A 227,062-nucleotide genomic window follows, 5' to 3' on the forward strand; every position below is an offset into this window, starting at 1 on the left:
GAGCCGGGCGCGCCGCTCGCGCTCGTCCTGGTGCCCACGCGCGAGCTCGCGCAGCAGGTGAGCGACGCGCTCACCCCGTACGCCGGGGCGCTGCGGCTCCGCATCACCACCGTCGTCGGCGGCATGTCGATCAGCCGGCAGTCGTCCGCGCTGCGGCGCGGCGCCGAGATCCTCATCGCCACCCCCGGCCGCCTCCACGACCTCATCGACCGCGGGGACTGCCGGCTCGACCAGGTCGCCGTCACCGTCCTCGACGAGGCCGACCAGATGGCCGACATGGGCTTCCTGCCCCAGGTCACCAAGCTGCTGAAGCAGGTCGAGCCGGGCGGGCAGCGCCTGCTGTTCTCGGCCACCCTCGACCGGAACGTCGACCGGCTGGTCAAGATGTTCCTCGACGACCCGGTCGTCCACTCCGTCGACCCGTCGGCCGGCGCGGTCACGACGATGGAGCACCACGTCCTGTACGTGATGGACGAGACCGACAAGAAGGCCGTCACGCTGAAGATCGCGGCCCGCGACGGCCGCACGATCCTCTTCCTGGACACCAAGCGGTCCGTGGACCGGCTGGTCAAGCGGCTCCTCGCCAACGGCGTACGGGCCTCCGGCCTGCACGGCGGCCGTTCGCAGCCGCAGCGCAACCGGACCCTGGACCAGTTCAAGAGCGGCCAGGTCACCACCCTCGTCGCCACGAACGTGGCAGCGCGCGGCATCCACGTCGACGACCTCGACATGGTCGTCAACGTCGATCCGCCGATGGACCACAAGGACTACCTGCACCGCGGCGGCCGCACCGCCCGCGCCGGCGAGTCCGGCAGCGTCTTCACCCTGGTGCTGCCCGAGCAGAAGCGCGACATGGGCCGGCTGATGTCGCACGCGGGCATCAGCCCCCGCACGGCGCAGATCAAGTCGAGCGACGAGCAGCTCGCCGAGCTGACCGGCGCGCGGGAGCCCTCGGGCGTCCCCGTCGTCATCGAGACCCCGCAGCCGACCCCGCCGCGCAAGCCGGCCGGCTCCGCGACCGGCACCGGCCGCTCCGGTGGCCGCCGGCGCCGTCCCGCCCCGGCCGGCGGGACGGCCGCCGCGGGCACGGCCTCGGGCCGCGCCACGGGCTCCGCGGGCCGTACGTCGGGCTCCGCGGGCCGCACCGCCGGTTCCGCCGCCTCGGGCCGCGCGTCCGGCGGCGGCCGGGGCGCCGGTTCCGGCACGGGCGGCGGCCGGGGTGCCGCCGCGGGCGCCGGAGCCGGGCGGGGCGGGCGCCAGACCACGGGCACCGGCCGCGCGCGCGGCGCCGGCGGCGGTTCGCGAAGCTCCCGGCCGAGGCCGTCCGACGCGTAGCGGAACCCGCTCCCGTACGGGGAGCACAGCCGCTCCGGGAGGTGCGGGCGGTGCCGGGAGCTCCCGCCCGCACCTCCCGGAGCGGCACGGTCCAGGGCCGGGCTCCTCCGGGAGCCCGGCCCTTCTCCGTCCCCCTGCCGCCCCGACGGCGCGTCGCACCGGGCGCGGGAGGCATGCCCGAGCCGTCGCCGCGGGCCGGAGCCCGTTCCCCGGCCGGCCCCCGCGCACTCCCGCGCACACGGGATCCCCACGTTCGCGACCGAGGCGTCAACATCCGGCGAATTGAAGGGAATCGGCCTTCCCGGCCGGTTCTACGCGCGTCAAGATCTCAGCCATGCGAATCCCCCCTCGATTCACCCTCGCCGGCGGCGCGGCCGCCGCCCTCCTCTCCTCCCTCCTCCTCGGCGCCCCGGCCACCGCCGTCGCCCCGGCCCCCGCGCCCGCCCTCGTCGCGACCTCGGTCGCGGCTCCCGCGGCCGTCGGGGAGATCTGCTCCTCCGCCCTCCCCGCCGAGGCGCACACGACCCTCCGGCTGATCGAGGAGGGCGGCCCGTTCCCGTACAGCCAGGACGGCTCCGTCTTCCAGAACCGGGAGGGCGTCCTGCCGTCACGCACGACCGGCTACTACCACGAGTACACGGTCGAGACGCCTGGTTCCCCCACCCGCGGCGCCCGCCGGATCGTCACCGGCGACGCGACCCGGGAGGACTACTACACGTCCGACCACTACGCGTCCTTCGACCTGGTCGACCACGACTGCTGAGGCACGCCCGCGCGGGTCAGGCGCGGCGCGGGGACGTCCACTCCAGACGGGTCCTGACCCGCGGGTCGTGGACGTGCTCCAGGGCGGCGAGCGCCGTCTCCCGCGCCGCGCCCTCCGGGTCGCCGTCCGCCAGGGCGGAGGCCAGCGCGTCCACGGCGCGCGGGTCCTGGCGGATCGCGAGCCCGCGGGCGGCCTCCGCCGCCGTCTCCGGATCGGTGTCGCCGAGCCGCTCGGCGAGCCCCTCCCGTACGAGGGGGGTGTCGTCGGGCAGCTCGGCCAGCGCGAGCGTCGCCCAGTCCCGCACCCGCGGGTCCCCGTCCCGGCTCAGCCCCAGCAGCACCCCGAGCGCCTCCGGGTGCCCGGCGGGCACGATCCCCGCGAGGGCCCCCGCGACCGCCCGCCGGACGGCCGCGTCGGGATGGCCCGCCACGGCGAGGAGTTCGGGCACGGCGGCCGGGTCGGCGCACACCCCCAGGGCGGACACCACCGACAGGACCGGCTCGCGCGGGGAGGGCACCCGCGGGCGCCCCGCGGCACCCGCCGCGCCCGTCAGCTCCGCAGCGAGCCGGCGCAGCACCGGCACCGCGCTCGGCGCGAAGCCGGGCAGCGCGCCGAGCACCGCCGCGCCGAGCGCCCGGCGCAGCGGGTCGCGGTAGGCGCACCACGCGGCCGCCGCCGTGAACGTCTCCTCATCGGCCCGGCCGCCGAGTTCGGCCACCGCGGTCGTCCAGTCGTCCAGCTCCGGATCGCCGCAGCGCAGCGCCCGCGCCGCGAGTTCCTCGTGCGGGGTGCGGAGCCCCAGGGAGGCCTCGACGAGCGTGGCGATCGCCGCGTGCCCGGTCTGCCGGTCGTTGCCGCTGCCGGGCGCCCCGTCCTCGCGCAACAGCTCGACGACCACCGTCACCCCGCCGTCCTCGCGGACCCGGCGCACCACCGCCTCGTACGTCTCGCCGCCCTCGTTCCCCGCGACGAGTCCGCGCCGCAGCTCGGCCGCCATGTCGACGCCGATCCAGCGCCGGGCCTCGCGCAGCGCGGCCTCCCGGGCGTCCGCCCCGTGGTCGAGGAGGGCCCGCACGCAGCCGGTGGAGCCGCGCCGGGCGGCGGCCACCAGCGGCAGGACCCCGTCGGGCCCGCGCCGGTCGGGGTCGGCCCCGTACTCCAGCAGCACACGGGCGGTGTCGGCGTGGCCGAGCCGCAGGGCCCAGGCGAGGGCGGTGAAGCCGTACGCCTCCTCCTGGTCGGGCGCGGCACCGGCCGAGAGCAGGGCGCGCACCACCTCGGTGTGCCCGCCGACGGCCGCCCCGCACAGCGGCAGGTCCCCGTCCTCCTCGCCGCTGCCCCGCCCGGGATCCGCCCCCGCGGCCAGCAGCACCCGTACGATTCCGGCCTCGTCGCCGAGGGCCGCCCGGTACAGGGCGGACTCCCCGTCCTCCCGGCCCTCGGGGTCGGCCCCGCCCCGCAGGGCCTGGACGGCCCCGTCCTCGTCCCCGTGCCGGATGGCGTCGAACAGCGTGCTCATGGCCCGACCCTGACCCGCCGTCCGCCCTTGGCGCAAATCGTTTCCGGCCCGCCGCCCGCCCGCGCCCCCGCCCGGCCCCGCGGGGCTCCCCTTCGCGCGTCGTGCCCGCTCCGCACCGCGGCGCCGTGCTCGTACGCCTGTGCCAGAATCGGACCGCATGACGCACGATCACGATCACGGTCAGGACCGCGCGACGCTCAGCGTCGGCGATGGGGACACCGCACTCGCCAAGGCCCTCGAACAGGGCCTCGACGCCTTCAACTTCGCGGCCACGAACACCACGCCGGAGGACCAGGGCGAGCTCTCCGTGAAGGCCGTCGACGAGAGCGGCGCGCTCATCGGCGGACTCACGGGATGGACCTGGAGCGGCCTGTTCGGGATCGACATGCTGTGGGTCCGCGAGGACAGCCGGAAGGACGGCTGGGGGAGCCGGCTCCTGCGCGCCGCCGAGGAGGAGGCCCGGCGGCGCGGCTGCGACCGGGCCACCGTCTCCTCGTTCACCTTCCAGGCGCCGGACTTCTACCGCCGCCACGGCTACGTGGAGACGGGCCGGGTGCTCGGCATCCCCGGCGGCGCCGAGGACGTCCACTTCCACAAGAGCCTGGTCGGCGGGGCGCCTTCCGGGCCGTTCTAACCCGCGCAGTCCAGTACGGTCCGGCAGACCCCGCACCGGGCCCTGAGGCTCCGGCCCGCCGGGATGCGCAGGCGCTGCCGGCAGACGGGGCAGAGGAACGAGACACCGGTCGCGGGCGCCCCGCCCAGGAAGGCGTACGGGGCGCCCTCGCCGGCCCGGCCCCGGCGCCGCTCCCAGCCGTACCGGCGGCGCTCGGCCCAGCCCGCGCCGGCGAGCGGCGGCGCGGAGCGCTCCCGGTCGGCCTCGGCCCGGCCGCGGACCCAGGCCTCGTACGCCACCGCGCTGGTGAACCACGGGGACGGGTCCTCGCCGAACACCTCGGCGCGCTTGGCGAGGACGTAGCCGAACTCCTCCGGGGTCAGGTAGCCGAGTTTCTGGCTCTCCACGCCGTCCTGGCGGTAGGCGTCGAGCAGCAGCCATCCGGCGCCGAGGTACGTGGTGGCGACGTCGGTGAGGACCTCGTTCTCCGCGGTCCCGGGGAAGCCGAGGCCGAGCCGGTGCAGCAGGACGTGGGTGATCTCGTGGGCGAGTGCCGCCCCGATGTCCCGGCGGCGGGTCCGGAAGCGGTCGTTGAGCTCCACGAAGTACTCCGGTCCCGCGGTGAGTTCGACGGCGGCGGCGTGCTCCATCGGCCGGAAGCTCACCACGAGCCGGGCCTCGGGCAGCCGCAGGTGCCGGACCAGGGCGCGGGCCACCCGCTGGGTGCCGAGGTGCAGGTCCTCCTCGTCGCCGAGGGCCACGTCGGAGGGCGGGACGCTCGCCGGATAGCGGTGCACGCCGTCGGGGGAGAGGCGCCGGTAGAGCGCCGTGAGCGAGGCGCCGATGCCGGCGCGGTGCGGAAATCCGTGGGCGACGCGGTCGCCCTCCTGACGGTTCGGCATACGGGACCCCCTCCCGCTCATTTTACGGTTCCGGCGCCGAGTGGCCGAAAAGGCTTCCTTGTGGCGGCAGTTGAGAGTTGTCCATACTCCGGACATGACTTGACGGGCGCATGTCATCGCCGGTCGAGGCAACCCCCCATGAGAGAAGGCAGACACGTGATGCAGAACAGAATGGTCCGTGCCCTCCAGAAGCTCGCCGCGGCCGGCGCCGTCGTCCTGGCGGCCGTCAGCCTCCAGCCCACCACCGCCTCCGCCGCCCCCGCGCCCGTCGTCGGAGGCACCCGCGCCGCCCAGGGCGAGTTCCCCTGGATGGTCCGGCTGTCCATGGGCTGCGGCGGCTCGCTGATCACCCCGCAGGTCGTCCTCACCGCGGCCCACTGCGTCAGCGGCTCGGGCAACAACACCAGCATCACCGCCACCGCCGGTGTCGTGGACCTGCAGAGCAGCAGCGCGATCAAGGTCAAGTCCACCAAGGTCTACCAGGCTCCCGGCTACAACGGGTCCGGCAAGGACTGGGCGCTGATCAAGCTCGCCAGCCCGATCACCTCGCTGCCCACCCTGAAGATCGCCGAGACCACCGCGTACAACAGCGGCACCTTCACCGTGGCCGGCTGGGGCGCCGCCCGCGAGGGCGGTGCGCAGCAGCGCTACCAGCTCAAGGCGAACGTGCCCTTCGTCTCCGACGCCTCCTGCAAGAACTCCTACGGAAGCGACCTCATCCCCGCCGAGGAGATCTGCGCCGGTTACACCCAGGGCGGCGTCGACACCTGCCAGGGCGACTCCGGCGGCCCCATGTTCCGCAAGGACAACGGCGGAGCCTGGATCCAGGTCGGCATCGTGAGCTGGGGCCAGGGCTGCGCCCGGCCCAACTACCCCGGCGTCTACACGGAGGTCTCGACCTTCGCCGCCGCGATCAAGTCCGCGGCCGCCACGCTGTAGCGACCGCACGCGACAGGTGCCCCGGAGCGGCCTCGGCTCCGGGGCACCACCACGCCGGCACGGACACGGCACGGCAGCGGCAGGTGACCGCCCCGGCGCCCGCACGCCACCGGGACCGCCGGCCGCAGCCACCGGTACCGCCGGACCACAGGCACCGGCACCGCCGGCCATCCCCACCGGTACCGCCGGCCACAGCCACCGGTACCGCCGACCATCCCCACCGGTACCGCCGGCCATCCCCACCGGTACCGCCGGCCACAGCCACCGCCACCGCCGGCCACAGCCACCGCCACCGCCGGGCCGCACCCGGCCCGTCCCTTCACGCCACGCCTGCCTCACGCCGCACTCAGACCGGATCCAGCACGGGACCCGTCCCCGCGTCCCCCTCCAGCTCCAGCACCCACACCTCGTTCGTCCCCTCCCGCAGCACCGGGCCCGGCACGAACAGCGCCTCCTGCGGCCCGGCCGACCAGTACCGGCCGAGACAGAAGCCGTTCACCCACACGAACCCCCGGGTCCCGCCCGGCAGCCGCAGCCACGCGTCCCCCGCCCCGGCCACCTCCAGCGTCCCCCGGTGAAGCCCCGGACCGCTCCGGTCCACCACCGGCTCGAACCGCACCTTGTCCACGGCCGCCGCCTCGAACGCGTCCAGCCGCAGCCCCCGCGACCGGAAGCCGTGCAGATACTGCCGCTCGTGCCGCACGCCCCCGGTGATCCCCTTCGACTCCGCGAGCCGCGGCCCGTAGTTCACCCGGCCCAGCGACTCCACCCACAGATCGACCGCCGCCGCCCCGCCCACCGGCACCGCGAGCGCCACGTCCTCGCCGTCCGCGGAGTCCAGGACCCCGGCCGCCACCCCGTCGACGTACACCACCGCCCGGTCCCGCAACCCCGTCACCCCCAGCGGATACGGCTGCCGGGGCCCCGGCACGCCCACCCGGTAGCGGACCAGGCCCCGGTCCACCCCCAGCTCCTCGAAGGTCGGCGGCACCGGCGTCACCCGCTCCTCCCCGCCGAGCACCTCCAGGACCCCCTCCAGCGGAGCCCACCCGTCGAACAGCCCGGCGACCCGGCCCGCGAGCCGCGCCGGAGGCTCCGGCACCTCCGGCAGCGGTCCCTCCGCGAACGCCCCGAGCACCTCGCGGAAACGCCAGAACTTCTCCGTCGGCCGCCCCGCCTCGTCCACCGGCGCGTCGTAGTCGTACGAGGTCACCGTCGCCCGCAGCGGCCCGTCGTGCAGCTCACCGGCGCGGTTCGCGCCCGCCCAGCCGCCGAAGTTCGTCCCCCCGTGCGCCATGTACACATTCACCGAGGCCCCGCACTCCAGGATCTCCCGCAGCGCCTCCGCCGCGTCCCCCGCCGACCGCACCGCGTGCTCCGTGCCCCAGTGGTCGAACCAGCCGCACCAGAACTCCATGCACATCAGCGGCCCCGCCGGCCGGTGGCGCCGCAGCGTCGCGAACCCCTCCCGCGCCCCCGAACCGAAGTTCGCCGTCGCGAGCACCCCCGGCACCGAGCCGCCCGTCAGCATGTGGTCCTCGGGACCGTCCGAGGTGAACAGCGGAACGCTCACCCCGCACCCCCGCAACAGCTCCGCCAGCCACTCCAGATAGCCCCGGTCGCTGCCGTAACTGCCGTACTCGTTCTCCACCTGCACCAGCACCACCGGACCGCCCCGGTCGATCTGCCGCTCCACCACCTGCGGCAGCAACCGCCGGAACCACGCCTCCACTGGCCCGAGGAACGCCGGGTCGAGCGTCCGCACCCGCCGCCCCAGCGGCCCCGTCAGCCAGTGCGGCAGCCCGCCGTTCTCCCACTCGGCGCAGATGTACGGCCCCGGACGCACGATCGCCCGCATCCCCGCCCGCGCCACCGCGTCCAGGAACCGGCCCAGGGCCTCCGCGTCCGCGTACCGCCCCGGCTCCGGCTCGTGCAGATTCCACGGGACGTACGTCTCGACGCAGTCGAGGCCCATCGCACGCAGCATCCCCAGCCGGTGCTCCCACTGCCCCTCGTGCACCCGGAAGTAGTGCAGCGCCCCCGACAGCAGGCGCACCGGCCGACCGTCGAGCAGAAAGTCCTCGTCACCCACAGCGAACGTGCTCATGGCCTCACCCTCGCCCTCTGGCGGCGAAGCGGTCCATGGACAAAGATCGGCGCAGTTTGGACGTTACAGCCCGCCCGGTCCCGACCCACCGGACGGGCCAGGGAGGGGCACCACCGCATGTACCACACCTGGATGCGCTACTTCACGCCCAGCCCCGTCCACCACCGGCTCGGCCTCGTCTGCCTCGGCGTCGGACTCCAGCACGGCACCCTCCCCACCGTCGGCCCCCGCACCCTCGACCACCACGTGGCCGTCGTCGTCTCCGCCGGCAGCGGCTGGTACCGCGGCCCCGACGGCCGCCGCACCACCGTCACCGCCCCCGCCCTGCTCTGGCTCACCCCCGGCACCCCCCACCACTACGGCGCCGACCCCGGCACCGGCTGGGACGAGGCCTTCGTCGACTTCACCGGCCCCGCCACCGCCACCTACACCGAACTCGGCTACATCGAACCCGACCGGCCCGTCGTCCCCCTCTCCGACGCCGCCCCCGCCCGCGCCGCCATCGGCCGCATCGCCCGCGCCGCCCGCCCCGGCAACCCCCTCCTGGAGGTCGAGACCGGCGCCTGCGTCCACGAACTCCTCGTCGCGCTCCGCCGCGCCCGCGCCGACACCAACGCCGACGGCGACCCCGTCCTCGCCGCCCTCGCCCGGGACGCCTTCCAGCCCTACTCCGTCGCCGAACACGCCACCCGGCACGGCATGACCGCCGCCGAACTGCGCACCGCGGTCCGCCGCGCCGCCGGCTGCAGCCCCAAGGACTACCTGCTCACCGTCCGCCTCGGCCGCGCCAAGGAACTCCTCGCCGCCACCGAACTCCCCGTCGCCGCCGTCGCCCGCCGCGTCGGCTACGACGACCCCGCCTACTTCTCCCGGCTGTTCACCCGCCGCGTCGGCACCGCCCCCATCCGCTTCCGCGAACAGCAGGGCCGATCGGTCCACGGCGGCTGGAGCAACACCGTTCCGGATCCCGAACACCCCCCGACGATCCTCCCGAGATCCGTCTAAGCTCGCAGATCATGAGTGAGTCCCCGCGCCCCCAGACGCCCACCCCGCCCCAGGCCCCGGCCCGGCCCGACGAGTCCGTCCAGGCCGAACTGACCCGGCTGCGGGAGAGCATCGACAACATCGACGCGGCGGTCGTCCACATGCTCGCCGAACGCTTCAAGTGCACCCAGCAGGTCGGCGTCCTCAAGGCCCGGCACCAGCTGCCGCCCGCCGACCCCGCCCGCGAGGCCCGGCAGATCGCCCGGCTGCGGGAACTCGCCGGCAGCGCCAGACTGGACCCGGCCTTCGCGGAGAAACTCCTCAACTTCATCATCGCCGAGGTCATCCGCCACCACGAGACGATCGCGGACGGAGAACACTGATGGCCCGCGTCACGGTCTTCACCCTCGGAGGGACCATCTCCGCGCGAGGCGGTGACGCGGCCCGGATGAGCGGCCGGGAAGTCCTCGCCGCACTCGGCGGCGACCACGACGTCGTCCTCAACGACTTCCGCCGCGTCCCCAGCTCCACCCTCACCCACGCCGACCTCGCCGCCCTCGCCGCCGAGATCCGCACCACCGTCGCCGCCGGCTCCGGCGCCGTCGTCGTCCAGGGCACCGACACCCTGGAGGAGACCGCCTTCCTCCTCGACCTGCTCTGCACCACCGAGCAGCCGATCGTCGTCACCGGCGCCATGCGCCGACCCGACCTGCCCGGCGCCGACGGCCCCGCCAACCTCGCCGCCGCCCTCGCCGTCGCCGCCGACCCGGCCTGCCGCGACCTCGGCGTCCTCGTCGTCCTCGCCGACGAGATCCACGCCGCCCGCCACGCCCGCAAGACCCACACCACCTCGGTCGCCACCTTCGCCTCACCCGGCGCAGGCCCCCTCGGCCACGTCGTCGAGGGCGAACCCCGCGTCCTGTTCCGCCCCGCAGCCCCCGCCGCGGCCCACCCGCTCACCCTCGACCCCGACGTACGGGTCGCCCTGATCACCCTCTCCCAGGGCGACCGCGGCGAACTCCTCGACGCCGTCGACCACCGCTTCCAGGGCCTCGTCGTCGCCGCCTTCGGCGCCGGCCACGCCCCCGCCTGGCTCGTCGAACCCCTCGCCGCGCTCGCCCGCCGCATCCCGGTCGTCCTCGCCTCCCGCACCGGAGCCGGCCCGACCCTCACCGACACCTACCGCGGCCCCGGCTCCGAACACGACCTGCTCCACCACGGACTCGTCCCCGCCGGCCCCCTCGACCCCGCCAAGGCCCGGATCCTGCTCCACGCCCTGCTCTCCGACGGCGCCGCCGGCCCCGCCGGCTACGACCGCCCCCGCATCACCGCCGCCTTCGCCCACCTGAACGGCTCGGGACGCGCCTGAGAACGGCCGGGAGAACCGCCGGTAACGCACCCCGAACAGGTCCCCGCCCCACCACCCCTGCCCGACGCCGAGAGCATCGGGCAGCATAGGGCCATGTCCGTACTGACGCGCGACGAAGCGCAGACCCGTGCCCAGCTCCTCGACGTCCAGCACTACAGCGTGGACCTCGACCTCACCACCGGCGACGAGACCTTCGAGTCCACCAGCCTCATCAGGTTCACCGCCCGCGCCGCCGGGGACACCTTCGTCGAGCTGAAGCCCGAAACCCTGCACTCCGCCCACCTGGACGACGAGCCCCTCGACGTCGCCGGCCTCGACGGCAACCGCCTCCCGCTGCATCTCGGCGAGGGCGAGCACGTCCTGCGGATCAGTACGACCATGCGCTACTCCCGCACCGGCGAGGGCATGCACCGCTTCGCCGACCCCAGCGACGGCGAGTCCTACGTCTACACCCAGCTCTTCATGGAAGACGTCCAGCGCGTCTTCGCCGCCTTCGACCAGCCCGACCTCAAGGCCGTCTTCGAGCTCACCGTCACCGCCCCCGAGGGCTGGACCGTCCTCGCCAACGGCATCACGCGGCAGCAGCCCGACGGCCGCTGGCGATCCGCCGCCACCCCGCCGCTCTCCACCTACTTCGTGTGCGTCGCCGCCGGCCCCTGGCACTCCGTCCGCACCGAACACGCCGGCCTCCCCTTCGGCATCCACTGCCGCCGCTCCCTCGCCCCCCACCTCGACGCCGACGCCGACGAGATCCTCGCCGTCACCAAGGCCTGCTACGACCGCTTCCACGAGAAGTTCGACGAGCCGTACCCCTTCGACTCCTACGACCAGGCCTTCGTCCCCGAGTTCAACGCCGGCGCCATGGAGAACCCCGGCCTCGTCACCTTCCGCGACGAGTTCGTCTTCCGCTCCGCCGTCACCGTCACCGAACGGCAGACCCGCGCCATGGTCATCGCCCACGAGATGGCCCACATGTGGTTCGGCGACCTCGTCACCCTCCGCTGGTGGGACGACATCTGGCTCAACGAGTCCTTCGCCGAGTACATGGGCTACCAGACCGTGAACGAGGCCTGCTCCGACCTCTTCCCCGACACCTGGGTCGACTTCGGCGTCACCCGGAAGGCCTGGGGCTACGAGGCGGACCAGCGCCCCTCCACCCACCCCGTCGCCCCCGACCCCGAGGCCGTCCCCGACACCGCCTCCGCCCTCCTCAACTTCGACGGCATCTCCTACGCCAAGGGCGCCTCCGCCCTCCGCCAGCTCGTCACCTGGCTCGGCGAGAAGGACTTCCTCGCCGGCATCAACATCCACTTCAAGCGCCACAAGTTCGGCAACGCCACCCTCGCCGACTTCATCGACAACCTCGCCGCCGCCACCGACCGCGACGTCCACGCCTGGGCCGAGCAGTGGCTCCGCACCACCGGCGTCGACACCCTCACCCCCGCCCTCACCGGCGAGGGCCTCCACTGGAATCTCACCGTCGACCGCGACGGCAGCCGCCCCCACCGCGTCGCCGCCGGCCTCTACGACCGCGACCCCTCCGGCGACCTCGTCCTCCGCGAACGCCGCGAACTCGACGTCCCCCAGACCGAACCCGCCGAACTCACCGGCCCCCGCCCCGCCCTCGTCGTCCTCAACGACCAGGACCTCACCTACGCCAAACTCCGCTTCGACGAGGCGTCCGCGGAATCCGCCCTCCGCGGCCTCTCCCGCATCCCCGACGCCCTCACCCGCGCCGTGATCTGGAACGCCCTGCGCGACATGGTCCGCGACGGCGACCTCGCCCCCGCCGACTACCTCGCCGTCGCCCTCGCCCACCTCACCGAGGAGACCGAACTCGCCCTCGTCCAGGGAGTCCTCGGCTTCGCCCGCACCCAGATCGCCGACCGGTACGTCACCGAGGAGGAGCGCCCCGCCGCCCTCTCCACCATCCGGCAGATCGCCCGCGCCCTGCTGCGCCGCACCGAGGACGGCGAGGCGCCCGGCCTGCGCCTCACCGCCGTCCGCGCCCTCATCGACAGCGCGACCACCCCCGACCAGATCGCCTCCTGGCTCGACGACGGCACCGTCCACGGCGGCCCCGAACTCGACCCGGAGCTCCGCTGGCGCATCCTGGCCCGCCTCGCCGTCCTCGGAGCCACCGACGAGCCGACGATCGCCGCCGAACTGGAACGGGACCCGAGCGCCACCGGCCAGGAGGGCGCCGCCCGCTGCCGCGCCGGACTCCCCACACCGGAGGCGAAGGCGGCCGCCTGGTCCGCCCTCTTCGACACCGACGACCTCTCCAACTACCTCTTCACCGCCACCGCCCAGGGCTTCTGGCAGCCCGAGCAGGCCGACATCGTCCGCGAGTACGTCCCCCGCTTCTACCCCGCCGCCACCGCCCTCGGCGCCCGCCGCGGCGCCGCCATGGCCGAAGCCGCGGGCCGCTACGCCTTCCCCTCCCACGCCGTCGACCAGGACTCCCTCACCCTCGGCGAACAGCACCTCGCGGCCGACGACATGATCCCCGCCCTCCGCCGCAAGCTCGTCGACCAGCTCGACGACCTCCGCCGCGCCCTCAAGGCCCGCCAGGCCTGACCCCACCGGGCCCCGGACCGGCCCCCGCGCATCCCACGGACGGCGCCCCGCACACCAGGGCGCCGTCCCCCGTTCGGGTCACAACCCACGACTCCCCGGACACACCCCGACCACCCCCGGCACCCTGTCGTCCATGTGTGCCGCACCCCCGCCCCTCGCCGCCGATCCCACCGCCCTGAGCCGCCTCCTCGGCACCACCCTCGACGCCCTCCGCGAAGGCGCCGCCGTCCGCGGCGGCCCCCTCCCCGCCGGCGGCCCCGAAGCCGTGGCACACCAGGTCCGCACAGCCCTCGGAGACCCGCTCCCCGAGACCGGCCACGGCCCCCACGAGGCGCTCCGCACCCTCGTCCGCACCCTCGCCGAAGGCGCCGCCGACCCCGCCCACCCCCTCTGCGTCGCCCACCTCCACACCCCGCCCCTCGCCCTCGCCGCCGCCGCCGACCTCGCGGCCTCCGCCCTCAACCCCTCCATGGACTCCTGGGACCAGGCCCCCGCCGCCTCCACCCTCGAAGCGCTGGTCACCGCCGCCCTCGCCGCCGAGGTCTACCCGGACGCCCCGCACCCCGACGCCCTGATCACCACCGGCGGCACCGAGTCCAACCAACTCGCCCTGCTCCTCGCCAGGGAACGCCTCGGCCCCACCGTCCGCACCGTCGTCGGCGCCAACGCCCACCACTCCTTCCGCCGCGCCGCCTGGCTCCTCGGCCTCCCCGACCCGGTCGTCCTCCCCACCCCCCGCGGCACCCTCGACCCCGCCGCACTCCACGAGGCACTCACCACCCACACCGGCCCCCTCCTCGTCGCCGCCACCGCCGGCACCACCGACGAAGGCCTCATCGACCCCCTCCCCGCCCTCGCCGACCGGTGCGAAGCCCACGGCACCGACCTCCACGTCGACGCCGCCTACGGAGGCCCCGTCCTCTTCAGCCGCACCCACCGCCCCCTCCTCGACGGCCTGCACCGCGCCCGCACCGTCACCGTCGACCTGCACAAACTCGGCTGGCAGCCCGCCGCCGCCGGACTCCTCGCCGTACGCGACCCGGCCGACCTCGCCTCACTCGGACACACCGCCGCCTACCTCAACGCCGACGACGACACCGAAGCCGGCCTCCCCGACCTCCTCGGCCGCTCCCTGCGCACCACCCGGCGACCCGACATCCTCAAGACCGCCGTCACCCTCCGCGCCCTCGGCCGCACCGGCCTCGGCGCCCTCGTCGACGCCTGCATGGAACGCGCCCAGGAACTCGCCGACCTCGTCGAGAAGGCCCCCGGACTCGACCTGCACGCCCGCCCCACCCTCACCACCGTCCTCTTCCGGCCCACCGGCGACGGAGGCGCACCCGGCGCACACGGCGCCCCCGGCGCACCCGACGACGACACCGTCGCCGCCGTCCGCCGCACCCTCCTCACCCGGGGCCACGCCGTCCTCGGCCGCGCCCAGGCAGACGGCCGCCTCTGGCTCAAAGCCACCCTGCTCAACCCCCACGCCACCTCCGGCGACCTGGCCCAGCTCATCACCCTCGTGGAAGGCAGCACCCCCCGATGACCGGCAGCACCCCCCAGGACGACCCCGACCGGCCCCACGACCTCGTGGGCGTCGGCATCGGCCCCTTCAACCTCTCCCTCGCCGCCCTCGCCCACGGCATCCCCGGCGGCCTCGCCACCGCCTTCTACGAGCAGAAGCCCGCCTTCCACTGGCACCCCGGCCTCCTCATCGAGGGCGCCACCCTCCAGGTCCCCTTCCTCGCCGACCTGGTGACCCTCGCCGACCCCGGGAGCCCCTGGACCTTCCTCCAGTACCTCAAGGCCCGCGAACGCCTCTTCCCCTTCTACTTCGCCGAGAAGTTCCACATCCACCGCGCCGAATACGACGCCTACTGCCGCTGGGTCAGCGAACGACTCCCCGGACTCCACTTCGGCCACCAGGTCGACTCGGTCCGCTGGAACCCCGAACGCCGCCTCTTCGAAGTCGACTTCACCCAGATCGACCCCGACGGCGAGGCCGAGGCCCTCGGCCGCGCCTACACCCGTAACGTCGTCCTCGGCGTCGGCACCGAACCGTACGTCCCCGAACCCCTCAAACCGCTCGCCGAGGCACCCGGCGTCCCCGTCTTCCACTCCGCCGACTACCTCACCCACCGGGACACCCTCCTCGCCGCCGGACACGTCACCGTCATCGGATCCGGCCAGTCGGGAGCCGAGATCTTCCTCGACCTGCTCCGCGCCCGCCCCACCGGCGCCGAGAAGATCCACTGGCTCGCCCGCACCGAGGCCTTCGCGCCGATGGAGTACTCCAAACTCGGCCTCGAACACTTCACCCCGGACTACACCCGCTACTTCCACGCCCTGCCCGAGCACGTACGCGGCGAACTCGTCCCCCGGCAGTGGCAGCTCCACAAGGGCATCGACACCGACACCATCGCCGCCATCCACGACGAGCTCTACCGCAGAACCCTCCACGGCGGCTGGCCCGACGCCGTCCTCACCCCCGGCGTCCGGGTCCGCACCGCCGGCCGCGTCGCCACCACCCAGGTCGAGCTGCACCTCGAACACCTCCAGCAGGGCACCCGCTCCCGCCTCACCACCGACGCCGTCGTCCTCGCCACCGGCTACCGCGAACGCCCCGTCGACCGCATGCTCGCCGGCCTCGACCCCTATCTCCGCCACGACTCCGCCGGCCGCCCCCGCGTCGACGAGCGCTACCGTCTCGTCCTCGACCCCTCCGTCACCGGCGCCGTCCACGTCCAGAACGCCGAGAAGCACACCCACGGCGTCGGCGCCCCCGACCTCGGCCTCGCCGCCTGGCGCAGCGCCACCATCCTCAACGCCGTCATGGGCAAGGACGTCTACCCCCTGCCCCGCCGCACCGCCTTCACCAGCTTCGGCCTGGAGACACGAGAGGCGCCGAGCATCCCGGCCCAGGGCCAGAAGCTGACGCCACTCGTCCAGCAGTAGCGGCCGGGGGCCCGTCCAGCCGATCACCACCGGACGGGCCCCGCCGGACCTCAGAAGACGGGCACCCCGTCCCGCGTCAGCTTCCAGTCCACCGAGGCGAACAGGGCCGGATCCACCGTCCCCTTCGCCTGCACCCACTGGATGATGGTGTTCCGGATCTCGTCCGAGTTCGCCCACAGCTGCTGGGCACCCGCGACGTGCGGGAACGCACCGCCGCCACTCGCCCGGTAGTTGTTCACCGCCAGCACGAACCTCGCCGCCGGATCGAGCGGCCCGCCCTCGAACGACAGGTTCACGATCCGCGAACCCGCCGGCTTCGCGATGTCGATGTCGTACGTCAGCCCCGAGACCGCGTCGTAGTTGTAGTCCGGAATGCCGTCGGCGTTCGTCAGCTTCGCGGTGTCGACCGGGGCCCCCGCAGCCGTCTGCACGTAGTACCGCGCCGAGAACTCCAGGTAGTCCTTCAGCTGCGCCCCCGTCATCAGACGGGCCTCCAGCGTGTTCTCGAACGGGTACAGGCCCGCGGCGTCCTTGATCGAGACCTGACCGGCCGGGATCCGGGCCGTCCGCGAGAAGCACGAGGCCTGCGAGAGCACCGGCAGCGACGCGTGCGCGCCGCCCGCCAGGGCCGCCTTCACCGTCTCCGTCTGCACCACGTTGATCAGGTCGATGATCGGCTCGTCCTTCCACGGCGCGTCGGCCGTGGTCATCGCGGCGGTCGAGGTGCCGATGATCTGGTTGACGTACGCCACGACCTTCCGGTGCTCGTCCCCGAGCAGCCCGGTGATCTCCGGGTCCTCCGCCACCGTGTTGGAGTTGAGGACCTGCGCCCCCACCTTCTCGACCGTCCAGCGGCCCTTCTCCCACACCAGGTCGAAGTCGAACAGCGTCAGGCGCTGCCCCCACTTCAGCGGCTCGGACAGGACGACGTCCTTGCCGGTCTCCTTGTTCCTCACCCGGTACTCCGGGATCTCGGTGTGCGCGTGCCCGACCAGGATCGCGTCGATGCCCGGCACCTGCTCCGCGACCAGCCCGGCCGCGTTCTCGACGTGGGGCAGCTGGTCACCGTACGAGGACGTACCGCTGGACCCGGAGTGCGCCGACACGACGACCACGTCCGCACCCATCGAGCGCAGCTTCGGCACCCACTTCGCCGCCTGCTCCTCCAGCCCCGGGAAGACCATCTTCCCGCTGACGTTCGCCTTGTCCCAGATGGCGATGCCCGGGTTCGTCAGGCCGAGGACCGCGACCCTGACGTCCTTGCCGTGCGGGGTGCGCAGCCGGTGCATGCTGTACGGGGCGAACGCCGGGCGCAGGGTCCTCGCGTCCAGCGCGTTGGCCCCGAGCAGCGGGAAGTCGCACTGCTCCTCGAACTTGCGGAGCACCGGGATGCCGTAGTTGAACTCGTGGTTGCCCAGCGCGGCGGCGTCGTACCCGATCGCGTTCATCGCCTGCGCCATCGGGTGCACCGGACCCCGGCGGGCCGTGATCGGGTCGACCTTGGCGTAGTAGTACGACAGCTGCGTGCCCTGGATGGTGTCGCCGGCGTCGATGAGCAGGGTGTTGCGGCGACCCTTCTCCTTCCGCACCTGGTCGACCAGCGTGGAGATCTTCGCCAGGCCCACGTCGTTGTGCGCCTTGTCGTCGAACTCCTTGTCCGTGAAGTAGTCCCAGTTGAAGACGTTGCCGTGCAGGTCGGTGGTGCCCATCACGGTGAACGAGTACCGCTTCCGCGGACGCGGACGGGCGTGACCCCCGTGGGCCTGGGCGGGCGCGGCGACGGCTCCGGCGACGGCCACCCCGGCCCCGGCGGCGGCCGAGCGCTCCAGGAACGTCCTGCGGTTCAGCGGCATGTGTTCTCCCCTTGTGGTTCCGTGCCGTCGGCGCCGACCGTGGCGCACAACGCGCGTAGATTCTGGCTCAGACGACACCCCGGCAACAGCCCTTTCGGGTTACGGAGTGGGAAAGTGTTCGGAGGACGACCGCTGCCGCACACCGAGGAGCAGGACGTGACCCAGGACCACGCGACCCCCGACGCACCCCAGGTGACCGTCCGAGGAGAAGGGCGCCTGGAGGTCGACCCCGAACTCGCCCGGATCTGGATCACCGTCTCCGCCCGCGGCCCCGACCGCGCGACCACGCTCGCCGACCTCACCCGTCGCAACACCCAGGTCCTCGACCTGGTCAAGGCCCAGGGCCCCGCCGTCGAGAAACTGGAGACCGGCAGCCTCTCGATCTCCCCCGAGCTCACCCGCAAGGGCCGGGGGGAGCGGGTGCACGCCTTCCACGGACGCGTGCGGATCACCGCCGAACTCACCGACTTCACCGTCCTCGGCGAACTGGTGACGCGCCTCGCCGACCTGGAACTGACCAGCGTCGACGGCCCCTGGTGGTTCCTCCGCCCGGCCTCCCCGGCCTACGCGGAGGCCCGCAGGCTCGCGGTCTCCGAAGCCGTCCAGCGGGCCCGCGCCTACGCCGAGGCCCTGGGCACCAGCCTCTCGTCACTCCTCGAACTCTCGGACGCGGGCACCGCGGAGCGCCTCGGGCCGCGGCGGGCCGCCTTCGGCTCGGCGGCGGTGGCGTACGCGGCGGAAGGCGCCGGCGAGGCCCCGCCGCTCGACCTCGAACCGCAGCGCCAGACGGTGACCGCCGAGGTCGTGGCCCGCTTCACGATGCGGCCGCCCGCACTCTGAGACAGGGGGCGCCGGGGCGCGTGAAACGCTCATCGGAGCACCCCGGCGCACAGATTCAATACTTGTCAACAGCCTTTCATGGAAAGGTTGTTGAGTAGTCATGTCCCACCAACTCGCTACTGGTGGGTAAGCCCTAGGCTCGCATCATGCGCCGAGCGAAAATCGTTTGTACCCTTGGGCCCGCCACCGAAACATACGACCAGATCAAGGCGTTGATCGAGGCCGGAATGGACGTGGCCCGCTTCAACCTCAGCCACGGCTCGTACGTCGAGCACGAGGAGCGCTACCAGCGCGTCCGCAAAGCCGCGGACGAGACCGGCCGCAGCGTCGGCGTCCTCGCCGACCTTCAAGGCCCGAAGATCCGCCTCGGCCGCTTCCGTGAAGGTCCCGTACTCCTTGAACGCGGCGACGAGTTCGCCATCACCGTCGAACCCGTGGAAGGCGACCGCCACTGCTGCGGGACGACCTACTCCGGCCTCGCCGCCGACGTCACCGCGGGCGAGCGCATCCTCGTCGACGACGGCCGCGTCACCCTGGAGGTCACCTCCGTCGACGGCCCCCGGGTCAACACCGTCGTCATCGAAGGCGGCATGGTCTCCGACAACAAGGGCCTCAACCTCCCCGGCGTCGCCGTCTCCGTCCCCGCCCTCTCCGAGAAGGACATCGAGGACCTCCGCTGGGCCCTCCGCACCGGCGCCGACGTCATCGCCCTCTCCTTCGTCCGCAGCGCCCGGGACATCGACGACGTCCACCGGATCATGGACGAGGAAGGCCGCCGCCTCCCCGTCATCGCCAAGATCGAGAAGCCCCAGGCCGTCGAGAACATCGAGGAGATCGTCGCCGCCTTCGACGGCATCATGGTCGCCCGCGGCGACCTCGGCGTCGAGATGCCCCTGGAGCAGGTCCCGATCGTCCAGAAGCGCGCCGTCAAGCTCGCCAAGCGCAACGCCAAGCCGGTCATCGTCGCCACGCAGATGCTCGACTCGATGATCGACAACTCCCGCCCCACCCGCGCCGAGGCCTCCGACGTCGCCAACGCCGTCATCGACGGCACCGACGCGGTGATGCTCTCCGGCGAGACCAGCGTCGGCCGCTTCCCGATCGAGACCGTCCGCACCATGAGCCGGATCGTCGAGGCCGCCGAGGAGGACGTCCTCGCCAAGGGCCTCCCGCCCCTCACCGACCGCAACAAGCCCCGCACCCAGGGCGGCGCGGTCGCCCGCGCGGCCGCCGAGATGGGCGACTTCCTCGGCGCCAAGTTCCTCGTCGCCTTCACCCAGTCCGGCGACACGGTCAAGCGCCTCTCCCGCTACCGCTCGCCCATCCCCCTGCTCGCCTTCACCCCGGACCCGGCGACCCGCTCCCAGCTCAACCTCACCTGGGGCGTCGAGACCTTCCTCGGCCCGCACGTCGAGTCGACGGACGCGATGGTGGCCCAGGTGGACGAGGAACTCCTCCGCATCGGCCGCTGCCGGCCCGGCGACATCGTGGTGATCACGGCCGGCTCCCCGCCGGGAGTCGCGGGCTCGACGAACCTGGTCCGGGTCCACCACATCGGCGACCCGCTGACGTAGGGGTCAGTGCTTGGGGCCGATGTGCGCGTCCATGAGGGCGACCGAGGCTTTGCGGGCGACGGAGATGTTGTACGGCTTCCCCTTGCGGGTGCAGTGGGTCCATTCGATGCCCAGCATGTCGAGCGTGTCGGTGTAGAGCTGCCGGATGTCGTCGGAGACGTTGGTGAACCAGTACCGCGGATACTCGTAGCGTTTGCACTCCCCGTTGACGATTCGAGTCGTCCAGTTGACGGCTCGGCAGCCGTCCGAGTGGATCAGGCCACGAATGAAGTCCCAGGGGTGTTCCTCGACGATGTCCTGCTGCCAGGACTGCAAGGAGATCTCACGCTCGTGCTTCTTGCCGGGGCCATGTTGAGGGAACATGCATGTCCAGTGTTTGGTGAACGACTTCACCTCGGCACACCCCGGCCGGGCCCGTCGCCGAACACTGGGCATCGGCATAACGCGTCGCATGGCGTCCTCGGCTGCGTCGATCAACCCCGGCCAGGACGCGGCACAGAAGATCGACAGGTGATGCTGTCTGGCCTTGGAGACGATGTGGCCGTCCCCGAGGTAGAGGCCCAAGAGATACGCGTAGGCCGAGATGTCGAAGGCCCGTCCGGTGCACTTGGGGCAGTCGGTCGGACGCTCGTATCGGACGCCGCGCCGTCGCCGGTCCTCCGAAAGCCACCAACCGACCGTGCCGCGCGGCACGTTGAGCCGCTCGGCGACGGTTCTGTTGCTCAGGCCTCGGCGGAGAAGTACGAGCGCCTCTTCGCGAATCGAAGGATTGTGCTGCTCCATGTCGGCAGCTTGGCCCGGTACGGGCCTGCGGGGCCGGAATCGAAGAGGTGTTCACCTTGACGAGTGAAGATCGCCAATGAGCGGGATTCCTTGGAATCGAAGGTAAAGTGCCCCGGGTGGGATTCGAACCCACGCTGTATGGTGTTTGAGACCATTGCCTCTTCCGCTGGGCTACCGGGGCTCCTTCGAAACGAAGGTCAGTAGCGACCTGCTGTGTCTCAAACATACAGGACTAGGTAGGCTCATGTAGCAGTACCTGCCCCGCACCGAGGAGCCCCCGTGACCGCCCCCGAGTCGCCCCAGCCCGCTGACGACGCCGACGCGTCGCACGTCCCGCCGCTGACGACCCGCGTCGTCATCGCCGAGGACGAGGCCCTCATCCGCCTCGATCTCAAAGAGATGCTGGAGGAAGAGGGCTACACGGTCGTAGGCGAGGCCGGTGACGGCGCCAAGGCCGTCGAGCTCGCCCGCGAGCACCGCCCCGACCTCGTCATCCTGGACGTGAAGATGCCCGTCCTGGACGGCATCTCGGCCGCGGAGAAGATCGCCGGCGAGTCCATCGCCCCGGTCCTCATGCTCACCGCCTTCTCGCAGCGCGAGCTCGTCGAGCGGGCCCGGGACGCCGGGGCCATGGCGTACCTGGTGAAGCCGTTCAGCAAGAGCGACGTGGTGCCGGCCATCGAGATGGCCGTCTCCCGCTTCTCCGAACTGCGCGCCCTGGAGCAGGAGGTCGCCGACCTCTCGCAGCGCCTGGAGACCCGCAAGCTGGTCGACCGCGCCAAGTCCGTCCTGCAGACCCAGTACGGCCTGACGGAGCCGGCCGCGTTCCGCTGGATCCAGAAGACGTCGATGGACCGCCGCATGTCCATGCAGCAGGTCGCCGAGGCCGTCATCGAGGACGCCGAGGAGAAGAAGGCGGCCAAGGGCCAGTAGCCCGCCCGCCCCGCCGTACGCGTACGGAGAAGGCCCGCCCCACGGCTCTGTGGGGCGGGCCTTCCGTCTGTGGTGCCGACCTGGCGGGTCAGTCCTCGCCGAGGTACGCCTTGCGGACGGACTCGTCGTGGAGCAGGTCGCGGCCGGTGCCCGAGAGCACGACCTTGCCGATCTCCATCACGTGGCCGTGGTCCGCGAGGGCGAGGGCGGCCTGGGCGTTCTGCTCGACGAGCAGGATGGTGGTGCCCTGGGCCTTGAGCTCGGCGATGGTCGCCATGATCTTCTGCATCATGATCGGCGAGAGGCCCATGGAGGGCTCGTCGAGCATGAGCAGCTTGGGCTGGGACATGAGGGCCCGGCCCATGGCGAGCATCTGCTGCTCGCCGCCGGAGAGCGTGCCGGCGGCCTGCTTGCGACGCTCGCCCAGGATCGGGAAGAGGTCGTAGGCGCGCTGGACGTCCTTGGCGATGCCCGCGGTGTCCTTCCGGAGGAAGGCGCCGAGGAGGAGGTTCTCCTCGATGGTCATGCGGGGGAAGATGTGCCGGCCCTCGGGGGAGTGGGCGAGCCCGAGCGAGACGATCTTGTGGGCGGGGATCTTGCGGAGGGACTTGCCCTCGAACTTGATCTGGCCGCCGACCGGCTTGAGGAGCCCGGAGAGGGTCCGCAGGGTGGTGGTCTTGCCGGCGCCGTTGGTGCCGATGAGGGTGACGACCTCACCGGCGTCGACGGAGAAGGAGATGCCCTTGACGGCCTCGATCTTTCCGTAGGCGACGCGCAGGTCCTCGACTTCGAGCAGTGCGGTCATGCGTCGTTCTCCTTGCCCGAAGCAGGGTCTCGCGTGGTGTCCTCGGAGGAGGTCTCCTCGGCTGCCGGTGCCTCGTCGGCGGGGGCGTCCGGGGTCTCGGGGGCGTCCTCCTGCGGCGGCGCCTCCTCGTCGGCGGTGGTGTCCGGGGCGGCGGCCGCGGCGGGTGCCTCCCCGGCGGGGGTCTCCGCGACGGGTGCCTCCTCCGCGGGGGTGTCCGCGACGGGCTCGCCCAGGTAGGCGGCGATGACCCGCTCGTCGCTCTGGACGGTCTGGCTGTCGCCCTCGATGAGCTTCTGGCCCTGGACGAGCACGGCGACCCGGTCGCAGAGGTTGAAGATGAACCGCATGTCGTGCTCGATGACGAGGACGGCGATGCCCATGTCGCGGATGGCGAAGATGAGTTCCTCCGCCGCGCGGGTCTCCTGCGGGTTCATGCCGGCGGTGGGCTCGTCGAGCAGGATCAGGCCGGGGTCGCTCGCGAGGGCGCGGGCGATCTCCAGCTTGCGCTGCTCACCGTAGGGGAGGTTCTTGGCGAGGTGCTGTGCCTTGTCCTGGAGGCCGATGAACTCCAGGAGCTCCATGGCCCGCTCGGTGGCCTCGGCCTCGGCCTTCTTGAAGCCGGGCAGGCGGAGCAGCGCCGACCAGAGGCCCTGCTTCATGCGGGTGTGGCGTCCGACGAGGACGTTCTCCAGGACCGTCATGTTGTGGAAGAGACGGATGTTCTGGAAGGTGCGGGCGATGCCGGCGTTGGTGACCTTGTAGGACGTGGGCGGCAGGACCGTGCCCTTGTAGCGGACTTCGCCCTCGGTGGGGACGTAGAGGCCGGTGAGGCAGTTGAAGAAGGTGGTCTTGCCGGCGCCGTTGGGGCCGATCAGGCCGACGATCTCGCCGCTGTTGACGGTGAGGTTCACGTCGCGCACGGCGGTGAGGCCGCCGAAGCGCATGGTGACCCCGCGCGCGTCGAGCACAGCCTCGCCGGCGGTCGGCGCCGTGGTGGCGTCCGCGGTCTTCGTGGTGGTCGTCATGTTCAGGCACCTGCCTTGGCGAGCGTGGCGGGCGTCTCGTCGTTCTCGTGGAACTCCAGCTGGTTGCGCCGGTTGGCGATCATGCCCTCGGGGCGGAAGCGCATGAGGAGGATCAGCGCGACGCCGAAGGCGAAGAGCTGGTACTCGCCCATGAACTGGAGCTTGTTGGGGATGAGGAAGAGGAGCGAGGCGCCGACCAGCGGGCCGCTCATCGTGCCCATGCCGCCGAGGACGACGGCTGCGAGCAGGAAGGCGGAGTTGGGCGGGATGGGACCGGCGAAGAGGTACTGCTCGGGGGTCACGGTGTAGGTGACGTGGGCCTGCACGGTGCCGGCGAGGCCGGCGAGCGAGGCGCCGAGCGCGAAGGCGATGAGCTTGACGCGGAAGCCGTTGATGCCCATGGCGAGCGCGGCGGTCTCGTCCTCGCGGATGGCGACCCAGGCGCGGCCGATGCGGGAGTCGCCGCTGCGCCGGAAGACCAGCACGACGACCGCCATGATCAGCAGCATCAGGAAGAAGTAGTTCGCGAAGCGGCCGATGGTGAAGCCGGCGATCGAGTGCTCGGCGCCGAAGTCGAACCCGAAGATGTTGAGGTTCGGGATGGAGGCGATGCCGTTGGAGCCGTTGGTGATGTCCGGTCCGGAGGTGCCGTCGGTGTTCATGACGGCGATGCGGAAGATCTCACCGAATCCGAGGGTCACGATGGCGAGGTAGTCGCCGCGGAGCCGGAGGGTCGGGGCGCCGATGAGGACACCGAAGACCAGGGAGGCTCCGGCGCCGACCAGGATGGCGGCCCAGAAGGGGAAGTGGACGCCGAACGGGGAGGTCGGGGCGCCCGAGACGAGGGCGGCCGCGTAGGCGCCGACGCCGAGGAAGGCGACGTAGCCGAGGTCGAGGAGACCGGCGAGGCCGACGACGATGTTGAGGCCCAGGGCGACCGTGGCGAAGATCAGGATGTAGACGCCGAGCGTCGCGTACTGGTCGTCGGTCTGGGTGAAGGGGAAGAGCGCGGCGGCGGTGAACGCGCCCGCGATGGTGAGGTTCTGGTGCTTCTTGGTGAGCTGGGTGGCCTGCTGCATCAGGCCGGACTTGTTGACCGCGGCGAAGCCGAGGCCGGCCGTGATCAGGAAGCCGACGAAGAGCTCGTCGTACTCGGTGCCGACGCCGTAGGTGAAGACTCCGAGCGCCACGGCGAGGATGCCGGTGATGATCAGGATCTCGACGGAGGAGTGCAGCGGGGGCAGCTTGCGGGCGGTGCCGGTGGAGGCGAAGGCGCCCTTGAAGACCGTCCAGCCGTTGCCGGCGCGGTGCTTGAACTGGTCCCAGCCGGTGTCCTCGGGGTCCACGGGGTGGACCGCGGGCCGCTCGAAGGGGAGGGCGAGGGCGCCGAGGAGGGTGATCAGGCTGGAGAACGCGACGATCGCGCCGCCGGGCTCCAGGTTGACCGGGCCGCCGAGGGTGACGCTGATCGCGGCGACGGTGTACCAGGTGGTGCCGAAGGTGGCGAGGGCGGCGAACTTGATCGCGCCGTCGGCGCCGGCGGGGGTCAGCCAGCGGGTGCCCTTGACGCCGTACGAGGAGAGGGCGAAGAGGGCGGTGAGCAGGCCCAGGACGAGGACCTGGAGCTGGAGGCCGGCCGGGGAGCCGTAGTAGGTGAGGTCGCCGGGGAAGGTGGGCGTCCAGGTCCAGGAGAGGAAGCAGGCGGCGACGGTGAGGACGGCTCCGCCGAGGGCGAGGGCGCGGGCGGTCTTGGCCGGCACGAAGCCGAGGAGACCGGTCGCCTCCTTCTGCTGGGAGAGCGGTGCTGCCTGGGGGTTCTCGGAGATGGTGGTCATGGTGCTCACGCCCTGTCCGCGACGCGCTCGCCCAGGAGGCCTTGGGGCCGGGCGAGGAGTACGACGATGAGGAGTACGAAGGCCCAGACGTCGGCCCAGGACTGGCCGCCGAGCTGCTCCATACCGGGGATGTGGCTGATGTAGGCCGTCGCGAGGGTCTCGGCGATGCCGAGGACGACTCCGCCGATCATGGCGCCGTAGATGTTGCCGATGCCGCCGAGGACGGCGGCGGTGAACGCCTTGAGTCCCAGGAGGAAGCCCATCTTGTAGTCGACGACGCCGTACTTGAGGCCGTAGGCGACGGCGCCGACGGCGGCCATCGCGGCTCCGAGGGCGAAGGCGATCACGATGATGCGGTCCGTGTTGACGCCCATGAGCTTGGCGGTGTCCGGGTCCTGCGCGGTGGCCTGCATGCCGCGGCCGACGCGGGTGCGCATCACGAAGAAGGCGAGGACGGCCATGCAGATCGGGGCGGCGATCAGGAGGAAGACGTCGCCGGTCTGGATGGTGACGGGGCCGAGTTCGATCGGACCGCCGGGGATCTGCGGGAAGGTCCGGGCGGACTTCGCCTCGGGGTACCAGACCCACACCGCGTACTGCAGGGCGAGGGAGAGGCCGATGGCGGTGATGAGCGGGGCGAGGCGGGGGCCGCCGCGTAGCGGACGGTAGGCGAACCGTTCCGCTCCGACGGCTATGGTGGTCGCGACGACCACGGCACCGATGATCATGACGGGCAGCGCGACCCACATGCTGGTGCCGCCGGGCAGGATGAGCCAGACCGTGAGCGCCCCGAAGCCGCCGGTCATGAAGATCTCGCCATGGGCGAAGTTGATGAGCTGGACGATGCCGTAGACCATCGTGTAGCCGACGGCGACGAGCCCGTACATGGATCCCAGTAGCAGGCCGTTGACCAGCTGCTGCGGCAGTTCGTTCACCGCATTGTCCTCCGAGACTTTCGACGGATGTGACACCGCGCGGGGAGCCAGGTGCGGCCCCCCGCGCGGTGAAGGTGGTGCTGAGTGGTGCTGGTGGTGCTGAGCGGTGAGGTTGATCAGCCGCCGAAGGTGCCGGACTTGACGGGCTTGAACGCGCCGCCCTCGACCTTGTAGACGGTCAGCTGCTTGTTGGTGGTGTCACCGAACTCGTCGAAGGAGACCTTGCCGGTCACGCCCTCGAAGGAGACGCCCTGCATGGCCTCGACGACCTTGGCGCGCTCGGGGACCTTGCCGCCGTTGCCCTCGGTGGCCTTCTTGACGGCCTCGATGATCGCCCAGGTCGAGTCGTAGGCGTAGCCGCCGTAGGCCTCGTAGGCCTCCTTGTAGCCCTTGGCCTTGTAGTTGGTCAGGAACTCCTTGGCGGAGGCGAGCTCCTCGATCGGGGAGCCGACGGAGGTGGCGATGTCGCCGTTGGTCGCGGCCGCGCCGCCGAGCTTGACGTACTCGGGGCTGTAGATCGCGTCGCCGCCGACGACGGTGACCTTGGCGCCGGCCTCCTTGATCTGCTTGGCCAGCGGGCCGGCGGCCGGGTACTCGCCACCGTAGTAGACGACGTCGGCGCCGGAGCTCTTCACCTTGGTCGCGACCGCGGAGAAGTCCTTGGTGTCGGGGTTGATGTGCTCGGTGCCGAGGACCTTGCCGCCGAGCTTCTCGAACTCGCCCTTGAAGGTGCCCGCGAGGCCGGCGCCGTAGGTCTTCTTGTCGTCGATGATGAAGGCCTTGGTCTTCTTGGCCTCGTTGTAGACGTACTGCGCGGCGAAGGGGCCCTGGATGGCGTCCGTGGTCGCGGTGCGGAAGTACGACGCGTAGGTGCGCTTCTTCTCGCCGGTGCTCCAGTTGATGCCCTGGCTCAGCGCCGGGTTGGTGTTGGCCGGGGAGACCTGGACCAGCTTCGCGTCGTCGAAGACCTTCTGCATCGACTCGGCGACGGAGGAGTTCAGCGGGCCGACGACGCCGAGGACGCTCTTGTCGGCGACGAACTTGGTGGCGTTCTGCTGGCCGGCGGAGGGCTGCGCCTGGTCGTCGAGGGACTCCAGCTTGAAGGTCACGCCCTTGACGTAGGCCTTCTCGTTGGCCGTCTTGACCGCGAGGTCGGCGGAGTTCTTGATGCCGAGGCCGAGGGCGGACAGCTCGCCGGTGAGGGGCGCGTCGAGGCCGATGGTCACGGTGACGTTGCCGCCGTCGCCGCCCTTCTCGGCCCCCTTGTCGTCGCGCGAACCACAGGCGGTGAGGGTGAGTGCTCCCGCGGTGACCGCGGTGGTGAGTATGAGCATCGAACGGTTTCGCACGAAGGGTCCTTTCCCTGGCGCGGCCCCCTCGGATGAGGCGGTGCCGTGAAGCTGCGGAGCGAGGGGTGCCGTTTTGGAACGCCGGGCCGTACTGGGGTTGGTACAGGGCCGTGCAGTAGGACGCGCCCGGCGGCGCGGTGACTGGCGGTGACTCTAAGCGCAGGTGGGGAGGGTCGGGGAGCGCCGAGGACAGGATGTGACTGTCTTGTTATGCCGACGGGGAAAGAGTGTGCGCGCCGGGTGGGAAAACCGGGGCATAGAGGGCTGTAATGCGGTGTTCACATAGTGAGAACGCGCAGTTCCGCTAAGGGGCTTGAGCGATTCTTGGTACTGACGGTCCGCTCAGCGGACTCTCCGGATATCGGACAACGGCAGAAAGCTGAGCGGACGAACCGACCCCTCCGCTTCACCGCCGGACGACCCTTGTGCATGTGACACAGCGTGACGGAACCGGGGGCGCGGCCGGGGCGGGAACGCGTGAGGGGCGGCACCTGGTGGTGCCGCCCCCGGGTCGTCCGTGGCTGGTCAGGCCTCGTGTGTCACCGCTCAGCCGTGTGCGGTGTCCGGAATGCTCGACGCGTCCTTCGCGGTGACCTCACGCAGCAGGCAGGTGAGCCGCGCCGTGCACACCCGCTTGTCCTGCTCGTCGGTGATCACGATCTCGTACGTGGCCGTCGACCGGCCGCGGTGCACGGGGGTCGCCACACCGGTCACCAGGCCGCTGCGTACGCCCCGGTGGTGGGTGCAGTTCAGGTCGACGCCCACCGCGATCTTCGACACTCCGCCGTGCAGCATCGAGCCGACGGAGCCGAGGGTCTCGGCGAGGACCGCGGAGGCGCCGCCGTGCAGCAGCCCGTACGGCTGGGTGTTGCCCTCGACGGGCATGGTGCCGACGACGCGCTCGGCGGAGGCCTCCACGATCTGGACGCCCATCCGGTTGCCGAGGTGTCCGGCCGAGAAGAGCGCCGGGAGGTCGACACCCAGTGCCGCGTACTCGTCGAGGACCTCCTGCGGGAACTTCACGTGCTGCTGCTCACCCATGCCCGGCTCCGTTCGTTTCGTACGTCTTCGTACGGCTGGTCTTCCTGAGCTGCCTGAGCAAACGCTTAGGCGGAGGCGGATTCTTCCAGACGGACGACCACGGACTTGCTCGCGGGGGTGTTGCTCACGTCCGCCGTCGACTCCAGCGGCACCAGCACGTTCGTCTCCGGGTAGTAGGCCGCCGCGCACCCCCGGGACGTCGGATAGTGCACCACCCGGAAGCCGGGCGCCCGCCGCTCGGTGCCGTCCGTCCACTCGCTGACCAGATCCGCGTACGCCCCGTCGGCGAAGCCCAGCTCCGCCGCGTCCTCGGGATGGACCAGGACGACCCGGCGGCCGCCCTGGATGCCCCGGTAGCGGTCGTCCAGGCCGTAGACCGTGGTGTTGTACTGGTCGTGCGAGCGGAGCGTCTGCAGGAGCAGCCGCCCCTCCGGCACCCTCGGGTACTCCACGGGCGCCGCCGTGAAGTTGGCCTTGCCCGTCTTCGTCGGGAAGCGGCGCTCGTCGCGCGGCCCGTGCGGCAGGCGGAAACCGCCCGGGTCCGCCGCGAGACGCGCGTTGAAGTCCTCGAAGCCCGGCACCACGCGCGCGATGCGGTCGCGGATCGCCGCGTAGTCCGCCTCGAACTCCTCCCAGGGCGTGGCCGATCCGGCGCCGAGGACGGCGCGGGCCAGCCGCGCCACGATCGCCGGCTCCGACAGCAGGTGCGGGCTCGCGGGCGGCAGGTTGCCCCGCGAGGCGTGCACCTGACTCATCGAGTCCTCGACGGTCACGAACTGCCTGCCGCCCGCCTGCACGTCCCTGTCGGTACGGCCCAGCGTGGGCAGGATCAACGCGCGCGTGCCCGTCACCGCGTGCGAGCGGTTCAGCTTCGTCGAGACGTGGACGGTCAGCCGGGCCCGGCGCATCGCCGCCTCCGTCACCTCCGTGTCGGGCGTCGCCCCCACGAAGTTCCCGCCCATCGCGAAGAACACCTTCGCCTCGCCGTCGCGCAGCGCCTGGATCGACCGGACCACATCGAAGCCGTGGTGACGCGGCGAGACGATCCCGAACTCCTTGTCCAGGGCGTCAAGGAAGGCGGGCGCGGGACGCTCGAAGATCCCCATGGTCCGGTCGCCCTGCACGTTCGAATGTCCGCGCACCGGGCACACGCCGGCGCCGGGCCGCCCTATGGCGCCCCGCAGCAGGAGGAGGTTGACCACCTCGCGGATGGTCGGCACCGCGTGCTTGTGCTGGGTGAGGCCCATCGCCCAGCACACCACGGTCCGCTCCGAGGCGAGCACCATCTCCAGGGCCCGCTCGATCTCGGCGCGCCGCAGCCCGGTCGCGGCGAGGGTCTCGTCCCAGTCGGCCGCCGCGGCCGCCTCCGCGAACTCCTCGTAACCGTGGGTGTGTTCGCGTACGAACTCCTCGTCGACCGCCCCCGGGACCTCCAGGACCAGCCTGTTCAGGAGCCGGAAGAGGGCCTGGTCGCCGCCGATCCGGATCTGCAGGAACAGGTCGGTGAGCGCGGCGCCCCTCAGCATGCCCTGCGGGGTCTGCGGGTTCTTGAACCGCTCCAGGCCCGCCTCGGGCAGCGGGTTCACCGAGATGATCCGCGCGCCGCCCGCCTTGGCCTTCTCCAGGGCCGAGAGCATCCGCGGATGGTTCGTCCCCGGGTTCTGCCCGGCGACGATGATCAGGTCCGCCCGGTGCAGGTCCTCCAGCGAGACGCTGCCCTTGCCGATGCCGATGGTCTCCGTCAGCGCCGAGCCCGAGGACTCGTGGCACATGTTGGAGCAGTCCGGCAGGTTGTTCGTGCCGAACTCGCGGGCGAACAGCTGGAGCAGGAACGCCGCCTCGTTGCTGGTCCGCCCCGAGGTGTAGAAGAGCGCCTCGTCGGGGGAGCCCAGGGCCCGCAGCTCCTCCGCCAGGATCGCGAAGGCCCGCTCCCAGGTCACCGGCTCGTACCGGTCGCCGCCCTCCGGCAGCAGCATCGGCTCGGTGATCCGGCCCTGCTGGCCCAGCCAGTACCCGCTGCGCTCCGCCAGGTCGGCCAGCGGGTGCGCGGCGAAGAACTCAGGGGTGACCCGGCGCAGCGTCGCCTCCTCGGCGACCGCCTTCGCGCCGTTCTCGCAGAACTCGGCGACGTGCCGCTTGTCCTCCTCGGGCCAGGCGCAGCCCGGACAGTCGAAGCCGTCCTTCTGGTTGACCTTGAGCAGGGTCCGCGCGGTGCGCCGCAGCCCCATCTGCTCGCGTGCCATCCGCAGGGTGTGCCCGACGGCGGGCAGCCCGGCGGCGGCGTGCTGCGGGGGCGTGACCTGCGGTGCGTCCTGGACCGGGTCGCCGACCGGCGGCTTGCTGACCATCGCGCTCTCCCTTGAGCGGTAATCCTGCGGCGTACGCCTCCGATCCTGTCACGGGGCGGCGACGGCCCGGCACCCCGCCGGTGCGGTGCGCAGCGGTGGGCGGGATTGTCAGTGGTCCGTGGCAGGATCGTCGTGTGGCAGAGACAGCATCGAAGAACCCCGCAGACATCCGCCCCCGCCTGCTCCTCATGGACGGGCACTCGCTCGCGTACCGGGCGTTCTTCGCGCTGCCCGCGGAGAACTTCACCACCGCGACGGGGCAGCCGACGAACGCGATCTACGGGTTCGCCTCGATGCTGGCGAACACGCTGCGCGACGAGGCGCCCACGCACTTCGCGGTCGCCTTCGACGTGTCCCGCAAGACCTGGCGGTCCGAGGAGTTCCCCGAGTACAAGGCGAACCGCTCCAAGACCCCCGACGAGTTCAAGGGGCAGGTCGAGCTGATCGGCGAGCTCCTCGACGCGATGAACGTGCCGCGCTTCGCCGTCGACGGCTTCGAGGCCGACGACGTCATCGCCACCCTCACCACCCAGGCCGAGGCCGAGGGCTTCGACGTCCGGATCTTCACCGGCGACCGCGACTCCTTCCAGCTGGTCTCCGACCGCACCACCGTGATCTACCCGACCAAGGGCGTCTCCGAGGTCACCCACTTCACCCCCGAGAAGGTCCAGGAGAAGTACGGCCTCACGCCCTCCCAGTACCCCGACTTCGCCGCCCTCCGCGGCGACCCGTCGGACAACCTGCCCGGCATCCCCGGCGTCGGCGAGAAGACCGCCGCCAAGTGGATCAACCAGTTCGGCTCCTTCGACGAGCTCGTCGCACGCGCCGAGGAGGTCAAGGGCAAGGCCGGGCAGAACTTCCGCGACCACCTGGAATCGGTCAAGCTCAACCGCCGGCTGACGGCCATGGTCACCGACGTCGAGCTGCCCAAGGGCGTCGCGGACCTGGCCCGCGAGCCCTACGACCGGGGAGCCGTCGCCCTCGTCCTCGACACCCTGGAGATCCGCAACCCGTCGCTGCGGGAGCGGCTCCTCGCCGTCGACCCGGGCGCCGCCGAGGACACCGCCCCGGCCCCCGCGGCCGGCGTCGAGATCGACGGCACCGTCCTGGGCGCGGGCGAGCTGGCCCCCTGGCTCGCCGAGCACGGCACCGAGCCCCTCGGCATCGCGACCGTCGACACCTGGGCCCTCGGCACGGGGAACGTGGGCGAGATCGCCCTCGCCGCCGCCGGCGGCGCCGCCGCGTGGTTCGACCCGAGCGCCCTCGACGAGACCGACGAGCAGGCCTGGGCCGCCTGGATCGCCGACCCCGACCGGCCGAAGGCCATGCACAACGCCAAGGGCGCCATGCGGGTCTTCCCCGAGCACGGCTGGAGCGTCGCGGGCGTCACCATGGACACCGCCCTCGCCGCCTACCTCGTGAAGCCCGGCCGGCGCTCCTTCGCCCTCGACGCGCTGTCCGTCGAGTACCTGCACCGCGAGCTCGCCCCGGCGGCCGCCGCCGACGGACAGCTCGCCTTCGGCGCCGACGACACCGCCGAGGCCGAGGCCCTCATGGCCCAGGCGCGGGCCGTCCTGGACCTCGCCGGGGCCTTCGAGGAGAAGCTCGGCGAGGTCGGCGCCCGCGAGCTCCTCCACGAGGTCGAGCTGCCCACCTCCGCGCTCCTCGCCCGCCTGGAGCGCCAGGGCATCGCCGCCGACCGCGAGCACCTGGAGGCCATGGAGCAGCAGTTCGCCGGCGCCGTGCAGCAGGCCGTCAAGGAGGCCCACGCCTCCGTCGGCCACGAGTTCAACCTCGGCTCGCCCAAGCAGCTCCAGGAGGTCTTCTTCGGCGAGCTGAACCTGCCGAAGACCAAGAAGACCAAGACCGGATACACGACGGACGCCGACGCCCTCGCCTGGCTGGCCGGCCAGACCGAGCACGAGCTGCCGGTCATCATGCTCCGCCACCGCGAGCAGGCCCGGCTCCGCTCCACCGTCGAGGGCCTGATCAAGACGATCGCCGCCGACGGACGCATCCACACCACCTTCAGCCAGACGGTGGCCGCCACCGGACGCCTCTCCTCCACCGACCCCAACCTGCAGAACGTGCCGGTGCGCACGGACGAGGGCCGCGCCATCCGGCACGGCTTCGTCGTCGGCGAGGGCTTCGACGCCCTCATGACCGCCGACTACAGCCAGATCGAGCTCCGCGTGATGGCCCACCTCTCCGAGGACGAGGGCCTCATCGAGGCCTTCACCTCCGGCGAGGACCTCCACACCACGGTCGCCTCCCAGGTCTTCGGCGTCGAGCGGTCCGCCGTCGACGCCGAGATGCGCCGCAAGATCAAGGCCATGTCCTACGGCCTGGCGTACGGCCTGTCCGCCTTCGGCCTCTCGCAGCAGCTGAACATCGACCCGGGCGAGGCCCGCGGCCTGATGGACACCTACTTCGAGCGCTTCGGCGGGGTCCGGGACTACCTGCGCCGGGTCGTCGACGAGGCCCGCGCCACGGGCTACACCGAGACCATGCTCGGCCGCCGGCGCTACCTGCCCGACCTCAACAGCGACAACCGCCAGCGCCGCGAGGCCGCCGAGCGGATGGCGCTCAACGCCCCGATCCAGGGCACGGCCGCCGACATCGTCAAGGTCGCCATGCTCGGCGTCGACCGGGCGCTGACCGAGTCGGGCCTCACCTCCCGGATGCTCCTCCAGGTCCACGACGAAATCGTGCTCGAACTCGCCCCGGGCGAGCGCGAGCAGGTCGAGGCGCTGGTCCGCGAGCAGATGTCGGCCGCCGCCGAACTGCGCGCCCCGCTGGACGTCTCGGTGGGCGTCGGCCACGACTGGGACTCGGCCGCGCACTGACCCGCCGCAGCACACCCCGACGGCCCCCCGGTCCCCGACCGCGGGGGCCGTCGCCGTGTCCGCCGCCCACCCCCGGCGGAACCCGGGGCGGGTGTCTCCGCGCGTACGGGCGGCTGCGTGTCCGCCCCGCACGAGTGGTGGTGTCCACGCCCCGCACAGGGGGTTCTCCGGCCTGTGCGGAAGGGCGGCTTCCCTGGCCTGCCGGGGCGGTCGGCGTCTCTGGCGGTCGGCCTCTCCAGGGGATCAGCGCGATCCCTGGCGCGACCGCTCCGCCGCCACCGGCCCGTCCGCTTCCCCCTCGCACTCCCGTGCTGCCACGGCACCGCCGGAAGGGGGCGCCGTGACCGAGGCGGACGCACCCAGGAGCCGGACCCCCGCCCCGTACAGCACGAGGCCGACGAAGAGGCCCGCCCCGGCCCCGAAACAGGCCGTCGGAATCACGTCCAGGGGCGTCTCGATCCGGTCCCAGCCCCAGTAGGCGGCCCAGCGCAGCACCCGGTGGGCCATTCCGGCGAGGACGCAGCCTCCGATGAGGGCGGCCGCGAGCAGCCGGCCCCGCCGGCCCGGGACCCGCACCCCGGCGGGCCCGTCCGCCTCCGGTGCCGAGCGGAGCGCCCGCGCGGTGAACCACACCAGGAGCCCGAGCGCCAGCGCCGAACCCCCGTACTGCGCGTAGAGGTAGACGGGGAAGCCCGCCACGACGTCGCCGAGGACCGGGATCGCCCGGGTGCCCCAGCGGTCGAGGTGGGTGAAGGAGTCCCACACGACGTGGGTCGTCGAGCCGACGACCGCGGAGAGGGCGAACCACCCGGCGAGCACGGCCGGGTGCCGGTCGCGGCAGGCCGCTCCCCGGACGAACCCGTACACGCGCCCGCGCCACCGTGCGGGCAGCAGCACGACGAGCGGTTCGCGGACGGTCAGCCAGAGGGCCACCAGCACGGCGGTGATCAGGACGTCGGCGGTGACGATCCCGACGGGGGAGTGGGTCACGTCCCCGAAGACCATCGCGTCGGGGAAGGCCGTCGCCGCGAAGTAGGTCATGTCGGGCGCGAAGGAGCCCGCGACGAGCGCGGACGCGACCAGGGGGCCGCGCGCGGTCCCGTTCCGCCGCAGTCCGGGCAGCACGGCAGCGGCATGGCTCAGCGTGAACGGCAACGGGTCTTCCCCCAGGCTCCGGTGGTCCCGGCCGGCGTCTCTCACCGGCCGCAGTGCTAGAGGTGTCCGACCCTCCGCACGGTTCCCACCCCCGACCGTCCCATGGGATACGACTGCAAGCTCGCCGGGCGGGCGAGAGGTGTCGAAACGGTGAAACCCGGTCAAGGCCCGGTGTTCGGTGGACCGGAGTTGGCATAGGGTCGCCAGAGGTCTCGCGCGGGGAGCGCGGGACCTCCGTCGAGGGGGAAGGGACCACGGACATGTCAGCGCACTTGAGCCGCAGGCTGCGCAAGGGAGCCACCAGCGGTGCGGTGGTGGCCGCGGCGGTCGCCGCGCTCGCCGCCTCGCAGGCGCCGGAGATGATCCCGCCACCCACCGACAACGCGGGCGGAGACCGGGCCATCGGTGCCGGGGACACGGCATCGCCGACCGGCGACGGCTCCGCCACCGGCAACTCGCCGTACTACACGGAACTGCCGCCGCTGAACACGCCGAACAAGCCCGGGGCGCCCACCGCCAACGTACCGGTGATCACCGGCCCCGCCCAGGCCGGCATACCCGCGTCCGTACTCGCCGCCTACCAGCGCGCCGAGCAGTCGATCCGCTCCACCAACCCCGGCTGCAACCTGCCGTGGCAGCTGCTCGCGGGCATCGGCAAGGTCGAGTCCGGGCAGGCGCGCGGCGGCCGGGTGGACGCCAACGGCACCACCCTCTCCCCGATCCTCGGCCCCGTCCTCAACGGCGTCGGATTCGCCAACATCTCCGACACCGACGGCGGCGCCTTCGACGGCGACCGCACCCACGACCGCGCCGTCGGCCCGATGCAGTTCATCCCGTCCACCTGGGCCACCTGGGGCCAGGACGCGAACAGCGACGGGAAGAAGGACCCGAACAACATCTACGACGCCGCGCAGGCCGCCGGACTCTACCTCTGCGCCAACGACCGCAACCTCGCGCTCAAGGCCGACCTCGACCGCGCGATCCTCAGCTACAACCGCTCCACGGAGTACCTGAACACGGTCACGTCGTGGTTCGAGTACTACCGTCGCGGCACCCACCAGGTCCCGGACGGCACGGGAGTGCTGCCGGTCGACCGGAGCGACGGCCGCACCCGCCACCCCGGCACCACGACGCCGTTCACGCCGGCGCCGACCACGCCCGCTCCGACGCCGTCCGGGACGGGCGCGCCGAAGCCCGACCCGACGAAGCCGGGCCAGCCCGACCCCACGAAGCCGCCGACCAAGCCGACGACGCCGGTGAAGCCCCCGGTCACGCCGCCGACGAAGCCGACGGTTCCGCCCGTCGTGCCGCCGGCTGTGAAGGTCGTGCGCCTCTCTGCCGTCTCCACCGGGTCCCTCACCGCGCCCACCGAGACCTCCTTCGCCAAGACCCCGACGGTCGCCGCGCTCGACGCCGCCGGCGCGCCGATCGCCGGCGTGGTCGTCCGCTTCGAGATCACCGGCACCACCGACACCCGCTTCCCCGGCGGCGGCACGACCGCGAACGTCACCACGGGCTCGGCCGGACTCGCCGCCGCCCCCGCCCTGCGGGCCGGCGAGAAGACCGGAACGTTCACGGTCAAGGCCACCGTCGTGGGCCGCGGCATCGAGGCGACCCGGTTCACCGCGACCGTCACCGAGCGGCAGGCCGACGCCCTCACCCGCGTCGGCGGCGACCCGCTGACGGCCACCACCGGCACCACGTTCGCCCAGTCCGTGCAGCTGAAGGCGACCCTGAAGGGTGCCCTCGCCCCCGGCGTCCTCGTCACGGCGGTGATCGCCGACGCCGAAGGCACCACGGCGAGCACCGACGGCCCGACCTTCAAGGACGGCACCCGCACACTCACCCTCAAGGCCGACGCGAACGGCCTGGTCTCGCTGCCGGCCCTCCTCGCGGGCGACAAGGCCGGTTCCTACGTGCTCCTCCTCACCGCGCCCGGCGATGCCACCACGACGATCAAGCTGACGGTCGAGTCACCCACCGCGAGCCCGAGCCCGAGCCCGAGCTCGACTCCGGAGCCGACCCCGTCGAGCAGCGGTTCGCCCGAGGCCTCCCCTTCCCCCTCGTCCTGACCCTCCCCACCCCCGCCCTCCCCCCGCCCCACCCCGAGCGCCGCCTCTCCGCCCCCACCGGGCGGGGGAGCGGCGCTCGGCGTCTCCCCCCTCGGGGGCGTTCCGCCGGGCCGGCCCGACGGAACGGCCCCGGCTGCCGCATGGCAGCCCCGTCGGACACGGTCGGCACCCCTGGGTGCCGACCGTGTCCCGGCTACCCATCCGACGTCGGGAACCCCGTGCGGGTCGGTGCGACGTGTTCTCATCTCGCGGTCGCGTTGCTACGGTGCCCCGACCTGACGACCTATCAGATCGCACTCGGGAGGCCGACCATGCGCGCCCTCGTCGCCGCCGCCATCGGACTCGCCCCAGTCCTCCTCTTCGCCCTCCTCGTCTCCGTGGTCGATCTGCCGCCCGACGGGCCCACCTCGCCCAAGCCCCTGCTGACCGCCGACCCCGGCCCCAAGAAGTAGGGGGCGACCGTGCGCCGCCGAGCCAGCCTCGTCCTCCTCGCCCTCGCCGTCTTCTGCGCCACGATGGCCCCGACCCTGCGCTGGTACGCCTTCCCCCGGCTGGCGAAGATCCCGCCGAACCAGTACCAGGAGACCGTCCTGGAGGCGAAGCCCGCGACCCTGCTCAACTACACGACCCTCAAGGCGGAGAAGGTCGACAAGATCACGATCATCCAGACCCTCAAGGGCAACGTGGAGGAGTCGCGGCGCATCGAACGCGACGCCGGACGCGACGTCGTCGTCTGGGACGCCCTCGCCTACATCACCGGCCCCGACGGCAAGATGGTCTCCAAGGTCCCCGAGCGCTACATCTTCGACGCCCACACCCAGGACCCCGTCAACGCCACCGGCGAGTCCGTCGACGGCGACCCGGTCCGGCGCGAGGGCATCGAGTTCAAGTGGCCCTTCCTCACCGAGAAGCGGGACTACCAGTACTTCGACGCCCAGACCCGCACCTCGTCCCCCATCCACTACCGCGGCACCCGCACCTTCCGGGGCACGGAGGTCTACTACTTCGAGCAGACCATCCCCTGGACCGAGGTCCCCATGCCCAAGACCATGCCGGTCAAGGGCATCACCCCGCAGCTCCTCGCCGACTCCGGCCTCACCCGCTGGTACACCACCAAGCGGATGTTCTGGGTCGAGCCGGTCACCGGCGCCCCCGTGAACGGCGAGGAGATCCACAAGGAGGAACTCCGCAACGCCAAGGCCCTCATGGGCCGCGACACCCTCACCGTCTTCGAGGGGCACGTGAAGATGCGCGAGGACTACGTCCGGAGCGTCGGCGAGATGGTCTCCTCCAACCGCCTCACGGTCCTCCTGCTCGTCTCCTACCTGCCCTGGAGCCTCACCCTCCTCGCCCTGCTGCTCCTCGCCCTCGCCCTCTGGCTGGAGGCCCGCTCCCGCCGCCCCGCACCGGCCTCCGCGACCGCCCCGCTCACCCCTCCCGTCTGAGCCGCGCGCTCGTGAACCGCGTCGCCTCCGCCGCGGACGGATCCTCCGGCCACGGGTGCTTCGGGTACCGCCCCCGCAACTCCGCCCGCACCGACCGGTAGCCGTCCCGCCAGAACGACGCCAGGTCGGCGGTGACCGCCGCCGGCCGCCCGGCGGGGGAGAGGAGGTGGACCAGCACCGGGACCCCCGCCACCCGGGGCGTCTCGGCCAGACCGAACATCTCCTGGAGCTTCACCGCGAGCACCGGCCGCTCGCCGCCGTACTCCACCCGGATCCGCGAACCGCTCGGCACCTCGATCCGCTCCGGCGCCAGCTCGCCCAGCCGGCCCGCCTCGCCCGACGCCCACGGCAGCAGCCGCCGCAGGGCCTCTCCGGCATCGATCCGCCCCAGATCGGCCCGCCGGGCGGCCCGGGACAGCTCCGGCTCCAGCCACTCCCCGGCCCGCTCCAGCAGCGCCCCGTCCGTCACCTCCGGCCAGGGGTCCCCCACCTCCCGATGGAGGAAGGCGAGCCGCGCCCGCAGCTCCCCGGCCTCCCGGCCCCACCGCAGCAGCCCGAGCCCCTCGCGCCGCAGCCCGTCGAGCAACGCCTCCCGCACGAGCTCCGGCTCCGCCCTCGCCCCGAGCGGCCGGACCGTCAGCTCCACCGCGCCGAGCCGCTCCACCGACCGCGCGACCACGTCCCCCTCCTCCCAGCGGACCTCCTCTCCTGCCGCCCGCAGATGACCGGCCGCCCGTCGCGCCATGTCCTCGTCCACCACGGCCGCCAGCCGCACCCGCGCCGTCGCGTCCCTGGCGGTGCGGTCCGCCACCGCCACGGCCAGCCACGGCGCGGTCCGCAGCCCGGACCCCTCGCCGAGCCGGGCGCCGCTCCCCGACACCATCAGATAGCCCCCCTGCTCACGCGCCCTCGCCACCCGCTCGGGGAAGGCCAGCGCCGTCACCAGACCCACCACGGCGTCGTCCCCGTCGGCCGGCCCCGCCGGGACGCCCCGGCCGTCCGTGCTCGCCTCCTCCGCCACCGACCGCTCCAGGCGGCGCGCCTCCGCCTTCCACCGCGCGCCGTACCCGTCGGCGCCCCGACGGGCGGCCCGCCAAGCCGCGGCCAGATCGTCCCCGTAGTCCCGCGGCGGCTCCTCGCTGAGCAGCGCCACCACCTCCGCCGCCCGCCGCGCCCCCACCTCGGGCGCGCCGTCCAGCAGCGCCCGGCCGAGCCGGGGATGGAGCCCGAGCCTGGAAAGCCGCACCCCCCGGTCGGTGGCCCGCCCCGCCGGGTCCACGGCCCCGATCGAGCCGAGGACCGAACAGGCCGCCGCCATCGCCCCGGCGGGCGGCGGATCCAGCAGCGCGAGCCCCGCCGCCGTCGGATCGCCCCAACAGGCCACCCTCAGGGCGAAGTCCGCCAGGTCGGCGACCCTGATCTCCGGGGACGGGAAGCGGGGCCTGCCCCCGTCGCTCGCCTCCGCCCAGCAGCGGTAGACGAACCCGAACGCCTCACGGCCCGCCCTGCCGAGCCGCTGGGTCGCGGTCGCCTCGGAGACCGTCACCGTCGCCAGGGAACCGAGCCCCCTGGCGTGGTCCGTGCGCGGCTCCCGGGCCAGCCCCGAGTCCACGACGATCCGCACCCCCGGCACCGTCAGGCTCGACTCCGCCACCGACGTCGCGAGCACCACCCTGCGCCGCCCGCCCGGCTCCGCACCCCGCAGCACCGCGTCCTGCACCGCCGCCGGTGCCCGCCCGTGCAGCTGGAGCACCGCCGCGTCCAGGTCCGCCAGCATCCCGGCCGTCCGCGCGATCTCCCCCGTACCGGGCAGGAAGCAGAGGACGTCCCCCTCGTGCCGCTCCAGCGCCAGCCGCACCGTCGCCGCCACGTGCCGCAGCAGCGCCGGATCCACCCAGGTGCCGTGCGCCGGCCGGACGCCCGACGGCGGCGCCTCGTAGAACACCCGGCAGCCGTGGCCCTCGCCCGTGCTCCGCACCACCGGCGCGGGCCCCCCGTCGTCCAGGGACGCCAGAAGCTCGGCCCAGGCCGCCGCGTCGCTCGTCGCCGACGCGGCGATCAGCCTCAACTCGGGCCGCAGCGCGGCCCGCACGTCCACCAGGAACGCCATCGCCGTGTCGGCGTCCAGATGCCGCTCGTGGCACTCGTCGAGCAGCACCACGTCGACCCCCGCCAGCTCCGGATCGCGCTGGAGCCGCTGCAGCAGGATGCCCGTGGTCACCACCTCGACCCGGGACGACGGACCAGCCCGCCGCTCACCACGCACCGAGAAGCCGACCGCGCCGCCGACCTCCTCGCCGAGCAGCCACGCCATCCGCCGCGCCGCCGCCCGCACCGCCATCCGCCGCGGCTCGGCCACCAGGACCCGCCGCCGCGGTCCCTCCCCTATGAGGCCCGCCAGCGCCAGCGGCACCAGCGTCGTCTTGCCCGTACCGGGAGGCGCGGACAACACGGCCGCACCGCGCCGGTCGAGCGCGCTCAGCAGCTCGGGGACGGCATGGCGGACGGGAAGACGGTCGAGTGCGTCGTTTCGGATCACGCACTCAGTCTCTTACGCCACGCGAGAAGGGCGGGCCGCGTTGTCCACAGGTCCCCTTGTAAGTACGACAAGCGCACCCGAGGGGGCGCCGATCACCGAACCGCCCCCCGGACCCTCCCTCCTACTCCGCGCGCTCGCAGACGAAGATCGCGGTCCCCGGGATCAGGTTCCCCCGCAGCGGGGACCAGCCGCCCCACTCCTGACCGTTCCACTCCGGCCACTCCGGCTCGACGAGGTCGACCAGCCGGAACCCGCCGGCCACCACGTCCCGCACCCGGTCGCCGATCGTCCGGTGGTGCTCCACGTACACCGCCCGCCCCTGCTCGTCCTGCTCCACGTACGGCGTGCGGTCGAAGTACGAGGCCGCGACCGAGAGGCCCTCGGGACCGGGCTCGTCCGGGAACGCCCAGCGGATCGGATGCGTCACCGAGAACACCCAGCGGCCGCCCGGCCGCAGCACCCGCCGCACCTCCCGGAACACCTTCACCGGGTCGGCGACGAACGGCACCGCGCCGTACGCCGAGCACGCCAGGTCGAAGGAGGCGTCCCGGAAGGGCAGCACCCCGGCGTCCGCCTCCACCAGCGGCAGGTCCCCGCCGATCCGCAGCGCGTGCTGGAGCTGCCGGTGCGAGAGGTCCAGGGCGACCGGCCGCGCCCCCTGAGCCGCCAGCCAGCGCGAGCACTGCGCGGCGCCCGCCCCGATCTCCAGGACGTCGAGACCGTGGAGGGAGGAGACCGGACCGAGGAGCCCGGCGTCCTCCTCGTCGAGCCCCTCGGGACCCCAGACGAACCGGTCGTCGCCCAGGAACGATCCGTGATCGCTCTGGTACTCGTCGGCGTTCCTGTCCCACCAGCCGCGGCTCGCCCGGCTGCTCTCCGCGTCCCCCGCGTCACGCCGTGTCGCCTCGGCCTCGTCCTCGGCAGAGGAGGAGGTCACTTCGTGCTCGTACTCTTGGTTCATCTCGCCCGCCGATGTAGTTTGCGCTCAGTGCCGCCGTGCGCGGATCCCGCCGACGCGGCGTGGAAGCCCACACGTTGGTGCCGGAGTTGAGCAGAACTGCCCCGGGTGCGCGCTTCGCGCATTGACCCTGTCCGGCCGCCCCCGTATGCTAAAGGTTGCGCTGCGGGCCTGCGCGCCTCAGACGGAGCAGGCCGCGCTCGTACCTGTTGTATGTCCCCTCGGTTCTCGAGGCTCCTCCCTCACGGGAAGCGGGCCTCATTGGCTGTCCGGCTTCTTGGTGCGATACGGGCTCTCGGCGTAGCAGTACCTACGACTTTCTGTCCGTAACCGGAGCCCTTTCCCACATGACGAGCAGCACCGAGACCACCGCCACCAGCACCACCCCGCAGGTTGCGGTCAACGACATCGGTAACGAGGAAGCCTTCCTCGCCGCGATCGACGAGACGATCAAGTACTTCAACGACGGCGACATCGTCGACGGCGTCATCGTGAAGGTCGACCGGGACGAGGTCCTGCTCGACATCGGTTACAAGACCGAAGGTGTCATCCCGAGCCGCGAGCTCTCGATCAAGCACGACGTCGACCCGAACGAGGTCGTCAAGGTCGGCGACGAGATCGAGGCCCTGGTTCTCCAGAAGGAGGACAAGGAAGGCCGCCTGATCCTCTCGAAGAAGCGTGCCCAGTACGAGCGCGCCTGGGGCACCATCGAGAAGATCAAGGAAGAGGACGGCATCGTCACCGGTACCGTCATCGAGGTCGTCAAGGGTGGTCTCATCCTCGACATCGGCCTCCGTGGCTTCCTGCCGGCCTCCCTCGTCGAGATGCGTCGCGTCCGCGACCTCCAGCCCTACGTGGGCAAGGAGCTCGAGGCGAAGATCATCGAGCTGGACAAGAACCGCAACAACGTGGTCCTGTCCCGCCGTGCCTGGCTCGAGCAGACCCAGTCCGAGGTCCGCCAGACCTTCCTCACGACCCTCCAGAAGGGTCAGGTCCGCTCCGGCGTCGTGTCCTCGATCGTCAACTTCGGTGCCTTCGTGGACCTGGGCGGCGTCGACGGCCTCGTGCACGTCTCCGAGCTGTCCTGGAAGCACATCGACCACCCCTCCGAGGTCGTCGAGGTCGGCCAGGAGGTCACCGTCGAGGTTCTCGACGTGGACATGGACCGCGAGCGCGTCTCCCTGTCGCTGAAGGCGACGCAGGAGGACCCGTGGCAGCAGTTCGCCCGGACCCACCAGATCGGTCAGGTCGTCCCGGGTAAGGTCACCAAGCTGGTTCCGTTCGGTGCGTTCGTCCGCGTGGACGAGGGCATCGAGGGTCTGGTCCACATCTCCGAGCTGGCCGAGCGCCACGTGGAGATCCCGGAGCAGGTCGTCCAGGTCAACGACGAGATCTTCGTCAAGGTCATCGACATCGACCTCGAGCGTCGTCGCATCAGCCTCTCGCTGAAGCAGGCCAACGAGTCCTTCGGTGCCGACCCGGCCTCGGTCGAGTTCGACCCGACCCTGTACGGCATGGCCGCGTCCTACGACGACCAGGGCAACTACATCTACCCCGAGGGCTTCGACCCCGAGACCAACGACTGGCTCGAGGGCTTCGAGACCCAGCGCGAGGCCTGGGAGACCCAGTACGCCGAGGCGCAGGCTCGCTTCGAGCAGCACCAGGCTCAGGTCATCAAGTCCCGCGAGGCCGACGAGGCCGCCGCTGCCGAGGGCGCTGCCGCCCCGGCCGCCGGTGGCAACGCCGGTGCGGGCATCTCGGGTGGTTCGTACTCCTCGGAGTCGGACGACAACTCCGGCGCCCTGGCGTCGGACGAGGCGCTCGCCGCCCTGCGCGAGAAGCTGGCCGGCGGCCAGAGCTGAACAGGCTCTCCGCTGAGCGCTAGCCGCTAGCGAACCGAGGCCCGCTCCACTTCCGGGGGAGCGGGCCTCCGTCGTGTCCCGGGGTCCGCGCCCGCACCCGTACGGAAGATCACGCCGTCCGGGAATGGCCCTGCCGCGCGAGACGTTCCCAGAGAGAACACGAGGAGGAGCGGTAATCGTGCTTGATCCCCAGGATTTGTACGAATGGGACGCCAAGGGCCTGGCCGTCGTCGACCTGGCACTGGCGCAAGAGTCGGCCGGGCTGGTCATGCTGTACCACTTCGACGGCTACATCGACGCGGGCGAGACCGGCGAGCAGATCGTCGAAGGCCTGCTCGACACCCTGCCCCACCAGCTCGTGGCCCGGTTCGACCACGACCGGCTCGTGGACTACCGCGCCCGCCGCCCGCTGCTGACCTTCCGGCGCGACCGCTGGACCGCGTACGAGACGCCGTCCATCGAGGTCCGCCTCGTCCAGGACGCCACCGGCGCCCCCTTCCTCGTCCTCTCCGGCCCGGAGCCCGACGTGGAGTGGGAGCGGTTCGCCGCGGCCGTCCGGCAGATCATCGAGCGCCTCGGCGTGCGCCTCTCCGTGAACTTCCACGGCATCCCCATGGGCGTGCCCCACACCCGGCCCGTCGGCCTCACCCCGCACGGCAGCCGCACCGACCTGATGCCGGGCCACCGCAGCCCCTTCGACGAGGCCCAGGTCCCCGGCAGCGCCGAGGCCCTCGTCGAGTACCGGCTGACCGAGGCCGGCCACGACACGCTCGGCGTCGCCGCGCACGTCCCGCACTACGTCGCCCGCTCCCCGTACCCGGACGCGGCGCTGACCGCCCTCGAAGCCGTGACGGCCGCCACCGGCCTCGTCCTGCCGGCGGTCGCGCACGCGCTGCGGACCGAGGCCCGCCGCACCCAGACCGAGATCGACCGCCAGATCGGGGAGGGCGACGAGGAGCTCGTCGCGCTCGTCCAGGGCCTTGAGCACCAGTACGACGCGGCGGCCGGCGCGGAGACCCGCGGCAGCCTGGTCGCCGAGCCCGTCGACCTGCCGTCGGCGGACGAGCTCGGCCGGGAGTTCGAGCGCTTCCTGGCCGAGCGGGAGGGCGACTCCTGACCCGCCCGGTACAGGCCACTAAGCTGCCGCTCATGCTGAAGGTGGGCCTGACCGGCGGGATCGGCGCCGGCAAGAGCGAAGTGTCACGGCTGCTCGTCTCGTACGGAGCCGTGCTGATCGACGCGGACCGGATCGCCCGCGAGGTCGTCGAGCCCGGAACACCGGGGCTCGCCGCCGTCGTGGAGGCCTTCGGGGACGACGTCCTCACCGCCGAGGGAACGCTCGACCGGCCCCGGCTCGGCTCCCTCGTGTTCTCCGACGCCGACCGCCTCGCCACCCTCAACGCCATCGTCCACCCCCTGGTCGGGGCCCGGTCGGCGGAGCTGGAGGGACAGGCGGCCCCGGGGGACGTCGTCGTCCACGACGTACCCCTGCTCACCGAGAACGGGCTCGCACCGCTGTACGACCTGGTCGTCGTCGTGGACGCCTCCCCGGAGACCCAGCTCGACCGGCTCGTACGGCTCCGGGGCATGGCCGAGTCCGAGGCCCGCGCCCGGATGTCGGCCCAGGCCACGCGCGCGGACCGGCTGGCCGTCGCGGACCTCGTGATCGACAACGACGGACCGCTCGACGCGCTCGAACCGCAGGTGCGGAAGGTCTGGGCCGAGCTGGAGCGGCGCGCGTCGGCGGAATGAGGGTGCCCGGTCCGGTGTTCAAGCACCGGACGAGGGGAAGGATGCCATGGTGGCCGACAGTAATCCGGAAACGCACGTCATCGACTTCCGCGCAGCCGAGCACCTGCTGGCCGCGCGGGACCCTCGTGGCGCGGTGAAGCTCCTGGACTCCGTGATCGCCGCCCATCCCGAGAACACGGCGGCGCGGCTGCTGCGGGCCCGGGCCTTCTTCGCGGCCGCGCAGCTGCGACCCGCGCAGCTGGAGTTCGAGCTGGTTCTGGAGCGCGAGCCGGACAACGCCTTCGCGCACTTCGCCCTCGCCCGCACCTTCGAGCGCTCCGGCCTGACCGCCCAGGCCACCCGGCACTTCCGTCTCGCGGCCGCACTCGACCCCAAGCCGGAGTACCTCCAGGCCGCCGGATTCGACACGGAGAAGTAGCCCGACCGGCCTCCCGGCCCCCGGGGCGCCTCCGTCGCGTCGGCCCTCCGCACCCGTCGGCGCTCAGCGCCGCGGGCCGTCGTGGTCGGGCTCGTACGGCGGGACGTCCCGGCCCGGCTGCCAGTGCGGACCCTGGCGGATGTGGCGCACCACCATCGCCAGGTCGGCCAGCACCACCAGGAACAGCACGCCGCAGGCCGCGGCCCAGCCGGGCCGGCCGAGCAGCGCGAACGCCGTCGTCCCGAAGGCGGCCCAGAGCAGCCCCCACAGACCCAGCCAGAAGCGCATGCGCAGGGGGCTGCGCGCGGTCGCCGGCTCGTTCCCGGAACGCATGACGGTCACCCTCTCCCGTCCGAGCCCCCAAGGGGCTCTTCCAGGGTGGACCCTGCGGCGGGGCGGAGGGAACCGGCGAGCGCGCGGCCGCTAGTGGATCACGTTGTAGCTGCGCCACGGCAGGGCGCCCGGCGCGACCCGGTAGCTGGTGTTCATGGGGAGGTAGATGTTGTGCTTCCCCTTGCAGTCGCGCGTCGGGTACAGCCGGATGTCGACCAGGGTGTTGTTCTCGACCCGGTGGACCCCGCTCGGGGCGAGGAGGCGGTGGCAGCCGTTCACCGAGGGGCTCGTCACGGTCACCACGACCTCGCGATCCGTCTCGTACGAGAGCGTGCCGACCATCGTGCGGCCCAGGCTCGAACAGCCGGCGACGGCGAAGGTGAGCAGCACGGCCCCGGTGGCGGTCGTGAGACGCCGGCGAACGGACATGTCGGTTCCTCTTCTGTCGGAGTCCGGGTCCGCGTTCCCGCACGCACTGCGGGTGCACCCGGTTTCAGGCCACCCTCGCGCCCCGGACGGCCCCTGTCATCCGCTGGTGGGCCGCTCGGGCGAACCCGCCTGGCGGCCGTTGTCAGACCCCCGCCGTAAGGTCGGAGGTCCGGTGGACGTCCGCCGGCCGGAGGGAAGGAGCGCGGAGCCGTGGCACACACCTGGACCAGCGGTGCTGCCGTCTTCCTGCCCGCCGCACTGCCCCGTGAGGGCCGGGTCGCCCTCTGGGCACCCGACGGGGGTGCGCTGCCCGACCCGGCGGAGAGCGGCGCGGAGCGCGCCGAGCTGACCGTCGCCCGGCGGCACGGCAGCGGAGCCCGGAGCCGGTCCGTCCCCGCCCTGGTCCTGCCGGTCGACGCCGCGCTGCCCCGCCTCGTCGCGGCCCGCCGCCATCCGGCCGCCCACCCGGCGACCGCGGCCTGGGGCGCCGCCGCCCTGCACGCCCTGCACCTGGTCGCCCGCGGCCGGATGCTGCCGGGGCTGACCTCCGACGACCTGGACGCCTGGCGGGCCGGCCCCCTGGACGCCGACGACATCGCCCACCTGAGGGCCGTGGCCGCGGCCCTGCCGTTCGAGGGGCACGCCGTCCCGGTCCCCGGGCGCGGACCGCTGCGGCTGCCCGATCCCGAGGCGCTGGTGCGGGCCTTCCTCGACGCGGTCGCCGACGTGCTTCCGCGGACCCCGGCCGCCGCCCACGCGGTGGGGGCGCCGTTCGCCGCGCGGGCGCCCCAGCACCTCCCGCGCGCCCGTGCCTGGGCCGCCGAGGCGGCGGCCGGGATGGACGCGGGCGTCCGGGTCTCGCTCCGCCTGGACTTCTCGCCGTACGAACTGTTCGACGCCTCCCCGGACGCCGGGGCGGACGGCAGCGGCGCCGACGGGAGCACCCGCGGCGAGCGGCACGCCGCCGCCGCGCTCCTCCAGATCCACAGCCTCGCCGACCCCACCCTCGTCATCGACGCCACGGCGCTGTGGGCCGGCGACGGCGAGCACTTCGGGCCCCGCGCCCGGATCGACGCGGTCCTCGCCCTGCGCCGGGCCGCCCGCGTCTGGCCCCCGCTCGCCCGGCTCCTGGAGCGGGACGTGCCCGACGTCCTCGCCGTCACCGAGGACGAGCTGTACGAACTGCTCGGCCCCGCCGCCGCCCGGCTCGCCGACGCCGGGGTAGCCGTGCACTGGCCGCGCGAGCTCGCCCGCTCCCTCAGCGCCTCCGCCGTGGTCAGCACCGCCCACGCCGCGCCCGGCTCGGCGACCGACGGCACCGCGTTCTTCGACAGCGAGGAACTCCTGAGGTTCAACTGGCAGCTCGCCCTCGACGGCGACCCGCTCACCGAGCGGGAGATGGACCACCTCGCCGAGGCCCACCGGCCGATCGTGCGCCTGCGCGACCAGTGGGTCGTCGTCGACCCCGACCTCGTCCGCAAGGCGCGCAAGCGGGAGCTCGGTCTGCTCGAACCGGTCGACGCCCTCGCCGTCGCCCTCACCGGCACCGCCGAGGTGGACGGGGAGACCGTGCCGGCCGTCCCCGTCGGGGCGCTCGCCACGCTCCGCGACCGGCTCCTCGCGGGACCCGAGGACGTACCGGCCCCGCCCGGCCTCACCGCCACCCTCCGCGACTACCAGCTGCGCGGCCTCGCCTGGCTGGACCTGATGACCTCGCTCGGCCTCGGCGGCTGCCTCGCCGACGACATGGGCCTCGGCAAGACCGTCACCCTCATCGCCCTGCACCTGCGTCGTGCCCGGCGTGCCCCCACCCTCGTCGTCTGCCCGGCCTCCCTCCTCGGCAACTGGCAGCGCGAGGTGGGCAGGTTCGCGCCCGACGTGCCCGTCCGCCGCTTCCACGGCGCCGAGCGCGACCTCGACGGCGTCGACGGCGGGTTCGTCCTCACCACCTACGGGACCCTGCGGACGAGCGCCGCCGAACTGGCCGGACGGGAATGGGGGATGGTCGTCGCGGACGAGGCGCAGCACGTCAAGAACCCCTTCTCGGCGACCGCGCGGGCCCTGCGGGAGATCCCCGCGCCCGCCCGCGTCGCCCTCACCGGCACCCCCGTGGAGAACAACCTCTCCGAACTGTGGGCGCTGCTCGACTGGACCACCCCCGGTCTCCTCGGTCCCCTCAAGGCCTTCCGCTCCCGGCACGCCCGTGCCGTCGAGAACCACGAGGAGATCGAGCACGAGGAGGCCGTCGAGCGGCTGGCCCGGCTCGTCCGGCCCTTCCTGCTGCGCCGCCGCAAGTCCGACCCCGGCATCGTGCCCGAGCTGCCGCCGAAGACGGAGTCCGACCACCCCGTCTCCCTCACCCGGGAGCAGGCCTCCCTGTACGAGGCGGTCGTCCGCGAGACCATGGCGCGGATCGAGGAGGCCCGGGGCATCGCCCGCCGCGGCCTCGTCATGGCCCTGCTGACCTCGCTCAAGCAGATCTGCAACCACCCGGCGCAGTACCTGAGGGAGGAGGCGCCGCGGGGCAGCGGCACCGCGCGCCTGGCGGGCCGTTCCGGGAAGCTCGCCCTGCTCGACGAACTCCTCGACACGATCCTCGCCGAGGACGGCTCGGTGCTCGTCTTCACCCAGTACGTGACGATGGCACGGCTGCTCGCCGACCACCTCGCCGCGCGCGGCATCCCGGCCCAACTCCTCCACGGCGGGACGCCGGTGGCGGAGCGGGAGCGCATGGTCGACCGCTTCCAGGCCGGCGAGGTCCCGGTCTTCCTGCTCTCCCTCAAGGCCGCGGGCACGGGACTCAACCTCACCCGGGCCGGCCATGTCGTGCACTACGACCGCTGGTGGAACCCGGCCGTGGAGGAGCAGGCCACCGACCGGGCCTACCGCATCGGGCAGACCCAGCCCGTGCAGGTCCACCGGCTCGTCGCGGAGGGCACCGTCGAGGACCGGATCGGCGAGATGCTCCGCGCGAAGCGGGCCCTGGCCGACGCCGTCCTGGGCTCCGGCGAGGCGGCCCTCACCGAGCTCACCGACCGGGAGCTCGCCGACCTGGTGTCCCTGAGGAGGCCGTCGTGACCACCCCCAGGGGCGCGCGCGGCGCGGTGCCCCGCCGCGACGACCGCCGCCGCAGCTTCCCCCCGGTCGCGCCCCGCGGGGCCCCCGACGGGAGGTTCGCCGCCACCTGGTGGGGGAACGCCTGGGTGGACGCCCTGGAGGACACCGCCCTCGACCCGGCGCGCCTGGCCCGCGGCAAGGCGTACGCGGGGCGCGGCCACGTCGACGCGATCACCGTCACCCCCGGCCGGGTCGTCGCCTACGTGCACGGCAGCAGGCCCCGCCCGTACCGCACCGAGATCAGGATGCGGACCCTCGGCGACGACGGGTGGGAGCGGTTCCTCGACCAGGTCGCCGCCCGCCCCGACCACATCGCCGCCCTGCTCGACAAGGACGTGCCGCACGCCCTGGAGGCGGTCACCGGACTGCTGCCCGCCCCGGGCGACCTCGTGCCCGACTGCTCCTGCCCGGACGACGGCTACCCCTGCAAGCACGCCGCCGCCCTCTGCTACCAGGCCGCCCGGCTCCTCGACGAGGACCCGTTCGTCCTGTTCCTGATGCGGGGCCGGGGGGAGCAGGAACTGCTCGCCGAGCTGACCCGGCGCAACGCCGCGCTGTCCGCGGCGGAGACGACCGCCGCCGCGCCCCCGATGCCGACCGTCCCCGCCCGGGCCGTGCTCGACGCGGCGGACCGGACCGGGCCGGCGCTGCCCGCCCCGCTGCCGCCGCCCGACCGGCCCGGCCGCCCCGCCGTCTTCCCGCCCGACCCGGACGCCCCCGACCCGCTCGCCCTGGACCTCCTCGCCTCCGAAGCGGCCGTCCGCGCCCATGCGTTCCTCACCACCGGGCAGGATCCGGTGGCCGCGCTCACCCCGTGGCAGGACGCCGTGCGGCTGGCCGCCGCGCACCCCGGGTCCGGGCTCACCGCCTCGACCCGGGCCCTCTACCGGGACCTGGCGTACGCCCTGGACCGCACCCCGACCGACCTCGCCCGGGCCGTTGCCGCGTGGCGGCAGGGCGGCGCCTTCGGTCTCTCCGTACTGGAGGAGCCGTGGGATCCGCCGGCCGGACCGTTCGACCGGGCGAGACCCGCCCTGATCGCCGCCGACTTCCCCGCCTTCCGCCCCTGGCGCAACCGGCTCTCCACCGAGTCGCTCCAGCTCCGCCTCGGCCGCGACGGGCTCTGGTACGGCTACGAGTCGGACGCCGGCCGTGAGGACTGGTGGCCGCGCGGCGCTCCCGACCTCGACCCGGTCGGCGCCCTCACCGATCTCCTGGGGCGCTGACCCACACTCGAACGGGGCCCACTCGATGGAGTGAAACCCGTCAACGGCAGGATCCGGCACGTGCGTTTGTCGCGTTGATTCCGGTACGGGCACTTGCCCGCACACCTCCGGAAGGCAGGAAGCCATGAGGCAGATTCGCCGAAGTGGTCTGGCCACACTGTTGGTCACGGGTGGGGCGATCGCCCTCTCGGCCGGCGCGGCGCACGCCGACGCCGGCGCGCAGGGCGCCGCGGCCGGTTCGCCGGGCGTCGGCTCCGGCAACACGGTTCAGCTGCCGGTGCACGTGCCGGTCAACGTCTGCGGCAACACGGTCAGCGTCGTCGGCCTGCTCAACCCGGCCTTCGGCAACGGCTGTGCCAACCGCTCCGCCGAGCAGGAGCCCGACGGCTACGGCTCCGAGGGCGGCTCCCACAAGGACGAGCCCGGTACCCCGCGCGGTGGGGAGCAGGCCGGCGGTTCGCACGGCGGCGGATCGTCCAACGGCGGGGGCTCCACGGCCGAGACGCACGTCGCGGGCTCGCCCGGCGTCCTCTCCGGGAACGGCCTGCAGCTCCCCGTCGACCTCCCCGTGAACGTCAGCGGCAACTCGGTCAACGTGGTCGGCATCCTCAACCCGGTCTTCGGCAACACGTCGGTCAACGGGCCCTCGAAGCCCACGCCGCCGGTCGAGCTCCCGACTCCGCGCCCGGAGACCCCCGTCCGCAACGTGCCGGTTCCGCAGCCCGAGACCGAGACGAAGCCCGTCCCGCTCCCCGCGCCCCAGGGCGAGACGAGCACGGTCGCGCTGGCCTCCACCGGCTCCGAGAGCATCGGCTACACGGGCGCCGCGAGCGCCGCCCTGCTGCTCGGCGGCGCCCTGCTGTACCGCCGCGCCCGCCGCGCCGCGGACCAGGGCTGACGGTCACGCCCCCGTGGCCGGGTCGACGTGGGCCGGCACCCGAGCCGTCAGCCCCGCCCCCGGCCTCCGGCGTCCTCGCCGTCGTGGCGCCAGGCCCGGAGCACCGCCTCGATGGCGGGTGCCACCCTCGTCCGGGCCTGGTGTCGGGGCAGCCCCTGCATCAGCAGGGTGTCGTAGGGCGTGTCGACATGCCGGACCGAGGCGCGCACGGCGGCCGTGACCGCACCGCGGTCGAGCGAGCGGCCGGCCGCCGTGCGTCCCACCCGTCCACTGCCCTTCGCCGAGGCATGGACGGCGACCTCCGTGGCCCGGTCCGCCGGGATGGCGGGGAAGAGCCGGAGGATCTCCGCCCTGAGGACCTCGGTGATCCGCGCGTCGAGCGCCGCGCGCCGTACGGCGTCCCGGTTCCGGCGTCTGCCCCGGGCCTCCGCGTCCGCCAGGCAGGACCGCTCCGCCTCGGCGAGCGCCGCCTCCTCCACGAGCAGGCCCTGGCGTTCGTACCGGGTGCGGCGCCGGTTGTGGCGGACGACCACGGCCCAGAGGACGCTGTTCTCGCGGGCCCGGCGGGTGAGCGCGGTGTCGCCCCGCCGGAGGAAGACGAGATGCCCGAGGTCGGCGCAGTCGAGGCAGACCGGGGAGTTGAACTCGACGATCATCCGCTCCAGGGGCCCCTGCCGGCATTCCGAGCAGCGGCGGCGCTTGAGGGGTTCGACGACCACGGGTGCGACGAGGTCCATGGGGCGGCCCCGCTCAGCGCACGCCGGGCGCGGCCGCGGCGATGAAGTCGGCGAGCGACTCCTTCGCCTCCGCCGAGCGCCGGGCCCGCTCGGTCTCGCCCCGAGCCTCGTGCATGCAGTGGGTGCGCTCGAAGGCGGTCTCGGCCAGCTGCCGGACCCGCGGGTCGTCGCAGACCAGCTGCACGCGGAACAGGGCCTGCCGGGCGGCCGTCCGCTGCCGGTAGGAGGCGTGGCGGGACTCCTCCGCCTCCTCGGATCCCGGTTCCTCGGTGGCCCGGAACCAGCGGTCGTTCTGGCTGTGCCGGTAGTCGACCACCGCGCCCGCGTAGGCGCTGTAGGTCGCGATCCGCTCCTGGCGGAGCTGTTCGGTCCGGGCCAGCGAGGCGTTGCGCTCGGTGGCCTTCCCCTGGAACCAGTGCGTGGCGATGACGCCCAACAGGGTCCCCGCCACCGCTATCAGCGCCACATCCATGACCGGGCGCCCCTCCCGTCCTGCCGCCGTGTCCGTCGGCCCGAAGGATCTTCGGGCCCTCAGATCATGACAGTCGAGGGGCGGCGCGTCACTGCCGGTAGCCGCTGAGAAAGCGGCCGATGCGGCTGATCGCGGCGTCGAGGTCGTCGGCGTGCGGCAGGGTCAGGATGCGGAAGTGGTCGGGGCGGGGCCAGTTGAAGCCCGTTCCCTGGACGACCTGGATCTTCTCGCGCAGCAGCAGGTCGAGGACGAACTTCTCGTCGTCGTGGATCCGGTGCACGGCGGGGTCGAGGCGCGGGAAGGCGTACAGCGCGCCCTTGGGCTTCACGCAGGAGACGCCGGGGATCTCGTTGAGCTTCTCCCAGGCCCGGTCGCGCTGTTCGCGGAGCCTGCCGCCGGGCGCGGTCAGCTCGTGGATCGACTGCCTGCCGCCGAGCGCGGCCTGGATGGCGTACTGCGCGGGGGCGTTGGGGCAGAGGCGCATGGAGGCCAGCATGGTGAGGCCCTCCAGGTAGTTCCGGGCGTGCTGCCTGGGGCCGGTGACGACCAGCCAGCCGGAGCGGAACCCCGCCACCCGGTAGGTCTTGGAGAGCCCGCCGAAGGTGAGGACGACCAGGTCGGGGGCGAGCCGGGCGGCCGGGTGGTGGACGGCCCCGTCGTAGACGATCTGGTCGTAGATCTCGTCGGCGAGGACCATCAGGCCGTGGCGGCGGGCGAGTTCGAAGATGCCCTCCAGGACCTCCGGCGGGTAGACGGCACCGGTGGGGTTGTTCGGGTTGATGACGACCACGGCCTTGGTGCGGTCGGTGATCTTCGACGCCATGTCGTCGAGGTCCGGGTACCAGTCGGCCGCCTCGTCGCACAGGTAGTGCACGGGCTTGCCGCCCGCGAGCGTGACCACCGCCGTCCACAGCGGGTAGTCCGGGGCGGGCACGAGGACCTCGTCGCCGTCCTCCAGGAGGGCCTGGACGGCCATCGAGATCAGCTCGGACACGCCGTTGCCGAGGTAGATGTCGTCGACGTCCACGTCCGGCAGGCCCATGGACTGGTAGCGCTGGGCGACGGCACGGCGGGCGGAGAGGATGCCGCGCGAGTCGGTGTACCCGTGGGCCTTGGGGAGCATCCGGATCATGTCCTGGACGATCTCCTCGGGCGCCTCGAAGCCGAAGAGGGCCGGGTTCCCGGTGTTGAGGCGCAGGACGCTGTGGCCCGCCTCCTCCAGCGCGTTGGCGTGCTCGATGACCGGGCCCCGGATCTCGTAGCAGACCTCGCTGAGCTTGCTCGACTGCCGGAACTCCATGTCCGACCTCCCCACGTCCCCGGAATCAGTGTTGCTTGGTTTTACCAAGTTCGAGCTTGGAAAGTCCAACAACATGTCTAGACTGCGTCGCATGCCACGTCAGCAACGCCGCCGCAGCTACGACCAGCACTGCGCCGCCGCGCGCGCCCTCGACCTCGTCGGCGACCGCTGGACCCTGCTCGTCGTCCGCGAACTCCTCGCCGGACCGCGGCGCTACACCGACCTCCACGCCGATCTCCCCGGCGTCAGCACCGACATGCTCGCGGGCCGTCTCAAGGACATGGAGGGCGCCGAGCTGGTCACCCGCCGCCGACTCCCGCCGCCCGCCTCGGCGTTCGTGTACGAGCTCACCCCGCGCGGCCGCGGCCTGCTGCCCGTGCTGCGCACCCTCGCCGCCTGGGGGGCGCCCGACCTCGGGGAGCCGCGCCCCACCGACGCCGTCCGCGCCCACTGGTACGCGATCCCGCTCCTCGGGGCGCTCGGCGGACTGGGGGCCGGAGTCGTCCAGGTGACCCTGGACGAAGGGGAGTTCTTCGTACGGATCGGCGACGACGGCACCGCGTCGTACGGGGACGGGGTGTACGGCGCCGGTACGGGCGAGGCGCCCGACGCCGGGCTGCGGACCGACGCGGCGACCTGCCGGGCCCTCGCGGACGGGGGGCTGACGCTCGCCGAGGCGATCGAGACGGGGCGCGCGGTGCTGGAACGGCACGCGGCGGCCACCCCGGCCTAGATCTCGTCCCTCCGGACCGCGCCGGGCTCGCCGGGACGGTCCGCAACGCTGGACCGCGCCGGGGCCGGGAGGGAGTCCAGGCGGCGCGCCAGCCGGTTCCGGGCCTCGGTCTGGGCCGCGATCCGGGCGTCGAGGACCGCCAGCCGCTCGCGGGCGATCTCCAGGCCGCGGGGGGACGGCGGGGCCGAGGCCACGTCACCGTCCAGACAGGAACGGAAGGCGGACACGTCGTCCAGGGTGAGGCCGGCTTCCAGGAGGTGCCGGATGTTCGACACGCGCGTCACCGCGTCCGCGCCGTACACCCGGTATCCGTTGGCCGCGCGGTCCGAGGCGATCAGCCCCGCCGCCTCGTAGTGGCGCAGGGCGCGCGGCGACACGCCGGTCCGCCGGGCCAGTTCACCGATGCGCAAGGACGCCACCTCCTCCCGCAGTCGTATCACGCGACCAGCGCACCCCCGTCGACGGGCAGGACGGTGCCGGTCAGGAACGCGGCTTCCGGGGCGGCGAGCGAGGTGATCGCCCAGGCGACCTCCTCGGGCCGGCCGACCCGGCCGAGCGGGGTGTGCGCGAGCTGCCAGGCGCGGAGCGCCGCCCGCCGCTCCGGGGAGAGCCCCATGTGGTCGGCGATCGGGGTCTCGACGGCCCCGGGGGCGACCGCCACCACCCGGACCCCTTCGGGCGCGAGTTCCACCGCCCAGCAGCGGGTCAGCGTCTCCAGGGCGCTCTTGGTCGCCGGATAGACGGAGTTGCCGGGCCAGCCGCGCTGACCGACGGTCGTCGTCACGTTCACCACGACGCCCCGGGACTCCCGGAGCGCAGGGAGCGCGGCACGGGTCAGCAGGACCGGGGCGACGAGGTTCGTCTCCAGGAGCGGGGTGATCACGGAGCGGTCGAGGGTGTCCAGCGGCCCGCCCGCGGCGATCCCCGCGTTGTTGACGAGGACGTCGAGCCGTCCGTGCGACGCGAGCGCGGCACGGACGGTCTCCTCGGGGGCGCCCTCCGCCGTCACGTCGGCGGTGAGCGGGTGGATGCCCGGGTGCCCCTCGGCGGTCTCCCGCAGAGGCGCCGCGCGGCGGCCGACGGCGACGACCGTCGCCCCCTGCCCGGCGAAGGCGCGGGCGGTGGCCCGCCCGATGCCGGTGCCCGCTCCGGTGACGAGGACGACCCTGGCGGGCGCGGTGGTGTGCGTGGTTTCGGTGGTCATGCATCCGATGCTCGAACCATGACGCCAAGGGCAAGGTCAAGCCAGGAGGTACGGCCCGGGGCCGGGGCCGGGGCTGGGGCTGGGGCTGGGGGTGGGGACGCCTGGGGGCGGATCCTGTTGCCCGGCGCCGTCCTCCTTGGCCCGGCGGGCGGTTCGCACCCGCCGGCCCGGCGGCGGCAGACTGACCGGGAGCAGCCCGGCACCACCGTGCGGGCGCCCGCCGAACGGCTCGCGGTACCCCTTGGCGGCCCCGGGGACGACGGCCCGGGGCACCTGCGGGCAGGATGACCGGATGAGCGGAACGCGATACGAGGCGATCACCTGGGAGCGGGTGGCGGAGGCGCTCGCCGGCCACCTCGACGACCCGGCGGCGGGCGGGTCCTGGCTCAAGGTCGGCATCGACGGGCCGCCCGCCGCGCCCGGGGACCGGCTCGCCGGGCTCCTCGCCGAGGCCCTGCGCGGGCGCGGGCGGGCGGTCCACCTCGTGGGCACCGACGGCTTCCTGCGGCCCGCCTCGCTCCGCTACGAGTACGGCAAGCAGGACCCCGACGCGTACTACAGCGGATGGACCGACACCGGGGCGCTGTGGCGGGAGGTCTTCGGTCCGCTGGAGCCCGACGGCTCCGGGCGGGTGCTGCCCGACCTCTGGGACCCGGTGAAGGACCGCGCGACCCGCAGCCCGTACGTGACGCTGCCGCCCGGCGGGGTCCTGGTCCTGCACGGGCCCTTCCTCCTGGGGCACTGGTTCCCCTTCGATCTCTCCGTGCACCTGCGGCTCTCGCCCGCCGCCCTCGCCCGGCGGACCGAGGAGAGCTGGACGCTGCCCGCGTTCGCACGGTACGAGGCGGAGGTCGACCCCGCGGGGACCGCCGACGTCGTCGTCCGGGCCGACGACCCGCGCCATCCGGCCTGGACGGGCCTCGGCCGTTAGCCGGGGCGGGTGCGGGGGGCCGGGCGACGTGCCTCGGGGCGTCGGCCGGGGGACGTACTGAACGGGCGTCGGCCGGGCGCGCCCCTCACCCGTCGGGACCGCCCGCATCCGCCGGACCTGTCGGCGGTCTTCCGCCGACCACCGCGACCGCCTCCGCACCGGCCCGGCAGCCCGCCTCCGCGGCCTTGACGGGGTCCGCGCCCGCGAGCCGGGCCGCCAGGAAGGCGCCGGTGAACGCGTCGCCCGCTCCCGTGGAGTCCACCGGCCGCGCCGCGGGCGCCGCCACGCGCGCGATCACCGCGCCGCCCTCGGCGACCAGCGCCCCCGCCGCCCCGAGCGTCACCACGACCAGCGGGAAGCGACGGCTCAACCCGGCGGCCGCGGCCTCCGGTTCCGCGTGGCCGGTGAGGGCGGTGGCCTCGTCCGCGTTGGGCAGCAGGGTCTCCGCACCCGACGCCGCGGCGAGGAAGCGGTCCGTCCCCAGCTCCGCCAGGAACCCCGCGGACGCCGGGTCCACGCTCACCGGCACCCCCGCCTCCCGGGCGTCCCGCAGCGCCAGCCGGGCGGTCGCGCGGCTCGGCGCGGCGAAGAACAGGTAGCCGGAGAGGTGCAGCCGGGCCACCCCGTCGAGCAGGCCGGCCGACCAGTCGCCGGGGGAGAGGCGCAGGACGGCGCCGCTGTCGGTGAGGAAGGTGCGCTCCGCCGACGCGTCCACGAGCGCGATCACCGTGGCCGTCGCCGCCTCCGTGTCCCGGACGAGCAGGGGCCGCACGGCCGCGCGCCGCAGCGCCCGCTCGTGCCAGTCGGCCGCGTCCGACCCCACCCGACCGAGGACGCGTACGTCGGGACAGCCGGAACGAGCCGCCCAGCAGGCGGCGTTGGCTCCGGCGCCGCCCGGCAGGGTCCGTATCTCCGCGGCCGTGTCGGTCGCGGGTGCCAGCGGAGTGCGGTGCCGGGCCACGACGTCCGTGACCACGTCCCCGACGACGAGCAGCGCACCCGCCGCCGGGTTCACCGGCCGGCCGAGCCGGGGGAGGCGTCCGCCGCCGGCGTTCCCGCGCCCCCAGCCGGCGCGTCGCCGTCCGCGGCCGACGTTCCCGCGCCCGTCGACGGCGTCGCCCCGCCCGCAGGCGGCGTTCCCCGGCCGGCAGACGCTGCCCCCCCGCTCGCGGACGGCGTTGCATCTGAGGACTTTGCCTCCCCGCCCGCGGACGGCGTTCCCCCACCCGTAGACGGCGTTCCCCCGTCCCCGGCCGGCGTCGCGTAGGCCGCCGCGATCGCCGCCGCGAGCCGCACGTTGCCCCGTACCGCCGCCAGGTTGGCCTCCAGGGACGCGCCCTCCGTGTGGACCGTCAGGTATTCGAGCAGGAACGGCGTCACTGCCTGCCCGGTGATCCCCTTCTCCTTCGCCGCCGCGAGGCCGCTCGCGAGCACCCGGTCGTGCAGCGCGGGGTCCAGCTGCTCCGCCACCGGCACCGGGTTGGCCACGATCAGTGCCGCCCGCGGCCCGCCGAGCCGGTCCTGGGCCCGTATCACCGCGGCCACCGCCTCCGGGCTCCCGAGCGTCCAGTCGACCGGCTCGCCCGAGGAGGCGAGGTAGAAGCCGGGGAAGCGGTCCGTGCCGTACCCGGCGACCGTCACGCCGAGCGTCTCCAGGCGCTGGAGCGTCGCGGGGACGTCGAGGATCGACTTCACCCCGGCGCACACGACGGTGGTCCCCACCCGGGCGAGCAGCCGCAGGTCGGCGGACTCGTCCTGCGTCTCGGTCCACTCGCGGTGCACCCCGCCGAGGCCGCCGGTCGCGAACACCCGCACCCCGGCCGCGTCCGCGAGCCAGGCCGTCGCCGACACCGTCGTCGCCCCCGTGGCGCCGGTCGCCAGGGCCGGGGCGAGGTCGCGGTGACCCAGCTTCCGCACCTCCGGGTCCTCGGCGATCCGGGTCAGCGCCGCCCGGTCGAGACCGACCCTGGCGGTGCCGTCGACGACGGCGATCGTGGCGGGCGCGGCGCCCCCGGCCCGCACCAGCTCCTCCAGCTCCAGGGCCACCGCCAGGTTCCGCGGGCGCGGCAGGCCGTGGGCGATGATCGTCGACTCCAGCGCGACGACGGGACGCCCCGCGTGGAGCGCCTCGCGTACCTCTTCGGACACCTGTGTGGACATGTCCCATTCCTGGCGCGGCGACGAGCCCGGCAAACCTCGGCGGCGGGCATCGGCCACCCGGCCGAGGCTCCTTCGGATTCCGTCACGGGCCGCCCGGCGGGCCCGTCCGGAGCGGCCGCGCCACCCGTCCGGCGCTGCGCCCAAGGGCTCGTGCGGATTTCGTCGTCGTCCGGGGTTCCGGGCATCGTCCCTGGTGGAAGGCGAAACGGAGGGCTTCGGTCCACCCGGTCCCGGTCTCGGGGCAGCCCCGGACCCCCGCTACAGTCACCGCCCATGACGACACATGACCAGCCTTCCTTCGCCGTGCACATCCCCGACGCGGAGCTCGAGGTCGAGCCGCTCGACCCCGCCCAGATCGTCTCCGGCACGCCCGAGGTGACCGGCAAGGTGCTGTGGGAGTCCGCCGACGGCAAGCAGCTGCGCGGCATCTGGCAGATCACGCCCGGCGTCGTCACCGACACGGAGGCCAACGAGCTCTTCGTGGTGGTCTCCGGCCGGGCGACCGTCGCCGTCGAGGGGGGAGCCGTGCTGGAGCTCGGGCCGGGCGACGCCTGTGTGCTGCGCGAGGGCGACCGGACGACCTGGACCGTGCACGAGACGCTGCGCAAGGCGTACCACATCAGCCTCTGAGCACCCCCGCGCCTCGTGGCGCGCTCCGGTCCCCGGGGGCCGCTCGGGCCCCCGGAGGCCGGCCCCGGTCGCCCCTGAACTCGCCTGCCCACGCCGGGAGTCGAGGTCTGGTAGGAAACCTTCCTATCCGCTAGCATCCCGGCAGCGGCTCGGCGCGGCGCCCCCTCGCAGGGGCGTGACGCGCTCAGCGAGAGCTCTGACCCGGCCGCCGAGCACCCTCCGCCGCGTGGCGCCCGAATCGCCACCCGGCCGGTCGCCCGTGTCCGCACCCACGGCACGGGCGCCCCGGCCCGCCGTCGTGCGACGACCCGGGGTGCGCCGCACCGGTGTCCAGCTCTCGCCGACCCCCAGGCCAGGGAGCCCAGGTATGCGCCTGAACGCCTCCGCCCCACCTCGCCGCACCACGACCCCCCTCCCCTTCGTCCTCGCCGCCGTGCTGCTGCTCGTCGGCGGACTCCTGCTCGCCCTCCCGGACCGGGCGGGCGCCGCCGCCGACGTCCTGATCTCCCAGGGACGCCCCGCCACCTCCTCCTCCATCGAGGACGGCACCCTCGGCCCGGAGAAGGCCTTCGACGGCGTCTCCGCCACCCGCTGGGCCAGCGCCGAAGGCGTCGACCCCCAGTGGATCCGGGTCGACCTCGGCCCCTCGGCCACCGTCTCCCGCGTCAAGCTCGTCTGGGAGGCCGCGTACGCCAAGGCCTACCGCGTCGAGATCTCCGCCGACGGCACCACCTGGACCCGCCTCGCCACCGAGACCGCGGGGAACGGCGGGACGGACGACTGGACCGGCCTCACCGGCCGCGGCCGCCACCTCCGCGTGTACGGGACCGCCCGCGGCACCTCGTACGGCTACTCGCTCTTCTCGGTGGAGGTCTACGGCACCACCGGCACCACGGAGCCGCCCACCGGCGCCTTCACCGTCGTCGCGGCCGGCGACATCGCCGCGCAGTGCACGGCCTCCAGCAGCTCCTGCGCCCACCCCAAGACCGCGGCCCTGGCCCAGCGGATCGCGCCGTCCTTCTACCTGACGATGGGCGACAACCAGTACGACGACGCCCTGCTCTCCGACTTCCGCGCCTACTACGACAAGTCCTGGGGCGCCTTCAAGGCGAAGACCCGACCCGTCCCCGGCAACCACGAGACCTACGACCCGGCCGGCCCGCTCGCCGGCTACAAGTCCTACTTCGGCGCGATCGCCTACCCGCAGGGCAAGCCGTACTACAGCTACGACCAGGGCAACTGGCACTTCGTCGCGCTCGACTCCAACTCCTTCGACGACGCCGCGCAGATCCAGTGGCTCAAGGACGACCTCGCGCGGAACACCAGGGGCTGCGTCGCCGCCTACTTCCACCACCCGCTGTACTCCTCCGGCGGCCACGGCAACGACCCCGTCTCCAAGCCGGTCTGGCAGATCCTCTACAACGCCGGGGCCGACCTGGTGCTCAACGGCCACGACCACCACTACGAGCGCTTCGCCCCGCAGGACCCCGACGGGCGGGCCACCGCCGACGGCATCGTCGAGATCGTCGGCGGCATGGGCGGCGCCGAGCCCTACGACATCGAGACCGTCCAGCCCCACAGCCAGAAGCGGATCAGCGGTCCCTACGGCGTCCTGAAGCTGGACCTGACCGACACCACCTACACCTGGCAGTACGTCGGCACCGACAACCAGGTGAAGGACTCCGGCCCGTCCTACACCTGCCACTGATGTACCTCGCGACCACCGGTCGCCCGGACGCGCCGCCCGCCCCCTCGGGGGTCCGGCGGCGCGTCCCCGGCACCGTCCTCGCCCTCGGCGCGGTCAGCCTGGTCACCGACGTCTCCTCCGAGATGGTGACCGCGGTCCTGCCGCTCTACCTCGTCCTCGGACTCGGTCTCTCACCCCTCCAGTTCGGGCTGCTCGACGGCCTCTCCACCGGCGCGACCGCGCTCGTACGGCTCCTCGGCGGCGCCGCCGCCGACCGCGGAGGCCGCCACAAGGAGGTCGGCGGCCTCGGATACGCCCTGTCCGCCTGCTCCCGGCTCGGTCTCCTGCTGGCCGGCGGCGCCACCGGCTGGATCGCCGCCGCGCTCGCCGCCGACCGGCTCGGCAAGGGCGTCCGCACCGCCCCGCGCGACGCCCTCATCACCCTGCACAGCCCGCCCGAGGACCTGGGCCGGGCGTTCGGCACCCACCGGGCCATGGACACCACCGGCGCCCTCCTCGGCCCGTTGGCCGCCTTCGCCCTGCTGTGGGCGACGGCCGACGCGTACGACGCCGTCTTCGCGGTCAGCCTCTGCGTCGGGGTGTTCGGCGTCCTGCTGTGGATGCTCCTCGTCCCCGGCCGGCGCCGGGGTCCCGCCCCGCGGACGTCTGCCGTCGCGGCCGAGCCACGCGCGCGTGGCGGCCTCCTCCGCCGCTTCGACGGGCCGCTCGGCGGGCTGCGGGTTCCCGGGTACCGGCGGATCGTGCTCTGCGCCGGCATCCTCGGCGCCGCCACCGTCGGCGACGCCTTCCTGTACCTGCTGCTCCAGCGCCGCCTCGCGTTCGACCCGACCTGGTTCCCGTTCCTGCCGCTCGGCGCCGCCGGCGTCTACCTGCTGCTCGCCGTCCCCGCCGGCCGCCTCGCCGACCGGACCGGGCGGCGGGCACCCCTCCTGTACGGGCACGCGGCCCTGCTCCTCGCCTACGGACTGCTCCTCACCCCCCTGCCCGGCCCCGCGGTGCTCGTCGGCGTCCTGCTCCTGCTCGGGGTGTTCTACGCCGCCACCGACGGCGTCCTGATGGCCCTGGCGGGCCCCTTCCTGACGGAGGGCCGACAGGCCGGCGGGCTCGCCGTCGTCCAGACCGCGCAGGCGGTGGCCCGACTCGGCGCCGCCGTCGCGTTCGGCGCGCTCTGGACCGCGAGCGGTCCGGAGACCGCGCTCGTCTCCGCGATCCTCGCCCTCACGGCCGCCCTGTGCTGCGCCGCGCGGTTCCTGCCCACCCCTCCCTCCCCGCCCTCCGAGAGGAGCGACTGACCGTGTCCGAACCGGCCGACGCCCACCGGTCCACCCGCACGCGCGTGTGGATCCTCGTCCTGGCCCTGCTGCTGCTCGGCGGCGGGGCCACCGCCTACACGCTCCGCGCGGCCTCGGGCCGCGAGACCGCGGTCGCCGGGACCGCCGACCCCGGCTTCACCCTCGACCGCGACACCGGCGCGCTCTACGCACGGGACACCGCGAGCGGCCGCGTCGCGCGACTGGACCCGGCCGCGCCCGGCGGACGGGTGGTGGGCGGCCCCACCTGCGACCGCTTCCACGCGGCCGGGTCCACCGCCCTCTGCCTCCGGCGCAGGCCGGGCGTCCCGGCCCGCTCGTACGCGATCGTGCTCGACCGGCGCCTGCGCGAGGTGCGCCGGATCGGGCTGCCGGGCATCCCGAGCCGGGCCCGGGTGTCGGCCTCGGGGAACGTGCTCGCCTGGACGCTGTTCGCGACCGGCGACTCCTATGCCCGATCGTCCTTCTCCACCCGGACCTCGATCCTCGACCTGCGGACCGGCTACCTGGTCAAGAACATCGAGCAGATCCCCCTGACCGTCGGAGGCCGCCGCCACCACGCCCCCGACGTCAACTACTGGGGCGTCAGCTTCGCCGCCGACGACAACCGCTTCTACGCCACCGTCTCCACCGGGGGCCGCACCCGTCTCGTCGAGGGCGACCTGCGGAACTGGTCCGCCAGGACCCTGCGGGAGAACGCCGAGTGCCCCTCGCTCTCCCCGGACGGCACCCGGCTCGCGTTCAAGAAGCGGGTCTCCGACGGTCCCCGGGAGCCGTGGCGGCTGTACGTGTACGACCTGCGCACCGGCCGCGAACATCCGGTCGCCGAGCGGCGGGGCATCGACGACCAGGCCCTGTGGACCGATCCGCGGACGCTCGCGTACGGCCGCGGGGGAGGGATCTGGTCCGTCCCGGCCGACGGCACGGGCGCGCCGCGCCGGCTGGCGGACGGCGCGTCCTCGCCCGCGGTGCCCCGCTGACCGGCCGGCCGAGAGGGGGCTGACGTCGTACGGTGCGAGCCGCCCGGCCGAGGGGGCTGACGTCGTACGGAGCGAGCCGCCCGGCCGAGGGGGCTCACGCCGTACGGAGCGAGCCGCGGATCGCGAGCGCCGCCACCGGCAGCAGCAGACAGGCGGCGATCGCGTTCAGGGGTCCGTAGCCCGCCTGCGCCACGACCAGGCCCGCCACGAGGCCGCCGACGCCGGCGGCGGTGTTCATCACGAAGTCGGAGAGCCCCTGGACCGCGGCCCGCGCGGCCTGCGGCACCGAGTCCGTGAGCAGCGCCGAACCGGCCACCAGACCCGCCGACCAGCCCAGGCCGAGGACGAACAGGCCGACGGCGGTCCGGCCGTGGCTGGGCCCCGCCGTGCCCGCGACGAGCGCCGCCGCGCCGATGAGCCCCACCGCGAACCCGATGACCGACAGCCTGCCCAACCGGTCGGACAGCCAGCCCATCAGGGGGGAGAAGGCGTACATGCCGGCGATGTGGCCGCTGATCACCAGCCCGACCAGCTGGATGTCGGCCCCGTGGTGGGTGAGCGCCACCGGTGTCATCGACATGATCGACACCATCGCCGTGTGCGAGCCGGCGACGGTGACCACCGCCAGGCGGGCCTTGGGCGACTCCCGCACGGCCCGCAGCCCGGCCCGCAGGGAGCGTTCCTCCGGGGCCTCGCCCGCGCCGGACGCGTCGATCGCGCGGGCGGTGAGGAGGGGGTCGGGGCGCAGCAGCACGGCCACCACGACCGCCGCGACGACGAAGACCCCGGCGGCCCAGACGAAGGGACCCGCGGTGGCGGGGATGCCGAGGCCCGCGACGCTCCGGCCGGCCGGAGCGGCGATGTTCGGGCCGAGGACGGCCCCGACGGTGGTCGCCCACACGACGGTGGAGATGGCCCGCGCCCTGCGGTCCGGCTCGGCGAGGTCGGCGGCGGCGAAGCGGGCCGCCAGGTTGGCCGAGGACCCCGAACCGAAGCCCACGAGGCCGAGGAGCAGGAGGGGGAAGCTCCCGGCGACCGCCCCGAGCACGGTGACGCCGGCGCCGACCGCGCCGATGAGGTACGCGAGGACGAGGCCGGCCCGGCGGCCCCGCGAGGCCATCAGGGCGGCCAGCGGCATGGCGAGCAGCGCGGGCCCGGCGACGGTGGCCGTCGACGCGAGACCGGAGAGCGCCTCGGAGCCGCTGACGTCCCTGGCGAGTACGGCGGCGAGCGCGACGCCGGTGGCGATGCCGAGGCCCCCGAGGATCTGGGTGGCGACGAGCACGGCCTGGACGCGGCGGCGCAGCGCGGGGAGCTCGGCGTCGGTGACGGAGCCGGATATGGGGGCGGGCAGGGTGGCGTCAGGGGCGCCGGGGGTGCGGGTCACTTACGTGAGTGTGCCAGCCGTCCCACTTGATGGGAACGCCTCCCGGCGGGGCTTCCGGCAGGGCTCTCGGCGAGTCTTCCCGGAGGCCCGGAGGCCCGGGGCCGGGCGCCGCGCGCCGGACGGATCGCGAGGAAGAGCTGCTCCGAGGGCGACGAGCCACTGCGGACGGGAGAGCCGCTCAGAACAGCGTCGCCGGCAGCACTCCTTCGAGCGCGAGCAGCTGCCGCTTGGTCTCCAGGCCGCCCCCGAAGCCGCCGAGACCGCCGTCGCTCTCCACCACCCGGTGGCACGGCACCACGACCGGCAGCGGATTGGAGCCCATCGCCGCGCCGACCGCCTGCGCCGCCCCGGGCCGGCCCACGCGCGCGGCCAGGTCGCCGTAACCGACGACCGTGCCGTACGGCACGGACGACGCCAGCTCGCGCAGCACCTCCCGGTTGAAGCCGGCCGTCAGACTCCAGTCCAGGGGCAGGTCGACATCGCCCGGCTCGCCCGCGAAGTAGCGGTCGAGCCCGCGGACCGCACCCGCGAGCAGCCCCGAGGCCCGCTCCACCGGCTCGGCGCCCAGCCGTGTGGCCAGCCGGTCGAGCATCCGGTCCCGCCGCGCCGCCTCGGCGTGGAACTCCACGCGGACGAGCCCCCGCCCGGTCGCGGCGAGGAAGAGCGGACCGATGGCGCACTCCATGACCGCCCACTCCACGGGGACGGCCCTCCCGTCGCCCTCCGGCCACGCTTCGATGTCCATGCCGCCCACGGTACGACCCGGCACCGACAGCCGGCCCGGAAACCGGCCGCAAGATCACGAAGAGGTCTCGCTCAGGTCTCACGAGCGGAAATTCCCCGGTCACATGGTCGTGACGCGCGCGGCGCGCCATAATCTCGCCCCGGTAGTACTACCCAGCGGTACCGACTGTTTTCGGACGACGTGGCACCAGGGGTGGAGGACAGACGCTCATGCAGGGCACGGTCGACGGATTCAGCTACGGGATCGTCACTCCGGTGGCGGCCTTCCTCATGGCGTGCCTGGGCGGCGCCCTGGGCCTGCGCTGCACCACGAGATCCCTCCGCCACCGCGACAGCTTCAAGGCGGGCTGGCTGGCCCTCGGCGCCACCGCGATCGGCAGCGGCATCTGGACCATGCACTTCATCGCGATGATGGGCTTCTCGGTCCAGGAGGCGCCCATCCGCTACGACCTGCCCATCACCTTCGCCAGCCTGGGCGTGGCCGTCCTGATGGTCGGCATCGGGATCTTCATCGTCGGGTACCGGGGGGCGACCGCCCTCACCCTCGTCACCGGCGGCACCATCACCGGCCTCGGTGTGGCCACCATGCACTACCTGGGCATGGCCGGGATGCGTCTGCAGGGGCGCGTCGAGTACGACACGCTCACCGTCGCGACGTCCGTGGTCATCGCCGTCGTCGCGGCCACGACGGCCCTCTGGGCGGCCGTTTCCGTCCATGGATTTCTGGCCAGTCTCGGTGCGAGCCTCGTGATGGGCGTCGCCGTCAGTGGTATGCACTACACCGCCATGGCGGCGGTCAGCGTGCACCTGCACGGCGCCGACCCCGTCGAGGGCACCGGCGACACCGCCACCTCGCTGCTGCCGATGCTGATCGGCCCGGCGGTCTTCCTCATCCTCGCCGCCGTCGTCGTCATGTTCGACCCGCTGCTCGTGATGGGCGATCCGGACTGGCAGGGCCCGGCCCGCACCCCGCGCCGCCCCGGCGTGCCCGCCCCGCGCCACGTCCCGTCCTTCGGCGAGCCCGCCAACTGGACCGCCCGGCCAGCCGGGCGGGGCGCCCGCAGGACCGTCCCGCGGGGCGGCCACCGCTCCCAGGACTGGTGACGGAGGGCCGCCGCCGGGCCGATCACCACCCGACTGTCGGTGCCGGGTCGTACGGTGGTGGCATGCGGCCCGTTTCCAAGATCGAACGTTCGGTGGCGCCCTTCGAGGTCGTCAGCTCCTACCAGCCCAGCGGCGACCAGCCGACGGCCATCGCCGACCTGGAGCGGCGTATCCGCGCGGGCGAGAAGGACGTCGTCCTCCTCGGTGCCACCGGCACCGGAAAGTCCGCCACCACCGCGTGGATGATCGAGAAGCTCCAGCGCCCCACCCTGGTGATGGCGCCGAACAAGACGCTGGCCGCCCAGCTGGCGAACGAGTTCCGCGAGCTCCTGCCGAACAACGCGGTCGAGTACTTCGTCTCGTACTACGACTACTACCAGCCCGAGGCGTACGTGCCGCAGTCGGACACGTACATCGAGAAGGACTCCTCGATCAACGAGGAGGTGGAGCGCCTCCGGCACTCCGCGACGAACTCCCTGCTCACCCGCAGGGACGTCGTCGTGGTCGCCTCCGTCTCCTGCATCTACGGCCTCGGCACGCCCCAGGAGTACGTGGACCGGATGGTCCCGCTCAAGGTCGGCGAGGAGCTCGACCGCGACCAGCTGCTGCGCCGCTTCGTCGACATCCAGTACACGCGCAACGACCTGGCGTTCACCCGCGGCACCTTCCGGGTCCGCGGCGACACCATCGAGATCTTCCCGGTCTACGAGGAGCTCGCCGTCCGGATCGAGATGTTCGGCGACGAGATCGAGGCCCTCTCCACCCTCCATCCGCTCACCGGCGAGGTCATCAGCGAGGACCGCGAGCTGTACGTGTTCCCCGCCAGCCACTACGTGGCCGGCCCCGAGCGCATGGAGCGCGCGGTCAACGACATCGAGCGCGAGCTGGAGAGCCGCCTCGCCGAGCTCGACAAGCAGGGCAAGCACCTGGAGTCCCAGCGCCTGCGCATGCGGACCACCTACGACATCGAGATGATGCGGCAGATCGGCTCCTGCTCCGGCATCGAGAACTACTCGATGCACTTCGACGGCCGCGAGCCGGGCTCCGCGCCCAACACCCTCATCGACTACTTCCCCGAGGACTTCCTGCTCGTCATCGACGAGTCGCACGTCACCGTGCCGCAGATCGGCGCCATGTACGAGGGCGACGCCTCCCGCAAGCGCACCCTGGTCGACCACGGCTTCCGGCTCCCGTCCGCCCTCGACAACCGCCCGCTGAAGTGGGAGGAGTTCCAGGAGCGCATCGGCCAGACCGTCTACCTCTCCGCGACCCCCGGGACGTACGAGCTCTCCCGCGGAGACGGCTTCGTCGAGCAGATCATCCGCCCCACGGGCCTCGTCGACCCCGAGGTCGTGGTCAAGCCCACCGAGGGCCAGATCGACGACCTTGTCCACGAGATCCGGCTGCGCACCGAGCGCGACGAGCGCGTGCTCGTCACCACCCTCACCAAGAAGATGGCCGAGGACCTCACCGACTACTTCCTGGAGCTCGGCATCCAGGTGCGCTACCTGCATAGCGACGTCGACACCCTGCGCCGGATCGAGCTGCTGCGCGAACTGCGCGCCGGGGAGTACGACGTCCTGGTCGGCATCAACCTCCTGCGCGAGGGCCTCGACCTCCCCGAGGTCTCCCTCGTCGCCATCCTCGACGCCGACAAGCAGGGCTTCCTGCGCTCCGGCACCTCCCTGATCCAGACGATCGGCCGCGCCGCGCGGAACGTCTCGGGCCAGGTCCACATGTACGCGGACCGGATCACCCCGGCGATGGAGCAGGCCATCGACGAGACCAACCGGCGCCGCGAGAAGCAGATCGCGTACAACACCGAGCACGGCATCGACCCGCAGCCGCTCCGCAAGAAGATCAACGACATCGTCGCGACCATCGCGCGCGAGGAGGTCGACACCGAGGAACTCCTCGGCACCGGCTACCGGCAGGGCAAGGAGGGCAAGGCCGCCAAGGCCCCCGTCCCCTCGCTCGCCACGCACGGGGCGAAGGGCCGCGGCAAGACCGGCTCGACGGTCGAGCTCGGCGACCGGCCCGCCTCCGAACTGGCCGCCATCATCGAGGAGATGACCGACCGGATGCGCGCCGCGGCGGCGGAGCTGCAGTTCGAGGTGGCCGCCCGGCTCCGCGACGAAGTGGGCGAGCTGAAGAAGGAGTTGCGCCAGATGAAGGAGGCCGGGCTCGCCTGACCCGCGGGGTCCGGCGGGGGCGGGGCGGTCCGCCCGTCAGGCGCTCCGGTGTGTTGCAAGACCGACACAAAACCGGACCTCGCCCCCGCGCTGTCAGTGGTGCTGCGTAATGTGCTCGGCAACCGCACGCACCGGAACAGCGGACGCGGGGAACGCCAACGAGAGGGGCAGACGCGTGTCGGTCAACATGACCAAGGGTCAGGCCATCAGCCTGGAGAAGCGGGACGGGGGCAGCCTCAGCCAGGTGCGGATGGGGCTCGGCTGGCAGGCCGCGCCGCGCCGCGGTCTCTTCGGCAAGCGCACCCAGGAGATCGACCTGGACGCCTCGGCCGTCCTCTTCGCGGACAAGCAGCCGGTCGACGTGGTCTTCTTCCGCCACCTGGTCAGCGACGACGGCTCGGTCAAGCACACCGGCGACAACCTGGTCGGCGGCGCGGGCCAGGGCGGGGACGACGAGGCGATCCTCGTCGACCTCCAGCGCGTCCCGGTCCACATCGACCAGATCGTCTTCACGGTGAACTCCTTCACCGGCCAGACGTTCCAGGAGGTGCAGAACGCCTTCTGCCGCATCGTCGACGAGACGAACGGCCAGGAGCTCGCGCGCTACACCCTCGACGGCGGCGGCAACTACACCGCGCAGATCATGGCCAAGGTGCACCGGGTCGGCTCCGGCTGGCAGATGACCGCCCTGGGCAACCCGGCCAACGGCCGCACCTTCCAGGACCTGATGCCGGCGATCCTGCCGCACCTGTAGGCAGCACCGCACCGCACCCGTCCACAGCTCCCGGAGGCAGCAGGCCCCCGGGAGCTGTCCCGCATGAACCGCACCTGCCGAACGCCGAACGCTGAGGGGACAGAGCCGATGACGGCCGAGCTGGTCCGGGGGCAGAACCACCCCCTGCCCGACACCCGACTGGAGATCCGGGTGTCGGCCGGTCACCCGGTCCTCGCCGGAGCCACCCTCGGCGACGAGCAGGGCCGGGTCCCCGGCGCGGAGTGGATCGCCCACCCCGGAGCGCCCTCCCTGCCCGGCGTCGACGTGCCGGGACAGGCCGCCGCCGACCACCGCCTCACCGTCGACCTGGACGCCGTGCCCGGCGCCGTCCACCGCGTCTCGGTGCTCCTCGCGCTGCCCGGCCCGCGCGCCGGGGGAGCCGCCCGCTTCGGATCGGTCGCCGCTCCCTTCGTCTCCGTCGCCGTCCCCGGCGGCACCGAGATCGCCACCTACACGATCACCGGGCTCGACAGTGAGTGCGCGGTCGTCGCCCTGGAGCTGTACCGCCGGCAGGGCGCCTGGAAGGTCCGCGCCATGGGCCAGGGATACGAGGGCGGGCTCGCCGCCCTCCTCGGCGACCAGGGCGTGCCGCACCCCGCCGAGCTGGCCGCGCGGATCCTGGAGGCCGTCGTGCCCGCCCCGGCCCCGGTGACCGCTCCTGCGCAGCACGCGCCCGGGGCGGAACGGGTGCACAGCACCGCGCCGCCGGCCGCCGCGGACCCCGCTCCGACCGTCCCGGTGAGCCCGCCGCCGGTCCCGGACGCGCCCGCGCCGACGACGGGCGGCGGTCCCGTCGACTACGCGCATCCGCGCCGCCGGACCGCTCCGGCACCCGGCCCCGCGGCCGCCCCCGAGCCGGAGCGGGAGTCCCGGCCGGGGCCGCCCGCGCCGGTCGCCGGGGACGCGTCGGGCTGGTCCATGGACGAGCGCCTGTACAACCAGGTGTGGGGCATGTTCGAGGACCTGGCCAGGACCGCCGCCGCGTACCGGAGCGCCTGCGAGTTCGCCGAGAACCGGCTCGATCGGGAGCTCGACCAGACGCTCTCCGACTACCGTGCCCGCGCCGACGGCGCCAACGACGCCGCGCGGGCCGCCGCGCGGGCCCGGCACGACGAGCTGGTCGCGCGGGCGCGCGAGGTCCTGGACCGGGATCTCGCCCAGCTCGTGGCCGAGTCCGAGGTCGTCGAGCCGGCCCTGCCGGTCGCCTTCGCCCGCTGGGAGAACCCCGTCTGGCAGGCCTACCGCGTCCCGGCCGAGGAGCCGATGGCCGTCCGCCTCGGCGACCTGCACCTCCCCGAGCGGACCGACCTGCGGATCCCGATGCTCGTCCGGCTGCCCCTGGAGCGGGGGCTCTGGGTGGACAGCGGCCGCGGCCACTCCGAGGCCGCCGCCCTCCTCGACGAGACCGAACTGCGCCGGCTCGCGCTGGACTGCGCGGTCGCGCACGCGGCCCGGCTGCTCGCGGCGCACCCCGCGGGCGCGTTCACCGTGCACGTGGTCGACCCGGCCGGCGCGGGTGCCGCGGCCCTCGCGCCGCTCGTGGAGTCGGGGGTCCTCGCGGCCCCGCCGGCCCGGGGCGCGGCAGGGGTCTCGGCCGTCCTGGAGCAGCTGACCGAGCGCGTCGACCTGCTGCAGATGGCGGTGCGCGCGGGTGCGTCCGACGCCCTGCCGCCGGGACTGGACGGTGCCCGCCAACTGCTGCTCGTGCACGACTTCCCGCACGGCTTCGACGACCGGGCGGTCACCCGCCTGCGGTACCTCGCGGACGAGGGGCCCTCGGTCGGCGTCCATCTGCTGATGGTCGCGGACCGGGCGGACGCGTCCGCGTACGGGCCGCTCCTCGACCCGCTGTGGCGCTCGCTGCTCCGGCTCACCCCCGTCGCCGACGACCACCTGGCCGATCCGTGGGTCGGCCACGCCTGGTCGTACGAGCCGCCGATGCCCCCGCGGGGCAGCGGGGTGCTCCGGCAGGTCCTCGGACAGGTGGCGGCCGCCCGTCGAGGAGGCCGGTCCTGACCGTCTCCCCAGGGCCCGGGAGGCCCGAACGGCCCATGGGGCAGGGCCGGTTCCGATCCTTCTGACCTGGCCTCTTGGGGGCTCTTTACCCTTCTCTTTACCTTCTCTTGGTCTTTCGGGTACTCTTCTTCCTGCGGAGGGGAGTACTCCCCATTGCGCGGCGTACCCGTCAATACGGACGGATCATCCTGATCCGATCCCGGGGCGTCGGCCCGGCGGCGATCGTCCGTCGCCCGGGTGGAAGAGACCTCCGGCAGCGACGACGCTGATCAGTAGCCGTACGACGCCGGAGGCGCAGTGGACGTTTCAATGACCCTCTGGGTGGTGACCATTCTCGGTCTCGCCGCCCTGATCGGTGCCGACTTCTTCATCGGGCGCAAGCCCCATGACGTGTCGATCAAGGAAGCCGGGATCTGGACCGTCGTCTGGATCGTCCTGGCCGTCATCTTCGGGCTCGGCCTACTCTTCTTCGGCAACGCCCAGGCGTCCGGCGAGTTCTTCGCCGGATACATCACCGAGAAGTCGCTCAGTGTCGACAACCTCTTCGTCTTCGTCCTGATCATGGCGAAGTTCGCGGTGCCCTCACACCTCCAGCAGCGCGTGCTGCTCGTCGGTGTGGTCATCGCCCTGGTGCTCCGCACGATCTTCATCGCCGCGGGCGCCGCGATCATCGCGAGCTTCTCCTGGGTCTTCTACATCTTCGGCGCGTTCCTGATCTACACCGCCTGGAAGCTCATCCAGGAGGCCCGCGCCGACGAGGACGAGGACGACTGGGAGGAGAACCGCCTCCTCAAGAGCGTGGAGAAGAGGTTCGGCGTCGCCGACCGCTACCACGGCACCAAGCTGTTCATCGTGAACAACGGCAAGCGGATCATGACCCCGCTGATGGTCGTCATGCTCGCGATCGGCACCACCGACATCCTCTTCGCCCTCGACTCCATCCCGGCGATCTTCGGCCTCACCCAGGACCCGTACATCGTCTTCACCGCCAACGCCTTCGCCCTGATGGGTCTGCGGCAGCTGTACTTCCTGATCGGCGGCCTGCTGAAGAAGCTGGTCCACCTCAGCTACGGCCTGTCGGTGATCCTCGGCTTCATCGGCGTGAAGCTCGTGCTGCACGCCCTGCACGAGTCCGGGGTCCACGTCCCCGAGATCAGCATCCCGTTCTCGCTCGCCTTCATCGGCGGCGTCCTGGTGATCACCACGATCACCAGCCTGATCGCCTCGAAGAGGCAGTCGGAGCGGGAGGCCGCCGAGGCGGCCGCCGGTGGCGAGGGCGTCGACGACGCCAAGAAGGACAGCATCGGCGCCTGACCCGCGCGACACGCGGCACGCACACGGCGACGGCCGGCCGGGGACTCCCCGGCCGGCCGTCGCCGTTCCCCGCTCAGGCCGAGGCGGCCTCCGGATCCGCCCTCCGCACCGTCCTGGCCGGCAGGGTCTCCGGGAGGAGCGCGAAACAGCCGAGACTGACGAGGGCGACCACGGTCAGATAGGCCGCGACGCCCCACGGCGGGCCCGAGCCGCCGCCCGAGAGGGACGTGGCCACGATCGGGGTCAGGGCGCCGCCCAGCACCCCGGCGAGGTTGTAGCCGACGGCGGCGCCCGTACAGCGGACGCGGGGCTCGTACAGCTCCGGGAGGTACGCCGCCACCACCGCGAACATCGTGATGAAGGCCAGCAGCGCACCCAGGAAGCCCAGGAACATCAGCCACGGGCGCGCCGTGTGCAGCAGGCCCACCATCGGGAACATCCACAGCGCGGAGGCCGCGCACCCCGCCAGGCACAGCGGCCGACGGCCCCAGCGGTCGGCGAGGACCGCGACGAACGGCGTCACCGCCCCCTTGATCGCGACCGCCGCCATGACGCAGCTCAGCATCACCGTGCTGCTCACCCCGAGCCGCTCGGTCCCGTAGGCCAGCGCCCAGGTGGAGACCGCGTAGAAGGTGGCGTAGCCGACCGCCAGCGCCCCGGCCGTCAGCAGCACGAGCCGCCAGTGGTCACGGGCGATCTCGGCCAGCGGCGCGCCCGCGGTCCGCCCGGCCGCGGACAGCTCCTCGAACTGCGGCGTCTCCGTGAGCGAGGAGCGCAGCAGGAGGCCGGCCGCGGCGAGCAGACCGGCCGCCCAGAACGGCACCCGCCAGCCCCAGGAGCGGAACTCGGCGTCGGTCAGCCCGGCCGAGAGGGCCAGCATCACCCCGTTCGCCAGCAGGAAGCCGATCGACGGGCCGATCTGCGGGAAGCTCGACCAGAGGGCGCGCCGGTGCTCGGGGGCGTGCTCCGCGGTGAGCAGCACGGCCCCGCCCCACTCGCCGCCGAGGCCCAGGCCCTGGAGGAAGCGGAGCACGAGCAGCAGCACCGGGGCGGCGATGCCGATCGTCCCGTACGTCGGCACGCAGCCGACCGCGACCGTGGCGACGCCGGTCAGGAGCAGCGAGGCGAAGAGGACCGGGCGCCGTCCGTACCGGTCGCCGACGTGCCCGAAGAGGACCGAGCCGAGCGGCCGGGAGAGGAACCCGACGGCGAAGGTGCCGAAGGCGGCCAGGGTGCCGGCGAGCGGCGAGAAGGTCGGGAAGAAGAGCGGCCCCAGGACGAGGGCGGCGGCCGTCCCGTAGACGAAGAAGTCGAAGAACTCGATCGCGGTGCCCACGAGCGAGGCGGCGGCGAGCCGGCCCATCCGGGGAGGGGCGGGCGCCGGGGGCGGGACGGGCGGAACCGCGGAGGACGGGGAAGCCGGTGGCGACGGAGCGTTACGGGAGCTCATGCCGCGCCAACTACCCCGCCGCCGTCCGCGTTACGGGGGCGCGCGGAAGCGCGGTGCTGCTCAGCCGCGCGCTCTCGGCGTCCGGGCGCCTCCGCGGGGGCTACCAGCCGCGCTCGCGCCACACGGGGAGCGAGGGTCGCTCGTCACCGAGCGTGGTGTCCTTGCCGTGCCCCGGGTAGATCCAGGACTCGTCGGGCAGGACGGCGAAGAGCTTGGTCTCCACGTCGTGGATCAGGCTCGCGAAGGCCTCGGGGTCCTTCCAGGTGTTGCCCACCCCGCCGGGGAAGAGGCAGTCGCCGGTGAAGACGTGCGGGTGGCCGTGCGGGTCGTCGTAGACGAGGGCGATCGACCCCGGGGTGTGCCCGACCAGGCGGCGCGCGGTCAGCTCGACCCGGCCCACCCGGATCACGTCCCCGTCCTCGACGGGCACGTCGGTCGCGACCGGGATGCCCTCCGCGTCGTACGCGCCGGCGTACGTCACCGCGCCGGTGGCGGCGACCACGTCGGCGAGCGCCTGCCAGTGGTCCCCGTGCCGGTGGGTGGTGACGACGGACGCGATGCCGTCGTCACCGATCAGGGTGAGGAGGGTGTCCGTGTCGTTGGCCGCGTCGATCAGCAGCTGCTCGCCGGTGGCCCGGCAGCGCAGCAGGTACGCGTTGTTGTCCATCGGGCCGACCGCGACCTTCGAGATCATCAGGTCCGTCAGCTCGTGCACGTCCGCCGCCCCGCCGACCTTCACCACTCCGCTGTACGTCATGCGCTCAGACTAGTCCCGCCCGCGGAGAGCGGGAGGCCGTGGAGGCCCCCTAGAGCGGGGGGAGCTTAGGCAGCGGGCCGCCCGTGGTCCGCAGTGCCGCGCCGTCGCGGCGTCCGGCCAGCCAGCCGAGGAGGTCGGCGGCCGGGCCCGTGACGGTCACCCCGCCGGAGGTGCCGCCGGTCTTCCACTCCTGTCCGTCGTCGGTCCGGAGGGACGTCGCCGGGACGCTCTCCAGTCCGGCGAAGCGGTCGGCGAGGAAGGCGGTCTCGCGGGCGGTGAACTCCTCCGGCAGGTCCTCCAGCTCGTAGCCGACGCCCAGGTCGACGTGGTGGAGGTCGACCTCGGCCCAGCGGCGGAAGGGGATCCGGGAGGCGCTGTCGAGGACCCCGTTGCGGAGCTCGACGGTCCGGCTCCAGTCGGCGGGCTCCGCGCCCAGGGCCTGGAAGCGGTCCGCGGTCGCGCGCAGGTCGGCGAGCTGGACGTCGAGCGGGCGGCCGGAGTCGCGCCTGATGTCCGCGTCCCGGGTCGCGGCGTCCGGGTACATCGGGAGGCCCCGGAGGACGTTCACCAGGGCGTCGGCGTTCCGGGCGACGTGGGCGAGCACGTGGCCGCGGGTCCACCCGGGCAGCCGTGACGGCTCGGCCCCGGCGGCGTTGTCCAGGGAGGCGGCCGCCGCCAGCAGCCTTTCGGTCGCTGCGCGGACGTGAGCGAGGTCGCGTTCGTGGTCGATCATGGCGCCGACCTTAGTGGCAGCCGGGTACCACCACTCGTTCGGGTGAACAGGTCTCCACGAGTCCGGAAATCGAATGTGCGTGCTATAGGCTCGAAGGAAGCATCCGGCATCCTTGAAGCGTTGGGTGTGACAGGCACATCAGCTCGCCGCAGCACTCGTCCTGCGGCACCCGCTCTCTGCAGCATCCGCTCTCTGAAGAAAGGTGCGGACCGGCGTGGCCGACCGTCTCATCGTCCGTGGCGCTCGTGAGCACAACCTCAAGAACGTCTCGCTCGACCTCCCGCGCGACTCCCTGATCGTCTTCACCGGACTCTCGGGGTCGGGCAAGTCCTCCCTCGCGTTCGACACGATCTTCGCCGAGGGGCAGCGCCGCTACGTCGAGTCGCTCTCCTCCTACGCCCGGCAGTTCCTCGGCCAGATGGACAAGCCGGACGTCGACTTCATCGAAGGCCTGTCGCCCGCGGTCTCCATCGACCAGAAGTCGACCTCGCGCAACCCGCGCTCGACGGTCGGCACCATCACGGAGGTCTACGACTACCTCCGCCTGCTCTTCGCCCGCATCGGCAAGCCGCACTGTCCCGAGTGCCACCGGCCGATCTCCCGCCAGTCGCCCCAGGCCATCGTCGACAAGGTCCTGGAGCTCCCCGAGGGCAGCCGCTTCCAGGTGCTCTCCCCGCTCGTGCGCGAGCGCAAGGGCGAGTTCGTCGACCTCTTCGCCGACCTCCAGACCAAGGGCTACAGCCGCGCCCGCGTGGACGGCGTGACCGTACAGCTGAGCGAACCGCCGACGCTCAAGAAGCAGGAGAAGCACACGATCGAGGTCGTCGTCGACCGCCTCACCGTGAAGGACAGCGCCAAGCGCCGCCTCACCGACTCCGTCGAGACCGCCCTCGGTCTCTCCGGCGGCATGGTCGTGCTCGACTTCGTCGACCTCGCCGAGGACGACCCCGAGCGCGAGCGGATGTACTCGGAGCACCTCTACTGCCCGTACGACGACCTGTCCTTCGAGGAGCTGGAGCCGCGCTCCTTCTCCTTCAACTCGCCGTTCGGCGCCTGCCCCGACTGCACCGGCATCGGCACCCGCATGGAGGTCGACCCGGAGCTGATCGTCCCCGACGAGGACAAGTCCCTCGACGACGGCGCGATCCACCCCTGGTCGCACGGCCACACCAAGGAGTACTTCGGCCGGCTCATCGGCGGCCTGTCGCAGGCCCTCGGCTTCCGCACGGACCTGCCGTACGCGGCCCTGCCGCAGCGCGCCAAGAAGGCCCTGATGTACGGCCACAAGACCCAGGTCGAGGTGCGCTACCGCAACCGGTACGGCCGCGAGCGGGCGTACACGACGCCGGCCTTCGAGGGCGCCGTCTCCTTCGTCAAGCGGCGGCACACCGAGGCCGAGAGCGACTCCAGCCGCGAGCGCTTCGAGGGCTACATGCGCGAGGTCCCGTGCCCCACCTGCGAGGGCACCCGCCTCAAGCCGATCGTCCTCGCCGTCACGGTCATGGAGAAGTCCATCGCGGAGGTCTCCGCGATGTCGATCAGCGACTGCGCCGAGTTCCTCTCCCGCCTCAGGCTGAACGCCCGGGACAAGAAGATCGCCGAGCGGGTCCTCAAGGAGGTCAACGAGCGGCTCCGCTTCCTCGTCGACGTCGGCCTCGACTACCTCTCGCTCAACCGCGCCGCGGGCACCCTCTCCGGCGGCGAGGCCCAGCGCATCCGGCTCGCCACCCAGATCGGCTCCGGCCTGGTCGGCGTGCTGTACGTGCTCGACGAGCCGTCCATCGGCCTCCACCAGCGCGACAACCACCGGCTCATCGAGACCCTCGTACGCCTCCGGGACATGGGCAACACGCTCATCGTCGTCGAGCACGACGAGGACACGATCAAGGTCGCCGACTGGATCGTCGACATCGGCCCCGGCGCCGGTGAGCACGGCGGCAAGGTCGTCCACTCCGGCACCTTGAAGGAGCTCCTCGGCAACGAGGAGTCGATGACCGGGCAGTACCTCTCGGGCCGCCGGGAGATCCCGACGCCCGACGTCCGCCGCCCGGTCGACCCCGGCCGCCGCCTCACCGTGCACGGCGCCCGCGAGAACAACCTGCAGGACATCGACGTCTCGTTCCCGCTCGGCGTCCTCACCGCCGTCACCGGCGTCTCCGGATCGGGCAAGTCCACCCTGGTCAACGACATCCTCTACACCCACCTGGCGCGCGAGCTGAACGGCGCCAAGTCGGTGCCCGGACGGCACACCCGGGTGGACGGCGACGACCTCGTGGACAAGGTCGTGCACGTCGACCAGTCCCCGATCGGCCGCACCCCGCGGTCGAACCCGGCGACGTACACCGGCGTCTTCGACCACGTCCGCAAGCTCTTCGCCGAGACGATGGAGGCCAAGGTCCGCGGCTACCTGCCCGGCCGGTTCTCCTTCAACGTCAAGGGCGGCCGCTGCGAGAACTGCTCCGGCGACGGCACGATCAAGATCGAGATGAACTTCCTCCCGGACGTCTACGTCCCGTGCGAGGTCTGCCACGGCGACCGGTACAACCGGGAGACCCTGGAGGTCCACTACAAGGGCAAGTCCATCGCCGAGGTCCTGAACATGCCGATCGAGGAGGCCCTGGACTTCTTCGAGGCCGTCCCGACCATCGCGCGCCACCTGCGCACGCTCAACGAGGTCGGCCTCGGGTACGTCCGGCTCGGCCAGTCCGCGCCGACCCTCTCGGGCGGCGAGGCGCAGCGTGTGAAGCTCGCCTCCGAGCTCCAGAAGCGCTCCACCGGCCGCACGGTCTACGTCCTGGACGAGCCGACCACCGGTCTGCACTTCGAGGACATCTCCAAGCTGATCAAGGTCCTCTCCGGACTGGTCGACAAGGGGAACTCGGTGATCGTCATCGAGCACAACCTCGATGTCATCAAGACCGCCGACTGGCTCGTCGACATGGGCCCCGAGGGCGGCAGCGGCGGCGGCCTGGTCGTCGCCGAGGGCACGCCCGAGGAGGTCGCCTCGGTCCCGGCCAGCCACACCGGCAAGTTCCTCCGCGAGATCCTCGGCGCGGACCGGGTCAGCGACTCCGGGGCGACCGTCCCGGCGGCCCGCGGGACCAGGAAGACCGCGGCGAAGAAGGCCCCGGCCAAGGCGCCCGCCAAGAAGGCCGCCGCGACCAAGGCGACCACGGGCGCGAAGACGACCGCCGCGGGCGGGACGGCCGCCAAGAAGACGGCCACGAAGGCGACCGCCACCAAGGCCGCCGCGAAGAAGGCGACGACCCGGGCCCGCAAGGCCTGACATCCCTGGCAGGGCCCCCTCCGCGGGGGCCCTGCCCCGTCCCGGACCCGGCCCCCGGCTGATCCGCCGCGCACCGGTGCGGAGCCCGGGCCCGGCCTCCGGCGGCGGACACCACGCCGGTATCGTCGGTTCGGCACACCTTGCCCCGATCCCCCCGTGGAGCACCCATGTCCGGCCAGTCCAGCCGCCGCACCGTCCTGAAGGGCGCCGCTCTCGCCGGTGCCGCCGGGCTGGGAGTCGCCGCCTGCTCCACCGAGTCCAAGGTCGGCCACGCCGGGGTCCCGACCCCGACCGCCCCGGTCGCCCTCGGCGCCCCGGACGAGATCCCCGTCGGCGGCGCCAAGCTCTACCGCGAGCAGAAGGTCGTGGTGAGCTGCCCGGCCAAGGGGCAGTACAAGGCGTTCAGCGCCCAGTGCACCCACGCCGGCTGTGTCCTCGACAAGATCGAGGACAACGAGGGCAACTGCCCCTGTCACGGCAGCCGCTTCGACGTGACCACGGGCAAGGCGCTCAAGGGCCCGGCCACCGTCCCGCTTCCCGCCGTCCCGATCCGCGTCGAGAACGGCGAGCTGATCGCGGGCCCCGAGGCCACGCCCAAGGCCTGACCGGCCCCGGACACCGGGCGGCGCACCCGCCCGGGAGCTGCCGGGCGCGACACCCGCCCGCCCCCGGCCCGGCACCGGGCGGGCCGGCACCCGCCTCACGCGTCACCGGCCCGGAGCCCGCCTCCGGCCCGTCTTGGCGGCGCCCGCCCCGCCCCGCGCGCCACCCGCCCCGGCCGGCATCCGTCCGGTCAGGCCCAGTCCCAGTCGATGCCCAGGATCCCCGGGCGCACCCCCTGCTCCACGACGTGCACCGTGCGGTGGCGGCCGCTCACCGTCAGTTCCGCGCGCCCGCCGCGCGGTGCACCCGCCGACGCCTGCGCGAACCGCCGGCACCGCACCGGCAGCGCCGCCTCGTCGAAGCGCACCTGCAGCACGTACTGGCCGCCCGCGAAGCTGAACCCCCGCACGTACTCCCGGCTCGGCCCGCCCGTACCGTCCTCGAACCCGTACGAGAAGAGGTACGTGTCCCCGGCGCGCAGCCGCGTGTCGAAGAGCAGCTCCGCGACGACCACCCCCGTGCCCACGTCCCAGCGCACCCGCCCGGTCCGGCAGTTCTCCGCCGCCCGCACCGCGACCCGCGACGGATCGCAGCCCGCGTCCCCGTGGTGGATGGCCAGATAGCGGTCCACACCGTCCCGATGCGCCCGGACCACCTGCTGCGACTCCCGCCCGACCAGCTCGCGTCCGGCCCCGATCCGGACCCGTTCGTGGTGCCCCACCGTGTGCAGCCCGCCGTCCGTCGGCGACTCCAGACCGGCGAGGAGCCCCTCGACCGACCCGGACGCCTCCACCAGCGACCGGTACGACCGGGCCGCCGGACGCTCCACCTCGGCCCGCGCGGCCGCGTCCTCCGTGAGGAGCCGGAGCAGCGAGTTCCCCGGCAGCTGGAGCACCTCCTCCAGAGCGCGGACCGCCTTCAGCGACTCCGGCCGCTGGGGGCGCCGGGCCCCCTGCTGCCAGTAGCTCAGGCTCGTCACCCCGACCTTGACGCCCCGGTGCGCGAGATGGTGCTGGACCCGCTGGAGCGGCAGCCCGCGCACGGCCAGCGCGGTGCGCAGGGCCAGATGGAAGGGGCCTGTGTGCAGGAGCTGCACCAGATCGGCCTCGGTGTGGCTCACGAGGACTCCTCGGTGAACGTTCACGACGGGGGAGCGGACCGACGCGCCGCGAGGGGTGGGCGGGCAGGTGGGCCGAGGGCGTCCGTTCACACCCGGGTCACACCGTTCACAGTCCGATGTCACTCCGCATTGAAGCGGGTTGACCGGATCCGGACAACGGCAGATGCTCCTGACCAGCGTCCGGACGCGCTCCTCCACCCCCCACCCCCACCCCCCCCACACACAACCCCCCACATCCCCACCCCCCGCTCCAGGGAGGAACGCGATGCGCAGAAGAAAGCTGAACCTCGCGGCACTCGCCGCGGCAGCCCTCTTCCTCGTCCCCACCACCTCGGCGTCCGCGGCACCCGCCGGCGAGGACGCCGCCGCCCTCGGCTCCAAGCGGCTGAACATCACCATGCAGGCCCAGCAGAAGACCAACTGGTGCTGGGCGGCCGGCGGCAACACCATCGCCACCTGGTTCGGCCGCGCCTACAGCCAGAACCAGTTCTGCAACGCCGCCTTCAACCGCCAGCAGGGCTACGACTGCCCCAACAACCAGGCCACCCTCGGCAACGTCCAGACCGGACTGAGCTGGGCCGGCGTCAACCCCGGCTCCTACGTCACCGGATGGCTGCGCTACTCCACCGTCCAGACCGAGATCAACGCCGACCGGCCCGTCGAGACCCGCATCCAGTGGGCCGGCGGCGGTGGCCACATGCACGTGATCTACGGCTACGACGACGCCGACAGCTGGGTCTACTGGGGCGATCCCTGGCCGTCCAGCAACCGCTACAACTGGGCCTCGCACGCCTGGTACGTCAACAACAGCACCTTCTCCTGGACCCACTCGCTCTACCGGATAGGGGCGTGACGAGGATGAACGCACGTGCCGCGGGAGCCGGGCTCCTCGCCGCCTCCGCCCTCGTCCTGCTCGGCGCGCTGCCGGCCCGCGCCGACGGGCTGCCGCCGGCGCAGACCGCGCCCACCGCCGAGCAGGCGGCCTCGGCGCCCGGCACCCTCGCCACCCTGTCCCGGTTCTTCGCCCGGGACGGCGCCGTCGCCCGCTCGGCGGCCGCGCCGCGGGTCGAGGCCGGGTCCGTACCGGTGCGGATCCTCTCGCCGGACTTCGTCGCCGGGAAGCCGGGGGCACCGGTCGCCCGGGTCGAGTTCCGCGCCAGCAGGGCGGTCTCCTCCGACGGGCAGAAGGCCTCCCTGTGGACCGCCGAGCAGCCGGGCGGCGGCTGGCAGGTCGTCAACATCGCCACCGGCGACGACGAGGTCCGGTACGCGGAGATGGGCGGCGGCGGACTGGTGTTCCGCGAGCCGCAGATAGACGCGTGGTACGTCCAGAAGGGGGCGAAGGTGCTGCCGCTGGACGAGGACGCGGTCCGGGCCGTCGGCCGGAACGGGACGAGTCTGGCCGGCTACCGGGAGCGGGTGGCCCGGGCGTACGGGGACAAGCTCCCCGGCTCGGCCTACGCGAAGAAGGGCACGGCCGGGGGGTACGGCGTGCCGGGGACAGACCCGTCGGCGGCGGGTCCCATGACTGGGCCTGCGGCTGCGGCTGCGGCTGAGCCGGGGGCTGGGGCGACGGCGACGGTGACGGTGGCGTCGGCGGGGGCGGGTGCCGGGTTGGCCCTGCTGCTGGTGTCGGTGGCGGCGGTCCGGCGGCGCCGGGCCACCACCCGGGAGCTCTGACCCGCTCCGCCCCCAGGGCGGGCACTCGTCCCCAGGATGGTGCCCGCCCCGTCGGCCTCCCGTTCCGCTGGGGGCAGGCGTCCCTGCTGGAGCGCCCGCCCCCTGATCACAGCCAGCCGCCCCACCGGGGTGGCGCCGCAGGGCGCGGTGTGGTGCGACCGCTTCCAGGCGACCCGCTGCCCGAGACCCCCACGGCCAGGCCGCCAGCCAGTCACAGGCCCGCAGGCCACGTTCTTCCGGCTGGGTCAGCGGGCCAGGTAGCCGCCGTCCACCGGGAGGATCGCGCCCGTGATGAAGGACGCCTCCTCCGACGCCAGGAAGACGATCGCCGACGCCACCTCCTCCGGCGTGCCGAAGCGGCCCATCGGGTGGCCGCGGGCCACCTCCGCCAGGTACTCCGGGCCGCCCGGTTCGTCGCGGGCCGCCGCCACCCGTTCCGTCTCGATCGTGCCCGGGGCCACCGCGTTCACCCGGATCCCGTGCTCCGCCCACTCCACCGCCAGGTGCTTCGTCAGCCCCGTGGCCACGAACTTCGCCGGGCCGTAGACCGCCTGCCGGGCCTGTCCGGCCACGCCCGAGATCGACGACGTGCAGACGATCGCCCCGCCGCCCGACACGAGCATCGCCTCGATCGCGTACTTGCAGGTCAGGAACATGCCCCGGCCGTCCACCGCCATCACCCGGTCGAAGTCGGCGCCCTCCGCCTCGGTGACGGAGAGGAGCGGGATCACCCCCGCGTTCGCCACCAGGACGTCCAGCCGCCCGAAGCGGTCCACCGCCGTGGCGACCATCCGCCGGGCGTCCTCCGCGCGGGACACGTCGCCGACCACCGGGACGATCCCCGGCAGCGTCGCCAGCCGGTCGCCGTCCAGGTCGGCCGCGACGACGCGCGCGCCCTCCCGCAGGAACCGCTCCGCCGTGGCCCGCCCGATCCCGCTCGCCGCGCCCGTGATCACGCAGACCCGGTCCGCAAGCCGTCCCACCGCTCGATTCGCCATGCCCCGCCAACGAGCGGGCGCGGCCGGAGTGTCGGTGCCCGCCAGTAGGGTGGGGAGCATGGCCGACCCCTCCAGCTACCGCCCCAAGCCGGGTCAGATCCCCGACTCGCCGGGGGTCTACAAGTTCCGCGACGAGCACCGCCGGGTGATCTACGTGGGGAAGGCGAAGTCCCTCCGCCAGCGGCTCGCCAACTACTTCCAGCCGATCACGAGCCTGCACCCGCGGACGGCCACCATGGTCACCACCGCGGCCTCCGTGGAGTGGACCGTCGTGTCGACCGAGGTCGAGGCGCTCCAGCTGGAGTACTCCTGGATCAAGGAGTACGACCCCCGGTTCAACGTGAAGTACCGGGACGACAAGAGCTACCCGTACCTCGCGGTGACGATGAACGAGGAGTTCCCCCGCGTCCAGGTCCTGCGCGGCCAGAAGAAGAAGGGCGTCCGCTACTTCGGGCCGTACGCGCACGCGTGGGCGATCCGCGAGACCGTCGACCTGATGCTGCGGGTCTTCCCGGTGCGCACCTGCTCCGCGGGTGTCTTCCGGAACGCGGCGTCCGCCGGGCGGCCCTGCCTCCTGGGCTACATCGGGAAGTGCTCGGCGCCCTGCGTCGGCCGCGTCACCCCCGAGGAGCACCGGGAACTGGCCGAGGAGTTCAGCGACTTCATGGCCGGCCGCACCGGTACGTACATCCGCCGGCTGGAGAAGCAGATGATGCTCGCGGCCGAGGACATGGAGTACGAGAGGGCGGCGCGGCTCCGCGACGACATAGAGGCGCTGCGCCGGGCCATGGAGAAGAGCGCGGTCGTGCTCGCCGACGCCACGGACGCCGACCTGATCGCGCTCGCGGAGGACGAGCTGGAGGCGGCGGTGCAGATCTTCCACGTGCGCGGCGGCCGCGTCCGCGGCCAGCGCGGCTGGGTCACCGACAAGGTCGAGGCGGTGGACACGGCCGGGCTCGTCGAGCACGCGATCCAGCAGCTCTACGGCGAGGAGAGCGGGGACACGGTGCCCAAGGAGGTCCTGGTCCCGGCGCTGCCCGAGGACGTCGATGCCGTCACCGCCTGGCTCTCCGGCCGCCGCGGGTCCAACGTCTCCCTGCGGATCCCGCAGCGCGGCGACAAGAAGGACCTGATGGAGACCGTCGCGCGCAACGCCCAGCAGGCGCTCGTCCTGCACAAGACGAAGCGCGCCAGCGACCTGACCACCCGCTCCCGCGCCCTGGAGGAGATCGCCGAGGCGCTGGACCTGGACTCGGCGCCGCTGCGGATCGAGTGCTTCGACATCTCGCACCTCCAGGGCGACGACGTGGTGGCCTCGATGGTGGTCTTCGAGGACGGCCTGCCCCGCAAGAGCGAGTACCGCCGCTTCCAGATCAAGGGGCGCGTCGGCGACACCCAGGTCTGGCACGGCGAGGGCCAGGACGACGTGCGGTCCATGCACGAGGTGATCAGCCGCCGCTTCCGCCGCTACCTCCTGGAGAAGGAGAAGACGGGGGAGTGGGACCCCGAGGGCGTCGTCGAGGACGAGGAGGAGAGCGGCCGGCCCAAGCGCTTCGCGTACCCGCCCCAGCTCGTCGTGGTGGACGGCGGGCAGCCGCAGGTGGCGGCGGCCCGGCGGGCCCTCGACGAGCTCGGGATCACCGACATCGCGGTGTGCGGCCTGGCCAAGCGCCTGGAGGAGGTGTGGCTGCCCGGTGACGACGACCCGGTGGTCCTGCCCCGCTCCAGCGAGGGCCTGTACCTCCTCCAGCGGGTACGTGACACGGCTCACGACTTCGCCATCCGCTACCAGCGGTCCAAGCGCACCAAACGCATCCGGACCAGCCCCCTCGACGCGGTGCCCGGCCTCGGTGACACGCGGAAACAGGCGTTGATCAAGCATTTCGGCTCGGTGAAGCGGCTCCGGCAGGCGACAATCGAGCAGATCTGCGAGATCCCCGGCATGGGCCGCAAGACCGCGGAGGCGGTCGTCGTGGCCCTCGCGCAGACGGCCCCGGCCGGACCCGCCGTGAACACGGCGACAGGAGAGATCATGGATGACGACGGGGGCGGCACGGCATGACCGCGCACGAGCAGGACCGGAACGAACCGCAAGACCAGCACGACCGAGAAGACGGAGCAGGACACGTGAGTACGGGCACGAAGGAGATCCCCGGCGACAACGGCGCCGAGGCGGCCATTCCGGAGCTGGTGATCATCTCCGGCATGTCCGGAGCCGGCCGGTCCACCGCGGCGAAGTGTCTGGAGGACCTCGGCTGGTTCGTCGTGGACAACCTGCCGCCCGCGCTGATCCCCACCATGGTGGAGCTCGGCGCCCGCTCCCAGGGCAACGTCGCCCGGATCGCCGTCGTCGTGGACGTCCGCGGCCGGCAGTTCTTCGACAACCTGCGGGAGTCCCTCGCCGACCTGGACGCCAAGCAGGTCACCCGCCGGATCGTCTTCCTGGAGTCGTCCGACGACGCCCTGGTCCGGCGCTTCGAGTCGGTCCGCCGCCCGCACCCGCTCCAGGGCGACGGCCGCATCACCGACGGCATCGCCGCCGAGCGCGACCTGCTGCGCGAGCTGCGCGGGGACGCCGACCTGGTGATCGACACCTCCAGCCTGAACGTGCACGAGCTGCGCGCCAAGATGGACGCCCAGTTCGCCGGGGACGAGGAGCCCGAGCTGCGGGCCACCGTCATGTCCTTCGGGTTCAAGTACGGCCTGCCGGTCGACGCCGACCTCGTCGTCGACATGCGCTTCCTGCCGAACCCGCACTGGGTCCCCGAGCTGCGCCCCTTCACCGGCCTCAACGAGGAGGTGTCGAACTACGTCTACAACCAGCCCGGCGCCAAGGAGTTCCTGGACCGCTACACGGAGCTCCTCCAGCTGATCGCCGCGGGCTACCGCCGCGAGGGCAAGCGGTACGTGACCATCGCGGTCGGCTGCACGGGCGGCAAGCACCGCTCCGTCGCCACCGCCGAGCGGCTCGCCGCCCGGATCGCCGCCGAAGGGGTCGAGACCGTCGTCGTGCACCGGGACATGGGGCGCGAGTGAAGCCCTACCGTCGACGTGCCTCCACCCTCTCGGTGCGGCGTACGCTCCGCAGGCGCGGCGCCCAGCCGAAGGTGGTCGCGCTCGGCGGCGGGATGGGCCTCTCCGCCTCCCTCGCCGCCCTCCGCCGGATCACCGGCGACCTCACCGCCGTCGTCACCGTCGCCGACGACGGGGGCTCCAGCGGCCGGCTCCGGGAGGAGCTGGGCGTGCTGCCCCCGGGCGACCTCCGCAAGGCGCTCGCGGCCCTCTGCGGCGACGACGACTGGGGCCAGACCTGGGCCCGGGTCATCCAGCACCGCTTCCAGTCCAAGGGCGAGATCAACGGCCACGCCGTCGGCAACCTGCTGATCGTCGCCCTCTGGGAGCAGCTCGGCGACCCCGTGCAGGCCCTCGACCTGGTGGGCCGGCTGCTCGGCGCCCAGGGCCGGGTGCTGCCCATGTCCGCCGTACCCCTGGAGCTCCAGGCCCTGGTCAGGGGCCACGACCCGGAGCGCCCGGACGACGTGGACACCGTGTGCGGTCAGGCGACCGTGGCGCTCACCCCGGGCGAGGTGCAGTCCGTGCACCTCGTGCCGAACGACCCGCCGGCGGTGCCGGAGGCGGTCGAGGCGGTCCTGGACGCGGACTGGGTGGTCCTCGGCCCGGGGTCCTGGTTCTCCTCGGTGATCCCGCACCTCCTCGTGCCCGAACTGCTCGACGCGCTGGCCGAGACGAAGGCCCGGAAGGTGCTCTCGCTGAACCTCGCGCCGCAGCCCGGAGAAACCGAGGGCTTCTCCCCGCAGCGTCATTTGGAGGTTTTGGGACGACACGCCCCTAAACTCGCCCTGGACGTGGTGCTGGCCGACGAGGCCGCCGTGCCCGACGTGTCAGCGAGGGAGCCCCTCGTCGATGCCGCCAAGCGGCTCGGCGCCGCGGTCGAGCTGGCACCGGTGGCCGGGCCCGACGGCTCCGCGAAGCATGACCCGGAGCTGCTGGCCGCCGCGTACGACCGTATTTTTCGGATGCATGGAAGGATCGGCCCATGGCGATGACGGCAGCGGTGAAGGACGAGATCTCCCGGCTTCCCGTCACCCGGACCTGCTGCAGGAAGGCAGAGGTCTCGTCGATCCTGCGGTTCGCGGGCGGGCTGCACCTGGTGAGCGGCCGCATCGTGATCGAGGCGGAGCTGGACACCGCGATGGCGGCGCGCCGGCTCAAGCGGGACATCCTGGAGATCTTCGGGCACAGCTCGGAGCTCATCGTCATGGCCCCCGGCGGGCTGCGGCGCGGCTCGCGCTTCGTGGTGCGGGTCGTCGCCGGTGGCGACCAGCTGGCCCGCCAGACGGGTCTGGTCGACGGCCGGGGCCGGCCCATCCGGGGCCTCCCCCCGCAGGTGGTCTCCGGCGCGACCTGCGACGCCGAGGCGGCCTGGCGGGGCGCGTTCCTCGCGCACGGCTCGCTGACCGAGCCGGGCCGGTCCTCCTCCCTGGAGGTGACCTGCCCCGGCCCCGAGGCGGCGCTCGCCCTGGTCGGCGCGGCGCGCCGGCTCTCCATCGCGGCGAAGGCCCGTGAGGTGCGGGGAGTGGACCGGGTCGTCGTCCGCGACGGCGACGCGATCGGCGCCCTGCTGACCCGGCTCGGCGCGCACGAGTCGGTGCTCGCCTGGGAGGAGCGGCGGATGCGGCGCGAGGTCCGCGCCACCGCCAACCGCCTGGCCAACTTCGACGACGCCAACCTGCGCCGTTCGGCGCGTGCCGCGGTCGCCGCCGGGGCCCGGGTGCAGCGCGCCCTGGAGATCCTCGGCGAGGAGGTGCCCGAGCACCTCGCGGCGGCCGGCCGGCTCCGGATGGAGCACAAGCAGGCCTCCCTGGAGGAGCTGGGCGCGCTCGCCGATCCGCCGCTGACGAAGGACGCGGTGGCCGGCCGGATCCGCCGGCTGCTGGCCATGGCCGACAAGCGGGCGCAGGACCTGGGCATCCCCGGGACCGAGTCCAACCTGACCGAGGAGCTGGACGACAGCCTGGTCGGCTGACCGGATCACCCTTCGTACGGATTTCCGAACTCCGGGCTGCCGGTGCCTTTCTGAGGCACCGGCAGCTTTTCTTCACCCCCCGCGAGGCACCCTTGACAGGTCCATGGGCGCCCATGAGCCTGGCGTCTGTTCACCTTCGTGACGGACCACAGCAAGGGGGGCTCATGAGACGCAGAGCGAGATCGATCCTCGCCGCGGCTTCACTGCTGATCGCGGGTATGGCGGCGACACCCGTCGCCGGAGCGCAGCCGAACGACCGGGACGGCGGTGACGCCCTCTCCGTATGGCGTGCCGAGGTCACCAAGGAGCAGGTCCCGCTGCTCCTCGACGCGGGTGCCGACGCCCACGAACTCACCGAGCGGGTGCCCTCGAAGGGCTCCGCGACGGTCGAGCTCTTCCTCACCGGCCGACAGGCGGACCGGCTGCGCGGCCAGGGCGTCGAGATCGCCGAGCACGACCTGACCCCCTCCGCCGAGAAGCGGGTGGCGGCCGCCGGCGACGGCGTCTTCCGCCCGTACGGCGGCCCGAACGGCCTCAAGCAGGAGATCCTGGACACCGCCCGGGCCCACCCCGGGATCACCAAGGTCGTCTCCCTCGGCAAGACCGTGAAGGGCCAGGACATCCTCGCCCTCAAGATCAGCAAGGGCGCCCCGCGGGTCAGGGACGGCTCCAAGCCCGCCACGCTCTACATGTCCAACCAGCACGCGCGCGAGTGGATCACCCCCGAGATGACCCGGCGGCTGATGCACCACTACCTCGACGGCTACGGCGAGGACGAGCGGATCACCCGGATCGTCGACTCCACCGAGCTGTGGTTCGTGCTCTCCGCCAACCCGGACGGCTACGACTTCACGCACGCCGACCCCGCCAACCGGCAGTGGCGCAAGAACCTCCGCGACAACGACGGCGACGGCCGCGTCACCTCCGGCGACGGCGTCGACCTCAACCGCAACTTCGCCTACAAGTGGGGCTACGACAACGAGGGCTCCTCGCCCGACCCGGCCGACGAGACCTTCCGCGGCAAGGGCCCCATGTCGGAGCCCGAGACCCGGGCCGTCGACGCCTTCCAGAAGCGCATCGGCTTCGCCTACGGCATCAACTACCACTCGGCCGCGCAGCTCCTGCTGTACGGCGTGGGCTGGCAGGTCGCCACCGACACCCCCGACGACGTGGCCCTCAAGGCCCTCGCCGGCACCCCGCAGAACCCGGCCGTCCCCGGCTACCGGCCGCAGGTGTCCTCGGAGCTCTACATCACCAACGGCGAGGCGGACGGACACGCCGCCAACGTCAACGGGATGCAGATGTTCACCCCCGAGATGTCGACCTGCGCCACCGCCTCCCGGGTCGACCCGAACGACGCCTGGAACCCGGCCGACTGCGCCTCCGTCTTCACCTTCCCGGACGACGAGAAGCTGATCCAGGCCGAGTTCGCCAAGAACATCCCCTTCGCGCTCGCCGTCGCCGAGACCGCCGCCCACCCGGACCGGCCCGTCTCCCCGGTCGGCATCGACGCCCCCGACTTCACGCCCAAGGCCTTCACCACCTCCTACGCCCGCGGCGGCGACCAGGAGATCGCGGTCACCGCGCGCAAGTCCCTGCGCGGCAAGACCCTGAAGTACCGGATCAACGGCGGCCGCACCCACACCGGGGGACTCGACGCCTGGAAGGGCGGTGAGACCTACGGCGGCGAGGACAACCTCTACTTCGACGAGTACCGCGGCGAGGTCGAGGACGCCCGGCCCGGCGACTCCGTCGAGGTCTGGTTCACCGCCCGCACCCCTGAGGGCCGGTCCACCTCCTCCGCCCCCTTCGCCTACCGGGTCGCCGAGCGACCCCGCGGGGACGTGCTCGTCCTCGCCGACGAGGGCGGCACCACCGCCTCGGCCCACACCGGCGCGTACGTCGCGGCGCTCGCCGCCAACGGCCGGAGGGCCGCCGTCTGGGACGTCGCCACCCAGGGCGCCCCGGACGCCCTCGGCGTGCTCTCCCACTTCCGCACGGTGGTCTGGTACACCGGCGCCGAGCGCCCCTCCGGGGCCACCCAGCTCGCCGTCCGCGCCTACCTCAACGAGGGCGGCAAGCTGATCAACACCGGCGAGAAGTCCGGCGGACTCACCCAGGTCGGCCTGGCCGAGACCAACGACTTCGCCCAGTACTACCTCGGCGCCTACCACCGGGCCGGCCTCAAGGACCCGACCGCCTTCGCCGGCGCCGGGGCCTTCAGGGGCGTCGGCGCGGGCCTCGGTGCCTCCGCCGGAAACCCCCTGGACAACGCCGGCGCGTACACCGTCACCTCCGACACCCTGAAGCCGAAGGAGTTCCCGCAGTTCGCGAGCAGCGCCTCCGCCGGCTCCTACCCGGGCGTCCGGATGCCCTTCGAGCCCGCCGAGGGCGCGACCTTCGCCGCGGTCAAGCACGCCGACGACACCTGGGCCCGGCTGAGCAGGACCGTCGACCTCACCGCGGTCCCCGCCGCGCTCGCCCCGCGCCTGGACTTCCAGGTCAGCTACGACACCGAGCCCGGCTACGACAACCTCGTGGTCGAGGCCCACACCGTCGGCCAGGACGACTGGACGACCCTGCCCGACCGCAACGGCGGCACCTCCACCGAGGCGCCCGCCGACTGCGGCGAGGGCTACTACGTCCGCGGCCACCCCTTCCTCGCCCACTACCTCACCGTCGGCGAGGACGGCTGCGCCACCACCGGCACCACCGGCTCCTGGAACGCCTTCACCGGCCCCTCCAACGGCTGGCGGCAGGCCTCCGTCGACCTGAGCGCCTGGGCCGGGAAGAAGGTCGAGCTGTCCCTCTCCTACGTCTCCGACCCCGGCACCGGCGAGATGGGCGCCTTCGTCGACGACACCCGGCTCGTCACCGGGGCCGCGACCGAGGCCGAGGGCTTCGAGACCGGCCTCGGCGCGTGGACCGTACCGGGGCCGCCCGCCGGCAGCCCCGGCAACGGCTCCGACTGGACGCGCTCCGCCGCGCTCTTCCACTCCCAGGCCGCGGTCACCACCCGTGACACCGTCCTCCTCGGCTACGGCCTGGAGCAGGTGCCCCGCGCGACCGACCGGGCACGCCTCCTGGGCCGCGCCCTGCAGGTGCTCCGGCGCTGACGGAGAGTAGTCGGGACGAAGGTCCCCCGGCGGCCCGTACCCGTTGCCAGGTATGGGCCGTCGGCCTTTCTCCCTCACTTTCCGGGCGCGTACGGATGCGCAGGATGTCACTGCGGGGGCCCCGTGGGGGTAGGGTCGTAAGCGGTCGGGGACATCCCAGAAAACAAAAATCTCGCCGGCGTCGAGCACACCGGCGTAGCTAACGAGGAGATCGGTTCGTGACGATCCGCGTAGGCATCAACGGCTTTGGCCGCATCGGCCGGAACTACTTCCGCGCGCTCCTTGAGCAGGGTGCGGACATCGAGATCGTGGCTGTCAACGACCTGGGTGACACCAAGACCACGGCCCACCTGCTGAAGTACGACACCATCCTGGGCCGCCTCAAGGCCGAGGTGACCCACACCGCCGACACCATCACCGTCGACGGCCACACCATCAAGGTGCTCTCCGAGCGCAACCCGGCCGACATCCCCTGGGGCGAGCTGGGCGTCGACATCGTCATCGAGTCGACCGGCATCTTCACCAAGAAGGCCGACGCCGAGAAGCACATCGCCGGCGGTGCGAAGAAGGTCCTCATCTCGGCTCCGGCCAGCGACGAGGACATCACCATCGTCATGGGTGTCAACCAGGACAAGTACGACCCCGCGCAGCACAACGTCATCTCGAACGCGTCCTGCACCACGAACTGCGTGGCGCCGATGGCGAAGGTCCTCGACGAGAACTTCGGCATCGTCAAGGGCCTGATGACCACGGTCCACGCGTACACGAACGACCAGCGCATCCTGGACTTCCCGCACAAGGACCTGCGCCGCGCCCGCGCCGCCGCGGAGAACATCATCCCGACCACGACGGGCGCCGCCAAGGCCACCGCCCTGGTCCTCCCGCAGCTCAAGGGCAAGCTGGACGGCATCGCCATGCGCGTCCCGGTCCCGACCGGCTCCGCCACCGACCTGGTCGTCACCCTCGACCGCGAGGTCACCAAGGACGAGGTCAACGCCGCGTTCAAGAAGGCCGCCGACGACGGCGACCTCAAGGGCATCCTGTTCTACACCGAGGACCCCATCGTCTCCTCGGACATCGTCAGCGACCCGGCGTCCTGCACGTTCGACGCCTCCCTGACCATGGTCCAGGAAGGCAACACGGTCAAGATCCTCGGCTGGTACGACAACGAGTGGGGCTACTCCAACCGTCTCGTCGACCTCACCGTCTTCGTCGGCGGCCGGCTCTAAGCTCTAGGGTTCAGGGCAGGCCTTCGATGTGAGCAGGGCTCGGGCAGCGCAACGCCGCGCTGCGCGAGCCCTGTTTGTGTGCTCCACCGCGTACCAAGGAGTCTGTGACAGATGAAGACGATCGACGAGCTTCTCGCCGAAGGCGTCTCCGGCAAGCGGGTGTTCGTCCGCGCCGACCTCAACGTGCCCCTGGAGGGCACGACCATCACCGACGACGGCCGCATCCGCGCCGTCGTCCCCACGGTCAAGGCGCTCGCCGACGCGGGTGCCCGCGTCGTGGTCGCCTCGCACCTGGGCCGCCCCAAGGGCGCCCCGGACCCGGCGTTCTCGCTCGCCCCGGCCGCCGCGCGGCTCGGCGAGCTCCTCGGCGCCGAGGTGGCCTTCGCGACCGACACGGTGGGCGAGTCCGCCACCGCCACCGTCGCCGGCCTCTCCGACGGCCAGGTCGCCGTCATCGAGAACCTGCGGTTCAACGCCGGCGAGACCTCCAAGGACGACGCCGAGCGCGGCGCCTTCGCGGACCGGCTGGCCGCCCTCGCCGACGTGTACGTCGGCGACGGCTTCGGCGCCGTGCACCGCAAGCACGCCTCGGTCTTCGACCTCCCGGCGCGCCTCCCGCACGCCGCGGGCTACCTCATCGCCACCGAGGTCGGCGTCCTGAAGAAGCTCACCGAGGACGTCCGGCGCCCCTACGTGGTCGCGCTCGGCGGCGCCAAGGTCTCCGACAAGCTCGGCGTGATTGACCACCTCCTGGAGAAGGCCGACCGCATCCTCATCGGCGGCGGCATGGCGTACACCTTCCTCAAGGCCCAGGGCCACGAGGTCGGCATCTCGCTGCTCCAGGAGGACCAGGTCCCGGCGGTCCTGGACTACCTGAAGCGCGCCAAGGAGCGCGGGGTGGAGTTCGTCCTCCCCGTCGACGTCCTGGTCTCGTCCGAGTTCCCGGACCTGAAGACCAAGGCTCCGGCCAACCCGACCACGGTCGCCGCGGACGCCATCCCGGCGGACGAGGAGGGCCTGGACATCGGTCCGGAGACCCGTAAGCTCTACGCCTCGAAGCTCGCCGACGCCGGCACCGTCTTCTGGAACGGTCCGATGGGCGTCTTCGAGCACCCCGACTACGCCGAGGGCACCAGGGCCGTCGCCCAGGCGCTCGTCGACTCCCCGGCCTTCACGGTCGTCGGCGGCGGAGACTCCGCCGCGGCCGTCCGCATCCTGGGCTTCGACGAGCAGGCGTTCGGACACATCTCGACCGGCGGCGGCGCCTCCCTCGAATACCTCGAGGGCAAGAAGCTCCCCGGCCTCGTCGCACTGGAGGACTGACCCCCTGATGAGCAGCACCCGCACCCCGCTGATGGCGGGCAACTGGAAGATGAACCTCAACCACCTGGAGGCCATCGCCCACGTCCAGAAGCTCGCCTTCGCCCTGACCGACAAGGACTACGACGCCTGCGAGGTCGCCGTCCTGGTCCCCTTCACCGACCTGCGGTCCGTGCAGACCCTGATCGACGGCGACAAGCTGAAGATCAAGTACGGCGCCCAGGACATCTCGGCCCACGACTCCGGTGCCTACACCGGCGAGATCTCGGGCCTGATGCTCTCCAAGCTGAAGGCCGCCTACGTGGCCGTCGGCCACTCCGAGCGCCGCCAGTACCACGCCGAGAACGACGAGATCTGCAACGCCAAGGTGAAGGCCGCCTTCAAGCACGGCGTGACCCCGATCCTCTGCGTCGGCGAGGGCCTGGACATCCGCAAGGCCGGCGACCAGGTCGCGTACACCCTGGCCCAGCTCGACGGCGGCCTCAAGGACGTCCCGGCCGAGCAGGCCGAGACGATCGTCATCGCGTACGAGCCGGTGTGGGCCATCGGCACCGGCGAGGTCGCCACCCCCGAGGACGCCCAGGAGGTCTGCGGTGCGATCCGCGGCCGCCTCGCCGAGCTGTACTCGCAGGAGCTGGCCGACAAGGTCCGCATCCAGTACGGCGGCTCGGTGAAGTCCGGGAACGTCGGCGCGATCATGGCCCAGCCGGACGTCGACGGCGCCCTGGTGGGCGGCGCGGCCCTGGACGCCGACGAGTTCGTCAAGATCGTCCGCTTCCGCGACCAGTGAGTATGCGGTAGCGGAGTTACGTCGTACCCTTGCGGGGGTCGGGCAGGTGCCCGGCCCCCGTCCGTACAAGTCCGAGGAAGTTGGTCCAGCCGTGGTTATGGGGTTCTCGATCGCCCTCATCGTCTTCAGCGGGCTGCTGATGCTGCTCGTGCTGATGCACAAGGGCAAGGGTGGCGGCCTCTCCGACATGTTCGGAGGCGGAATGCAGTCCTCGGTCGGTGGCTCCTCGGTCGCCGAGCGCAACCTGGACCGCATCACCGTCGTGGTCGGTCTGCTCTGGTTCGCCTGCATTGTGGTGCTCGGTCTGCTGATGAAGTTGGACGGGTAACTCCGAACACTGGACGCGCGTTGGGCCTTACGTAGACTGGGGCATCTTCGAGCACCATCACGCAGGGAGTTACGACCGTGGCAAGTGGCAACGCGATTCGGGGAAGCCGGGTCGGGGCGGGGCCGATGGGCGAGGCCGAGCGGGGCGAGTCCGCGCCGCGCGCCCGCATCTCCTTCTGGTGCTCGAACGGGCACGAGACGCAGCCGAGCTTCGCCAGCGACGCGGCGATCCCCGAGACCTGGGACTGCCCGCGATGCGGCTTCCCGGCCGGTCAGGACCGGGACAACCCGCCGGACCCGCCGCGCACGGAGCCGTACAAGACCCACCTCGCCTATGTGCGTGAGCGGCGCAGCGACGCGGACGGCGAGGCGATCCTCGCCGAGGCGCTGGCCAAGCTGCGCGGCGAGATCTGAGCGTGGTGTGACGATGTGACGAACGGGCCTTGCCCGCGAACTCGGTTCGCGGGCAAGGCCCGTTCGGCGTCTCGGCGTCTCCTGTCTCCGGACCGTCCGGACCGGCAGCCCGGTCCTGTCGGGCGCCCCGCTCGGCGCCGTCCTCGGCGGCGCGGCGGCCGCCGGCCGGGGACCGCTCACCCCTGCACCGCTCGCGTCGGCCCCGTTCGCGCTCGCCGTCGCCGCTTCGGCCCCTCTGATCAATTAGGTTGGAGAGGCAGCGGGGCAGACAAGCAGTACGAGAAGAAGTGGGCGATGTCCGAGATGAACAACGAAGGCCGCACCAGGCTCAACCGGCTGCCCGAGTGGGCGGCCCTCGGCAAGCACCGTGAGCAGCTGGGCGACACCCGGCTGCGGGACCTGTTCGCCGCCGACGAGGAGCGTGGCACCGGCTACGCCCTGCGCGTCGGCGACCTCTACCTGGACTACTCCAAGCACCTCGTCACCGACGAGACGCTGACCCTGCTGCGCGAACTGGCCGCCGCCACCGGCGTCGCCCAGCTCCGCGACGCCATGTTCCGCGGCGAGAAGATCAACACCACCGAGGACCGCGCGGTGCTCCACACCGCGCTCCGCGCACCCCGCGGGGCCGTGGTCGAGGTCGACGGGGAGAACGTCGTCCCCGGCGTCCACGCCGTCCTCGACAAGATGGCCGCGTTCTCCGACCGGGTCCGGGCGGGGGAGTGGACCGGGCACACCGGCAAGCCGATCAAGAACATCGTCAACATCGGCATCGGCGGCTCCGACCTCGGCCCCGCCATGGCCTACGAGGTCCTGCGCTCCTACACCCGGCGGGACCTGACGCTCCGTTTCGTCTCCAACGTCGACGGAGCCGACCTCCACGAGGCCGTCCGCGACCTCGACCCGGCCGAGACGCTGTTCATCGTCGCCTCCAAGACCTTCACCACCATCGAGACGATCACCAACGCCACCTCCGCGCGGACCTGGCTCCTCGACGGTCTCGGAGCCGGACAGGAAGCCGTCGCCCGGCACTTCGTCGCCCTCTCGACCAACGCCGAGAAGGTCGAGGAGTTCGGCATCGACACCGCGAACATGTTCGAGTTCTGGGACTGGGTCGGCGGCCGCTACTCGTACGACTCCGCCATCGGCCTCTCCCTGATGATCGCCATCGGCCCGGAGCGCTTCCGCGAGATGCTCGACGGCTTCCACCTCGTCGACGAGCACTTCCGCACCGCCCCGCCCGAGGAGAACGCACCGCTGCTCCTCGGCCTCCTCGGGGTCTGGTACGGAGCCTTCTTCGACGCGCAGTCCCACGCCGTCCTGCCGTACTCGCACTACCTGTCCAGGTTCACCGCCTACCTCCAGCAGCTCGACATGGAGTCCAACGGCAAGTCGGTGGACCGCCAGGGCGACCGGGTCGACTGGCAGACCGGACCCGTCGTCTGGGGCACCCCCGGCACCAACGGGCAGCACGCCTACTACCAGTTGATCCACCAGGGCACCAAGGTCATCCCGGCCGACTTCATCGGCTTCGCGCGGCCGGTCGACGACCTGCCGCCGGGCCTCGTCGCCCAGCACGACCTGCTCATGGCCAACTTCTTCGCCCAGACGCAGGCGCTGGCCTTCGGCAAGACCCCCGACGAGGTACGGGCGGAGGGCGTCCCCGAGGAGCTCGTCCCGCACAAGACCTTCCAGGGGAACCACCCCACCACCACGATCCTCGCCGACGCGCTGACCCCCTCCGTCCTCGGCCAGCTCATCGCGCTGTACGAGCACAAGGTCTTCGTCCAGGGCGCCGTCTGGAACATCGACTCGTTCGACCAGTGGGGCGTGGAACTCGGCAAGGTCCTCGCCAAGCGGATCGAGCCGGTCCTGACCGCTGCCGACGGGGCCCAGGGCGGCGAGCACCTCGACAGCTCCACCGCCGGACTGGTCTCCGCCTACCGCACACTGCGCGGACGGTAGAGCCGTGACGGGGGAGAACGCGGTGCGGCTGCGGCCGCCGAGGAACGCCGTGGACGAGCGGGCCGTCGCCTGGTGGCGCAGCAGAGTCCTGGCGACCACCGCCGTGCCGGTGGCGGTCCTCGGCGTCCTCGGCACCCTCATCGGGCCCGCCCGGGTCTGGCTGCTGGCCACGGCCGGGGCCCTGGCCGCCCTGGGCCTCGTCTGCACCGCGTTCCTCCCCGCCTGGTGGTACCGGGTGCACCGCTGGGAGGTCACCGAGGACGCCGTCTACGTCCGCACGGGAGCCTTCTGGCAGGAGTGGCGCATCGCGCCGATGTCCCGGATCCAGACCGTCGACACCTCGCGGGGCCCGCTGGAGCAGGCCTTCCGGCTCGCCACCGTCACGGTCACCACGGCCTCCTCCAAGGGCGCCCTCCGGATCGGGGGACTCGACCACGAGCTGGCCGCCGGGCTCGCCGAGCGGCTGACCGTGATCACCCAGGCCACCCCCGGGGACGCCACATGAGCGAGGCGGCGGACCCGGCCGCCGAGCGGGTGCCGGACCCGGCCCCCGGCGGCGACCGGAGTCCGGGCCCCGACGGCGCCCGCGCGCCGGGCCCCGGGGAGAGCCGGACCCCGGCGGCCGACGGGGCAGGGGACGCGGACTGGCTCCGCCTCGATCCCCGGACCGTCCTCGTCCGGGTCGTCCTCTTCGCCGGCGTCCTCGCCGGCGCCGCGCTGCCCGTCACCTTCGCGCTCGCCGGACCTCGCCCGCTGTGGCAGGCCGTCGTCTGGGTCGCCTCGGGGGTCGCCCTCGCCCTGGTCGCCGACATCCTCGCGGAGACCCTCCGCCTCCGCCGCACCCGCTACCGGATCGGCGCCGAACGGGTGGAGCTGCACACCGGGCTCCTCGTCGTCCAGCGCCGCTCGCTGGCCCGCGAGCGCATCCGCAGCGCCGACCTCACCGCCAACCCCCTCCAGCGCGTCCTCGGCCTCGTCAAGGTCCGCATCGGCACCGGTGAGCACACCGGCGGCGGCGAGTCCACGCTCGAACTCGACCTGGTCACCCGGGCCGAGGGGGAGCGGCTGCGCCACGAGCTGCTCGCCCGCCCCGCCGCCCCCGAGCAGCCGGACCACGAGCACGCCCTCGCGACGCTCGACCCGCGCTGGATCCGCTACGCACCCGTCTCCTTCGTCGCGCCCGCCCTCGGCGGCGCGGCGGCCGGGGCAGTCATGCAGGTCAGCGAGTGGTTCGGCGCGCAGGGGAAGGTCATCGACTGGATAGGGGACCGCTTCCAGGACGTCTCCGTCCCCTGGACGATCCTCGTCCTCGTCCTCCTCGCCACCGTCGCCGGGGCCGTCGGCGCCCTCGGCCTCTGGGTCGAGATGTGGTGGAGCTACCGCCTGGAGCGCGAGCCGGGCGGCACCCTGCGGGTCTCCCGCGGCCTCTTCACGGCCCGCTCCGTCTCCATAGAGGAGAGGCGGCTGCGCGGCATCGAGCTGGTCGAGCCGCTCGGCGTCCGCCTGGTCGGGGCGGCCCGCGTCGACGCGGTCGCCACCGGGCTCGTCAAGGACGACGACGACCGGCACGCCGACCTCAAGACCCTGCTGCCGGCCGCGGAACGGGCGGTGGCCGACCGGGTCGCCGCCCAGGTGCTGCGGGAGCCGGAGCCGCCCACCGGGGCCCCGCTCACCGCCCACCCCCGGGCCGCCCGCACCCGGAGGGTGCGCTGGGCGCTGGGCGGCGTCCTGGCGCCCGTGGCGGTGCTCGTCCTCCTCGGACTGCTCCTCGCCCCGGTCCTCCTGTACGTGGCGGCCGGCTGCGCGGTCGTCCTCGGCCCGGTCGCCGTGCTGTTCGCCCTCGACGCCTACCGCGCGCTCGGACACGGCGTCAGCGGGGCGTACCTGGTCACCCGTTCGGGTACGGTCCGGCGGGTCACGGTCGCCCTCCAGCGGTCCGGCGTCATCGGCTGGACCGTCAAGCAGTCGTACTTCCAGCGGCGGGCCGGCGTCCTGACCCTCACCGCCACCACGGCGGCCGGAGCGGGGGCGTACGACATCCTCGACGCGGACCGCAGCCGGGGGCTGGTCTTCGCCGCCGACGCCGTACCGGACCTGCTCGGGCCCTTCCTGGAACCCGTACCGACGCCGGAGGCCCGGTCCACCGAGGGGTGAACCGGGCCTCCGGGGCGTCGGGTCAGGCGGACGCCGGCGGGTACATGCCCCGCGGCAGCTCCGCGGCCGCGGCCGCGTCCAGCAGCCATAGCGTGCGCGCGCTGCCGTAGGCGCCGGCCGCCGGGGCCTGCACCTCGCCCGCGCCGGACAGCGCGATCGCCGCGGCCCTGGCCTTGTCCGCCCCCGCGGCGAGCAGCCAGACCTCCCTGGCCGCCCGGATCGCCGGAAGGGTCAGCGAGACACGGACCGGCGGCGGCTTGGGCGCGCCGTGCACGCCGACCACCGTCCGCTCGGTCTCGCGGACCGCGGGCAGCTCGGGGAAGAGCGAGGCGACATGGGTGTCCGGGCCGACGCCCAGCATCAGGACGTCGAAGGTCGGCACCCCGCCGTGGTCGCCGGGGCCCGCGGCGGCCGCCAGCTCCTCCGCGTACGCGGCCGCGGCCGCGTCGACGTCGGAGCCGTACGGTCCGTCCGAGGCGGGCATGGCGTGCACCCGCGCCGGGTCGAGCGGCACCCGGTCGAGCAGCGCCTCCCGGGCCTGGGTGACGTTCCGCTCGGGGTCGCCCTCGGGCAGGAAGCGCTCGTCGCCCCACCACAGGTCGAGCCGCGACCAGTCGATCGCGTCCCGCGCGGGCGCCGAACCGAGCGCCGCCAGCAGGCCGTTGCCGTTGCGTCCGCCGGTGAGGACCACCGAGGCGGAGCCGCGGGAGGCCTGGGCGTCCACGATCCTCGTGATCAGCCGGGCCGCCGCGGCCTCGGCCATCAGCTCCTTGTCGCGGTGGACGACCAGCTGCGGGGTGCTCACTTGGCGGCCGCCTTCTTGGCCGGGGCCTTCCTCGCCGGCTTGGCGGCCGGTGCGGCGGGCTCCTCGGCGGATGCCTCCGCGGGCGTCCCGACCGACTCGGCGACGATCTCGGGGGCCGTGACGGCCGCCTCCTCGTCGAGCCGTTCGAGGCCGAACCGCAGAGCCGTCGCGTAGGTGTCGTCCGGGTCCAGCCGGCGCAGCTCCTCCGCGATCAGCTCGGCCGTGTCGCGGCGCTTGAGCGCCACCGCGCGGTCGGGCTGCCCCTGGATGGAGAGCGTGGCGAGCGACCCGTCCGGGCGGTCGAGGACGATCGGGCCGGAGCTGGTCTCCATCCGTACGGAGGTGAGACCGGGACCCGCCGACTTCGAGCGGCGCACCGGGATCTTCAGCCGCTCCGCCAGCCACATGGCGAGCAGTTCGACGCTCGGGTTGAACTCCTCGCCCTCGACCTCCGCGGAGGTCACCTCGCACACGACCTGGTCGAGCGCCGCGGCGAGCATCGAGCGCCACGGGGTGATCCGGGTCCACGAGAGGTCCGTGTCGCCCGGGGTGTACGCGTCCGCGCGCGCCGTCAGCTCCTGGATGGGCTGCTCGGCCGCGTAGGTGTCGGTGACCCGGCGCTGGGCGAGGGCGCCCAGCGGGTCCTTCGCCGGGTCGGTCGGCGCGTTCACCGGCCACCAGACGACGACGGGGGCGTCCGGCAGGAGCAGCGGCAGGACCACCGACTGGGCGTGGTCGCCGACCTCGCCGTACAGCCGGAGGACCACCGTCTCACCGGTGCTGGCGTCGGCGCCGAGGCGGACCTCGGCGTCGAGCCGTGCCTTGGAACGGTCCCGCGGGGAGCGCGAGACCCGCTTGATGACGACGAGGGTCCGCGAGGGGTGCTCGCGGGACGCGTCGTTCGCAGCCTTCAGCGCGTCGTAGGCGTTCTCCTCGTCGGTGACGATGACGAGGGTGAGCACCATGCCGACGGCCGGCGTGCCGATCGCCCGCCGCCCGAGCACCAGCGCCTTGTTGATCTTGGAGGACGTGGTGTCCGTCAGGTCGGTCTTCATGGCCGGCGCCAGCTCCGTCCGTCTCGTGCGAGCATCTCGTCCGCCTCGACCGGACCCCAGGTCCCGGACTGGTACTGCGCGGGCTTGCCGTGCTTGTCCCAGAACTGCTCGATCGGGTCGAGGATCTTCCAGGACAGCTCGACCTCCTCGACGCGCGGGAAGAGGTTGGAGTCGCCGAGCAGGACGTCGAGGATGAGCCGCTCGTACGCCTCGGGGCTGGACTCCGTGAAGGACTCGCCGTAGGCGAAGTCCATCGACACGTCCCGGATCTCCATCTGGGTGCCGGGCACCTTCGAGCCGAACCGCATCGTCACGCCCTCGTCGGGCTGGACCCGGATGACGATGGCGTTGCGGCCGAGCTCCTCGGTCGCGGTGTGGTCGAAGGGGGAGTGCGGGGCGCGCTGGAAGACGACCGCGATCTCGGTGACGCGGCGGCCGAGCCGCTTGCCGGTGCGCAGGTAGAAGGGGACGCCCGCCCAGCGGCGGTTGTCGATCTCCAGCTTGATGGCCGCGTAGGTGTCGGTCTTCGACTTCGGGTCGATGCCGTCTTCCTGGAGGTAGCCGACGGCCTTCGCGCCGCCCTGCCAGCCGGCCGCGTACTGGCCGCGGACCGTGGACTCGCCCAGGTCCTTGGGCAGCTTCACCGCGCCGAGGACCTTGGTCTTCTCGGCGGCCAGCGCGTCGGCGTCGAAGGAGGCGGGCTCCTCCATCGCGGTCAGCGCGAGCAGCTGGAGCAGGTGGTTCTGGATGACGTCACGGGCGGCGCCGATGCCGTCGTAGTAGCCGGCGCGGCCGCCGATGCCGATGTCCTCGGCCATGGTGATCTGCACGTGGTCGACGTACGACCGGTTCCAGATCGGCTCGAAGAGGGTGTTGGCGAAGCGGAGCGCCAGGATGTTCTGGACGGTCTCCTTGCCGAGGTAGTGGTCGATCCGGAAGACCTCGTTCGGCGGGAAGACCTCGTGCACGACCTCGTTGAGCTCCTTGGCGGAGACCAGGTCGTGGCCGAAGGGCTTCTCGATGACCGCGCGGCGCCAGGAGCCGTCCTTCTGGTCGGCGAGCCCGTGCTTCTTGAGCTGCTGGACGACCTTGGGGAAGAACTTCGGCGGGACCGACAGGTAGAAGGCGAAGTTGCCGCCGGTGCCCTGCGCCTTGTCCAGCTCCTCGATGGTGTCCTTCAGCTGCTCGAAGGCGTCGTCGTCGTCGAAGTCGCCCTGGACGAAACGCATCCCCTGGATCAGCTGCTGCCACACCTCCTCGCGGAACGGGGTGCGCGCGTGCTGCTCGACGGCGTCGTGGACCTCCTGCGCGAAGTCCTCGTCCTGCCACTCGCGGCGGGCGAAGCCGATGAGCGAGAAGCCCGGCGGCAGCAGGCCGCGGTTGGCCAGGTCGTAGACGGCAGGCATCAGCTTCTTACGGGACAAATCGCCCGTGACGCCGAAGATCACCAGACCCGACGGCCCCGCGATGCGCGGGAGCCGTCGGTCTGCGGCGTCACGGAGCGGGTTGGCTCCGTGGACTGCGCTCAAGGTGCTTACGCCTCCGAAGGTGCGAGGCGCCGGAGCTCCGCCTCGGTGGACTTGAGAAGGTCGTTCCAGGACGCCTCGAACTTCTCGACGCCCTCGTCCTCCAGGAGCTGGACGACGTCGTCGTAGGCGATGCCCAGCTTCTCGACGGCCGCGAGCTCCGCACGCGCCTGGTCGTAGGTGCCGCGCACCGTGTCACCGGAGACGACGCCGTGGTCGGCGGTGGCCTCCAGGGTGGCCTCGGGCATGGTGTTGACCGTGCCCGGGGCGACCAGGTCCACGACGTACAGGGTGTCCTTGTACGCCGGGTCCTTGACGCCGGTCGAGGCCCACAGCGGACGCTGCTTGTTGGCCTGCGCCTTGTCGAGAGCGGCCCAGCGGTCCGAGGAGAAGACCTCCTCGTACGCCTCGTAGGCCAGGCGGGCGTTGGCCAGCGCGGCCTTCCCCTTGAGCGCCTTGGCCTCGTCGGTGCCGATGCCGTCCAGGCGCTTGTCGATCTCCGTGTCCACGCGGGACACGAAGAAGGAGGCGACCGAGTGGATCTTGGAGAGGTCGAGGCCGCGCTCGCGGGCCTTCTCCAGACCCGCCAGGTAGGCGTCCATCACCGCGCGGTAGCGCTCCAGCGAGAAGATCAGCGTCACGTTCACACTGATGCCGAGGCCGATGACCTCGGTGATCGCCGGAAGACCCGCCCGGGTGGCCGGGATCTTGATGAGGGTGTTGGGGCGGTCCACCAGCCAGGCCAGCTGCTTGGCCTCGGCGATGGTGGGGGTCGTCTCGTGGGCGAGACGGGGGTCGACCTCGATCGAGACCCGGCCGTCCTGGCCGTCCGTCGCGTCGAAGACCGGCCGCAGGATGTCGGCGGCGTCACGGACGTCCGCCGTCGTGATCATGCGGATGGCCTCGTCGACGGTCACCTTACGGGCGGCGAGGTCCGCGAGCTGCTGCTCGTAGCCGTCTCCCGAGGAGATGGCCTTCTGGAAGATCGACGGGTTGGTGGTCACACCGACCACATGGCTCTGGTCGATGAGCTCGGCCAGGTTGCCGGACGTGATCCGCTTGCGCGAAAGGTCGTCCAGCCAGATCGCGACGCCTTCGTCGGAGAGGCGCTTGAGAGCGTCTGTCATGAGAGTTCCATCTCCATTGAGTCGTACGTATGCGCGTCAGCGCGCGGCGGCGTCGATCGATTCCCGCGCGGCGGCGACGATCGCCTCCGGCGTGAAACCGAACTCGCGGAACAGGACCTTCGCGTCCGCCGAGGCACCGAAGTGCTCCAGGGAGACGATCCGGCCGGCGTCCCCGACGTAGCGGTGCCAGGTGAGGCCGATGCCGGCCTCGACCGCGACCCGGGCCCGGACCGACGGCGGCAGGACGGAGTCCTTGTAGGCCTGGTCCTGCTCCTCGAACCACTCCACGGACGGCATCGAGACCACCCGGGTCGGGACGCCGGCGGCCTGGAGCTGCTCGCGGGCCTCGACGGCCAGGTGCACCTCGGAGCCCGTGGCGATCAGCACGACCTGGGCGTCGCCGCCCTCCGCGTCGAACAGCACGTAGCCGCCCTTGACGGTGTCCTCGTTCGGCGCGTACGTCGGCACGCCCTGGCGGGTCAGCGCCAGACCGTGCGGGGCGCCCTTGCCGAAGACCTTGGTGTGGCGCTGCATGATCTCGCGCCAGGCGATCGCCGTCTCGTTGGCGTCGGCCGGGCGGACCACGTTGAGACCCGGGATCGCGCGCAGCGAGGCCAGGTGCTCCACGGGCTGGTGCGTCGGGCCGTCCTCGCCCAGACCGATCGAGTCGTGGGTCCAGACGTACGTGACGGGGAGGTGCATGAGCGCGGACAGCCGCACCGCGTTGCGCATGTAGTCGGAGAACACCAGGAAGGTGCCGCCGTAGACGCGGGTGTTGCCGTGCAGGGCGATGCCGTTCATCTCCGCGGCCATGGAGTGCTCGCGGATGCCGAAGTGGATCGTGCGGCCGTACGGGTCGGCCTCCGGCAGCGGGTTGCCCTCGGGCAGGAACGACGAGTCCTTGTCGATCGTCGTGTTGTTGGAGCCGGCGAGGTCGGCCGAGCCGCCCCACAGCTCCGGGATGACCGCGCCGAGCGCCTTGAGGACCTGGCCCGAGGCGGCGCGGGTGGCGACGCCCTTGCCCGGCTCGAAGACCGGGAGCTTCTCGGCCCAGCCGGCCGGCAGCTCGTTCGCCTGGATGCGGTCGAACTCGGCGGCGCGCTCCGGGTTGGCCGTACGCCATTCGGCGAGCGACTTCTCCCACTCGCCGCGGACCTCGCGGCCCCGGTCGCCCAGCGCGCGGGTGTGCGCGATGACCTCGTCGGTGACCTCGAAGGTCTGCTCCGGGTCGAAGCCCAGCACGCGCTTGGTGGCCGCGATCTCGTCGTCGCCGAGCGCCGAGCCGTGCGCGGCCTCGGTGTTCTGCGCGTTCGGGGCGGGCCAGGCGATGATCGAGCGCATCGCGATGAACGACGGACGCTCGGTCTCGGCCTCGGCGGCACGGATCGCCGCGTACAGCGCGGCGGGGTCCAGGTCGCCGTCGGCCTTGGGCTCGACGCGCTGGACGTGCCAGCCGTAGGCCTCGTACCGCTTCATCGTGTCCTCGGACACGGCCGTCTCGGTGTCGCCCTCGATCGAGATGTGGTTGTCGTCCCACAGCAGGATCAGGTTGCCGAGCTTCTGGTGGCCGGCCAGCGAGGACGCCTCCGCGGAGATGCCCTCCTGGAGGCAGCCGTCACCCGCGATCGCGTAGACGCGGTGGTCGAACGGGGAGGTGCCGGGGGCGGCCTCCGGGTCGAACAGGCCGCGCTCGTAGCGGGCGGCCATCGCCATGCCCACGGCGTTGGCCACGCCCTGGCCCAGCGGGCCGGTGGTGGTCTCGACCGCGGCGGTGTGGCCGTACTCCGGGTGGCCCGGGGTCTTCGAACCCCAGGTGCGGAAGGCCTTCAGGTCGTCCAGCTCGAGACCGAAGCCACCCAGGTACAGCTGGGTGTAGAGGGTCAGGGACGAGTGGCCGGCGGAGAGGACGAACCGGTCGCGCCCGACCCACTCGGGGTCGGCCGGGTCGTGCCGCATCACCTTCTGGAAGAGGGTGTACGCGGCGGGCGCCAGGCTCATCGCCGTACCGGGATGGCCGTTGCCGACCTTCTGTACGGCGTCCGCCGCCAGGAGGCGGGCGGTGTCGACGGACCGCTGGTCCAACTCGGTCCACTCGAGGTCTGTGGTGGTCGGCTTAGTGCTCACCCTGGGTCAGGGCTCCTCTCCACATGTCTGAAGCCGGTGACTGAGGGTGTACCGGCGTTGTCGAGCCTACCCCCGCCGGAACGTCCCTCTTTTCGTGTGCATGCCCCTCAAATGAGCGGACAGAGCAAGACTGCCGCCGCCCGTGTGACTTCGCCTCCCGAAGCGCGTCCACGCCTTGGGACACACCGCCCCAACACGACCCCACCCCCGCGAAGATCGGCGTCTGGGCAACGTCTACAGTGGCGTGGTACGCGCAAGCTTCACCCCGCCTTCATCCGGGGGGCTTGCTGGGAATTTCTCTGTCAGGGGTGTGCGTGACGGCCGTCGAGTCCCGACCCGCAGGGGTCGTCTTGACTCCCAGCCCGGGGGGCCATCGGCCGTTCGGGGCCCGCGTCAAGGCATACGTGGCGCTGACCAAGCCGCGGATCATCGAACTGCTCCTCATCACCACGGTTCCGGTGATGTTCCTCGCCGAGCAGGGCGTGCCGGACCTGTGGCTGGTGCTCGCCACCTGCTTCGGCGGCTACCTGTCCGCGGGCGGTGCCAACGCGCTGAACATGTACATCGACCGCGACATCGACGCGCTGATGGACCGGACCTCCCAGCGCCCGCTGGTCACCGGCGTCCTGACGCCGCGCGAGGGCCTGGTCTTCGGCCTCACCCTCGCCGTGGTCTCCACGCTCTGGTTCGGGCTGCTCGTCAACTGGCTGTCCGCCGCCCTCTCGCTCGGCGCTCTCCTCTTCTACGTCGTGGTCTACACGATGATCCTGAAGCGCCGTACGACGCAGAACATCGTCTGGGGCGGCATCGCCGGCTGCCTGCCGGTCCTGATCGGCTGGTCGGCCGTCACGAACTCGATGTCCTGGGCGGCCGTCATCCTCTTCGCCGTCATCTTCTTCTGGACGCCGCCGCACTACTGGCCGCTGTCGATGAAGGTGAAGGACGACTACGCGCGCGCCGGCGTACCGATGCTCCCGGTCCTCGCCTCCAACAAGGTCGTCGCCAAGCAGATCGTCGCCTACAGCTGGGTGATGGTCGCCGTCTCGCTGCTGCTCACGCCGCTCGGCTACACCGGCTGGTTCTACCTGGCGGTCGCGCTGGTCACCGGTGGCTGGTGGCTCTGGGAGGCGCACGGCCTCCTCGCCCGCGCCAAGGCGGGCGCCACGGGCGCGAAGCTCAAGGAGATGCGCCTCTTCCACTGGTCCATCACCTATGTGTCGCTGCTCTTCGTGGCGGTCGCGGTGGACCCCTTCCTCCGCTAGGGGGAACCCCGCAGGGGGACTTTCGGGACGTCTGCCCCCAAGTCACCCGCTCAGATGATCTGCTCGGCCGGCGGCCGGGTCACGTGGGATAGGCCACGTGGCCCGGCCGTCGCCCGTCGATCTACCCCTCGGTAGCATCGCCTCCATGGCAGAAACGAAGCAGGCAGAGCGCAAGGCGGCCAAGCTCGCCAAGGAGATCAGGGCCTTCGCCGAGGAGCACGGCGGCTCCGAGGGCCACCTCGCGCACATCGGCCAGGCGGGCACCCGGATCGTCCTCGTCGGCGCCGACGGCGGCTGGGGCGACCTCGTCGCACCCACGTACGAGATCGCCCGGCAGGCCGCCGAGAAGGCCGACCTCACCCTCCACGAGGAGTTCGACGGCGAGTTCGCCGCCAAGGTCGCCACCGGCCCGTACGAGTGGACCCGGATGGCCGGTATCCAGATCGGCGGCCCCTCCAACGGCTGAGGCAACAACCTCGCGCGGGGCTCACCCGTTAGGACGTGTGGAGAAGCGACACGGCCACGCAGGGAGCCCCCCGAGATGATCGACACGCCGAGCCTGGTGGACCAGTACTGCCACGGGGTGATCCGAACGGAGCTCGGCCTCGGCACCTTCGAGGCCCACCTCGGCGCCCAGCTCGGCGGGAGCGGTGCGCTGCCCGCCGCGGGCACCACCTTCTTCGACACCCAGACCGGCTTCGCCGTGCGCCGCTGGTGCCCGCCGCTGCTCGGCCTCGACGCCCACTGCCCGCCCGCCCGCTACCTGGCGCGCCGCCGCGAGCTGGGCGCGGCCGAGGCGGGCCGACGGCTGCTGCGCGCCTCCGGGATCGCCACCTACCTCGTCGACACCGGGGTCCCGGACGACCTCACGGGACCGGCCGAACTCGGAGCCGCCGGGGCCGCCGAGGCCCACGAGATCGTCCGCCTCGAACCGCTCGCGGAACAGGTCGCCGACACCTCGGGGACGGTCGAGGCCTTCCTCGCCAACCTCGCCGAGGCGGTCCACGGGGCCGCCGTGCACGCGGTGGCCTTCGCCTCCGCGGCGGGGGTCCGCCGGGGACTCGCGCACGCGCCCGAGCCGCCGGGGCCCGGAGAGGTGCGCGGGGCCGCCGGGCGCTGGCTCGCGGGACGCCCGGCCGGCGGCCGGCTCACCGACCCCGTCCTCCTGCGCCACCTGCTCTGGATCGCGGTGACCGCCGGCCGCCCCCTCCAGTTGCACACCGGGGACCGGGACCCCGCCGGCGTCGCAGGGTTCGCCGCCGCCACCGCGGGTCTCGGCACCGACCTGGTGCTGCTCCACTCCTACCCGTACCACCGCGCCGCCGCGCACCTGACCGCCGTGCACCCCCACGTCCACGCCGACCTGGGCCCCGTCCTCGCGCACACCGGCGCGCGCGCCGCGGCCGTGCTCGCCGAGGTGCTGGAGCGGGCCCCGTTCGGCAAGCTGCTGTTCTCCAGCGGCGCCCACGGCCTGCCCGAACTCCACGTGGTCGCCGCCAGCGTGTTCCGCGCCGCCCTCGGCCGGGTGCTCGGCGAATGGGTGATGGACGGCGCCTGGTCCCGTACGGACGCCCAGCGCGTCGCCACGATGATCGCGGCGGGGAACGCGCGACGGGTCTACCGGCTGGCGTGAGCCCGGGGCCGGCGCGGCGAGGACCGGGCGGGCGCCGCGAACGCTCAGGCGGTCGCGAGCTCGGGGTCGGCCTGGGCCGGGATCTCCGGGGCGGGGGCCGGGCGCTCGCGCATGCTCAGGGCCAGCCGCAGGACCGCGATCCACATCAGGGACGAGCCGAGCATGTGGACGGCCACCAGGAGCTCGGGGACCCCGGTGAAGTACTGCACGTAGCCGATGGCGCCCTGGGCGAGCAGCACGATCAGCAGGTCGCGGGCGCGGGCCCGGGTGTCCAGGGGGGCGTCCACCACGCGCAGGACCAGCCACATCGCGAGGGCCAGGGCGCAGACCACCCAGGCGGCGATGGCGTGCAGGTGCGCCGCGTCCGTCCAGTCCCAGGGCATCCGCGGCACGTCGCTGCTGTCACCGGCGTGCTTCCCGGCGCCGGTCACCGTCGTGCCGAGCGCGATCAGCAGGCCCGAGGAGAGGGTGATCGCCCAGGAGAGCCTGCGCACGGGACGCGGCACGCGCGGGCGGGGGGCGGTGTCGCCCTCGCCGGTGCGGTGCCAGGTGACGACCGCGACGGTCAGCAGTGCGTTGGCGGCGAGGAAGTGGCCGGCGACCGACCACGGGTTGAGGCCCAGCCACACCGTGATGCCGCCGATGACGGCGTTGCTCATCACGATCCAGAACTGGGCCCAGCCGAGGCGGGTGAGTCCGCGGCGCCACGGCTTGGTGGACCGGGCGGCGATGATCGCCCAGCCGACCGCGGCCGACAGGACGTAGGTCAGCATCCGGTTGCCGAACTCGATCACGCCGCGGTAGCCCTGCTCGGGCGTCACGATCAGGCTGTCGTCGGTGCACTTCGGCCAGGTGTCGCAGCCGAGACCGGAACCGGTCAGCCGGACCGCGCCGCCGGTGACGATGATCAGCACGCTCATCACGACGGCGGAGAGCGCGGCGCGCCGGAGCGTCCGGGGGGACGGGGTCCAGCGCCTGGCGATGAGGGCGAGGGGGGTCAACACGGGCCCTATCGTAGGCGGGGGCTTGTGCACGCTTTCACGAGGGGTGCCTTGTCGGGAAACGTCACCCTCTGGGGCCTCTCCGCTACTCCCAGCGGAAGAACCTGGCCGCCGCGCCGAGGCCGAGGACGGCCCAGACGGCGAGGGTCAGCGCGTCGCCCCAGGGCAGGGACGCGCCGTCCTGGAGGACGGCGCGCAGGCCGTCGGAGAGGGCGGAGATCGGCAGCAGCTCCAGGACCGAGCGGGCGGCCTCCGGGAACTCCGCCAGCGGGACGATGACGCCGCCGCCCACCAGGAGCAGCAGGAAGACCAGGTTGGCGGCGGCCAGGGTGGCCTCCGCCCGCAGGGTGCCCGCCATCAGCAGGCCGAGGCCGGAGAACGCGGCCGTGCCGAGCACCAGCAGGAGCAGCACGGAGAACGGGTCGCCGTGCGGGGACCAGCCGAGCCCCAGGGCGATCGCCGTCAGGAGGGCGACCTGGAGGACCTCGGTGACCAGCACGGCCAGCGTCTTGGCGGTCATCAGCGCCCAGCGGGGGAGCGGCGAGGCGCCGAGGCGCTTGAGCACCCCGTAGCGCCGCTCGAACCCGGTCGCGATGGCCTGGCCGGTGAAGGCGGTCGACAGGACGGCGAGGGCGAGGACGCCCGGGGCGAGGAAGTCGACCGCCTCGTCCGCGCCGGTGTCCACGATGTCGACGGTGGAGAAGAGGACCAGGAGCAGCGACGGGATGATCACGGTGAGCAGCAGCTGCTCGCCGTTGCGCAGGAGCATCCGGGTCTCCAGGGCCGTCTGCGCCGCGATCATCCGGCCGACGGGGGCGGCGCCCGGCCGGGGGGCGTACGTACCGCTGTTCACGACCGAACCAGTGCTCACGACCGCAGTTCCTTGCCCGTCAGTTCGAGGAAGACGTCCTCGAGGGTGTGGCGCTCGACGGAGATGCCGTCGGGCATGACGCCGTGCTGGGCGCACCAGCTGGTGACCGTGGCCAGCAGCTGCGGGTCCACGTCGCCGGTGATCCGGTACGTGCCCGGGAGCGGCTCCGCCGCGGACGTGCCGTCGGGCAGGGCCTTGAGCAGGGAGCCCAGGTCGAGTCCGGGGCGCCCGGTGAAGCGCAGGGTGTTCTCGGCCCCGCCGCGGCAGAGCTGCTCGGGGCTGCCCTGGGCGGCGACCCGGCCGGCGTCGACGATGGCGACGTCGTCGGCGAGCTCCTCGGCCTCCTGCATGAAGTGCGTGGTGAGGACGACGGTCACCCCGTCGGCGCGCAGCTCGCGCACCAGGTCCCAGGTGGCGCGGCGGGCCTGCGGGTCGAGCCCGGCGGTCGGCTCGTCCAGGAAGACGAGCTCGGGACGGCCGACGACGGCCATGGCGAGCGCGAGGCGCTGCTGCTGGCCGCCGGAGAGGCGCCGGTAGGCGGTCCGGCCGCAGGAGCCGAGGCCGAGACGCTCGATCAGCGCGTCCACGTCCAGGGGGTGGGCGTGCAGCTTCGCCATGTGGCGGAGCATCTCGTCGGCGCGGGCTCCGGAGTAGACGCCGCCGGACTGGAGCATGACGCCGATCCGGGGACGCAGGGCGGCGGCGTCGGCGACCGGGTCGAGGCCGAGGACGCGCACGGTGCCGGCGTCGGCCCTCCGGTAGCCCTCGCAGGTCTCGATGGTGGTGGTCTTCCCCGCCCCGTTGGGCCCGAGGACGGCGGTCACGGTGCCGGACCGCACGTCGAGGTCGAGGCCGTCGACGGCGGTCTTGTTGCCGTACCGCTTGACCAGGCCACGGACCTGGACGACGGACCCGACGGACTCGTTTCGCATGACGGGAAGTCTAGAGAGGGTCCGGAGGTCCTCCCGGCGCGGGTCCCGGTTCCCGGGCGGGCGGTCCGCGGCCGGGTGCCGGTGCCCGCGACCCCCTCGTGGCCTGCGCGGACGCGGCCGCAGGGCGGTCGTACCGGGACCGTTCATTCATCCTACGAATGATCGTTTCCGCAGGTCAGGTAAGCCTTACCTGAGTGACGCACGGCACCGCCACCGGGTCCTGCGCCGCTTGTCAGTCCGAGATTAATTACGCAACAATGGCGTTGTGAAAAACGTTGGCGCGGCTCCCGTGGAGGAACTCGCGACCCGAGAGCGCTCGACGCGCAACCGGGTCGCGCGGTCGATCCTGGACCACGGGCCGTCGACCGTCGCCGATCTGGCCGGGCGGCTCCGCCTGACGCAGGCCGCCGTCCGCCGCCACCTCGACTCGCTCGTCGCCGACAACGTCGTGGAGGCCCGCGAGCAGCGCGTCTACGGCGCCCGCGCCCGCGGCCGCCCCGCGAAGGTCTTCGCGCTCACCGACTGCGGCCGGGACGCCTTCGACCAGTCGTACGACTCGCTCGCGGTCGAGGCGCTCCAGTGGATCGAGCGCAACGCCGGCGGCGAGGCGGCCGTGGCCGCCTTCGCCCGCGACCGGATCGAGGCCCAGGCCGGTGCCTACCGGGAGGCCGTCGAGGCGGCGGATCCCGACCAGCGCACCGAGGCGCTTGCCAAGGCCCTGACCGCGGACGGGTACGCTGCCACTGCGCGGAACGCGCCGGTCGGCGAGCAGCTCTGCCAGCACCACTGCCCGGTAGCCCACGTCGCCGAGCAGTACCCACAGCTGTGCGAGGCGGAGACGGAGTTCTTCTCCCGCCTCCTGGGAACGCACGTCCAGCGTCTGGCCACCATCGCGCATGGTGACGGCGTCTGCACCACGTTCATCCCGCACAGCGCCCCACAGACCACCGAATCAGCATCCGCAAGCACGGCCGGGAGGAACCCCGCATGACCACCGAGATCAGCCACCCCGAGCTCGAGGGCCTGGGTCGGTACGAGTACGGCTGGGCCGACTCCGACGTCGCCGGTGCCGCCGCCACGCGCGGTCTGAACGAGGCCGTCGTCCGCGACATCTCCTCGAAGAAGAACGAGCCCGAGTGGATGCTGAAGCTGCGTCTCAAGGGTCTGCGCCTCTTCGACAAGAAGCCCATGCCGACCTGGGGCTCGGACCTCTCCGGCATCGACTTCGACAACATCAAGTACTTCGTGCGCTCCACCGAGAAGCAGGCCGCCTCCTGGGAGGAACTGCCGGAGGACATCAAGAACACGTACGACAAGCTCGGCATCCCCGAGGCGGAGAAGCAGCGCCTCGTCGCCGGCGTCGCCGCCCAGTACGAGTCCGAGGTCGTCTACCACCAGATCCGCGAGGACCTGGAGGAGCAGGGCGTCATCTTCGTCGACACCGACACGGCGCTGAAGGAGCACGAGGAGCTCTTCCGCGAGTACTTCGGCACCGTCATCCCGGTCGGCGACAACAAGTTCGCCTCCCTGAACACCGCCGTCTGGTCCGGCGGATCGTTCATCTACGTGCCCAAGGGCGTGCACGTCGAGATCCCGCTCCAGGCCTACTTCCGCATCAACACGGAGAACATGGGCCAGTTCGAGCGGACGCTGATCATCGTCGACGAGGACGCCTACGTCCACTACGTCGAGGGCTGCACCGCCCCGATCTACTCCTCGGACTCGCTGCACAGCGCCGTCGTCGAGATCATCGTGAAGAAGGGCGGCCGCTGCCGCTACACGACCATCCAGAACTGGTCGAACAACGTCTACAACCTGGTGACCAAGCGCGCCGTCGCCTACGAGGGCGCCACCATGGAGTGGGTCGACGGCAACATCGGCTCCAAGGTCACCATGAAGTACCCGGCCGTCTACCTGATGGGCGAGCACGCCAAGGGCGAGACCCTCTCCATCGCCTTCGCGGGCGAGGGCCAGCACCAGGACGCCGGCGCCAAGATGGTCCACATGGCCCCGAACACCTCCTCCAACATCGTCTCCAAGTCGGTGGCGCGAGGCGGCGGCCGCACCTCCTACCGCGGTCTCATCGAGATCGGCGAGGGTGCCCCGGGCGCCAAGTCCAACGTGCTCTGCGACGCGCTGCTCGTCGACACGATCTCCCGCTCGGACACGTACCCCTACGTGGACGTGCGCGAGGACGACGTCTCCATGGGCCACGAGGCCACCGTCTCCAAGGTCTCCGAGGACCAGCTCTTCTACCTGATGAGCCGCGGCCTCACCGAGTTCGAGGCCATGGCGATGATCGTCCGCGGCTTCGTCGAGCCCATCGCCAAGGAACTCCCGATGGAGTACGCCCTGGAGCTCAACCGGCTGATCGAGCTGCAGATGGAGGGCTCGGTGGGCTGACGCCCCACCCGCCCCACCGAACGCAGCGACTGATTTCTTTGACGCAGGAAGAGAGCAACCCAACAGCCATGGCTGAGGCTCAGAACATCCCCGCGGGCTCCACCACCGCGGGCTCGATCGCGGTGGCCGCCGAGTCCACCGTCGCCACGCGCATGAGCGCGCCCCCGTCCTTCGACGTCGCGGACTTCCCCGTCCCGCACGGACGCGAGGAGGAGTGGCGGTTCACCCCGCTCGCCCGCCTCCGCGGCCTGCACGACGGCACCGCCGTCGCCTCCGGCGAGGGCGTCAAGGTCGTGATCGAGGCCCCCGAGGGCGTCACCGTGGAGACCGTCGGACGCGAGGACCAGCGCCTCGGCAAGGCCGGCACCCCCGTCGACCGCGTCGCGGCCCAGGCCTACTCCTCCTTCGAGAAGGCCTCGGTCGTCACCGTGGCCAAGGAGGCGGTCCTCACCGAGCCGATCCGCGTCACCGTGCACGGTGAGGGCGGCGTCGCCTTCGGCCACCAGGTCATCGAGCTCGGCGCCTTCGCCGAGGCCGTCGTGGTCCTGGACCACTCCGGCGACGCGGTGCTCGCCGCCAACGTCGACTACGTCCTCGGCGACGGCGCCAAGCTGACCGTGGTCTCCGTCCAGGACTGGGACGACAAGGCCGTCCACGTCGCCCAGCACAACGCCCTGGTCGGCCGCGACGCCTCCTTCAAGTCCGTCGTCGTCACCTTCGGCGGCGACGTCGTCCGCATCCACCCGCGCGTCCAGTACGCGGCGCCCGGCGGCGAGGCCGAGCTGTTCGGTCTGTACTTCACCGACGCGGGCCAGCACCAGGAGCACCGCCTCCTGGTCGACCACAACACCCCGCACTGCAAGTCCAACGTGGCCTACAAGGGCGCGCTGCAGGGCCAGGACGCGCACGCCGTCTGGATCGGGGACGTCCTGATCCAGGCCGCGGCCGAGGGCACGGACACCTACGAGCTCAACCGGAACCTGGTCCTCACGGACGGCGCCCGGGTCGACTCCGTGCCGAACCTGGAGATCGAGACCGGCGAGATCGCCGGCGCCGGTCACGCCTCGGCCACCGGTCGCTTCGACGACGAGCAGCTCTTCTACCTGATGTCCCGCGGCATCCCGCAGGCCGAGGCCCGCCGCCTCGTCGTCCGCGGCTTCTTCGCGGAGCTCGTCCAGCAGATCGGTCTGCCGGACGTCGAGGAGCGCCTCCTGGCCAAGATCGAGGCCGAGCTGGAGGCCTCCGTCTGATGGCCTTCGTCCGAGTCTGCGCGCTGAGCGAGCTGGAGACCGACACCCCCAAGCGGGTCGAGGTCGACGGCACGCCGGTGTCGGTCGTGCAGACCGAGGGCGAGGTGTTCGCGATCAACGACATCTGCTCGCACGCGAACGTCTCCCTCTCGGAGGGCGAGGTCGAGGACTGCGCCATCGAGTGCTGGCTGCACGGCTCCAGCTTCGACCTCCGCACCGGCAAGCCCTCCGGCCTTCCCGCGACGCGCCCCGTCCCCGTATACCCCGTAAAGATCGAAGGGGACGATGTGCTCGTCTCCGTCACCCAGGAGTCCTGAGTCACCCATGGCAACGCTTGAAATCCACGACCTGCACGTCTCCGTCGACGCGGAGAACGGCCCCCGCGAGATCCTCAAGGGTGTCGACCTGACCATCAAGCAGGGCGAGACCCACGCCGTCATGGGCCCCAACGGCTCCGGCAAGTCGACCCTGGCCTACTCCCTCGCCGGCCACCCGAAGTACACGGTCACCGGCGGCACCGTCACCCTCGACGGTGAGGACGTCCTGGAGATGTCGGTCGACGAGCGCGCCCGCGCCGGCGTCTTCCTCGCCATGCAGTACCCGGTCGAGGTCCCCGGCGTCTCGGTCTCCAACTTCCTGCGCACCTCCGCCACCGCCGTCCGCGGCGAGGCGCCCAAGCTGCGCACCTGGGTGAAGGAGGTCAAGTCCGCGATGGAGCAGCTCCAGATGGACCCGGCCTTCGCCGAGCGCAACGTCAACGAGGGCTTCTCCGGCGGTGAGAAGAAGCGCCACGAGATCCTCCAGCTGGAGCTCCTCAAGCCGAAGATCGCGATCCTCGACGAGACCGACTCCGGCCTCGACGTCGACGCCCTGCGCGTCGTCTCCGAGGGCGTCAACCGGGTCCGCGAGACCGGTGAGGTCGGCACCCTGCTGATCACCCACTACACGCGGATCCTCCGCTACATCAAGCCCGACTTCGTGCACGTCTTCGCGAACGGCCGCATCGCCGAGTCCGGTGGCGCCGAGCTCGCCGACCAGCTGGAGAACGAGGGCTACGACAAGTACGTGAAGGGGGGCGCGTCCGCGTGACTTCTGCCCATCAGGGGCTCTCCGGCCTCCTCGACACCGAGGCGATCCGCAAGGACTTCCCGCTCCTGGATCGCGTGGTCCACGACGGCAAGAAGATCGTGTACCTCGACTCCGCGGCGACCTCGCAGAAGCCGCGGCAGGTCCTCGACGCGCTCAACACGTACTACGAGCGCCACAACGCCAACGTCCACCGCGGCGTCTACACGGTCGCCGAGGAGGCCACGGCGCTGTACGAAGGCGCCCGTGACAAGGTCGCGGCCTTCATCAACGCCCCGAGCCGCGACGAGGTGATCTTCACCAAGAACGCCTCGGAGTCGCTCAACCTGGTGGCGAACATGCTGGGCTGGGCCGACGAGCCCTACCGCGTGGACCACGAGACCGAGATCGCCATCACGGAGATGGAGCACCACTCCAACATCGTGCCGTGGCAGCTGCTCTCGCAGCGCACGGGCGCGAAGCTGAAGTGGTTCGGCCTCACCGACGACGGCCGTCTCGACCTCTCGAACATCGAAGAGGTCATCACCGAGAAGACCAAGATCGTCTCGTTCACGCTGGTCTCGAACCTGCTGGGCACGGTGAACCCGGTCGAGACGATCATCCGTCGCGCCCAGGAGGTCGGTGCGCTCGTCTGCATCGACGCCTCCCAGGCGGCCCCGCACATGGTCCTGGACGTGCAGGCGCTCCAGGCCGACTTCGTGGCCTTCACCGGCCACAAGATGTGCGGCCCGACGGGCATCGGCGTCCTCTGGGGCCGCCAGGAGCTGCTCGAGGACCTGCCGCCCTTCCTGGGCGGCGGCGAGATGATCGAGACCGTCTCGATGCACTCCTCGACGTACGCCCCGGCGCCGCACAAGTTCGAGGCGGGTACGCCCCCGATCGCCCAGGCCGTCGGCCTCGGCGCGGCCGTGGACTACCTCTCGGCGATCGGCATGGAGAACATCGCGCGCCACGAGCACGCGATCACCGAGTACGCCGTCCGGCGCCTCCAGGAGGTTCCGGACCTGCGGATCATCGGCCCCACCACGGCCGAGGACCGCGGCGCGGCGATCTCCTTCACGCTGGGCGACATCCACCCGCACGACGTGGGCCAGGTCCTCGACGAGGAGGGCATCGCGGTCCGGGTCGGCCACCACTGCGCGCGGCCGGTCTGCCTGCGGTACGGAATTCCTGCGACCACGCGGGCGTCGTTCTATCTGTACTCCACCCCGGCCGAGGTCGACGCCCTGGTCGCCGGTCTGGAGCACGTACGGAACTTCTTCGGCTAGGGGACGGCTCGTGAAGCTGGATTCGATGTACCAGGACGTCATCCTGGACCACTACAAGCACCCGCACGGGCGCGGTCTTCGGGACGGCGACGCCGAGGTGTACCACGTCAACCCGACGTGCGGCGACGAGATCACGCTCCGCGTGAAGTACGACGGCTCGCGCATCGAGGACGTGTCGTACGAGGGACAGGGCTGCTCCATCAGCCAGGCCTCGGCGTCCGTCCTCAACGAGCTGCTCGTCGGCAAGGAGCTGGCGGACGCGCAGAAGATCCAGGGCACCTTCCTGGAGCTGATGCAGTCCAAGGGCCAGATCGAGCCCGACGACGCCATGGAGGAGATCCTGGAGGACGCGGTCGCGTTCGCCGGAGTCTCCAAGTACCCGGCCCGTGTGAAGTGCGCGCTGCTCAGCTGGATGGCGTGGAAGGACGCGACCGCCCAGGCCCTGGGCGACGCGGCGGAGAGGAAGTCGGCATGACCGAGAACGCCGAGGCCACGATGAAGCCGGCCTCCGAGGAAGAAGTCCGCGAGGCGCTGTACGACGTCGTCGACCCCGAGCTGGGCATCGACGTCGTCAACCTGGGCCTGATCTACGGCATCCACATCGACGACGCGAACATCGCGACGCTGGACATGACGCTGACGTCGGCGGCCTGTCCGCTGACCGACGTGATCGAGGACCAGGCGAAGTCCGCGACGGACGGCATCGTCAGCGAACTGAAGATCAACTGGGTCTGGATGCCCCCGTGGGGTCCGGACAAGATCACGGACGACGGCCGCGAGCAGCTGCGCGCGCTCGGCTTCAACGTCTGAGACACCACCGCGTGCGAGACGGCCGTGCCCCGAGGGGCACGGCCGTCTCGCATGTCCGGGGCCGGCTGCGGGCCGGCCTGCGGCACCGTCAGCCGAGCCCCGCGGCGCGGGCCAGCTCCGGCGCCAGGTTCTCCTTGCGGATGCGCTGGTCGACGTAGAGCAGCGCGGTGACCAGCGGCGGGAAGACGGACACGACCGCCTGGCTCACCAGCTGGCCGATGATCAGCACCGTGAGGATGACGACCATGGAGCCCACCACGGCGGCCGAGTCCTCGCCGGAGAAGTCGCTGAACGACAGGGGGGCCGAGGCCAGGGCGGACAGGAGCTGCTGGATCAGCATGCCGACCACGGAGGCCATGATCCCGGCGGCGAACAGGCAGCCGAACACCCGCCACCAGTCGCCGCGGACCAGGTGCGCCGAGCGGCGCATCGAGGCGACCGGACCCTGGCCCTCCATCACGGCGGCCGCGGGGGCCAGGCTGAACCGCACCCAGATCCACAGGCCGAGCGGCAGGACCACCACGGCGGCGAGGAGCAGCAGCAGGGGGATCGTGAACGAGACGTCGGAGGCCGGCGCGCCGCTGTCCAGGTCCCCGAGGTCGGCGACGAGCGTGGCCACCATCGCGGCGAAGGCGCCGAAGAAGAGGATCATCGGGACCAGCAGCGCCGCGGTGGTGAGGAACACGGTCCCGAGCACGGCGGGCACCCGGGCCCAGGAACGGCGCCAGAGGGCACCGAAGGAGGTGGGCCGGCCGAGCACCGCCTCCTGGACCACGGCCGGGCAGGCCGCCGCCACCAGGGCGCTCGCGCCGACGAACACGACCATGGCGACCAGCCAGACGCAGACGAAGGCGATGATCAGCGGGCGGACGTCGTCCCAGCGCGGCTCCTGCCCCGCGGGCAGGTCGAACACGGCGGGGAAGCCGTCGCCGACGGCCAGGTACGCGACGCCGATCGCCGCCCCGACGACCAGCAGGGCGCCGAGGTAGGCGGCCGCGCCCACCCCGAGGAGCTGCTTCCAGTAGCGGCCGAAGGTGGCGAAGGCGCCGGTCAGGATCGAGCTGAACGAGAGCGGCGCCAGGGGTATCACGCCGGGCTTCGGCGGCGGCGGGTAGCCGTAGCCGTGGGGCGGCGGCGGCCCTGGGGGACCGTAGGGCGGCGGCCCTGGGGGAGTCGTCATGCGGGACACCGTATCGGGCAGTGTTGTGTACGCCCGTACGCATCACTGTGTACGCTTGTACGCATGGGTTACGGACTGCTCGCGGGTGCCATCGCGGCCGAGGTGCTCGCCACCACCTCCATGAAGTACAGCGAGGGCTTCAGCAAGCTCTGGCCCTCGCTCGTCACCGGCATCGGGTACGTGGTCGCCTTCGCGCTCCTCGCGCAGGCGCTCAAGACGCTCCAGGTCGGCACCGCGTACGCCGTCTGGGCGGGCGTCGGCACCGCCGCCGTCGCCGCCATCGGCATCCTCTTCCTCGGCGAGACCCTCAGCGTCGCCAAGATCGCGGGGATCGCGCTCATCATCGCCGGGGTCGTCGTCCTCAACCTGGGCGGTGCCCACTGATGGCCCGCGCGCGCCGCCACGACCCCGAACGGCGGGACCGGATCGTCGACGCGGCCCTGCGGGTCGCCGCACGCTCCGGCATCGCCGGGCTGAGCCACCGCAGCGTGGCCGCCGAGGCGGACGTGCCGCTCGGCTCGACCACGTACCACTTCGCCTCCCTCGACGAACTCCTCGTCGCCGCCCTCCGCAAGGCCAACGACGACTTCGCGCGGCTGCTCCGCGAGCACCCCGTCCTCAACGCGCCGGACACCGACACCGCCGCCGCGCTCGCCCGCCTCATGGGGGAGTGGATCAGCGGCGAACCCGCCCAGGTGGAGCTGGAGTACGAGCTCTACCTCGCCGCCCTGCGCCGCCCCGCACTCCGCCCCGTGGCCGCCGAGTGGGCCGAGACCGTGGTCCGCGCCCTCTCCCGCCGCACCGACCCGGTCACCGCACGCGCCCTGGTCGCCCTCGTGGACGGCATCTGCCTCCAGTCCCTGCTCACCGGCGAGCCCTACGACGAGGAGTACGCGCGCGAGATGCTGGCGCGAGTGCTGCGCCCGGCGTGAGCGGGAGCGGGGCGAGAGCCGGGCGACGGCCCGCACCCGCCCTGAAGGAAGCACCGAGACGGCCCCTTCCGGGCTCGTCGGAACCGCCCATTCGCTCGACCGACACCTGAGACCGGTTGGCCCGCGCGGGGCCCCGCCGGTTAGGTTCTCCGTCATGACCACCACTGCTCCTCGCACCACCGGCGCCGTCGCCGCCGGCCTCGCCACCATCGCCGGCGACGGCACCGTTCTCGACACCTGGTTCCCCGCCCCCGAGCTGACCGAGGCGGCCGGCCCCGCCGGCACCGAGCGGCTCACCCCCGACGAGGCCGTCAACGCCCTCGGCGAGGGCGCCGCCAAGGCCCTCGGCGTGGACGCCCGCCGCGGCGTCGAGGTGGTCGCCGTCCGCACCGTCATCGCCTCGCTCGACGAGAAGCCGCTCGACGCCCACGACGCCTACCTGCGTCTGCACCTGCTCAGCCACCGGCTGGTCAAGCCGCACGGCCAGAGCCTGGACGGCGTCTTCGGCCTGCTCGCCAACGTCGCCTGGACCTCGCTCGGTCCGGTCGCCGTCGACGACATCGAGAAGGTCCGTCTCAACGCCCGCGCCGAGGGCCTGCACCTCGCCGTCACCAGCATCGACAAGTTCCCGCGGATGACCGACTACGTCGCGCCCGCCGGGGTCCGGATCGCCGACGCCGACCGCGTCCGCCTCGGCGCCCACCTCGCGGCCGGCACCACCGTCATGCACGAGGGCTTCGTCAACTTCAACGCCGGCACCCTCGGCACCTCGATGGTCGAGGGCCGGATCTCCGCCGGCGTCGTCGTCGGCGACGGCTCCGACATCGGCGGCGGCGCCTCCACCATGGGCACCCTGTCGGGCGGCGGCAACGTCGTCATCTCGATCGGCGAGCGCTGCCTGATCGGCGCCGAGGCGGGCGTCGGCATCGCGCTCGGTGACGAGTGCGTCGTCGAGGCCGGTCTGTACGTCACGGCCGGCACCCGGGTCACCATGCCCGACGGCGAGATCGTGAAGGCCCGCGACCTCTCCGGCGCCTCGAACATCCTGTTCCGCCGCAACTCGGTGACCGGCGCCGTCGAGGCCCGCCCGAACAACGCGGTCTGGGGCGGGCTGAACGACATCCTCCACAGCCACAACTGATCCGGTGACTCTGCGTTAACAGAACGCAGAGTCACTGCACGCAGACGAGGCGAGGAGTCGACATGAGGACGCAGCCCATGGTCGCAGGAGTGCTCACGGCGGTGGCGGTGCTGCTGCCGGCCGGGACGGCGGCGGCGGACGAGACGCACACCCACAACGGCCCCACCGTCACCAACGGGCCGAGCCTCTCCCTCCACACGGGTCAGATCGACGATCCGCTGGAGGACGTCCTGGAGCACGCCGCCGTCCTCGGCCGGACCTACACGACCGACTCCGCCTGAAGCAGCGCCTCGTACAGACCACGCAGCCCGTCGACCGACTCCCGGTCGGCGGGCTGCAGCGGTTCCCGTACCGGACCGCCGAGCAGGGCCTTCACGGCGACCGTCCCGGGCAGGCCCGCGGCCATCATCCGCTCGGCCAGCGGCAGCAGCCGGGCGTTGAGCCGGGCCGCCTCCGCCGTGTCCCCCGCGTCGAAGGCGTCGAGCACGGCGCGCAGCTGACGGGGCGCCACGTTCGCCACCGTGCTGACATACCCCGCGCCGCCGAGCGCGTACAGCGGCAGGTTCAGCTCCTCGCACCCCGAGTAGAACGCGAGCCCGGTCTCCGCGATCAGCCGGGCCGAGCCCAGCAGGTCGTACGCGCAGTCCTTGACCGCCACGATCCGCGGGTGCCCGGCGAGCCGCCGCAGCGTCGCGGGCTCGACGCGGGTGCCCGTGCGGCCGGGGATGTCGTAGACCATCACCGGGAGGCGGGTGGCGTCCGCGACCTTGAGGAAGTGGGCCTCGACGCCCGCCTGCTGCGGGCGGCTGTAGTACGGCGTGACGACGAGCAGGCCGTCCGCGCCCGCCGCCTCGGCCCGCCCGGCGAGCTCCGCGGTGTGCCGGGTGTCGGCGGTCCCGACGCCCGCGACGACCGAGGGTCCGGGGCCGACGGCCTCCCGGACGGCGCGGACGAGGGCGGTCTTCTCGTCGTCGGTGGTGGTCGGCGACTCGCCGGTGGTGCCGTTCAGGACCAGCCCGTCGCAGCCCTCGCCGACGAGCCGGGCCGCCAGCTCGGCCGCCTCGTCGAGGTCGAGCTCACCGCCGGGGGTGAACGGGGTGATCATCGCGCAGAGCGCGCGGCCGAAGGGGCGTGCGGGGTGGGCTGCGGTAGGGCTCATCCTCGCAGTCTGAGCGGACCGCACGGTGAAGGTCCACTTAGATCTGCTTCGGCCGAAAGGTCACGGTCACTTAAACATGGCGCCTCTGGCATGATCGACGGGCGCGACAGGAGGACAGGGAGAAACACACAGTGAGCTCACACCGCACGGACGGCGAACGCGTCGCGCTCGTCACCGGCTCGTCCTCGGGCATCGGCGCCGCCGTCGCCCGCCGCCTCGCCGAGGCCGGATACCGCGTCGTGGTCAACTCGGCCCGCTCCGTCGAGGCGGGCGAACGCCTCGCCGCCGAACTGCCCGGCGCCGTCTACCTCCAGGCGGACGTCTCCGACGAGACCCAGGCCACGGCCCTCGTCGAACGGACCGTGGAGACCCTCGGCCGCCTCGACCTCCTCGTCAACTGCGCGGGCACCACCCGGTTCATCCCGCACGACGACCTCGAAGCCGCCTCGCCCGAGGTCTGGCGCCACCTCTACGACGTCAACGTCATCGGGGTCTGGCAGACGGTCACCGCCGCCGTCCCGCACCTGCGGAAGACCCGCGGCGCCATCGTCAATGTCTCCTCCCAGGCAGGCGTCCGGCCGGGCGGCAGCTCCATCCCGTACGCCGTCTCCAAGGCGGCCGTCAACCACCTGACGAAGCTCCTCGCCAAGACCCTCGGCCCCGACGTCCGGGTCAACGCGGTCGCCCCCGGCCTCATCGACACCCCGTGGTTCGACGGGGTGGACGGCGCCGACGCGGCCAAGGCCCACGTCGCCGAGGTCGTCCCGCTGCGCCGGGTCGGCCGCGCCGAGGACATCGCGGGAGCCGTCCACGACCTCGCCCACTCCTCGTACATCACCGGCGAGGTGCTCCTGGTGGACGGCGGCGGTCACCTGCTCGGCTAGGGGTGTCGTCGGCGGACTCTTCGTCGCAGACCTCGGCGACTGACGCTCCTGTGCGGAACCGTGACACTGCGTGCCGAACCTGGAGGAGCTTCCGGCGGGCGGTGGCCCTCCGTGATGCGGTCCCCCCCCCACGCGGGCGGGGACCGCATCACGTGACGGTGAGGGCTCGGGTGTGCGCTTCGCGCACTCTGCGCACTCCTCCCGCACGGCCATGTGCACTCTTCCGTTCGATCCACCGGTGGGTTGCGACGCTCGACTCTCCACTCGAAGCATCGGAGGAGTCCCCATGTCCCTCGTACCGCTTGTCATCTGGCTTGCCGTCGCCGCGCTCCTCGCGCTCCTCGCCGCAGCGGTCGTCGTTGCCTTGACGAGGGCGGACGGTCACTCGTGGCCTGCCGCCCTGCTGCGCGGCGGAGGCGCCTTCGCCGGCACGTTCACCGTGGCGATGGCGGTCATCGCGTTGTTCCTGCCCCGTTGAGAACCGGGACGGCCCACACGGTCGCGCGTCTGTCGCCTCAGGGCCAGACCCGGTGGACGTCCAGCAGGGCACGGCAGATGGCCGCAGCGGCCTTGGGTCCCCCGGCGTGGGCCGCCAACGGAGCAAGAGCCCGCAGATCGGCCAGGAGATCGCTGCGGGACCTGCCGGCTCCCTCGCACATGAGGAGTGTCCAGGCCTCCACGCCCCGATAGCCGGGGGTGCTCGCTGCCACACGGGCGAGGCGGCCCAGCCACTCCACCCGGTCAGGCGTATCATCCACCATCGCCGCAGCTCTCAGCCCCTCGTCAAGAAGAGGGGTACGGAGAGCGGCAGGGGCGTTCTCGGCGATGGACGCGTAGGTGGCGGCACGGGTGACGGCGTTCCATGAGCTGTCGACGGCGCCGGTGAGCCGGTCGACGAGAGGTTCCGGCGGTCGGGTCCAGGGCAGCAGGAGCGCGGTCGCGACGACGTGGCCGTAGTCGGTCAGCCCGGGGCGTGTCAGTGCGGAGCCGGTGATCTCGTCGAGCACCGGCTGCTGCGCCGACGTGGGCAGGTGAGGCAGGAGCGCAGTGAGGACCCGGATCCGCAGGCCCGCCGGGCCGAGCGCACGGGCCGCGGCGACAGCGTCGTCGGCCTGTGCACTCTCCTGCCTGACCACATCGGCGAGCGCCGCCGAGATGCTCTCGCCGGACGCGTACGTCAGGTCAGAGGCTTCGGTGATCAGCCGCAGGACCTGAGCACGTGCGAGGCGGGCGGCGCGGCGCGGCAGCACGGGCGCGACCGTGGCAAGGAAGACAGCGACCTCCACCGAACTGTCAGCGGTGATCACCCACCTCAGGGCCTCTCGAGCGGCCCACAGTGTCCTTCTCGCCCGGGACAGGAACGTGCCTACGGACGACTGCTGCCATCGTCGCGGCTTCTCGGGCGTCGCGTGCCGACCAGCCGCGAGGCAGGCCACCCCCTGAGCGCTGGCGGCGCTCGCCGGACAGCGCGCCAGAAGCCCCCGTGCCCGTGACAGTCGGCCGGGCGGCAGCGCGGGCAGGAGGGCCACGCAGGCGTCTGCCACGTCGGACAGCAGGGACGAGGAGTCCGAGTCGGTCCCTCGGCCCGGCAGATCGGCGTCACGCCCGATGCTCCACAGGATGTCCAGTGCGGCTGACGCCTCGTCGCCCAGGTGCGGACCCGCTCTCCGGAGGATGTCGCACGCCACTTCAGGGGCGCCCTTGCACAGTACGGCTGTCTGTTCCCGAAGCAGGGTCGCGTGGCCGGCACGGTCGGCGGGTCGCAGATGCGGAAGGAGAGCGGCCACGACCAGCAGCACCTCGGCGAAGTCGCCATGCTGTTCCAGAAGCGCAGCGACACGGGGCAGGGCGTGATCAGGCATGCTCTGCGCCGCTTCGGCGACGACGCCGCTTCTCACATCGCCTTCGAGGAGTCCGCTCGCATGGGCGGCTTCGCTCCGGACGAGCAGGTCGTCCGCCCCTGCGGGGCCCGCGGCAACGGCGCTCCTGGCAAGGATGTCCAGGCTTCGCGCCTCCGCGGCAGTGACGCCTTCGCGGCGTCCCCACCATGCGGCCACGCGCGGGAGCAGATGCCGCAGGAGGTACAGCAGCCACGTCGGTGAGGTGTGGACAACCGCCCGGATGTGCGTGTTCAGGTCACCGAGGTGCCCCGGCCGGCCGCCGGGGGCGGGAGAGGAGTAAGGGAACACGTCCTGGTAGCGCTCCGGAGCGGACGAGGCGCATGCGACGGCTGCGACACGAACACACCGTGCCGGCAGGCCGGTGTCCACGGTGGCCACGACCGCCAGCGGCAGGAACTCCGCCTGGGACGAGCGGCCGGAGGACTCCAGCCACCAGCCGAGCAGCAGGCCGGCGATTGCCGCCGGCACCCACCGGCAGACAGCGGCACGGCGGATCAGCGACGCCGTCACCCGCTCCCCGGCTGAGGCCCCCGCACGCGGGGACGTTCCGTGCCGAGCAAGCACGAACGCACGCAGGGACGCGTGCGCGGCACCATCGGTGTGCGCCAGGAGGGCGGTCAAGGCAGCAGCCGGAGCGGGGGCGGCGTGCGGTACCGCCGCAGCGAGCAGGCCGGGCAGCACGGTCTCCTGGAGCTCCGGGGGCAGGGAGGGGTAGAGCAGCGCCAGCGCGGTGTGCTCTTCGTCCTCGGTCAGGTCATCGCCGCCGCGGACGAAGGCGAAGGCTTCGTTCGCGTGCTCCGGCTCCAGTTCGGACACGAGCAGGAGCATGGCCGCGAGACGGTCACGGCCGGCCGCCGGCAGCAGGCGTTCCATGGCCGTGACCCGTTCCTGACGGGGCAGATGCGGCAGGACGTCGAGGATGACCTCGCGTCCACCGACCCTCGTCGGGTCACACTGGCCCACGGCGTCCCGCACAGCCGCTGTCAACGCGTGGTCGCCGGGCGAGTGCCGGACCAGTTCGGCCAGCCGGCGGGTCCGCACATGGGGATCGGTGATCTGCTCCGTTGCCGTCCTGGCACGGTCCGCCGTCCAGATCCCGTTGTCCAGAAGGCGGGGCAGCAGCCCTGGAGGCAGACTGGAGGCCTGTCCGGGCAGCGACGCGAGCAGCAGGGCGTAGCGGACTCGGGCTGCCACGGCCGTCCTCTCCTGGTCGGGACGGGATGCTCGTAGCGCCGCGTTCAGGGTGTCCGGCAACGCACTGCTCTGGCCCATGCGCTCCAGCCGGTCCAGGAGGGACATGCGCGGTCCCGCCGGGCCGTCGCACGTGATCCGCAGCCATCGCACGAGTACGCGGTGGTCGAGGTTGCTTCCCGCCCGTGCCCCCGACAGCGCTTCCAGCGTCGGGACGAGAGTGTCGCTGAGATCGTCGAACTCATTCATCGTCGCGGTCGAGGTCGTCGAGGTCGTCGAGGTCGTCGAGGTCGTCGAGGTCGCGGTCGCCGTGGCCGCGACCGGCCGCGACGCGTCGAATGCTGTCCTCGACCATCCGCTGCTGGGTGCCACTCAGATCCACCTCGGACTGCAGGAAGTCGAGGAAGGACTTGTGGTAGATGCGGTAGCGCTGGAGGCCGGCATGGGCACCGGCCTCGTTCAGGAACTCCCGCCAGATCCCGATCGCGCGACGTACACGGTCGACGGGAAGGTCCCAGGTGTCTGCGATGACCTGGGCCGACGTCTCGTTCAGCACGCCGAAGGCTTCGATCACCGGACGGTGGAGTTCGTCGAAGAGCACGGGATCCGCGACCCGCATCGCGGCCCAGTGTCGCCTGTAGTACTCCCGCAGGCCCAACGGCAAGGCGTGCACGTCATCGATCTCGGAGAGACCTCTGCTGACGATCTCCGGCAGAACCCTGGTCGCGTAGAGGAAGTTGCCGTCGCTGCGGGCGAGGAAGGCGGCGGTGAAATCGACGCGTCGCTTCTCCGCGGAGCGCAGGAGGGGAGCCATGCGCTCCGCATTGCGTTCGACGAACCCGGTCACGTACAGGGAGAGATCGGCCAGATTGGCCTCGCTGCGGTCCTCGATCTCGATGTGACGGACGCTCTCCGCGTCCAGCTCGTAGACGTTGCGGCCCCGGGAGGTGACAACGATGTAGACGTCGTCCGGTAGTTGAGCAGGCAGGCAGAGCCGGTTGCTGCCTTGCGGCCTGTCGCTGTCCGACGCCTCGTCGATCGCGTCCACGGCGATCACGACGGGTGCCTCCTGTCGGCGGGCCGCGTCGCTGAGCAGCCCCCGCAGGAACGTGCTGTTCTGCCCGGCCCGAGAGGGCAGAACCGTGTGCGCGAGCTGGTAACGGATGATCACCTGTGCGCAGACGTTGCGAAGGAAGTCCTCTGTCGTCGAGAAGCCGGAGACAGAGTTGAAATGGTGCAGCCACCCCCTCGTACGGATCAGGTGCGCCATGAGCGAAGACTTCCCGATACCGGGCTCACCGGTGACCAGCACGTAGCCGGAACGGAACGCCGGGTCGGCGATCGCCCGATCCACGGCCTCCACGAATCCGCTCCTGCCGACGAAGTCCCGCGTGAGCAGTTCGATGTCACAGGCGAATTCGGCGACCAGCAGATCATCCGCCAGGCCACTCGGCGGCCGGGCGAACTCCGTCCGCAGCGAGGGCTCCTGGGCATCGGCAGCCCTCCTGCCCTCGGCGACATCCGACGCCTCTCGCTCGGGGGGACTCCACGCGCTTTCCTGCAGCCGCATCAGGCGTTCGGTCCGCTCCGCGTCATCCCCGCAGAACGCCGTGGTGAAGGCTTCGACCGTCTTTCGGGACGTGCGGGTGCCGGACAGCGGGTTCAGTGCGTGGGTGACAGTGTGGCGGGCAAGACTGATCTTCGTGGCGAGCCCGTCGAGCGTGAAGTCCCTGCGATAGCCCGTCTCCACGAGATCGCGGAGCTGGCGGGCCAGCTCTCGCCGCGCGTCCCCCCGGTCCGTCATCGCAGCCCCCTGAAACACGTTCCCCCGATGAGCCGGAGTCCCCTCCCCCGGGTGCCCTGAGGCCGTCGACCAGCCTGGGAACACTGCCCTCTACGCTACGACAGCGGGACGCTTCGCCTCCCCGTTTTCCGAACGGAAGCCGGCTGGGGTCGTAGCTCCCGCCTCGACCTCATTGATCGGCAGGACACCCCCTAGGAGGTCCTTCCGGACGGGTCCGGGGCGAGCGGGAGTTTGAAGCCCTCGTGGCTGCGGGCGTACCCCAGGGAGGTGTAGAAGCGGTGGGCGTCGGTCCGGCGCTTGTCGCTGGTCAGCTGGACGAGCGCGCAGCCGCGTTCCCGGGCGCGTGCCGCCGCCCGCTCCATCAGCTCCCGGCCGAGACCGCCGCCGCGCCGGTCGGGCCTGATCCGGACCGCCTCGACCAGCGCCCGTTCGGCGCCGCCCCGGCCGAGCCCGGGGACGTACGTGATCTGGAGGCAGCCCAGGACCGGCCCGCCGTCCGTCAGGACCAGCATCTCGTTGCGCGGATCGGCCTCGATGGCCGCGAAGGCGCGCGCGTACGCCTCGGTGACGTCGACCGAGGAGGGGTCCACGACCGTGTCCTCGTCGGCCAGCAGCGCCAGGACGGCGGGGAGTTCGGCACGGGTCGCGGGGCGCAGGACCAGGTCGCTGGGGATCATGGCGCGAAGTCTGCCACGCGGGACGGGGGTTGACCTCAACCAAGGTTGAGGCAGGACGGTGGAGTCGTCCGGGGGAGACCCCGGGGTCGTCCGCCGAGGAACAGGAGATCCCCATGAACGCCGTCGCGCACCCCGACGCCCGCCCCGACCTGCACCGCCCCGGAGTCGGCGCCGTCCTCGTCAGCACCTGGCGGGTCGGCACCCCGGAGCGCCAGCGGGCGGCCGTGGACGCCGTCCGCAGGGCCTGGGAGAGCCGGGAGTGGCCCGACCTCGGGCTGCTCTCGTACAGCATCTGCGCCGGCACCGACGGGGACACCCTGCTGCACTACTCGCAGTGGACCGCCGAGCAGGCCTACGAGGACTTCGTCCACACGTACCGCGACGACCGGAACGCCGAGATCGACGCCGCCGTGCCCGGCATCGAGCGGGTCGAGCTCCGCCGCTACGCGCCGGTCCACCGGTCCGCCGTCCTCGGCACGACCGCCCCGGGGGAGCTGCCCGGGGTCGTGGCGATCGTCGAGGTCGACTTCGACGGCCCCGACGCGGGACGCCGGCGGGCCTGGGTGGACACGGTGTTCACCGCCCTCGACGAGGACGCGGCGCTGCGTCCGGGATCCGGCGCGACCGCCGTCCACTTCCATCTCTCCACCGACGGCGGCCGGGTCCTGAACCACGCCGCGTGGGAGAGCGAGCGGGCCCACGAGGAGTGGCTGGCCGACGAGAGCCGGGCGGCCGGGGCCTGGGCGCGGGTGCACCGCTACCCGGGGCTCGTGGGCAGCCGGGTGAAGCGGTACACGCCCGCGCTCAGTCTGAGCGCGGGCGTGTGACCGGGGCTCCGCCTACGGGCGGAAGCGCACGACCTGCGGGTCGTGGTCGCTGTCCTGGTCGGCGAACTCGGCGTTGATGTGGACGCTGTCGTACGTGAAGTGGCGCACGCCGGGGCTCGTCAGGATCTGGTCGAGGACCTGGCTGTTGCCCTGGTAGACGTACGAGTAGCGCTCGCTGCGGGGCAGCGACTTCACGGCCGGGTACAGCGCGCCGCCGTCGGTGAGGGCCTTGGTCGTCCCGGAGAACTCGAAGTCGTTGATGTCGCCGACGACGAGGACGTCGGCCTGCTTCTCGACCGAGAGGAGCTGCTTCACGAAGCCGTTGACGGACTGCGCCTGGAGCAGCCGCTTCGCCTCGGAGGAGCGGGCCGGGGGCTGGTGGTGCGAGACGATCGACTCGTCGCCGCCCTTCGATCCGAAGTGGTTGGCGATCACGAAGACCGTGCGGCCGCGGAAGACGAACTCGCCCGCGAGCGGCTTGCGGCTGCTCTCCCAGGCGGTGTTCGCCGGGTCGATCCGGCCGGGGGAGACCGTCAGGGCGGCGCGGCCCTTGCGGCCCGTGACGCCGGTGGCCGAGGTCGGGTCGGTCGCCGCACGGTCCGTGAAGGAGACCCGCTCGGGGTTGAAGAGGAAGACCTGACGGATATTGCCGCCGGGCTCGCCGCCGTCCTTGTTGTTCTCGGGGTCGACCGAGCGCCAGTCGTACGCCGGGCCGCCGGCCGCCACGATCGCGTCCGTGAACTTCTTGACCGTCTGGTCGGCGGCGACCGTGCCGTCGTTCTTGGCGCCGTTGTTGTCCTGGATCTCCTCCAGGGCGAGGATGTCGGGCGAGGCGAGGTTCGCGACGACCGCCTTCGCGAGCGCGTCGAACTTCTCCTGCGGGTCGGTCGGGTCGAGGTTCTCGACGTTGTACGTCGCCACGGCCAGCTCGTTCCGGTGCTGCCGGTCCGTGGTCTCGCGCTCCAGGCCCCGGTCGACGACCGTGCCGAGGGTGCGGGCGGTGAGGGTGTAGCCGCCGAACTGGTTGAAGTCGAGCGGGCCCTCGGTGGTGCCGGTCAGCCGGTCGCCGACGTTCGCCTTGGGGAACGGCTGCTGGGCGACCGGGGTCAGCGACTGGATCTGGAGCCGGCCGGTGTTCTGCGACTCGTACGAGCCGTAGACCGTGCCACCGCGCCGGTTGCGGTTCTCCCAGGGCTTCACCGTGACCCACAGCTCGGAGTACGGGTCGGTGGCGCCGACCACGCGCGAGGAGCCGATCCGGACGTTGGTGCCCTCCAGGGACTCGTAGTAGTCCAGGGCGTACGTGCGGGGGTTGAGCGTCAGGCCGTTGATCGAGCCGCCGGCGGCCGGGTCGCCCGCCGGGGTGTACCGGGAGGGTACGGACCAGGCCGAGATCGTCACCGGGGCCGGGACCGGGTTGCCCTGGGAGACCACCGTGACGACCGGCTTGGAGAGCTGGGTCAGCGACTGGTTGCCCGAGGTCAGGCCGCCGGGGACGTACTCGGTGACCGTGCCGCTCAGGCTGACGGCGTCGCCGACCGCGACCGTCGGGACGGAGCTGGTGAAGACGAAGAGGCCCTCGCTGGTCGCCGGGTCGCCGTCGCCCTCGGGGTCCTGGATCCAGAAGCCGCGCGAGCCGTAGGTGCGGACGCCGGTGACGATGCCGGTCACACCGGTGACCTGCTGCCCGACGAGCGGCGAGACGCGCGTGGTGCCCTGGATGTCGTGGATGCGGACACCGGCCGCGTCCTCGGCGGCGGCGTTCGCCGAACCGGCCAGCAGACCCGCGGCGAGCGCGGCGGCGACGACGGCGGAGACCGCGGCGGAGCGCGCGGCGGTGCGGCCGGCAGATCTCGGTATGGAGGAAGGCATCAGGGGACTCCGAGGGTGCTTGGAGGAACGGCAGATTAATCTACGCGCGTCAATCTCTTTGCACAGCGCCCAACTTGTCAAGAGTCGACGGGTGTACGAAGGCTGACGGACGCATGAACCGCCGGACGTCCCCCCGGATGCGTCTACGCTGAGAGCCGAGCTCCGAGCCCGTCTCCGAGCCTCTCCCCACCCCCTCCAGTCACCACCCCGCACCTTCCGGCCACCCGGCTCGGCCCGCGCTCACCACCGCGCACCCACCACCCTTCACCCACGGACGCGTCGAGGAGACCCCCCAGATGTCAGCGGAGCACCCCACCCTTCCCCCCGTTCGGCTGCGTGCGGACGCGGAGCTGGCGCGGGACGCACTGGCGGCCCCCCTCCTCGCGAACGCGGTACGGCTCGCCCGCTGGGCCGGGCCCGACACCCGGGTCGACGCCGGCGGCGAGCTCGTCGACGAGCAGCTCCCCGAGGCGGTCGACGTCCTCGGCCTCGCCCACGACGAGGACGGCGAGATCTCGGCCGGCGACGCCTGGCGCCTGGCCGTCGACACCGGCCTGGTCGGCGTCGAGGACGGAGAGGCCGACGAGGCGGGCGACACCCCCGGGCGGGCCGCGCCCGGGGACAACCTCGCGGTCGTCACCGGCGGTTCGCCCCAGGACGTCCTCGCGCTCTGGCTGGACGGCTTCGACGCCGTCTTCGCCGACGCCGTCGCACCCGTCCTCGACGACCTGGACGCGATCGTCGGCGAGGACGGCGAGATCGACATCGAGGCCCTCGACTGGGACCCCGAGGCCGAGGCCGAGTTCCTGGAGGGCGTCCTCGGCAACCTCTACCTGCTCACCGTCAGCGAGGGCGGGGCCGGCGAGGGCCCGGTGCCGCTGCCCGCTCTCGCCGCGTCGATGGTCGTCCCCGACGACATGGGCGAACCGACCGACGACGTCCTGGAGCAGGTCTCGGACGCGATGATGCGGCTCGACGAGCAGTTCCGGCTGCTCGAACCGATCGGGCTCGTCGAGTACCAGCCCGTCGACGAGGCCCTGATGGCGGAGGAGGGCGAGGAGCCCGCGCCGCCCGTCGACGACGAGGACGTCACCCGGTACGGCATGGTCCGCCTCACCGACCTCGGCCTCTACGGAGTCCGGGCCCGGATGCTGGAGGCGGGCGTGGACGCCCCCGCCGTCGGCGACCTCGCCGGCAAGGGCGCCGACGCCCTGCTCGACGGGATCTCCTCGTACCCCGAGGCCGCCGCCCGCGAGGAGACGGCCGCCTGGCTGGCCGGCCGCGAGCCGCTCGCCGCCGCCCGCGAACTGCTGCACGCCGCCCGCGGCTCGGACGCCGGGTCGCCGCTGCGCCGCCTGCACTGCCAGCAGACGCTGTCCCTGGTGGGGCCGGAGGCGGAGCCCGCCGTGCGCGAGGTCCTGGACGACGCGGAACTGGGCGGCCTCGCCCGGGTCTGGCTCGCCGAGCGCGGTGCGGCGGACGTGCCCGCGCCGCCGGAGTCGATGATCTTCTGGCTCGCGATCGACACGATCGCCGCCCAGCTCGACGCCGACGGGGACCTGCAGGAGCTCCAGGAGCTGATCGAGGGGCTCACGGGGCGGCACAGCGGTTTCTTCGAGGCGGCCTGGCGGGTGGAGCACCCGGCGACCGCGGAGGTGCTGGAGGCGATGGGACGCCTGCACCGCGACAAGGGCGCGGCGAAGGAGGCCCGCAAGTCGGCCTTCAAGGCCCGCTCGCGATCGGGTTCGTGACGGACCGGCGGGCCGCCGTACGGCGTCCCGCCTCGGGCCCCCGCCGGGCGGGCGCGGGACCAGGGCCGGTGGCCCTGGTCCCGCGCTGGGCGGCCTCGGGTCCGCGCCGGGGGGCGTCGGGTCCGCGCCGGGCGGAGCCGCGCCCGGGGGTGTTCCCGTGGCGTTCAGGCGCCGTTCGCGGCGGCGCGGGAGGGTGGCCCGCGACAACCGGGCCAGCACAGGGAGAACGCCACACCATGCCCCTCGACCGCAGAGAGTTCACGAAGCAGTCCGCCGCCGCCGGTGCGGGCCTCGCCCTCACCGGGGTCGTCGGTGCTCTCGCCACCGCGCCCGAAGCCCTCGCCGCCGACGACCCTCAGGCGTACGGAGCCGGCCACGACCACGGGCACGACCACGGCCACGGCCACGGCCACCGGCTCGGGTACGGCGAGCTGGTCACCGACCCCGCGGGGATGCTCGCCCTGCCCGCCGGGTTCACCTACCGCGTCATCACCCGCAGCGGCGTGACCCGGCTGGAGTCCGGCGAGTTCACCCCCTCGAACCACGACGGCACCGCCGCCTTCGCCGGGCCGCGCGGCACCACGTACCTGGTCAACAACCACGAGCTCAAGGGCCCCCGCGCCGCCTGGGCCCACCCGGTCCCGCTCACCGAGGGGCTCGTCTACGACCCGGCCGCCGCCGGCGGCTGCACGGTCGTCGAGGTGCACCGCGACGGCACCGTCGCCGAGTGGGTCGGCCTCGCCGGCACCTCGACCAACTGCGCGGGCGGCAGCACCGCCTGGGGCACCTGGCTGACGGGCGAGGAGAACTCGGACCGCGCCGGGGTCAACGGCATGACCAAGGACCACGGCTACATCTTCGAGGTCGACCCGCGGGACCGCCGCGCCAACCGCGCCCCCAAGCCCGTCAAGGCCTTCGGCCGCTACGACCACGAGGCCGTGGTCATCGACCCGAAGCGAGGCCACGCCTACCTCACCGAGGACGCCTCGAACCCCAACGGGCTGCTCTTCCGCTGGGTCCCGCCCAAGGGCTTCGAGCACGGCCGCGGCAGGCTCCGCACCCTCGCGGACGACGCCGGTGTGCTCCAGGCCGCCAAGTGCGTCGACTCCGGGGGCCGCTTCGTGGACGACCTGTCCCGGGCGACCCGGATCGGCACCGTCTACGGCGTCGACTGGGTCGACGTCCCGGACCGCGACGGCCGCACCACCTCCGTCCGCAAGCAGTTCGCGGACGGCGCGATCACCCGCGCCCGCAAGCTGGAGGGCATGTGGTGGGCCGACGGCGGCGCGTACGTCGTCTCCTCCTACGCGCGCGCGGAGAGCCCCGGCGCCGCGCACGACGGCCAGGTCTGGTTCTACGACCCCAAGCGCCGCACCCTGACCCTCAAGGTGCTGCTGGGCGTGAACGCCGCCCCGGACGAGGACGGCGCGTTCGACGGACCCGACAACATCACGGTCTCCCCGTACGGGGGCCTGGTCATCGCCGAGGACGGCGAGGGCGTCCAGCACCTCTTCGGCGCCACCGACGCGGGCCGCACCTACCCGATCGCCCGCAACGACCTCAACGGCAGCGAGTTCACCGGGGTGACCTTCTCGCCCGACGGCGAGACGCTGTTCGCCAACATCCAGGATCCGGGCATCATGGTGGCGATCACCGGTCCGTGGCGCCGCCAGCCCCGTCGCTGACCTGCACCCGGCCTTCACTTCCGGCCTCTGGTCGGCTCCGCGGACTGACATCTAACATGTCAGTCCATGAACGCCTTACGGCCCGTGGGCCGCACCCTGCTGCGTGACCGGGCCTACGAGGCGCTGCGCGAGGCCATCGTGCGCGGCGAACTCGCCCCCGGAGCCCCGCTGAAGGACGCCGACCTCGCCGACCGGCTGGGGCTCTCGCGCGCGCCCGTGCGCGAGGCCCTGGCCCGGCTCGGCGACGAGGGGCTCGTCGAGTCCAAGCCGCAGAGCTACACCCGGGTCACCCGCCCGGTCAGCCGGGTCGTCCGGGACGCCGCGTCGGTGGTGCGGGTGATGCACGAACTCGCCGCCCGCACCGGGGTCCCCCTGCTCGGGCCCGAGGGCATCCGGGCCATGCGCGAGGCCAACGAGCGCTTCGCCGCGGCCGTCCGCGCCTCCGACGTCGAGGCCGCCCTGGACGCCGACGACGAGCTGCACCAGGTCCTCGTCGTCGCCAGCGGCAACCACGCCGCCGCCGCCACGATCGCGCGGTACACCCCCCTGATCCGCCGCGTCGAGCGGCGGCTCTTCGGCGACGCCGGGAGCTGCGGTTCGGCCGAGCTGCACGCGCGGCTCATCGAGGCGTGCGCGGCGGGGGACGCCGCGGAGGCGGTCCGGGTCACCACGCAGATCTGGGCGGCCCTGGAGCAGCTCGCGGACGACGCGATCGAGGTGGCCGAGGTGACGGGCATCCCGGCACCGCCGCGGCCCGGGACCACGACGCCGTAGGCCCCCGCCGCCCGCCCCGGCCCCGTCCCCTCTTCGTCGCCGCGTACGCCGCCGGCTCCGACCCCCGGGGGACGGCCGCCGCCGACTCCGCGTACCCGTCCGGGTCCCTCTCCGTGTCCGCCTCCAGGAACGTCGACCAGCAGCCGCCACTCACCGGGAGCCGCCTTGCCGATCACCGACTTCGACCGCTACCCGCTCCTCTTCGGGCCCTCGCCGGTCCACCCCCTCGAACGGCTCACCCACCACCTCGGCGGCGCCACCCTGTGGGCCAAGCGCGAGGACTGCAACTCGGGTGTGGCGTACGGCGGGAACAAGACCCGCAAGCTGGAGTACCTCGTCGCGGACGCCCTCGCCCAGGGCTGCGACACCCTCGTCTCCATCGGCGGTGTCCAGTCCAACCACACCCGCCAGGTCGCCGCCGTCGCCGCCCGGGCGGGGCTGCGCTGCGTGCTCGTGCAGGAGAGCTGGGTCGACTGGCCTGACTCCGTCTACGACAAGGTCGGCAACATCCTGATCAGCCGCCTCGCGGGCGCCGACGTCCGCCTGGTGCGGGCGGGCTTCGGCATCGGCTTCAAGGAGAGCTGGGAGCAGGCCCTGCGGGAGGTCGAGGAGGGCGGCGGCAAGCCGTACGCGATCCCGGCGGGCGCCTCGGACCACCGGCTCGGCGGGCTGGGCTTCGCGAACTGGGCGTACGAGGTGGCCGAGCAGGAGCGCGCGCTGGGCGTCCGCTTCGACACGGTGGTCGTGTGCTCGGTGACCGGCTCCACCCAGGCCGGGATGGTCGCGGGCTTCGCCGCGCTCGCCGAGGAGGAGGGCGGCCCGGCCCGCCGGATCATCGGCGTCGACGCCTCCGCGAAGCCGGGGCCGACGCATGAGCAGATCACCCGGATCGCCCGGGACACCGCCGCCCTCATCGGCGTCGACCGCCCGGTGACGGCGGCCGACGTCGAGCTGGACGAGCGCTACCACGCCGGGGTGTACGGCATCCCGGACGAGGCGACCCTCGACGCGATGCGGCTCGCCGCCCGCACCGAGGGCATGGTCACCGACCCCGTGTACGAGGGGAAGTCGATGGCGGGGCTGATCGACCTGGTGGACCGCGGGGAGATCGGCCGGGACTCGACCGTGCTCTACGCCCACCTCGGCGGCCAGCCCGCCCTCAACGCGTACAGCGCCCTGTTCTGAGCCCGGGGAGCGCGGCCGCTCAGAGCGCCTGGGCGGCCGGCTTCACCATGCCCCGGACGGTCCGCGACTTCACGAACTCGCCCATCGCCGTCATCTCCCACTCGCCGGAGAACTGCTTGATGAGCTTGGCCATCATCACGCCGGTCTGAGGCTCGGCGCTGGTCAGGTCGAAGCGGACCAGCTCCTCGCCGGTCGCCGCGTCGATCAGCCGGCAGTAGGCCTTGGCGACCTCGGTGAACTTCTGGCCGGAGAACGAGTTCACCGTGAAGACGAGTCCCGTCGCGTCGGCGGGCAGCCGGCCGAGGTCGACGACGATCACCTCGTCGTCGCCCGCGCCCTCTCCGGTGAGGTTGTCGCCGGAGTGCTTCACCGAGCCGTTGAGGATGGACAGCTTGCCGAAGTAGCAGCTGTCCAGGTGGTTGCGCTGGGGGCCGTAGGCGATGACGGAGGCGTCCAGGTCGATGTCCTTGCCGCGGTACGCCGGCTCCCAGCCGAGGCCCATCTTGACCTGGGAGAGCAGGGGGCGGCCGCCCTTGACCAGGGACACCGTCTGGTTCTTCTGGAGGCTGACGCGGCCCTTGTCGAGGTTGATCTTGCCGGAGGCGGCGGGGGCCGGGGGAGCGGCGGGGGCGGCCGCCGCGATGCGGGGGTCGACCGCGGAGACGGGCGGCGCCGGCGGCGCGGGGGGCGCCACCGGAGGCGCCACGGGGGCGGGCGGCGCGACGGCCGCGGCCGGCGCGGCGGGCGCGTCGTCCACGGAGACGCCGAAGTCGGTCGCGATGCCCGCGAGGCCGTCGGCGTAGCCCTGGCCGACGGCGCGGGCCTTCCACGCGCCGTTGCGCAGGTAGATCTCGACGACCACGAGTGCCGTCTCGGTGGCCAGCTGCGGCGGGGTGAAGGTGGCGAGGACGGTGCCGTCGTCCGCGTTGCGAAGGGTGGCGGTGGGCTCGATGCCCTGGAAGGTCTGGCCCGCGGCGTCGGGGCTCGCGGTGACGACGATCCTCTCGATGCCGGCCGGGACGGCGCCGGTGTCCACCAGGATCGCGTCGGGGGCGGCGCCGCCGCCGGAGCGGTAGGTCACACCGGGGCCGGACGGCTGGTTGTAGAAGATGAAGTCGTCGTCCGAGCGCACCTTGCCGTTGGCGCCGAGCAGCAGGCCCGAGACGTCGAGCCGCACCGGTGCGGCGACGTCCACCGCCACGCGTGCGGCGGTGAGAGGGATGTTCGAGCCGGGGGTCATTGCGGTCATGCCTGGGCTAACGAACCGGGTGCCTTTGCCGTTCCCTTACCCTCGGCCGGTTCGGCCACCTTGATTACGGGGGTGGTTCCTGGCCTGCCGCTCGTTGCCGAAGCGGTACGCGCCGGTCCACCGGGCCATGACGAGCTGGGCGTCGCCCGCCCCGACCTCGGCGAGGAACTTCTCGGCGCGGGCACCGCGCAGCACCCCCGCGGCCCGCCCCTGGTGGGTGAGGACCACCGAGCCGTCGCGGCGCTGTTCGTACGTGAATCCATGGGGTCGTGGCATGCCGGGCATCCTGCCGTTCCCGGTCAGATCCGTCATATGAATATTCTTTCGACCCATGGGTGCGGTGGGGGCGGAGGGGCCGGTGGGACCGGCGGGGGCGGGGGGCGCTGTGGGCGCGTTCGACGGGAGCCGCTTTCGGACCCGGGACGTGGACGAGGCGCGGGTGGAGCTCGACGCCCGCTACTACGCGAACCGGATGGACCTCGTCGACCGGGAGCGGCGGCCCTTCGCGGCGCGCTTCGACACGGTCGCGCTCGGCCCGCTGGTCATCGGGGACCTGAGCTGCGGGGCCGACGTGCGGATGAGCTTCGGCGAGCTGGGGGCCTACCACCTGAACGCGCCGCTCGGCGGGCGGATGGAGATGCGCCAGGGCGGGAGACCGCTGGTCGCCACGGACGCCGAGGCCCTGCTGCTCGACCCGGCGGGGGACACCTTCCTCGACCGCTGGAGCGGGGACTGCCGGACCCTGTCGGTGAAGGTGGGGGCGGCCGCGCTGCGCGAGCGCCTGGAGCAGTTGATCGGCCGGCCGCCCCGCGGCCCGCTGGTGTTCGCGCACGGGGTGGACATCACCCGCGGTCCCGGCCTCAGCTGGGTGCGCTTCGCCCGCCAGGTCGCCGCGGAGGCCCTGGCGGGCGAGGGCCTCGCGCGCCACGAGCTGGTGGCCCGGCCGCTGCAGGAGGCGCTGCTCAACGGGCTCCTGCTGGCCGCCGAGCACCCCTGGCGCGAGGCGCTCGCGCACCCGGGGGAGCCGCGCCGGCCGGCGCCGGTCAAGCGGGTGATGGACGCGGTGCGGGAGCGCCCGGAGCATCCGTTCACGACGACGGAGCTGGCCGCCCTGGCCCGGGTGAGCGTGCGCCGGCTCCAGGAGTCGTTCCGCGAGTACGTCGGGATGTCGCCGATGGCGTACGTGCGGGAGGTGCGGCTCGACCGGGTCCGCGGGGAGCTGCGGGCGGCCGCCCCGGACGAGGTGGGCGTGGGTGAGGTGGCCTGGCGCTGGGGCTTCGCCCACCAGGGCCGCTTCGCGGCGCGCTACCGCGAGAAGTTCGGCGAGTCGCCGTCGGAGACCCTGCGCGGACGCCGCTGAGGGTGCCTCTCGGGGCCGGGCTCGCGCGCCCCGGCGTGCGCCGGGGCGCGCAAGGGGGCGCGTTGCGCGTCGACCGGCGCGCTTCCCTGCATCGATCCGCCGCGCATTCCGGACAGAGGCCGCGTTCCGCGGCTCGCGATGATCTTCGTACGGGCCTACGGTGAGCAGGTCCGGCCGCCAGCGCGCGCCGTGACCCGGGCCCCGGCCGGCTCCCCCGTATCAGTCCGGCCGGGTCCTGCGTACTCCCCTCCTCGCGCGGCCGTGCACCGCCGGGGCGGTACCTCAGGCGAGACCCCCGTTGCTCATCAGCAGCTGCCCGTTGACCCACTGTCCCTCGGGCGAGCAGAGGAAGCCGACCAGGTGCGCGGTGTCCCGCGGGGTGCCGAGGCGGCCGAGCGGGGTCAGGTCCGTCATCTGCCGCCGGAGCGGCTCCGTCATCCAGCCGGTGTCCACCGGGCCGGGGTTGACCGCGTTGGCGGTGACCCCCAGGTGGGCGAGCTCGCGCGCGGCGGCCAGGGTGATGCGGTCCAGGGCCCCCTTGCTGGCCCCGTACGGAAGGTTCCCCACCGTGTGGTCGCTGGTCAGCGCGACGACGCGGCCGGTTCCCGCCGGGCCGGCGAACCGTCTGCCGAACTCCCGGATCAGCAGCCAGGACGCGCGCGTGTTGACCGCGAAGTGGCGGTCGAAGCTCTCGACGGTGGTGTCGAGGAGTCCGGAGTCGACCGACTCGCAGTGGCACAGGACGAGGGCCGTGACCGGTCGGCCGAGCCGCTCCTCGACGGTGTCGAAGATCCGGGCGGGCGCCCCGGGGTCGGCGAGGTCGGCCTCCACGGCGGCGCAGGCGGCGCCCCGTTCGGTGAGCCGGGCGGTGACGGCGTCGGCCGCGCCCCGTTCCTCGCCCCACTCCATGCGGCGGTCGTAGGGGGTCCAGTACGTGAAGGCGACGTCCCAGCCGGACTCGGCGAGGCGGTCGGTGATCCCCGCGCCGATGCCGGCCGTACGGCCGACGCCGGTCACGAGGGCGAGCGGACGCTGGTCCATGGAACTGCTCCTGTCGTCGTTCAGTGCGGCCACCGGGGCGGTGTCACGCAGAAGTGGCCGCCCAGGTAGAGGGCGTCGGCGCTGTCGGCCGGAGGGAGGCCCTGCTCGGCGAGGAGCCGCTCCGCGTAGACCTCCGAGTCGTCCTGCGGGTCGAAGCCGAGGGCGCGGGCCGGGGAGAGGTCCCACCACGCGCGCGTGTTCGCGGACGAGCCGTACACGACGGTGTGGGCCACGTCCTCGGCGGTCAGCGCGGCGTGCAGGAGCCGCGCGGCGTCGGCCGGGCTCAGCCACATCGACAGCATCCGGACCGAGGTGGGCTCGGGGAAGCAGGAGCCGATGCGGATCGAGACGGTCTCCACGCCGTGCAGGTCCCAGTAGAGCTGCGCCAGGTCCTCGCCGAAGCACTTGGACAGGCCGTAGAAGGTGTCCGGGCGGTGCGGGGTGTCCACCGGCACGAGCGGGTCGCCCGCGCGCGGCTGCCGGGTGAAGCCGACGGCGTGGTTGCTGGAGGCGAACACCACGCGGGGGACGCCCTCCTCGCGGGCGGCCTCGTAGAGGTTGTACGTCCCGGCGATGTTCGCCGCCATGATCTTGTCGAAGGTCGACTCCAGGGAGATGCCCGCCAGGTGCACGATCGCGTCGACGCCCCGGACGGCCTCGCGCAGCGCCGGGCGGTCCGCGAGGTCGGCGGTGATCGCGTCCGGCGCGTCCGGCAGGGGGACGGCGTCCAGGAGCCGGAGCTCGTGGCCGAACGGGGGCAGGAGCTCCCGCATCAGCGTGCCGACGCCTCCGGCGGCGCCGGTGAGCAGGACGGTGCGGGGTGCGGCCATGGAGCGGGTCTCCTCCGTCGGGCGGCACGCGGCGACGGCTCCGCGTGTCCGTGGCATCGGTCTGAGCGGCATTCACAACCGTGGACACGCTAAGGAGCAGTCCGACGGAGCGTCAAGAGGCTTCAGGGGCCGTGCTCTCCGTCTTGACCGGCCCTTCCGCGCTGCTCTAGCGTGCGAGGCATCCTTGTTCAAGAATATGGATGACAGTCATGACTGTGCACGAGATGGCCCTGTACGACGGACTTCCCCGGGAGCGACCGTGACCCCTGCCCCCCTCGCCGGCCGGCTCGACGGCCTGCTGTTCTTCCCCGTCACCGCCTTCGCGCCGGACGGCTCCGTCGACCTCGACGCCTTCCGCGCCCATGTACGCGCGGGCGTCGAGGCCGGGGCGGCCGCCGTCTTCGCCTGCTGCGGGACCGGCGAGTTCCACGCCCTCGCCCCCGAGGAGTTCCGGGACTGCGTCGCCGCCGCCGTCGAGGAGACCGCCGGCCGCGTCCCCGTCGTCGCGGGAGCCGGCTACGGCACCGCCCTCGCCGTCCGGTTCGCCCGGCTCGCCGAGGAGGCCGGGGCCGACGGCCTGCTCGCCATGCCGCCGTACCTGGTGGTCGCCGACCAGGCCGGACTGCTCCGCCACTACACCGAACTCGCCGCCGCCACCTCCCTCGACGTCATCGTCTACCAGCGCGACAACGCCGTCCTCGCCCCGGCCACCGCCGTCGCCCTCGCCCGCACGGACGGGATCATCGGCATCAAGGACGGCCTCGGCGACCTCGACCTCATGCAGCGGATCGTCAGCGCCGTCCGCGCCGAGGGACTCGACCTGCTCTACTTCAACGGCCTGCCGACCGCCGAACTCACCGGCCCCGCCTACCGGGGCATCGGCGTCACCCTCTACTCCTCCGCCGTCTTCTGCTTCGCGCCCGACATCGCGCGCGCCTTCCACCGCGCGCTGACCACCGGCGACGACACCACCGTGAACCGGCTCGTCGACGTCTTCTACCGGCCGCTCGTCGAACTCCGCGCCCAGGGGGCGGGATACGCCGTCTCGCTCGTCAAGGCCGCGGTGCGGCGCGCGGGGCCGGACGTGGGGCCCGTGCGGCCGCCGCTCAGCGAGCCGGCGCCCGAGCACGTCGACGCCCTCGTGCTGCTCGTCGAGCAGGGGCGGGCCGCCCTGAGGGAGCTCGGCGCGTGAGCGGGGATCCGGCGCCCGCCGGGCCCGGCGGCATCCGCGCGGGGGCCTTCGTCTACCCCTGGGACGTCGACGGCGACCCCGCCGCACCGGGCCTGCTCGCCGGCCTCGGCCTGGCCCAGGTCACCCTCGCCGCCGCCTACCACTCCACCCGGGCCCTGACCCCCCGCCACCCGGCCCACCGGATCGTCACCGCCGCCCACACTGCCGTGCTCTACCCGCCGGACCCGGACCGCTGGGCCGGGCGACGCCTCCGCCCGTACCCGGCGGGGGAGTGGGCCCCCGGCGACGCCTTCGGGCGGGCCGCCGAGGCACTCGCCGGCACCGGCCTCGAGGTGCACAGCTGGGTCGTGCTGGCGCACAACTCCCGCCTCGGCGCCGACCATCCGGAGACCTCCGTCGTCAACGCCTACGGCGACCGCTACCCCTGGGCGCCCTGCGTGGCCCGCCCCGAGGTCCGCGCCCTGCTCGTGGACCTGGCCGCCGAGGCGGCCGTACGGCCCGGAGCCGCCGGCACCGAGCTGGAGTCCTGCGGCTGGTACGGCCTCGCCCACCTCCACGCCCACGACAAGACCGGCGGCGCCGCCCTCGGCGAGCGCGAGCAGTACCTGATGTCGCTCTGCTTCTGCCCCTCCTGCCGGGAGGGGTACGGGGAGGGCGGCGCCGATCCCGACGAACTGGCCGCCGCCGTGCGGGGCGCCCTGGAGCCGGTGTGGGCCGCGTCCGCCCCGGCCGGCGGGCTCGGCGTCCCGGAGGGCCCGGCGCTGGCCTGGCGCGCGCGGACCGCCCGTGCCTTCCAGGAGGCCGCCGTGACCGCCGTACGGACCGCGGCCCCGCCCGGCTTCCGGGTCCTGCTGCACGCCGATCCCGATGCGTACCGCTGCGGCGCCGACGCCGGAACGGACCCGGAGCACGTCTTGGGCCTCGCGGACGGGGTGGTCGCCCGGCCGCACCGGCTCGCCGGGTTCGCGGCCCACGCGCGCGCGGACTCCGTGATCGCGGCCAACCTGAACGTCGTCACCGGCATGGGCGGTGCCCCCGACCGGCTCGCCGACGAGGCCGAGCGGGCCCGCGCCGCCGGAGCCACGGAACTCCGGCTCTACCACGCGGGCCTGGCCCCGGACGAGGACCTGGCCGCGGTCCGCACCGCCCTGGCGGGACTCGCCGGCTAGGACCCGGCCACGCCCTCGTCCCGCACGACACCCCGGACCGGCTCCGCGGTCGGACCCGCGCGGGACGCCGCTGCGCACGGGGCGGACCCGTGCCCGAACCGGAGCAGGGCCCGGGCATCCATCCGCCGGCAGGCCGCCGGACGGTCAGGCCGCCGCGTGGACCGCCGGACGGTCGGGGCGCCGCCGGACGGTCGGCGCGCCGGAGGGTCAGGGCGCCGGGTGGGCCGCCTCCTCCGGATCCGCCGGGTCCGCGGCCAGCAGGCGGGCCGCGGACGCCCGGGTGTCCGCGACGTGCGCGCGGGCCAACGCCTCGGCCCCCTCCTCGTCGCCGTCGCGGACGGCCTCGTAGAGCCGCTCGTGCGCCCCGCACATCGGCTCGCCGTCCGACTGCGCCGAGGTGAGCCGGAAGAGCCGCCGCAGCCGGGAGTCGAGCGGCGCCATCAGGTCCACCAGCAGCGGGTTCCCGGACAGTTCGACGATCTGCCGGTGGAAGTCCGCGTTGAGGGAGACGGCCTCGCGGAGCCGTCCGGACTCCGCGGCCCGCCGCGCCCGCGCCAGCAGCCGCTCCAGCTCCCGCAGCCGGGCCGGGCTCGCGTACCGGGCGGCGAGCCGCGCGGCCAGGCCCTCCAGGTTCTCGCGCACGTCGAAGAGGTACTCGGCGTCCTCCGGGCCGAAGTCCGCGACCACCGAACCCCGGCGCGGCTGCACCGAGAGGAAGCCCTCCGACTCCAGCCGCTGCATCGCCTCGCGCACCGGCACCCGGGAGACCCGCAGCTCGTCGGCGATCTCCCGTTCCACGAGCCGCATGCCCGCCGGGTACTCCGCCTCGATGATCCGCTCGCGCAGCTCCACGTAGACCCGCTCCCGCAGGGACTGGTGGGTGTCCCCGACGGCGGCGCCTCGGGCGGCGGGGCGGTGGACGGTCATGGGGGCGGCTCCCGTCGGGTGGCTGTCGTGCTCCCTCGATCTTCGCAGACCCCGGCGCGCGGGAACCGGCCGCCCCGGTCCGGGTGAGTTCACCTCCCGCAGACCGTTGCCTGGTATTCGGTATACCAGCTACCTTGGCGCCGCACCGCGCTCACCAGGGGAGACCCGGCCACGGCCCCCTCGGAGGCGTACACAATCCGCGAAGGAGAAGCCATGAGCGAGGCCCCCGCCCCGCCGTCCCCCGCACCCGACGGGCCCACCGCGCTCGTCCGCGGCACGCTCCCCGACGGCCGCACCGCCGACGTCCACCTGCGCGACGGCCGCGTCCACGCCGTCGAGGACCACGACCCCGGCCGCCCCGTCCCGCCCGGCGCCCTCGACCTCGGCGGCGCGCTCCTGCTGCCCGCCCTCGTCGACGGCCACGCCCACCTCGACAAGACCCTCCTCGGCGCACCCTGGCGCCCGCACCGCGCCACCGCCGACCTCCGCGAGCAGATCGCCGCCGAACGCGCGTCCCGCCGCACCGAGGAGGTGCCCGTCGCCGAGCGGGCCGCCGCCCTCGCCCGCCGGATGGTCTCCCTCGGCACCGGCCACGTCCGCTCCCACGTCGACGTCGACCCGGACACCGGCCTCGACCACCTGCACGCCCTCCTCGGCGTGCGGGAGGACTTCCGCGACCGGCTCGGCATCCAGCTCGTCGCCTTCCCGCAGAGCGGGGTCGTCACCGCACCCGGCGTCGCCGACCTCCTCGACGCGGCCCTCGCCGACGGCGCCGACCTGATCGGCGGCCTCGACCCGGTCGGCTTCGACGGCGACGCCGACGGACAGCTCGACCTCGTCTTCCGTCTCGCCGTGCGCCACGGCAAGGGCGTCGACCTGCACCTCCACGACGGCGGCGAGACCGGCACCGCCCAGCTGCGGGACATCGCGGCCCGCACCGCCGCGCTCGGCCTCGGCGGCACGGTCGCCGTCAGCCACGCCTACGCCCTCGGCGACGTCGACGACGCCGAACTCGACCGCACCTGCGCGGCCCTGGCCGCCGCCGGGGTCGCCATCATGACCAACGGCCCCAGCGGTCCCATGCCGCCCGTCCTGAGGCTGCGCGAGCACGGCGTCCGGGTCTTCGCGGGCTCCGACAACATCCGCGACACCTGGTGGCCCTACGGCACCGCCGACATGCTCGAACGCGCCACGATCATCGGCCTCAGGGCCGGACTCATGACCGACGCCGAACTCGCCGCCGCCGCCTCCCTCGTCACGGACGAGGCCGCCGCCGCGCTCGGTCTCACGGCCCACGGCCTCACCCCGGGCAGCCGCGCCGACCTGGTCGCGGTCGCCGCGGGCTCCCTCGCCGAGGCCGTCGCCGCCCACCCGCGCCGACTGCTCGTGCTGCACGGCGGCCGCGTCGTGGGCCCCTTCGCGGACGACACCTACCCCGCACCCGTACCGACCGCAGGAGCAGCGGGATGAGCACCGGAACCACCCCTCGGACCACCCCGCCGACGGCGCCGCCGGGCGGCAGGCTCGCCGCCGGCCGGATCGGCACCTTCGACCTCGTCTTCTTCGTCGTGGCCGCCGCCGCGCCGCTCACCGTCCTCGCCGGAGTCGCGCCCTTCGCCATCGGGATCGGCGGCCCCGGCGCCCCGCTCGCCTACCTGGTCTCCGGCGCCCTGCTGGCGCTCTTCGCCGCCGGGTTCACGGCGATGAGCCTGCACGTCCGCAACGCCGGAGCCTTCTACGCGTACGTGGCCCGGGGCCTCGGCCGGACCCTGGGCGTCGGCACCGCGTACGTCGCCGTCGTCTCGTACAACCTGGTCACGCCCGGGGTCGCGGCCGCCTTCGGCTACTTCGCCGCGGGCTCCGTCCGCGACTCCACCGGCGTCGACGTGCCGTGGTGGCTGCTCTCCGGGGTGTGCGTCCTCGCGGTCGGCGTGCTCGGCTGGCTCAAGGTCACGCTCAGCGCCAAGGTCCTCGGCGTCGCCCTGGTCCTGGAGGTCCTCTCGCTCGTCGTCATGGACGGCGGGATCCTCGGCGAGCGGGGCACGGCGGCGCTCGACACCGCCTCCTTCGCGCCCTCGACACTCGCCGCCGGCGGGGTCGCGGGAATGTTCGTGCTGGTCATCGGCGCCTTCACCGGCTTCGAGGCGACCGCCATCTTCGCCGAGGAGGTGCGCGAACCGCGCCGCACGGTCCCCCGCGCCACGTTCATCGCGATCGGCTTCCTCGCGGTCTTCTACTCGCTGGGCTGCTGGCTGATCATGGGCGCCTTCGGCACCGACCGGGCGGTGGAGCTGGCCCGTGCGGCCGGCGGGCCGGAACTGACCTTCCGGGCTGCCGAGACGTACGCGGGGCCCTGGCTGGCGGACGCCATGCACGCGCTCATCGTCGTCAGCGCCTTCGCCGCCACCCTCGCCTTCCACAACGCCGCCGCCCGCTACCTCTACGCCCTCGGCCGCGAGGGGCTGCTGCCGCGCCGGCTCGGCGCGGTCTCCGGCCGGCACGGCTCGCCCACCGGGGCCGTCGCCGCCCAGACCGCCTTCAACCTGGCGGTCGTCGCCGCCGGGGCGCTCCTCGCCGCCGACCCCTACGGCGAGGTCTTCCTCTGGACCAACAGCGTCGGCGTCCTCGGCATCATGGGCATGCAGGCCCTCGCCGCCCTGGCCGTCTGGGCCTACTTCCGCCGCGACCGCCACGGCCTGTCGGCGGCCCGCGTGGTCTGGGCCCCGCTCGTCTCCTGCGCAGGGCTCGCGGTCCTCACCGTCCTCGCGGTGGTCCACTTCGACCTGCTGACCGGCCGCACCGGCGCCGTGAACACGGCCCTCCTGGTCCCGCTGCCCGCCGTCCTGGCGGCCGGGCTCCTGGTCGCCCTCCGGATCCGCCGCACGGACCCGGAGCGGTACGCCGCCCTGACGACGGTCGACGTGGAACGCGACTGACCCGGCACGCCCCGGCGGGGGCGGGACGGCACCCGCCCGGGGCCGCCGGGGCGTGCCGGGTCTCAGACCAGCCGTCCGTCCCTCGCCACCACCCGGCCGGCCCGCACCACCAGGTCGCGGGCCGGGAGGTCCACCACGACCTGGGCGAGGCACTCGCCCCCGACCAGCATGAAGTCGGCGGGGGAGCCGGGGCGCAGGTCCGCCGCCGGGAGGCCGAGGAGGGCCGCGCCCCCGTCGGCCGCCAGACGGAAGCAGGACTCCAGCTCCTCGTCGAGCCGCAGGTCGAGGGCCCAGGCCGCGAGCCAGGCGCGGTGCAGCATGTCCGCGTCGCCGAACGGGCTCCAGTTGTCCCTGACCCCGTCCGAGCCGAGGCCGACCCGCACCCCGCGCTCGGCGAGCCGCCGGAAGGGCAGGATCGTCGTCACCGACAGGGCCACCGTCGTGAGCGCGATGTCCGCCTCCGCGAGCAGGTCGGCCGTCTCGTCGAGCTCACGGCCCGACAGGCCGGCCACGGCGAACGCGTGCGCCACGCTCACCCTGCCCCGCAGGCCCAGCGCGCGCGTGCGGGCCGCGATGTCCCGCAGCGGTGCCAGGCCCGGCTCGCCGCGGTCGTGCAGATGGATGTCGAGTCCCAGGCCGTACCGCTCCGCGAGGGCGAAGACCGTGTCCAGCTGCTCGTCCGCGCCGCCCGCGTCGAAGCCCGCCGGGTCGATCCCGCCGATGTGCGTCACCAGGCCGCTCGCCGCCGCCTCCGCGAGGAGCTCGGCCGCTCCCGGCGTCCGGACGACGCCGTGCTGGGGGAAGGCGACCAGCTCCACGTCCACGATCCCGGCCAGCTTCGCCGCCGCGTCGGCCACGCCCTCGATCCCGGCGAGCCCGTAGGCCGGGGCCACGTCCGCGTGGGCGCGCATCGCGCGGGTGCCCCGGGTCGCCGCGTGCGCCATCAGCCGCAGCGCCCGCTCGCCCACCGGGGTCGGCAGGGCGCGGGCCAGCTCCACGTCCCCGGCGACGTACTCCGCGATGCCCTCCGCCGGCCGCCTGCTGCGCCAGGGCTCGCCCCAGGACGTCTTGTCGGGGTGGATGTGCGCGTCGACCAGGGTGGGCAGCGCGAGCCGTCCGCCGCCGTCGACCCGTTCGACGACGGCGCCCGCCGGGACCTCCGGCACCAGCAGGCCGTCCACGGCGATCAGGTCGCCGGCCGGCCCGCCGAAGGGCCGTACGTCGTGGAACAGGGTCGCGGTGCGGGGCGGCGGGGTCACGGGGTCTCCTCGGAGCGGTCGGCGGTCGGCGGTCGGCGGTCGGTGGTGGGTGGTGGGTGGTGGACCGGCCTGGGATGGGCGTGAGTGCGAGGCGGGCGTGAGCCTTAGGCGTACGGGAAGGGCCCGCGCTGCGGGAGCGCCTGGCGGGCACGGCACTCGCACCGCCCCCTGGTATACCACGAGGCCTCCAGACGTCCCGACCCGCCACCGGCCCCTCGCCGCCGCCGGCGACCCCGCCTCACCAGGCCAGATCCTCCAGCGCGTCCAGGTCCGGCACCGCCGCCTCGCTCGGCTCGGGGTCCTCGGCGCCCACCCGCAGCTCGGCCCAGATCGTCTTGCCGCGCCGCCCGTACCGGGTGCCCCAGCGGTCCGCGTACTGCGCCACCAGGTACAGCCCGCGGCCGCCCTCGTCCGTCGCCGCCGCGTGCCGCAGGTGCGGCGAGGTGCTGCTGCCGTCCGACACCTCGCAGATCAGCGTCCGGTCGTGGAGCAGCCGCACCCGGACCGGGTCCGCCCCGTACCGCACCGCGTTCGTGATCAGCTCGCTGAGGACCAGCTCCGCCGTGAACGCGAGCCCGTCGAGCCCCCAGTCCGACAGCTTCTCGGCCGCCGCGTTCCGCACCGGCGAGACCGCCGACGGATCGCGCGCCACCTCCCACTCCGCGATCCGCTCGGGGTCGAGCAGTCGCGTGCGGGCCACCAGGAGCGCGATGTCGTCGCGGGGCGAGGGCGACAGCAGGGTCGCGAGGACGTCCGCGCAGGTCTGCTCCGGGCTCCGGTCCGGGCGGGCCAGCGTGGACCGGAGCATGCCCATGCCCGTGTCGAGGTCCCGCCCCCGGTCCTCCAGGAGACCGTCGGTGAACAGCACCAGCTTGCTGCCCTCCGGCAGCAGCAGCTCCGTCGCCTCGAACGGCACGTCGCCCAGACCGAGCCCCAGCGGCAGACCCGGCGACAGCTCGGGGAACTCCACCCGCCCGTCCGAGGCCACCAGGGCCGGACCCGGATGGCCCGCGCTCGCCACCGTGCACATCCCCGACGCCGGGTCGTAGATCGCGTACAGGCAGGTCGCGCCGGTGATGCCCTCGTCCCGCCGCCGCTCGCCCTCCGGCCCCTCCGACTCCCGGTCGTCGATCCGGCCCGTCAGCTCGTCCAGGTGCCCGAGCAGCTCGTCCGGCGGCACGTCGAGCGTCGAGAAGTTGTGCACCGCCGTCCGCAGCCGCCCCATGGTGGCCGCCGCGTGCAGCCCGTGCCCCACCACGTCCCCGACGACCAGCGCCACCCGCGCCCCCGGCAGCGGGATCACGTCGAACCAGTCGCCGCCCACCCCCGCCTTCGCCGGCAGGTAGCGGTACGCCACCTCCACCGCGCTCTGGTCCGGCAGCACCCGCGGCAGCAGGCTCCGCTGGAGCGTCACCGCCATCGCGTGCTCCCGGGTGAACCGGCGCGCGTTGTCGATGGCCACCGCCGCGCGGGCCGCGAGCTCCTCCGCGAACGACAGGTCCTCGTCGCCGAACGGCTCCGGGGTGTCCGCGCGCCAGAAGTTCGCCATCCCCAGGACCACCCCGCGGGCCAGCAGCGGCACCGTCAGCAGCGAGTGCATCCCGTACGCGAGGGCCTGCGCCGCCCCCTCCGGGTCCTGCTCCCGCCAGCCCTCCGCGGAGGCCAGCTCCGCCTGCGCCATGGCGTGCCCGGCGCTCAGGGCCGTCGCCATCGGGGTGCTGGGGACGTCGAACCGGATGGTGTCCCCGACCGGCTGCAGCGGCTGGTCGGGCCGGAGTCCGCTCAGCGCGGTCCGCCGCATCTCCGTGGTCTCCGACGCGGACGCCGGCGGCTCCTCGCCCCGCAGCACCGGTTCGAGCAGCTCCACCGTCGCGAAGTCCGCGAACCGCGGCACCGCGACCTCCGCCAGCTCCTCCGCCGTCCGCACGACCTCCAGGGTCGTCCCGATCCGCACGCCCGCCTCGTACAGCAGCTGGAGCCGGCCCCGGGCCACCGCGGCCCGCCCGGTCAGGGCGGCCAGCTCGGTCGTGTCCCGCATCGTCATCACGCAGCCGGACTCCCGCCCGGCGGGCAGCGTGGGCCGCACGCTCACCGCGAGCAGCCGGTCGCCCGCCCGGTGCACCTCGTCCGTCGCCGACCGGCCCGACTCCAGGAGCTCGACGGTCCGGGCGTCGAGACCGAGCTCCGAGACGTGCCGCCGCTCCGCGTCGGACGTGAGGCCGAGGAGGCGGCGCGCCTCGTCGTTGGCGAGCAGCAGCCGGCGGTCCGGGCCCACGATCAGGACCCCTTCGCGCACCGCGTGCAGGACCGCCTCGTGGTGCTCCTTCATCCGGGTCATCTCGGCCGGCCCCAGGCCGTGGGTCTGCCGCCGCAGCCGCCGGCTCACCAGGGCGGCCCCGCCCACGGCGAGCACCAGCGCGCCCGCGGCGGCCCCGATGAGCAGCGGCAGCCGGTTCCGCACGGCGTCCGAGATGCTCTGCACCTCGACCCCGCTGGTGACCATGCCGATGATCCTGCCCCGGTCGTCCACGACCGGGACCACGGCCCGGACGGCGTCGTTGGGCGCGCCCCGGAACAGCTCCGTGTAGGACTCGCCGTCCACCACCGCCCGGCTGAGGTCGCCGGTGGCCTTGGTGCCGATCAGCTCCGGCTGCGAGTCGGTGTACCGCACGCCGTTCAGGTCCAGGACGGCGATGAAGTCCACCCCGGTGGCCCGCCGGGTCTGCTCCGCGCGCTTCTGCAGCACGGCCGTGGGGTCGGGCGAGGCGAGCGCCGCGTCGATGCCGGGGGCCTTCGCGAAGGCCTCCGCGACCGCCAGCGAGCGGACGCTGGCGTCCCGCTCGGTGTCGCTGCGCGCCTGGTAGAACGTCACGAACACGGCCGCCGCGATCACCAGGAGCGCGATCAGCGCCTCCAGGGCGAACACCTGCCCGGCCACGCTCCGCAGCCCCGTCCCGCGGCCCTCGGCGCGCTTCCCGCGCTTCCCGGCCCCCTTCCCCCGCGGCCCCTCCCGGGCCGTCATCCCGTGCTCCGCGCGATGAGCAGCGCCACGTCGTCCGGGGCGCCGGGCCGGCGCAGCGCCCGGAGGATCTCGTCGCAGGTCTCCTCCAGGGGGCCCCGCATGTCGTCGAGGAGGCCCACGAGCAGCGCGAGCCGCTCGTCGATGGCCTCGTGCCGGGTCTCGATCAGCCCGTCCGTGTAGAGCACGAGCCGGTCCCCGGGACGGAACGGCACCCGGGTCGTACGGAACGTGCCGCCGCCCACGCCGAGCGGGACTCCCGGCGGCACGGTCAGCAGCTCGGCCGGGCCGTCCACCGGGACCCGCACCGGCGGCAGATGTCCCGCGTTCGAGATCCGGCACCGGCCGAGGGCCCGGTCGTGCACGGCGAAGAGGCAGGTCGCGATGTAGTGCTCCAGGCCCGCCGTGATCCGGTCCAGGTGCCGCAGGACCTGGGCGGGCGACAGGTCGAGGTCGGCGAAGGCGCAGGTGGCGGTCCGCAGCCGGCCCATCGTCGCCGCCGCGTCGATCCCGCTGCCCATCACGTCCCCGACGACCAGCGCCGTCTTGTCGTCGGGCAGCGGGATCACGTCGTACCAGTCGCCCCCGACCTCGCTCGACGCCTGCGCGGGCTGGTAGCGGGCCGCGACCTCCAGGCCCGCCCGGGCCGGCGGGGCGGCGGGCAGCAGGCTGCGCTGCAGGGTCACCGCCGAGTTCCGCACGCTCTGGTACCAGCGGGCGTTGTCGATGCTGACCGCCGCGCGGGCCGCGAGCTCCGTCGCCAGCAGCACGTCGTCGCCGTCGAAGGGCAGGGCGTTGCGGTCCCGCTTCAGGTCGAGCGCGCCGAGCACCTCGCCGCGCGCGATCAGCGGCACCGCCAGGTACGAGTGCACCCCCGCCCGGGCGAGCAGGTCCGCCGCCTCCGGGTTCCGGGCGATCCGGGACAGGTCGCCGGGGCCGACGTGCTCCACGAGGACCGGAAGGCCGGTGTGGACGCACCGGGTGACGAGCCGGTCCGCCCCGTACATGGTGATCGCCCCGGGCGGGTCAGCCGCCGGCAGCGCGTCGGTCCGCGCCGCCGCCTTCACCGCGAGCGCCCGGAACAGCTCGGGCCCCTCCTCGGGCGCGCCCGGCCTGCGCAGGGCGAGGACGGAGTCGAGGACGTCGACGGCGGCGATGTCGGCGAGCTCCGGAACCACCACCGAGGCCAGTTCGTCGGCGGTCCGCTCCACCTCCAGGGTGGTGCCGACCCGGGCCGAGGCGTCCGCGATGAGCGCGAGCCGCCGACGCGACCGGTCGGCGTCGGCGTCCGCCAGGTGCCGCTCGGTCACGTCGATCACCGAGGCGGCCACGCCCAGGACCCGTTCCTCCGCACCTTCCAGGCGGTAGAGGGACACCGACCAGGCGTGCTCGCGCTCCGGGTCGCCGGGGGTCCGCCCGACGGTGGAGTGGTCGAGCAGCGGCGTGCCCGTGGCGAGGACGGTGCGCAGCGCGTCCTCCAGGGACGCGGCGTCGATCCCCGGCAGCATGTCGCCGATCCGCCGTCCGACGTGCAGGGCGGCCGGGATGCCGTTGACCCGTTCGAGGGCCGGGTTCACCAGGACGTAGCGGAGGTCCGTGTCGAACACGGCCAGACCGATGGGGGACTGGGACACCAGCCGGTCGGAGAGGGCCAGCTCGGTCTCGATGCGCTCGACGGCCGAGTGGTCGGCGGCGATCCCGAGCGCGTAGAGGCCGCCGAGGTCGTCGGTGAGCCGCATGTTGCGGAACTCGACGGGCCGCACCCGGCCGTCCTTGTGCCGGACGGGGAAGGTGCCGGCCCAGGTGGTGCCCTCCCGCAGCACCTCGCCGAAGAGGCGCATCGCCTCGTCGCGGTGGTCCGCGTCGACGACCAGCCGGGCCATGTACTGGCCCAGGGCGTCCTCCGCGCCGTAGCCGAAGAGGTCCTCGGCCTGCGGGCTCCAGAGCACGATGCGCCCCCGCGCGTCGATGACGACGGCGGCGACCCCCAGGACGTCGAGAAGGCCCTTGCCGTCCAGGGGCACACCGACCCGCCCCGTCGTCCCCGGGAAGGAACCGGCCGTCACGCTGCCCTCCTCCCGCCGCGCCGTGCCTCCTTCCATGCTCGCCGCCCACCGGGCCCCCCGCACCGCGAGCGCACCCGGGGAGCGGGTCCGCCCGGAGCCCTCAGCCGACCGGCACGGACGGGTCCGGCAGGTCCGCCTCCCGGTCCCGCCCGCGGCGCCGTCCCCGTACCGCGACCGCCGCCGCCCAGCCCGTCCCGGCGATCGCGAGCAGCGGCAGCAGGACGCGGACGTCGACCAGGGCGACCAGGCCCGCGCCGAGGGCGAGCGCGAGCGCGTTCGGCGCCATGACCAGCGTGTGCGCGGTGGCCGCCACCCGCCCGACCGCCGTCGCGGGCGCCACCCGCTGTACGGCCGTCGCCACCGCCACCAGCACCCACGGCAGCCCGAGGCCGATCACCGCGCTCGCCGCCAGGGCCGTCGCCTCGTACGGCAGCGCCCGGACCCCCGCCGCGACCGAGAACAGGGCGAGACCGCACACGGCGAGCGTCCGCTCGGACATCCGGCGGAGCAGCGGCCCGGTGAGCAGGCCGGCGAGGACCGAGCCGGCGCCCTGCACGGCGTAGAGCACGCCCGCGTAGGCCGGGGCGTGTCCGAGCCCCCGGTCGACGACGGCGTAGACCGCGGCCCCGTTCACCCCGGCGAGCAGCATCGTGAACGCGCCCGTCGCGACCAGCGGCCGCAGCACCGGCGAACCGCGCAGCAGCCGGGCGCCCTCGGCGGTCCCCCGCCGTCCGTTCCCGGCCTCCGGGCGAGCCGGGCGTTCCTCCCGTACGGGCATCAGGGCGAAGAGGCCCGCGGCGAGCGCGAAGCTGGCCGCGTCGAGCAGGGCGACGGTCCCGCCGCCGTACGCGGCGAAGAGGCCCGCCGCCACGAGCGGGGCGATCAGCTTGGTCGACTCGTTGGCGGTCATCCGCAGTCCGTTGAGGGCGCCGAGCCGGTCCGCGTCGGCGGCGGTCGCGACCAGGGCCTGCTCCGCCGCCTCGTGGACGGCGCCCTGCGCCCCGTAGAGGACGAGGACGGCGAAGAGCAGCCAGACCCGGTCGGCCGAGTCCACCCACAGGAGGACCGGGAGGACCGCGGCGGCCGCCAGGTCGAGGGCGACCAGGAGCGGCCGCCGCCGGACCCGGTCGGCGAGCGTGCCGAGCAGCGGCCCGAGGAGGACGGGAGCCCAGAGGGCGAAGGCGGCCAGGGCCGCGAGACTGTCGGAGCCCGTCAGCGACTTGACCCAGATCCCGGAGACCATCCACATCGCCGTCGTACCGAATCCGGACACGAGGACACCTGTCAGATACCAGCGCATGGGCACAGGCTGGTCTCTGAGGCGGCCCCGGCGGATCGGTCATCTGCCCTAGAAGACCCGCGCCGCGGAGTGCCCCCGACGGCCCGCCCCGGACGGCCCGCCCGGGACGCGCCGCTGCGGCGACCGCGTCAGCCCGGGTGGCCGGCGGCCGTCACCGCGTCGGCTCCGGCCCTCCGCTTCTCGCGCCACAGGGCCGCCCCCGTCACCACCGCGCCCAGGCCCTCCCACAGGCCCACCCCCAGGAATCCGGCGGGCGCGCGGCCGCCGACGACCGCGAGGGTGAAGACGGCGCAGGTGAGGAGCCGGAAGGGCACCGTCCAGAGGAAGAACGGCTTCCAGTCGGCGAGCGCGGCCAGGACGTAGTAGACGCCCATGTTGAGCGCGGCCATCGAGGAGGCGGTGAGGAAGACGAGGGTGTGGTCCCCGTCCGCGCGCGCGGAGCCGGGCACCGGCTCGAAGCCCATCACCGTGAGCAGCGCGTCCGGGACGACCAGGCCGACCACGCCCAGTGCGGCGGCGAGGACGCCGAAGACCGCGATCGTCCAGCCGGACAGGGAACGGGGCAGGCGCACGGCGGTCCTCCGCGGGAGCAGGTTCAGTGAGGCGAATGCGTGCTCGGACAGGAGCGTGACCCTGCATATCGTGTGACGGGCCCCGACGGCCAATCGGGGCCCGCTCCACGTCACTTCACGGAGTCACCGGCCGCGGCCGCCCACCCCGGCCCGCCCGCCTCCCGGCGGCCGGCCTCACTTCAGGGCCGCCGCCATCATCTTCTGCGCCACCGGGGCCGCGAGACCGTTTCCGCTGACCTCGGACCGGGCCGCGCCCGAGTCCTCGATCAGCACCGCGACGGCGACCTGCTTCCCCGTGGAGGGGTCCTTCGCGTACGAGGTGAACCAGGCGTACGGCGTCTTGCTGTTGTTCTCGCCGTGCTGCGCCGTGCCCGTCTTGCCGCCGACCTCGGCCCCGCGGACGGCCGCGTTGGTGCCGGTGCCCTCCTCCACCACGGTCCGCATCGCGCTCCGCAGCTGCCCGGCGGTCGACGACGAGACGATCCGCTCGCCGCCGCCGTCCTCGAACCGCGTGAGCGGGTCGCCGTCGGAGTCGACGACCTCCGAGACCATGTGGGGCGGGGCGAGCCGGCCGTCGTTGGCGATCGCCGCCGACACCATCGCCATCTGCAGCGGGGTGGCGGTCACGTCGAACTGGCCGATGCCGGTCAGCGCCGTCTGCGCCTCGTCCATGCCGGAGGGGTACCCGCTCGCGTAGGCGCGGACCGGGACGTCGAGCTCGTCGTCGTTGAAGCCGAACCTCTCCGCCATCGCCTTCACCTTGTCCTGTCCCAGGTCGGCCGCCATCTTGGCGAAGACGTTGTTGCAGGAGTAGCGGAGCGCGGTGCGGATCGTCGCGTCCTCGCAGGGCGCGGACGCGTTCTCGTTCTTCAGCACGGTCCGGGTGTTCGGCAGGGTGTAGGGGTCGGGGCTCTCCGTCGCCGTGTCCACCGAGCCGTACAGGCCGTCCTCCAGGGCCGCCGCGGCCACCACCAGCTTGAAGGTGGAGCCGGGCGGCAGCGGCTGCCGCAGGGCGCGGTTGACCAGCGGCTTGTCCTCGTCCGCCATGAGCGCCTTCCAGGCGTCCCCGTCCGTGGTCCCGGCGATCTTCGACGGGTCGTAGGACGGGGTGGAGACCATCGCGAGGACGCGGCCGGTGGCCGGGTCGAGGGCGACGGCCGCGCCCTTCGTGTCGCCGAGGGCCCGGTAGGCCGCCTTCTGCACGTCCGGGTCGATCGTGGTGACGACCGTGCCCGGCTTCTGCTGCTTGCGCGTGACGGCGTCCAGCGGGTTCTTCAGCCGGTCGTCGGTGCCGTCGAGGACGTCCGCGTAGATGCCCTCCAGCTGGGTGGCGCCGTAGGCCTGCGAGCTGTAGCCGGTCACCGCCGCGTACAGCTCGCCGTCCTCGTACGTCCGGCGGTAGTCGAGGTCCGATCCCTCCGTCCTCTTCGAGCCGGTGACCGGCGAACCGGCCACGACGATGTTCCCGAGCGGCTGCGCGTACTGCGCGATCGTCTTCCGCCGGTTGTTCTTGTCGTCCGCGAGCGCCTTCCCCTCGTACGCCTGCACCCAGGTGGCCCGGCCCAGCAGGGCGAGCACCAGGAGCAGCACGAAGACCGAGGTGCGCCTGATCGTCTTGTTCATCGCACCTGTGGGGACGAACGGGCCGGTGGGGGACGTTCCGGATGTGGCCGGATTCTCAGCCAACGTTCATCGTCGGCGGGTCTCCGTGTGGCCGCCGTCACCCCGTCCGGACGAATCCCGACTCGTACGCCAGGATCACCGCCTGCGTCCGGTCGCGGGCGCCCGACTTCGCCAGGACCGCCGCCACGTGCGTCTTGACGGTGGCGGCGCCGACCCCCATCCGGCGCGCGATCTCCGCGTTCGTGAGGCCCGTCGCCACCAGGCGCAGCACCTCGGCCTCCCGCTCGGTGAGCCGCGCCACCCAGGGCGGTGCCACCGGCGGGCGGTTGCGGGCGTGCTCGGCGGCCAGGCCCCGCACCGCCGCGGGGTAGAGCAGCGAGTCGCCGCGGGCGACCAGCCGGACCGCAGCCACCAGCTCCTCCTCCGCCGCCCGCTTCAGGAGGAAACCCGCCGCGCCGACGCGCAGCGCGTCGTACACGTAGGCGTCGTTCTCGAAGGTGGTCACCACCACGATCCGCGGGGGCCCGTCCGTCCCCGCGAGGATCTGCTCGGTGGCCCGGATCCCGTCGATCTCCGGCATCCGCACGTCCATGAGGACGACGTCCGGCCGCTCGAGGGCGGGGAGACGACGGAGGGCGCAGGAATTGACCCACGATATTGCCGCCGGATTGCACCCGTTCCCGAGGTCAATGGCCGCCTAAAGTAGTGATCATGAACGAGAACGCGCCTTTCGCCCCGCTCCTGACCCGCGCCGCCGCCGCCGAGACCACCGCGGACCCGAGCAGCGTGATGACCCTCCTCGCCGACTCCGACACCACCGGCGGCCTGCTCACCAGCTACCGCTCCACCTTCGCCGAGGGTGCGGTCGGCGCGCCGGCGCACTTCCACACCAAGGCGTCCGAGATGTTCTTCGTGCTCGACGGCTCGCTGCAGGTGCTCGTCGGCGAGGAGCTGTCCGTCCTGGAGAAGGGGGACTTCCTGCTCGTGCCGCCGCACACCCCGCACGCCTTCGCGGCCGCGCCCGGCGCCGAGGCGGACGTCCTCTTCGTCTTCACCCCCGGCATGGCCCGATTCGACTACCTGCGTCTGCTCGGCCGCGTCATGCGGGGCGAGGCGGGCTTCGAGGAGATCAAGGCGTCCTCGGAGCAGTACGACAACCACTACGTGGACAGCCCGGTCTGGCAGCGGGTGCTCGCCGAGCGCGGCTGACCCCTCGGGGCGGAGGCGGCGTGTCGCCGGGCCGGCCCCGCGCCGCTCCGAGGCGGCGGGTCGCCGGATCGGCCCCGCGCTCAGAGGCGGCGGGTCGCCAGGGTCAGCCGGTCCCGGGCGTCGAAGAGCGCGTCCTTGATCATCTGCTCGTGGGCCGGGGTGAGCCGCGCCACCGGCACCGAGCAGCTGATCGCGTCCCGGGCCGGGGTCCGGTACGGGATGGCGACGCCGAAGCACCGCAGCCCCAGCGTGTTCTCCTCGCGGTCCACCGCGACGCCCTGCTCCCGGATGGCGTGCAGCTCCTCGATGAGCTGCTCGCGATCGGTGAGGGTGTGCTCGGTCAGCGCGGGGAGGGTCTCCGGGAGCATCTTGCGCACCTGCTCGTCGGTGTGGGTGGCGAGCAGCGCCTTGCCGAGCGAGGTCGAGTGGGCGGGCAGCCGGCGCCCGACCCGGGTGAAGGGCCGCAGGTAGTGCTGGGACTGCCGGGTCGCCAGGTAGACCACGTTGGTGCCGTCGAGCCGGGCCAGGTGGATGGTCTCGGTGGTGTCGTCGGAGAGCCGGTCCAGGGTGGGCCGGGAGGCGGCCACCACCTCGTCGCCGTCGATGTACGAGGTGCCGACGAGCAGCGCCCGCACCCCGATGCCGTACCGCGTACCGGTGGCGTCCGTCTCCACCCAGCCGAGTTCGACCAGGGTGCGCAGCAGCATGTACAGGCTGGACTTGGGGTAGCCGACGGCCTCCTGGACGGCGGCGAGCGAGTGCATCCCCGGGCGTCCGGCGAAGTACTCCAGCAGCTCCACGGTCCGCACCGCGGACTTCACCTGCGCTCCGCCCGCGTCGGCAGTCGCCATGACCCTCGCCCCTTTTCGTCGTGCGCTCCCCTGGCCGGCCGACCGGACAGGGCCCCTTGTGGAGACGGCCGGGCCGTCCCTAGAGTCCCGTACGGATGCGTTCATCCACGAGAACTGTGTTCAGAATAGCGAACAGGGGCGTGGCGGTGGCGGCAGAACCAGTGTGGAGTGTGGACCCCCGGACGGGGAAGCCGCGCGAGCAGGTCGCGGTGGAGGCCGCGGCGGAGGACGTCGACCGGGCCGTACGGGCCGCGCACGCGGTCCGCGGAGCGCTCGCCGACCGGACCGCACGGGCCGCCTTCCTCCGGGCCGCGGCCGACCTCCTCCAGGAGGCCGGCGACGCGGTCGTCGAGAGCGCGGACGCCGAGACCGCCCTCGGCCCGGTCCGCCTCGCCGGAGAACTCGCCCGGACCACCGCCCAGTTGAGGGCCTTCGCCGAGGTCGTCGACGAAGGCTCCTTCCTCGACATCCGGATCGACCGGCCCGACCCCGCCGCCGTGCCGCCCCGCCCCGACCTGCGCCGCTGGAAGATCCCGCTGGGCGTCGTCGCCGTCTACGCCGCGAGCAACTTCCCGCTCGCCTTCTCCGTCCCCGGCGGGGACACCGCGAGCGCCCTCGCCGCCGGCTGCCCCGTGGTCGTCAAGGCCCATCCCGACCACCCCGCCACCTCCGCGCTCTGCGCCTCGCTGCTGCGCGGGGCCGCCGCCGCGACCGGGCTCCCCGAGGACGTCCTCGTCCTCGTCCACGGCTTCGACGCCGGCGTCGCCCTCGTCCGCCACCCGCTCGTCGCGGCCGCCGGATTCACCGGATCGGTGCGCGGCGGCCGGGCCCTCTTCGACGCGGCCGCCGCCCGCCCCGTCCCCATCCCCTTCCACGGCGAACTCGGCTCGCTCAACCCGGTGGTGCTCACCCCCGCCGCCGTCGACGAGCGGGCCGAGGAGATCGGCGCCGGACTCGCCGGCTCCATGACCCTGGGCGCGGGCCAGTTCTGCACCAAGCCCGGCTTCGTCCTGGCCCCCGCGGGCGAGGCGGGCGACCGGTTCGCCGGAGCGCTGGCCGAGGCCCTGGGGGCCGTCGAGCCGGCCGTCATGCTCGACCACCGGATGCGCGACCACTTCCTCGCCGGCACCGGCGAACTGGCCCGGATCCCCGGCGTCACCGCACCGGTGAGCCCCGCCGCCGGCGGGCCGCACACCGTCACGGCGGGCTTCCTCACCCTCGACGCCACGACCCTGCTCGACGGCGACCACCCCGCCCTCGTCCAGGAGCTCTTCGGCCCGGTCACCGTCGTCGTCCGCTACGGCTCCCGCGCGGAGATCACCGAGGTCCTCTCCCGGCTGCCCGGGAGCCTCACCGCCACCCTGCACACCGCCGAGCGGCACGAGGACGGGGACGCGGCCCCGCTGCTCGCCGAACTCACCCCGCTCGCGGGCCGCGTCCTCGTCAACGGCTGGCCGACCGGCGTGGCCGTCGCCGCCGCCCAGCACCACGGCGGCCCCTACCCGGCCACCACCTCCACCGCCACCTCGGTCGGCGCGACCGCGATCGAGCGCTGGCTGCGCCCGGTCACCTACCAGTCGACCCCCGACCACCTGCTCCCGCCGGAACTCCGCGACGGCAACCCGCTGGACCTGCCCCGCCGCTGATTCCCGGTCACCGGCCGTCCCCCCCCGACGCGCGCCACGAACCTCCCGAGGTGCGCGCCGGGCCCCGCCGCTCACGCGCGGCGGCCCGGCAGGAACAGGGAGGCCAGCGTCGTCAGGGCGAGGAGGGCGGCGCTGATCAGCAGGCTCGGGCGCAGGGCCGCCTCCGTCGAGGCGGCCGCCATCGAGCCGAAGACCGCGATCGCGAGCCCGCCGGCCGTCTGCCGCGCCGCGTTCAGCAGACCCGCCGCGGTGCCCGCGCGGTCCGCCGGGACCGCCTCCATCATCGAGGCGATCAGCGGGGGCAGCGAGAAGCCGGCGCCCAGGGCGAGGGGGATCAGGAGCAGGGCCTGGGCCACCCGCGGGGTGTCCGCGTCGACCGCGAGCAGCCCGAGCAGACCGGCCACCGCGACCGCCTGGCCGAGGACGATCGGCAGCCTCGCCCCGCGCCGCGCCGCCACCCTCGCCGACAGGACGTTCACCCCGGCGAGCAGCCCCGTCATCGGCAGGAACATCAGCCCCGCGGCCAGCGCCGAGAGCCCCAGCACCTGCTGGAAGAACAGGCTGAACACGAACAGCATCCCGTAGAAGGCCACGCTGTTCGCCGAGCCCGCCGCCACCGCGACCGCGACCGTCCTGTTCCGGAACAGGCCCAGCGGCACCACCGGGTGCCTCCGCCGCGCCTCGACGAGCAGGAAGGCGGCGAACGCCACCCCGGCGAGTCCCAGCGCCCACCGGCCCTCCGTACCTCCCTCGATGGCCGCGAAGGTCAGCGCCCCCAGCGCCACCACCGCCGTCAGCTGACCCGGCAGGTCCAGCGGGGCGGGCCGGCGCTCCGAGCGGGCCACCCGGGTCAGCAGCGCCAGCGCGAGCAACCCCAGCGGCAGGTTGACGAAGAAGATGCCCCGCCAGCTCCACGCCGTGGTCAGCGCCCCGCCCGCGACCGGGCCGAGCGCCACCGCGACCGTGCCGCCGGCCGCCCACAGGGACACCGCCCGCGCCCGCCGTCCCGGGTCGCCGTACGCCTCCCGCACGAGCGCCAGCGAGGCCGGCAGCATCACCGCCGCCGCCACGCCCTGCACGGCCCGCGCCGCCAGCAGTGCCGGGAGGTTCGGGGCCAGTCCGCAGGCCGCCGAGGCGAGGACGAAGACGACGACCCCGGCCCCGTACGCCCGGCTCGCCCCGACCCGGTCCGACAGCGCCCCGCTGGAGAGCAGCAGCGCGGCGAAGGCCAGGGTGTAGGCGTCGACCACCCACTGGAGGCCCGACATCCCGGCCCGCAGGCCGGCGCCGATCGCGGGCAGGGCGACGTTCACGACGGAGGTGTCGAGGGTGATGAGGGCGAAGCCGAGCATGGCGGCGGCCAGGGCGGGGCCGGGGGAGGACCGGGCGGGAGCGGGGACGGCGACGGGGGCCTGGGCGAGTTCTGTCGTGGGCATGCACCCAGCTTCATGATCGGCGGAGCCGTACAGTAGTGGCCCGAATGCCATATGCCCGGAGGTTCTGGCCACATGACAGCCGAGTCCGCGTCCGCGTCCCGCGGGGGTTCCGCCCCCGCCCCGCCGTCCGCACGCCCGCCCCGCGTCCGCCGCGTCGCCGTGATCGCCGCCCCGCCGGTCTCGATGTTCAACCTGGCCATCCCCGAGATGCTGTTCGGCAAGGTCGAGATCGACGGCGCTCCCGGGTACGAGACGGTCATCTGCGCCCCCGACCCCGGCCCCGTCCCCACCACCGGCGGCCTCGACCTCCTGGTCCCGCACGGCTTGGACGCCGTCGAGGGGGCCGACACCGTGGTCCTCGCGGGCAGCGGCTCGTACACCGACCCCGACCCCCGCATCCTCGCCGCGCTGCGCGGCGCCGCCGCGGACGGCAGCCGGATCGCCTCCATCTGCACCGGCGCCTTCGCGCTCGCCGAGGCCGGACTGCTCGACGGGCGGGCCGCGACGACCTACTGGGCGTACCGCTCGCTGCTCGCCGCCCGGCACCCGGCCGTCGACCTCCAGGACGACGTGCTCTTCGTCCAGGACGGCGCCGTCCTCACCTCCTCCGGATACGCCGCCGGCATCGACCTCTGCCTGCACGTCATCCGCACCGACTACGGCGCCGCCGTCGCCAACACGGTCGCCCGGCTCGCCCTCGTCGCGCCCGTACGGCCCGGCGGGCAGACCCAGTTCACCCAGACCCCGCTGCCGCCCGAGCGCGGCGCCTCCTTCGCCGCCACCCGGGCGTGGGCCATGGAGCACCTCGACGAACCGCTCGGGCTCACCGACCTCGCCCGGCACGCGGGCGTCTCCGTCCGCACCCTCTCCCGCCGCTTCCACGCCGAGACCGGCGTCAGCCCGCTCCAGTGGCTGCTGCACCAGCGGGTCGAGCGGGCCAAGGAGCTCCTGGAGACCACCGCGCTCCCGATGGACGGGGTGGCCCGCGCGAGCGGCCTCGGCACGGGGGACTCCCTGCGCCGGCACCTGCTGGGCCGCACGGGCCTCACCCCGAGCGCCTACCGCTCCTCCTTCAACCGCCTCCCGGGCGCCGCCACCGCCCTCCCGGCGGCCGGACCCGCGGAACCCGCCGCAACCGAGGGGCCCTTCCGGGCGTCCTGAAGAACCATGATCCGACTCGCCACCGCCGCAGACCTCGACGCCGTCGTCGCCCTCCACACCGAAGCCCGCGCCACGTACTACCGGGGCCACATCCCCGACGCCGACTTCCTCGGCCCCGAGGAGGTCGCCCGCTCCCGGGCCGGCTGGGCGGCCGCCGTCGAGCGCGGGGCGGTCCTCTGCGCCGAGCGGGACGGCGAGATCGCGGGCATCGCGGCGTCCAGGGAGAGCGACGGCGTCACCCACCTCACCCAGCTCCACGTCCTTCCCGCCCGCTGGCGCGCGGGCGTCGGCACCGAGCTCCACACGGCCTGCGTCGACCGCTGGCGGACCGCCGGCGTGCCCTGGGCGCGCCTGGAGGTCTTCGAGAAGAACGAACGCGCCCAGGCCTTCTACGCCGCCCACGGCTGGGTCCCCGACCCGGAGACCCCGCGCGACGGCGACCACCTCGTGCTCCGGCTCACACTGGCGCCCGAAACGGAATGAAATCCGCCGGCGGGGTCGTTCTCGACCAGGAACACCCCGAACACCCCGCCGTCGAACCCCGGAGAGAAGTCACATGCGCGTCGAGATCTGGAGCGACATCGCCTGCCCCTGGTGCTACATCGGCAAGGCACGCTTCGAGAAGGGTCTGGAGGCCTTCGCCCACCGCGACGACGTCGAGGTCGTGCACCGCTCCTTCGAGCTCGACCCGAACCGCGCCAAGGCCGACACCGGCCCCGTCCTGGAGATGCTCGCCGCGAAGTACGGCCGCACCCTCGACGAGGCCCGCGCCATGGAGGCCCACGTGGCGTCCAACGCGCACTCCGAGGGACTCGGCTACCGCACCGAGGGCCGCGACCACGGCAACACCTTCGACATCCACCGGCTGCTCCACCTCGCGAAGGACCGCGGGCGGCAGAACGAGCTCCTGGACCTGGCGTACCGCGCCAACTTCGCCGAGGAGCGCTCCGTCTTCGACGGGGAGACCCTGGTGACGCTGGGCGTGGAGGCCGGCCTCGACGAGGCCGAGGTGCGGGCCGTCCTCGCCGACGCGTCCGCCTACGCCGACGCCGTGCGCGCGGACGAGCGCGAGGCGGCCGAGCTCGGGGCGAACGGCGTGCCGTTCTTCGTCCTCGACCGCCGCTACGGCATCTCCGGCGGCCAGCCCGCCGAGGTCTTCACCCAGGCCCTGGAGCAGGCCTGGCAGGGCCGGACCCTCCAGACCGTCGGCGGGGACGCGGCGGCCTGCGACACCGACGGCGCCTGCGAGGTCCCGGGCGCCTGACGCCCGTATCGCTTCCCACCTGCGGAGATAAGAGCGGCTTGGGGATTCCCCATGATCGGCACCCATTGACGGGCGATCGCGGGGAATCCAGGGTGGGGCCATGGACCCCCTGGAAGAGCCGCTCGGCGGCGCCGAGTTCGCGCCCAAGAACACCTACCTCAACACCTCGACGTGCGGGCTGCTGCCCCGTCGCACCATCGACGCGATCACGCTCCTGGCGGAGGAGACCGCCGCCGGGCGCCCGGGCGGTTCCGGGGACTTCGAGATCGTGGCCGAGGCCCGCGCCACCTACGGAAGGCTCGTCGGCGTCCCGGCCGAGCGCGTCGCCGTCGGCAGCTCGGTCGGCGTGCACTGCGGCATGATCGCCCAGTCGATGCCCGCGGGCGCCGAGGTGCTCTTCGCCGAGGGCGACTTCTCCTCCGTCATCACGCCCTTCACGATCCGCGGCGACCTCCGGACCCGGTTCGTGCCGCTGGAGCGGCTCGCCGAGTCCGTCGGCCCCGGCACCGCGCTCGTCGCCCTCTCGTCCGTGCAGTCGGCGGACGGCCGGACGGCGGACCTGCCCGCGGTCCGGGCCGCGGCGGCCGCGCACGGCGCCCGGACGCTCCTGGACGCCACACAGTCGGCCGGCTGGCTGCCGCTGCGGGCGGGGGAGTGGGACTACACGGTCGCCGGCGGCTACAAGTACCTGCTCTGCCCGCGCGGCGCGTCCTTCCTCACCGTGACCGAGGAGGCGCAGGACTCGCTGGTCCCGATCCACGCCAACTGGGTCACCGGCGAGGAGATGTGGGCGAACAGCTACGGCCCGGTCCGTGAACTGGCCCGCTCCGCCCGCCGTTTCGACGAGCCCCCGGCCTTCCTCTCGTACCACGGGGCGGCCCGCTCGCTCGCGCTCCTGGAGGAGGTCGGGATCGAGCGGATCGAGGCCCACAACAAGGGCCTCGCCGCCCGCTTCCGCTCCGGCCTCGTCGCCCTCGGCCACGCGCCGGTCAGGGACGACTCGGCGGTCGTCGCCGTCCCCGGGCTCGGGGACCGCGCGGAGGCGCTGCGCGAGGCGGAGGTCCTGCTCTCCGTCCGGGCCGGCAATCTGCGCGCGTCCTTCCACCTGTACAACACGGCGGCGGACGTGGACCGCGCCCTGGAGGTCCTGGCGGGCTGACCCCGAGCTCCGGCACCCCGCGGGCTCCGGCCGGGGTGCGGACGCGGCTCCGCCGCCGGCCGGGGGAGCGCGCCCGGGCGGCGATCCCACCGCCGGGCCGTTCCGGTCGGCAGCCGCCCGCCTTCGCCGGGCCGACCCGGTCAGCAGCCGCCCGCCGGCGCCGGGCACTCGCCCGCCTCGCCCGCCTCCTCGCGCAGGTTGTCCGCCACAAGGCCGAGGAGCCGGGACAGCTCGGCCCGGTCCTCCGGGCTGAGACCGCTCAGGGAGGCCTGCTCCAGGTCGGACCAGACGCCCTCCACGCCGGCGCGCAGCGACCGTCCCTCGTCCGTCGCCTCGACCAGGACCGCGCGCCGGTCGGCGGGGTCCGGGCGGCGCAGGACGAGTCCGCAGTGCTCCATGCGCTGGAGCATCTTGGTGACCGTGGAGGCGTCGAGTCCCAGGGACTGGATGAGCACGGACTGGCGGACCGGTCCGCAGTCCCAGAGCCGCATCAGCATCATCTCCTGGCCCGGGTAGAGACCGAGGTCCTTCAGCCGGCGTCCGGCGGCGATCCGGTGCATCCGGGCCACCCGGGCCAGCGCGATGCTGACGGGGCCGCCGTGGGCGGCGGAGGGCGCCGTCTCGGTACAGACGGGGTCGGTTCCTGACATTGGGGCTCCTCGTGACGGCTCTCCCCACACTTTACCTTGGCCGGCCAAGCAATCGGTTACAGTGACAGTCGAGCCAGATACTTGGCCGACCACATAAGTTCGTGAAGGGGACAGCCATGACCACCGCCTTCGACCCCGTGGACCTCGCGGGAACCCGGCTCGCCAACCGCATCGCCATGGCGCCGATGACCCGCAGCCGCGCCGACGCCGACACCCGCACCCCCACCGCGCTCGTCGCCGAGTACTACGCCCAGCGCGCTTCGGCCGGCCTGATCATCACCGAGGGCACCCAGCCCAGCGCCGTCGGCCAGGGCTACCCCAACACCCCCGGCCTGCACAGCGCCGAGCAGACCGCCGCCTGGCGCGAGGTCACCGACGCCGTCCACGAGCGCGGCGGGAAGATCTTCGTCCAGCTGATGCACGCCGGCCGGATCAGCCACCCCGTCGTCCTCGGCGGCGGCCTCCACCCCGTCGGCCCGTCCGCCGTCGCCCCCAGGGGACAGCTCTTCGCCGGCACCGGCCTCATCGACTTCGTCGCCCCGCGCGAGCTCACCGCCGACGAGATACGGGAGACGGTCGCCGGCTTCGCCGAGGCCGCCCGCAACGCCGTGGACGCCGGCTTCGACGGCGTCGAGATCCACGGAGCCAACGGCTACCTGATCCAGCAGTTCCTCGCCTCCGGCTCCAACCACCGCACCGACGAGTGGGGCGGCCCGGTCGAAAACCGCATCCGCCTCGCCGTCGAGGTCGTCGAGGCCGTCGCCGCCGAGATCGGCCCCGAGCGCACCGGCTTGCGGATCTCCCCGGCCAACACCTACAACGACATCGCCGAGACCGACACCGAGGAGCTCTACCCCGCCCTCGTCGCCGCGATCGAGCACGTCGGCATCGCCTACCTGCACGTCTCGGAGCCCGCGCCCGAGGTCCGCGAACTGACCCTCGCCCTCCGCAAGGCCTTCTCCGGCACCTTCATCCTGAACCCCGCCACCGAGGGGCCCACGAACGCCGACGCGCTGGCGCTGATCGAGGACGGCACCGCCGACCTCGTCGCCTACGGGGCGCTCTTCCTCGCCAACCCCGACCTGCCCGCCCGGCTGCGGGCCGGCGGCCCGTACAACACCCCGGACACGGCGACCTTCTTCGGCGGCGACCACCGCGGCTACACCGACTACCCCGCGCTCTAGCGCCGGGAGCGTGCCGCTCGCCCCGGGCGCGCGGAAGGGGGCGGGGGGCCGAGCCGGACCCCCGCCCCCTTCCGGCGTCCCGAGCGGGACGGCGTCCGCGGACCGGTCAGACCGCCCAGGCCTCCGTGACCGCGCGGCGCGCGCCCTCCAGGTCCACCGTGCGGCCCGACTCGCCGAGCGCGGCGCCCAGGGCGGCCAGCGAGGACTGCACGACGCCGGGGGTCGCGTCGACCCCGTAGTGGTTGACGCGGACCATCTCCTTCGCCAGGGCCCCGCCGCCCGCGATCAGCGGCAGCGAGGGGTCGGCGGACAGCGCCTTCGCCACCAGCTCCGAGGCGTCCACCCCGGCGGGCACACGCAGCGTCGTCGCGACCGGCGCCGCGTCCTTCGCCTCGTGCACGTACGGCTCCAGACCGCCGCCCAGCGCGAGCGCGCCCGCGCGGGTGGCCGCCGCGGCGGAGGCGTGCCGCGCCATCAGGGCGTCCAGGCCCTCCGCCTCGATCCGCTCGACGCAGGCCTCCAGGGCCAGCATCTCCAGCTGCGCGGGGGCGTGCAGCAGCGTCCGCCGGCCCCCGTCGATCCAGCGCTCCTTCCAGTCCAGGAGGGAGAGGTACGAGCGGCGCGGCGCGGCGGGGTTGGCGGCGAACCGCTCCCAGGCCCGCGCGCTCACCGACACCGCCGACACGCCCGCGGGCCCGCCCATCGCCTTCTGCGCGCCGATGATGCACATGTCCACGCCCCAGGCGTCCGGCAGTACCGGCTCGGCACCGATCGAGGCCACCGCGTCCAGGTAGAACAGCGCGCCGTGAGCCCGGACGACCTCGCCGATCTCCGCCACCGGGTTGGTGTTGCCGGTCGCCGCCTCCGCGTGCACCAGGGACACGAAGTCGATCTCCGGGTGCGCGGCGAGGGCCTGCTCCACCTGGGCCGCGGTCACCGCCGTGTGGAAGGGGACCTCCAGGTCGACCACGGTCGCGCCGCAGTCGCGCAGCCAGTCGCCGAAGGTCTGCCCGTACGGCCCGGTGACCACGTTCAGGGCGGTCGAACCGGCCCGCGCCCCGCTGCGGATGCACCCCTCCAGGGGCAGCAGCGCCTCGCCCTGGGTGATCACCACGTCCTGCTCCGTGGAGAGCAGCGCGGCCACCCGCCGCTCGATCGACGCGAAGTGCGCGGCGGTCAGCGGGGCCAGGTCCAGGAGCGGATGTGTCACGGTCACGGCGGTGCCTTCTTCGACTCGGTGCGGGGCGGGTGGAGCTCCGGGCCAGCGTACCGAGCGGCCCCCGGCGCCCGGCCACGGGCGCACTCCCGGCCGGGCACCCTCCCTCGTACAGTGCAGGCATGAGCGATCACGCGGTGCTGCACGTGAAGGGGCGGGTGCTCGTCGGCCCGGAGGAGGTACGCGACGAACTGTGGTGCGTCGACGGCCGGATCACCTTCGACCGCCCCGCGGCCGAGGCGGTCGTCGTCGAGGGCTGGGTGCTGCCCGGCCTCGTCGACGCGCACTGCCACGTCGGCCTGGACCGGCACGGCCCCGTCGACGAGGCGACCAGCGAGAAGCAGGCCCTCACCGACCGGGACGCGGGCACCCTGCTGATCCGGGACGCGGGCTCGCCGTCCGACACCCGCTGGATCGACGAGCGGGAGGACCTCCCGAAGATCATCCGGGCCGGGCGGCACATCGCCCGCACCCGCCGCTACATCCGCAACTACGCCCACGAGATCGAGCCCGCCGACCTCGTGGAGTACGTCGGCCGCGAGGCCCGGCGCGGCGACGGCTGGGTCAAGCTGGTGGGCGACTGGATCGACCGGGAGGCGGGCGACCTCACCGCCTGCTGGCCGCGTCCCGAGGTCGCGGCGGCCATCGCCGAGGCGCACCGGCTCGGCGCCCGGGTCACCGCCCACTGCTTCGCGGAGGACTCGCTCCGGGACCTCGTCGAGGCCGGGATCGACTGCATCGAGCACGCCACCGGCCTCACCGAGGACACCATCCCGCTCTTCGCCGAGCGGGGCGTCGCGATCGTCCCGACCCTGGTCAACATCGCGACCTTCCCGCACCTCGCCGACGGCGGGCAGGAGAAGTTCCCCCGCTGGTCGGCCCACATGCGCCGGCTGCACGAGCGCCGCTACGACACCGTGCGCGCGGCCTACGACGCGGGCGTCCCGGTCTTCGTCGGCACCGACGCGGGCGGCTCCCTCGCCCACGGCCTGGTCGCCGAGGAGGTCGAGGAGCTGACGAAGGCCGGGATCCCGCCGATCGACGCGCTCGCGGCCACCGCCTGGCGGGCCAGGGCCTGGCTGGGACGCCCCGCCCTGGAGGAGGGCGCCCCCGCCGACCTCGTCGTCTACGGCGAGGACCCGCGCGCCGACGTCCGCGTCCTCGCGGCCCCGCGCCGGGTCGTCGTCAACGGACGCGTGGTGGGCTGACGACACCCCCTAGGGGCGGGTGAGGAAGGCCAGCCGGGCCCTCTTCTCCGGGATGAAGACCTCCGGCAGGTCCACCTCGGGGAGCACGACCTCCGGGCCGAGCTCGAACCCGGCCCGGACCATGCGGGCGATCGCCTTCTCGTTGGAGGCGTCCGGCTCCACGACCACACGGGTCCGGTCCCGCAGCGCGAAGGCGATCAGCTCGGACACGAGCGTGCCGGTGAAGCCGGGCCGCGGGGCCGTGCTCGGCGCGATGAGGAAGTGGGCACCGACGTCCCCGGGCCGTACCTCGTAGCACTCGCCGACCCGGTCGGCCTCGGGCTCGTACGTCTGGAGCAGGGCGACCGGCTCGTCGTCCAGGCTCACCAGGAAGCCGTGGTGGGTGGTGAGCGAGTCGAGGTGCGCGTAGACGTCCCTGACCTGCTCGACGGTGGTGCCCACCATCCCCCAGAAGCGGGACCGCTCCTCGTCGGCCCAGGAGTGCAGGAGCGCGGCGTCGCGCTCGGGCTCCACGGGCCGGACCGTGACGGTGCCGAAGCCCTCGACGCCGCGGACGTAGACGGTGGTGGCGGTGGTCATCCCTGCTCCTTGGTGAGGTTCTGCCAGTCGGTGGTGACGGGGGCGAGCTCGCCCCTCAGCCACAGCGGAAGCTGATCGCGGTGGTGCGGGTCGCCGGGCACGCCGGACGCGCCGAACGGCACGATCCAGCCGCTCCGTTCGCGGTCGGCGAGGTCCCAGACGTAGCGGGCGGCGGAGGCGCGGGCGCTGCGGTCGGTCCACCCGGGCACGCTGGACGTGGAGAGCACGCAGTCGTGGTCGCCGCCGAGCCCCGGCCACCGGGCGTCGTCGGGGTCGGGCAGCGCCTGCCAGGGCGCGAGCCGGTGCGTGGTGCCCCAGGCGGCCGGCGGCTCTCCGGCGCCGACCTCGCCGAGCGCCTCGCGCACGATCCGGTCGACGTCCCCGGAGGGCACGGGCCCGGCCGTCAGCAGGGTCTCCAGGGCGTAGGCGACGCGGGGGCCGAGGGCCAGCCAGGGCCGGAACACCTCGGGGTACGGGGCGGGTTCGCGCAGCGCCGCGAAGGCCTCGTGGGCGGCGAGCCGGCGGACGACGGCCCCGCGCACGGCGGCGTAGAGACCCGCGTCGGTGCTCTCGGCGTCCATCCGCCGGTCCCAGGCGAGCAGCCGGTCGCGCACGGCCGCGGCGGCGGGCGGGAGAGCGACGGGGGAGCCCCCGGCGGGGGACCCGCCGTCCGCGGCGCCGCCCAGCCGGGCGACCGCCGCCAGCAGCGGGGCCGCCGAGCGGTTGTCGGTGTCCCGGTGGACCGCGGTGATCGCCTCCGGGGTCCACTCCGCCGACGCGCCGAGCAGCGCGTCGATGCGGTCCGCCCGGTGCGGCGGGGCGAACTCGACGCCCAGGGGCGCGGCGATGCCCCGGGCGTTGGCCATCACGGCGTGGCCGTCCACCGCGGCGCGGGGCAGTGGCGCCGGAGCGGCCTCCCAGGCGTGCGCCGGGTCCCAGGCGGGCACGATCCGCAGCGTGTTGGCCCGGTGCCGGACGGGCACCCGGCCGGCGACCCGGTGCAGCAGACCGCCCTCGGTGTCGGCGGCCAGGACGACGTTGACCGGCTCGACCCAGCCGTCGAGGGCGGCGTCCACGTCGGCGACGGTCCTGGCCCGCAGCAGCGCGGGCAGCACCTCGAACCCGAGCTCTCCGGTGACGCGCGGCGGGTACCGGAGGGCGACACCCTCCCAGACCGCCCCGTGCCCCTCGGAGGCGTCCGCCGGGGCCGTGCCGGCGGCCGGCTCGTCGTCGACCCCGATGATCACCGGGCCGCGGTCGGTCTCGACGACCTCGACGGCGACCGGTTCGCCGCCCGCGACCTCGATCGTCTCGGTGTGCGCCGCGGCCGGGCGCCAGCCCTCGGGGCCGTACGCCTCCACCCCGCCGTCCGGGAGCCGCCGCAGCCGCTCCCGGTAGAGGTCCTGGTAGTCCGACATGGCGTTGGTGATCGCCCAGGCCACGGGACCGGTGTGGCCGAAGTGGGCGAGTCCGGGGATGCCGGGCACGGCGATGCCCACCACGTCGTACGCCGGGCAGGCGAGGCGGATCTGCTGGTAGACGCCGGGGGCCTCGATGAAGCGGTGCGGGTCGCCGGCCACCAGAGCCGCCCCGCTCGCGGTCCGCCCGCCCGCGACCAGCCAGCCGTTGGAGCCGGACGTGCCGGGTCCGTCGGTCGCGAAGAGCTCCGTCCACTCCTCGCCGAGCCGCCGGGCGACCTCCTCGCGCCACAGCTTGGTGGGGAAGCCGGCGAACAGGATGTGGGTGGTCAGCCAGACGGCGAGCGGGGTCCACGGCTCCCACCGGCCGGGGGCGAGGCCGGTCTCGGCGAACTCGGGCGCCCGGGCCGCCCCGTCCGCGAGGCCGTCGTTCACCCCGTCCGCGTAGGCGCGCACCCAGGCGGCCGTCCCGGGGTCCTCGCGCTCCAGCCGCTCGAAGCAGCGGCGGGCGGTGTCGGCGAGCCGGGCGCGCCGGGCGAAGGTGTCCCACCCGAGCTCGGCGGCGCCGAGGAAGGCCGCCGTGGTGCCCTGGGCACGGTGCCGCTCGACCTCCAACTGCCAGGCCCGGTCGCGGGCGGTGACCCGGCCCTGCGCGAAGGCGAGTCCGTCCTCGTCCGCGGCGCGCAGATGGGGCACGCCCCACGCGTCCCGGTAGACCTCGATGCTCACGGAGACCCCGATCCCGTTTCTGTCCCCGACATGGTCTTCGGCCATGTCTTCTGCCGATTTCTTAGGTTAGGCTGACCTAAATTAATCTACAGGAGTTCAGGGGAGGGGATTGCGGTGGGTCACGGCTGGCAGGGTGCCGTTCTCAAGCTGATGCGGGGCAAGGACTTCACGTTCACCGTGACGGGGGCCGAGCAGGTCACCGAGGACTACCGCCGGGTGCACTTCACGGACGGCGGTCTGCTCACCGCCGCCGGGATCCACCCCACGATGTGGGTCCGGATCTGGTTCGATAACGCGGGCAGGCCGCACCAGCGCGCCTACACCCTGGTCGACCCCGACCAGGCGGCCGGCACCTTCAGCCTGGAGTTCGCGCTCCACGACGGCGTCGCCAGCCGCTGGGCCCGCTCCTGTGCCCCGGGCGACACCGTCGAGGCGACCCTCCAGGGGACCGGCTTCGACGCCCCGGAGCCGCGCCCCGGACGGCTCCTCGTGGTCGGCGACCCGGCGTCGCTGCCCGCGGTCAACTCCCTGCTCGACGCCCTCCCGGGGGTCCCCGCCACCGTCTGGTTCGAGACCCAGCACGCCTCCGACGAGGAACTGCCCTTCCGGCTGGACCCCGCGCACCACGAACTGCGCCGGGTGCCCCGGCGGGACGGCGGGGCGGACCTGGTCTCCCGGGTGAAGGCCGAGCTCCCGGCCCTCGCGGACTCCGACCCGTACGTCTGGATCGCCAGCGACACCGCGACCACCCGCACCCTCGCCGCGTACGCGCGCAAGGAGCTCGCCCTCCCCAAGGAGCGCGTCCACGCGCTCGGCTACTGGCGCGCGACCTGACCGCTCCGTTCCGGTCGCGCCCGCCCGATGCGCCGGGTTGACGATCCGTTACCCCGGCGCGCGGGCGATCGTTTACACCTTTCGCCGGGGTGTCCGCTTCTGCCCTCTCGTGCGCAAGACGCGGGACACCCGGAAACGGTTGTGGCGAAAAGAATCGAATATGAACGCGGAAACCCCCCTTTGGAGTGAACTCACGTCAGGCGACTGTGGGTTCACTCTCCGTGCGTAAAGATTCCGGTGTCTCAAGTCGCCGGGCCCGCGCCGACCCACCGTCCCCGTGGTGAGCGGCCGGCGACGCCATGTCTCTTGTGGGGGTTCCACCATCTTGAACAGCAACACCTTCCGCGCGCCCGTACGCCGTACCGCCGCCGCCGCGACCGTCGCCGCCCTGGCCGTCGGCCCCGTGCTCCTCGCGGCCCCGGCGGCACAGGCGACGGGCGGCGAAGGGCACGCCACCGCCGTCGTCCTGCGGACCGGCCTCGACGTCTCCCTCCTGAACAAGACGGTCGACGTGCCGCTGCGGGTCTCCCTCAACGAGGTCAAGGCCCCGGAGACCGAGAACCAGACCGCGCTGTCGGTGAAGGTGCAGGGAGCCGAGGGCGACAAGCCGATCGACGTCCTCGCCGCCGACGTCGCCACCTCGAAGGCCACCGTGGACGAGAAGAAGGCCGAGGGGTACGTGAACCTCGTCAAGGCCCGGGTCCACGTCCCCGGCATTCCGCTGCTCTCGCTGATCGAGGTCGAGAAGGTGACCTCCAAGGCCCTCTGCGAGGTCGGCCGCAAGCCGGTGGCCGAGTCCAACGTCCTCGGGCACGTCATCGTCTTCGGCAAGAAGACCACGCTCTCCACCGCCGGCCGGACCGAGGTCGACGTGCCCCAGGTCGGCAAGGTCACCCTCGACCTGTCCCGCACCTCCACGACCTCGCGCACCGCCGCGGCGACCGCCCTCGAACTCAAGGTGGAGGTCAACCCGCTGAAGCTCGGCGTCGCCGAGGTCAACGGCACGGTGACGCTCGCCGAGGCCACCTGCGAGACGCCCAAGGGCACGGCTCCCACCCAGAAGCCCACGGAGGAGCCCACCCAGAAGCCGACCGAGCAGCCCACCCAGGAGCCCAGCGAGCAGCCCACCCAGCAGCCCACCGCCGAGCCGAGCGACCCGGAAGGCGTGACGACCGACAACGGCGGCACCACGCCCACCCAGAACCTCGCCGAGACCGGCGGCAGCTCCACCACCCCGTACATCGCGGGCGGCGCGCTCGCGCTCCTCGTGGCCGGCGGCGGCGCGCTCGCGCTGACCCGCTCGCGCGCCCGCTCCCGGGGCTGACGGCCCGAGGGGGACGGGCAGGGGGCAGGCGCCGGAGGGCGCGGCGGGCTCCGGGGGAGCCTCGCAGGGGAAGCACGGGTCCGGGGAGGGCGACGGTGACGACGTCGCCCTCCCCGGACCCGTCCGCGCGCGCCGCGCGCGCCGACTGCGCCGCGCGCGCCGACTGCGCCGACCGCTCCGTGTCGCGGTCCGGTCGGTCCGGGTCCGCTCAGCCCTCCATCAGCAGCGCCTGGTCGAGGGCCTGGAGGAAGCGGTTCGTCGTGGCCCGGTCGCGGACCGCGATCCGCAGCCAGTTCCTGTCGAGCCCCGGGAAGGTGTCGCCCCGCCGGGCCGCGAAGCCCAGCGACCGCAGCCGCTCACGGATCGCGTCCGCCCCGTCGATCCGCAGCAGCACGAACGGGCCCTCCGCCCCCGGTACCGTCCGCACCTCGTCGAACTCCGCGAGACCGGCCAGCAGATGCGCCCGCTCGACCCCGATCCGGTGCGCCGCGTGCTCCGCCTCCGCGAGCGCCGCCCGCGTCATGCACGCCTCCGCCGCCACCAGGGCGGGCGTCGACACCGGCCACAGCGGCTGCGTCCGCTCCAGGGCCGCGATCGTCGCCGGATCGGCCAGCACGTACCCGATCCGCAGCCCGGCCAGCCCCCACGTCTTGGTGAGGCTGCGCAGCACCACGAGGCCCGGCACGTCGGTCCGCCCGGCCAGCGACTCGCGCTCGCCCGGCACCGCGTCGAGGAACGCCTCGTCGACCACCAGGGTCCGCCAGGGTCTCGCGAGCGCCGCGATCGAGGCGGCCGGGTGCAGCACCGACGTGGGGTTCGTGGGGTTCCCGATCACCACCAGGTCCGCGTCCTCGGGGACCGCCGCCGGATCCAGCCGGAAGCCGTCCTCCTCGCGCAGCAGCACCCGGCCCACCTCGTGGCCGACGTCGCGCAGCGCCGCCTCCGGCTCGGTGAACTGCGGATGCACCACGACGGGCCGCCGCACCGGGAGCGCCCGTGCGATCAGCACGAAGGCCTCCGCCGCACCGGCCGTCAGCAGGACCCGGCTCGACGGCAGGTCGTGCCGCTCGGCCACGGCCGCCCGCGCGGCCCGGCCGTCGGGGTAGGCGGCGAGTCCGGTCAGGGAGTCGGCGATCCGCTCCCGCAGCCAGTCCGGTGGGGTGTTCGTCCGGACGTTGACCGCCAGATCGATGAGTTTCTCGTCCCGTACCTCGGCGTCACCGTGGTGGCGCAGGTCGTGGGCGTCGGTATGCAGATGCATGTCCATGGCCGCCGTCGTGTGGGGGGTGGGGATGGTGGGGGGTGAGCCAGGCTCGCCAGCGATGTACCCGTGGGTGGGGGGCAACAACCGTACGCCTGGGGCGTCTTCGTTCGGACGAAACGGGACGGAGACGGCCAGAGCGCACGTCACGCGCCGGGATTTCCGCTTGGGGACGAGCAGCGCGGCGGACGCGCCCCCGCCCGCCGCGAGCAGCGCCGCCGCCTCCGCCACCGAGGCCGTGCCCGTCGCCGCCAGCGGCCGCGCCGACGGATGCGGTACGGGCACGGCCGCCAGCTCCACCGCCGTGCACGCCCGCACCGGGACCCCGAGCTCCGCGGCGGCCCCCGCGATGCCCGGCTCCGCCGCCCGCGCGTCGAGCGTGGCGAGCGAACGGACGGCCGCACGCGTCAGCCCCGCCTCCCGCAGCACCGCCCCGACCAGGGCGAGCACCTCGTCCACCGCGACCCCGGCGCGCGCTCCGACACCGAGGTGCGCGGAGGCCGTCCCATCCGGTAGCAAAGGCCCATGGCTGTGGTCGTCGCGCTCGGCGCTTTCCTCATGACGCTCTTCGGCGGCTGGGTCGCGGGACGCGTCACCGACCGGCGCCACCTCGTCCTCGGCCTGGCCGGCGGACTCATGCTCGGGGTCGTCGGACTCGACCTGCTGCCCGAGGCGATGGAGGCCGCGGGCGACGAGGTCTTCGGCGTCCCCGAGGCGCTGCTGCTCTTCGTCGGCGGCTTCCTCCTCGCCCACGTCGTGGAGCGGCTCCTCGCCGTACGCCGGGCCGCACACGGCGTCGCCGCCGACGAGCGGGTCCCGCAGGTCGGCATGACCGCGGCCGCCGCGATGGTCGGCCACAGCCTCATGGACGGCATCGCGCTCGGCGCGGCCTTCCAGGTCGGCGGCGGCATGGGCGCCACCGTCGCCGTCGCCGTGATCACCCACGACTTCGCCGACGGCTTCAACACCTACACGATCACCAGCCTCTACGGGAACGCCCGCCGCAAGGCCGTCGCCATGCTCGTCGCCGACGCCCTGGCACCCCTGATCGGCGCCGCCTCCACCCTGCTGTTCACCCTTCCGGTGGAACTTCTCGGCAGCTATCTGGGGTTCTTCGGCGGCGCCCTGCTCTACCTGGCGGCCGCCGAGATCCTGCCGGAGGCCCACCACGACCACCCCGCCCGCTCCACCCTGCTCTGCACGGTGGCGGGCGTCGGCTTCATCTGGCTCGTGGTGGGCGCCTCCGGCGGCTGACCTCACCTGCAGTGCTCCACGCCGCACCGCTCCACGAAGCGCGCGGCGACCTCCGGGGACCCCGCCCAGTGGGTGTGGACGTAGCTGGCGTGCACCCCGCCCTGCACGAAGCCCTCGACCCTCCGCTCGGGCTGCCGCAGCCCCCACGCGGCCGCCGCCCCGGCGCCCGGCTCGATGACGGTCCGGTGGAACTCGTGCCCGCGCATCCGCGCCCCGGCGGGCGCGAGCACGCTGTCGCTCACCGCGACGGCGTCCCGGTACCCGAGGGTGAGCCGCCCGGACATCCGCGCGTCCGCGTCGAGCACCCCGCACATGGGAGTGCCGTCGAGCGACCGCGCGAGATACAGCAGCCCGGCGCACTCTGCGGCGACGGGCGCGCCGGACGCGGCGAGCGCGGCGACCGCCTTCCGCAACGGCTCGTTGGCGGACAGCTGCTCCCCGTACATCTCCGGGAACCCGCCGCCTATGACCAGCCCGGACGTCCCCTCGGGCAGCTCCTCGTCCCGCAGCGGGTCGAAGGTCACGACCTCGGCGCCGGCGGCCCGCAGCAACTCCGTGTGCTCGGCGTACGAGAAGGTGAACGCCGCCCCGCCCGCGACGGCGACGACCGGCCTGCCACCGGACCCGCCCGCGGCCCGGGCACCCACCGCGGCACCGGCACCGGCGGCACCCCGCGCGTCCGCGCCCCGCGGGCGGTCCGCCCACGCGCCGTGCGGTTCCCACGCCTCGGCGGACAGCACGGGCGCGCTGCGCGCCAGCGCCAGCAGCGCCTCCAGATCGCATCCCGCGCGGACCTGCTCGGCCTGCGCGGCCACCGCCTCGACCGCCGCCGCCTGCCGCTCGGCGACCGGCACGAGCCCCAGGTGCCGCGACGGGGTCGCGACGGCGGGAGCCCGCCGCAGCACCCCGAGCACCGGCACCCCCGACTCGCCGAGCGCCTCCCGCAGCAGGTGCTCGTGCCGGTCCGTCGCGACCTTGTTGAGGATCACGCCCCCGATCCGCACCTCCGGGTCCCAGGACGCGAAGCCGTGCACGAGCGCCGCCACCGAACGCGACTGCGAGGACGCGTCGACGACCAGCACCACCGGCGCCTTCAGCAGCTTCGACACCTGGGCGGTGGAGGCGAGTTCACCCTGGTCGGCCGCGCCGTCGTACAGCCCCATGACCCCCTCGACGACCGCCAGGTCGCAGCCGCGCGCCCCGTGCTCGAAGAGCGGCGCGACCAGCCCCGTACCGCACATGTACGCGTCGAGGTTGCGGCCCGGCCGCCCCGTGGCGAGCGCGTGGTACCCGGGGTCGATGTAGTCCGGCCCCACCTTGTGCGGCGAGACCGCCAGACCACGGCCGGCGAACGCGGCCATCAGACCGGTCGCGACCGTGGTCTTGCCCGCGCCCGAGGAGGGCGCGGCGATGACGAGACGTGCTACCACTCGATGCCCCGCTGGCCCTTCTGGCCGGCGTCCATCGGGTGCTTGACCTTGGACATGTCGGTGACGAGGTCCGCGAAGTCGACCAGCTCCTGCGGCGCGTTGCGGCCGGTGATGACGACGTGCTGGTGCCCGGGCCGGTCGCGCAGCACCTGGACGACCTCGGCCGTGTCGATCCAGCCCCAGTGCAGCAGGTACGCGAACTCGTCGAGGACGTAGAACGTGTACTTCTCCTCGGCGAGGTCCCGCTTGACCTGCTCCCAGCCCTCACGCGCCTTGTCCTCGTGAGACTGCTCGCCCTCGGCGACCTCGCGCTGGATCCAGGACCAGCCCTCGCCCATCTTGTTCCAGGTGACCGTGCCGCCCTTGCCCGTCTCGCCGAGGGCCTTCAGGGCGTTCTCCTCGCCGACCCGCCACTTCGCGGACTTGACGAACTGGAACACCCCGATCGGCCAGCCCTGGTTCCAGGCGCGCAGCGCCATCCCGAACGCGGCGGTGGACTTCCCCTTGCCGACGCCCGTGTGCACCATCACCAGCGCGCGGTTGCGGCGCTGACGGGTGGTGAGACCGTCGTCGGGAACGACGGTCGGCTGTCCCTGCGGCATTAAGCGGCCCTCCATGCTGACGCCGGCTGTGCGGAGCGCACCGACCGGACTGACTGTGCTGCCTGACCCGTCCGGGGCGCGTGCCCCGCTTCCCGTACGTCCCGGACCAGGCCCGCGATCGCGTCGGCGCGCAGCTCGTCCAGGGTGACGGCGGTGCCGCCGAGTTCACGGGCGAGCTGCCCGGCGAGCCCGAGCCGCACCGGTCCGGTCTCGCAGTCGACGACGACCGAGGCGGTGCCGTCGGCGGCGTGCAGCCGCGCCGCGCGGGCGGCGAGCGCCACCGGGTCGGCCCCGCCGCCGGTCGCCCGCCCGTCGGTGACGACGACGAGCAGCGGGCGGCGCGAGGGGTCCCGCAGCCGCTCGACGCGCAGGACGTCGTGGGCCTTGAGGAGACCCGCGGACAGCGGGGTGCGGCCGCCGGTCGGGAGCTTCTCCAGCCGGGCGGCGGCCGCGTCGACGGACGAGGTCGGCGGCAGCGCGACCTCGGCCTCACGGCCCCGGAAGGTGACCAGACCGACCTTGTCGCGCCGCTGGTAGGCGTCGAGCAGCAGCGACAGGACGGCGCCCTTGACGGCGCTCATCCGCTGCCGCGCCGCCATCGAACCCGAGGCGTCGACCGCGAAGAGCACCAGGTTCCCCTCGCGCCCCTCCCGGGTCGCCTGCCGCAGGTCGTCCCGGCGCACGACGAGACCGGGCCCGGTCCGTCCGCGCGCCCGCTGGTGCGGTGCGGCGGCCTGCACGGTCGCGGCCAGGTGCAGCTTGGTCAGCGCCCCCCGGGGACGGGTCGAACCGGTGGTCCGGCCGTGCTCGGTGCGGGCCCGGGAGCGCCGTCCGGCCGCGCCCTCGCCCAGACCGGGCACGCTGAGCACCTTCGTACGGAAGGGCTCGCAGGCGGCGACGGCCGCGCGCTCACCGGCACCGGCCCCGGCGCTCTGCGGAGCGGGAGCGGGTGCGGGTTCCTGCCCGGCCGGGGGCGCGGGCGGCGCGGACTCCTCGGGAGCGGGGGAGTGCTCGGCGGCGGGACCCTCGCCCTGCGGGGGCACCCCTCCGCCGGGGCCGCCGTCCCCCGGGCCGCCGTCACCGGGACCGCCGTCACCGGGACCGCCGTCACCGGGACCGCCGTCCCCCGGCCCGTCAGGCTCGGGGTCCTCGTCCGGCTCCTGGCCCTTGAACTCCTCCAGGGTCTCGTCGAGCTTCTCCTCGTCGAGGCCGGGGGCGTCGAAGGGGGAGCGGCGGCGACGGTGGGGGAGCGCGAGGAGCGCGGCCTGCCGCACGTCCTCGGAGTCGACCTCGGTGCGGCCGGCCCAGGCGGCGAGCGCGGTCGCGGCGCGGGCCATCACGATGTCGGCGCGCATGCCGTCCACCTCGAACGCGGCGCAGGTGGCGGCGATCTGGAGCAGGACGCCGTCGCCGAGCGTCACCCGGGGCAGCAGCTCCCGCGCCGCGACGATCCGCGCGCGCAGCTCCGCCTCGTCCGCGGCCCAGCGGCCGGCGAAGGCGGCGGGATCGTCCTCGTAGGCCAGCCGGCGACGGACGACCTCGACGCGCTGCTGCGGATCGCGCGACGCGGAGACCTCGACGGTCAGCCCGAACCGGTCGAGCAGCTGGGGCCGCAGCTCGCCCTCCTCGGGGTTCATGGTGCCGACGAGCAGGAAGCGGGCGGCGTGCCGAACCGAGACGCCCTCGCGCTCGACGTGCGAGGCGCCCATGGCGGCCGCGTCGAGGAGATGGTCGATGAGGTGGTCGCTCAGCAGGTTGACCTCGTCGACATAGAGGATCCCCCGGTGGGCGGCGGCGAGCAGTCCCGGCTCGAAGGCCTTGACGCCGTCGGCGAGGGCCTTCTCGATGTCGAGGGATCCGACGAGCCGGTCCTCGGAGGCGCCGACGGGCAGCTCGACCATCCGGGCCGGCCGCTCGGTGCCGGGCGCGGTCCCGTGCGGCCCGTCGGGGCAGCCGGGGTCGGGGGCGCCGGGGTCGCAGCTGAACCTGCAGCCCGCGACCACGGGCACGGCGGGCAGCAGCTCGGCCAGCGCGCGTACGGCGGTGGACTTGGCCGTCCCCTTCTCGCCCCGCACGAGCACACCGCCGACGGCGGGGCTGACCGCGTTCAGCAGCAGGGCGAGCCGCAGGTCGTCCATGCCGACGACTGCGGTGAACGGATACCGGGTGCTCATCGGCCGGTCACTCCTTCGGATCGCTGATGTTCGGACGACGGACGGCGACCGCCGGGGCGGGGCTCACGGCGCACCCGGCGGCACGAACGGAAGGCCCCGCGGAGCCCCCTCCTCGATGAGCCGGAGCAGCGCGTCCGTGTCCGCGTGCTCCTCGATCAGGTCCCCGAGCCGGTCGAGCTGCTCCTCGCGGAGGGCGCCGAAGGAGGTGTCGGGGGCGGGCGTGAAACGGCGGCCGGCCGCCGCGGCGACCTCCCGCAGGAACGCCCGCCGGAACCCGTCGCTCTCCAGCGAGCCGTGCCAGTGGGTCCCCCAGACCGCGCCCACCCGGCACCCGTCGAGGAAGGGTTCGCCGCCCAGCACCTCGGCGACCCCGTGGTGGATCTCGTACCCCTCGACGTGCTCCCCGAGCGCCTCGCCGACCGGTCGGGCCAGGGTCTTCTCGCGTGCGAAGCGGACCCGCACCGGCAGCAGGCCGAGCCCGTCGACGGACCCGGCGCGGGACTCGACCTCGTCCTCGATGTGCTCGCCGAGCACCTGGAAGCCGCCGCAGACGCCGAGCACCGGCCGGCCCTCGGCCGCCCGCCGCGCCAGGGCGTCGGCGAGACCGCGCTCGCGCAGCCAGGCGAGGGCCTTGACGGTGCCGCGGGTCCCCGGCACGACGACCAGGTCGGCGTCGACGAGCTCCTCGGCCCGGTCCACGAACCGGACCACGACGCCCGGCTCGGCGGCCAGCGCGTCCACGTCGGTGAAGTTGGACATCAGGGGCACCGCGCAGACCGCGACGCGCAGCACGTCCTCGCCGACCGGCGGCGCGACGACGGACTCGCGCACCGCGCCCCGCAGCGAGACCCGGAGGCCGTCCTCCTCGTCGATGCCGAGCCCGTGGGCGTACGGCAGGACGCCGAAGGTCCGCCGGCCGGTGAGTCCGAGCAGCATGTCGAGGCCCGGTTCCAGCAGCGTCACGTCGCCGCGGAACTTGTTCACGAGGTAGCCCGCGACGAGCTCCTGGTCCTCGGGGGCGAGCAGCGCTGTCGTGCCGAAGAACTGGGCGAAGACCCCGCCCCGGTCGATGTCGCCGACCACCACGACCGGCAGCCTCGCCGCCCTCGCGATCCCCATGTTCACGATGTCGGTGCGCCGCAGGTTGATCTCGGCCGGGCTGCCCGCGCCCTCGCAGATCACCGCGTCGTACGTGCTCCGCAGCTCCTCCAGGCAGGCGAGGACCGGCTCGAAGAGCTCCTTCTGCCGCCCTCCGTGGTAGCCGCGGGCGCTCAGCTCGCCGACCGGCCGGCCCATCAGGACGACCTGGCTGGACCGGTCGCTGCCGGGCTTGAGCAGCACGGGGTTCATCAGCGCGGTGGGCTCCACCCGCGCGGCCTGCGCCTGCATGGCCTGGGCGCGGCCGATCTCGGCGCCCTCCCGGGTGACGAAGGAGTTGAGGGACATGTTCTGCCCCTTGAACGGCGCCACCTTCAGGCCCTTGCGGACCAGCCAGCGGCAGATGCCGGCCGTCACGACGCTCTTGCCCGCGTCGGACGTGGTCCCGGCGACGAGCAGACCCCCGCCCCTCACGCGTTCCTCCGCTTCCGGGCCGGCGCGCCCAGGGCGCCGGATATCAGTCGGCCGCCGGCACAGACGGCCAGCGTGAGTGCGGTGACCCGCCGGGACAGGCGCACGGCCCGGTCGATGTCGGCCACCTCCACGTCCCGCCCCCCGCCGTTGAGCACCGGCCGGTGCTCGACCCGGCCGCCGTACGCCAGAGTGCCGCCGAGGCGTACGCCGAGGGCGCCCGCGAAGGAGGCCTCGACGGGGCCCGCGTTGGGGCTGGGGTGCTTCGCCGCGTCGGCCCGCCAGGCGCGCAGGGCCCCGCGCGGGTTCCCGCCGGCGACGCTCGCCAGGGCGGCCGTCAGCCGGGCCCCGGGCCAGCCGGCCACGTCGTCGAGGCGGGCCGAGGCCCAGCCGAAGCGGCGGTGCCTGGGCGACCTGTGGCCGACCATGGCGTCGAGGGTGTTCACGGCGCGGAAGCCGACGAGGCCCGGGACGCCCGCGACCGCGCCCCAGAAGAGCGCGCCGACCACGGCGTCGGAGGTGTTCTCGGCGACCGACTCCACGACGGCGCGGGCCATCGCGGGTCCGTCCAGGGACTGCGGGTCGCGTCCGCAGAGGTGCGGCAGCCGTTCCCGGGCCACCTCCAGGTCGCCGGCGGCGAGCGCCCCGCCGATGGCCCGGGCCTCCCGCCCCAGGGTCGTACCGCCGACGACCGCCCACACGGAGGCGGCGGTCAGGGCGACGGCGGCGGCCGGCCGGTTCCGTACGGCCCGGGCGGCGAGCGCCCCGAGGGCGACGGTGGATCCGGCGCAGACGGCGGTGTGCAGGGCGCCCCAGCCGCGGTGGTCGTGGTGCAGGCGGTCCTCGACCGCGGCGGCCGCCCGGCCGAACGCGGCGACGGGATGCCCGCGGCGGGGGTCGCCGACGAGCAGGTCGACGGCGAGACCGGCGACCGCGCCGTACGCGAAGACGCCGGGGGAGGTGAGGCCGGTTCCGCTGCGGCCGGGCATGGCGCATGTCCTCACTCAGGGTCCGCGCCCTGGATCGACGTGACCGGCGGCGAGAGTTCCTGACTCCCGGACCCTCGGATCCGGTCACAGTGGCGGGACCGCGCCGGATTCGCACCGGACTTCCTCTGCTGCCGCCGTAATGGCCCCGGCAGTCCACCACGCCCCGAGAACAGCCGTCAACTCACCCTTGACCTGCGCCGGGTCACTGTGCGGAGCACCACAGACACGACGGCGGGGCGGACCGTCAGACGACGATCAGGTAGATGCCGTACGCGACGGCCGCCGCGCACAGCGCGAAGCAGGCGTACGCGGCGGTACGGGCCAGAGCCGCGGAGCCTCCGCGGGCGGCGGCCTCCTCCTGCTTGGTGAGGCCGACGATGCCGAGGGTGAAGAGGCCCACGAGCGCGACGGTCGCCACGAGGCTGACTCCGAAGACGGAGCCGAGAGCTGCCCAGTCGATCTTCATGTCGTTCGTTCCTTAGACCGCGGCGGCGGGGGCCGGGGGAGCGGTCGGGTCGGTGGGGGCCGGCGCGGGGATGGTCGTCCGGAGCTCCTCGTCCGCGACGGCGGCGACGGAGCCGGCGGGCGGCGGCGGGGTGACGGCGGCCATGGCGGTGGTCACGACGCCCGCGGGCTCGCCGTCGAGGTCGTCGTCGGTGACGTTGTTGTGGTCGACCGGCTTGCGGCGGGAGAGCGACCAGATGACGCCCGAGCCGACGACCAGCAGGACGGCGACGGCGGCGATGCCCCAGGGGCCCTGCTTGGTGAGGAACTCTGCACCGGCGCCGACCAGGGCGGCGGCGGGCAGGGTCAGACCCCAGGCGACGAACATCCGGGTGGCGGTCGACCAGCGGACGACGCCGCCCTTGCGGCCGAGACCGGCGCCCATCACGGCACCCGAGCAGGACTGGGTGGTGGAGAGGGAGAAGCCGAGGTGAGAGGAGGCGAGGATGACCGTCGCGGCGCTGGTCTGGGCGGCGAAGCCCTGCTGCGGCTGGAGGTCGGTGAGGCCCTTGCCCATGGTGCGGATGATGCGCCAGCCGCCGAGGTACGTGCCGAGGGCGATGGCCACACCGGCGGAGACGACGACCCACAGCGGGGGGTTCGAGCCCGGGGCGACGACACCCTGGGTGACCAGGGCCAGGGTGATGATGCCCATCGTCTTCTGGGCGTCGTTGGTGCCGTGGGCGAGGGAGACGAGACCGGCGGAGGCGATCTGGCCCGCCCGGTAGCCCTTGGCCGTGGCCTTCGCCTCGGGGTTGGCCTTGATCTTGTACGTCAGCCGGGTGGCGGCCATCGCGGCGAGGCCGGCGACGAGCGGCGCGGCGACGGCCGGGATGAGGACCTTGGTGACGATGGTGGGCCCGTTCACGGCCGACCAGCCGGCCGACATGACCGCGGCGCCGATGAGGCCGCCGAAGAGGGCGTGGGAGGAGCTGGACGGGAGTCCGAGCAGCCAGGTCAGGAGGTTCCAGAGGATCGCGCCCACCAAGGCGGCGAAGATCACCTCTGTACGAATGCCCTCTTCGTTGATGATCCCGCCGGAGATCGTCTTGGCGACCTCCACGGACAGGAACGCGCCGACGAGGTTCAGCACGGCGGACATGGCCACCGCCGTCTTCGGCTTGAGCGCACCGGTCGAGATGGTGGTGGCCATCGCGTTCGCGGTGTCGTGGAAACCGTTCGTGAAATCGAACACGAGAGCTGTCACGACCACAATGGCGAGCAGCAGCGTGATGTGTTCCATTTACCCAGGCAATCGTTTGAGGTCAGTGGCGGGACGAACGTAAGCAACCTGGGTGAACGGAAGGTGAACTGGGTCAGGCGTTGTGGTGTCCCGAACCGGCGTCCGGGGATTCCGCTTACGCCTCCCCGAGCTCCGCTGTCCAGCATGCGGTCACCCCGCAACCCCGGGTAATACCGGTCATCACCGGGCACATGCGACCCACCCCCGTCCCCCCGCCGTCCACCGGTTCCGCCCCCTGGACGGAACCATCCGACCGGGGGACCCCGCCGACGAGACCCAGGTCACCCTCCGGAGGGTCTCCCGGCACCCGGAACGGCCCCGGACGAGAAGCCGCCGACGGCCCCTCCGGGCGCCCCTCGGTCGGGCCGTCCGGGTCCCACCGGTGGCAGACCGCCCCCGTCCTGCCGAGACTGGGAGCGTGCGCCCGGCTACAGCGACGGCAGCGGCCGTCACCACCCTGATCGGTGTCGGCGCGGTCGCGTTCGCGGCCGGCCGGTACGCCAGCGACGCCGCCCTCAAGGCGCCGTCCGTACGTCCCCTGCCCGGGGACCCCAGACTCACCGTGCACGCCACGGGTCCCGACCGGATCACGCTCACCCGCAGCCTCGCCTCGCTGCGCCCCGGGACCTACGGCCTGGAGGGCCACGGCCAGCACGCCGTCACCGGCCCCGTCCTCGACCGGGTCCCGCACACCGCGGACACCGTCGTGCGGCGCCTCGAACGCGTCGAACGCGGACTCCTCGGCCCCGGCTCCCGCGTCCGCCTCACCCCCCAGCTGCACATCGGGACGCCGACCACCGCCCTCGGGCTCGCCCACGAGGACGCCGAGATCCCCGGCGAACTCGGCCCCCTGCCGGCCTGGCTCGTCGCGGCGCCCCGCACCCTCTGGGTGATCGCCCTGCACGGGCTCGGCGGCACCCGCGAGCACCCGCTGAACGTGGTCCCCTTCTACAACCGGCGCCACGTCCCCGTCCTCGTCCCCGCCTACCGGGGCGACGAGGGGGCCCCCGCCTCCCCGGACGGCCTCGCCCACCTCGGCGACTCCGAGTGGCGCGACGTCGACGCCGCCATCCGCTACGCCGTCCACCGGGGCGCCGCGAAGGTCGTCCTGCACGGCTGGGGGACCGGCGCCTCGATGGCCCTGCGGGCCGCCGCCGAGTCGGGGGTGCGCGACCGGATCGCCGGCCTCGTCCTCGACTCGCCCGTCCTGGACTGGGAGGCGACCCTCCGCAACCTCGCCGCCGCCCGCCACGTGCCCGCCCCCCTGCTCCCGCTCGCCGTCCGGGCCGCCCAGGGCAGGACGGGGCCGCACGGCGACCTCCTCGAAGCCGTCTCCGCGCCCGGCGCGCTGCGCGTCCCCGTGCTCCTCGCCCACGGCCCCGACGACACCGTCGCCCCGTGGGAGCCCTCCGTCGAACTCGCCGCCCGCCGCCCCGATCTGGTCACCCTCCTGACCGTCCGGAACGCCCCGCACACGGCGATGTGGAACGCCGACCCGGTCCGCTACGAGGAGGCCCTCCGCCGCTTCCTCACCCCGCTCCTCTAGGCGGCGCGCGCCGCGCCGGGGACGGCGCGTCCGATTCCGATTGGGCTTTCGGGCCGTCAGCGGGAAGACTGCCCCCGTGACGTCTCGAAAGCCCGATGGCAACTCCAGACTCCGACTCGTCCGCCCGCGGGCGCTGGCCACCGCCCGACGGGCCGTGACGACCCGGCGCACCCGGCCGGCGCCGCGGCCGCCCGAGGGCACCCCGCCCCGCGCCGAGCTGGCCCGCCAGGCCCGGCACGTCCTCGCCGACGCGGTACGGATCGCCCGCTGGGCCGCCGTCGAGCGCGGCGCCGTCGCCGCCCCCAGCGGCCCGTCGGCCCCCTCCGCGCAGGAACGGGCCGCCGTCGCGCTGAACCTGACACCCGGCCAGGTCCGGGCCGGCTGGGACCGTGCCCGGCTCGCCGGCCTCATCGAGCTCCACGGCGACACCGCCCGCCCCGGCTGGCGGCTGCAGGCCTGGGACCGCGACGACTCCGCCGTGCTGCGCGGCTGGGTCGCCCTCTTCGACGCCTGGTCGCTGGTGCACCCGGCCCCCGAGGGCGTCGAGCCGAGCGCCGTCGCCGAGGTCGTCGAGGCCCTCCCGCAGGTCCTCTCGCTGCTCCAGCTCTCCCAGGGGCCGGTCCTCGTCCCCGTCCTGCTCGACCTGCTCGGCCAGCGCGTCGAGGAGCTGCGCGGCGAGCGCTGCGAGGTCCCGGGCGCCGAACAGGCCGCCGCGGCCCCCGACGCGCCCGCCGCGAGCGGCACCGGCACCGACGGGCTCCCCGCCCTGCTCGACTGGGCGCTCGAAGGCCTGGCGGCCGTGGGAGCGCTCACCCTGGACGCCGGTTCCGAGGGCCGCCACGCCACCCTGACCCCCCTCGGCAACTGGGCGGTCTGGGTCAAGCTGGAGCAGATCTGCGTCGCCGCGCAGAGCCCCGCCGGGAACATCGAGCAGTCCGCCGGGGACATGCTCCGCGGCTGCGCCCGCCTCACCCCCGGTCCGGCCCGCGCCGAGTACCGCGCCTGGCTCGCGGCCCGCACCCTCTCCAGCGCCGTGGCCGAGCTGCTCGCCGTCGCCCGCGGCGAGGACGCGCTGCTGCGCGGACTCGCCTTCGAGGCCCTGCGGGTCGTCGGCGCCCCCGCGGAGGCCGAGGTGCGGGCCACCGTCGCCGAGCCCTCCCTGCGGCCGTACGCGCTGCTCTGGCTCGCCGAGTACGAGGGAGCCGACCCCGACGACGCGCAGGAGGTCCTCACCCGCGCCGAGTCGACCTGGCTCTGGGTGGACACGGCCGCCGCGGTCGCCGACCACGGGGAGAGCGAGCTGCTCGTCCGGCACCTCGACTCCGCCGTGCAGGGCACCGTCCCGGCGCTCCTCGACGAGATCCGCGCCGTCGGCCACCCCCGCACCGTCCAGGTCCTGGTCGCCCTCGCGGCGGCCCACCCGGACCCGGCCCTGGCCAAGGCCGTCCGCCGGGCCGCCTTCCAGGTCCACACCGGGGGAGCCTGACCCCCCCCCGGGGGACGGTCGAACACGGGTGAGCCCCCGGCGCGCGGCTACTCCGCGGAGCCGGGGGTGTACGTCCCGAAACTCCAGACGTTGCCCTCGCGGTCGCGCGCCATGTAGTCCCGCGAGCCGTAGTCCTGGTCCGTGGGCGGCATCACGATCTCGACGCCGTGGGCCACCGCCCGCGCGTGGTGGTCGTCGACGTCGTCCACGTGCACGAAGACGCCGACCGGACCGGCGCCGGCCATCAGCTTGTCGAACTCGCTGCCGGTGCCCTTGCTGCCCAGCATCACCATGCCGTTCCCGTACGACAGCTCGGCGTGCGCCACGCGCCCGTCCTCCGTCTCGTACACGGCGTCCGCCCGGAAGCCGAAGCCCTCCGTCAGGAGGGTGATGGCCGCCTTGGCGTCCTGGTAGGTCAGCGTGGGACAGACGTGGGGTGCCTCGGGCATCCCGATCACTTCCTCTCGGTCCGGTCGCGGGCGACCGGGTCTGGGTCCGCGGGTTCCGCCGACGGTCAGCGGAAGGTGTTGCACCGGGCCATGTCGCCGGTCCGGTAGCCCTCGTAGAACCACTGCTGGCGCTGGGCCGCGGAGCCGTGGGTCCAGTTCTCCGGGGTCACCCGGCCCTGGAACCGCTCCTGGATCCGGTCGTCGCCGACCGCGGCCGCCGCGTCCAGGCCGTCCCGGATGTCCTCGTCCGTCAGCCGGGTCAGCAGCGGCCGGCCCGTCCGGTCGTCGGGCGTGGTGGTGGCGTGCCGGGCCCACACGCCCGCGTAGCAGTCGGCCTGGAGCTCGACCCGCACGGCGTTGGAGTCCGCCCCGGTCCGCCCGTCCTGGGCGCGGCTGAGGGTCCCCATCAGGTTCTGGATGTGGTGGCCGTACTCGTGCGCGACCACGTAGGCCTGGGCGAAGGGTCCGCCGGTCGACCCGAACTTGGTGCGCAGCTCGTCGAAGAAGCCCAGGTCCAGGTAGACCTGGCGGTCGCCGGGGCAGTAGAACGGCCCCACCGCCGAGGTCGCCGAGCCGCAGGCCGTCGGGACGCGCTGGCTGAACATCACCGTGGCGGCGTTCCCGTAGGTGCCGCCCCGGCGCGCGTACTCGCTCCGCCAGAAGTCCTGGACGCTGTTGACGACGGCGACGATCCGGCAGTCCTCGCGGGTGTTGGCGTCCGAACCCTTCTTGCAGGTCTGCGTCACCTGGGCCGCGGAGGAGGCGCTGGCCGCCGGTTCGTCGCCGCCCGAGGAGAGTCCGAGCTGATCCGGTCCCACGCCGAGGAACAGCCCCAGGATCAGGGCGATGAAGCCGATGATGCCGCCGCCGACGGTGGCCTTGCCGCCCGGGATGCGGCTGCTCCGGACGTCCTTGACCTCCGAGGTGTCCAGGTCGGCGTCGTCGTCGAACTGCACGGTCCACCACCCTCCGCGTCACTGCCGCGGCAGTGGCCGCCGCCCTGCGCCGAGTATCAGCCGATCTTCGCACGCCCGCCCCTTTTGTTCAGCGAGGCCGGTTATGTGAGAAAGCTCCGATCGGGCCTCCGGGACCCGCATGGCCGAAAAGCAGTTGCAGGGGGCCGTTAGACTGGCCGCATGGCCATTCTCCCCGTGCACTAGCGGCGTCGAAGCCCTCCACCAGCCGTCCTTCCGCCGTTTCCCACCGCCCTGGAGTCTGTCCGTGATCACCGCTTCCGGCATCGAGCTGCGCGCCGGCGCCCGTGTCCTCATCGAGTCCGCTTCCTTCCGCGTCGCCAAGGGCGACCGCATCGGCCTCGTCGGTCGCAACGGAGCGGGCAAGACCACCCTCACGAAGTGCCTCGCGGGCGAGGGCCAGCCCGCCGCCGGCCAGATCGCCCGCTCGGGCGAGGTCGGCTACCTGCCGCAGGACCCGCGCACCGGCGACCTCGACGTCCTGGCCCGCGACCGCATCCTCTCCGCCCGCGGCCTCGACGTCCTCCTCAAGAAGATGCGGATGAACGAGGAGCGCATCGCCACCGGCTCCGGCGCCACGCGCGACAAGGCCATGCGGCAGTACGAGCGCCAGGAGACCGAGTTCCTGACCAAGGGCGGGTACGCGGCCGAGGCCGAGGCCTCCACGATCGCCGCCGCCCTCGGCCTGCCCGACCGGGTCCTGGGCCAGCCGCTGCACACCCTCTCCGGTGGCCAGCGCCGCCGCGTCGAGCTCGCCCGGATCCTCTTCTCGGACGCCGACACGCTCCTCCTCGACGAGCCGACCAACCACCTCGACGCCGACTCCATCGTCTGGCTGCGCGACTACCTGAAGAGCTACCGCGGCGGCTTCATCGTGATCTCCCACGACGTCGACCTCGTCGAGACCGTGGTGAACAAGGTCTTCTACCTGGACGCCAACCGCTCCACGATCGACGTCTACAACATGGGCTGGAAGCTCTACCAGCAGCAGCGCGAGGCCGACGAGAAGCGCCGCAAGCGCGAGCGCCAGAACGCCGAGAAGAAGGCCGCCGCCCTCAACTCGCAGGCCGACAAGATGCGCGCCAAGGCCACCAAGACCGTGGCCGCGCAGAACATGGCCAAGCGCGCCGAGCGGCTGCTCTCCGGCCTGGAGGCGGTCCGCGCCTCGGACAAGGTGGCCAAGCTCCGCTTCCCGGACCCCGCGCCCTGCGGCAAGACCCCGCTGACGGCCGAGGGGCTCTCCAAGTCCTACGGTTCGCTCGAAATCTTCACCGATGTGGACCTCGCGATCGACAAGGGCTCCCGCGTCGTCATCCTCGGCCTCAACGGCGCGGGCAAGACCACGCTGCTCCGGCTGCTCGCCGGCGCCGAGAAGCCCGACACCGGCGAGGTGACCCCGGGACACGGCCTCAAGCTCGGCTACTACGCCCAAGAGCACGAGACCCTCGACCCCGAGCGGAGCGTCCTGGAGAACATGCGCTCGGCCGCGCCCGACCTCGACCTCGTCCAGGTCCGCAAGACGCTCGGCTCGTTCCTGTTCTCGGGCGACGACGTCGACAAGCCGGCCGGGGTGCTCTCCGGCGGCGAGAAGACCCGGCTGGCCCTGGCCACCCTGGTCGTCTCCTCGGCGAACGTGCTGCTCCTCGACGAGCCCACCAACAACCTCGACCCGGCCAGCCGCGAGGAGATCCTCGGGGCCCTGCGGACCTACCAGGGCGCCGTCGTCCTCGTCACCCACGACGAGGGCGCGGTCGACGCGCTGGAGCCGGAGCGGATCATCCTGCTCCCGGACGGCGTCGAGGACCTCTGGGGCCCGGACTACGCGGACCTGGTCGCGCTCGCCTGACCCGGAGCGCACCGGGTGATCATGCCCGACTGGATCATTCGGCCCACGGGTGATCCTTCATCTGAGTGAGTGCGTCTCGTACACCCCGGCGCGGTGCTCTGCCGAATCCTTCCGGCAGACCCGCGCCGGACGTGTGTTCCCGCTGCGTCGCTGACCTGCCGATTCCCGTGCGGGGGCCCTCGGGCGTCGCTTTCCGGCCCAGCGGAATCAGGGCTTCCGTTCGTGACGAACAGGCGCTCGTCCACAAACCCGGCGGCATCGACCTTGTCGAATGGGTGGCCAGGATGGACGCGAGGGGTGATCATGAGAAGTCCAGAGCGCACTTCCCATGAGGAGGCACGGGTGGCCGAGACTCTGAAGAAGGGCAGCCGGGTGACCGGCGCCGCGCGCGACAAGCTCGCGGCAGACCTGAAGAAGAAGTACGACTCCGGTGCGAGTATCCGGGCGCTGGCCGAGGAAACCGGCCGCTCCTACGGATTCGTCCACCGGATGCTCAGCGAGTCCGGAGTCACGCTGCGTGGACGCGGCGGAGCGACCCGGGGCAAGAAAGCCGCCTCGGCCTGACAGCGGGACGCCTCGACCGGGCCACCGGATCCCCCGGTGGCCACCCGGTCGGCCATCGCGCCGACCCGGTGGTTACTGTGCAGTCACTTAGCATTCGCATGCAGTGTGCTGCACCGTAACCGGAGGCGCCCCATGACTACGCTCGACGACTCTGAGCTCGTATTCGACAAGGACGGTGTTCGGCTCACCGTCGAGGACGCCGTTGCCACGGTGACCCTGACCAATCCGGCGAAGCGCAACGCTCAGTCTCCCGCTCTGTGGCGGGCGTTGACAGAAGCCGGCCGGTCGTTGCCCGGCAGCGTGCGGGTCGTCGTCCTGCGCGGCGAGGGACAGTCCTTCTCCGCCGGACTCGACCGGCAGGCGTTCACGCCCGAGGGCTTCGACGGAGAGCCGTCCTTTCTCGACCTCGCGCGCGGTTCCGACGCGGGCCTCGACGCGGTCATCGCCGAGTACCAGGAGGCGTTCACCTGGTGGCGCCGCAGCGACCTCGTGTCGATCGCGGCCGTCCAGGGGCACGCCATCGGCGCGGGCTTCCAGCTCGCCCTCGCCTGCGACCTGCGGGTCGTCGCCGAGGACGTGCAGTTCGCCATGCGCGAGACCAGCCTGGGCCTCGTCCCGGACCTGACCGGGACGCACCCCCTGGTCTCGCTCGTCGGCTACGCCCGCGCGCTGGAGATCTGCGCCACCGGTCGCTTCGTCCACGCGGAGGAGGCCGAGCGCATCGGCCTGGCCAACCTGTCCGTCCCCGCCGACGAGCTCGATGCCGCGGTCCGGGACCTGGCCGCCGCCCTGCTCGCGGCGCCGCGCGACGCGGTCACCGAGACCAAGGCGCTGCTCCAGGGCGTCTCCGGCCGCTCGTACGAGGAGCAGCGCGTCGCCGAGCGCGCCGCCCAGGCCCGGCGCCTGCGCGACCTGGCCGGCCTCGGCGACTGACGCCTGCCCGCGTTCCCCGGGGCCCTCCGCGGCTCCGGGGTCTCCGCACGCCCGCGCGCACGGCCCGCGCCCGCCTGCCCCGCCGGGTCTCACCCGAACGGCGGTACGCGGCCCCGGAACCCCGGCCCGCCGATCGGATACGGGCTCCGGCCTAGCGGAGGTCCGACACCACGACGCCGACCGCGATCCCGTCGCCCCGGGTGGCCGCCGCGACCGCCGTCCGCACCGCGCGGGCCACGTCCAGCGGGCGGGACCCGGCCGTCACGGCCAGCTCCACCCGCACCTCGCCGGGCCTCCGGCGCACCGGCGGGCCCAGGGTGTCCGTCACCGCCGCGACCCCCGCCACCCCGAGGGCGGCGAGCGCCGCGGGGTCGTCCGTCGCCGGCGAGGTGGGGCCGGGTGCGGCGGCGGTCCCGGCATCCGGCTCCGGCGGTGCGTCGAGAAGTTCCGTCACCCGGAGGTCCACGCCCGCGACCACCAGGCCCAGTCCGTCCTCGGCGGCGGTGAGCAGCGCCGTCCGCAGCCGCTCGGCCAGCTCGGGCAGGGCCCGCCCCGCGACCGCGCCGAACGGTGCCGTGATCAGCAGGGCGTCCGGTTCCGCGCCGGCGTCCTCAGCCGGGCCGATCCGCATCCTGCCCGGCACGGCGCCGGGGACCCCCGAGGCCGCCCGGTCGAGCACCTCGCGCACGGCCCGTTCGGTGATCCACGCCCTCTCCGCCGCCGCTCCGAGCGGCAGCAGCCTGCCCGGGGAGAGGCGATCGCGTACCGCCGCCGTCCAACCGTCAGCTGTCGTCATTGCCCCAGCCTGCCGTATCCCCGGGGCGAGAGCGGGTAAGCGCCCTTAATGTGGGCGAAGAACCCCGAAATATCCCAGAAGGGGCGAAACCAAATGACGGACACCACCCATTCCACCGACTCCGGTGACGACGCGCGCCGGACCTCGGTCACCAAGCGGGGCGGCGGTGCTCCCGCCGCCCGCGGCAAGACCACCATCGCCGACGGAGTCGTCGAGAAGATCGCCGGCCTCGCCGCCCGGGACGTCGAAGGCGTCCACGCCATGGGCAGCGGCCTCTCCCGGACCTTCGGCGCCGTACGCGACCGGGTCCCCGGCGGAGGCAGCAGCAAGTCGAACGTCACCCGAGGGGTGAAGGCCGAGGTCGGCGAGGTGCAGACCGCGCTCGACCTGGAGATCGTCGTCGACTACGGCGTCTCCATCGCGGACGTCGCCGGCGACGTCCGGGAGAACGTCATCGCGGCGGTGGAGCGGATGACGGGCCTGGAGGTCGTCGAGGTCAACATCGCGGTCAGCGACGTCAAGCTGCCCGACGAGGAGGAGGACGAGCCCGAATCGCGGATCCAGTAGCCGCTGAACGGCTGTGCACAGGGGGGCTCAGGAGGACTCGGAAAGGGGTCAGGAATGAGCATGGCGGTGGTAGGCCTGGTGGCCGGCATGGCCCTCGGCTTCGCCGGATACTTCGGCGGATTCGGGGCGTTTCTGCTGGTCGCGGCCTTGGGCGCGGTCGGCTTCGTGGCGGGCCGCTTCCTCGACGGCGACCTCGAACCCGGCGACTTCTTCCGGGGCCGCGAGCGCGGCGGCCGGCCGCGGTGACGGCGGTGGCAGCCCGTCCCGGCCCCCGCGGCCCGGTCCGCGAGCGGGGGGCGACCAGAATCGCCGACCGGGTCGTCGCGAAGATCGCCGCACAGGCGGCGAGGGAGGCCGCGGGCCCCGTCCCGGAGGGCGGATCGAAGCCGCACGCCTCGGTCGTCGTCCACCGGGACGTCGTCCGGGTCGCGGTGAGCCTCGAACTCGGCTACCCCTCCGACGTCGGGGCCCGGTGCGGGGCCGTGCGCGGCCGGGTCCGCAGCCGTGTCGAGGAACTGGTCGGCATGGAGGTCCACGAGGTCACCGTCGACGTCGAACGCCTCCACTCCGCCCTGACCCGGCAGGGAGCGTCGGGGGGCCGCCTGTCATGACGACTCCCGCCACCGGCCCGGGCGCCCCCGGCCCCGGCCACGACGCTCCCGACACCCCGCGCCCCGGCACCGGAACGAACGGCACCGGGACGACCGGCACCGGGGAGACGCCCGGCTCCGACGGCGTCCCCGTCCCGGCCGGCGCGGCCCCCGTCCGCCGGTTCTGGGCGGCCCGGCGCGTCCCCGCCGCCGTGCTCGCGGCGCTCGTCCTCGGCGGGGCGGGACTCCTGCTCTACGACGTGGCGGCCGTCCGCGCCGACCGCCAGGCCATGGCCTGGCGGCGCGAACTCGCCGACGGCCTCGCGACCCGGCCGCTCGACGACACCTGGGTCGTCGTCGGCGCGGCCGTCGCCGCCGTCCTCGGCCTCTGGCTCCTGGTGCTGGCCGCGACCCCCGGCCTGCGCGAGATCCTCCCGATGCGCCGCGAACACGCCGACGTACGGGCCGGACTCGACCGGGAGGCCGCCGCCCTCGCCCTGCGGGACCGGGCCATGGAGGTCTCCGGAGTGCAGTCCGTCCGGGTCCGCGTCCGCCGCTCCAAGGCGGCGGTCAAGGCGGTCTCGCACTTCCGGGACCTCGACGAGGTCCGCGCCGACGTGGAGTCGGCGATGGCGACCGGCGTCGAGGAACTCGGCCTCGCCCACCCGCCCGCCGTCACGGTCCGGGTGGCCAGACCGCCCAGAAAGGGATGATCCGGTGAGAGTCGTCCTCCGGCGCGTCAACCGCCTCCTGCTCGGCCTCGCAGGGCTGCTGCTGCTCCTCGCCGGCGGCGGAGTCCTCGCCGCCGCCCTCGACCTCCCCGTACCGACCTGGTGGCCCTGGTCGGGCCCCTCGGACGTGCTGCTCTCCACCGCGGACCGGCAACGGTGGCGCGCGGAGGGCTGGTGGTGGCCGGTGGTCATCGCGGTCCTCGGGCTCGTCGTCCTGCTGGCCCTGTGGTGGCTGCTCGCCCAGTTCCGGCGGGCCCGGCTCGCCGAGGTCGTCGTCGACAGCGGCGACGGCGAGGTGGCGGTGCTGCGCGGCCGGGCCCTCGAAGGCGTCCTGGAGGCGGACGCCACCGCGCAGGAAGGCGTGTCCCGGGCCCGGGTCGCCCTCACGGGCCGCCGCGCGGCCCCCTGCACCCGGGTCGCGCTCCACCTGGAGCCGTACGCCTCCCCGGGGGCCGCGCTGACCACGCTCAGCGGGCAGGCGCTGGACCACGCGCGGACCTCCGCCGGGCTGGCCGCGCTGCCGACCGAGGCGCGCCTGCGGGCGGTGAAGCACCGGGCCCGCAGGGTCGCCTGAGGGTCAGAACCCGGCGCGCGCCCCGCCGTCCACCGGGATCATCAGGCCCGTGAGGTACGAGGCGGCCGGCGACAGCAGGAAGGCCGCCGTCCGTCCGAACTCCTCCGGGGTGCCGTAGCGGCGCAGCGGGATCTCCTGCTCGTTGGCGGCGCGGGCCGCGTCCGCGTCGCCCGAGAGGGAGTCCAGGAACCGCACCCGGTCCGTGTCGATCCGGCTGGGAAGCAGGCCGATCACCCGGATCCCGTGCGGCCCGAGGTCGTTGGCGAGGGACTTCGCGAAGCCGGCCAGACCCGGGCGGAGCCCGTTCGAGATGGCCAGGCCGGGGATCGGCTCGTGGACCGAGGCGGACAGGACGAAGCCGATGACGCCGCCCTCGTCGAGGGCGGCGGCGGCCGCGCGGGCCAGTCGCACGGCCCCGAGGAAGACGGTGTCGAAGGCGGCGGCCCAGTCCTCGTCGGTGTTGTCGGCGGCGAAGCCGGGGGCCGGCCCGCCGACGCTGACGAGGATGCCGTCGAAGCCGCCGAACCGCGCCCGGGCCTCGGCGATCAGCCGCTCGGGGGTCCCGGGGTCGGTGTTGTCCGCGACGACACCCGCCGCGTTCGGCCCGAGTTCGGCCGCGGCCTCGGCGACGGTCTTCTCCTCGCGGCCGGTGACCAGCACCTTCGCGCCCTCGGCGAGCAGCGCCTCGGCGGAGGCCCGCCCGAGCCCGCGCGTCGCCCCGGTCACCACGTACACACGGTCCTTCATCCCAAGATCCATGGACCTATCCTGCCGGGTCCCCGTCCTCGGATTCCAGTGCGATCGCCGTGCCCACCAGGCCGATGTGGCTGAAGGCCTGCGGGAAGTTGCCCAGCTGGCGGTCCGTCACCGGGTCGTACTCCTCCGCGAGCAGGCCCACGTCGTTGCAGAGGGCCACGAGGCGTTCGAAGAGCGCGCGGGCCTCCTCGTTCCGGCCGCAGAGCCGGAGGGCGTCCGCGAGCCAGAAGGAGCAGACCAGGAAGGTGCCCTCCTGGCCGGGGAGGCCGTCCACCGTCCCGCCGTCCGTGCTGTAGCGGCGCACGTAGCCCTCGTGCATCAGCTCGTTCTGCACCGCCTCGATCGTGCCCAGCACCCGGGGGTCGTCCGGCGGCAGGAAGCCGACCTGCGGGATCAGCAGGGTCGCGGCGTCCAGCTCCTGCGAGCCGTACGACTGGGTGAAGGTGTTCCGGACGGGGTCGAAGGCCCGCGCGCACACCTGGGCGTGGATCTCGTCCCGCATCGTCCGCCAGCGGGCCGCGTCACCCGGCAGCGAGGGGTCCGCCTCCAGGGTGCGCACCGCCCGGTCGGCGGCCACCCAGGCCATCACCTTCGAGTGGGTGAAGTGCCGGCGCCGGCCGCGCACCTCCCACAGTCCCTCGTCGGGCTCGCGCCAGGTCGACTCCAGGAAGCCGAGCAGGCTCAGCTGGAGGTTCCAGGCGTGCTTCTCCGCGGGGATCCCGGCCTCGTGGGCGCGGTGGAGCGAGTCCATGACCTCGCCGTACACGTCGAGCTGGAACTGGTCCACGGCGGCGTTCCCGGTGCGCACCGGCGCGGAGTCGGCGTAGCCGCGCAGCCAGGGCAGGGTGGTCTCCGGGAGCCGGCGCTCCCCGGCGGGCCCGTACATGATCTGCAGGTCGGCCGGGTCGCCGGCGACCGAGCGGAGCAGCCAGTCCCGCCAGGCACGCGCCTCGTCGACGTATCCGGCGGTGAGCAGCGCGCCGAGGGTGAGGGAGGAGTCGCGCAGCCAGCAGGCGCGGTAGTCCCAGTTCCGCACGCCGCCGACCTCCTCCGGCAGGGAGGTGGTGGGGGCGGCCATGATGCCGCCGGTCGGCGCGTAGGTGAGGGCCTTGAGGGTGATCAGGGAGCGCAGCACCACGTCCCGGTAGGGGCCCCGGTAGGTGCACCGGTCCGACCATTCGCGCCAGTCCGCGAGGGAGTGCTCCAGGGCCTCGTAGGGGTCGACGAGGTCGGGGCGCGGCTCGTGGGAGGGGTGCCAGGTCAGGACGAAGGCGACCTTCTCGCCGGCGGCGACGGTGAAGGAGGAGCAGGTGGAGAACTGCTGGCCCCAGGTCTTCACGGGCGGCTCGCTGCGCAGCCAGACGGAGTCGGGCCCGGCGATCGCGACCCGGTGGTCGTCGGAGCGGCGCATCCAGGGCACGACCGAGCCGTAGTCGAAGCGGAGCCGCAGGACGGAGCTCATCTCGACGCTCCCGCTGACGCCCTCGACGATCCGCATCAGATCGGGGGCCCGGTCCCGCTGCGGCATGAAGTCCACGACCTTGACCGTGCCCGTACGGGTCTCCCAGAAGGTCTCCAGGACGAGGGAGCCGTCGGCGTACCGGCGGGAGGTGCAGTTCGTCGCGCCCTTGGGGGCGAGGCGCCAGTGGCCGTTCTCCTCGTCGCCGAGGATCGAGGCGAAGCAGGCGGCGGAGTCGAAGCGGGGCAGACACAGCCAGTCGACCGATCCGTCGCGGCCGACGAGCGCGGCGGTCTGGAGATCGCCGATGAGGGCGTAGTCGTCGATACGTTGCGTCACGCTTTGGGCTGTTCCCGGAAGTGGCGGTGGTCAATCAGAGGGACGGGGCGGACCTGACCGCGGCCGTGTCGCTCTCCGGGCCGTCGGGTGTGTCCGGGGCGTCGTTTCCGGTGGTCCCGGCGGCGGCCGCGGCCTCGCGGTCGCGCTTCTCGCGGCGGACCAGGATCACCCAGCCGACGGGTACCCCGGCCGCGAAGAGCCACCACTGCACCGCGTACGCCATGTGGGCGCCGATCGACGCGTGGTCGGGCTCGGGGATCAGCTCGGGGGTGTCTCCGGCGGGCTCGGGTCCGGTCTGCTCCAGGTAGCCGCCGAGCACCTCGCGGCCGATGAGCTCCGCCTGCTGTCTGCTGTTGATGAGCATGACCTGGCGGTCCGGCAGGCCCTTGAGGTCCTTGATGCCGCTCGCGCCGGTCGTCTCGTCCGCCTTGAGCCGGCCGGTGACGGTGACCTCGCCCTCGGGGGCGGGCGGCACCGGCGGGAAGGCGTGCTGGTCGGCCGCGGCCGGGACCCAGCCGCGGTTGACCAGGACGACCAGGCCGTCCCGGAGGACCAGCGGGGTCAGGATGTGGACGCCGACCCGCTCGTCGGCGGAGGTGCGGCGCCGGACGACCACCTCGTGGGAGGTGTCGAAGGTGCCGGTGGCGGTGACGGGCCGCCAGTAGTCGGAGCGGGGGACCGTGTGCCCGGGGGAGGTGAGCTCCTCGACCGGGACCGGCTTCGCCGCGATGCTGTCCGCGATCAGGGCGTTCTGGGCGACCCGGCGCTCGTGCCGGTGGAACTGCCAGAAGCCCAGCTCGATCATCGTCGGGACGAGGACGAGGGCGATGAGGGTGAGGATCACCCACTGCCGGGACAACAAGAAGCGGTACACCCCATGACCGTACAACTCGGTCCACGGGGTGCACGCACGGGGGGCGGCTCGGGGGAGCCGGGCCGTGGGCCGTCTCCCGGGACCCCGCCGTCGGGGGCGCGGAGGGGCCGCGGGGCCCGTCGCTTCCGGGCGGCGCCGTCCTCAGACCCTGTCGACGATGCCCACCTTTCCCTCCGCGCGGGCGCAGTGGCCGCCGCAGTACCAGCTGCCGTCGACCTCGACGCCCTGTCCGATGATCTGGACCCGGCAGTGCTCGCAGATGGGCGCCATGCGGTGGATGGCGCACGCGAAGCAGTCGAAGACATGGACCGCGCCCTGTGCGTGTACCTCGAAGGACATGCCGTAATCGTTTCCGCAGACCTCACAACGTGCCATGCGCCACAGGGTGGGGCTCCCGGCCGGGCGGGCGCCGCGCGGCACGCCCGCCGGGCCGGGGGTGTCACCCGTCTGCCGGGGCCACGTCCCGCAGCAGCTGGGTGTAGGCGGCCTCGTCGACGATCGGCGTGCCGAAGGACTTGGCCTTGACGGTCTTGGAGGTGGCCGAGTCCGGGTCGTTGGTGACGAGGAGGCTCGTCAGCCGGGAGACGCTGCCCGCCACATGGAGCCCGGCCTCGACCGTGCGGTCCTCAAGCAGCTCGCGGTCGACGGAGGTGTCCCCCGAGAACGCCACCCGCATGCCCTGCTTGAGTGGTTTGTCCGTCTCGTACCGGCCCGGGTTGGGGTACGGGCACGGCGGCCGCTTCCGCGAGGGGCGCCAGCTCCCCGCCCGGTACGACGAGCCGTACCCGGCCTGGTGGCCGATCCGCGGCTGCGGCGCGGGCGACGCGGCCCACTCGGTCAGCGGCCGGCATTCGAGCAGCGGCAGCCGCACGTTGCGCTCGGCCGCCGCGTGCAGGCTCGGCCGGAACGCCTCCGCGAGCACGCGCGCGTCGTCGAGCGCGTTGTGCGCGCGCTGCTGGACGACGCCGAAGTGGGCGGCGAGCGACTCCAGCTTGTGGTTCGGCAGCGGCAGCGACAGCTCCTTGGCGAGCGCGATCGTGCACAGCCGCTGCCGCACCGGGGCGGCCGACTCCGCGCGCGCGTACTCCCGGGCGATCATCTGCCAGTCGAACATCGCGTTGTGCGCGACGAGCACCCGCCCGTCCAGCCGGGCCGCGAACTCCGCCGCGATCTCCGGGAAGAGCGGCGCGCCCTCCAGGACGTCGGTGGTGAGCCCGTGGATCCAGACGGGACCCGGATCGCGCTCGGGATTGACCAGCGTGTACCAGTGGTCCTCGACGTTCCCCTGGGCGTCCAGCCGGTAGACGGCAGCCGACACTATCCGGTCGTCGCGGGCGAGTCCGGTGGTCTCCACGTCGACGACCGCGTACCCCTGCGGGTAGGCGGCCGGCCACGTCGCTGCTGTCGTTCGGTCGTCAAGCACGGTCACTGAGAATACGGCCCGCGGCCGACACCTCCGTCCCCGGTGCCCCCGGGAGTCCCGGCGAGGAGCCCGTCGACCAGTGCGCGCACCGAGTCGACGAACAGGCGCTCGGTGTCCACCGGAGCGGCGAGCGCCCGCGCCAGCGGCGCGTCGGACCCGGCGTCCTCGCCGCTCCACAGCTCCTCCTCGGCGGGCGACTGCGCCGGTGACCGCTCCCGGTTGCGCTCCACCAGGACGTAGCCGACGACCTGGAACTGCACCGCGCGGACGGCCCGCGCCGCGTGCGCCCCGCGCAGCCCCGCGGCGTGCGCCTCGCGGACGAGGGCGCGCTGGGCCGGCAGGAACATGCGTTCCGTGAGGCCCCGTTCGTGGACCAGCGCCACCAGATGGGGGCGCTCGCGCAGCGCGCGGCGCAACGAACGGGCGATCGAGACCAGGCGCTCGGCCGGGGTCGCGCCGCGCGGGCGGATCGCGTCGAGGTCCGCGACCGTCCGCTCGACCAGGGCGTCGAGCAGCGACTCCCGGTTGCCGACGTGCCAGTAGATCGAGGTGACCGCGGTGCCGAGGTCGGCCGCGAGCCTGCGCATGGTGAGGGCGTCGGGGCCGTGCCGGCGCACCAGGGTGGCGGCGGCCTCCAGGACCTCCTCGCGGGTGAGTGCGGCGCGCGCCATCCCTGCCCCTCCGAACTCCTGGGCGTGCACGGGTCTTTACCCTTCATCGCCGCCGGTGTAACTGTGTTACAGACTCGACCCCCCGAAGGGTGGTAAGCCATGGCACGAGTACGGTACGGGGCGCGGACGGACGCCGAGATCACGGCGGCCCGCACCAGGAGCGCCCGGCTCCCCGACATCTGGTCCACCGGAGTGGTCGCCGTCTGGGAGACCGATCCGGAGGTGGTGGCGGCCGTCCTGCCGCCCCCGCTGAAACCCACCGCGCGGCCCCTCGTCCGGGCCACCGTCTCCCGGGTCGACCTGCCCGGCTACCCGCTCGGCGCCGGATCGGTCGCGGTCGCCGCCGCCCACGGCGACCGCGAGGGCTGGTACCCGCTGGTCATGCCGATGACCCACGAGCGCGCCCTCGTCGGCGGCCGGGAGGTCTTCGGCGAACCGAAGAAGCTCGGCGAGGTCGTCGTCGAGCGCGACGGCCTCGTCGTGCGCGCCGCGCTCGGGCGGCACGGCATCGACTTCGTCGAGGTGCGCGGCGCGGTCTCCGGGCCGCTGCCGCTCCCGGAACCGGTCGAGAAGACCGACTTCTACTTCAAGTTCCTGCCGGGCGTGGAGGGCTCGGGCTTCGACGCCGACCCCGTCCTCGTCCACTGCGTCCGCCACGAGAAGGTCCGCAGACTGGAGCGCGTCACCGGCGACGTGGTGCTGCGCGAGTCCATGTACGACCCGGTCGCCGACCTCCCCGTCCGCCGGCTCGTCGAGATCACCATCGGCGAGAAGACCACCGACCAGAGGGGCACGGTCGCCGAACGGGTCTCCGCGCAGGACCTCCTGCCCTACATCCACCAGCGGTACGACGACCCGCAGCAGATCCTCGACGGACCGCCCGAGGGGAGCGTCTGATGGAGCTCCGGGAGGGACAGGTCGCCGTCGTCACCGGCGCGGCGAGCGGCATCGGACGCGCCATGGCCCGCCGCTTCGCCGCCGAGGGACTGGCCGTCGTCCTCGGCGACGTCGAGGAGGGCGCGCTCGCCGAGGCCGCCGACGAGCTCACGACCGACGGCGCCCGGGTCCTCGCGCGGACGGTGGACGTCTCCGACCCCGACGCGGTGCGGGAGTTCGCCGACGCCGCGTACGCCGCCTTCGGCGCCGTCCACGTCCTCTGCAACAACGCCGGGGTCGGCTCCGGCGCCGAGGGCCGCATGTGGGAGCACGAGCCCAACGACTGGAAGTGGGCCTTCTCGGTCAACGTCTGGGGCGTCTTCCACGGCATCCAGGCCTTCGTCCCCCGGATGCTCGCCGGCGGCGAGCCCGGCCACGTCGTCAACACCTCCTCCGGCGACGGCGGCATCGCCCCGCTGCCCACCGCCTCCGTGTACGCGGTCACCAAGGCGGCCGTCGTCACCATGACCGAGTCCCTCTACGCCCACCTCCGGGCCGAGCACGCGCGCGTGGGCGCCTCCGTCCTCTTCCCCGGCCCGCACATGCTCCGCACCGGCCTCTGGGAGTCGCACCGCAACCGTCCCGCCCGGTACGCCAAGGAGCGTCCGCGCAGGACCCCTTACCGCAGCCTCGACCAGTGGGAGGCCGCGATGAAGGAGGCCGGCCACGAGGTCGCCTTCACCCCGGTGGAGGAGGTCGCCGAGCACGTCGTCGACGGCATCCGCGCCGACCGCTTCTGGATGCTGCCGGAGAGCGAGCACAGCGACCGGCAGATCCGGGCGCGCTCGCGGTCGATGCTCGACCGCGCCGCCCCGTCGTACCTGGAGAGCTTCATACTCGACTGAGGAGGCCGTGATGGCCGATCCGAACGATCCGTATCTGATCATCTCCTCCGACTGCCACGCCGGGCTCCCCACCGTGGAGTACCGGCCCTACCTCGACTCCCGCTTCCACCGCGCCTTCGACGACTTCCTCGCCGGACGCGAGGCGCGCCGGGAGGCCATGACGCGGCTCGGGGTCCGCAACGAGGCCTTCGCGAACAAGTGGTTCACCGACAACGAGGAGGGGCTGCGGGGCGGCTGGGACGTCGGGCAGCGCCTCAAGGAGCTCGACGGCGACGGAGTGGCCGCCGAGGTCGTCTTCCCCGACGCGGACGCCGTCGACAGCAGGACCGCCGCCCCGTTCGGGGTCGGGCTCGGACTCTCCGGAGACCAGGACCCGGAACTCGGCATGGCCGGCGCGCAGGCCCACAACCGCTGGCTCGCCGAGTTCGTGGGAGGGGACTCCGCCGGCGCGGCGCGGCACTGCGGGGTGGCGCTGCTGCCCATCACGGCCGAGCCGGCGAAGGTCGTCGCCGAGATCCACCGGGCCAAGGAGTCCGGGCTCGGGGCCCTGATGATCCCCTCCATGTGGGTGGACAAGGCGCCCTACCACGACCGGATCTACGAACCGGTCTGGGCGGCCGCCGCCGAGACCGGGATGCCGCTGGTCACCCACTCGGGAGCGGCACCCCGCGAGGAGTACGGCGACCACCTCGGCATCTACGTCTCCGAGGTCACCTGGTGGCCGGCCAGGCCGCTGTGGTTCCTCCTCTGGTCCGGCGCCTTCGAACGGCACCCCGGACTGCGCTTCGGGATCGCCGAGTCCGGCTGCTGGTGGCTGCCCAACCTGCTCTGGTTCATGGACCGGCTCTACCTCGGCGCCCACGGCGGCAAGAAGCTGTCCCCGTTCGCGGAGCTGAGGCGCCCGCCGAGCGAGTACCTGGACCGGCAGGTCTTCATCTGCGCCACCAACACCAAGCGGCGCGAACTCGCCCAGCGGTACGAGATCGGCGTCGACAACATCCTCTGGGGCTCCGACTTCCCGCACCCGGAGGGGACCTGGCCCGACACCCGCGGATGGCTGCGGAGGACCTTCCACGACATCCCGGTGACGGAGACCCGCCGGATGCTGGGGCTCGCCGCGGCCGAGGTCTTCGGCTTCGACCTCCGGAAGCTGGAGCCGATCGCCCGCCGCATCGGCCCCACCCCCGCCGACCTGGGCCAGCCCGCCGACCAGACCGCCGTCGAGGCCTCCTGGGCCCGCTCGCGCGAGGTCGGCCGCCACTGGCTGACGGACCACGACTTCCCCGCCCTGGGGGTGGGCTGATGGACCGCTACACCGTCATCTCCGCGGACTGCCACGCCGGCGCCGACCTCCTCGACTACCGCCCGTACCTGGAGAGCCGGCACCACGAGGCCTTCGACGCCTGGGCGGCCTCCTACGTCAACCCGTACGAGGACCTGCTCGCCGACACCGCCGACCGCAACTGGAACTCCGAGCGCCGGCTGCGCGAGCTGGAGGCCGACGGCATCGTCGCCGAGGTCGTCTTCCCCAACACCGTCCCGCCGTTCTTCCCCAAGGCCTCCCTGATGGCCCAGCCGCCCACCGCGGCCGAGTACGAGCTGCGGTGGGCCGGACTCCAGGCGCACAACCGCTGGCTGGCCGACTTCTGCGCGGCCGCGCCGGGCCGCCGGGCCGGCGTGGCGCAGATCCTCCTCAACGACGTCGACGCGGCGGTCGCCGAGATCCGCCGCGCCCGCGAGGCCGGCCTCACCGGGGGCATCCTGCTCCCCGGCGTGCCGCCCGGCTCGCCCGTGCCCGAGCTGTACTCGGAGGCGTACGACCCGATCTGGGCGGTCTGCGCCGAGCTCGGCGTCCCCGTCAACCACCACGGCGGCTCGGCGTCGCCGCCGCTCGGCGACGAACCGGCCGCCCGGGCGGTCTTCATGGTGGAGACGACCTGGTTCTCCCACCGGGCGCTGTGGCACCTGGTCTTCGGCGGCGTCTTCCGGCGCCACCCCGGGCTCAAGCTGGTCCTGACCGAGCAGGGCTCGGGCTGGATCCCGGGCGTGCTCGACATGCTGGACTACTACCACGGCCGACTGGTCTCGGCCGCGACGCGGGCCGCCACCGCGGAGTCCAAGTTCGGCGCCGGCCTGGCGGAGGCCATGGGCAGGGGCCCCAGCGCGGTCTGGCGAGACAACTGCTTCGTCGGCGCCAGCTTCATGCGGCCCCACGAGGTCCCGCTGCGCGACCGGATCGGCCTCGACAAGATCATGTGGGGCAGCGACTACCCCCACGACGAGGGCACCGCGCCGTACTCCCGCGAAGGCCTGCGGATCGCCTACGCCGGACTGCCCGAGGAGGAGGTCGCGGCGATGGTCGGCGGCAACGCGGCCCGCGTCTACGGCTTCGACCTCCACCTCCTCGACCCCCTCGCCGCCGTCCACGGACCGCGCGTCGAGGAGATCGCCGAGCCCCTGAAGGAGGTCCCCGCCGGCGCCACCAGCCCGGCCTTCGCCCCGGGCGGGTCGGTCCGCGTCTGGTGACCCGCCGGGTGCGACGCTCACTGACGTGACCGACGCACCCGAGCCGACCGACGCCCCCGCACACGAGGCCCAGGGCGGAGCCCTCGGCTCCCGTCTCAACTGGCTCCGGGCCGCCGTGCTCGGAGCCAACGACGGAGTCGTCTCCACCGCGGGCCTCGTCGTCGGCGTCGCCGGCGCCACCGAGTCCCAGGCGGCGCTGCTCACCGCCGGCCTCGCGGGGCTGCTCGCCGGATCCATGTCGATGGCGGCGGGGGAGTACGTCTCCGTCTCCACCCAGCGCGACTCCGAGAAGGCCGCGCTCGCCGAGGAGAGGCGCGAACTCCGCGCGGACCCGGAGGCGGAACTGGCAGAACTCACCGGCCTCCTGGCGGCCCGCGGCCTCTCCGCCGACGTGGCCCGCGAGGCCGCCGAGCAGCTCACCGCCCGCGACGCGCTGCGCGCCCACGCGCGCGTGGAGCTGGGCATCGACCCCGACCGGCTGACGATCCCCTGGCACGCGGCCGCGGCCAGCTTCCTCGCCTTCACCGTCGGCGCCCTGCTCCCGCTCCTCGCGATCGTCCTGCCGCCGGCCCCGGCCCGCCTCTGGGTCACGGTGGTCTCCGTGCTCGCGGCCCTCACCCTCACCGGCTGGTGGAGCGCCCGCCTGGGCGCCGCCCCCGCCGGCCGCGCGATCCTCCGCAACGTGGGCGGCGGAGCCCTGGCGATGGCCGTCACCTACGGCGCGGGCTCCCTGCTGGGGGCCACGGGGGTCTAGGCCGTTCCCCCCGGATCCTGCCCGAGCCGTGCCGGCCGGCACCCGCCGCGCGGAAGCACCGCACGCGATGTACGGTGAACGTCGTACAACTGTCCGACAGCAAGGAACGTCCGTCATGCGCGCCACCACCATCCACGCCCCGTTCGACATGCGCGTGGAGGACGTGCCCGACCCGGTCGTGCAGGACCCCACCGACGTCGTCGTCCGCGTCCTGCGTGCCTGTGTCTGCGGCAGCGACCTGTGGGCCTACCGCGGCGAGTCCGCCCGGCAGCCCGGCCAGCGCATCGGCCACGAGTTCCTCGGCATCGTCGAGGCGGCGGGCTCCGAGGTCACCGGCTTCACCGCCGGAGACCTCGTCGTCGCCCCCTTCGTCTGGTCCGACGGCACCTGCGGCTACTGCGCCGAGGGCCTCCAGACCTCCTGCCCGAGCGGCGGCTTCTGGGGCTCGGTCGGCTCCGACGGCGGCCAGGGCGAGGCCGTCCGCGTCCCCTTCGCCGACGGCACCCTCGTCAAGCTGCCCGCCGACGCCGCCTCGGACGACCGCCTCCTCACCGCCCTCCTCGCCCTCTCCGACGTCATGGGCACCGGCCACCACGCCGCCCTCGGCGCCGGGGTCCGCAAGGGCTCGACCGTCGCCGTGGTCGGCGACGGAGCCGTCGGCCTCTGCGGTGTCCTCGCCGCCCGCCGGCTCGGCGCCGAGCGGATCATCGCGCTCGGCCGGCACACCGCCCGCACCGACATCGCCCGCCTCTTCGGCGCCACCGACGTCGTCGCCGAGCGCGGGGAGGCCGCCGAGGCCGCCGTCCGCGAGCTCACCGGCGGCCAGGGCGCCCACGCCGTCATCGAGGCCGTCGGCACCGAGCAGTCCATGCGGACCGCCGTCGCCGTCGCCCGCGACGGCGGCTCGATCGGCTACGTCGGCGTCCCCCACGGCAGCGGCACCGGACTCGACCTGTCCGTCATGTTCGACCGGAACATCGCCCTGCGCGGCGGCGTCGCCCCCGTGCGCGCCTACATCCCGGAGCTGCTCCCCGACGTCCTCGACGGCACCATCGACCCGTCGCCGGTCTTCGACCTGACCGTCGGCCTCGACGGAGTCCCCGGCGGCTACCGGGCGATGGACGAGCGCACCGCCCTCAAGGTCCTCGTCAAGCCGTAGTCCAGACGGGGGCGTCGGCCCCCTGGACGCCCGGCGGGCGGGACCAGCCCGCCGGGCCGCCCTCGTAGGCGACGGGGGACAGCGCGTGCCGCAGCCGGCCCAGCGGCCCCTCCGCAGCGGTGACGTACCGCTCGGGCTCGTACCGCGGCAGCGCGTGCGTCAGCCAGTGGCCCGTCTGGGCCAGGGCGAGCCGGACGAGCCGCGTGCCGCCGTCCCGGTCCTGCTCGGTGAGCGACCGCAGGACCGCCGCCGCGAGCAGATAGCCGGTGCCGTGGTCCAGCGCCTGGGCCGGCAGTGTGCCAGGCCGCTCCGCCGACCCCTCGGCGACCGCGATCCCGGTCGCCACCTGCACCAGGCTGTCGAAGCCGCGCCGCCCGGCCCACGGCCCGTAGTCGCCCCAGGCGGAGAGCCGCGCGGTGACCAGCCCCGGCCGCTCCAGGTCGAAGCGGTCGAGCGCGCCCGGCCGGTAGCCGGTGACCAGCACGTCGGCCGCGTCCAGGAGCTCCCGGAAGGTACGGCGGTCCGACGGCCGGTCCAGGTCGAGTGCGGAGGTCCGCTTGCCGACGTCCGTGTCCGCGTGCTGGTCCGGCAGTTCGGGACGGCCCGGCGGGTCGATCCGCAGCACGTCCGCACCGAGCAGCGCCAGCGTCCGGGTCGCGACCGGCCCGGCGATCACCCGGGTCAGGTCCAGGACCCGCAGCGGCCCGTCGCGCCGCCGCGGCGGCGCCTCGTCGAGCCGCTCCCGGGTCAGCAGCGGCCGCGCCGCCACCTCCCGCCCCTGCGCGTGCTCCGCCCACCGCGCGGGAGTCCGCAGCGCGACGGCCAGGCCTCCGGCCGCGTACACCGCCGTCTCCACCTCGACCGCCCCGCGCCCGCCGATCGCCGCGCCGACGGCGTCCACGGCGTCGGCGCCGGTGTCCGCGACGCCCAGCGCCGTGAGCAGCGCCGCCCGGTGGTGCGGATAGTTGGCGTGCGTGCGGACCCAGCCGTCGGCCGCCCGCCAGAACCGGGAGAGCGGTGCGAAGCTCACCGGGGCCCGCCCGTCGACCCGCAGATGCCGCTCGCTCACGAACGCGGTCGCGACGGCCCCGTCGTCCACCCGTACCGGCCCGGTCAGCCCCGCGCGCTCCACGGCGGCGAGCGAGCAGACCGCGACCGAGGCCCGGGCGAGCTCCATCACCGGCAGCCGCGCGGCCAGCAGCCCCGCGGGGCCGCCGTACTCCACCCGGTCGACCAGGGCGGGATCGCCGCCGAGGGCCGACCACAACGACTCCGTACCGGTGCGCACCGTGTGGTCCATGGACCGACTATGGCAGCCGGGGCACGCGAAGGGCCCTGATGTGGCACACCACACCAGGGCCCTCACCCGCTCACACGTCGGCTAGAAGCGGCGCACCGCGTCCAGCGCGTCGATCAGACCGGCTCCGTAGAAGCCGTTCTTGTTCTTGCCGCCCTCGCACACCGCGTCGATCTTGCCGTCGGCGTCGATGTCGTAGGGGTTGGTGCACGCGCGCTTGTCGGCCTGCGCGTACAGCAGCGCCTTGAGGGCCGCCGGGCTCGCCGAGGGGTACGTCGACTTGAGCAGCGCCAGGACGCCCGCCGCGTGCGGGGCGGCCATCGAGGTGCCGGCCTTGTAGTTGTAGCCGCCGTTGACCGTCGTCGACAGGATCAGGCCGTTGACCGCCGGGGCGTCCGGGGTCTGGAACCTGGTGCTGTCGCCGCCCGGGGCCGCGATGTCGATGACGCCCAGGCCGTAGTTCGAGTACGACGACTTCAGGCCCTTGGCGCCGGTCGCGGAGACCGTGACGACACCCGGCAGCATGGCCGGGTAGTCGAGGCACTTCTTCGGGTCGATGACCCGGTCGCCGGGGGTGGTGTCGTTCGGGCTGCTGTTGTCGAGGATCTCGTCGGCGGCCAGGTCGAACTTCGAGTTGCCGGCCGCGGCGACGTTGACCGCGCCCTTGTGCTCGGCGTAACGGCTCGCGCGGGTGACGGCCTCGATGAGCGCCTTCTGGTCCGCGTCGTTCTTGCAGGCGAACATCCACGGGTCGGTGTAGTAGCTGTTGTTCGTGACGTCGACGCCGTGCTCGGCCGCCCACACGAAGCCGCAGACCACGGCCTCCGTGTAGAAGAAGCCGTCCGGGGTGGACACCTTGATGCCGGAGACCTTCACGCCCGGGGCGACACCGGTGATGCCGATGCCGTTCTTGGCGGCGGCGATCGTACCGGCGACGTGGGTGCCGTGGTCGCTCTCGCCGGGGTTCGGACGCCACGATCCGGGGGTGGTGTCCGGCTTGCCGGAGACGCAGTTCGCGGAGGCCTTGGCGTCGAAGTTCGGCGCCAGGTCCGGGTGGGTGTCGTCGACACCCGTGTCGATGACGCCGACGGTGACCCGCTTGCTGCCGAGGGTCCGCTTGTGGGCCTTGTCGGCCTTGATCGCCGGAAGGTCCCACTGCAGGGGCTCCAGGGCGTCCTGCTCGTCCGTCGCACGGGCGGCGGCGGCCTTGGCCTCGGCCTCGGTCAGCGCCTGCGAGCCGCCGCCGACCGAGTTGTCGGTCTGCACGGACAGCGGAGCGGTACGGGTCGCACCGGCCGACACCACGCCGTAGGCCCGGCGGATCGTCTTCGCGAACTGGGGGTCCTGCGAGTGGACGACTATGACGCCTATCTGGTCGTACGAGACGACCACTTCTCCGCCGGCCCGGGCGATCGACTTCCTCACCGAGGCGGCGGTTCCGCGACCCGCGCCGACGTTCACGACGTAGGACAGCTTCGGCCCGTTCGTCGCCGTCTTGGCGGTCGCCGGTGCGTCGCTCAGTTCCGCGGCGGAGGCAGCGCCGGAGGGAAGGAAGCCGAGCGAGGCCGTGAGCGCGAGACCAACAGGCAGAGCGAGAGCTCGGCCGCGCCTCGATCCCAGATGAGCCATGGGTTCTCCACATCATCCGTATGTACTGCCCGCGCGCGGGTTTACGCGCGGACAGGTGCATGACGAGTGAAGCTATCGCTGATCTTCCATGCCCATCAATGAGTTGAGAAGACTTCATGGAGATCTGACCGAAGAAATCCTCCGCGTGAACCACTTCCCGTTCCGCCCCGTGCCGTTGGGCAGGGGAGGGGCTCCAACCGGAGTCCCCCGTTCCCGCACTCCGGTGAGGCCCCCTTGTCCATGCCGTCCGCCCCCGCGTCACGAGGAGAGTCCGTGGCTACCGAAGCACCCCCGCCGCCCAGAGACGGGACGGAGGGCCCCGCCGGACCCGCCGGTCCCGGCACGGAGCAGTTCATCGAGGTGCAGGAAGGGGAGGAGTTCGGCGAACTCCGCCGCACGTACCGCTCCTTCGCCTTCCCGCTCACCCTGGCCTTCATCGCCTGGTACCTGCTGTACGTGCTGCTCTCCAACTACGCGGGCGGCTTCATGGGGACCAAGGTCTTCGGCAACATCAACGTCGCCCTCCTCCTGGGCCTCGGCCAGTTCGCGACCACCTTCCTCATCGCCTGGCTCTACTCCCGACACGCGGCGAACCGGCTCGACCCCCGGGCCGACGCCATCAGAAAGCGCATGGAGGGCGACGCATGAACACCCCCGTCCTGCTCGCGGCCAACGCCACCGGCGAGCACCGCCCACTGATCATCGCCCTCTTCGGCGCCTTCGTCATCGCGACCCTGGCCATCACCGTCTGGGCCGGCCGCCAGACCCGCAGCGCCGCCGACTTCTACGCCGGCGGCAGCCAGTTCACCGGCTTCCAGAACGGCCTCGCGATCTCCGGCGACTACATGTCCGCCGCCTCCTTCCTCGGCATCAGCGGCGCCATCGCCCTCTACGGCTACGACGGCTTCCTGTACTCGATCGGCTTCCTGGTCGCCTGGCTCGTCGCCCTGCTCCTGGTCGCCGAACCGCTCCGCAACTCCGGCCGGTTCACCATGGGCGACGTCCTCGCCTACCGGATGCGCCAGCGCCCGGTCCGCACCGCCGCCGGCACCTCCACCATCGTCGTGTCCATCTTCTACCTGCTGGCGCAGATGGCGGGCGCAGGCGTCCTCGTGTCGCTGCTCCTCGGCATCACCAGCGACGGCGGCAAGATCGCGATCGTCGCCCTGGTCGGCGTCCTGATGATCGTCTACGTCACGATCGGCGGTATGAAGGGCACCACCTGGGTGCAGATGGTCAAGGCCGTCCTGCTCATCGCGGGCACGCTCCTCATCACCTTCCTCATCCTGCTGAAGTTCGACTTCAACCTCTCGCAGCTGCTCGGCGCCGCCGCCACCAACAGCGGCAAGGGCGACGCCTTCCTGGAACCCGGCCTCAAGTACGGCGCCACCGCCCTCTCGAAGCTGGACTTCCTCTCCCTCGGCATCGCCCTCGTCCTCGGCACGGCCGGCCTGCCGCACATCCTGATCCGCTTCTACACCGTGCCGACCGCCAAGGCCGCCCGGAAGTCGGTCAACTGGGCCATCGGCATCATCGGCGGCTTCTACCTGATGACGATCGTCCTCGGCTTCGGCGCCGCCGCGCTGCTCAGCGGCGACACCATCACGGCCTCCAACAAGGCGGGCAACACGGCCGCCCCGCTCACCGCCCTGGAGGTCGGCGGCGGCACCGGCTCCACCGGCGGCGCGATCCTCCTCGCCGTCATCTCCGCCGTCGCCTTCGCCACCATCCTCGCCGTGGTCGCCGGCCTGACCCTGGCCTCGTCCTCGTCCTTCGCCCACGACATCTACGCGAACGTGATCAAGCGGGGCAAGGCCACCGAGCAGGAGGAGATGCGGGCGGCCCGGCTGTCCACCGTCCTCATCGGCATCGTCTCGATCGCGCTCGGCGCCCTCGCCCGCGACCTCAACGTCGCCGGCCTGGTCGCCCTCGCCTTCGCCGTCGCCGCCTCCGCCAACCTGCCCACGATCCTCTACTCGCTGTTCTGGAAGAGGTTCACCACCCAGGGCGCGCTCTGGTCGATCTACGGCGGACTGATCTCCTCCGTCGTCCTCGTCCTGTTCTCCCCGGTCGTCTCCGGCGGTCCGGCCTCGATGTTCAAGGGCGTGGACTTCCACTGGTTCCCGCTGGAGAACCCCGGGCTCGTCTCGATCCCGCTCGGCTTCCTCCTCGGCTGGCTCGGCTCCCTCTTCTCCAAGGAGGAGCCCGACGCCGGCAAGTACGCCGAGCTGGAGGTCAAGTCCCTCACCGGCGTGGGGGTCGCCGCCGCGGTCAAGCACTGACCCCAGCGCAGTCGGCCGTATACGGTCCGCGACCCCGGGGCGGCCGCGTCGTAGAGTTCTACGACGCGGCCGCGCCGGTCCTCGTGACAATCTGCCCTGCTCGCGGGCGGCCCGCTCACGTAGGCTCGAATCACACGCCCACACCAAGACGGGGAGGGGGCCCACAGTGCTCATCGACACCTTCGGCCGGGTGGCCACCGACCTGCGCGTCTCGCTCACCGACCGCTGCAATCTCCGCTGCACGTACTGCATGCCGGAAGAAGGCCTGCAGTGGCTCGCGAAGCCGGACCTGCTCACCGACGACGAGATCGTCCGGCTGATCCGCATCGCCGTCACCGACCTCGGCGTCACCGAGGTCCGCTTCACCGGCGGCGAGCCCCTGCTCCGCCCCGGCCTCGTCGGCATCGTCGAGCGCTGCGCGGCCCTGGAGCCGCGCCCCCGGATGTCCCTCACCACCAACGGCATCGGGCTCAAGCGCACCGCCACCGCCCTGAAGGCCGCCGGCCTCGACCGGGTCAACGTCTCCCTGGACACCCTGCGGCCCGAGGTCTTCAAGACCCTCACCCGGCGCGACCGACACCAGGACGTCCTCGACGGCATGGCCGCCGCCCGCGACGCCGGCCTCACCCCGGTCAAGGTCAACGCCGTCCTCATGCCCGGACTCAACGCCGACGAGGCCCCCGACCTGCTCGCCTGGGCGGTCGAGGAGGGCTACGAGCTCCGCTTCATCGAGCAGATGCCGCTCGACGCCCAGCACGGCTGGAAGCGCGACGGCATGATCACCGCCGGGGACATCCTGGAGTCCCTGCGCACCCGCTTCACCCTGACGCCGGAAGGCGCCGACGAGCGGGGCTCCGCCCCCGCCGAGCGCTGGGTCGTCGACGGCGGACCGCACACGGTCGGCGTCATCGCCTCCGTCACCCGCCCGTTCTGCCGGGCCTGCGACCGCACCCGGCTCACCGCCGACGGTCAGGTGCGGACCTGTCTGTTCGCCACCGAGGAGACGGACCTGCGGGCCACCCTCCGCTCGGACGCCTCCGACGCCGAGGTCGCGGAGCTCTGGCGGAAGGCGATGTGGGGCAAGAAGGCCGGCTCCGGCCTCGACGACCCGGAGTTCCTCCAGCCCGACCGCCCGATGTCGGCGATCGGCGGCTGAACTGGGAGGCCCGCGGCCCGGACCGGACGGTCCGGGCCGCGGGCCTCCCCGCCGGACGGCGTCCGGCGCTCCCGATCTAGGGGGTGTCCCAGTCGGCCAGCGGTACGACGTCCTTGAGGAAGCCCCGTACACCCAGGAACTGGGACAGGTGCTCCCGGTGCTCCTCGCACGCGAGCCAGGTCTTGCGGCGCTCGGGCGTGTGCAGCTTGGGGTTGTTCCACGCGAGGACCCAGACGGCGTCGGCGCGGCAGCCCTTTGCGGAACAGATCGGCTTCTCTTCGCTCACCTGATCATTGTCCAGCAAAGGCGATGCCGAGCAGCCACGGGGGGAGCTGCCCGGCATCGGTCTGTCGCTCCGACGGGGGATGCGGAGCGCGTAGGCAGTATGTCACGGCACATGGGGTGCGGTGCACCGGAACTTCACGATTGATCTGAGCTTTTCTTGAGCTTTCCGGCCACTGTCCGTGATCAGTTCTGGCCGTACGGTCGCTCTGCGCCCGCGGCGTATCCGGCGTTCCCGGTGTTCCCGGCGTTCTCGGCATTCCCGGCTTTCTCGGCATTCCCGGTGTTCCCGGTGTCCGGGTCCGCGGGGCCGTCCCCGAACCCGAGCGCGGGTCGCACCGGAGCCGGTACGAACGTGGAGGGCAGGGACGGGGCCGACTCCCGGCCCGCGTTCGCGATGACCACCGCGATGTAGGGGAGCAGGACGCCCAGCGCGAGCGCCACCACGGCCACGTGCCGCTCGACGTTCCAGAGCACCGCGGCCGCGATCACCGACAGCGTCCGGACCGTCATCGAGATGACATAGCGCCGCTGGCGCCCCCGGACGTCGTCCGCGAGCCCCTGCCGCGCCCCCGTGATCCGGAAGACCTCGCTTCCGCCACGCTTCGCCATCGCCGTCCACCACCCACCGGTCGCGCCGGACGCTCCGCGTTCCGGACCTCGCTCCACGGTACGCCCGCCCCTTCCGGCCGACGAGACCGGGGCACGGATGGAGCTGTCCGACATGCGCAGTATGACGCAGGGGCCGAGACTGGGCGCACATGCGTACAAGGAGGCGACGATGAGTTGGTTGTGGGCGATCATCGTGGGATTCGTCCTGGGTCTGATCGCGAAGGCGATCCTGCCCGGGAAGCAGCAGATCCCGCTCTGGCTGACGACCGTGTTCGGCATTCTCGGCAGCGTGCTCGGCAACGCCGTCGCGACCTGGATCGGTGTCAACGACACCAAGGGCATCGACTGGACCCGCCACCTGCTCCAGCTCATCGGCGCCGTCGCCGTGGTCGGAGTGGGGGACATGGTGTGGGCCTCGATCAAGGGCAACCGACGGCGGGCCTAGCCTCCTCCGGCCCCGCCCCCGTACGCCGGGAGGCCCGGTACGGCACGTGGTGTGCCGTACCGGGCCTCCCGGCGTGACGTGCGTCAGGCGCCGGCGAACTCGATCGCCGCCAGGTTCTTCTTGCCACGCCGCAGCACCAGCCAGCGGCCGTGCAGCAGCTCGTCCGCCGACACCTCGGCGTCCTCGGCGGTGACCTTCACGTTGTTCACGTACGCCCCGCCCTCCTTCACCGTGCGGCGCGCACCCGACTTGCTCGGGGCCAGACCGACCTCGGTGAACAGGTCGACGACCTGGCCCAGCTCCGTCACCCGCGCGTGCGGCAGCTCGGACAGGGCGGCGGCCAGCGTCGCCTCGTCCAGCTCCGCCAGGTCGCCCTGGCCGAACAGCGCCTTGGAGGCGTCGATGACGGCCGCGCACTGGTCCGCGCCGTGCACCAGCGCGGTCAGCTCCTCGGCCAGCGCGCGCTGCGCGGCGCGGGCCTGCGGCCGCTCGGCGGTCTGCCGCTCCAGCTCCTCCAGCTCCTCGCGGGGCTTGAAGGAGAGGATCCGCATGTACGTGGAGATGTCCCGGTCGTCCACGTTCAGCCAGAACTGGTAGAACGCGTACGGCGTCGTCATCTCCGGGTCGAGCCAGACGGCGCCGCCCTCGGTCTTGCCGAACTTGGTGCCGTCCGCCTTGACCATCAGCGGGGTCGCCAGCGCGTGCGCCTCGACGCCCGGCTCCAGCCGGTGGATCAGGTCGAGGCCGGCCACCAGGTTGCCCCACTGGTCGGAGCCGCCCTGCTGGAGCGTGCAGCCGTAGCGCCGGTACAGCTCCAGGAAGTCCATCGCCTGGAGCAGCTGGTAGCTGAACTCGGTGTAGCTGATGCCCTGCTCGGACTCCAGGCGCCGGGCCACGGAGTCCTTGGTCAGCATCTTGTTGACCCGGAAGTGCTTGCCGATGTCCCGCAGGAACTCGATCGCGGACATCCCGGCGGTCCAGTCCAGGTTGTTCACCATGACCGCGGCGTTCTCCCCCTCGAAGGAGAGGAACGGCTCGATCTGCGTCCGCAGCCGGTTCACCCAGTTCGCGACCGTCTCGGGGTCGTTCAGGGTGCGCTCCGCCGTCGGCCGCGGGTCACCGATCTGGCCGGTGGCCCCGCCGACCAGCGCCAGCGGCCGGTGCCCGGCCTGCTGGAGCCGGCGGACAGTGAGGACCTGGACCAGGTGGCCGACGTGGAGACTGGCCGCGGTCGGGTCGAAACCGCAATAGAAGGTGACGGGACCGTCCGCGAGAGCCTTGCGCAGTGCGTCCTCGTCGGTGGACTGGGCGAAGAGCCCGCGCCACTTCAGCTCGTCGACGATGTCGGTCACGTCGTCCGTCTCCTTGTGCGTGCGATGGGAAAAGACGTCTCAGTCTAGGTGGGTCAGACCCCCTTGCTGACCGAGCTCATGTTGAAGTCGGGGATCCGGAGGGCGGGCATCGCCGCCCGGGTGAACCAGTCGCTCCACTCGCGGGGCAGCGTCTTCTCCGTCCGGCCCGCCTCGGAGGCCCGCGACAGCAGGTCCACCGGCGACTCGTTGAACCGGAAGTTGTTCACCTCGCCGACCACCTCGCCGTTCTCGACGAGGTAGACGCCGTCCCGGGTCAGCCCGGTGAGCAGCAGCGTCGCCGGGTCGACCTCGCGGATGTACCAGAGGCAGGTGAGGAGCAGACCCCGCTCCGTCGAGGCGACCATCTCCTCCAGGGAGCGCTCGCCGCCGCCGTCCAGGATCAGGTTCCCCGCTCCGGGGGCCACCGGCAGGCCGGTGAGTTCCGCCGAGTGCCGGGTGGTGATCAGACGCTCCAGCCTTCCGTCCCGCACCCAGTCCGTCGGGGCGATCGGCAGGCCGTTGTCGAAGACGGAGGAGTCGTCGCCCGAGGAGTGGGCGACGACGAACGGAGCGGACTCCAGGCCCGGCTCGTTCGGGTCGCTGCGCAGGGTCAGCGGCAGCGGCGAGAGGGTCTCGCCGAGCCGGGTGCCGCCACCGGGCTTGGAGAAGACCGTACGGCCCTCGACCGCGTCCCGGGCCGCGGAGGACCACAGCTGGTAGATCAGCAGGTCGGCCACGGCCGTCGGCGGCAGCAGCGTCTCGTACCGCCCGGCGGGCAGCTCGATGCGGCGCTCCGCCCAGCCGAGCCGGGTCGCGAGGCCGGCGTCGAGGGCGGCCGGGTCGACGTCCTTGAAATCCCGCGTCGCCCGTCCCGCCCAGGCCGAGCGGGCCCGGTCGGGGGACTTGGCGTTCAGCTCCAGGGTGCCGTTGGGCTGGTCGTGGCGGAGCCGCAGACCCGTGGAGGTCCCCAGGTAGGTGGAGGTCAGCTCGTGGTTGGCGAAGCCGTACAGCTCGCGGCCGCCGGCCCGGGCGCGGGCGAAGGCCTCGCCGAGCGCCGGCGCGAAGTCGGCGAAGACCGCGGAGGAGGTCTCCGCCGGCGCGTCCGTGAAGTCGGGCGACGCGGGCACGTCCGCCACCAGCGGCTGGGCGTCCTCGGCGGGCCCGGCGGCCCGCGCGGCGGCCTCGGCGGCCCGCACCAGCGGCTCCAGGTCGTCGACGGTCACCGCGGACCGGGACACGACACCGGAGGCGGTGCCCTGCGCGCCGTCGACGGTCGCGATGACGGTGAGGGTACGGCCACGGGTCACCCCGTTGGTGGTGAGCGCGTTCCCCGCCCACCGCAGGTTCGCCGAGGACTCCTCGTCGGCGATCACCACGCACCCGTCGGCCCGGGACAGCTCCAGGGCCCGCTCGACGATCTCGTACGGCTTGCTGACGCGGCTCATCGTCCGGCCTCCTGCGTCGTGTTCAGACTGTGCTTGCCCGGGGGACGACCCCCGGACCCCCGGCGAATCGTGTGGCGAGCGCTCATCGTCCGGCCTCCTGCGTCGTGTTCAGGATGTTGACGCCCCGGAAGAGGGCGGAGGGGCAGCCGTGGGAGACGGCCGCGACCTGGCCCGGCTGGGCCTTGCCGCAGTTGAAGGCGCCGCCGAGGACGTACGTCTGCGGGCCGCCGACCTGCTCCATCGAGCCCCAGAAGTCGGTGGTCGTCGCCTGGTAGGCGACGTCCCTCAGCTGCCCGGCGAGCCGGCCGTTCTCGATGCGGAAGAAGCGCTGCCCGGTGAACTGGAAGTTGTAGCGCTGCATGTCGATCGACCAGGACCGGTCGCCGACCACGTAGATCCCGCGCTCCACGCCCCCGATCAGGTCCTCGGTCGACAGGCCGCCCGGGTCGGGCTGGAGGGAGACGTTCGCCATCCGCTGCACCGGCACGTGCCCGGGGGAGTCGGCGAAGGCGCAGCCGTTCGACCGGCCCAGGCCGGTGAGCTTCGCGATCCGCCGGTCCAGCTGGTAGCCGACGAGCGTGCCGTCCTTCACCAGGTCCCAGCTCTGCGCCTCGACGCCCTCGTCGTCGAACCCGACGGTCGCCAGACCGTGCTCGGCCGTCCGGTCGCCCGTCACGTTCATGATCGAGGAGCCGTACGCCAGCTTGCCCAGCTGGTCGAAGGTCGCGAAGGACGTGCCGGCGTACGCCGCCTCGTAGCCGAGCGCCCGGTCCAGCTCGGTGGCGTGGCCGATGGACTCGTGGATGGTCAGCCAGAGGTTCGACGGGTCCACGACCAGGTCGTACCGGCCCGCCTCCACGCTCGGCGCCCGCATCTTCTCCGCGAGCAGGCCCGGGATCTCGTCCAGCTCCTTGTCCCAGTCCCAGCCGGTGCCCGTCAGGTACTCCCAGCCCCGACCGACCGGCGGCGCGATCGTCCGCATCGAGTCGAACTCGCCCGTCGTCCCGTCGACGGCGACGGCCGTCAGCTGGGGGTGCAGCCGGACCCGCTGCTGGGTGGTCACGGTGCCGGCCGTGTCCGCGTAGAACTTGTTCTCGTGGACGGTCAGCAGCGAGGCGTCCACGTGCGCCACGCCCTCCGCCCGCAGCAGCCGCGCGCTCCAGTCCGCGAGCAGCGCGCTCTTCTCCTCGGCGGGGATGGAGAAGGGGTCGATCTCGTACGAGGAGACCCAGGTGCGCTCCTCGTGCACCGGCTCCGCCGCGAGCTCCACGCGCTCGTCGGACCCGGCCGCCGCGATCACCTTGGCCGACAGCTTGGCCATGGCGACCGCCTGCGAGGCGACCTTGGCGGCCCCGTCCATGGTCAGGTCGACACCGGACGCGAAGCCCCAGGCGCCGCCGTGCACCACCCGCACCGCGTAGCCGAGGTCCGTGGTGTCGGAGGAACCGGACGGTTTGGCGTCGCGCAGCCGCCAGGAGGCGCTGCGCACCCGCTCCAGGCGGAAGTCCGCGTGCTCGGCGCCGAGCGCGCGCGCCCGGGCGAGCGCCGCGTCGGCGAGCGCCCGCAGGGGCAGCGCGACGAACGAAGGGTCGATCTGGTGGACCACGAGCGGCCTCGCTCTCGGTGATCGGAAGGCTGGGGTGGAGCAGGATGGAGCTCTCGTTGATCTGCGACGGAAGTCAATCACGGGACGCCGCGCGGAGTCGGCGCATTACGTGACGCGGGGCGGCCTGAGCTGTAGGGACCCGACAGTGACACCCGGGCGCCACTGTCGGAGGTCGATTCCTCATGTCGGGAGCGATACCGATAGGTTTTCGGCTACCAGACCGCTATCGAAAGGGTGATCCGTTGAGCCGCTCGGTTCTCGTCACCGGAGGAAACCGGGGCATCGGCCTCGCCATCGCCCGCGCGTTCGCCGAGTCCGGCGACAAGGTCGCGATCACGTACCGCTCCGGCGACCCCGCCGAGCTGGAGAAGGACGGCTTCCTCGCCGTCAAGTGCGACATCACCGACTCCGAGCAGGTCGACCGGGCCTACAAGGAGATCGAGGAGAAGCACGGTCCGGTGGAGGTCCTCGTGGCCAACGCCGGTGTGACGAAGGACCAGCTCCTCATGCGGATGTCCGAGGAGGACTTCACCTCCGTCGTCGACACCAACCTCACCGGCACCTTCCGGGTCGTCAAGCGCTCCAACCGCGGGATGCTGCGCGCCAAGAAGGGCCGCGTCGTCCTCATCTCCTCGGTGGTCGGTCTGCTGGGCTCCGCGGGCCAGGCCAACTACGCCGCCTCCAAGGCGGGTCTGGTGGGCTTCGCCCGCTCCCTCGCGCGTGAGCTCGGCTCCCGCAACATCACCTTCAACGTCGTCGCCCCTGGTTTCGTCGACACCGACATGACCGCCGTGCTCACCGACGAGCAGCGCGCGGGCATCGTGTCCCAGGTGCCGCTGGGCCGCTACGCCCAGCCGGAGGAGATCGCCGCCGCGGTGAAGTTCCTCGCCTCCGACGACGCCTCGTACATCACTGGAGCCGTCATCCCGGTTGACGGCGGATTGGGCATGGGTCACTGACCATGAGCGGAATTCTCGAGGGCAAGCGCATCCTCATCACCGGTGTGCTGATGGAGTCCTCCATCGCCTTCCACGCCGCCAAGCTGGCCCAGGAGCAGGGCGCGGAGATCATCCTCACCGCCTGGCCGCGGCCGACGCTGACCGAGCGCATCGCCAAGAAGCTGCCGCACCCGGACAAGGTCAAGGTCCTGGAGCTCGACGTCTCGAACGACGAGCACCTCGCCCGCCTGGAGGGCCAGGTCCGCGAGCACCTGGGCGACCGCCTCGACGGCATCGTGCACTCCATCGGCTTCGCGCCGCAGGACGCCCTCGGCGGCAACTTCCTCAACACCCCGTTCGAGTCCGTGGCCACCGCCATGCACGTCTCCGCCTTCTCCCTGAAGTCGCTGACGATGGCGCTGCTGCCGCTGATGAGCGAGGGCGGCTCGGTCGTCGGCCTCACCTTCGACGCCAAGTTCGCCTGGCCGCAGTACGACTGGATGGGCCCGGCCAAGGCCGCCCTGGAGGCCACCAGCCGCTACATGGCCCGTGACCTGGGCAAGCAGAACATCCGCTGCAACCTGATCTCGGCGGGCCCGCTCGGCTCGATGGCCGCGAAGTCGATCCCCGGCTTCGGCGAGCTGGCCTCCGTCTGGGACAGCCGCTCCCCGCTGGAGTGGGAGCTCACGGACCCGGAGCCGGCCGGCCGCGGCATCGTCGCGCTGCTCTCCGACTGGTTCCCGAAGACCACGGGCGAGATCATCCACGTGGACGGCGGGCTGCACGCCATCGGCGCGTAACCGCTCCTCGCCGCAGCACCAGGGCCGTGTGTCCGCCCCGACAGGGGACGGACACACGGCCCTCGCCGTTCCGCAACCCCTGCACGACTCGAAAAGTCGAACGAACCACCCCAGACTGGGGCAGAGCGCGATGCTTCTGCTGCTGACGGGGAGGAGGTGCGGGCATGTACGCGATACGTCACGGGTTCGGCGCGTTCGTCTCCGTCGCCGTACTGCTCACGGGGACAGCCGTCGCCGCCGAGGTGCGGGCGGCCCCCGCCCCGGCCGAGGAAGCGCCCGCGGCCGCGCCGGCGGACGAGAAGGAGGACTTCGGAGCCTCCTGCCGCACCGTCGTCCAGGGATCCACCGTCACCGCCCACTGTCAGAACCCGTACCCCCGCACCGACCGGATCCGGCTCCACGTCGAGTGCGAGCGCTGGTGGGACGTCGACTCCGACAGCGCCCCCGTGGAGGTCGCCCCCGCCGACTACGGCAGCGTCACCGGCCGCTGCTGGAAGGAGGTCCGGTCCGCCTGGATCACGCACCAGCCGGCGGACGGGACTCCCGACCCGACTCCGGTGCGGGGTTCCTGAGGCACATGTAGGGGTAGCCGGCCGCCTCCGCGCCGGCCCGCTCCGCGTCGCCCTCCCGGATCGCGTCCACCAGGCGCCCGTGGTCCATCCGGTTCTCCGGCAGCAGCTCCTGCCCCACGTCGTCGCGCAGCCACTCCCGCAGCAGGTCGCCCAGGTCCGCGTAGAGCTCCGTGAGCACCTCGTTGCCCGAGGCGGCGACGACCGCGTGGTGGAAGGTCGCGTCGGCGGACACGAACCGCTCCGCGTCGCCCGACTCCCAGGCCTCCTCCCGGCGGAGCAGCAGGGCGTCGAGCTGCTTCAGGTCGCGCTCGCCGCGCCGCGCGGCCGCGAGCCGGGCCGCGGCGGACTCCAGGGTCGAGCGCAGCTCGGCGACGTGCCGGGGGTCGGAGCCGGCGAACCGGCGGTGCATCACGCCCGCCAGCTCGCTGGTGGCGACGACGTACGTCCCGGAGCCCTGGCGGATGTCGAGGAGCCCGTTGTGCGCCAGGGCCCGGACCGCCTCGCGCACGGTGTTGCGGGCCACGCCCAGCTGCTCGACCAGCTCGGGCTCGGTCGGGATCCGCGAACCCACCGGCCACTCGCCGGAGGTGATCTGGTTCCGCAGTTCGGCGATCACCTGGTCGGAGAGGCCTGCGCGCCGGGGGTGGCCGAGGGCCATGGAGCACCTTCCCATTCGTTCGGGTCGCCCAAGCCGTTCGGGATTGGACAACCAATCATCCCATGATTCTATGATGGCTCCATGCCTGACGAGCCGAAGACCCTCGACCCCGCCGCACGACCGGCCACGGCCACCGCTCCGGCGGCCACCACGACCCCGCGCGGAGCCGCCGTCACCGGCGATTCTCCCGCACCGGGGCGGGCGCAGCGCTGGACCCTCGGCCTCGTCACCGTCGGACTCGTCCTGGCCGCCCTCAACCTCCGGCCCGCCATCACCAGCCTCGGCGCCCTCCTCGAAGAGGTCAGCGCGGACCTCCACATGAGCGGCACCGTCGCCGGCGTCCTCACATCCGTCCCGCCGCTCTGCTTCGCGGTCTTCGGCATCACCGCCCCGCGCCTCGCCCGCCGTTTCGGCCCCGCCGCCGTCGTCTGCGCCGGCATGGCCGCGATCTTCGCCGGCCTGGTCCTGCGCCCCTTCGCGGGCGGCACCGTCGGCTTCCTCGCCGCCAGCGCCC

199 protein-coding genes, 1 tRNA gene, 2 pseudogenes and 1 riboswitch (2 of these 203 cut by a window edge) are annotated in these 227,062 nt (G+C 73.3%); of the genes and pseudogenes, 114 read left to right on the forward strand and 88 right to left on the reverse strand.

Annotated features, from left to right (window positions below; genetic code table 11):
• Both ACF09E_RS25385 and ACF09E_RS25390 read left to right on the forward strand, forming a co-directional pair.
• A protein-coding gene (locus ACF09E_RS25385; protein WP_392207309.1) for a DEAD/DEAH box helicase crosses the window boundary here: on the forward strand, positions 1-1,335 show its 3' portion. It extends 366 nt beyond the left edge of the window; 1,335 of the gene's 1,701 nt are visible here — the last part of the coding sequence; the start codon falls outside the window, past its left edge; the stop codon is at positions 1,333-1,335.
• A 334-nt stretch (positions 1,336-1,669) separates the two neighbouring features.
• Positions 1,670-2,098, forward strand: coding sequence for a ribonuclease domain-containing protein (locus ACF09E_RS25390; RefSeq protein ID WP_361863731.1), 429 nt, complete (start codon positions 1,670-1,672; stop codon positions 2,096-2,098).
• 16 nt (positions 2,099-2,114) lie between these two features.
• Here the strand turns inward: ACF09E_RS25390 and ACF09E_RS25395 are convergent, their stop codons facing one another.
• Positions 2,115-3,617, reverse strand: coding sequence for an ankyrin repeat domain-containing protein (locus tag ACF09E_RS25395; RefSeq protein WP_392207311.1), 1,503 nt, complete (start codon positions 3,615-3,617; stop codon positions 2,115-2,117).
• Positions 3,618-3,774: 157 nt separating this feature from the next.
• Between ACF09E_RS25395 and ACF09E_RS25400 the strand changes: the two genes are divergently transcribed.
• Positions 3,775-4,251 (forward strand): GNAT family N-acetyltransferase, encoded by a 477-nt coding sequence (locus ACF09E_RS25400; RefSeq protein ID WP_392207313.1) that lies wholly within the window; start codon positions 3,775-3,777, stop codon positions 4,249-4,251.
• On the opposite strand, the gene ACF09E_RS25405 is transcribed toward ACF09E_RS25400, so the two are convergent.
• Entirely contained in the window at positions 4,248-5,132 is an 885-nt protein-coding gene (locus tag ACF09E_RS25405; RefSeq protein ID WP_392207315.1) for a hypothetical protein, read from the reverse strand. The two genes, ACF09E_RS25400 and ACF09E_RS25405, sit on opposite strands and share 4 nt — an antisense overlap.
• Positions 5,133-5,291: 159 nt before the next feature.
• On the opposite strand from ACF09E_RS25405, the gene ACF09E_RS25410 reads away from it, so the two are divergent.
• Entirely contained in the window at positions 5,292-6,071 is a 780-nt protein-coding gene (locus ACF09E_RS25410; protein WP_392207622.1) for a S1 family peptidase, read from the forward strand.
• A gap of 346 nt (positions 6,072-6,417) precedes the next feature.
• Here the strand turns inward: ACF09E_RS25410 and ACF09E_RS25415 are convergent, their stop codons facing one another.
• Positions 6,418-8,178 (reverse strand): beta-galactosidase family protein, encoded by a 1,761-nt coding sequence (locus ACF09E_RS25415; RefSeq protein WP_392207317.1) that lies wholly within the window; start codon positions 8,176-8,178, stop codon positions 6,418-6,420.
• A 117-nt stretch (positions 8,179-8,295) separates the two neighbouring features.
• On the opposite strand from ACF09E_RS25415, the gene ACF09E_RS25420 reads away from it, so the two are divergent.
• The 6 genes from ACF09E_RS25420 to ACF09E_RS25445 all read left to right on the forward strand — a co-directional run bounded on the left by ACF09E_RS25420 (position 8,296) and on the right by ACF09E_RS25445 (position 16,066).
• A complete protein-coding gene (locus ACF09E_RS25420; protein ID WP_392207319.1) occupies positions 8,296-9,183 on the forward strand; it encodes a helix-turn-helix domain-containing protein in 888 nt (295 codons plus the stop codon).
• 11 nt (positions 9,184-9,194) lie between these two features.
• Entirely contained in the window at positions 9,195-9,545 is a 351-nt protein-coding gene (locus ACF09E_RS25425; RefSeq protein WP_392207321.1) for a chorismate mutase, read from the forward strand.
• Positions 9,545-10,531, forward strand: a complete 987-nt coding sequence (locus tag ACF09E_RS25430) for an asparaginase (protein ID WP_392207323.1) — start codon at positions 9,545-9,547, stop codon at positions 10,529-10,531. The genes ACF09E_RS25425 and ACF09E_RS25430 overlap by 1 nt, the downstream gene beginning before the upstream one ends.
• Before the next feature lie 93 nt (positions 10,532-10,624).
• Positions 10,625-13,111: an aminopeptidase N gene (pepN, locus tag ACF09E_RS25435; RefSeq protein WP_392207325.1), complete on the forward strand. Its 2,487-nt coding sequence runs from the start codon at positions 10,625-10,627 to the stop codon at positions 13,109-13,111.
• A gap of 133 nt (positions 13,112-13,244) precedes the next feature.
• Positions 13,245-14,657 (forward strand): pyridoxal phosphate-dependent decarboxylase family protein, encoded by a 1,413-nt coding sequence (locus ACF09E_RS25440; protein ID WP_392207327.1) that lies wholly within the window; start codon positions 13,245-13,247, stop codon positions 14,655-14,657.
• Positions 14,654-16,066 carry a lysine N(6)-hydroxylase/L-ornithine N(5)-oxygenase family protein gene (locus tag ACF09E_RS25445; protein WP_392207329.1) on the forward strand — a complete coding sequence of 471 codons (1,413 nt, stop codon included), beginning with the start codon at positions 14,654-14,656 and terminating at the stop codon, positions 16,064-16,066. Before ACF09E_RS25440 ends, ACF09E_RS25445 begins: the two co-directional genes overlap by 4 nt.
• 50 nt (positions 16,067-16,116) lie before the next feature.
• Here the strand turns inward: ACF09E_RS25445 and ACF09E_RS25450 are convergent, their stop codons facing one another.
• Positions 16,117-17,919 (reverse strand): bifunctional metallophosphatase/5'-nucleotidase, encoded by a 1,803-nt coding sequence (locus ACF09E_RS25450; protein ID WP_392207331.1) that lies wholly within the window; start codon positions 17,917-17,919, stop codon positions 16,117-16,119.
• A gap of 114 nt (positions 17,920-18,033) precedes the next feature.
• Between ACF09E_RS25450 and ACF09E_RS25455 the strand changes: the two genes are divergently transcribed.
• Together ACF09E_RS25455 and pyk are read left to right on the forward strand one after the other, a co-directional pair.
• Positions 18,034-18,759, forward strand: a complete 726-nt coding sequence (locus ACF09E_RS25455) for an SIMPL domain-containing protein (protein WP_392207333.1) — start codon at positions 18,034-18,036, stop codon at positions 18,757-18,759.
• 146 nt (positions 18,760-18,905) lie between these two features.
• On the forward strand, positions 18,906-20,333 hold the full coding sequence (pyk, locus tag ACF09E_RS25460; protein WP_392207335.1) for a pyruvate kinase: 1,428 nt from the start codon (positions 18,906-18,908) through the stop codon (positions 20,331-20,333).
• Between the two features lie 3 nt (positions 20,334-20,336).
• Here pyk and ACF09E_RS25465 read toward each other — a convergent pair whose 3' ends face one another.
• Together ACF09E_RS25465 and ACF09E_RS25470 are read right to left on the reverse strand one after the other, a co-directional pair.
• Positions 20,337-21,116: a helix-turn-helix domain-containing protein gene (locus ACF09E_RS25465; RefSeq protein WP_392207337.1), complete on the reverse strand. Its 780-nt coding sequence runs from the start codon at positions 21,114-21,116 to the stop codon at positions 20,337-20,339.
• Positions 21,117-21,224: 108 nt separating this feature from the next.
• Positions 21,225-21,297: transfer RNA gene (locus tag ACF09E_RS25470), tRNA-Leu, on the reverse strand.
• Positions 21,298-21,395: 98 nt separating this feature from the next.
• On the opposite strand from ACF09E_RS25470, the gene ACF09E_RS25475 reads away from it, so the two are divergent.
• Complete coding sequence (locus ACF09E_RS25475; protein WP_073917005.1) at positions 21,396-22,049, forward strand: ANTAR domain-containing response regulator; 654 nt, start codon at positions 21,396-21,398, stop codon at positions 22,047-22,049.
• Positions 22,050-22,137: 88 nt separating this feature from the next.
• Here the strand turns inward: ACF09E_RS25475 and ACF09E_RS25480 are convergent, their stop codons facing one another.
• The 7 genes from ACF09E_RS25480 to ACF09E_RS25510 all read right to left on the reverse strand — a co-directional run bounded on the left by ACF09E_RS25480 (position 22,138) and on the right by ACF09E_RS25510 (position 31,387).
• Positions 22,138-22,854: an ABC transporter ATP-binding protein gene (locus ACF09E_RS25480; protein ID WP_361849479.1), complete on the reverse strand. Its 717-nt coding sequence runs from the start codon at positions 22,852-22,854 to the stop codon at positions 22,138-22,140.
• The gene (locus ACF09E_RS25485) at positions 22,851-23,879 is read right to left on the reverse strand and encodes an ABC transporter ATP-binding protein (RefSeq protein WP_392207339.1); all 1,029 of its coding nucleotides are present in this window, start codon (positions 23,877-23,879) and stop codon (positions 22,851-22,853) included. The genes ACF09E_RS25480 and ACF09E_RS25485 overlap by 4 nt, the downstream gene beginning before the upstream one ends.
• 2 nt (positions 23,880-23,881) lie before the next feature.
• Complete coding sequence (locus tag ACF09E_RS25490) at positions 23,882-25,723, reverse strand: branched-chain amino acid ABC transporter permease (protein ID WP_392207341.1); 1,842 nt, start codon at positions 25,721-25,723, stop codon at positions 23,882-23,884.
• Complete coding sequence (locus ACF09E_RS25495; RefSeq protein ID WP_148004563.1) at positions 25,720-26,649, reverse strand: branched-chain amino acid ABC transporter permease; 930 nt, start codon at positions 26,647-26,649, stop codon at positions 25,720-25,722. The genes ACF09E_RS25490 and ACF09E_RS25495 overlap by 4 nt, the downstream gene beginning before the upstream one ends.
• A 116-nt stretch (positions 26,650-26,765) precedes the next feature.
• Positions 26,766-27,983, reverse strand: coding sequence for a branched-chain amino acid ABC transporter substrate-binding protein (locus tag ACF09E_RS25500; RefSeq protein WP_388802815.1), 1,218 nt, complete (start codon positions 27,981-27,983; stop codon positions 26,766-26,768).
• A 561-nt stretch (positions 27,984-28,544) separates the two neighbouring features.
• On the reverse strand, positions 28,545-29,039 hold the full coding sequence (locus ACF09E_RS25505) for a PaaI family thioesterase (protein ID WP_392207343.1): 495 nt from the start codon (positions 29,037-29,039) through the stop codon (positions 28,545-28,547).
• A 65-nt stretch (positions 29,040-29,104) separates the two neighbouring features.
• Positions 29,105-31,387 (reverse strand): FdhF/YdeP family oxidoreductase, encoded by a 2,283-nt coding sequence (locus tag ACF09E_RS25510; RefSeq protein ID WP_392207345.1) that lies wholly within the window; start codon positions 31,385-31,387, stop codon positions 29,105-29,107.
• Between the two features lie 134 nt (positions 31,388-31,521).
• Here ACF09E_RS25510 and polA point away from each other — a divergent pair, with 134 nt between their 5' ends.
• The gene (gene polA, locus ACF09E_RS25515; RefSeq protein ID WP_392207347.1) at positions 31,522-34,233 is read left to right on the forward strand and encodes a DNA polymerase I; all 2,712 of its coding nucleotides are present in this window, start codon (positions 31,522-31,524) and stop codon (positions 34,231-34,233) included.
• Between the two features lie 243 nt (positions 34,234-34,476).
• Here the strand turns inward: polA and ACF09E_RS25520 are convergent, their stop codons facing one another.
• Positions 34,477-35,388, reverse strand: a complete 912-nt coding sequence (locus ACF09E_RS25520; RefSeq protein WP_392207349.1) for a DUF4184 family protein — start codon at positions 35,386-35,388, stop codon at positions 34,477-34,479.
• Positions 35,389-35,648: 260 nt separating this feature from the next.
• Between ACF09E_RS25520 and ACF09E_RS25525 the strand changes: the two genes are divergently transcribed.
• The 3 genes from ACF09E_RS25525 (at position 35,649) to ACF09E_RS25535 (ending at position 38,905) form a co-directional block, all read left to right on the forward strand.
• The gene (locus tag ACF09E_RS25525; protein WP_392207351.1) at positions 35,649-37,460 is read left to right on the forward strand and encodes a lytic transglycosylase domain-containing protein; all 1,812 of its coding nucleotides are present in this window, start codon (positions 35,649-35,651) and stop codon (positions 37,458-37,460) included.
• Between the two features lie 311 nt (positions 37,461-37,771).
• Positions 37,772-37,912, forward strand: a complete 141-nt coding sequence (locus ACF09E_RS25530; protein WP_362217256.1) for an SPW_0924 family protein — start codon at positions 37,772-37,774, stop codon at positions 37,910-37,912.
• Between the two features lie 9 nt (positions 37,913-37,921).
• Positions 37,922-38,905 (forward strand): DUF3068 domain-containing protein, encoded by a 984-nt coding sequence (locus ACF09E_RS25535; RefSeq protein ID WP_392207353.1) that lies wholly within the window; start codon positions 37,922-37,924, stop codon positions 38,903-38,905.
• On the opposite strand, the gene hrpB is transcribed toward ACF09E_RS25535, so the two are convergent.
• Together hrpB and ACF09E_RS25545 are read right to left on the reverse strand one after the other, a co-directional pair.
• Positions 38,889-41,444, reverse strand: a complete 2,556-nt coding sequence (gene hrpB / locus ACF09E_RS25540; RefSeq protein WP_392207355.1) for an ATP-dependent helicase HrpB — start codon at positions 41,442-41,444, stop codon at positions 38,889-38,891. The genes ACF09E_RS25535 and hrpB overlap by 17 nt on opposite strands.
• A 121-nt stretch (positions 41,445-41,565) precedes the next feature.
• Complete coding sequence (locus ACF09E_RS25545) at positions 41,566-42,405, reverse strand: class I SAM-dependent methyltransferase (RefSeq protein ID WP_392207357.1); 840 nt, start codon at positions 42,403-42,405, stop codon at positions 41,566-41,568.
• A gap of 344 nt (positions 42,406-42,749) precedes the next feature.
• On the opposite strand from ACF09E_RS25545, the gene rpsA reads away from it, so the two are divergent.
• The 4 genes from rpsA to ACF09E_RS25565 all read left to right on the forward strand — a co-directional run bounded on the left by rpsA (position 42,750) and on the right by ACF09E_RS25565 (position 46,434).
• Positions 42,750-44,264: a 30S ribosomal protein S1 gene (gene rpsA / locus ACF09E_RS25550; protein ID WP_030325237.1), complete on the forward strand. Its 1,515-nt coding sequence runs from the start codon at positions 42,750-42,752 to the stop codon at positions 44,262-44,264.
• Between the two features lie 178 nt (positions 44,265-44,442).
• Entirely contained in the window at positions 44,443-45,381 is a 939-nt protein-coding gene (locus tag ACF09E_RS25555) for a PAC2 family protein (RefSeq protein WP_361855220.1), read from the forward strand.
• A 32-nt stretch (positions 45,382-45,413) separates the two neighbouring features.
• The gene (gene coaE, locus ACF09E_RS25560; protein WP_392207359.1) at positions 45,414-46,016 is read left to right on the forward strand and encodes a dephospho-CoA kinase; all 603 of its coding nucleotides are present in this window, start codon (positions 45,414-45,416) and stop codon (positions 46,014-46,016) included.
• 49 nt (positions 46,017-46,065) lie between these two features.
• Complete coding sequence (locus tag ACF09E_RS25565) at positions 46,066-46,434, forward strand: tetratricopeptide repeat protein (RefSeq protein WP_148005297.1); 369 nt, start codon at positions 46,066-46,068, stop codon at positions 46,432-46,434.
• 63 nt (positions 46,435-46,497) lie between these two features.
• Here ACF09E_RS25565 and ACF09E_RS25570 read toward each other — a convergent pair whose 3' ends face one another.
• Positions 46,498-46,767 (reverse strand): DUF6343 family protein, encoded by a 270-nt coding sequence (locus ACF09E_RS25570; protein ID WP_392207361.1) that lies wholly within the window; start codon positions 46,765-46,767, stop codon positions 46,498-46,500.
• 90 nt (positions 46,768-46,857) lie between these two features.
• Positions 46,858-47,196, reverse strand: coding sequence for a hypothetical protein (locus tag ACF09E_RS25575; protein WP_361855228.1), 339 nt, complete (start codon positions 47,194-47,196; stop codon positions 46,858-46,860).
• 210 nt (positions 47,197-47,406) lie between these two features.
• Between ACF09E_RS25575 and ACF09E_RS25580 the strand changes: the two genes are divergently transcribed.
• From ACF09E_RS25580 to ACF09E_RS25590, 3 genes are all read left to right on the forward strand, one after another.
• Complete coding sequence (locus ACF09E_RS25580; protein WP_392207363.1) at positions 47,407-50,274, forward strand: DEAD/DEAH box helicase; 2,868 nt, start codon at positions 47,407-47,409, stop codon at positions 50,272-50,274.
• Positions 50,271-51,539: an SWIM zinc finger family protein gene (locus ACF09E_RS25585; protein ID WP_392207365.1), complete on the forward strand. Its 1,269-nt coding sequence runs from the start codon at positions 50,271-50,273 to the stop codon at positions 51,537-51,539. Before ACF09E_RS25580 ends, ACF09E_RS25585 begins: the two co-directional genes overlap by 4 nt.
• A gap of 124 nt (positions 51,540-51,663) precedes the next feature.
• Positions 51,664-52,437 (forward strand): chaplin, encoded by a 774-nt coding sequence (locus ACF09E_RS25590; RefSeq protein ID WP_392207367.1) that lies wholly within the window; start codon positions 51,664-51,666, stop codon positions 52,435-52,437.
• Between the two features lie 47 nt (positions 52,438-52,484).
• On the opposite strand, the gene ACF09E_RS25595 is transcribed toward ACF09E_RS25590, so the two are convergent.
• The 3 genes from ACF09E_RS25595 to ACF09E_RS25605 all read right to left on the reverse strand — a co-directional run bounded on the left by ACF09E_RS25595 (position 52,485) and on the right by ACF09E_RS25605 (position 54,946).
• On the reverse strand, positions 52,485-53,174 hold the full coding sequence (locus tag ACF09E_RS25595) for a DUF2293 domain-containing protein (RefSeq protein WP_392207369.1): 690 nt from the start codon (positions 53,172-53,174) through the stop codon (positions 52,485-52,487).
• A gap of 13 nt (positions 53,175-53,187) precedes the next feature.
• Positions 53,188-53,646: a hypothetical protein gene (locus ACF09E_RS25600; RefSeq protein WP_392207371.1), complete on the reverse strand. Its 459-nt coding sequence runs from the start codon at positions 53,644-53,646 to the stop codon at positions 53,188-53,190.
• An 88-nt stretch (positions 53,647-53,734) separates the two neighbouring features.
• Positions 53,735-54,946: a pyridoxal phosphate-dependent aminotransferase gene (locus ACF09E_RS25605; protein ID WP_361855245.1), complete on the reverse strand. Its 1,212-nt coding sequence runs from the start codon at positions 54,944-54,946 to the stop codon at positions 53,735-53,737.
• 91 nt (positions 54,947-55,037) lie between these two features.
• Between ACF09E_RS25605 and ACF09E_RS25610 the strand changes: the two genes are divergently transcribed.
• Positions 55,038-55,679 (forward strand): winged helix-turn-helix transcriptional regulator, encoded by a 642-nt coding sequence (locus tag ACF09E_RS25610; RefSeq protein WP_392207373.1) that lies wholly within the window; start codon positions 55,038-55,040, stop codon positions 55,677-55,679.
• Here the strand turns inward: ACF09E_RS25610 and ACF09E_RS25615 are convergent.
• Both ACF09E_RS25615 and ACF09E_RS25620 read right to left on the reverse strand, forming a co-directional pair.
• On the reverse strand, positions 55,676-56,089 hold the full coding sequence (locus ACF09E_RS25615; protein ID WP_392207375.1) for a MerR family transcriptional regulator: 414 nt from the start codon (positions 56,087-56,089) through the stop codon (positions 55,676-55,678). The two genes, ACF09E_RS25610 and ACF09E_RS25615, sit on opposite strands and share 4 nt — an antisense overlap.
• Positions 56,090-56,115: 26 nt before the next feature.
• On the reverse strand, positions 56,116-56,883 hold the full coding sequence (locus tag ACF09E_RS25620; protein WP_392207377.1) for an SDR family NAD(P)-dependent oxidoreductase: 768 nt from the start codon (positions 56,881-56,883) through the stop codon (positions 56,116-56,118).
• A gap of 292 nt (positions 56,884-57,175) precedes the next feature.
• Here ACF09E_RS25620 and ACF09E_RS25625 point away from each other — a divergent pair, with 292 nt between their 5' ends.
• Entirely contained in the window at positions 57,176-57,814 is a 639-nt protein-coding gene (locus tag ACF09E_RS25625; RefSeq protein WP_392207379.1) for a uridine kinase, read from the forward strand.
• Positions 57,815-57,899: 85 nt separating this feature from the next.
• On the opposite strand, the gene ACF09E_RS25630 is transcribed toward ACF09E_RS25625, so the two are convergent.
• Both ACF09E_RS25630 and ACF09E_RS25635 read right to left on the reverse strand, forming a co-directional pair.
• Positions 57,900-58,829 (reverse strand): carbohydrate kinase family protein, encoded by a 930-nt coding sequence (locus tag ACF09E_RS25630; protein ID WP_392207381.1) that lies wholly within the window; start codon positions 58,827-58,829, stop codon positions 57,900-57,902.
• Positions 58,830-59,074: 245 nt separating this feature from the next.
• Positions 59,075-59,974 (reverse strand): annotated as a pseudogene (locus tag ACF09E_RS25635) (pseudouridine-5'-phosphate glycosidase); the annotation flags it as partial.
• A gap of 273 nt (positions 59,975-60,247) precedes the next feature.
• Here ACF09E_RS25635 and ACF09E_RS25640 point away from each other — a divergent pair.
• The 4 genes from ACF09E_RS25640 (at position 60,248) to ACF09E_RS25655 (ending at position 64,602) form a co-directional block, all read left to right on the forward strand.
• Positions 60,248-60,604, forward strand: coding sequence for a cupin domain-containing protein (locus ACF09E_RS25640; protein WP_361862215.1), 357 nt, complete (start codon positions 60,248-60,250; stop codon positions 60,602-60,604).
• Positions 60,605-60,971: 367 nt separating this feature from the next.
• The gene (locus ACF09E_RS25645; protein ID WP_392207383.1) at positions 60,972-62,312 is read left to right on the forward strand and encodes a discoidin domain-containing protein; all 1,341 of its coding nucleotides are present in this window, start codon (positions 60,972-60,974) and stop codon (positions 62,310-62,312) included.
• Positions 62,312-63,604, forward strand: a complete 1,293-nt coding sequence (locus tag ACF09E_RS25650) for an MFS transporter (RefSeq protein WP_392207385.1) — start codon at positions 62,312-62,314, stop codon at positions 63,602-63,604. The genes ACF09E_RS25645 and ACF09E_RS25650 overlap by 1 nt, the downstream gene beginning before the upstream one ends.
• On the forward strand, positions 63,601-64,602 hold the full coding sequence (locus ACF09E_RS25655) for a hypothetical protein (RefSeq protein ID WP_392207624.1): 1,002 nt from the start codon (positions 63,601-63,603) through the stop codon (positions 64,600-64,602). The genes ACF09E_RS25650 and ACF09E_RS25655 overlap by 4 nt, the downstream gene beginning before the upstream one ends.
• Before the next feature lie 94 nt (positions 64,603-64,696).
• On the opposite strand, the gene ACF09E_RS25660 is transcribed toward ACF09E_RS25655, so the two are convergent.
• Both ACF09E_RS25660 and ACF09E_RS25665 read right to left on the reverse strand, forming a co-directional pair.
• Positions 64,697-65,989: an MFS transporter gene (locus ACF09E_RS25660; RefSeq protein WP_392207387.1), complete on the reverse strand. Its 1,293-nt coding sequence runs from the start codon at positions 65,987-65,989 to the stop codon at positions 64,697-64,699.
• A 178-nt stretch (positions 65,990-66,167) separates the two neighbouring features.
• Positions 66,168-66,734: a methylated-DNA--[protein]-cysteine S-methyltransferase gene (locus ACF09E_RS25665; protein WP_392207389.1), complete on the reverse strand. Its 567-nt coding sequence runs from the start codon at positions 66,732-66,734 to the stop codon at positions 66,168-66,170.
• A gap of 209 nt (positions 66,735-66,943) precedes the next feature.
• Between ACF09E_RS25665 and ACF09E_RS25670 the strand changes: the two genes are divergently transcribed.
• The 5 genes from ACF09E_RS25670 (at position 66,944) to ACF09E_RS25690 (ending at position 74,134) form a co-directional block, all read left to right on the forward strand.
• A complete protein-coding gene (locus tag ACF09E_RS25670) occupies positions 66,944-67,837 on the forward strand; it encodes an MHYT domain-containing protein (protein WP_392207391.1) in 894 nt (297 codons plus the stop codon).
• Between the two features lie 62 nt (positions 67,838-67,899).
• Positions 67,900-70,029, forward strand: coding sequence for an excinuclease ABC subunit UvrB (gene uvrB / locus ACF09E_RS25675; protein ID WP_392207393.1), 2,130 nt, complete (start codon positions 67,900-67,902; stop codon positions 70,027-70,029).
• Positions 70,030-70,204: 175 nt separating this feature from the next.
• On the forward strand, positions 70,205-70,783 hold the full coding sequence (locus ACF09E_RS25680) for a TerD family protein (protein WP_361860594.1): 579 nt from the start codon (positions 70,205-70,207) through the stop codon (positions 70,781-70,783).
• Between the two features lie 108 nt (positions 70,784-70,891).
• Positions 70,892-72,820 carry a TerD family protein gene (locus tag ACF09E_RS25685; RefSeq protein ID WP_392207395.1) on the forward strand — a complete coding sequence of 643 codons (1,929 nt, stop codon included), beginning with the start codon at positions 70,892-70,894 and terminating at the stop codon, positions 72,818-72,820.
• Positions 72,821-73,129: 309 nt separating this feature from the next.
• On the forward strand, positions 73,130-74,134 hold the full coding sequence (locus ACF09E_RS25690) for a TerC family protein (RefSeq protein ID WP_361863300.1): 1,005 nt from the start codon (positions 73,130-73,132) through the stop codon (positions 74,132-74,134).
• A gap of 73 nt (positions 74,135-74,207) precedes the next feature.
• Here the strand turns inward: ACF09E_RS25690 and ACF09E_RS25695 are convergent, their stop codons facing one another.
• The 3 genes from ACF09E_RS25695 to ACF09E_RS25705 all read right to left on the reverse strand — a co-directional run bounded on the left by ACF09E_RS25695 (position 74,208) and on the right by ACF09E_RS25705 (position 77,074).
• Positions 74,208-75,497: an MFS transporter gene (locus tag ACF09E_RS25695; RefSeq protein WP_392207398.1), complete on the reverse strand. Its 1,290-nt coding sequence runs from the start codon at positions 75,495-75,497 to the stop codon at positions 74,208-74,210.
• A gap of 187 nt (positions 75,498-75,684) precedes the next feature.
• Positions 75,685-76,341, reverse strand: a complete 657-nt coding sequence (locus ACF09E_RS25700; RefSeq protein WP_361861454.1) for an MBL fold metallo-hydrolase — start codon at positions 76,339-76,341, stop codon at positions 75,685-75,687.
• 49 nt (positions 76,342-76,390) lie between these two features.
• Complete coding sequence (locus tag ACF09E_RS25705) at positions 76,391-77,074, reverse strand: maleylpyruvate isomerase family mycothiol-dependent enzyme (RefSeq protein ID WP_392207400.1); 684 nt, start codon at positions 77,072-77,074, stop codon at positions 76,391-76,393.
• 214 nt (positions 77,075-77,288) lie between these two features.
• On the opposite strand from ACF09E_RS25705, the gene uvrA reads away from it, so the two are divergent.
• Positions 77,289-80,360 carry an excinuclease ABC subunit UvrA gene (gene uvrA / locus ACF09E_RS25710; protein ID WP_392207402.1) on the forward strand — a complete coding sequence of 1,024 codons (3,072 nt, stop codon included), beginning with the start codon at positions 77,289-77,291 and terminating at the stop codon, positions 80,358-80,360.
• A gap of 167 nt (positions 80,361-80,527) precedes the next feature.
• Entirely contained in the window at positions 80,528-80,965 is a 438-nt protein-coding gene (locus ACF09E_RS25715) for a Rieske (2Fe-2S) protein (RefSeq protein WP_392207404.1), read from the forward strand.
• Between the two features lie 188 nt (positions 80,966-81,153).
• Here ACF09E_RS25715 and ACF09E_RS25720 read toward each other — a convergent pair whose 3' ends face one another.
• The gene (locus ACF09E_RS25720) at positions 81,154-82,083 is read right to left on the reverse strand and encodes a hypothetical protein (protein WP_392207406.1); all 930 of its coding nucleotides are present in this window, start codon (positions 82,081-82,083) and stop codon (positions 81,154-81,156) included.
• Positions 82,084-82,348: 265 nt separating this feature from the next.
• Here ACF09E_RS25720 and ACF09E_RS25725 point away from each other — a divergent pair, with 265 nt between their 5' ends.
• A complete protein-coding gene (locus ACF09E_RS25725) occupies positions 82,349-82,936 on the forward strand; it encodes a papain-like cysteine protease family protein (protein WP_388802536.1) in 588 nt (195 codons plus the stop codon).
• Positions 82,933-83,763, forward strand: coding sequence for a hypothetical protein (locus ACF09E_RS25730; RefSeq protein WP_392207408.1), 831 nt, complete (start codon positions 82,933-82,935; stop codon positions 83,761-83,763). The genes ACF09E_RS25725 and ACF09E_RS25730 overlap by 4 nt, the downstream gene beginning before the upstream one ends.
• Before the next feature lie 245 nt (positions 83,764-84,008).
• Here the strand turns inward: ACF09E_RS25730 and ACF09E_RS25735 are convergent, their stop codons facing one another.
• The gene (locus ACF09E_RS25735; RefSeq protein WP_392207410.1) at positions 84,009-84,821 is read right to left on the reverse strand and encodes an SDR family NAD(P)-dependent oxidoreductase; all 813 of its coding nucleotides are present in this window, start codon (positions 84,819-84,821) and stop codon (positions 84,009-84,011) included.
• Between ACF09E_RS25735 and uvrC the strand changes: the two genes are divergently transcribed.
• The 13 genes from uvrC to ACF09E_RS25800 all read left to right on the forward strand — a co-directional run bounded on the left by uvrC (position 84,820) and on the right by ACF09E_RS25800 (position 101,123).
• The gene (uvrC, locus tag ACF09E_RS25740) at positions 84,820-86,823 is read left to right on the forward strand and encodes an excinuclease ABC subunit UvrC (RefSeq protein ID WP_392207412.1); all 2,004 of its coding nucleotides are present in this window, start codon (positions 84,820-84,822) and stop codon (positions 86,821-86,823) included. The genes ACF09E_RS25735 and uvrC overlap by 2 nt on opposite strands.
• Positions 86,820-87,797, forward strand: a complete 978-nt coding sequence (gene rapZ / locus ACF09E_RS25745) for an RNase adapter RapZ (RefSeq protein ID WP_361850040.1) — start codon at positions 86,820-86,822, stop codon at positions 87,795-87,797. The genes uvrC and rapZ overlap by 4 nt, the downstream gene beginning before the upstream one ends.
• Positions 87,686-88,828, forward strand: a complete 1,143-nt coding sequence (gene yvcK / locus ACF09E_RS25750; protein ID WP_388802818.1) for a uridine diphosphate-N-acetylglucosamine-binding protein YvcK — start codon at positions 87,686-87,688, stop codon at positions 88,826-88,828. The genes rapZ and yvcK overlap by 112 nt, the downstream gene beginning before the upstream one ends.
• Complete coding sequence (whiA, locus tag ACF09E_RS25755) at positions 88,819-89,808, forward strand: DNA-binding protein WhiA (protein WP_030205188.1); 990 nt, start codon at positions 88,819-88,821, stop codon at positions 89,806-89,808. Before yvcK ends, whiA begins: the two co-directional genes overlap by 10 nt.
• Before the next feature lie 164 nt (positions 89,809-89,972).
• Positions 89,973-92,924, forward strand: coding sequence for a M14 family zinc carboxypeptidase (locus ACF09E_RS25760; RefSeq protein WP_392207414.1), 2,952 nt, complete (start codon positions 89,973-89,975; stop codon positions 92,922-92,924).
• Between the two features lie 218 nt (positions 92,925-93,142).
• A complete protein-coding gene (gap, locus tag ACF09E_RS25765; protein ID WP_383430209.1) occupies positions 93,143-94,153 on the forward strand; it encodes a type I glyceraldehyde-3-phosphate dehydrogenase in 1,011 nt (336 codons plus the stop codon).
• 111 nt (positions 94,154-94,264) lie between these two features.
• A complete protein-coding gene (locus ACF09E_RS25770; protein ID WP_392207416.1) occupies positions 94,265-95,476 on the forward strand; it encodes a phosphoglycerate kinase in 1,212 nt (403 codons plus the stop codon).
• A gap of 7 nt (positions 95,477-95,483) precedes the next feature.
• Positions 95,484-96,263, forward strand: coding sequence for a triose-phosphate isomerase (tpiA, locus tag ACF09E_RS25775; RefSeq protein ID WP_388802554.1), 780 nt, complete (start codon positions 95,484-95,486; stop codon positions 96,261-96,263).
• Positions 96,264-96,360: 97 nt separating this feature from the next.
• Complete coding sequence (secG, locus tag ACF09E_RS25780) at positions 96,361-96,591, forward strand: preprotein translocase subunit SecG (protein ID WP_017238647.1); 231 nt, start codon at positions 96,361-96,363, stop codon at positions 96,589-96,591.
• 77 nt (positions 96,592-96,668) lie between these two features.
• Entirely contained in the window at positions 96,669-97,004 is a 336-nt protein-coding gene (locus ACF09E_RS25785) for an RNA polymerase-binding protein RbpA (protein WP_071891222.1), read from the forward strand.
• Between the two features lie 303 nt (positions 97,005-97,307).
• Positions 97,308-98,969, forward strand: a complete 1,662-nt coding sequence (pgi, locus tag ACF09E_RS25790; protein ID WP_392207626.1) for a glucose-6-phosphate isomerase — start codon at positions 97,308-97,310, stop codon at positions 98,967-98,969.
• 4 nt (positions 98,970-98,973) lie between these two features.
• Positions 98,974-99,474, forward strand: coding sequence for a PH domain-containing protein (locus ACF09E_RS25795; RefSeq protein WP_392207418.1), 501 nt, complete (start codon positions 98,974-98,976; stop codon positions 99,472-99,474).
• Positions 99,471-101,123 (forward strand): PH domain-containing protein, encoded by a 1,653-nt coding sequence (locus ACF09E_RS25800; RefSeq protein WP_392207420.1) that lies wholly within the window; start codon positions 99,471-99,473, stop codon positions 101,121-101,123. Before ACF09E_RS25795 ends, ACF09E_RS25800 begins: the two co-directional genes overlap by 4 nt.
• Before the next feature lie 22 nt (positions 101,124-101,145).
• Here the strand turns inward: ACF09E_RS25800 and pgl are convergent, their stop codons facing one another.
• From pgl to tkt, 5 genes are read right to left on the reverse strand one after another with little or no spacing between them, the layout of a single operon-like run.
• The gene (gene pgl / locus ACF09E_RS25805; RefSeq protein ID WP_392207422.1) at positions 101,146-101,928 is read right to left on the reverse strand and encodes a 6-phosphogluconolactonase; all 783 of its coding nucleotides are present in this window, start codon (positions 101,926-101,928) and stop codon (positions 101,146-101,148) included.
• The gene (gene opcA / locus ACF09E_RS25810) at positions 101,925-102,983 is read right to left on the reverse strand and encodes a glucose-6-phosphate dehydrogenase assembly protein OpcA (protein ID WP_392207424.1); all 1,059 of its coding nucleotides are present in this window, start codon (positions 102,981-102,983) and stop codon (positions 101,925-101,927) included. The genes pgl and opcA overlap by 4 nt, the downstream gene beginning before the upstream one ends.
• Entirely contained in the window at positions 102,980-104,512 is a 1,533-nt protein-coding gene (gene zwf, locus ACF09E_RS25815) for a glucose-6-phosphate dehydrogenase (RefSeq protein ID WP_361850060.1), read from the reverse strand. The genes opcA and zwf overlap by 4 nt, the downstream gene beginning before the upstream one ends.
• 5 nt (positions 104,513-104,517) lie before the next feature.
• Positions 104,518-105,636 carry a transaldolase gene (tal, locus tag ACF09E_RS25820; protein ID WP_392207426.1) on the reverse strand — a complete coding sequence of 373 codons (1,119 nt, stop codon included), beginning with the start codon at positions 105,634-105,636 and terminating at the stop codon, positions 104,518-104,520.
• Positions 105,637-105,672: 36 nt separating this feature from the next.
• Positions 105,673-107,760 (reverse strand): transketolase, encoded by a 2,088-nt coding sequence (gene tkt, locus ACF09E_RS25825; protein WP_392207428.1) that lies wholly within the window; start codon positions 107,758-107,760, stop codon positions 105,673-105,675.
• Positions 107,761-108,074: 314 nt separating this feature from the next.
• Here tkt and ACF09E_RS25830 point away from each other — a divergent pair, with 314 nt between their 5' ends.
• The 3 genes from ACF09E_RS25830 (at position 108,075) to ACF09E_RS25840 (ending at position 110,655) form a co-directional block, all read left to right on the forward strand.
• Positions 108,075-109,022, forward strand: a complete 948-nt coding sequence (locus tag ACF09E_RS25830; RefSeq protein ID WP_361850066.1) for a heme o synthase — start codon at positions 108,075-108,077, stop codon at positions 109,020-109,022.
• 145 nt (positions 109,023-109,167) lie between these two features.
• On the forward strand, positions 109,168-109,488 hold the full coding sequence (locus tag ACF09E_RS25835; protein WP_392207430.1) for a hypothetical protein: 321 nt from the start codon (positions 109,168-109,170) through the stop codon (positions 109,486-109,488).
• A gap of 75 nt (positions 109,489-109,563) precedes the next feature.
• Positions 109,564-110,655 carry an amidohydrolase gene (locus tag ACF09E_RS25840; RefSeq protein ID WP_392207432.1) on the forward strand — a complete coding sequence of 364 codons (1,092 nt, stop codon included), beginning with the start codon at positions 109,564-109,566 and terminating at the stop codon, positions 110,653-110,655.
• 44 nt (positions 110,656-110,699) lie between these two features.
• On the opposite strand, the gene ACF09E_RS25845 is transcribed toward ACF09E_RS25840, so the two are convergent.
• The 3 genes from ACF09E_RS25845 to ACF09E_RS25855 form a co-directional block, all read right to left on the reverse strand.
• On the reverse strand, positions 110,700-111,668 hold the full coding sequence (locus ACF09E_RS25845; RefSeq protein WP_392207628.1) for a heme A synthase: 969 nt from the start codon (positions 111,666-111,668) through the stop codon (positions 110,700-110,702).
• 73 nt (positions 111,669-111,741) lie between these two features.
• Complete coding sequence (locus ACF09E_RS25850) at positions 111,742-112,509, reverse strand: ABC transporter permease (RefSeq protein WP_392207630.1); 768 nt, start codon at positions 112,507-112,509, stop codon at positions 111,742-111,744.
• Between the two features lie 14 nt (positions 112,510-112,523).
• Entirely contained in the window at positions 112,524-113,459 is a 936-nt protein-coding gene (locus ACF09E_RS25855) for an ABC transporter ATP-binding protein (RefSeq protein ID WP_388802578.1), read from the reverse strand.
• Positions 113,460-113,724: 265 nt separating this feature from the next.
• Here ACF09E_RS25855 and ACF09E_RS25860 point away from each other — a divergent pair, with 265 nt between their 5' ends.
• From ACF09E_RS25860 to ACF09E_RS25895, 8 genes are all read left to right on the forward strand, one after another.
• Positions 113,725-114,450, forward strand: a complete 726-nt coding sequence (locus ACF09E_RS25860) for a metalloregulator ArsR/SmtB family transcription factor (RefSeq protein ID WP_361859319.1) — start codon at positions 113,725-113,727, stop codon at positions 114,448-114,450.
• The gene (sufB, locus tag ACF09E_RS25865) at positions 114,447-115,862 is read left to right on the forward strand and encodes a Fe-S cluster assembly protein SufB (protein WP_392207434.1); all 1,416 of its coding nucleotides are present in this window, start codon (positions 114,447-114,449) and stop codon (positions 115,860-115,862) included. The genes ACF09E_RS25860 and sufB overlap by 4 nt, the downstream gene beginning before the upstream one ends.
• A gap of 68 nt (positions 115,863-115,930) precedes the next feature.
• Complete coding sequence (gene sufD, locus ACF09E_RS25870) at positions 115,931-117,112, forward strand: Fe-S cluster assembly protein SufD (protein ID WP_392207436.1); 1,182 nt, start codon at positions 115,931-115,933, stop codon at positions 117,110-117,112.
• Complete coding sequence (locus ACF09E_RS25875) at positions 117,112-117,429, forward strand: bifunctional 3-phenylpropionate/cinnamic acid dioxygenase ferredoxin subunit (protein WP_392207438.1); 318 nt, start codon at positions 117,112-117,114, stop codon at positions 117,427-117,429. Before sufD ends, ACF09E_RS25875 begins: the two co-directional genes overlap by 1 nt.
• A gap of 7 nt (positions 117,430-117,436) precedes the next feature.
• Positions 117,437-118,201, forward strand: coding sequence for a Fe-S cluster assembly ATPase SufC (gene sufC / locus ACF09E_RS25880; RefSeq protein WP_148004618.1), 765 nt, complete (start codon positions 117,437-117,439; stop codon positions 118,199-118,201).
• The gene (locus ACF09E_RS25885) at positions 118,198-119,466 is read left to right on the forward strand and encodes a cysteine desulfurase (protein ID WP_030322528.1); all 1,269 of its coding nucleotides are present in this window, start codon (positions 118,198-118,200) and stop codon (positions 119,464-119,466) included. The genes sufC and ACF09E_RS25885 overlap by 4 nt, the downstream gene beginning before the upstream one ends.
• A gap of 10 nt (positions 119,467-119,476) precedes the next feature.
• Complete coding sequence (gene sufU, locus ACF09E_RS25890; protein ID WP_392207440.1) at positions 119,477-119,941, forward strand: Fe-S cluster assembly sulfur transfer protein SufU; 465 nt, start codon at positions 119,477-119,479, stop codon at positions 119,939-119,941.
• Positions 119,938-120,276: a metal-sulfur cluster assembly factor gene (locus ACF09E_RS25895; protein WP_073917183.1), complete on the forward strand. Its 339-nt coding sequence runs from the start codon at positions 119,938-119,940 to the stop codon at positions 120,274-120,276. Before sufU ends, ACF09E_RS25895 begins: the two co-directional genes overlap by 4 nt.
• An 88-nt stretch (positions 120,277-120,364) precedes the next feature.
• Here ACF09E_RS25895 and ACF09E_RS25900 read toward each other — a convergent pair whose 3' ends face one another.
• Positions 120,365-121,456, reverse strand: coding sequence for an oxidoreductase (locus tag ACF09E_RS25900; protein WP_392207441.1), 1,092 nt, complete (start codon positions 121,454-121,456; stop codon positions 120,365-120,367).
• A gap of 63 nt (positions 121,457-121,519) precedes the next feature.
• Between ACF09E_RS25900 and ACF09E_RS25905 the strand changes: the two genes are divergently transcribed.
• The 4 genes from ACF09E_RS25905 (at position 121,520) to ACF09E_RS25920 (ending at position 123,810) form a co-directional block, all read left to right on the forward strand.
• Positions 121,520-121,840: a DMT family transporter gene (locus ACF09E_RS25905; protein WP_392207443.1), complete on the forward strand. Its 321-nt coding sequence runs from the start codon at positions 121,520-121,522 to the stop codon at positions 121,838-121,840.
• Complete coding sequence (locus ACF09E_RS25910) at positions 121,840-122,388, forward strand: TetR/AcrR family transcriptional regulator (protein WP_392207445.1); 549 nt, start codon at positions 121,840-121,842, stop codon at positions 122,386-122,388. The genes ACF09E_RS25905 and ACF09E_RS25910 overlap by 1 nt, the downstream gene beginning before the upstream one ends.
• 154 nt (positions 122,389-122,542) lie before the next feature.
• Positions 122,543-123,529, forward strand: coding sequence for a 2,3,4,5-tetrahydropyridine-2,6-dicarboxylate N-succinyltransferase (gene dapD, locus ACF09E_RS25915; protein WP_361848658.1), 987 nt, complete (start codon positions 122,543-122,545; stop codon positions 123,527-123,529).
• 62 nt (positions 123,530-123,591) lie between these two features.
• Positions 123,592-123,810 (forward strand): hypothetical protein, encoded by a 219-nt coding sequence (locus tag ACF09E_RS25920; protein WP_266964749.1) that lies wholly within the window; start codon positions 123,592-123,594, stop codon positions 123,808-123,810.
• Here ACF09E_RS25920 and dapA read toward each other — a convergent pair.
• On the reverse strand, positions 123,789-124,688 hold the full coding sequence (gene dapA / locus ACF09E_RS25925; RefSeq protein WP_392207447.1) for a 4-hydroxy-tetrahydrodipicolinate synthase: 900 nt from the start codon (positions 124,686-124,688) through the stop codon (positions 123,789-123,791). The genes ACF09E_RS25920 and dapA overlap by 22 nt on opposite strands.
• 131 nt (positions 124,689-124,819) lie before the next feature.
• Between dapA and ACF09E_RS25930 the strand changes: the two genes are divergently transcribed.
• Complete coding sequence (locus ACF09E_RS25930; protein ID WP_392207449.1) at positions 124,820-125,572, forward strand: SDR family NAD(P)-dependent oxidoreductase; 753 nt, start codon at positions 124,820-124,822, stop codon at positions 125,570-125,572.
• Positions 125,573-125,858: 286 nt separating this feature from the next.
• Positions 125,859-126,050 (forward strand): hypothetical protein, encoded by a 192-nt coding sequence (locus tag ACF09E_RS25935; RefSeq protein ID WP_392207451.1) that lies wholly within the window; start codon positions 125,859-125,861, stop codon positions 126,048-126,050.
• 2,855 nt (positions 126,051-128,905) lie between these two features.
• Here the strand turns inward: ACF09E_RS25935 and ACF09E_RS25940 are convergent.
• Together ACF09E_RS25940 and ACF09E_RS25945 are read right to left on the reverse strand one after the other, a co-directional pair.
• Positions 128,906-130,468, reverse strand: a complete 1,563-nt coding sequence (locus ACF09E_RS25940) for an ATP-binding protein (protein WP_392207453.1) — start codon at positions 130,466-130,468, stop codon at positions 128,906-128,908.
• 191 nt (positions 130,469-130,659) lie between these two features.
• On the reverse strand, positions 130,660-131,145 hold the full coding sequence (locus tag ACF09E_RS25945) for a GNAT family N-acetyltransferase (protein ID WP_392207455.1): 486 nt from the start codon (positions 131,143-131,145) through the stop codon (positions 130,660-130,662).
• A 113-nt stretch (positions 131,146-131,258) separates the two neighbouring features.
• Between ACF09E_RS25945 and ACF09E_RS25950 the strand changes: the two genes are divergently transcribed.
• Positions 131,259-131,972 carry an antibiotic biosynthesis monooxygenase gene (locus ACF09E_RS25950; RefSeq protein WP_392207457.1) on the forward strand — a complete coding sequence of 238 codons (714 nt, stop codon included), beginning with the start codon at positions 131,259-131,261 and terminating at the stop codon, positions 131,970-131,972.
• Positions 131,973-131,984: 12 nt separating this feature from the next.
• On the opposite strand, the gene ACF09E_RS25955 is transcribed toward ACF09E_RS25950, so the two are convergent.
• Positions 131,985-133,844 carry an endonuclease/exonuclease/phosphatase family protein gene (locus ACF09E_RS25955; protein ID WP_392207459.1) on the reverse strand — a complete coding sequence of 620 codons (1,860 nt, stop codon included), beginning with the start codon at positions 133,842-133,844 and terminating at the stop codon, positions 131,985-131,987.
• A 296-nt stretch (positions 133,845-134,140) separates the two neighbouring features.
• Here ACF09E_RS25955 and ACF09E_RS25960 point away from each other — a divergent pair, with 296 nt between their 5' ends.
• The 4 genes from ACF09E_RS25960 to ACF09E_RS25975 all read left to right on the forward strand — a co-directional run bounded on the left by ACF09E_RS25960 (position 134,141) and on the right by ACF09E_RS25975 (position 139,239).
• Positions 134,141-135,595 carry a hypothetical protein gene (locus ACF09E_RS25960; protein WP_392207461.1) on the forward strand — a complete coding sequence of 485 codons (1,455 nt, stop codon included), beginning with the start codon at positions 134,141-134,143 and terminating at the stop codon, positions 135,593-135,595.
• Positions 135,596-135,831: 236 nt separating this feature from the next.
• Positions 135,832-137,280 (forward strand): alkaline phosphatase PhoX, encoded by a 1,449-nt coding sequence (locus ACF09E_RS25965; protein WP_392207463.1) that lies wholly within the window; start codon positions 135,832-135,834, stop codon positions 137,278-137,280.
• 66 nt (positions 137,281-137,346) lie between these two features.
• Positions 137,347-138,054, forward strand: a complete 708-nt coding sequence (locus ACF09E_RS25970) for a GntR family transcriptional regulator (protein WP_392207465.1) — start codon at positions 137,347-137,349, stop codon at positions 138,052-138,054.
• 165 nt (positions 138,055-138,219) lie between these two features.
• The gene (locus ACF09E_RS25975; RefSeq protein WP_148004630.1) at positions 138,220-139,239 is read left to right on the forward strand and encodes a 1-aminocyclopropane-1-carboxylate deaminase; all 1,020 of its coding nucleotides are present in this window, start codon (positions 138,220-138,222) and stop codon (positions 139,237-139,239) included.
• 19 nt (positions 139,240-139,258) lie between these two features.
• Here ACF09E_RS25975 and ACF09E_RS25980 read toward each other — a convergent pair whose 3' ends face one another.
• Complete coding sequence (locus tag ACF09E_RS25980; protein ID WP_361848689.1) at positions 139,259-140,488, reverse strand: TerD family protein; 1,230 nt, start codon at positions 140,486-140,488, stop codon at positions 139,259-139,261.
• Positions 140,489-140,524: 36 nt separating this feature from the next.
• Positions 140,525-140,764: a hypothetical protein gene (locus ACF09E_RS25985; protein ID WP_392207468.1), complete on the reverse strand. Its 240-nt coding sequence runs from the start codon at positions 140,762-140,764 to the stop codon at positions 140,525-140,527.
• A 148-nt stretch (positions 140,765-140,912) separates the two neighbouring features.
• Here ACF09E_RS25985 and ACF09E_RS25990 point away from each other — a divergent pair, with 148 nt between their 5' ends.
• On the forward strand, positions 140,913-141,848 hold the full coding sequence (locus ACF09E_RS25990) for an AraC family transcriptional regulator (RefSeq protein WP_392207470.1): 936 nt from the start codon (positions 140,913-140,915) through the stop codon (positions 141,846-141,848).
• A gap of 282 nt (positions 141,849-142,130) precedes the next feature.
• Here ACF09E_RS25990 and ACF09E_RS25995 read toward each other — a convergent pair whose 3' ends face one another.
• Both ACF09E_RS25995 and ACF09E_RS26000 read right to left on the reverse strand, forming a co-directional pair.
• The gene (locus ACF09E_RS25995) at positions 142,131-142,889 is read right to left on the reverse strand and encodes an SDR family oxidoreductase (RefSeq protein WP_392207472.1); all 759 of its coding nucleotides are present in this window, start codon (positions 142,887-142,889) and stop codon (positions 142,131-142,133) included.
• A 20-nt stretch (positions 142,890-142,909) separates the two neighbouring features.
• The gene (locus tag ACF09E_RS26000; protein ID WP_392207474.1) at positions 142,910-143,719 is read right to left on the reverse strand and encodes an NAD-dependent epimerase/dehydratase family protein; all 810 of its coding nucleotides are present in this window, start codon (positions 143,717-143,719) and stop codon (positions 142,910-142,912) included.
• Positions 143,720-143,978: 259 nt separating this feature from the next.
• Between ACF09E_RS26000 and ACF09E_RS26005 the strand changes: the two genes are divergently transcribed.
• Both ACF09E_RS26005 and ACF09E_RS26010 read left to right on the forward strand, forming a co-directional pair.
• Positions 143,979-144,911 (forward strand): 5-dehydro-4-deoxyglucarate dehydratase, encoded by a 933-nt coding sequence (locus tag ACF09E_RS26005; RefSeq protein WP_392207476.1) that lies wholly within the window; start codon positions 143,979-143,981, stop codon positions 144,909-144,911.
• 32 nt (positions 144,912-144,943) lie between these two features.
• The gene (locus tag ACF09E_RS26010) at positions 144,944-146,080 is read left to right on the forward strand and encodes a hypothetical protein (protein ID WP_392207632.1); all 1,137 of its coding nucleotides are present in this window, start codon (positions 144,944-144,946) and stop codon (positions 146,078-146,080) included.
• Positions 146,081-146,287: 207 nt separating this feature from the next.
• On the opposite strand, the gene ACF09E_RS26015 is transcribed toward ACF09E_RS26010, so the two are convergent.
• The gene (locus ACF09E_RS26015; protein WP_392207478.1) at positions 146,288-147,007 is read right to left on the reverse strand and encodes a GntR family transcriptional regulator; all 720 of its coding nucleotides are present in this window, start codon (positions 147,005-147,007) and stop codon (positions 146,288-146,290) included.
• Between the two features lie 213 nt (positions 147,008-147,220).
• Here ACF09E_RS26015 and ACF09E_RS26020 point away from each other — a divergent pair, with 213 nt between their 5' ends.
• Both ACF09E_RS26020 and ACF09E_RS26025 read left to right on the forward strand, forming a co-directional pair.
• Positions 147,221-148,477 (forward strand): amidohydrolase, encoded by a 1,257-nt coding sequence (locus ACF09E_RS26020; protein ID WP_392207480.1) that lies wholly within the window; start codon positions 147,221-147,223, stop codon positions 148,475-148,477.
• A complete protein-coding gene (locus tag ACF09E_RS26025) occupies positions 148,474-149,943 on the forward strand; it encodes an APC family permease (protein WP_392207482.1) in 1,470 nt (489 codons plus the stop codon). The genes ACF09E_RS26020 and ACF09E_RS26025 overlap by 4 nt, the downstream gene beginning before the upstream one ends.
• A gap of 62 nt (positions 149,944-150,005) precedes the next feature.
• On the opposite strand, the gene ACF09E_RS26030 is transcribed toward ACF09E_RS26025, so the two are convergent.
• The 7 genes and pseudogenes from ACF09E_RS26030 to ACF09E_RS26060 form a co-directional block, all read right to left on the reverse strand.
• Positions 150,006-151,202, reverse strand: coding sequence for an amidohydrolase (locus ACF09E_RS26030; RefSeq protein WP_392207484.1), 1,197 nt, complete (start codon positions 151,200-151,202; stop codon positions 150,006-150,008).
• 238 nt (positions 151,203-151,440) lie between these two features.
• Positions 151,441-154,224 carry a SpoIIE family protein phosphatase gene (locus tag ACF09E_RS26035; protein ID WP_392207486.1) on the reverse strand — a complete coding sequence of 928 codons (2,784 nt, stop codon included), beginning with the start codon at positions 154,222-154,224 and terminating at the stop codon, positions 151,441-151,443.
• Positions 154,221-156,287: a SpoIIE family protein phosphatase gene (locus ACF09E_RS26040; protein ID WP_392207488.1), complete on the reverse strand. Its 2,067-nt coding sequence runs from the start codon at positions 156,285-156,287 to the stop codon at positions 154,221-154,223. The genes ACF09E_RS26035 and ACF09E_RS26040 overlap by 4 nt, the downstream gene beginning before the upstream one ends.
• Before the next feature lie 100 nt (positions 156,288-156,387).
• Positions 156,388-157,587, reverse strand: a complete 1,200-nt coding sequence (locus tag ACF09E_RS26045) for an MFS transporter (RefSeq protein WP_392207490.1) — start codon at positions 157,585-157,587, stop codon at positions 156,388-156,390.
• 128 nt (positions 157,588-157,715) lie between these two features.
• On the reverse strand, positions 157,716-158,159 hold the full coding sequence (locus tag ACF09E_RS26050) for a hypothetical protein (RefSeq protein ID WP_392207492.1): 444 nt from the start codon (positions 158,157-158,159) through the stop codon (positions 157,716-157,718).
• 174 nt (positions 158,160-158,333) lie between these two features.
• Positions 158,334-159,782 (reverse strand): peptidoglycan D,D-transpeptidase FtsI family protein, encoded by a 1,449-nt coding sequence (locus tag ACF09E_RS26055; protein ID WP_392207494.1) that lies wholly within the window; start codon positions 159,780-159,782, stop codon positions 158,334-158,336.
• Between the two features lie 97 nt (positions 159,783-159,879).
• Positions 159,880-160,392 (reverse strand): annotated as a pseudogene (locus ACF09E_RS26060) (LuxR C-terminal-related transcriptional regulator); the annotation flags it as partial.
• A 101-nt stretch (positions 160,393-160,493) separates the two neighbouring features.
• Between ACF09E_RS26060 and ACF09E_RS26065 the strand changes: the two are divergent.
• Complete coding sequence (locus ACF09E_RS26065) at positions 160,494-160,991, forward strand: cupin domain-containing protein (RefSeq protein ID WP_392207496.1); 498 nt, start codon at positions 160,494-160,496, stop codon at positions 160,989-160,991.
• Between the two features lie 80 nt (positions 160,992-161,071).
• Here ACF09E_RS26065 and ACF09E_RS26070 read toward each other — a convergent pair whose 3' ends face one another.
• Positions 161,072-161,842 (reverse strand): IclR family transcriptional regulator, encoded by a 771-nt coding sequence (locus ACF09E_RS26070; RefSeq protein WP_388802670.1) that lies wholly within the window; start codon positions 161,840-161,842, stop codon positions 161,072-161,074.
• Between the two features lie 146 nt (positions 161,843-161,988).
• Between ACF09E_RS26070 and ACF09E_RS26075 the strand changes: the two genes are divergently transcribed.
• The gene (locus ACF09E_RS26075; RefSeq protein WP_392207498.1) at positions 161,989-163,488 is read left to right on the forward strand and encodes an aldehyde dehydrogenase (NADP(+)); all 1,500 of its coding nucleotides are present in this window, start codon (positions 161,989-161,991) and stop codon (positions 163,486-163,488) included.
• Between the two features lie 71 nt (positions 163,489-163,559).
• Here the strand turns inward: ACF09E_RS26075 and ACF09E_RS26080 are convergent, their stop codons facing one another.
• On the reverse strand, positions 163,560-164,924 hold the full coding sequence (locus tag ACF09E_RS26080) for an MFS transporter (RefSeq protein WP_392207500.1): 1,365 nt from the start codon (positions 164,922-164,924) through the stop codon (positions 163,560-163,562).
• 183 nt (positions 164,925-165,107) lie between these two features.
• Here ACF09E_RS26080 and ACF09E_RS26085 point away from each other — a divergent pair, with 183 nt between their 5' ends.
• From ACF09E_RS26085 to ACF09E_RS26100, 4 genes are all read left to right on the forward strand, one after another.
• Positions 165,108-166,085: a GlxA family transcriptional regulator gene (locus ACF09E_RS26085; protein WP_392207634.1), complete on the forward strand. Its 978-nt coding sequence runs from the start codon at positions 165,108-165,110 to the stop codon at positions 166,083-166,085.
• A gap of 6 nt (positions 166,086-166,091) precedes the next feature.
• Complete coding sequence (locus tag ACF09E_RS26090; protein ID WP_388802680.1) at positions 166,092-166,568, forward strand: GNAT family N-acetyltransferase; 477 nt, start codon at positions 166,092-166,094, stop codon at positions 166,566-166,568.
• A 73-nt stretch (positions 166,569-166,641) separates the two neighbouring features.
• Positions 166,642-167,349 carry a DsbA family oxidoreductase gene (locus ACF09E_RS26095; RefSeq protein WP_392207502.1) on the forward strand — a complete coding sequence of 236 codons (708 nt, stop codon included), beginning with the start codon at positions 166,642-166,644 and terminating at the stop codon, positions 167,347-167,349.
• A gap of 100 nt (positions 167,350-167,449) precedes the next feature.
• On the forward strand, positions 167,450-168,508 hold the full coding sequence (locus tag ACF09E_RS26100) for an aminotransferase class V-fold PLP-dependent enzyme (protein WP_392207504.1): 1,059 nt from the start codon (positions 167,450-167,452) through the stop codon (positions 168,506-168,508).
• Positions 168,509-168,648: 140 nt separating this feature from the next.
• Here the strand turns inward: ACF09E_RS26100 and ACF09E_RS26105 are convergent, their stop codons facing one another.
• Entirely contained in the window at positions 168,649-169,158 is a 510-nt protein-coding gene (locus ACF09E_RS26105) for a MarR family winged helix-turn-helix transcriptional regulator (protein ID WP_392207506.1), read from the reverse strand.
• A gap of 116 nt (positions 169,159-169,274) precedes the next feature.
• On the opposite strand from ACF09E_RS26105, the gene ACF09E_RS26110 reads away from it, so the two are divergent.
• Positions 169,275-170,342, forward strand: a complete 1,068-nt coding sequence (locus ACF09E_RS26110; RefSeq protein ID WP_392207508.1) for an alkene reductase — start codon at positions 169,275-169,277, stop codon at positions 170,340-170,342.
• A gap of 106 nt (positions 170,343-170,448) precedes the next feature.
• Here ACF09E_RS26110 and ACF09E_RS26115 read toward each other — a convergent pair whose 3' ends face one another.
• A complete protein-coding gene (locus ACF09E_RS26115; RefSeq protein ID WP_392207636.1) occupies positions 170,449-171,552 on the reverse strand; it encodes a pyridoxal-phosphate-dependent aminotransferase family protein in 1,104 nt (367 codons plus the stop codon).
• 128 nt (positions 171,553-171,680) lie between these two features.
• On the opposite strand from ACF09E_RS26115, the gene ACF09E_RS26120 reads away from it, so the two are divergent.
• Complete coding sequence (locus ACF09E_RS26120; RefSeq protein WP_392207510.1) at positions 171,681-172,766, forward strand: amidohydrolase family protein; 1,086 nt, start codon at positions 171,681-171,683, stop codon at positions 172,764-172,766.
• 9 nt (positions 172,767-172,775) lie between these two features.
• Here ACF09E_RS26120 and ACF09E_RS26125 read toward each other — a convergent pair whose 3' ends face one another.
• Both ACF09E_RS26125 and ACF09E_RS26130 read right to left on the reverse strand, forming a co-directional pair.
• A complete protein-coding gene (locus ACF09E_RS26125) occupies positions 172,776-173,345 on the reverse strand; it encodes a GNAT family N-acetyltransferase (RefSeq protein ID WP_392207511.1) in 570 nt (189 codons plus the stop codon).
• Positions 173,342-175,492, reverse strand: a complete 2,151-nt coding sequence (locus tag ACF09E_RS26130) for a penicillin acylase family protein (protein WP_392207513.1) — start codon at positions 175,490-175,492, stop codon at positions 173,342-173,344. Before ACF09E_RS26130 ends, ACF09E_RS26125 begins: the two co-directional genes overlap by 4 nt.
• Positions 175,493-175,606: 114 nt before the next feature.
• Here ACF09E_RS26130 and ACF09E_RS26135 point away from each other — a divergent pair, with 114 nt between their 5' ends.
• Positions 175,607-176,326 (forward strand): siderophore-interacting protein, encoded by a 720-nt coding sequence (locus ACF09E_RS26135; RefSeq protein WP_392207515.1) that lies wholly within the window; start codon positions 175,607-175,609, stop codon positions 176,324-176,326.
• Positions 176,327-176,651: 325 nt separating this feature from the next.
• Entirely contained in the window at positions 176,652-177,650 is a 999-nt protein-coding gene (locus ACF09E_RS26140) for an SCO1860 family LAETG-anchored protein (protein WP_392207517.1), read from the forward strand.
• Between the two features lie 208 nt (positions 177,651-177,858).
• On the opposite strand, the gene cobC is transcribed toward ACF09E_RS26140, so the two are convergent.
• The gene (gene cobC, locus ACF09E_RS26145) at positions 177,859-179,430 is read right to left on the reverse strand and encodes an Rv2231c family pyridoxal phosphate-dependent protein CobC (RefSeq protein WP_392207519.1); all 1,572 of its coding nucleotides are present in this window, start codon (positions 179,428-179,430) and stop codon (positions 177,859-177,861) included.
• A 6-nt stretch (positions 179,431-179,436) separates the two neighbouring features.
• On the opposite strand from cobC, the gene ACF09E_RS26150 reads away from it, so the two are divergent.
• Complete coding sequence (locus ACF09E_RS26150; RefSeq protein ID WP_392207521.1) at positions 179,437-180,165, forward strand: ZIP family metal transporter; 729 nt, start codon at positions 179,437-179,439, stop codon at positions 180,163-180,165.
• Positions 180,166-180,167: 2 nt separating this feature from the next.
• Here ACF09E_RS26150 and ACF09E_RS26155 read toward each other — a convergent pair whose 3' ends face one another.
• The 7 genes from ACF09E_RS26155 to ACF09E_RS26185 form a co-directional block, all read right to left on the reverse strand.
• A complete protein-coding gene (locus ACF09E_RS26155; protein WP_392207523.1) occupies positions 180,168-181,595 on the reverse strand; it encodes a cobyrinate a,c-diamide synthase in 1,428 nt (475 codons plus the stop codon).
• Positions 181,589-182,197 (reverse strand): cob(I)yrinic acid a,c-diamide adenosyltransferase, encoded by a 609-nt coding sequence (cobO, locus tag ACF09E_RS26160; protein ID WP_361859541.1) that lies wholly within the window; start codon positions 182,195-182,197, stop codon positions 181,589-181,591. The genes ACF09E_RS26155 and cobO overlap by 7 nt, the downstream gene beginning before the upstream one ends.
• Positions 182,197-184,371 carry a putative cobaltochelatase gene (locus ACF09E_RS26165; protein WP_392207525.1) on the reverse strand — a complete coding sequence of 725 codons (2,175 nt, stop codon included), beginning with the start codon at positions 184,369-184,371 and terminating at the stop codon, positions 182,197-182,199. Before ACF09E_RS26165 ends, cobO begins: the two co-directional genes overlap by 1 nt.
• Before the next feature lie 63 nt (positions 184,372-184,434).
• Complete coding sequence (locus tag ACF09E_RS26170; protein ID WP_392207527.1) at positions 184,435-185,943, reverse strand: cobyric acid synthase; 1,509 nt, start codon at positions 185,941-185,943, stop codon at positions 184,435-184,437.
• On the reverse strand, positions 185,940-186,929 hold the full coding sequence (locus ACF09E_RS26175) for a cobalamin biosynthesis protein (protein WP_392207529.1): 990 nt from the start codon (positions 186,927-186,929) through the stop codon (positions 185,940-185,942). The genes ACF09E_RS26170 and ACF09E_RS26175 overlap by 4 nt, the downstream gene beginning before the upstream one ends.
• 30 nt (positions 186,930-186,959) lie before the next feature.
• Positions 186,960-187,102: riboswitch (cobalamin riboswitch) on the reverse strand.
• A gap of 71 nt (positions 187,103-187,173) precedes the next feature.
• The gene (locus ACF09E_RS26180; protein ID WP_073917272.1) at positions 187,174-187,395 is read right to left on the reverse strand and encodes a hypothetical protein; all 222 of its coding nucleotides are present in this window, start codon (positions 187,393-187,395) and stop codon (positions 187,174-187,176) included.
• A gap of 12 nt (positions 187,396-187,407) precedes the next feature.
• A complete protein-coding gene (locus tag ACF09E_RS26185; protein ID WP_392207531.1) occupies positions 187,408-188,676 on the reverse strand; it encodes an anion permease in 1,269 nt (422 codons plus the stop codon).
• Positions 188,677-189,094: 418 nt separating this feature from the next.
• On the opposite strand from ACF09E_RS26185, the gene ACF09E_RS26190 reads away from it, so the two are divergent.
• The gene (locus tag ACF09E_RS26190) at positions 189,095-190,222 is read left to right on the forward strand and encodes an alpha/beta hydrolase (protein ID WP_392207533.1); all 1,128 of its coding nucleotides are present in this window, start codon (positions 189,095-189,097) and stop codon (positions 190,220-190,222) included.
• A 76-nt stretch (positions 190,223-190,298) separates the two neighbouring features.
• Positions 190,299-191,708, forward strand: a complete 1,410-nt coding sequence (locus tag ACF09E_RS26195) for a hypothetical protein (RefSeq protein WP_392207535.1) — start codon at positions 190,299-190,301, stop codon at positions 191,706-191,708.
• A 47-nt stretch (positions 191,709-191,755) separates the two neighbouring features.
• On the opposite strand, the gene ACF09E_RS26200 is transcribed toward ACF09E_RS26195, so the two are convergent.
• Together ACF09E_RS26200 and ACF09E_RS26205 are read right to left on the reverse strand one after the other, a co-directional pair.
• Positions 191,756-192,157, reverse strand: a complete 402-nt coding sequence (locus tag ACF09E_RS26200) for a VOC family protein (RefSeq protein WP_361861545.1) — start codon at positions 192,155-192,157, stop codon at positions 191,756-191,758.
• 65 nt (positions 192,158-192,222) lie between these two features.
• Complete coding sequence (locus tag ACF09E_RS26205; protein WP_392207537.1) at positions 192,223-193,113, reverse strand: neutral zinc metallopeptidase; 891 nt, start codon at positions 193,111-193,113, stop codon at positions 192,223-192,225.
• A 265-nt stretch (positions 193,114-193,378) separates the two neighbouring features.
• Between ACF09E_RS26205 and ACF09E_RS26210 the strand changes: the two genes are divergently transcribed.
• From ACF09E_RS26210 to ACF09E_RS26220, 3 genes are all read left to right on the forward strand, one after another.
• Positions 193,379-194,977 carry an ABC-F family ATP-binding cassette domain-containing protein gene (locus ACF09E_RS26210; RefSeq protein WP_073917279.1) on the forward strand — a complete coding sequence of 533 codons (1,599 nt, stop codon included), beginning with the start codon at positions 193,379-193,381 and terminating at the stop codon, positions 194,975-194,977.
• A 342-nt stretch (positions 194,978-195,319) separates the two neighbouring features.
• The gene (locus ACF09E_RS26215) at positions 195,320-195,541 is read left to right on the forward strand and encodes a helix-turn-helix domain-containing protein (RefSeq protein ID WP_006123601.1); all 222 of its coding nucleotides are present in this window, start codon (positions 195,320-195,322) and stop codon (positions 195,539-195,541) included.
• A 132-nt stretch (positions 195,542-195,673) separates the two neighbouring features.
• Positions 195,674-196,474 carry an enoyl-CoA hydratase/isomerase family protein gene (locus ACF09E_RS26220; protein WP_392207539.1) on the forward strand — a complete coding sequence of 267 codons (801 nt, stop codon included), beginning with the start codon at positions 195,674-195,676 and terminating at the stop codon, positions 196,472-196,474.
• Positions 196,475-196,625: 151 nt separating this feature from the next.
• On the opposite strand, the gene ACF09E_RS26225 is transcribed toward ACF09E_RS26220, so the two are convergent.
• Entirely contained in the window at positions 196,626-197,270 is a 645-nt protein-coding gene (locus tag ACF09E_RS26225) for a hypothetical protein (RefSeq protein WP_392207541.1), read from the reverse strand.
• A gap of 93 nt (positions 197,271-197,363) precedes the next feature.
• On the opposite strand from ACF09E_RS26225, the gene ACF09E_RS26230 reads away from it, so the two are divergent.
• Genes ACF09E_RS26230 through amaP form a run of 5 tightly spaced genes read left to right on the forward strand, consistent with a single transcriptional unit; the run spans position 197,364 to position 199,732 of the window.
• Entirely contained in the window at positions 197,364-197,837 is a 474-nt protein-coding gene (locus ACF09E_RS26230; RefSeq protein ID WP_361863476.1) for an Asp23/Gls24 family envelope stress response protein, read from the forward strand.
• 54 nt (positions 197,838-197,891) lie between these two features.
• Positions 197,892-198,083, forward strand: a complete 192-nt coding sequence (locus ACF09E_RS26235) for a hypothetical protein (protein WP_148004669.1) — start codon at positions 197,892-197,894, stop codon at positions 198,081-198,083.
• On the forward strand, positions 198,080-198,448 hold the full coding sequence (locus tag ACF09E_RS26240; RefSeq protein ID WP_392207543.1) for a hypothetical protein: 369 nt from the start codon (positions 198,080-198,082) through the stop codon (positions 198,446-198,448). Before ACF09E_RS26235 ends, ACF09E_RS26240 begins: the two co-directional genes overlap by 4 nt.
• Positions 198,445-199,140, forward strand: a complete 696-nt coding sequence (locus tag ACF09E_RS26245) for a DUF6286 domain-containing protein (protein WP_392207545.1) — start codon at positions 198,445-198,447, stop codon at positions 199,138-199,140. Before ACF09E_RS26240 ends, ACF09E_RS26245 begins: the two co-directional genes overlap by 4 nt.
• Positions 199,141-199,144: 4 nt before the next feature.
• On the forward strand, positions 199,145-199,732 hold the full coding sequence (gene amaP / locus ACF09E_RS26250) for an alkaline shock response membrane anchor protein AmaP (protein ID WP_392207547.1): 588 nt from the start codon (positions 199,145-199,147) through the stop codon (positions 199,730-199,732).
• A 3-nt stretch (positions 199,733-199,735) separates the two neighbouring features.
• On the opposite strand, the gene ACF09E_RS26255 is transcribed toward amaP, so the two are convergent.
• The 6 genes from ACF09E_RS26255 to ACF09E_RS26280 form a co-directional block, all read right to left on the reverse strand.
• Positions 199,736-200,491 (reverse strand): SDR family oxidoreductase, encoded by a 756-nt coding sequence (locus tag ACF09E_RS26255; protein ID WP_392207549.1) that lies wholly within the window; start codon positions 200,489-200,491, stop codon positions 199,736-199,738.
• A 4-nt stretch (positions 200,492-200,495) separates the two neighbouring features.
• A complete protein-coding gene (locus ACF09E_RS26260) occupies positions 200,496-202,286 on the reverse strand; it encodes a glycoside hydrolase family 15 protein (protein WP_392207551.1) in 1,791 nt (596 codons plus the stop codon).
• 34 nt (positions 202,287-202,320) lie between these two features.
• Positions 202,321-203,160 carry an SURF1 family protein gene (locus ACF09E_RS26265; protein ID WP_392207553.1) on the reverse strand — a complete coding sequence of 280 codons (840 nt, stop codon included), beginning with the start codon at positions 203,158-203,160 and terminating at the stop codon, positions 202,321-202,323.
• A 141-nt stretch (positions 203,161-203,301) separates the two neighbouring features.
• Positions 203,302-203,535, reverse strand: a complete 234-nt coding sequence (locus ACF09E_RS26270) for a hypothetical protein (RefSeq protein ID WP_073806545.1) — start codon at positions 203,533-203,535, stop codon at positions 203,302-203,304.
• Positions 203,536-203,599: 64 nt separating this feature from the next.
• On the reverse strand, positions 203,600-204,589 hold the full coding sequence (locus ACF09E_RS26275) for a DEDDh family exonuclease (protein ID WP_392207555.1): 990 nt from the start codon (positions 204,587-204,589) through the stop codon (positions 203,600-203,602).
• Positions 204,586-205,254, reverse strand: a complete 669-nt coding sequence (locus ACF09E_RS26280) for a TetR/AcrR family transcriptional regulator (protein WP_392207557.1) — start codon at positions 205,252-205,254, stop codon at positions 204,586-204,588. Before ACF09E_RS26280 ends, ACF09E_RS26275 begins: the two co-directional genes overlap by 4 nt.
• A gap of 99 nt (positions 205,255-205,353) precedes the next feature.
• Here ACF09E_RS26280 and ACF09E_RS26285 point away from each other — a divergent pair, with 99 nt between their 5' ends.
• From ACF09E_RS26285 to ACF09E_RS26310, 6 genes are all read left to right on the forward strand, one after another.
• Positions 205,354-206,151, forward strand: a complete 798-nt coding sequence (locus ACF09E_RS26285) for an acetoacetate decarboxylase family protein (protein ID WP_392207559.1) — start codon at positions 205,354-205,356, stop codon at positions 206,149-206,151.
• Positions 206,151-207,035: an SDR family NAD(P)-dependent oxidoreductase gene (locus ACF09E_RS26290; protein WP_392207561.1), complete on the forward strand. Its 885-nt coding sequence runs from the start codon at positions 206,151-206,153 to the stop codon at positions 207,033-207,035. Before ACF09E_RS26285 ends, ACF09E_RS26290 begins: the two co-directional genes overlap by 1 nt.
• Positions 207,036-207,045: 10 nt before the next feature.
• On the forward strand, positions 207,046-208,338 hold the full coding sequence (locus ACF09E_RS26295) for an amidohydrolase family protein (RefSeq protein ID WP_392207563.1): 1,293 nt from the start codon (positions 207,046-207,048) through the stop codon (positions 208,336-208,338).
• A complete protein-coding gene (locus ACF09E_RS26300; RefSeq protein ID WP_392207565.1) occupies positions 208,338-209,561 on the forward strand; it encodes an amidohydrolase family protein in 1,224 nt (407 codons plus the stop codon). The genes ACF09E_RS26295 and ACF09E_RS26300 overlap by 1 nt, the downstream gene beginning before the upstream one ends.
• A 25-nt stretch (positions 209,562-209,586) precedes the next feature.
• Entirely contained in the window at positions 209,587-210,315 is a 729-nt protein-coding gene (locus ACF09E_RS26305) for a VIT family protein (protein WP_392207567.1), read from the forward strand.
• A 115-nt stretch (positions 210,316-210,430) separates the two neighbouring features.
• Positions 210,431-211,474 carry a zinc-dependent alcohol dehydrogenase family protein gene (locus ACF09E_RS26310; RefSeq protein WP_392207569.1) on the forward strand — a complete coding sequence of 348 codons (1,044 nt, stop codon included), beginning with the start codon at positions 210,431-210,433 and terminating at the stop codon, positions 211,472-211,474.
• Here ACF09E_RS26310 and ACF09E_RS26315 read toward each other — a convergent pair.
• Together ACF09E_RS26315 and ACF09E_RS26320 are read right to left on the reverse strand one after the other, a co-directional pair.
• Complete coding sequence (locus tag ACF09E_RS26315; protein WP_392207571.1) at positions 211,464-212,774, reverse strand: CoA transferase; 1,311 nt, start codon at positions 212,772-212,774, stop codon at positions 211,464-211,466. The genes ACF09E_RS26310 and ACF09E_RS26315 overlap by 11 nt on opposite strands.
• An 81-nt stretch (positions 212,775-212,855) precedes the next feature.
• The gene (locus ACF09E_RS26320; RefSeq protein ID WP_392207573.1) at positions 212,856-214,400 is read right to left on the reverse strand and encodes a S8 family serine peptidase; all 1,545 of its coding nucleotides are present in this window, start codon (positions 214,398-214,400) and stop codon (positions 212,856-212,858) included.
• 273 nt (positions 214,401-214,673) lie between these two features.
• On the opposite strand from ACF09E_RS26320, the gene ACF09E_RS26325 reads away from it, so the two are divergent.
• The 3 genes from ACF09E_RS26325 (at position 214,674) to moaA (ending at position 217,838) form a co-directional block, all read left to right on the forward strand.
• Positions 214,674-215,048, forward strand: coding sequence for a DUF485 domain-containing protein (locus ACF09E_RS26325; RefSeq protein WP_388802785.1), 375 nt, complete (start codon positions 214,674-214,676; stop codon positions 215,046-215,048).
• Entirely contained in the window at positions 215,045-216,682 is a 1,638-nt protein-coding gene (locus ACF09E_RS26330) for a cation acetate symporter (protein ID WP_392207575.1), read from the forward strand. Before ACF09E_RS26325 ends, ACF09E_RS26330 begins: the two co-directional genes overlap by 4 nt.
• A gap of 166 nt (positions 216,683-216,848) precedes the next feature.
• Entirely contained in the window at positions 216,849-217,838 is a 990-nt protein-coding gene (gene moaA / locus ACF09E_RS26335) for a GTP 3',8-cyclase MoaA (protein ID WP_392207577.1), read from the forward strand.
• Between the two features lie 76 nt (positions 217,839-217,914).
• On the opposite strand, the gene ACF09E_RS26340 is transcribed toward moaA, so the two are convergent.
• Both ACF09E_RS26340 and ACF09E_RS26345 read right to left on the reverse strand, forming a co-directional pair.
• On the reverse strand, positions 217,915-218,124 hold the full coding sequence (locus ACF09E_RS26340) for a hypothetical protein (protein ID WP_392207579.1): 210 nt from the start codon (positions 218,122-218,124) through the stop codon (positions 217,915-217,917).
• Between the two features lie 182 nt (positions 218,125-218,306).
• On the reverse strand, positions 218,307-218,732 hold the full coding sequence (locus ACF09E_RS26345; RefSeq protein WP_392207581.1) for a DUF3099 domain-containing protein: 426 nt from the start codon (positions 218,730-218,732) through the stop codon (positions 218,307-218,309).
• Between the two features lie 169 nt (positions 218,733-218,901).
• Between ACF09E_RS26345 and ACF09E_RS26350 the strand changes: the two genes are divergently transcribed.
• Positions 218,902-219,177, forward strand: coding sequence for a GlsB/YeaQ/YmgE family stress response membrane protein (locus ACF09E_RS26350; RefSeq protein WP_362112235.1), 276 nt, complete (start codon positions 218,902-218,904; stop codon positions 219,175-219,177).
• A gap of 83 nt (positions 219,178-219,260) precedes the next feature.
• Here ACF09E_RS26350 and tyrS read toward each other — a convergent pair whose 3' ends face one another.
• The 3 genes from tyrS to ACF09E_RS26365 form a co-directional block, all read right to left on the reverse strand.
• Positions 219,261-220,529, reverse strand: a complete 1,269-nt coding sequence (tyrS, locus tag ACF09E_RS26355) for a tyrosine--tRNA ligase (protein WP_392207583.1) — start codon at positions 220,527-220,529, stop codon at positions 219,261-219,263.
• Between the two features lie 53 nt (positions 220,530-220,582).
• Positions 220,583-221,974 (reverse strand): metallopeptidase TldD-related protein, encoded by a 1,392-nt coding sequence (locus ACF09E_RS26360; RefSeq protein ID WP_392207585.1) that lies wholly within the window; start codon positions 221,972-221,974, stop codon positions 220,583-220,585.
• A gap of 82 nt (positions 221,975-222,056) precedes the next feature.
• Complete coding sequence (locus ACF09E_RS26365; protein WP_361850381.1) at positions 222,057-223,580, reverse strand: TldD/PmbA family protein; 1,524 nt, start codon at positions 223,578-223,580, stop codon at positions 222,057-222,059.
• Positions 223,581-223,822: 242 nt separating this feature from the next.
• On the opposite strand from ACF09E_RS26365, the gene fabG reads away from it, so the two are divergent.
• The 3 genes from fabG to ACF09E_RS26380 all read left to right on the forward strand — a co-directional run bounded on the left by fabG (position 223,823) and on the right by ACF09E_RS26380 (position 225,890).
• Entirely contained in the window at positions 223,823-224,539 is a 717-nt protein-coding gene (gene fabG, locus ACF09E_RS26370; protein WP_361850383.1) for a 3-oxoacyl-[acyl-carrier-protein] reductase, read from the forward strand.
• Between the two features lie 2 nt (positions 224,540-224,541).
• Entirely contained in the window at positions 224,542-225,318 is a 777-nt protein-coding gene (gene fabI / locus ACF09E_RS26375; protein ID WP_361850385.1) for an enoyl-ACP reductase FabI, read from the forward strand.
• Between the two features lie 164 nt (positions 225,319-225,482).
• The gene (locus ACF09E_RS26380; protein WP_392207587.1) at positions 225,483-225,890 is read left to right on the forward strand and encodes a hypothetical protein; all 408 of its coding nucleotides are present in this window, start codon (positions 225,483-225,485) and stop codon (positions 225,888-225,890) included.
• On the opposite strand, the gene ACF09E_RS26385 is transcribed toward ACF09E_RS26380, so the two are convergent.
• A complete protein-coding gene (locus ACF09E_RS26385) occupies positions 225,835-226,548 on the reverse strand; it encodes a FadR/GntR family transcriptional regulator (protein WP_392207589.1) in 714 nt (237 codons plus the stop codon). The two genes, ACF09E_RS26380 and ACF09E_RS26385, sit on opposite strands and share 56 nt — an antisense overlap.
• 81 nt (positions 226,549-226,629) lie before the next feature.
• On the opposite strand from ACF09E_RS26385, the gene ACF09E_RS26390 reads away from it, so the two are divergent.
• Positions 226,630-227,062 carry the beginning of a CynX/NimT family MFS transporter gene (locus tag ACF09E_RS26390; protein WP_392207591.1) on the forward strand. The gene runs 872 nt beyond the window's last position, so 433 of the gene's 1,305 nt are visible here — the first part of the coding sequence; the start codon lies at positions 226,630-226,632; its stop codon lies beyond the right edge, outside the window.

The organism is Streptomyces sp. NPDC014891 (assembly GCF_043081085.1).
In the GTDB taxonomy this organism is placed as follows: domain Bacteria; phylum Actinomycetota; class Actinomycetes; order Streptomycetales; family Streptomycetaceae; genus Streptomyces.

What these genes read in the sequence shown, in the direction of transcription:
- ACF09E_RS25390 (WP_361863731.1), top strand. Translation starts at nt 1,670, where the DNA reads ATGCGAATCCCCCCTCGATTCACCCTCGCCGGCGGCGCGGCCGCCGCC.
- ACF09E_RS25395 (WP_392207311.1), bottom strand. Translation starts at nt 3,617, where the DNA reads ATGAGCACGCTGTTCGACGCCATCCGGCACGGGGACGAGGACGGGGCC.
- ACF09E_RS25400 (WP_392207313.1), top strand. Translation starts at nt 3,775, where the DNA reads ATGACGCACGATCACGATCACGGTCAGGACCGCGCGACGCTCAGCGTC.
- ACF09E_RS25405 (WP_392207315.1), bottom strand. Translation starts at nt 5,132, where the DNA reads ATGCCGAACCGTCAGGAGGGCGACCGCGTCGCCCACGGATTTCCGCAC.
- ACF09E_RS25410 (WP_392207622.1), top strand. Translation starts at nt 5,292, where the DNA reads ATGCAGAACAGAATGGTCCGTGCCCTCCAGAAGCTCGCCGCGGCCGGC.
- ACF09E_RS25415 (WP_392207317.1), bottom strand. Translation starts at nt 8,178, where the DNA reads ATGAGCACGTTCGCTGTGGGTGACGAGGACTTTCTGCTCGACGGTCGG.
- ACF09E_RS25420 (WP_392207319.1), top strand. Translation starts at nt 8,296, where the DNA reads ATGTACCACACCTGGATGCGCTACTTCACGCCCAGCCCCGTCCACCAC.
- ACF09E_RS25425 (WP_392207321.1), top strand. Translation starts at nt 9,195, where the DNA reads ATGAGTGAGTCCCCGCGCCCCCAGACGCCCACCCCGCCCCAGGCCCCG.
- ACF09E_RS25430 (WP_392207323.1), top strand. Translation starts at nt 9,545, where the DNA reads ATGGCCCGCGTCACGGTCTTCACCCTCGGAGGGACCATCTCCGCGCGA.
- pepN (WP_392207325.1), top strand. Translation starts at nt 10,625, where the DNA reads ATGTCCGTACTGACGCGCGACGAAGCGCAGACCCGTGCCCAGCTCCTC.
- ACF09E_RS25440 (WP_392207327.1), top strand. Translation starts at nt 13,245, where the DNA reads ATGTGTGCCGCACCCCCGCCCCTCGCCGCCGATCCCACCGCCCTGAGC.
- ACF09E_RS25445 (WP_392207329.1), top strand. Translation starts at nt 14,654, where the DNA reads ATGACCGGCAGCACCCCCCAGGACGACCCCGACCGGCCCCACGACCTC.
- ACF09E_RS25450 (WP_392207331.1), bottom strand. Translation starts at nt 17,919, where the DNA reads ATGCCGCTGAACCGCAGGACGTTCCTGGAGCGCTCGGCCGCCGCCGGG.
- pyk (WP_392207335.1), top strand. Translation starts at nt 18,906, where the DNA reads ATGCGCCGAGCGAAAATCGTTTGTACCCTTGGGCCCGCCACCGAAACA.
- ACF09E_RS25465 (WP_392207337.1), bottom strand. Translation starts at nt 21,116, where the DNA reads ATGGAGCAGCACAATCCTTCGATTCGCGAAGAGGCGCTCGTACTTCTC.
- ACF09E_RS25480 (WP_361849479.1), bottom strand. Translation starts at nt 22,854, where the DNA reads ATGACCGCACTGCTCGAAGTCGAGGACCTGCGCGTCGCCTACGGAAAG.
- ACF09E_RS25485 (WP_392207339.1), bottom strand. Translation starts at nt 23,879, where the DNA reads ATGACGACCACCACGAAGACCGCGGACGCCACCACGGCGCCGACCGCC.
- ACF09E_RS25500 (WP_388802815.1), bottom strand. Translation starts at nt 27,983, where the DNA reads ATGCTCATACTCACCACCGCGGTCACCGCGGGAGCACTCACCCTCACC.
- ACF09E_RS25505 (WP_392207343.1), bottom strand. Translation starts at nt 29,039, where the DNA reads ATGGGTGAGCAGCAGCACGTGAAGTTCCCGCAGGAGGTCCTCGACGAG.
- ACF09E_RS25510 (WP_392207345.1), bottom strand. Translation starts at nt 31,387, where the DNA reads ATGGTCAGCAAGCCGCCGGTCGGCGACCCGGTCCAGGACGCACCGCAG.
- ACF09E_RS25525 (WP_392207351.1), top strand. Translation starts at nt 35,649, where the DNA reads ATGTCAGCGCACTTGAGCCGCAGGCTGCGCAAGGGAGCCACCAGCGGT.
- ACF09E_RS25530 (WP_362217256.1), top strand. Translation starts at nt 37,772, where the DNA reads ATGCGCGCCCTCGTCGCCGCCGCCATCGGACTCGCCCCAGTCCTCCTC.
- ACF09E_RS25545 (WP_392207357.1), bottom strand. Translation starts at nt 42,405, where the DNA reads ATGAACCAAGAGTACGAGCACGAAGTGACCTCCTCCTCTGCCGAGGAC.
- rpsA (WP_030325237.1), top strand. Translation starts at nt 42,750, where the DNA reads ATGACGAGCAGCACCGAGACCACCGCCACCAGCACCACCCCGCAGGTT.
- coaE (WP_392207359.1), top strand. Translation starts at nt 45,414, where the DNA reads ATGCTGAAGGTGGGCCTGACCGGCGGGATCGGCGCCGGCAAGAGCGAA.
- ACF09E_RS25570 (WP_392207361.1), bottom strand. Translation starts at nt 46,767, where the DNA reads ATGCGTTCCGGGAACGAGCCGGCGACCGCGCGCAGCCCCCTGCGCATG.
- ACF09E_RS25575 (WP_361855228.1), bottom strand. Translation starts at nt 47,196, where the DNA reads ATGTCCGTTCGCCGGCGTCTCACGACCGCCACCGGGGCCGTGCTGCTC.
- ACF09E_RS25590 (WP_392207367.1), top strand. Translation starts at nt 51,664, where the DNA reads ATGAGGCAGATTCGCCGAAGTGGTCTGGCCACACTGTTGGTCACGGGT.
- ACF09E_RS25595 (WP_392207369.1), bottom strand. Translation starts at nt 53,174, where the DNA reads ATGGACCTCGTCGCACCCGTGGTCGTCGAACCCCTCAAGCGCCGCCGC.
- ACF09E_RS25600 (WP_392207371.1), bottom strand. Translation starts at nt 53,646, where the DNA reads ATGGATGTGGCGCTGATAGCGGTGGCGGGGACCCTGTTGGGCGTCATC.
- ACF09E_RS25605 (WP_361855245.1), bottom strand. Translation starts at nt 54,946, where the DNA reads ATGGAGTTCCGGCAGTCGAGCAAGCTCAGCGAGGTCTGCTACGAGATC.
- ACF09E_RS25610 (WP_392207373.1), top strand. Translation starts at nt 55,038, where the DNA reads ATGCCACGTCAGCAACGCCGCCGCAGCTACGACCAGCACTGCGCCGCC.
- ACF09E_RS25620 (WP_392207377.1), bottom strand. Translation starts at nt 56,883, where the DNA reads ATGACCACCGAAACCACGCACACCACCGCGCCCGCCAGGGTCGTCCTC.
- ACF09E_RS25625 (WP_392207379.1), top strand. Translation starts at nt 57,176, where the DNA reads ATGAGCGGAACGCGATACGAGGCGATCACCTGGGAGCGGGTGGCGGAG.
- ACF09E_RS25640 (WP_361862215.1), top strand. Translation starts at nt 60,248, where the DNA reads ATGACGACACATGACCAGCCTTCCTTCGCCGTGCACATCCCCGACGCG.
- ACF09E_RS25645 (WP_392207383.1), top strand. Translation starts at nt 60,972, where the DNA reads ATGCGCCTGAACGCCTCCGCCCCACCTCGCCGCACCACGACCCCCCTC.
- ACF09E_RS25650 (WP_392207385.1), top strand. Translation starts at nt 62,312, where the DNA reads ATGTACCTCGCGACCACCGGTCGCCCGGACGCGCCGCCCGCCCCCTCG.
- ACF09E_RS25665 (WP_392207389.1), bottom strand. Translation starts at nt 66,734, where the DNA reads ATGGACATCGAAGCGTGGCCGGAGGGCGACGGGAGGGCCGTCCCCGTG.
- ACF09E_RS25670 (WP_392207391.1), top strand. Translation starts at nt 66,944, where the DNA reads ATGCAGGGCACGGTCGACGGATTCAGCTACGGGATCGTCACTCCGGTG.
- uvrB (WP_392207393.1), top strand. Translation starts at nt 67,900, where the DNA reads ATGCGGCCCGTTTCCAAGATCGAACGTTCGGTGGCGCCCTTCGAGGTC.
- ACF09E_RS25685 (WP_392207395.1), top strand. Translation starts at nt 70,892, where the DNA reads ATGACGGCCGAGCTGGTCCGGGGGCAGAACCACCCCCTGCCCGACACC.
- ACF09E_RS25690 (WP_361863300.1), top strand. Translation starts at nt 73,130, where the DNA reads ATGACCCTCTGGGTGGTGACCATTCTCGGTCTCGCCGCCCTGATCGGT.
- ACF09E_RS25695 (WP_392207398.1), bottom strand. Translation starts at nt 75,497, where the DNA reads ATGGGCCGGCTCGCCGCCGCCTCGCTCGTGGGCACCGCGATCGAGTTC.
- ACF09E_RS25700 (WP_361861454.1), bottom strand. Translation starts at nt 76,341, where the DNA reads ATGACGTACAGCGGAGTGGTGAAGGTCGGCGGGGCGGCGGACGTGCAC.
- ACF09E_RS25705 (WP_392207400.1), bottom strand. Translation starts at nt 77,074, where the DNA reads ATGATCGACCACGAACGCGACCTCGCTCACGTCCGCGCAGCGACCGAA.
- ACF09E_RS25715 (WP_392207404.1), top strand. Translation starts at nt 80,528, where the DNA reads ATGTCCGGCCAGTCCAGCCGCCGCACCGTCCTGAAGGGCGCCGCTCTC.
- ACF09E_RS25725 (WP_388802536.1), top strand. Translation starts at nt 82,349, where the DNA reads ATGCGCAGAAGAAAGCTGAACCTCGCGGCACTCGCCGCGGCAGCCCTC.
- uvrC (WP_392207412.1), top strand. Translation starts at nt 84,820, where the DNA reads ATGGCCGACCCCTCCAGCTACCGCCCCAAGCCGGGTCAGATCCCCGAC.
- ACF09E_RS25735 (WP_392207410.1), bottom strand. Translation starts at nt 84,821, where the DNA reads ATGCTCCCCACCCTACTGGCGGGCACCGACACTCCGGCCGCGCCCGCT.
- rapZ (WP_361850040.1), top strand. Translation starts at nt 86,820, where the DNA reads ATGACCGCGCACGAGCAGGACCGGAACGAACCGCAAGACCAGCACGAC.
- whiA (WP_030205188.1), top strand. Translation starts at nt 88,819, where the DNA reads ATGGCGATGACGGCAGCGGTGAAGGACGAGATCTCCCGGCTTCCCGTC.
- ACF09E_RS25760 (WP_392207414.1), top strand. Translation starts at nt 89,973, where the DNA reads ATGAGACGCAGAGCGAGATCGATCCTCGCCGCGGCTTCACTGCTGATC.
- ACF09E_RS25770 (WP_392207416.1), top strand. Translation starts at nt 94,265, where the DNA reads ATGAAGACGATCGACGAGCTTCTCGCCGAAGGCGTCTCCGGCAAGCGG.
- tpiA (WP_388802554.1), top strand. Translation starts at nt 95,484, where the DNA reads ATGAGCAGCACCCGCACCCCGCTGATGGCGGGCAACTGGAAGATGAAC.
- secG (WP_017238647.1), top strand. Translation starts at nt 96,361, where the DNA reads ATGGGGTTCTCGATCGCCCTCATCGTCTTCAGCGGGCTGCTGATGCTG.
- pgi (WP_392207626.1), top strand. Translation starts at nt 97,308, where the DNA reads ATGAACAACGAAGGCCGCACCAGGCTCAACCGGCTGCCCGAGTGGGCG.
- ACF09E_RS25800 (WP_392207420.1), top strand. Translation starts at nt 99,471, where the DNA reads ATGAGCGAGGCGGCGGACCCGGCCGCCGAGCGGGTGCCGGACCCGGCC.
- opcA (WP_392207424.1), bottom strand. Translation starts at nt 102,983, where the DNA reads ATGAAGACCGACCTGACGGACACCACGTCCTCCAAGATCAACAAGGCG.
- tal (WP_392207426.1), bottom strand. Translation starts at nt 105,636, where the DNA reads ATGACAGACGCTCTCAAGCGCCTCTCCGACGAAGGCGTCGCGATCTGG.
- ACF09E_RS25835 (WP_392207430.1), top strand. Translation starts at nt 109,168, where the DNA reads ATGGCAGAAACGAAGCAGGCAGAGCGCAAGGCGGCCAAGCTCGCCAAG.
- ACF09E_RS25840 (WP_392207432.1), top strand. Translation starts at nt 109,564, where the DNA reads ATGATCGACACGCCGAGCCTGGTGGACCAGTACTGCCACGGGGTGATC.
- ACF09E_RS25855 (WP_388802578.1), bottom strand. Translation starts at nt 113,459, where the DNA reads ATGCGAAACGAGTCCGTCGGGTCCGTCGTCCAGGTCCGTGGCCTGGTC.
- sufB (WP_392207434.1), top strand. Translation starts at nt 114,447, where the DNA reads ATGACCACCGAGATCAGCCACCCCGAGCTCGAGGGCCTGGGTCGGTAC.
- sufD (WP_392207436.1), top strand. Translation starts at nt 115,931, where the DNA reads ATGGCTGAGGCTCAGAACATCCCCGCGGGCTCCACCACCGCGGGCTCG.
- ACF09E_RS25875 (WP_392207438.1), top strand. Translation starts at nt 117,112, where the DNA reads ATGGCCTTCGTCCGAGTCTGCGCGCTGAGCGAGCTGGAGACCGACACC.
- sufC (WP_148004618.1), top strand. Translation starts at nt 117,437, where the DNA reads ATGGCAACGCTTGAAATCCACGACCTGCACGTCTCCGTCGACGCGGAG.
- ACF09E_RS25895 (WP_073917183.1), top strand. Translation starts at nt 119,938, where the DNA reads ATGACCGAGAACGCCGAGGCCACGATGAAGCCGGCCTCCGAGGAAGAA.
- ACF09E_RS25900 (WP_392207441.1), bottom strand. Translation starts at nt 121,456, where the DNA reads ATGACGACTCCCCCAGGGCCGCCGCCCTACGGTCCCCCAGGGCCGCCG.
- ACF09E_RS25905 (WP_392207443.1), top strand. Translation starts at nt 121,520, where the DNA reads ATGGGTTACGGACTGCTCGCGGGTGCCATCGCGGCCGAGGTGCTCGCC.
- ACF09E_RS25910 (WP_392207445.1), top strand. Translation starts at nt 121,840, where the DNA reads ATGGCCCGCGCGCGCCGCCACGACCCCGAACGGCGGGACCGGATCGTC.
- dapD (WP_361848658.1), top strand. Translation starts at nt 122,543, where the DNA reads ATGACCACCACTGCTCCTCGCACCACCGGCGCCGTCGCCGCCGGCCTC.
- ACF09E_RS25920 (WP_266964749.1), top strand. Translation starts at nt 123,592, where the DNA reads ATGAGGACGCAGCCCATGGTCGCAGGAGTGCTCACGGCGGTGGCGGTG.
- dapA (WP_392207447.1), bottom strand. Translation starts at nt 124,688, where the DNA reads ATGAGCCCTACCGCAGCCCACCCCGCACGCCCCTTCGGCCGCGCGCTC.
- ACF09E_RS25935 (WP_392207451.1), top strand. Translation starts at nt 125,859, where the DNA reads ATGTCCCTCGTACCGCTTGTCATCTGGCTTGCCGTCGCCGCGCTCCTC.
- ACF09E_RS25940 (WP_392207453.1), bottom strand. Translation starts at nt 130,468, where the DNA reads ATGACGGACCGGGGGGACGCGCGGCGAGAGCTGGCCCGCCAGCTCCGC.
- ACF09E_RS25945 (WP_392207455.1), bottom strand. Translation starts at nt 131,145, where the DNA reads ATGATCCCCAGCGACCTGGTCCTGCGCCCCGCGACCCGTGCCGAACTC.
- ACF09E_RS25950 (WP_392207457.1), top strand. Translation starts at nt 131,259, where the DNA reads ATGAACGCCGTCGCGCACCCCGACGCCCGCCCCGACCTGCACCGCCCC.
- ACF09E_RS25955 (WP_392207459.1), bottom strand. Translation starts at nt 133,844, where the DNA reads ATGCCTTCCTCCATACCGAGATCTGCCGGCCGCACCGCCGCGCGCTCC.
- ACF09E_RS25960 (WP_392207461.1), top strand. Translation starts at nt 134,141, where the DNA reads ATGTCAGCGGAGCACCCCACCCTTCCCCCCGTTCGGCTGCGTGCGGAC.
- ACF09E_RS25965 (WP_392207463.1), top strand. Translation starts at nt 135,832, where the DNA reads ATGCCCCTCGACCGCAGAGAGTTCACGAAGCAGTCCGCCGCCGCCGGT.
- ACF09E_RS25970 (WP_392207465.1), top strand. Translation starts at nt 137,347, where the DNA reads ATGAACGCCTTACGGCCCGTGGGCCGCACCCTGCTGCGTGACCGGGCC.
- ACF09E_RS25980 (WP_361848689.1), bottom strand. Translation starts at nt 140,488, where the DNA reads ATGACCGCAATGACCCCCGGCTCGAACATCCCTCTCACCGCCGCACGC.
- ACF09E_RS25985 (WP_392207468.1), bottom strand. Translation starts at nt 140,764, where the DNA reads ATGCCACGACCCCATGGATTCACGTACGAACAGCGCCGCGACGGCTCG.
- ACF09E_RS25995 (WP_392207472.1), bottom strand. Translation starts at nt 142,889, where the DNA reads ATGGACCAGCGTCCGCTCGCCCTCGTGACCGGCGTCGGCCGTACGGCC.
- ACF09E_RS26000 (WP_392207474.1), bottom strand. Translation starts at nt 143,719, where the DNA reads ATGGCCGCACCCCGCACCGTCCTGCTCACCGGCGCCGCCGGAGGCGTC.
- ACF09E_RS26015 (WP_392207478.1), bottom strand. Translation starts at nt 147,007, where the DNA reads ATGACCGTCCACCGCCCCGCCGCCCGAGGCGCCGCCGTCGGGGACACC.
- ACF09E_RS26020 (WP_392207480.1), top strand. Translation starts at nt 147,221, where the DNA reads ATGAGCGAGGCCCCCGCCCCGCCGTCCCCCGCACCCGACGGGCCCACC.
- ACF09E_RS26025 (WP_392207482.1), top strand. Translation starts at nt 148,474, where the DNA reads ATGAGCACCGGAACCACCCCTCGGACCACCCCGCCGACGGCGCCGCCG.
- ACF09E_RS26035 (WP_392207486.1), bottom strand. Translation starts at nt 154,224, where the DNA reads ATGACGGCCCGGGAGGGGCCGCGGGGGAAGGGGGCCGGGAAGCGCGGG.
- ACF09E_RS26045 (WP_392207490.1), bottom strand. Translation starts at nt 157,587, where the DNA reads ATGCGCTGGTATCTGACAGGTGTCCTCGTGTCCGGATTCGGTACGACG.
- ACF09E_RS26055 (WP_392207494.1), bottom strand. Translation starts at nt 159,782, where the DNA reads ATGAACAAGACGATCAGGCGCACCTCGGTCTTCGTGCTGCTCCTGGTG.
- ACF09E_RS26065 (WP_392207496.1), top strand. Translation starts at nt 160,494, where the DNA reads ATGAACGAGAACGCGCCTTTCGCCCCGCTCCTGACCCGCGCCGCCGCC.
- ACF09E_RS26070 (WP_388802670.1), bottom strand. Translation starts at nt 161,842, where the DNA reads ATGGCGACTGCCGACGCGGGCGGAGCGCAGGTGAAGTCCGCGGTGCGG.
- ACF09E_RS26080 (WP_392207500.1), bottom strand. Translation starts at nt 164,924, where the DNA reads ATGCCCACGACAGAACTCGCCCAGGCCCCCGTCGCCGTCCCCGCTCCC.
- ACF09E_RS26085 (WP_392207634.1), top strand. Translation starts at nt 165,108, where the DNA reads ATGTTCAACCTGGCCATCCCCGAGATGCTGTTCGGCAAGGTCGAGATC.
- ACF09E_RS26090 (WP_388802680.1), top strand. Translation starts at nt 166,092, where the DNA reads ATGATCCGACTCGCCACCGCCGCAGACCTCGACGCCGTCGTCGCCCTC.
- ACF09E_RS26095 (WP_392207502.1), top strand. Translation starts at nt 166,642, where the DNA reads ATGCGCGTCGAGATCTGGAGCGACATCGCCTGCCCCTGGTGCTACATC.
- ACF09E_RS26100 (WP_392207504.1), top strand. Translation starts at nt 167,450, where the DNA reads ATGGACCCCCTGGAAGAGCCGCTCGGCGGCGCCGAGTTCGCGCCCAAG.
- ACF09E_RS26105 (WP_392207506.1), bottom strand. Translation starts at nt 169,158, where the DNA reads ATGTCAGGAACCGACCCCGTCTGTACCGAGACGGCGCCCTCCGCCGCC.
- ACF09E_RS26110 (WP_392207508.1), top strand. Translation starts at nt 169,275, where the DNA reads ATGACCACCGCCTTCGACCCCGTGGACCTCGCGGGAACCCGGCTCGCC.
- ACF09E_RS26120 (WP_392207510.1), top strand. Translation starts at nt 171,681, where the DNA reads ATGAGCGATCACGCGGTGCTGCACGTGAAGGGGCGGGTGCTCGTCGGC.
- ACF09E_RS26125 (WP_392207511.1), bottom strand. Translation starts at nt 173,345, where the DNA reads ATGACCACCGCCACCACCGTCTACGTCCGCGGCGTCGAGGGCTTCGGC.
- ACF09E_RS26150 (WP_392207521.1), top strand. Translation starts at nt 179,437, where the DNA reads ATGGCTGTGGTCGTCGCGCTCGGCGCTTTCCTCATGACGCTCTTCGGC.
- cobO (WP_361859541.1), bottom strand. Translation starts at nt 182,197, where the DNA reads ATGCCGCAGGGACAGCCGACCGTCGTTCCCGACGACGGTCTCACCACC.
- ACF09E_RS26165 (WP_392207525.1), bottom strand. Translation starts at nt 184,371, where the DNA reads ATGAGCACCCGGTATCCGTTCACCGCAGTCGTCGGCATGGACGACCTG.
- ACF09E_RS26175 (WP_392207529.1), bottom strand. Translation starts at nt 186,929, where the DNA reads ATGCCCGGCCGCAGCGGAACCGGCCTCACCTCCCCCGGCGTCTTCGCG.
- ACF09E_RS26180 (WP_073917272.1), bottom strand. Translation starts at nt 187,395, where the DNA reads ATGAAGATCGACTGGGCAGCTCTCGGCTCCGTCTTCGGAGTCAGCCTC.
- ACF09E_RS26185 (WP_392207531.1), bottom strand. Translation starts at nt 188,676, where the DNA reads ATGGAACACATCACGCTGCTGCTCGCCATTGTGGTCGTGACAGCTCTC.
- ACF09E_RS26200 (WP_361861545.1), bottom strand. Translation starts at nt 192,157, where the DNA reads ATGCCCGAGGCACCCCACGTCTGTCCCACGCTGACCTACCAGGACGCC.
- ACF09E_RS26220 (WP_392207539.1), top strand. Translation starts at nt 195,674, where the DNA reads ATGACTACGCTCGACGACTCTGAGCTCGTATTCGACAAGGACGGTGTT.
- ACF09E_RS26225 (WP_392207541.1), bottom strand. Translation starts at nt 197,270, where the DNA reads ATGACGACAGCTGACGGTTGGACGGCGGCGGTACGCGATCGCCTCTCC.
- ACF09E_RS26230 (WP_361863476.1), top strand. Translation starts at nt 197,364, where the DNA reads ATGACGGACACCACCCATTCCACCGACTCCGGTGACGACGCGCGCCGG.
- ACF09E_RS26235 (WP_148004669.1), top strand. Translation starts at nt 197,892, where the DNA reads ATGAGCATGGCGGTGGTAGGCCTGGTGGCCGGCATGGCCCTCGGCTTC.
- ACF09E_RS26245 (WP_392207545.1), top strand. Translation starts at nt 198,445, where the DNA reads ATGACGACTCCCGCCACCGGCCCGGGCGCCCCCGGCCCCGGCCACGAC.
- ACF09E_RS26255 (WP_392207549.1), bottom strand. Translation starts at nt 200,491, where the DNA reads ATGGATCTTGGGATGAAGGACCGTGTGTACGTGGTGACCGGGGCGACG.
- ACF09E_RS26270 (WP_073806545.1), bottom strand. Translation starts at nt 203,535, where the DNA reads ATGGCACGTTGTGAGGTCTGCGGAAACGATTACGGCATGTCCTTCGAG.
- ACF09E_RS26280 (WP_392207557.1), bottom strand. Translation starts at nt 205,254, where the DNA reads ATGGCGCGCGCCGCACTCACCCGCGAGGAGGTCCTGGAGGCCGCCGCC.
- ACF09E_RS26285 (WP_392207559.1), top strand. Translation starts at nt 205,354, where the DNA reads ATGGCACGAGTACGGTACGGGGCGCGGACGGACGCCGAGATCACGGCG.
- ACF09E_RS26290 (WP_392207561.1), top strand. Translation starts at nt 206,151, where the DNA reads ATGGAGCTCCGGGAGGGACAGGTCGCCGTCGTCACCGGCGCGGCGAGC.
- ACF09E_RS26295 (WP_392207563.1), top strand. Translation starts at nt 207,046, where the DNA reads ATGGCCGATCCGAACGATCCGTATCTGATCATCTCCTCCGACTGCCAC.
- ACF09E_RS26300 (WP_392207565.1), top strand. Translation starts at nt 208,338, where the DNA reads ATGGACCGCTACACCGTCATCTCCGCGGACTGCCACGCCGGCGCCGAC.
- ACF09E_RS26310 (WP_392207569.1), top strand. Translation starts at nt 210,431, where the DNA reads ATGCGCGCCACCACCATCCACGCCCCGTTCGACATGCGCGTGGAGGAC.
- ACF09E_RS26315 (WP_392207571.1), bottom strand. Translation starts at nt 212,774, where the DNA reads ATGGACCACACGGTGCGCACCGGTACGGAGTCGTTGTGGTCGGCCCTC.
- ACF09E_RS26320 (WP_392207573.1), bottom strand. Translation starts at nt 214,400, where the DNA reads ATGGCTCATCTGGGATCGAGGCGCGGCCGAGCTCTCGCTCTGCCTGTT.
- ACF09E_RS26330 (WP_392207575.1), top strand. Translation starts at nt 215,045, where the DNA reads ATGAACACCCCCGTCCTGCTCGCGGCCAACGCCACCGGCGAGCACCGC.
- ACF09E_RS26345 (WP_392207581.1), bottom strand. Translation starts at nt 218,732, where the DNA reads ATGGCGAAGCGTGGCGGAAGCGAGGTCTTCCGGATCACGGGGGCGCGG.
- ACF09E_RS26350 (WP_362112235.1), top strand. Translation starts at nt 218,902, where the DNA reads ATGAGTTGGTTGTGGGCGATCATCGTGGGATTCGTCCTGGGTCTGATC.
- ACF09E_RS26360 (WP_392207585.1), bottom strand. Translation starts at nt 221,974, where the DNA reads ATGAGCCGCGTCAGCAAGCCGTACGAGATCGTCGAGCGGGCCCTGGAG.
- fabI (WP_361850385.1), top strand. Translation starts at nt 224,542, where the DNA reads ATGAGCGGAATTCTCGAGGGCAAGCGCATCCTCATCACCGGTGTGCTG.
- ACF09E_RS26380 (WP_392207587.1), top strand. Translation starts at nt 225,483, where the DNA reads ATGTACGCGATACGTCACGGGTTCGGCGCGTTCGTCTCCGTCGCCGTA.
- ACF09E_RS26385 (WP_392207589.1), bottom strand. Translation starts at nt 226,548, where the DNA reads ATGGCCCTCGGCCACCCCCGGCGCGCAGGCCTCTCCGACCAGGTGATC.